The sequence below is a fragment of the Streptomyces sp. IBSNAI002 genome, assembly GCF_052244475.1.
GTDB lineage: Bacteria > Actinomycetota > Actinomycetes > Streptomycetales > Streptomycetaceae > Streptomyces.
Genome location: NZ_JBQPXG010000005.1, coordinates 56,347 through 284,375 on the forward strand (window position 1 = coordinate 56,347; position 228,029 = coordinate 284,375).

The following is a 228,029-nucleotide window of genomic DNA, read 5'->3' on the forward strand; positions in this document are numbered from 1 at the left end:
CCAGCAGTGCATGGCCACCATCGCCGGCATCCCCGGCCCCAGAACCATGACCGGCGAACGCTACGCCCTTCCCGGCTTCCGCCGCCTCCTCAAGGAGAAGGCACTCCAACACAGCTGAAAAGCTTCCCAGGCCCCGGCGGCCGACGGTCCTCTCGCGCCAGCAACGGCTCTGACATCCCGTAGCTGCCCCCGCGAAGTCAGCTAGATTCGTGTCTTATGTGCCGGTATGGAATATATGCACTCGGGTCACTGGGCCGAGGCTGAACTGAGTGAGGCGCAGGGGGCTGGAGTGCCGTACCTGGTGCTGGCCGAGCCCGTGCCCCAAGGCATTGTGCTCACCGTCGACCAGACCACCGGCTGCCTCGTCACTCTCACCGTCACCTACGCCGCTGCCGGATTCGAGCCCGCCGAAGCGCTCGCCGGCTTCGGATTCGCACTGACCAGCTGGACCCGGGTTCGACATAATTCGGCGGCCTAGAGAGCCGAAACCATGGCCTGACCTGCGAGGACATGGCTTTGGCCCGGGTTGGACGGCACAGGGGACGGGGCGGCACACGGCCGGGGCCGTCCGCGACAGGCGACGCGGCTGGTGAACAACAACGGCGGTGATCAACGGCGGGGGCTACTGCGTGGAAGCCAGGCCGTAAAGTTCGGCATCAGCCAGGGCCGCGCGGGCCACGAGCGAGAACATCGCCCCGGCTTGACCGGGCTGCTGACGCCCGCCTCCGTATGGTTCCGATGGGTGTGCCCCGCTGTCCGGGTTCGCGTCTGGGTCACCACCTGTCGGAGACGGCGGGGGCGGCGGGGGCGGCCATCTGCCTGAGTCTGGTGAGGAGGAGCTGTGCGTCGGCGACGGCGTCGTGCGGGCCGCCGAGGCGCTGGTTGCGGTAGGCGCCGCGTTTGGCGGACCACAGTCCCTTCCACACTGCGTACGGGACCATCGCGTCGCGCCAACGGCAGTTGCCCAGCCACCGTTCGGCGTCGGCTGTACTGCCGTAGTGGCGGACCAGTTCGCGTTCGAGGACGCCGTGGTCGAAGGGCATGTTGTAGGCGACGACGGTGCGGCCGTGGAAGGTGTCGGCCAGGGACGGGAGTATGTCCGCGAAGGCCGGGGCGGAGGTGAGGTGTGCTGTGGTGATCCCGTGGACGGCGGTAGCGGCCGGGTCGATGTCGGCGGCCGGGTTGACGTGAGTGGTGAACACGGCGGAGCCGTCCCGGTCGACGGCGGCGATCTGGACCGCGAAAGCGTCCTTGAGGCCGGTGGTCTCAATGTCGAGAGCGATCAGGGAGTCGTCGGCGAGGAGACGGCGGGCCCATCGGCTGGCCTCTTCGCGTTCCCGCGGCCAGGCCGCCGGGCGCCGTAGTGCCCTGATCGCGTCCTCGAGCTCGCGGTGGGCCTCACGGGTTGTCTGGGAGCGCCACCGGGCTGTGGTGCCGGTGCCCTGTGCGTTGATGGTGCCGAGGTAGGTTCCGTGTTCGTAGACGGCCCAGGTGGGATGGCTGGTGTCGGCGGGCCGCACGAACTGCACCGGCAGGTCGTCGACATCACGGACGAACAGATCCTCCCAGAGCCCAGGGTCCTCGACGCTCATCAGTAAATCCCTCTCTTCCGTTCCGGCAGCTGTCCGGGGCGCGCGGGGCCAAACAGGCCCATACTCGCCCATGCTGTCGGAAGGTCAGGAGCCGCGGGGTGTATTCGCGGACCGCTGTGGGGCCACGAGCGTTCCTGTGGCGGTGGTGCGTTCGCACCCGCGCGGCCTGCCGGTGTCGGCCGGGGAGTCGGACTGACGGGGGGCGAGTCTGACGGCTTCTCGCCGCCTTCAGGGTTTTACCTGCGGCGGACCTGTTCGGCTTGCAGGCCCTTGGGCCCCTTGGTGACGCTGTATTCGACGGGGTCGGCTTCGTGGAGTTCCTTGAAGCCGGTGCCCTGGATGGCGGAGTAGTGGACGAACAGGTCCGGTCCGCCGTCGTCCTGGGCGATGAACCCGTACCCCTTCTCGGCGTTGAACCACTTCACGGTGCCTGTTGCCATCGCTTACGTCCTTGACTCGTTCCGCAGTGCCGTCGCGGCGGCCCGCCGATGTCCCGGCGCTCCGCCGTGGGAAAGTCTGCCACCCCGTCACGGTCCGCTTTGCCGGCCTGCGGCTCCACAAGCGTGCTGTCACTTCGTCGGTGCGGTGGCGGGGTGGGAGCTACTCGGGTGATGTGGAGGGGAAGAGGCGTGACGTGAGAGGTGGATGAACGGTTCTTCCGGCAGTCGATACCCACGGTTGCCGGGCCCGGCAACCGCCTGTGTGAGGAGTAGAAGCGTGAAGGTTTCCCAGCGTCTGTCGGCTGCTGTCCCGCTGGCCGTGATGGTGGCCGGAGCCGCCGCCGGTACCGCCGTGGCCGGGGGCGGGGAGCACGCCGGCGGGGACGGGATGTTCGTGGTCTGCCAGAGCCCCTCTGCGTTCAGCCTGGTCGACACCTCCGGGGGCGCCGGCGGCCTCATCGGCCAGACCGCCTCCGGGCTCGGCCTCGGCCTCCTCGGCGCCGGCCAGGGCGACAGCGGCCACCCCAGGACCTACACCACCTACCCCACCCCGGAGCCGACCCCTGAGGAGAACGGGGGCACCGCGAGTGGGCAGGGCAACGCCTCCAACGACAACTCCGGCAACGCGGACGGCGGCAACGGCGGCCACACCGACCTGGCCACGAACCAGAACGTGTCCGGCAACCGCTGCCTGACCGGCGACGAGACCACCACCAAGGTCAACACCGACGACCACAGCCGCCTCGACTCCTCCACCACCGTCGACAGCCACAACGACAAGAGCCAGAACAAGGACAACAGCCGCAAGAACCACCACGGCCTCCTCTAGCCAACAGCCGCAGGGCTGTACGGGGACCCCAGCCGGCACACCGTCCCCGTACAGCCCGGCAGGTGCAGTGAGCTTTCAGCACCCTCCCCGTTGAGCAGACCAGCAACGGCGTACCGTCACTGACGGCCCATCCGCCGCCAATGACGTGTACCGGCCAGTGACACACCCGACAAACCAACGCCTCTCACCGCCGCCCGCTGTCGCGTCGTCGGGTTCGGCCGCACTCCGGGTCACCCCGCGGACGGCAGCCCCTCGACCAGCCGGGAGGCGGCGGCGCGGTACCGGGCCGACCACGTTCAGATTCTCGTGTTTAAAGCGGGGACTGCAGGGCCGCGTCCTCATTGCGGATCTCGTGGCCCCTCCGTGCGAAGCTGGCTCACCAGCAGTGGGACCGCAGCCTCATGTGGTCACTCAGCGTTACTCGCCTGCTGCAGCGGTATGAGAACGGTTGACTCACAACGCAGGCGTGGGATGTGGGTGGGGCGCTCGTGGCCTGGGTGCGATGATTCTGCCCGTGTCCCTGACCGGCCTGTACCTCACGAGAGAGCCCTGCCGTGCATCCCGATTTCACCTACCGCCAGCTACGGGCAGCGGCCACTCCCGGCGTCCTGGACCAGGCCCGCTTGCTGGCTGGCGAGGTGACCGGCCTCGACTGGGACGAGCACTCGGTATGGGGTGAGCTAGGCAGGTACGGGCCCGGCGAACTCATGCTGCACCACGCCGAGCGGCCGTTGACCGGGGACTGCCCGTGCCGCCGCCGCAAGAGCGGCCTGTGTGTCCACCTCACCGCGGTGGCCCTGGCCTGCCTCGGCGACGACGACGAGCTCAAGCAGGCACTGAGCCGGCTGCCTCACGCGGATCTGGTCGCGCTGCTGTGCGATCTCGCCGACCGTTCCGAGCAGGCCCGCAGCGCCATCCGGGCCCGCACCACCAGCTGAACGACGCCGGCTCGCGGTTGCTCCAGCTGCGGGCGGCACGCGGCTGAAGCCAGACCGGTCTCGCCGAGGCCTTGCGTGAAGACGGGCGCGACCGACTCGTTGTGGGGGGCGGTCTACGCGTACGCCGAGGTGTCGGCGTGAGAAGTGGGGGCAGGACCGTCCCTGACCGGCCGGGCGCAGGCACGCCCGGAGGGGAGAAGAGAGCCCCAGGGCACTGCAGTCCCAGTGGAGTTGGGCTACTTCCAGGGGCGGTCGAGTGGCCGCGGTCCTGTGTTGGTGCCCAGTCAGTCCGCCAGGGGTATCCGGGGATGCCCCTGGCGGACTGGTCGAGCCCGGCTGCGGCCTCCAGGGGGTGGATCTCGGCGTTGGTCGCGCCGAGCATGCTCTGGAGACTGCGTTCGGGATCGCCGTCGAGTTCAGAGGCACGCTGAGGCTAGACAGCGGTTGGCACACCGCGCGAAGCGCAGGGTTTCCGCTCTCGTCCGCGACAGGACCCTGCCCTTCGTGGGGATGCCGGGATCAAAGGTGCGGCCGGGTCTGCGACGGGGGGTCAGCGGCTCTGCTGCTCGACCGTCGACTTGAGCTCGCGCAGGAGTTCGGTGGTCTCCCGCTTCTTGCTCCAGTCCTCGGGGGCAGACTTGATGTTCGACTCGATCTTCCTGACCTGCTCCGCAGCATCCTGCATGCCCTGCGACTTCTCCTGCATGTGTGTCACCTTTCAGGACGGCGGACTGCCTGAGTGCAGCCAGCCACATAAAGGTATATATCAGACAAATAGTGCACAGGGTGCCTCTCGCTGGGGAATGCCACGGCAGGGGCTGCGGTGGCCGGTGCGGCCGCTGGCGGCCAAGCACTCCCGCCTCGGCCGTGGGTCCCAGCCGGCGGGAACTGGCTTATCTCGCCCCGCTGGGGCTGGAAGGCAGGTATGGGTGGTGCCGGATCGGGCCTGGTGTCTCCCGGAAAATCTCCAGCGATGGAATAGTCTGCGCGGGGCGCTGCCTGCGTGGGTGCCCGGTCGTTGAAGTAGGTGGGGGACGCACCCGGCTTCCTGGACTCCGAGCTTCCGGGGACCGGCCCCCCTTGTCCTGGCGTCTGTGGTGCCCCGCCGCACACGGGGCCCGGCCGCGCCATGAGCGGCGGTGCCGCAACAGACGCCAGGACCCCAAGCCCTGAGGTGGGCTGGCCTGACCCCGCCGCCGGGTGACGGGAGCAACACCTTGATCAAGGTGGACATCCAGCACTGCCACAACGCGATGGTCATCAGCGCCACCGGGGAAACTCGGCGAGGGTGCGGGAAAAGCCTCTGCATCCCGGCGGTGAGCAGCCAGGTCTCTGCGGGCCGCGGGTCTGTGCCGCGGTCTTGGGTTGAGAGGGAAGGCAAGGAGCTGGGAATGGGGGCGGTCGTGCAGCGGATGCCGGACGAGAACGGTATCCGGATCATCTTGTGCCACGGCGAATTCGACGCGCACACCAGCCCCTTGCTCGACGAGGAACTGCGTGGAGCCGCACTTGAGCGCGTGGGCAGGGTGATTGTGGATGTCAGCCAGATCTCCTTCGCGGACTCCACTTTCCTCAGCGTCCTCATCACCGGACACCGCGCGCTCACCCTCATTCTGGCCGGCCCGCTCCCGCACCGTTTCGCCAGGCTCCTTGCCCTCACCCGCCTCGACACCCACCTCCGCATCACCCCCACCCTGGCCGCGGCAGCCGAGCATCCCTGACAACCGGCGGCGCAGCAGCCTTCTAGGGGGTGCGGAGGGCTTGGAGATTGTTCGACGGACGTCGTCAGTTCGATGCCTCCGCCGGTGGGCCGGATGTGTGCGAGGCGGCCCGGGCGGGCGCGGCCGGTGTGGGTGGGGAGCGCTTCGCAGACCATGGAGAGCAGAACGCCCTCGGTGCCGGAAGCGATGTCACGGACCGGCTTGCCGATGAGTGGCCCACCTTCCGCCGGGCCAGCGCTGGCAGGCCGCGCACCCCGGCCAGGGCCCGCTTGCCCGCGCTCGCCGCGTCCAGCGCCTTCGACTCGCCCAGCAACGCGAGGAACGGGCGCACCGTGGCGTACCGGTTCGTGAGCGCGGCCCGCATGGCGACCTCGGCCGAGTTCTCGTCCTCGGGCACCAGCGAGACCACTGTGGCCGCCGCGGTCATCACGGCGGCGCGCGGGGCGACCTCCTCCACCGCCGCCCACAGCGCGGCCACCGGACCCGCATCGGCGGACCGGGGAGTCGGCCCACGGGCACCGTCGTCCACGAGTACGGCTGCGAAATAGTCCCGCCTGACGGTCCGGAGCTGGACCTGGAGCAGGCCCTCGCCGCGTTCGGCCGCGAGGGTGCCCGCGCCTGCCAGGAGTGCGCTGCCGCCGAAGTGCTCAACCGGTTGTAGGGCCCTGGACGGCTGGCGCGCGGGCCGCCCGGTGCGGCCCTTCGGATGTGGGACCGCGGGCTGAACCGGAGTTTTCCACAGGCGGAGCCGGGTGTAGCCGGAGCCCGATAGCGTGGGCGGGTGGCAACACGGATCTTCTACATTGACGACTCGGGTGCGGAGAGCACCGGGTACGTCGTCTACGGCTGGGCCGACATCGACATTGCGCAGTGGAGCGCGGCCCTGCGCCAGTTGCTCAACTTCCGCAAGAAGCTCTATGCGGAGACCGGCATCCCCGCCGACTATGAGCTGCACTCCACCCAGTTCATCCCCGGCCGTGGCACACCCTCGACCAGACCGGCGTGGAACCGGCAGAAACGCCGGCGCCAGCAGGTGGCGCAGGACAACCTCGCCGCGATCGCCGCGCTGCCCGGCACCAGGGTGGGCGCGGTGTGGCGGCACACCACCGAAAAGGGGCGCGCGTACTACGACCAGCGCTCCGCGGTGTACGCGGCGATGCTCGCCGACATTGACCAGGCGCTGGAACGGGACGGCGACCACGGGATCATCGTCATGGACGGCGACGGGTCGGACCCGAGCTACCAGCGCGAGCACCGCAAGCTGAAGCTGGCCACCCGCCGCATCGTCGAGGACCCGTGGTTCATGGGCTCGCATCACAGCCAGCCGGTGCAGGCCGCCGACCTGCTCGCCTACACGGCCTACCAGACGGTGCAGCGGCACCCGGGCAAGGACTTCATGTGGGATTGGTGGAGCCAGCAGCTCCCGGAGGCTGGTGCCCCGAGGCGGATCTGAGAAACACAAAGGCCCGGCGACTAAGCCGGGCCTTGAGGAAGCTAGACCCGGTTATCCCACGTACGTAGGCCAGGTCCGCACCATCAGTATGCCATATAGCACCCGTGCGTGACAGATCCGATGGCCGGGCAGTTCCCCGCCACGCCGACACGCTTGAGCGGGGCCCCTCAGAAGGGGGGCCCCGCTCAAGCGTGTCGGCGTGCGGTCTCAGGGTGTGCGGAGTGGCTGGAGATTGTCGACGGACGTCGTCAGTTCGGTTCCGCCACCGATGGGCCGGATGTAGGCGAGGCGGACGGGGCAGGCCCGGCCGGTGTGGGTGGGGAGTGCTTCGCGGACCACTGCCTGCAGAATGCCCTCGGTACCGGAGGCGATGTCACGCACGAGCTGGCCGATGAGGGGGTGGTCTTCGTGTCCGTCTCGGTTCACGGTGCAGCCTGCAGACCGCTGGTGTCGAGGAATCGGCCCAGGCCGCGGCCGGCCCGTGCGAGGAGGTCCGGGGAGGGGGCGCCGTACGCGGCCGGAGCGGTCTGCAGGCCGGTGACGGGGTGGAGCCGGACGGTGCCCTGGGCGGAGACGTGGGCCTGGCCGGTGAGGGTCATGTGCCCGTCGGCGGTGACATCGACCTGCAGACGGCCGCCGAGGGCATCGACGGTGTAGCGGACGCGCCGGGGCCGGTGGACGGTGCGGTGCAGGGCCGCGACGACAGCGGCGCATGCGCCGGTGCCGCACGAGGGGGTCTCGCCCACGCCGCGCTCGTGTACGCGCAGTACCAGGTGGGCCGAGCCGAGGTCTCGGACGAACTCGACAGACGTGCCGTGCGGGTAGGCGGTGGCCGGAGAGACCGTCGGCGGTTCGCCCAGGGTGCCGGCGTGGTCCAGGTCGTCGACGAACACGACGGCGTGCGGGTTGCCGACGTCGACGTGCAGGGCGGGCCAGCTGCGGGTGCCCACCGTGACCGTGATGGATTGCGGTCCGGGGAGGGTGGGGCGGCCCATGGCCACGCTCACCTCCCCGTGGTGGGGGGTGTCGCCTGCGGCGACGTCGAGCTGACGGACACCGGCCCGGGTGGCGATGGCCAGGGGGCCGTGGGTGTGGAGGCCGGTGGAGGCGAGGTAGCGGGCCAGGACGCGGATGCCGTTGCCGCACATCGCGCCCAAGGTCCCGTCCGCATTGCGGTAGTCCATGAACCACTTGGCGTCCGAAGCCATGGCGGAGGCCTCCGGCGTAGCGGCGCAGCGCACCAGACGCAGGAGGCCGTCGGCGCCCAGGCCGGTGCGCCGGTCGCACAGCCGCACGATGGTGGAGGGCGCCAGGTCCAGGGTGTTGTCAGGGTCGTCGAGGACCAGGAAGTCGTTGCCCGTGCCGTGGCCCTTGGCGAAGGGGACGGACAGGGACAGGGATGCAGTCATCGGTGGGGTGTCTCCGCGTCGTCGATGCGCAGCCAGATGGCACGGGTGCCGGCCGCGGTGGTGGTCATGCCGTAGGCGGAGCCGGATTCCAGAACCTCGACCACGAGCGGCCACTGCCCGGCATGGATGCCGACGGGGTCGATCCGGAGGAGGAGGTATCCGGCGTGCCGGGTGATGCGCGGTGCCCGGCCGGTGAGGCGCGTCAGGGCCGCGAGGGCCCCGGCTGCGGCGGCTTGAGTGGTGTGGTCCATCTGCCGTCCTCCGGTCACGCAAAGCACATCTAGTCACTAGCTAAAGAGCTAGTGACTAGGTTGGCATTTCGTCACCTCAGATGGGGTGGATTCCGGAGAATGAGCTGACCCGATCGCGGCAGCAGACGAAGGGGAGAGATGTCGGACCGGCCCCAGCCTCCGTACCTGCGCGTCGCCGCCGAGTTCCGCACCCTGATCGCCTCCGGCGAATGGGAGCCCGGCAGCCGCCTGCCCTCCCGCGACGTCCTAGGCGCACGGCACAGCGCCGGGGAGAATGTGATCCGCCGGGCGCAGGAGCTGCTCATCACCGAGGGCCTGCTGGAGGGCCGGGCGGGATCGGGGACCTACGTCCGCCCCCACGAGCGGCTCGTCATGCTCCGGTTCCCCGCCGCGACCTCTACGCCCGCCCCGGCCGGGGCCTCCACCTGGGACGCCGAGAGCGAGGCCAAACTGCCCGCCCCCGCCGCGGTCGCGGCCCGGCTGGGCATCGAGGAGGGCGACCATGTGGTCCGCACCGCGTACGACTTCCTGGACGAGGCCCGCCGGCCCGTGGCCACGGCCATCAGCTGGGAGCCCATGGCCATCACCGGCGGCACCCCGGTGGTCCTGCCCGACGGCGGCCCGCTTGCCGGCCGCAGCGTGCCCGAGCGCATGGCGCAGCTGGACATCACCGTCGCCCGGGCGCATGAGCGGACCCGCCCCGTGCAGGTCGACACCGACCAGGCCCACCGGCTCGGCATCGCCCCCGGCGCCCTCGCGACTCTGATCGAGCGGACCTTCTACGACACCACCGGCCGCCCCGTGGAGACCGCGGACATCATCGTCCCAGCTGGCCGCTGGACCGTCGACTACCACCTGCCCCTGACCTGACCCTCTGCCCGTCGGCCAACTGGTCAGGCGGGATCTCGCCACGGTTGAGGCGGCGCGCATGGCTCGGGAATCATGACCCCCAGGCCCGGACGGGCCGACCAGGGGGAGGGGTAGACACCATGTCCGACGCACGCCCGAGCGCACTCAACAGAGCCACCTCGGCACTCGGCTCACCCGCACTCGGCGCCGTCCTCAGCATCGTCGGACTGGCCGTCTGAGGGGCCCCGCGTTTTCCGGACAGCTGCTAATTAGCAAATTCAGGCTGCGAGCTGCTGGTTCAGGTACTCGTCGTGGACCTCTCGTGGGGTCCGGTACCCGAGTCCCGAGTGACGGCGCTTCGTATTGTAGCGGACCTCTATGTAGCGGGCGATGTCGCGGTAGGCGTGTTCTCGGGTGGGGTATACGGTCCGGTGGACACGTTCATTTTTCAGGGTCGCGAAGAATGATTCCGCCATGGCATTGTCGTAGCAGATCCCGGTCCGGCCAACGGATTGCCGGATTCTTAGCCCGGTCAGTGTATTGGCGAACTGGGTCGAGGTGTAATTGCTGCCGCGGTCCGAGTGAAAGATGGCGTCTTCGGCGAGTGGGTGGTTGCGTGCTGCCATTTTGATGGCTGCTTCGATAAGTGGGGTCTTGTAGTTGTCGTCCATGGCCCACCCGATGACGGCTTTGGTGTGGCAGTCGATGACGGTGGCGAGGAATACCCAGCCTTCCCAGGTTGGAATGTATGTGATGTCGCCGACCATTTTGCGGCCGGGTGCGTCGGCGGTGAAGTCGCGGTTCACGAGGTCAGGGATCGGGCCGGCGGAGCCGTCGTTCTCGGTGAGGCTGTGGCGCCACGGTCGTGGCTGACACGCCTGGAGGTCCAGTTCCCGCATGAGGTCACGCACGAGCTCGGGTCCGCAGGGGACGCCCCACGCGGACAGGTCGGCGTGGACCCGACGGTAGCCGTAGGTTTCGTCAGAATCCTCGAACGACTTGGTGATCAGCAATTTCAGATCCTCCCGTCGCCGGGCAGTCGCTGAAATCGGCCTGCTCCGCCATTCGTAGAAGCCGGAGCGGGATACTTCCAGCCAGTCGCACATCTTGGCAACCGGCACCGTGTCTTCAGTGTTCGTGGTAAATATTGCGTACTCTGCATCGATGAACTCGAACTTGTCGCTCACCGAGGGTCCTTGGCGAAGTACGCTGCAACTTTTTCCAGGAAAGCGACTTTCTGTCGCAGCTCGCGCAATTCTCGTTCCTGCTCCCGCAGGCGGGCGCGCTCGTCGAGCGTGAGTTCCGGCTCCTCGCCATCATGCTCACGACGGTATGCGTTGACCCAGTTTCCCAGAGTTCCTTCAACGAGTCCGAGTTCCCGGGCGACCTGGGCGACCGGACGCGACGTCTCGATCACCATCTTCACGGCCTCTTCCCGATACTCCGGGCTAAATTTCCTGCGTTTCTGCGACAACCGACTTCCCTTTCCGAGTGGTCCCACCGTAGTGGGACCACTGTCCGGAAGGTTCGGGGCGCCTCAGTCCCCTTGATCGGATGGATGGCCGACCGCGTCAACCTCCACGTCCTGCTGGCCATACAGGCCGTACTCATCCTCATCCTCGCCGCGGGCCACTACTGGACCCGCAGGACCTACATCCAACTGCGCCGGGTCACTAACCTGCGGTCCATGGATGACGCCGCGTACTACGACCGTGTCCGCGCCCAGCTCGAAGCCGAACTCATCTCCGACTACGGCGAGATCGCCGACGGCCACCTGCGGGTGTACGCCGCCGAGGTCCCCCGCCTGTCCACCCTGCTGGTCAACACCGTCACCGAGGCCCAGGCCCAGCCTCAGCGGATCCTCGCCGCAGACCTGACGACCAACCCCACGCTGCTGACCGGCCGCCGCGAGTACATCGCCGCGAACCGGCGCTTCACCGAATCAGGCGGCCGTATCGACCGCCTGTTCATCGCCTACGCCGCCGACCTCGCCAAGGCCGAGTTCGCAGCCTCCCTGCTCTCCCTCATCGGCCAGCACCGCGACCTCGGTGTCACCTGCGGCCTCGCCGTCCGCGACCGCCTCCGCGCCGACCAGGCCGTCGACGTCGTCGTGTTCGCCAACGCCGCCGCCCTGGTCGAGGAAGAGCAGGGCGACGCCGACTACAACCGCGGCCGCAGCAGCGTCTACTTCAAGAACGTCGGCCGGTGGGCCGGCCGCTTCGAGAGCGTCTGGGGCCACGGCGCTGACTCCGCGCCTCGCGTCCTGCAGACCTACGAGGCCACCGCCCGCCCCATGCTCGACGCCGGAACCTGGGACGCCGACCGGGCCACCTCCACCGTCGCCACCCTCTGACCCAGCCCGAGGCGGCCCACCGACCTGGTGGGCCGCCTCTCGCATGTCCAGAATCCTCCGCGAAATCTAGTGACTAGAAGTACGTTGGGTGATCAACGGTGGGGGATGGCCCCGCCCCTGTCACCGGGGTCCGCATGTTCCTCGCCTTAGCCCTGATCACCGGCGGAGTGCTCCTCCGTCAGCCCGACCGCCTCCGCTTCCGACGCGGCCGGCCCCACACCGCACCGGCTGCCCGGCTCATAGTTCTTCAGCGCGCCCGCGCCACCAACGTCACCCCCGTACTGCTGCTGGTCGGCCAGTGGGTACAGATCACCGGCTACTGGCTCCTCGCCGCCCACGGACCGCTCGCCGCTACCACGGCCGCCCTCGGAGTCGCGGTCCAGTTCCGCCACCTCCAGGAGATCAGCCACCACGCCGTCCACGGCGTACTGGCCCGCACCCTCATCGCCAACCGGAGGCTCGCCGAGATCGGCGCCCATCTCCCCCTCGTCTTCGGCCCCGTGGCCGTCCGGCGCCGCCGACACGTCCGCGACCACCACCCCAGCGCCACACTCGCCGCCGACCCCAACCTGGTCGACCTCGCCGCCGCGGGACTCCACCCGGGCACCGTGCTGGACCGCCGAGGCCTCGCCCAGGCCGTGCTCCACCCCCTGACTCCCCGAGGCGTACGCGGCACCCTCACGTCCCTGCTCGACAACCTGCGCACCCACCACGGATACAACCGCGCAGCCCCGGCGGTCGGCGCAGTGCTCGCCGTTCTCGGCACCGCCTACACCGTGGGCGGCTGGCCCGCCCTCGTCGCCGGAGTCCTGGCTCCCCGCCTGCTCCTCTATCCCCTGCTCGCATGGTGGTCCCTGCTCGCCGAGCACACCTGGTTCGACCCCGACCATCGCACCGGAACCCCCGCCCACGTCGAAGCCGGACGCTGCCTGCGTCTCTACCCCCACAACCGGATCTTGGCCGCCACCGCCGCAGCCACCTGGCTCCCCTACGGCGACCTCCACCACTACGCCCACTCCGCCCACCCCGGGCTCCGCTGGAACTACCTGCCCGCCCTGGAGGGCCACCTGCCGCGTCCGCACTTCACCCCTGACGCCCTGCTCTTTGGTCCACGTTCCGTCACCCGCCGGCACCGGGCAGCCCTCGCGCGCCCGGCCGCCCGCGCAGCCGCAGGGTCCAGGTCGAGCTAGCGGGAGGCGGAGCGGAGACAAACAGGCCCCGGTCGGCATCAGCCGACCGGGGCTTTCGCGTTCCACCCTCGGAGCAAGGGACCATAGGGACCGGAGAACCGAAGTCCCCACGCATCCGACGGAGTCAGCTCTCCACCTGGGCGACATCCTGGGCCCGCCACCCGGTCTCGCCGTCCGCGCCCATCGTCCACACCAGGCTGAACGTCATCACGAAGCGCGAGGTGCTGGCGTAGGGCTCAGGGCCTGTCAGACTCATAGCACCAGAGCACTCCACCGCCACGGTGGCCCGGTTATCGCCGTACGACAGCAGCGTGGCGGCCTTCACCTCAGCACGGTGAACAAACACCTCACCGGCCGGCGGCCTGCCCTCCCCATCGATGCCCATCTTCCGGGCCAGAGCCTTGTACTGAGCGTCCGTTTGAGCGCCGACCTTAGCCAGCGCGTCCGGAGTGTAGACGTCTTGCATCAGCGCCGTGCGGCCTGAGTCGGAAAACATGCGCTCGCTGCTCAGCGCCTCCGCGTAGCTACCGGCCACCGCCCGGGCGCCCTCTCGGGTATGGACCCCGGGAGGAGCCGGAGCCGACACCGCCGGGTCCGTGCCAACGGAGCCTGGCGGCGTCTGCGTCTCTCCACTGCCCATGCGCGTGCCCACCACCAAGGCCCCCAGCAGAACAACAGGTATGCCGCCCCAGATCAGAAGGCTCCTGCGCGAGCGTCGCGCGGCCGGCTGCTGGGGAGAGCTGCTCGTCCGGCTGACCGGTCCCGGCCCGCCCTCGGCGTGCCCGCACCCATGGTCGATTTCCATGTGGACTCCCCCACCGTGATCACTTCCCCCAGTCTTCCCAACACCCTGACGCCACCGCTACGGGACGGCCCCTCCGGGGCCGCCCCGCCCTGGCCGCGGCCCCGGAGGGGCCGGTGCCGGAGGCGAAGAAGGCGTCCGAGAGGCGTGCGCGCTGATACCGCCCCCGGGACCCGACCCGCTCGACGACGACGGAGGGGGCGGCATCGCCGGCTGGCGCGACGCATGCGCCGCAATGCCCTGCCCGACCCCGTACGAGCTGGACCGCGGAGTCGGCGCGACCTGACCCCGCTTCGAAAGCTGGCTCGTCAGATCCCGGCGGGACGCCACAATGTCATCGCCCACACCCGGGATGAACTTGTAGAGCATGAAGCTGCCGACGATGCTCAGAATGATGATCGCCAGGCCGGAGATCACCGCGCTCAGCGCATCCGGCTCGCCCTCCGGCGTGGTCGACAGCGCAGACGCGAGCCCGAGCACGATCATGATGACCGGCTTGGTCAGGATGATCGCGCCCATGATCCCCGCCCACCGCCGGGTGTGCTTCCACAGGTCCTTGTCCACCAGCCCCGCGTACACGACGGTGCCCAGCACCGCCCCGACATACAGAGCCGCGGTCCTGATGACGAGCTCCAGCCACAGCACACCGGCCGCGAGAGCGGACACGAGAGCAAGGATGATCTGCACGATCGGCCCGCCACCGATTCCCTTCGAGTTGCGGACACCCTCCGCGTAATCCTTGAAGAACGACTTTGACCCGTCACCAGTGAGTACATCGGTCACCGAGTCCACCGCGGCGGTCACCACGTACAGGATCAGCGGGGTGAAGGCGCAGGCCACCACAGCCAGCCACAGCAGACCGATTGCCTCACCGAAAGCCCGCGTGAACGGCACCCCGCGGACCGCCCGCTTGCCCACCGCGACCAGCCACAGCAACACAGTCAGAATCGTGGACGCGGCGAACACAGTGGCGTATTGCTTCAAAAACCCGCTCGAGGTGAAATCGGCAGTGCTGGTCGCGGCCACCGCGACCGACAGCTTGTCGATGGTCCAGGCGCCGGCACTGGTGAACGAATCGGCCAGGGACTGCATCGGATCCAGCGCAGCCGCGGGGTCGGATGTGAGCGCCCCAGGACCAGATCCCGGTGTCCTGGTGCAGTACGAGTAAGCGGGCGTCCCCTTCAGCGACTCGCAGGCAGCGTCAGCAGAAGGCGAGGGGGGCGAGGCTCCAGGCGACTGACTCGCGCCAGGCGTCGGATTGGCCGGGGCAGAAGTGGCTTTGGCAGCCTCTTCTTTGCGGCACTGATCGCCTGCCGGCCCGACCGGACACGCCATCGGCGCGAGCGGCACGGCCGCATAGGCCGGAGCGACAGCGGGAGCGGCCACCCCGGCTCCGAGCAAGGCAGCAAGGGCCAGCAGCAGTACAGCCGCCGCCCGTCGTGATCGCAGCAGCAGCACGTGGTCCTCCCCCGGAACGTCGAAGTTATGACCGTACCGAAGGAAAGCAACGCCGCGTACCCGGTCAGTAACCACAGCCAGGTCAGCGCACTACTTATCCGACATGATCCCCACGATCACCCCCAACACAGTTGCCGCCACGGCCAACTTGAGCATGAACCTGATGCCCACGACTCCCCCTCTCATCGGGTCTGCCCACTCTCCCAGAGTCAGAGCAGCAAGCCGTAGACGGACCCCGAACCGCCGCCGTGTAGGGGGAACCGCGCGGCCGCTGACCGCCCGGCAGCACCACAAAACGCGCCCGCAGCCATTCGGCCCCGATGTCCAATCCCTGGCCCACAGGCAGAGTAGCTCCAGACGCTCTGCCCGCCCCCGCTGCTGCGCACGGGGGCCGTCTCCCCACCAGCTGGACCAGGAGCCCGGCGAGCACCCAGGCGTACGGTCGACCAGAGTCATCCCAAGGTGTGAGCCCTGTACCAGTCGTGGGGCTGGCAGACCCTGGGCGACCTCCGTCCCCGGACCGAGGGGGCGCCGCTCTTCCACGCCATGCTCGTAGACCTCCCACAGGTCTTCTGACCAGCGGAATCCATTGGTTCCAGTCAGCTACGGCCAGCATCCTTGTACTTGACTCATGGTCACACCTCTTACCCGACTCGCGCGGGACACGCCCCCATATGTTGAAACAGGTGGGGTGGTTGTGGATAGGATCATGCCTATGCCAGGAGTACAGGGAAGCCCGCACCCCAAGACGACCCATTTCAACGGTGGTCAGGACATGCGAGCGACCGTCGTACTCAAGCCCGGACAGGCTGCTCGCGTGCACTACGAGGAGTTGGTCCAGGAGATGGGCGTATCCGGCGCCGAGGTGCTACGCGAGGCCCTGGCCGAGCTGCATCGCAAGCGGATCCGTTCACAGAAGAGGCAGCAACAGGCCTCAGACGCAGCCTTGCAGAATGAGCTGCCGATGACCGGCTAGCACGATCCGGGCACGCCAAAAAGCCCTGGCTTACCACCAGGGCTGGCGTTCTCGGCGGACCTCAGAGCCCAGGCGACCAACCTTTTCCGCTCTGTACGTCCATGCATCAACCGTCAGGCCGGCCTACCAAGCCACCTGACACCACCACCCACCGAAAGCCCCCGCCGGATTACCAGTCCGACGACAACCCGCGAGAACAGGAGGTGACTCCCCTAAGTCCCAAGTGAGTTCCGGCCTCTCGGCCTTCCCCCGGCAGCAGGCCCTCCTCGCGGAGGGTCCGGCCCGTTTTGTCTTGTGACTCCATGAGGAGGTACCGCTCATCGTAGCGGACAGCCGCTGCGCTGGCACCGGAGTGCTTCGTGTCGTCCTGCTCTCACCGAGCCGACATGTCGATTCCGTCCAGGCGCAAGCCGACACACCGGCACGATCCCCGCCGTTTTGACCTGCTCACGTCGATGCAGGACGCGGCCCGCCACAGGTGGCGCGGGATCGTGACAGCACCCATGGGAGACCGGTCCCAGGAAACCGGCCCGAGGCCCAGCGCGTGGCGCGCGCGGGGAGTCCGGACCCAGCCCGCGGTAGAGAACGGTCCGCGTCACCAAGACCGACCCCGGCCACAGCCACCGGGAGTATGAGGCAGAGGCATCCAGGCGTGACACCCGCTGATCGGGCACGTAGGGGTCCTGTAGACGCTAAATGGTGAATCGAGCAGCAGCCGAGGCCGGCCTTGCCCGTGGAGTGATCCGCGTGGCGAACAAGGTGGACCCGAGCCGGTGGGGGTGCAGAACCCCCAGAGACACGACCTCTCAGCGCTGATTGCATATCCCGGTCCCAGGGCGAGCGTGACAACATCCGTGGCCCGATCGAAAGCATCCATACCGTGTATGGGCGTACCGGAGAACCTCAGTTCTTCATCCCGATCCCCTCCTAGTGAGACGGCAGAAACCCCTTGGGGCTCTCTCTGTCGTCTCACTAGGGGGGGTCTCCGCTCCACCCGACCTGAGCACCCGGAGGGTGGTCGGGTGGAGCCAGTAGGGACAGCCGGGCGCTTAGCGCCCGTCCTTAAACAACACGGGCCGAAGGCCCGACGAGAAAGGCCGCGCTTCGCGCGTCCTTTTTTGCGGAGGTGGGGCCGATCCGGCCCCACTAAGCCGGCCTGCAGGCGACGTTCGAGCAAGGGCCGGATCGGCCCCACCGACAACATGTTGTGTCTGAGCGAAGCGAAGTCGATTGGCTGCATGGAGCGCTGCAGCGCGAGAATCTGGTGTCTTGTCTTCTCTTGGTGCAGAGGGGTGGCTCTTCTTGATCTTCGGATGCGCCACCCCTTAGGGCTTGTTATCAGTCTGCTCACCTTCCCCGTCGGCACACCGCAAAATAGGGCGTTATCTGTGGAACAACTTCACGGCCCAGTAGGCACGACGCGCCGTCAGGCGCCCACCAGCGGCGATCCGGGCTCAGCGCACGATCTGACATGTTCCTCAACCGCCGAGACCGGTCCGCCGCCGGCGACCACCCGGCCACGTCCAGACCGCGGGGGCTCTGCCCCCACACCCCCGGCCACCCTGCTGAGGGGCCGGGGCGAACGACCGCGTGCGGCTCGAGTGTGGTGAAGGGGGCGCGGCGCGGGGTGGGTCCCTCGCTGGACGGCCCCCCAGGGGCGGCACACCGGCCGCCGGGTATCCAGGACGCCTACGGCGCCTCTGCGCGGCCGGGCTCCGCCCGGTCCTGGACACGGGGGTTGAGGAACATCCATGTCAGATCGTGCGCTAAGCCTTCTCCGGGCTGCTTGAGGCTTTGACCTGGGGTGATTGTGCCGCGGAGCCTTCGTGGGTCGTTGTTGTCGATCTTCGGAGAGCTATTGTGGTCGTGGAGTTCTTGTCGGATGAGCAGGCGGCCCGTTATGGGGCGTTTGATGGAGTTCCGTCTCGTGCGGAGCTGGAGCGGTATTTCTTTCTGGACGACGCGGATCGGGAGGCGGTGCAGGCCAAGCGGCGTGCGCACAACCGGCTGGGGTTCGCGGTACAGCTCACGAGCGTGCGGTACCTGGGTCGGTTCATGCCGGACCCGCGGCTGGTGCCGGCGGCGGTCGTCGAGTACCTGGCCGAGCAGTTGGAGATCGCGGATCCGTCGTGCCTGCAGCAATACGGAGAGCGCGACGGGACGGCTCGTACCCATGCGGGGGAGATTCAAGAGGCCGGCGGGTGGAAGGACTTCTCCGAGGTTTCGGAGGAGTTGGGCCAGTGGCTGGACGCGCGGGCCTGGACGACGGGTGACGGGCCGAAGGCGCTGTTCGACGCGGCTGCGGGGTGGCTGCACGAGCGGCGGGTGCTTCTGCCCGGTGCGAGCCGTCTGCGGCCTTGGGGACCAACGGAACAGCCATTAACGCTAAGCACTTGATCTTGGCCTTCTAGCACGTCAGACGCGCGATCATGGGGCCTTGGACTGAACCCGGACACCCGGCCCCGTGGGCGGCTAAGGTCACCTGTCTGTTGTCGTACGAGAGGGACCGCGCCGATGCCCGAGCGGATTTGGCACCCCATCAGCAAGCTGGAGTTCTTCGTCGACCACACCCGGCGGTGGCTGGTCGATGTGAAGGAGAACGCCGACGCGTTGGAGGAGGCCCGGACGAAGCCGCATGTACTTGCCGACACCGACGTGGTACGGGTGAAGCGGGTCTACACCGAGCAGGCCGACGACCTGGTCCTGTTCGAGGAGCAGGCGGAGAAGTGGGGCCAGCTTCCCGATCTCAGCCCGTCGAGGCGCCAGAAGCTGAGGACGCTGAACGAGCAGCTGGCTGAGCTGCGGGGGCTGAACAAGAAGGTGCTGGAGCTCGCCGACGAGTTGGCGAAGGGCACCATCGACACGGTGATGGCCGCCTCGGACGCGGAGCTGGGCCTGGCGGCCCTGCTCGGACTCGGGGGCCGTCCGTGACGTCCCGAACTTTCGTCCCTGTCGGCTCGTTGGGCAGGTCATGACCGCACGCCGCTCCGCCACCGAGCTTCCGTCCGATCCCACGCTTCTGAGCGTGAGGTACGAGCACTCCCATCTCGCCCGCTCCGACGACTACCAGGACACCCTGGAGGAGTGGACGGTGTCCGTCACCGAGTGGGACGAGGGAGACGAGGACGGGCCCCGGGTCGGGGAACTGTCGCTGTTCAGGCTCCGGTCCTTCACCGGCTACAGCCGCACCATGGCCGCCGACGAGCGCTCCGGCGAGCTGCTGAGCATCGCCGAGACCGTCTTCGACGCCAACGACGAGTACAACACCGCTTCGAGCGGGCCGTCGACATGCCGGTGGGGGACCTGCTGGTCCTGGACCGGGTCTGGCTCGACAAGGCGTACCGCGGGTTCGGCCTCGGCCCGATCTTCGCGATGGAGGCGGTACGGCGACTGTCGGGCGGCTGCTGCGCGGTGGCTGTCGAACCGGGCATGAGTGAGTGGCCGGACGGAGACCCGAGCCTGGTCAGCGACGCCGAGAACGATCTGGCCACAGCCAAGATCGCGGCGCTGTGGGAGAGCATCGGCTTCACCCACTTCAGGGAGGGCGTCTATCTCCTGGACACGGCCCTGGACGACAGTTCCATCATCAGCCAGCGCCGCAAGGAGCTCGCCGGGCTCGGCCAGGAGTACCGGGCCGGCCAGCAGCGGTAGCGGACCGGCGGTGTCAGGTCTGGCGGGGGAAGAGCGCGAGGAGCCGCTCGCGCTGGTTGGCGCCGAGGCCCTGGACGCGGCGGGTCTCGGAGATGCCGTGCCCGGCGAGCGCGTCCAGCTGCGACTGGAGTTCTTGGGTGAGGGTCGAGCAGCGGGCGTATCCGATGCGGATGTCGGCGGTCGGGGTGGCCGGGTCGATCGGCATGGGGGGCGGCGTGCCGGGCCGCCAGGGCTGCCCGGGGCCGCGGTCAGCCGGAGTCTGCACCCGCAGGAGTTTCGCGAGCCGGGGCACCTTGGTGAACCGGCCGGTGTGGTAGGTGCCGGCGACGGCGCCGCCGCGCGAGCGGCAGGGGGATCCCGGCTCGGCCGCACATCGGGGGCAGGGGTGCCGCTCGACGTCGTCGGCGTCGGTCGGGGAAGTCTCTTGAGGGACCGGCATGCCACGAAATGCTGTCACAAACATTTCTCACAAGGGAGCAGGACACGCTTCTGCGTGAGAACGAGTTGTGCGAGCAGATCCGGGGTCCGGAGCGGGTCGGCGGCCGTTCTTGATCTTGCTCCGGGAATGGTTCGATTGCGAGAGTCGCCGGCAGCCATGTCACGCGGTCGGCGGATCTTGGACGGTCGGGGGAGGCGGAGCGGCGGGGCAGGACCATACGGTGATCCCATGATCAGCATGATGCGGCCTTCGCGACGCCGTCCTGCGGGGCGCGGTTTCGTGCTGCTGGTGCTGCTGGTGCTGCTGGTGCTGGCGGTGCTGGCCGGTGTGCTGGCGATGCACGGCCTGGGCCCGGGACCCGCTCCCGCGAAGGCGCCGGTGGCCGCGAGTCGCCACGCCATGGCGATGGTCCACGACGAGGCCGGCTGGCAGGTTGCCGGCGACTACTCGCACATGGATGGCGGAACGGGTCACGCGGAGCACGCAGATGCCACGTGTGCCTCGGCCGGTGTCGGCGTTGCGTACGCGCCTCCCGTCCTGGCCGCGGCTCTCGATAACGAGCCCGCGCCGGTGGCGCTGCCCGGCAGTGCGGCGGGGGCCCCGGAGAGCGGGCGTGCGCCGCCCGATCTCGCTGAGCTGCAACTCCTGCGGATATAGGACCGCCCGCACGGCACCTCCTTGCCCCGGCTTTCGGCCGGCAAGGGATGCCGCGCTCCGGCACGCCCCTCCCTTCCATATCGGCGCCTGCCTGCTCGGGCGGCGCATCAAGGAGTCGCAGCGCCATGAACAAGAACCTCATCCGCCGCACCGCCCTCGTCGCCATCGCGGGCACCGCATCCCTCGCACTCGCCGCGTGCGGGTCGAACGACGACACCCCCGCCGCTCACAACAGCCACGCCTCCTCCCCGTCGGCGTCCGCGTCCGCCCCGGGGCAGCACAACGCGGCCGACGTCGCGTTTGCCCAGGGGATGATCCCCCATCACCGTCAGGCCGTGGAGATGGCCGACCTCGCGCCCAGCAGGGCCGAGTCCGCTGAGGTCAAGAAGCTCGCCGATGAGATCAAGAAGGCCCAGGACCCGGAGATCAAGACTCTCTCGGGCTGGCTGACCGCCTGGGGTGAGCAGGTCCCCACCGAGGGGGCCATGGACCATTCCGCGCACGGCATGGCCGGGATGATGACGGCCGAGGAGATGGACAAGCTCAAGGCGTCCTCGGGCAAGGCATTCGACACCGTCTTCTTGGAGATGATGATCAAGCACCACGAGGGCGCGGTGGCCATGGCCAAGACGGAGAAGGCCGACGGATCCTTCTCCGACGCCAAGACGATGGCGGACGCCATCATCACCTCGCAGACCGCCGAGATCACCACGATGAACAACCTGCTCGGCAAGAACTGACCCACCGGACGCTGGGGTGTGCGGGGCCGTACCGGCCCGGCACACCCCAGCGTCTTTTGCTGGGTTCAGCACCCCTCGCTGAATACCCCGGGGGGTATGTGGTTGTGGTGTGGGTCCGCGGGAGCGGAGTCACACTGGACGGGAATTGGGGCGACGGTCATGGACCACGCCGGGCACGAGATGGGATGGGTGGGGTGACCTGGGGGCCGCCGCGAAGGCGACACCGCACTGCGGGGCAGGGCCATGGGGGCCTCTTCGTCGTACGACTGTTCCCGCCATCATGTCGCGCCCGCAGGGGCGATGACCAGCAGGTTTGTCGTCGGCGGCTATGCGGGGGCGCTGGTGCGGCGGTCGGCGGTGCCCTCGGGGTCGTGGATGAAGAAGATGCCGATGACGGGGGCGTCCTGGATGCCGTCGGGGGTATCGACGGTGACACCGCCGCGGCCGTCGAGGTGCAGGAGATGGCCGCAGGTACTGCGCAGGCTCTCACTGCCGTCGCCGTTGCGGGAGATCACTCCGGAGTCCAGGGGAGCCGAGGCGTGGGTTTGTTGTCCGAGCGCGCTGCGTACGAGCAGGCGGCCGGAGGCGTCCCAGATGGCGGGGCTGGTCCAGGTGCAGCGGCTGACGGTGTCGGAGAAGATCTGGCGACGCCCGCTGTCGTCATCGGCGTCGAAGACCCAGATCAGTCGCAGATGCTCGGGCAGCGGGCTGATGCTCTTGCGCATCCCGCCACGATTCCACGCGCCGCCGGCCGTAGGGTGGCTTACGCGCCGGGCTCGGGGCGGGTGCTCCGCCACGACCGCGCGGTTGACGAAGCCGTAACTGCGTCCAGTGCGGTTCGCGAGGCTGTGGATGGAGGCACCACTCGTGTAGCGGTCTTCAGCTGGGTGGCCTGTGTCTCGCGTGGTGCGCCGGTGCGCCGGTGCGCCGGTCCGGACGTTGACCCTCGTGCACGATGCCGGGGTCCGGCAGCGGATCGCCGGGATCGGTTTGCTGCATATCCCGGGCATCTCCTGAAGGCCCTGTCCGCGCGCCCCGCTCAGTGGCGGCTACTTGGCGGGACGTGCTGATGCACGGCCGACGCCTGCGGGGGCATTGGGGCTGCGACAGCTTGATGTGCGGGGCATTCGGGGTCCCAGGGCCCGGCGGGGAGAGGAGGCCGACATCATTGTCAAGCCCTCGCGCGAACGTTTACTACGGGACAAATAGGGCAAAACGTGGAGGTTTGTGCCCGCTACTCGCCCGGAGGCTGTTTCATGCCCAGCAAGTCCCTTCCCTGGCTCCAGCAGACGCTCCCGTATCTGCGCGGTCTGGAACCGGGAGGGAACGGGCGCCGGGAAGGGCCCGTATGTGGTGGCGAGAGCCGTCGAGAGCAGGCGGCCGATGTGCTCGACCTGGCTCTTTCCGTAGGTGGACTGCTGTGCGAGAGCGGCGCGTCGGCCGAGGAGACGGTCGGCGCCATGATCGTCACGGCCCGTGCCTATGGGATGGACGAGTGCCAGCCTGATGTCACTCTGAGTGGCGTTGAGCTTTCCGTCCTCGTGCCCGGTGAGGCCCTGCCTGTCTTAGGGCGACGCGCGGTCCGGTTTCGGGTGGCGGACTTCGCCGCGGTGGAGGGGATCCATCAGCTCGTCAGGGACATCCATGAGGGACGTATCGGTCTGCTGGAGGCGCGAGAGGCGGCCAGCGAGCTGGGCCCCGCCTCGGAGCTGCCCGGTACCCGGCGGCCCTGGCGGCGTCGGTACGCAGGCCATGCGCTGGCCGGAAGCATCGCGGGTTCAGCCAGCGTCTTCACGGGTGCGAGCGTCGGGATAGCGCTCTGTGCGTTCGTAGCGGCGGCACTCGGGAACATGATCAGCGACCTGCTGGCCCGTTACGGCGTGCCAGCGTTCTATCTGTTTGCGCTCGCCTCCATGCCCGCTGCCGCGATTGCGGTGGCTGTCCACGCCGCCGCGCCTGCCGCGGGCGGCCAGGCGGTCATCGTGGGCGGTGTGCTGGGCCTCCTGCCGGCCATGGCTGCGACCAGCGCCGTACAGGACGGCCTGACCGGGCACTACCTGACCGCCACTGCCAGGCTGCTGCACACCCTGATCATCTTCGTGGCGGTGGTTCTGGGCACGGGCATCGTGCTGGGCCTGGCCGCCCGGGCCGGGGTGCAAACTCCGGCACCGCCCCCGCCCATACCTTCGTGGGCCGACTATCCCGGCTGGTGGCTGATCATGGTGGGGGTCTTCGCGATCGCTATCGCTGCGCACCACCGGGTGCCGCCGGCCAAGTGGTGTGCGGTGGGTCTGCTGGGCGTGGCTGGCCTGGTCTCCTGCCTGGAAGCACAGGCATGGGGATTGTCACCGATCGCCGCCACTGCCATCGCGGCTGTGATCGTCAGCGCGGGCGGCCAGATGCTCGCCCGCCGGTCCCAGAGCTCGGCGCTGCCCTGGGCGATTCCGGCAGCTGCCCCGCTCCTGCCGGGCACCTTGATCTACCGGGCCCTTCGCGCGATGGTCGACGGAGAGGTGCTCATTGGGGTGACAGGTTTGGCCCAGGCGTTCGGTGTGCTTCTGGCACTGGCGGGCGGCATCAGTCTCACCGGGGAGCTCACCAACTTCATGCGTCTCTCACGGGCCGCACGGCGGGCCGCTGCGGCCCGGCTCCAGCCTGATCCTCAACCCCGGCCAGATCGCCCCCTTCACCGCACAGCGGGCGGCCACCGCGATGAGTCCGCTCCAACGGTTACGCGGTGGGAGCTGACCGACGCGGTGTTGTGTACCGGCGAACCGATAAGACGTTGGTCGATCTGACAAGGTGCCGTGGCCCGCGGTGACGCTCTGTACCTGTTGCTGGGGGCAGTATGCGGGGACGGACGGCTGGTGCGTCGCCTCTCTGGTCCCGAGCTTGTCGGCGGCGGGTGACCGCGGCCACGGACATGACCGGGCCCGGGGCGTCTTGGAGAGCGGCATGGCCACGGATACGCGGGCACGATGCCAGAAATCACCCCGCAGGGCCCGCGCCGGTCAGCCGCCGGAAGGGGGAGGTACGGCGTCTTCGTCGGGCGTCTTGGATGAAGGCCATGGCGAGAACGGCCTGGTCGTCTTCCTCGGATGCGGCCGACCAGCGTTTGGTGTCGGCCTCGAGAAACGACACGACGGCGTCCGGGTCTGCAGGCCGACTGCGGAAGTGCTCGCCGAGCCGTTCCAGCACTGGGTAGAACACGCCGTCCGCGTTGCGGGCCTCGCTGATGCCGTCCGTGTACACGACGAGGACTTCGCCCGGCTGCAGCCTGTGGGCCGTGGTCAGTGCCGGGACGAGCGAGAGGTCTGCAAGCCCGAGGGGGAGACCGGGGACCGTTCGCAAGGGGCGGGCCCCGTGGGGGCCGATGACGATCGGCTGCGGATGGCCGCGGTCCACGATGCGCACACTGTCCCCCGTGAGCTCCATGACCAGTGCGGTCACGAACAGCTCGGGATCGCCGGAGGACCCGCGAGGGCCGTTGCGGTCGATACTCAACTCCAGCCGCTCCGCCAGAACGGGAAGATCCTGCCACTCGTGCGCGGACACACGGAAACTCCCCAGGACCGCGGCCACCGTCTGCACCGCGTCCAGCCCCTTGCCCCGGACATCACCGATGATCGCCCGCACCCCGAACGGCGTCTCGCACACATCGTAGAGATCACCCCCGACCAGGGTGCCGTCCTCACCTGCCGTGTAGAACCCGGCGGCGCGCACACGCCCGATCCGTGACGGCACCGGCCTCAACATGGTCCGCTGCATGGCCTCCGCCACCGAATTCGCCCGGATCAGATGCCGCTGCGCCCGTTCCCGCTGTGAGGAGAGCCGGACACTCACGACACCGACGAGGAAGGTCGCCACGTACAGGGCCACATGATGCTGTTCGTCGAAGTGGCCCGGACGACTGAACGCCATCAGCATCTGCAGCCCCAGGCACACAGCGACCGATACAGCGGTGCCCCTGGGGCCGCGGGTCGCGGCAGCCAGCGGGGGGACGCCCACCAGCAGGAAGCTGACCGGCTCCCGCCCGCCCAACGCCATCTCCGCGATCAAGTCCAGGCCCACCGCCGCGAACGGCATCCACCAGACCCACCCCCGGCGCCAAACCGACAGCCGCCCACCTGGCAAAGAGGTATCAGAGGACATCTGCGCACTCTAGAACCACACCACCCCGGCACGCGGGAAGGAAACCCGGCACGGGGGACATGGGTCACGCCGGACGGCTTGATTGTGGTTTGCGCTGGGGAAACGTGCCTGGGTATGCCGGGGAGGCGTTTCTCTAGGCGTGGGTATCGCTGCTGGTCAGCGAGGTGTGGTGCTGGGCGCAGGAGAACGTGGCTGGACCCGTCCGGGTCCGGGGCCAGCGTGATCCATTCCAGGACCGCAGTCCCTTCCACGGGCCGGCTGACCACTGCCCGTCACCGTCCTGCGCGCGCAGGGCCCAGCCGATGACGCCACGACCTCGCCGCTTGCCGTCGACGTCCGTGCGCGGCTCCTGAAGCAGTGAGGCGCATCTCCGGGACAGCACCCTGGCGAGGACATGCCCGAGTGGCGGACGCTTGTAGTGAGAGCCAGAGACAGAGTGACAGCGCCTGTTCCTGTTAGGGGGCGGTGCTGTGTGTGGTGTCAATCCCCTGGAAACGTAGAGTCCTCTTCTATGCGGCTTCGGCCCTCTGGTGGGCTTGGCTGCGTTGCTGGCTGATCTTCTGTTCGAACTCCACGGGTGGGAGTCCGCCGGCACGGGTGTGGCGGCGTCTGGTGTTGTAGAAGTCGGCGATCCAGGTGGCGATCTTGATCCGGGCTTCGGCGCGGGTGGTGAACCGGTGCCGGTGGATGTACTCGGTCTTGACGGTGGAGTTGAACGCCTCGGCGGCGGCGTTGTCGAAACAGGACCCCACGCGGCCCATGGACTGGACCACGCCGAGTCGGTCGCACAGGCTGTTGTAGGCGGCGGAGGCGTATTCGCTGCCCCTGTCGGAGTGGAAGATCACTCCGTCCACGTCGCCGCCGCGGGTCGCGGCGGCCATCTGCAGGGACGCGCTGACCAGGGCGGCGTCGTGGCGGGCGTCCATGGCGTATCCGAGGCAGCGGCGGGAGAACAGGTCGATGACGGTGGCCAGGTAGAGCTTGCCCTCGCCGGTGTCGATCTCGGTCATGTCACCCACCCAGAGCACGTCGGGAGCGATCGCGTCGAAGTGCCGTCCGACCAGGTCGCGGGCTGCTTTCCGCTTGCCCTGGCGAGTCAGGCCCTTGCTCTTTTTCGGTTCGCGGCCGTACCAGCCCTCCTCGGACATGATCTCGGCGACCGTGTTCACGGACACTTGCCAGCCCTCGGCCCACAGGTCAAGCGTGATCCTGGGCGAGCCGTAGGTCCGACCCGACGCGTCGAAGAAGTGCTTGATCCTCTCGGTCAGCGCGGCCCGTCTGACCTCACGCTTCGTCAAATTTGCAGGCCTGCCACGCCATTTGTAGTACCAGGCCGGTGACACACCGAGCGCGCGGCAGGCCACGGTGTGCGGGATCTTCTCCTCGGTCCTGCAGTCGCTGATCACCCCGACGAGTACCGCCGGGTCCCAATCAGCTACTTCACCCACAGGACCATGCATCGCTTGAGGACATCACGCTCCATCCCGAGCTCGACGGTCTCCTTGCGCAACCGCTGATTCTCCGCCCGGAGCCGGGCCAGTTCCTCCCGCTCGGATTCCTCCAGAGGGCCGGTACCCGTCTCCGCGGCCCCGCGGGCCCGGCTCACCCAGGTCTGCAGCGTGCCCTCGTGCACACCCAGATCCCGCGCGACCTCCGCAGCCGGCTTGCCCGTCTCCAGCACGATCCGCACGGCCCCCTCACGGAACTCCGCGTCGTAGCTACGTCGCTTCCCCACCCTCAACTCCTTATCGGGTCACGACTCCACGCTACGAGGGGAAGCACAGTGGTGGTGAGGTCGATCACGGCGGCCAGGCCGCCCGTGGTGAGCGCTTGGCGCTGCTGGTCGGCGCCGGTGCCGTCTTGCAGGAGGCGGTGGAGGAGAGAGGTGACGTCGCGGCGGTCCCCGTGGTCGTCGAGGGCCGGGGCAATGTGCCTCATAAGCGTGGCAATCATGTCCCTGGCCGTACAGCGGCGCGCGTCAGGGCCGATGAGCGGGCCGTTCAACCCGTGGCGGGCGGCTTGCCACGTGGCCGCCTGCACCAGTTCCACGGGGCCCGCGGTGTAGGCGCACCCTTCCTGTGCCTCGCGCAAGGCTGTGGCGACCAGCGCTCTGGCGATGGCGGCCAGTAGGACCGCCTCGTCGGCCCGTAGTTGTACGTCGGGGCAGCGGACCTCGACGGTGGGATACTTCTCGGAGAGCCGGGCCTGCCAGTAAATCTGCCCGGCATCGGCGACGATCCCCGACTCCAACAGCCGTTCGACCCTGCGCTCGTAGTCCCTGACGCCGTCGAAGACCGGCGTGGGACCGGTCAGGGGCCAACGCCCGAAAACGATGGTGCGCCAGCTGGCGAAGCCGGTGTCATGCCCGTCCCACATGGGCGAATTCGCGGACAGCGCCACCAGCGCAGGCAGCCAGCCGCGAATGCGGTTGAGGACCTCCACACCCGCCTCCCGATCCGGAACGCCGAGGTGGACGTGCATGCCGTTGATCAGCTGTTCCTGGACAAGCTGCGGAGCGTAAGACCGCATACCGACGTACCGCGCAGTGGGCGTCACGGGGACCGGCCCGGTATCCCTGATCGCAGCGGTTCCCGTCATGGCAAGCCGGCAGCCGTTTGCCTCGGCGGCCAGGGCCATGGCGTGCCGCAGCCGCAGCAGGTGTCCGCCAACCTCCGAGAGGCCGTCGCACACCGGTGTCGCCACCTCAATCTGGGCCTGGAGCAGCTCGCTCTGCACTTCCTGCACGCTGGCGATCGAATCCAGCCCCGCGGCCTGGCGAACTGCCCTCGCCAGGGGGGCCGGCATCCCGGTGTCCGCGTGAAGGAGCAGGTACTCCTCCTCGACTCCCACGGTGACCATTGATGCCCACACCCCTGATGCCACAGTCCCATCCCCATTGCACCTGAGCTGCCGGGGTCCTCTCGATGCCACCACATCATCCGCACGTTGCCACGGCGACACACCTTGAAGGCGTGTTGGCGATCTCGTGTAAGAGCGTCCGCCAGGTGGGTGAAGTGGTCCAGGCGCAGTCCCCGATCATGGAGTCCTACGCTTCATGATCACTCGGGGTGTCCGTGCCTGCTGTCCCATCATGCTGCTCAAGCCCGTTCGCGACCAGTTCCTGACTCTGCTGCCCGACCACGAGGACCATCATCCCCTGGGCTGTCACAACCCGCGGATAGCGGACGAGGTCGTCTTCGACCGGCTGATCCAGATCCTCGCCTTCGACTGCGGATACGAACGTGCAGCCGACGAGCACTGCTCCGCCACGACCCCGCGGCGTCACCCGGACGAGTGGATCAAGCTCGGAGTCATGGAGAACCGGCGGCAGCTGGTCCTGTCCGTCTACGACCGCATGATCGGCCTCGACCTCAACCCCCTCGTCGCGGACGGCTACTTCACCAAGGCACCCGCCGGCGGCGAATGCGCCGCACGAAGCCCCGTCGACCGTAAACAAGGCCTCAAACGCTCACAGTTGACCGAAGCTCAGGGCATCCCCCTGATCACCGAGCCCGCACCGGACCGGCAAACATCCGCGACCACACCCTCCTGCCCGCCACCCTGGACGCGTACAGAGATCTTGAGAAGGCCCTGGGGCCGCTGCCGGAACACCCGCGGCTCGGCCTGGACGCAGGCTACGACTACCGCTCCGTCCACGGTGACCTGGACGAACGCGGCCTCGTGTCGCGGGTTCTTGAAGACTGAGGGAGCGTTGACACCTCGACGCACGGATCACCCCACGCGGAGCAAGCTCCCGATCCAGGCCGGCGGCCGGTGGGTCGTCGAGCGCACGAACTCGTGGATGAACAACTTCGGCCAACTCCGCCGCTGCACCGAACGACGCAAGACCACGATCGAGTTCTACATCGCGTTGGCCTGCATATTCGTCACCGCCACCTCATCAGCCGAGCCCGGACCCAATACCGCTGGGACACACGACCCCGCGCACCACGCATCCGATGACCTACTCGCCGACGCTCTTACACGCCGCCACACCCCCTAGCCGCGTGACGCGCTCCGTCCGGTCTCGTCACAGGGGGTCAGAACGGATACTGCTCCGCAGACGCCTGTGCGGGGGAGGCTTGCGCAGCCGCGGACGCCGCCCGGGCAGGGGGCACCGCCGGCCCGCCGGGGGCGGCTCCGCCCCCGGCCCGGTAGGTCTTGGTGACGGTGGCCTTCGCATAGGTGAGAGAGGGTGCGGCTTCCTCCGCGTCGATCTCGACGACAGTGCGCCGCTGTCCTTCCTTGTCGTCGTAGGTGCGCTGCTTGAGGCGTCCGGTGACGATGACCCGCATCCCGCGGGCCAGGGTCTCGGCGGCGTTCTCCGCAGTGTGCCGCCACAGGGTGCACCGAAGGAACAACGGCTCCCCGTCGGTGAACTCGCTGCGGTCGCGGTCGTAGACGCGCGGGGTGGAAGCGATGGTGAAACCCGTGACCGGGACACCGGAGGCGGTGAACCTCAGTTCCGGATCTGCCGTCAGATTACCCACCACCGTGACCGTGGTCTCGCCCGCCATACCCGCCACCCCTTCAGCATCCCCTGTACAAGTAGGACCACCGTACCGGCGCCTTGTGCTGCTGAAACGGCGGGCCGGGAGGCGTGTGGGGGTGCCGCGTGCGGGCCCGGTCCGGATCCCGTGTGCGGCTACTTGGGTGATACGGCCTGGTGGGGCGTGACGTGGGGGGTGGGTGAACGGTTCTTCCGGCAGTCGTTACCCCGCGTGTGCCGGGCCCGGCCCACGTCCTTGTGTGAGGAGTAGAGCGTGAAGGTTTCCCAGCGTCTGTCGGCTGCTGTGAGGTTCCCCCGAGATGCGGGGATGGGTGACAGAGGGTCAGATGGGTCTCATGAGAGGAGCCCAGACGATGCCTGCGCCGAGAAAGTACCCGTTGGAGTTGCGTGAGCGTGCGGTCCGGATGTATCGGACCGCGGAGCCGAAGCCCGTGATCCGCCGCATGGCCGAGGAACTCGGCGTTCACCACGAGGCCCTGCGCAACTGGATCCGCCAGGCCGAGGCCGACGCCGGCGAACGGGACAACCTGCTCACCACCGCCGAGAAGGAGGAGCTGACCGCCCTGCGGAAGGAGAATGCCCAGCTCAAGCGGGCGAACGAGATCCTCAAGGCCGCCTCGGCTTTTTTCGCCCAGGAACTCGACACGACCCGGCGAAGGTACTGACGTTCCTCGACGAACGTGATGACCTCGGTGTCGAGCCCGTACTCCGGGAACTGTCCATCCCCTCCTCCACCTACTACCGGTGGCGCCGGGCCGAGAAGGAGCCGTGTGAGCGACGTCGCCGGGATGCCGAGCTGACCGGCCGGATCCGTCAGGTCCACGACGAGTCCGGCGGGATCTACGGCTCACCGCGCGTGCACGCCGTCCTCCAGCGCGAGGGCGCCCGCGTCGGCCGCAAGCGCGTCGAGCGGCTCATGCGCCAGGCAGGCCTGGCCGGGATCAGCCCCCGCAAGACCAAGGGCTTCACCCGCCGCGACCCCGACGCGCAACTCGCACCCGACCTGGTCGAGCGCGACTTCACCGCACAGGGACCGAACCGGCTGTGGGTCACCGACCTGACCATGATCACCACTCAGGAGGGTCCGCTGTGGCTCTCCGCGATCCGCGACGCGTTCTCCCGCCGCGTCGTGGCCTGGGAGACCTCCGCCCGCGCGGATGCCGACCTGGTCCTGACCACCCTCGAGTACGCCCTGGCCAGCCGCGAACCCACCCCCGGCGAGCTCATCCACCATGCCGACCACGGCTGCCAGTACACGTCCGTGAAACTCACAACACGCCTGGTCAGAGCCGGGATCCAGGCATCCATGGGATCCGTCGGCGACTCGTACGACAACGCCCTCGCCGAGAACCTGTGGATGCTCATCAAGACCGAATGCGTCCGCGGCCAAGTCTTCGCCACACGTGCCGAGGCGAACCTCGCCCTCTTCCACTACATCGACGGCTTCTACAACCCCCGCCGCATCCAAAAACGCCTCGGCTACCTCAGCCCGATCGAGTTCGAAGAGAAGCACTACGCCAACCAGGCAGCCACCGAACAAGTGAACCTGAAACCACGTCAAACCGCCCTGACCAGCTAGTCAGCACCACCCGCACAACGGGGGAACCTCACTGTCCCGCTGGCCGTGATGGTGGCCGGAGCTGCCGCCGGCACCGCCAACGCCGGCGGCGGGCCGGCCGGGGACGGCATGTTCGTCGTCTGCCAGAGCCCCTCCGCGTTCAGCCTGGTCGACACCTCCGGCGGCGCCGGCGGCCTCATCGGCCAGACCGCCTCCGGACTGGGCCTGGGACTCCTCGGCGCCGGCCAGGGCGACAGCGGCCACCCCAAGACCTACACCACCTACCCCACCCCCGAGCCGACCCCGGAGGAGAACGGCGGCACCGCCAGCGGGCAGGGCAACGCCTCCAACGACAACTCCGGCAACGCGGACGGCGGCAACGGCGGCCACACCGACCTCGCCACCAGCCAGAACGTCACCGGCAACCGCTGCCTGACCGGCGATGAGACCAACACCAAGGTCACCAAGGACGACCACAGCCGCCTCGACACGAGCACCACCGTCGACAGCCACAACGACAAGAGCACCGGCAAGGACAACAGCCGCAAGAACCACCACGGTCTCCTCTAGCCACAAGGCCAACCCGCTGTGTGGGGACCCCAGCCGACAAACGGGTCCCTGCACAGCGCGGCAGGTGCAGTGACCTTTCCGCATCCTCCTCGTTCAGCAGGCCGACACGGCGCACCTTCACCGGCCGCCCCGCCCGGGTGCCGGTGCCGTGTGACGGCCCTGGCACCCGGGCGGTGTCAGGGCCGTTGCCATCCTGAGCCAACGGTCGAAGCCTGGCACGCGAAGCCATGACCGGTTCGTCTCATACGCCGCGGCCAGCGACACAGCTGACGAACGCGCCACCGTCTCTCACTGCTGCCCATCGTCGTCATCGTCGAGTTCGACCGCGTTCGGGTCGCGCAGCGGCCGCAAGCCGTCGACCGGCTGGGAAGCGGTGAAGCTGTAGCGGCCCAGGACGTTCAGATTCTTGTGCTTGAGCGGGGAAAGCCTGGCCACGTCCTCGTCCCTAATGTCGTGGCCCTCGGCGCGGAGCTGGGCAACGGCGGCGTCGATGTACCTGGTGGTCCAGAGAACCACAGCGTTCAGGACCAGACCCAGCGAGCCGAGCTGATCCTCCATCCCGTCCCGGTACGCCTGGTGGATGGTGCCCTTCTTGCCGTGGCAGATGTCGCGGGCGAGCTTGTGCCGGGACTCCTGGACGGTGAGCTGCTTGTGCATCTGCCGCCGGTAGGTGTCGTCGACCGGGTCGACGACGGCGAGCAGGTGGAGGGTCTTGGCGATCCGCCCGTACTCTGCGAACGCGGCGCCGAGCGGGGTCGGGTGGCCCTCGCGGCCGAACATACGCAGCAGGTCGTAGGCGCGGACCTGGTTGGTGACCAGGGAGCCGGCCACCCGCAACATGTCCGGCCAGTTGGTGATGACCTTCTTCACGCTCACCTTGTTCCGGGCGATCGCCTCCAGCGGCCCGTACCCGCCCGTCGGGTCGGCGCCGGGCATCGCCGCTTTCCAGAACCGCTGGTCGGCGAGGTCCTTGAAGCGCGGGGAGAAGCGGTAGCCGAGCATCTTGAAGATTCCGAAGACCATGTCGGAGTAGGAGGCGTTGTCGGTGGCGACCATTTCCGGCTTCACGCCGCCGTCCAGGTTCAGCAGCGCGTCCAGGATGAACAGTGAGTCGCGCGGAGTACCCGGGACGACCATCTGCCCGATGCCGATGACCTGGTCATTGATTGCGTTCAACCACGTTATTCCGGTCTTCTTCGCGAAGTACTTGGGGCTGGGCGCGGCGTTGATGGTGCGGACGGGGACGACGAAGCGCAGGCCGTCGACGGAGGCGAGCAGGCCCTTGCCCCAGTGCGCCACGATCGGTACCTGGGCCTGGGCCTCGATCAGGGCGGCGTTCGCCGTGGCGATGGTGTCGGCGCGCAGGTAGTACTGGTCGACGTGGACGAGCCGGGCACGGGTGAGGGCCTCGTGGTTCGGGTTGATGACCGGGGTCATGCCGATGTTGCACGCCTCCGACACGAGCAGGGCGACGACCGAGGTGGTCAGGTCCTTCATGCGGGTGGTGCCGTCGCCCAGGTGCACGAAGGCGTCCAGGAACCCGGTCCAGGAGTGCACCTCGAAGAGCAGGTCCGGCAGGTCGATCTTCGGGAGCATCTTCTCGAAGCGCTCGCGCAGCCACTTCAGCGACTTCGGCTCGCCGAGCGCGTGGAGCTTGGCCACGTTCAGCTTCACGCGGCCGTTTGGCTGGGTCTCGATGCTGATCTTCGCGTCCGGGCCCGCCTCCTGAAGGCGCTCGGCCATCTGCCTCCACGTCGCGTCCAGCACCTCGACCAGCTCCTGAAGGTGTCCTTCGGCGTCCTCGTCCAGACTCAGGCCGGCCAGGACGTCCTCACGCACCGCCTCCCACCCCTTACCCTGCAACAGGCGGGCACGCGGGTCGGACCAGCGGTGCGAGGGCGAAGCGAAGATGTCGCGGCGCTTGAGCGCCTTAAACAGCTGTTCCAGCACGCACACCACGTACGCGTCGCGGTCCGCCGCCCCCTGGGGCAGCTCAGCGTTCGCGTACACCGCCTTGCGCCAGTGCACCGGCACCAACTTGTCATCCACCTCCCGCGGCAACAGCGGCTTCTCGCCCACCTTCCGCCGCGACAACGCCGGAAGACGCTGCACCCCGGTCAGGATCCGCCTGCCGCCCGGCGCCGCGTCCAACGCCTTCGACTCACCCAGCAAGGACAGGAACGGCTTGACAGTGTTGTAGCGCAGCGCCAGCGCCCCGCGCAGCGCACTCTCGGCCGTGCCGTCGTCCTCCGGGACCAGGCTCACCACCACAGTCGCGGCGCTCGACAGCGCCGCACGAGGTGCGACCTCCTCCAAAGCCCGCCACAGCGCGGCCACATCCACATCACAGCCACTCTGCTCGATGAGCTCCAGCTCCCCGATGAACACCGCCGCCGCCCTGGCCACCAGCCGGGACGCCTTCTCCAGCTGCGGCAGCGTCGACAGGCGCTGTTTATCGGTGGACCGCTTCGCGGTACTGATCAGCCGCGTCGCCATCAGGATCTCGAACAGGTCCAGGGCATCATCGATCGCCTTCGCCTCCAGGTGGCGCATCACCGCGGTGAGCATCGCCGTGCGCTTGGGCTCGCTGGTCCGCTCCAGCTTCGGCGCCTTGGTACCCAGCCCGTACCGGGCCAGCGCGGACAACCGGTTCGGCGGGATCTGATCCAGCTTCAGACGCCCCAGCTTGAAAGCGGCGATGTCCTCGACCCGCTGCAACGCGCCCTTCATCGCGGTGCCCGTGGTCCGCGTCGGGGGCTGACGCATACGCTCCAGCTCCGAATACCGCTTGCCCTCCGGCCTCTTCAACGTGGCCACCAAGTCCCCGGCCAGCGCCGGATCCGCCCGCCAGGCCGCCTTGGCGACCGTGGCGTGCAGCCGCCTGTCCGCGATGGCGCGGACCTCGGCGACCTGCCGGGCCAGCACGCTCACCCCCGGCAGCAGCACCCGGCGCCGGCGCAGCCAGCCCACCGCGTGATCGAACAGCGCCTTCGGGCCCTCCGCGTGCGCCGTCCACGCACGACCGTGCAGGAACGACCTGAACTGCCGGCCCTGGTCATGGTCCTCGTACTGGTGGTACCCGTACGCGTCACGTATCTCCCACGCGTGCTCGTACTGCGTCGGCTTGCGCTCGGTGTACCGCTTGATGCAGGAGACATCCTCGATCTCCAACTGCGTCGCCAAGTGCTCCACCACCGGCCACGGCACCGCGAGGGGGTCCTCCAGGAACAGCCCGATGTAGCGGACCGTGCACATCTGGAGGGCGAACCCCAGACGGTTGTGGTCACCACGCCGCTTCGCGATCAGCTTCAGATCCTCGTCGTCGAGGAAGAAGAACCGCTCCAGCTCGGGCCTCGTCGGCTCCTCGGCGAACTTTCCGTACGCCTCGGCCTGCTCATCAGTCAAAAATTCCACTGGCATGCGCGGACCGTAGGCAGGCCCGATCAATGCCCGACGATCTTCGTTCGAACCCGCACGGCGGAGTGATCATTCGTGCTAGAGGACCAAGATCAAGTGCTTAGCGTTAATGGCTGTTCCGTTGGTCCCCAAGGCCGGTCTGGCCCGGCTGGTGGGCAGTGTGCGTGAGGCGGCGAACCAGCGGCTGTGGGACACCCTCTACGGGCTGTTGAATACCGGGCAGCGGGCGGTGCTGGACTCGCTGTTGACCGTGCCGTCCGGCGCGCGGGTCTCGGAGCTGGACCGGCTGCGGCGCGGTCCGGTGCGGGTGTCGGGCCCGCAGATGAAGTGGTCCCTGGAACGGGCGGAGGAGATCGCTGACCTGGGGATGGGGGAGCTGGACGTCACGGGGATACCGCCGCGGCGCCTCGCGGAGCTGTCGCGGTACGGGGTGGATGGCAAGGCGACGCTGCTGCGGCGCCACGGGGACTCGCGGCGTCTGGCGACGCTGTTTGCCACCGCGGTGTACCTGACGACCAGGTCGGTGGATGACGCGCTGGACCTGCTGGAGGTTCTGGTCGCCACGAAGCTGCTGGCCAAGGCCGAGCGGGAGACCGTCAAGGCGAAGATCAGGACGCTGCCGAGGGTGGAGCGCGCGTCGGCGAAGCTGGCGACCGCGTTCCAGGTCGTTTTCGATACGACCTCCGAGCAGGTCGACACCGACACCGGCGAGGTCAGCGGGCCGAAGGTGGCTTCGTTTGAGGCGATGTGGGAGCAGATCGAGGCGGTGGTACCGCGCCGGGAGCTGGCCGCGGCGATCGCCGCGCTGTTCGAGCTGACGCCGCCGCTGGACTCGGACGCGGACGAAGCATGGCGGGCGATGCTGGTCACCCGGTTCGGCACGGTGCGGCCGTTCCTGAAACTGCTGGTCAAGGTCGTGGACTTCGGTGCGACCCCGGAGGGGATGCCGGTCTTGCAGGCGCTGAAGTCGTTGCCCGAGCTGATGGGCCGCAAGAAGGTCGGTCCCTCCGAGATCGACACGGGCCTGCTGGTGGGTTCGTGGCGGCGCCTGGTGCTTGCGGCCCCGCACCTGGAGCCGGGCACGGTGGACTGGAAGGCGTACGTGTTCTGTGTGCTGGAGCAGTTCCACCGGATGTTGCGCCGGAAGGAGGTGTTCGCGAAGAACTCCTCGAAGTGGGGCGACCCACGCGCGAAGCTGCTGGCTGGGGAGGCGTGGGAGCAGGCCAAGCCCACCGTGCTGGCCTCCCTCGGACTGCCGGCGGTGGCGGGAGAGCATCTGGCAGCACGGTCCGCGCTGCTGGACGGCACCTACCGTGAGGTGGCCGGACGGCTGCCGGAGAACTCGCAGATCGTGTTCGACGACGACGGACGGCTACACTTCGCCGCCCTGGAGCCGGAGCCGGAACCTGCTTCCCTGCTGGATCTGCGGGCGGCGGTGAACGCGATGCTGCCGCGGGTGGACCTGCCGGAGGTGTTGCTGGAGGTGTTCTCCTGGACCGGCGCCGACCAGGCGTTCACCTCGGTCACCGGCGGCGAGGCCAGGCTGAGGGGCCTGCACGTCACGATCGCGGCGCTGCTGGTGGCCCACGGCTGCAACGTGGGATACACCCCGGTCATCGGCGGCGTCGACGCGCTGAAGTACGGACGGCTGTCCCATGTTGACCAGACGTATCTGCGCCTGTCGACCTACCGGGCCGCGAATGCCACCTTGATCCAGGCCCAGGCCTCGATCCCGCTTGCCCAGGCGTGGGGCGGCGGGCTGGTGGGGGTCCCGGTAGTTCTCGCCGAAAAAACAACGCTAAGCGACTGCGGACCGGTCCAGAGGCCGGATGGAGGTTGAGAATCCCGGTTCGTCATCGGGCGGGCTCCGCCGTCTGTGCCATACGTGGCGCGGGGAGTTCGCCGGTTTGGAGCGAGGCGAAGTCGGCGTGCGCCTGCTCGACAGCTTCGGGGTATGCCTCGTGCTTAGCGTGCTCGGCAAGGGCCCGGTAGATGCTGGCGACGGATGGACTGCGTCCTTTGCGTTTGCCGGTGGGGATGATCAGGTCGGGCTGGATCTGCTCGACGGACTCGCCGTTCGCGCGGCGGCGGAGCACGGTGTGCAGCATGTCGTCGGTGATGACGGGAGGCCGACCACCGTGCTTGCCCTTGCGGGCGGCGGTGTCGAGCCCTTCCAGCGTCGATTCCCGGATGTTCTCCCGCTCGGTCTCCGCCATCGCGGCGAAGAAGCCGAAGAGCAGTCTTCCGGGGCCGGAGGGGTCGTACATCCCGGGGAGCGGTCCGGCGAGCATCTCCAGGACCAGGCCGTGGGCGGTGAGGTGATCGGCGAGCGCGGTCAGCTCGGCTGCGTCGCGCCCCAGCCGCTTCATCTCGAACACGGTGAAGATGACCCGGCAGTGGGGTGCATGGGCCTTGATCTCGCGGGCGGCGGCGAGCGCGGCCTCGAACTGCGGCCGGACGCGGATGCGGGTGCTGATCTTCTCGCTGAAGATCTTCTCCCTGGGGATGCCGTGCTTACTGAGCGCATCGAGCTGGGACTGGAGCTCCTGGCTCAGGTGCGAGCATCGCGCGTAGCCGATGCGGATGTCGGCGGTCGGGGTGTCCGGGTCGATCGGAGCCGGGGGCGGGGTGCCGGGCCGCCACGGCTGCCCCGGACCTCGGTCGGCCGGGGTTGTCACCCGCAGGAGCTTCGCGAGCTGGGGCACCTTGGCGAAGCGGCCGGTGTGGTACGTGCCGGCGACCGCGCCGCCGCGCGAGCGGCACGGTGATCCAGGCTCGGCCGCGCACCTCGGGCAGGGATGGCGCTCGACGTCGTCCGCGTTGGCCGGTGAGGGCTCTTGATGGTCCGTCATGGCCCCGGATTTTCTCACAATGCAAGTCTCAGAAGGGGGTTCGACCCATCTTTGAGTGAGAACGAGTTGTGCGAACCAATCCGGGGCCCGGGCGGCTTTCCCAGCCCTCAAGTGATCTTGCTCTGGGAAAGGACCGTTTGTGAGACCTGGCGAGTTCTTCCGGTTCGATCAGGTGGGTCGCTTGGGTTGGATCAGTCCGCTTTCGTAGGCGTAGATGGCGGCTTGTGTGCGGTCGCGTAGGTCGAGTTTGGTGAGGATGCGGCTGACGTAGGTCTTCACGGTCTGGTCGGCGATGATCAGGCGTGCGGCGATCTCGTGGTTGGACAGGCCCTGGGCGATGAGAGCGAGGACTTCCCCTTCGCGTTCGGTGAGGGGGCTGTCGGGGCCTGGCGGGGTGAGCTGGGGGGCTTCCATGTGTGCGAAGCGGGTCAGGAGCCGTCTGGTGATGCTGGGGGCGAGGAGCGCTTCGCCGGCGGCGACGGTACGGACGGCGTGGGCGAGCTGTTCGGCGGAGGCCTCTTTGAGGAGGAACCCGGAGGCGCCTGCGCGTAGTGCTTGGTAGACGTATTCGTCGAGGTCGAAGGTCGTCAGGACCAGGATTTTTGTGGTGGAGTCTGGGTCCTGGAGGATCTGGCGGGTGGCTTCGATGCCGTTGAGGCCTGGCATGCGGATGTCCATCAGGATCACGTCGGGGCGGAGTTGCCCGGCCAGGGTGACGGCTTCGAGGCCGTCGGCGGCCTGGCCGACGATCTGGATGTCGTGTTCCGCGCTGAGCAGGGCGGTGAAGCCCTGGCGGATCATGATCTGGTCGTCGGCGATCAGCGCCCGGATGGGCATCGGTGCCTCACTTCTGGTCTCTGTACGGAGCAGGGGCTGCGGGAAGGACGGCGGTGACGGTGTAGGAGCCGTCCGGGCCGGGCTGTGTGGTGAGGCGGCCGCCGAGCATGGCGGTGCGTTCGCGCATGCCGAGCAGTCCGTGCCCCGCCCCGGGCACAGGCCGCGTGGGGTGGGCGGGGGCGGTGTTGGTGACCCGGATGGTCAGGGCGTCGCCGGTGTAGTCCAGGCGGACGTGGACGGCCGAGCCGGGGGCGTGTCTCAGGGCGTTGCTGAGGGCTTCCTGGACGATGCGGTAGGCGGACAGTTCCACCCCGGGAGGCAGTCGGCGAACGGTGCCGGTGGTCTCGGTGGTGAGTGTGGTGCCGGTGGCGCGGACGGTTTCGGTGAGCTGGTCGAGTTGGGCGAGGGTGGGCTGGGGGGTGTAGGGGGTCTCGTCGTCGGCGTCCTCGGCCCGCAGTAGGGCCAGGACGCGGCGGAGTTCACCCAGGGCTTCGAGGGCACCGCCGCGGATGGCGGCGAGGCTGTCCATGAGTTCGGGTGGCGGGTCCTTGAGCTGGCGGGTGGCGACCTGGGCCTGGATGGAGATGACGGACATGTGGTGGGCGATGACGTCGTGGAGCTCGCGGGCGATCCGGGTGCGCTCCTCGAGCACGGCCCTCCGGGCGCGCTCGCCGGCGCTGGCTGTTGCCTGCTGCAGCGCCTCGTTGTGCGCTTCGCGTCGGCTGCGCAACAGCGCTCCGGCAACGGCGGCGGCGGTGAAGATACCGAGGGTGACATTGCGGTAGGTGTGGTGCGGCGCCTCGGGGAATCCAGGCCCGGCAGTAGGCAGAGCGAGCGTCACGGCCGCCGTCGAGGCCCAGACGAGTAGCGCGGTGCGTACTCGTACGCGCAGACAGAGCAGGAGCAGGATGCCTGCGTGCGCGAGCAGCGTGGGCCAGGGCCACTGGGTGACGTGCAACTGGGTTGCCGTCACGGCGCACAGGCCCAGGGAGAGCAGCCAGGCCGGCACCGGTGCGTACAGGGCGAGAACGAGCGCCGCTGCATCCGCGGCCGCGACAACTGCCGCGGCAGCGGCGCCCACATGGTAGAAGTCCTCCAGTTCGGGCCAGCCGGCAAGGAACAGCAGGACTGCTGCGATCGCGGTCAGGACATGCGGGAGGTAGCGCAGCGCCCACGGAGCCTGCGCCCGGGATGGCAGCGGTGCGACCGCCAGGGCCAGGATCCCTCGGGCGTCGGGCTGGGCCATGGCGGTGTCCCTATCCATGTTCTGCCCCTTGGAGCTCGGGTACGGCCCGCGGCGGGAGCGCTTGGGAACCAGTGTGCCGCCGGTTCCCGGCTGGGGTGGGTTGCGGCCCGCCGCGTTCGAAGACGCGGAACGCAACGGCGCATGCTGCGAGCGCCACGGCGAAGGCGGGGATCCAGAGGATCCGTTGGGCTGTCCAGATGATGCTGTCCGGTGGGGTACTCAGCCCGGGCAGTGTGCCGGCGGTCGTGCCGAGTGAGGTGGTGATCAGCATCGCCGTCTGGTGCCAGAGGAAGATCGTGAGTGCGGAGAGGTTGGCCAGGGCCACCCCTGCCCACAGGGCGGGTCGTCGCATGGCGCTGCGGAGCGGTTCGCGCAGCAGGAGCGCCAGCCCGCACTGGGTGATGCCGAAGGTGACCGCGGCCAGGGTGGGCGGGCTGAGGTTGGAGACGGGCGCTCCGGGGACGCCGACCATGGAGGTCGGGTAGCCGGCCCACAGCAGCAGAGCCGCCGTGGCGGTGCCGCCGCCGAGGACCAGCGCCAGCGGGGTGCGTCGTCGGGTGAGGGCTCCGCGTGCCCAGGCGCTGCCCAGGCAGTAGGGCACCATCCATCCGGCTGCGACGTTGATCCAGCCGATCCAGGACGGGCCGCCGAAGCCGAAGCGGATCAGATCCACATGGAGGACTACCGCCAGTGGCCACAGTGGGTTGAGCCGGGCGATCAGCGGGGTGGCGGCGGTCAGCGCGATATATACGAGTAGGAACCACAGCGGGGAGAGGACCAGGGTCAGCAGTGTGCGCAGGGTCTGCGCTGGTACGCCTCCGGCCAGCAGGCCGACGGTTGCCAGCGCCCACAGGGCGAGCAGCACGGCTACGGGACGGGTGAGCCGTCGTATGCGGGTGGCGGCCCATGCCCGGTATCCGGTGCCCTTGGCCTGGGCGCGTTCCCAGCTTCCGGCGGCTGCGTAGCCGCCGACCAGGAAGAACACCGCGAGGGTCTGGAAGATCCAGGAGAGGGGTGCCAGCTGCGGCATGCGCGTGAGCGGGCTGGTGTCTGTCAGCGTGCCGGAGTCGGTGGTGGTGACGGCGGTGACCAGCCAGTGGCCCAGGACTACGCCGGTGATGGCGAGGGCGCGCAGGGCGTCGATGGCACGGTCGCGGTGGGCCGGGGTGCTGTCGTTGATGCGGCGGGTGAGGTATCGCAGGTCAGGCATGTGCGGGCTCCGGGTCCTGGTCGAGGACGATGTGGGCGAGGTTGCGCAGGGACAGGGAGCCGGGGGTGAAGTAGTCGCTGTGGCCGCCGGGCCCGGCGGCGAAGCGGCGGGCGCCGAAGGCGGCGGCGGTGGGGTCCTGGCCGAAGCCGAGGCTGGCGCCGCCGGGCAGGCCGATGCTCAGATGCGGGATGCCGGCGATCCAGTCGCCGCTGCCGCGGCCCGCCCACACCGCTGCGCGGGTGTGGAGGGCTGCCACATCGGGTTCGTCGACGCCGGGGCTGGCGAACAGCACGATGGAGGCCACGTTCAGTCGGGGGGCGGCCTGGCCGCAGACCACCGACCCGTAGGAATGGCACAGCAGGGTCACGCTGGCCTGCGGGTTGACCCGGTGGACCGTGGCAAGGAAGGCGCGCAGGGCGGGTGCCGCGGCGCGTGCGCGGGAGTCGGTCAGGATCGCCGGACCGGTCAGGCCCGGGGTGTCGTAGCCCAGCCAGGTAACGACGGCCACCTTGGCCGCGGGGTCCTGCTGGCAGAGCTGGCCGCGTAGTTCCAGGGCGGCGCCGCCCAGCGACCGGTGATCCACGTGCACGGCGCCGGTGGCAGGGACCGTGCATGAGGAGGCGGCGTGATCCCGGCGGACCAGGCCGGCGGGGGGATTGCCGCCGAGCGCGTCGTAGGTGTCCAAGTCGGTGTCGGCACCGGGGACCAGCACGGCGATGCGGTCCGCGTGGGCGAGGTCTCCCATGACCTCCACGACCCGGCCGGGGCCGCGGCCGTCGAAGGTGAGGTACTGCCGGCCGTCTTCCGCCAGCGCCCGCAACCGCGCCGCCCGCCCGCTCGCACCGGCCGACTCCGCCGCGCGTGCGGCCTGCAGGATGTTCGCGCGGTTCGCGGCGTACGCCTGCGGCAGCGTAGCCGCAGTCGCCGGCGCGAGCCGGTCAGGGGCAGGGGCCGGTATGTGAGGCCGGCTCGCGGCCGTCAGGGGCACGACCACAGCCACCACAATGGCCAGGGCCGCAAGCGCGCGGCGCAGCCGGGCAAACCGGGATATCAGCACGGTGGTCCTTCCGCTCAGGGCTTGAAGCCGTGAGCGGCTTCCGATGCCCCGACGCTACGAACCCCACCGTGTAGCCCGGATCCCTCCGGGGAGGACACTTGTCTGGTAGCTCCCAGGTATCACCCAGCCCCTGGAGCACCGCCGTACTACTTGAGAGCTACCGCACGGGTGTCCCCTCTGGAGGGACCCGGGCTACAGGCCAGCCGCCATAGCTTTCTCACCGAAGGGCCAAACCGGCCAAAACCGATCCCGTGAGAAGAAGCCCATGCGACAGCGAAAGACCCTCCTGGCCGCCTCAACCGCGCTGGCAGGCAGCACAGCGATCATCGCGGGGCTCCTCGCGCCCTCCTACGCCTACGCGGACAGCCACCCCGCCGACTCACTTCAGAAGGCCGCCGACACCATCCACGACGCCGGAGCCGTCGGAGTCGCCATCGGCCTCGAAGGCCCCCACGACGTCCAGACGGCCACCAGCGGCGTCAGCAACCTCACCACCCAGGCCCCCGTCAAGCCGGATGCTCGGTTCCGGGCCGGAAGCGTCACCAAGACGTTCACCGCCGCCGTACTCCTCCAGCTCACAGAGCAGACCAACGCCCAGGGCAAGCCGCTCCTCAGCCTGGACCAGCCCGTCGTCTCGGTACTGCCGCATCTCTTCCCCAAGGACAGCATCCAGCTCGCCGAGAAGAAGACCATCACCATCCGCCAGCTCCTCCAGCACACCAGCGGCCTCGACGACAACCAGGGCTACACCCAGGCACTCCTGCCTCCCGAGGGAGCGAGCCCGAGCGAGATCAAGAAGTTCCTCGCCGCACCGGCCGACACCGATCAGCTGATCGCCGGCCCACTGAAGGGGAAGCTCGCCTTCCTCCCCGGGAGCCAGGACGCCCAGGGTCGCCCGAACCGGCTCTACTCCAACACCGGCTACGCCATCGCAGGCAAGATCATCGAAGCTGTGACCGGACACTCCTGGAGCCAGGAGGTCACCACCCGGATCATCGACAAGCTCGGCCTCCACGGCACGTCCATCCCGGACCCCCGAGCGGCGAAGACCCTGCCTGATCCCCACACCCAGGGCTACGAAGTGATCCCGGGCATGAACGACCCCCTGGACGTCACCGCACTGGACCGCCGCACCTGGGTCGGCGCCAGCGGGCAGATCGCCAGCACCACCGCCGACCTTGACACCTTCTACACCGCACTCCTCACCCCCGGACGACTCCTCGGCCCGCAGCAGATCAAGGAAATGCAGAGCACCATTCCCGAAACCGATGGTGAACCGGGCGCCGCATACGGCCTGGGTCTGGAGCACACCCCCCTCACCTGCGACGCCGGCAAGCCGGCGAACCTGAAGGGGTACTGGGGCCACACCGGCCGGGTCCTGGGCTACCAGACCCTCACCGGGACCACCCCGGACAGGAACAGGTCCATCACCATCTCCATCAACGGAGTCCGCCCCGTCCGCAACGCCGACGGAACCATCAACCAGGACAAGACCCAGCAGCAGTTCGACAACACAGTGCACACCGCGACCAAGGCCATCGACCAGACACTCTGCGCACCGCAATAGGGGCCACTGGGAACGCGGAACGCCCTCATGTCTCGGGTGCACCTGCTCCCGTGCACTTCTGCGGCTCGTCCCAGAGCAGAGCCGATCGGAGGAAGCAGGGCCGCGAATCTGACCCTACTATTGCTCACCTAGAGTGACTGCCCCCAAGGCAAGCTCGCAGGGGCACACATGAAACACGGCGGGAGGCATAGTGCTGCTACTGCTCAACACAGTCGGGGCCGGCCTCTTCCTGCTGCTGGTGATATGGGCGTGCCGGCGCCGCGGGAAGTCCGCCGGCGGCAATGCCCTCGCCGGTCCATGGGATGAACTGTTCCATCCTTCACGGCAGATGGTCCGGCACGAGAAGGAACGACAGCTGACCCTGCGCGACGATGTCGAATCCGCCGCGCCGCCAGGATCCGTTGTCGACTTGCAGGCAGGCACAGCCGTCATCAGGCCTGCACAGCGAAACTCTCGCAGGTGAGCCGATCCCCGTTCTTCCCGAGGGGCCGAAGGCTGGCGCAGGCAGCCATCCCCCAGGTGATGCCGGGCACCGGGCACCCGGGCCTCTGTGTGCGGCGGCCCCTCCATGGGCCTCCAGACGACCGGCCCTGAGCGCGATGATGCCCGCCGGGGCCGTCTTGGTTGCGTTACAGCCCGGCCCCGGGTCCGTCGATGGTCACGGTCCGCAGCGGGCGGTGGCCCTGGTCATCGAGCTGGGCGAGTTCGCGGTCGTAGTCGACGGTGATGGAGCCGTAGTAGTTGACCGCCGTACTGCGGGCCGGGGAGATGTGGGCGAGCACGTCAGCGTCCACATCGCGGCCGGCAGCCCGCAGTTCCCCGACGGCCAGGCCCATGTACTCGGTGTGCCAGCACACGACCGCGTTCGTCACCAGGGTCAGGCACCATGCCTGCTCGTTCTGCTGCTCTGGCTGACGTCGGGTCATCTTGCCCTCGCGGGCGTAGTGCAGCTGGCGGCGCAGTGCGTGGAGGGACTCGCCTTTGTTGAGCTGCCTCGTGATCTTGCGGCGGTAGACGGGATCGGACAGATATTTCGCCGCGTAGATCGTTCGCCGGATCGCGCCGTACTCCTTGAGCGCGGCGGCCAGGGCGTTCTGCCGGGAGGAGGCGGAGAGCTTGCCGACGATCAAAGAGGCGGTGGCGTGCCCGTACTTCAGTGATCCGGCGAGCCGCAGCAGGTCATCCCAGTGGTCGGCCACCAGGTCGAGGTTGGCCTTCTTCGTCAGCAGCGGCCCCGCGGTGGGGAAGCGTTCCGCGTAGTCGGCCTTGGCGCCCATCCGGTACAAGGTGATCTTTCCGAGGTCGCGGATGCGCGGTGAGAGCTGCTTGCCCACCAGATCGAACAGGGCGAAGTTGACCAGGGTCACCCCGTGCGTGTCCGTGGCGTGCTCGGTGATCGGCAGGTCGGTGGCGTTGCCGAGGATCTCGTCCAGCACGTAGTGCGCCTCGCGGTGCGTGGCGACGATGACCTTCGTGCCGAACGTGGAGTGCTGGTCGGAGACGTGCGTGTAGGTGGAGATCCCCTCGCCCACGAAGTACTTGTTCAGATGCCGGGCGGTGATCGACTTTCCGCGGGTGGGGAACCTCTGCCCGTCCGAGGACGACAAGGTGCCCGCGCCGAACATCGCGGTCATCGGCAGCTGGTGGTGGTAGTTGACCAGGCAGATGTTCGCCTCGCGCAGCGTGTTCTCGCGGATGTACCACTCTGCGGTCCACGCCAGCACGTCATAGGAGATGCCGCACGAGAAGGCCATCCCGTGCAGCCCCATGTTCGTGGACAGCCCGATCAGACAGGCGATCAAGTTCCTCTTGAGCTGCGGGGAGCGGGCCTGCTTGCCGCCGGCGTGGGTGAAGCAGTCCAGGAAGCCGGTGTGCCGGTCCATCTCCACCAGCAGCGAGGCGATCGGCACGTTCGGGAGCATCCGCTCCAGCTCGCCGTGCAGCTCCTCCACCTCGCCGGGAATGTCCTCGGCGGTGAGCGGGGAGATCACCAACTCACCCGCGTCGTTGAGGCGGACCGGCCCGTCCCCGCTCTTGAGGGCGCCCTCCAGGTCGGTGAGGGCCTCATCCAGCTCGTCGATCACCAGGGGCAGAGCCTGACAGGCGTCGGGGCTCTTGCCAACCAGGCGGCAGAACTCGGCCCGGTGCGTCTCCCACTGGGCGGGCTTGAACAGATAGGCCGCCGGGTTGTCGTAGCGGCGCGATCCGGGCACGAACACGTCCCCGCTGCGCAGGCCGTCACGCAGCGCGAGCAGCACGCACAGCTCCCAGTAGTGCCGGTACGCGGTCACGTCGCCCTTGGCCGCGGCCTCGTCCAGGTAGCCCTGCCAGCGCGTCGGCACGAACAGTGTCGGCGCCGTCTCCGGGACGTTGCGCGCGCCGGTGGCGTTCAGCTCCCGGAGGATCTCCAGGGCCTCGATCAGCGGCTGTGCCTCAGTGCCGCCCTTGAACCGCACCGCCTGAAGCACCTTCGGGGCGAACTGGCGGATGTAGGTGTACGAGCCCTCCAGCAGCCGCAGGTGCCCGTGGTCGCGCGGGAGCCGCACAGTTGCCCCGGCGTTGGCCGCGATCAGCCGGGACAGGCCGATCTTCCCGCGCAGCAGCGTCCCCACCGCCTCGTCCGGGATTCCGGCATCGGCGAGCACGGGCAGGATCTCGTCCAGCAGCGTGAGCCGGTCCTCCGACAGCTTGGCGCGCTCGGCGAGTTCGTCACGCAGCTTGATTCGCGCCCGGGATTCTGAGCCCGACAGGGTCTGATCGAACAGCTGCACGACGGAGTCGAGTACGTCGACGGCGGACTGGGCCAGCAACGTAAGTAGGATCGGGTGGCGCCGGCTCGCCTCCCGGCGCTCCAGGGCCTGCGCGGTGAGGCGGCGGCCGATCTGGGCGAGGTGGCGCCGACGTTCGGCAGGCAGCGCGGACAGGTCGAGGGCGTGCGCATCCAGGCCGCGCAGGAACACCAGCTTCTCCACCTCGCCGCCCACGCTGTTGGGTGACGCCTGCACCGGCCCGGTCCCAAGCCAGTGCAACCGCGAGGACCGCAGCCCAGGATCAACGACCAGCAGGTCGTCCAGGCCATGAATACGCTCGCCCGTCAGCAGGTGCGCCACCCGGGCGTGGGTCTCCTGCTCGGCAGTCGTACGGGCACTGGCGACCTTCTCCAGCAGCACGACTACACCGGGCCGGATCACCTTCGCCGAACGCAGGTACTCGCAGCCCAGGCGGAACAGCAGGCTCGGAGCGTCATGCTCCATCGCGCGGGCCAGCAGGAACTCGTCCAACTCCTTGAGCTCGATGGTCTTCGCCGGCTTCCATCCCAGATACTCGGCGATCTCCTTGAGGTGGTCGGTGCGGGTCTGCTCACGCGCGCCGTAGCCCGCCAGATCGGCGACGGCGAGCCCGAGCTGGCGGGCCAGGCGGCCGACCGCCGCGAGCGGAACGGCAGGCACATCGTCGGGGACGAAGCCCAGCCAGGGCAGGGCAGAGAGTTGCACAGCGGCGCCGAGCACATTCTGGGACCGGCGGAACTTCCGCAGGAACGCCTCGTCAGCCGGGGTGAGGGTGAAGTAGCGGATCAGCTCCTCCCGCCCGATCGCCGGGAAGGACCGCAACCCCTCCAGCTCCTCATCCGAGAACACCCGCGTCGCCATCTACCCCGCCCCTCCCGTTACGGCCATCGCCCACCCGGTCCAACGAGTCCGCTCCCACCCCAGCAACGGAAGACCCGACCTGAGACGAAAAGGCCAGTTCAGGCCCTCGGCCCAGGCTTAGCGTTGTTTTCTCGGCGAGAACTACTGGGACTCCTGGTGGCCTCGGTCGACGGGATGCGGTTCGTCGTCCCCGTGCCGAGTGTGTACGCGCGGCCGAACCCGAAGTACTTCGGGCGCCGGGGCGGCGCGACCTGGCTGAACATGATCAACGACCAGGCTGCCGGGCTCGGCGGGAAGGTCGTGGCCGGCACCCCGCGCGACTCGCTGTACGTGCTGGACGTCCTCTACGACCGCGACGGCGGCAAGCGCCCCGAGATGATCGTCACCGATACCGCCAGTTACAGCGACATCGTGTTCGGCCTGCTCACCTTGGCCGGCTTCGCGTACGCGCCACAGCTGGCGGACCTGCCGGACCAGAAGATGTGGCGCATCGACCGTACCGCCGACTACGGCGCCTTCCAGGACGCCGCCCGCGGCCGGGTCGACCTCGACCGCATCGAGCGGCACTGGGAGGACGTCCTGCGGATCATCGGCTCCATCCACACCGGAGCCGTCCGCGCCTACGACGTGATCCGGATGCTGTCCCGCGACGGGCGCCCCACCCCGCTGGGGGACGCGATCGCGCACTACGGGCGGATCGCCAAGACGCTGCACATCCTGCGCCTGGCCGACGAACCCGCCTACCGCCGCAAGATCAAGGTGCAGGCCAACCTCCAGGAGGGCCGTCACGCGCTCGCCCGGAAGATCTTCCATGGCAAGGCCGGGCAGCTCTACCAGCGCTACCAGGACGGCATGGAGGACCAGATCGGCGCGCTCGGCCTGGTGCTGAACGCGCTCGTGCTGTTCAACACCCGGTACATGGACGCCGCCGTCACCCAGCTCCGCGCGGACGGCTTCGACGTCCGTGACGAGGACGTTGCCCGGCTCTCCCCGTTCGTCCGCCACCACGTGAACATGCTCGGCCGGTACTCCTTCCAGCTCCCTGACCTGCCCGGCGGCATGCGGCCGCTGCGCGACGCGCAGGCCACCGACGAGGAATAGCCCGTCCTGGTCCGGATGGCTGAGTTGGCGGTTCATCCATGTTGGCGCAGGTTGTGGATGTGGGTGAGTACTTCGTCGACGTACGGGCGTACCTGGGCCTTGAGTTCGTGGCTCCAGGTCTCGTCCTGGTAGTGGCAGGTGCGGTACAGGTCCCTGGCGTGCTCCAGCACAGGCCGGTGCTCCGGGGCGAGGCGGCTGAGGGCCCAGTCCGCGGCTGCGTCCTTGGGCTGGATCTTGCCGGTGGCCAGGGTGGTCCAGATGCGGGCGAGGGTGAGCAGGACGTTGCGGGTGTCGTCGGCGAGGTTGTCGAGGAGTTCGGGGATGCCCGCAACACTCGCCCGGGCGAGGTCGCCATGCGGCACGGGGTCGAGGAGCTGGGCGGGCGGCGGGCCGGTGAGGGGATGGTCGCCTGCCAGCACTGTGGTGAGCGCGATAGCCAGATCCGGCATGGGGCAGGGCTGCGGGGGCCGCCCGCCTTCTTGCAGTTCTTCGCGGAGCCACTCACCGAACAGGAAGTCTCCGGTCGGCGGGTACCGCCAGGGGCGGACCTCGGACTGCACGACGACGGTGACTTCGACCGGCCGGACAGTGGGTGTGAGGCCGGAGATCTCCAGCAAGCCCTCGGCAAGCGCCCGCCGCTTGCCCTGGTCCAGGCTCTGCCTCGTGACGGCCAGGACATCGAGATCGCTGGCCGGGCCCAGGCCCCCGAGCACGGCGGAGCCGTGGAGGTACGTGCCGAGGAGCTCCGGCGCCAGGACGCCGCGGATGAGTCCGACGGTCTGCTCAAGTTGATCCATTACCTCAGTGTGGAGAGCTGCCTCCGCACGAGGCGTGCCCGAAGGGGCAGATGTATCGGATTGGCCGGTAATCGGGGCATATTTATGTGTGGGTTTTGTCGCTTTGGTGAGAGCGTGACCGGCATGGACACTCTCAAGGGCCGCTCAGTGGTTCTGCGTCGCGCGACGCCGGATGACGCACCCGCCTTCCGCGCCGCCCTGGCCTGCGAGGAGGTCGCCCGTTGGTGGACGAGGAACGGGTGGCTGGACGTCGAGGGCGACCTGGCCCGGCCCGATCACCGACGCCTTGCGATCACGGTCGAGGGCGTGGCGGTGGGGATGATCCAGTGGTGGGCGGAGGAATCACCGGTCTGCCCCTACGCCACGGTCGACATGTTCCTCCACCCCGACTATCACCGCCGCGGGTACGGCACCGATGCCCTGCGCACCCTGGTCGGCTGGCTGCTGAGTGCCGGCCGACAGCACAGGGTCACGATCGACCCGGCAGCCGACAACACCGCCGCGATCCGCTGCTACGAGAAGGTGGGCTTCCGCCGCGTGGGAGTGCTTCGCCAGTACTGGAAGGACGATGCCGGTCAGTGGCGCGACGGACTCCTGCTCGACCTGCTCGCCGGTGACCTCGCAGCGGGTCGGGAAGGCGGACACGGTGACCGTTGAGATCCGTCCCATCACGTCGGACGAAGCGGTTGATTTCCTGCGGATCGTGCCCGGCTTCGCGGGAACACCGAGCTGGGAGCCGGAGCCGCCCGCCTGGCACTCAGGTCTGGGAATGGCTCCCCGGTTCGACGAGCCCGCGACCGGCGAGGACCTGGCCAAGGCCGCGGCCGGGCTGCGTGATGTGGACCGTACGCGGGCCGCGTTCGTGGACGGCCGGCTGGTGGGCACCTCGCAGACGCTGTCGCTGGAGGTCACCGTCCCCGGTACCGGGCCGGTACCCATGGGCGGGCTGACCGCGGTCGGCGTCCTGCCGACCCACCGGCGACGCGGCCTGCTCCGGGACATGATGCGAGCCCTGCTCGACGACTGCCATGAACGGGGTGAGGCGCTGGCCACATTGAGCGCCGCGGAAGGCAGCATTTACGGCCGGTACGGCTTCGGCCCCGCAACCTACCAGGCCCGCTGGGAACTCGACATCACCCAGGCCCGGCGACCGTACCGCCACGAGCAGCAGGGACGGATCGAACTGGTCGACGCCCGGACGGCGAACGCAGTGTGGCCACGCCTCCACGACCAGGTCCGGCAGAGCCGGGTGGGCGAGGTCAGCGCCTACCACGGTCTATGGGACGAGAGAGCCGCCCGCACGGGCGCCTGGCAATACCTCCTTCGGTACGACGACACCGGCACCGTGGACGGCGCAGCCGTCTACCGCATCCCCTGGTCTCCCGACCCCTCGACGGCAGGCACGGTGGAGGTCGACTGGCTGGAAGCCGCCACTACCGCCGCCTACACCGACCTGTGGGCCTTCCTGACCAGCCTCGACCTGACCCGACGCGTCGTCGCAGGCAAACGGCCCGTCGACGAAGTACTGCGCTGGCAGCTCGCCGACCCCCGCGCCCTGCGCATCACCCGCCAGAGCGACGACCTGTGGGTCCGGCTCATCGACGTCCCCGCCGCCCTGGCCAACCGCACCTACCCAGTACAGGGCTCACTCATCGTCGAGGTCACCGACCCGTTCTGCCCCTGGAACCAGGGCCTGTGGCACCTGGAGGGCGGACCGGAGGGGGCCCACTGCCAACGCGCGCCCCGAGGCGCGTCGGCGGACCTGTCCCTGAGCTCCACGACCCTCGGGTCGATCTACCTCGGCGGCACACCGCTTGGGCCGCTCGCTGCCGCTGGTCTCGTCGACGAGCACACCAGCGGCACGCTGGAGCGGGCCACGGCCATGCTCACCCAGCCACAGGCACCCCACAACGCCATCGGCTTCTGACAGCGGCTGGCATCTGCCCGCCAGAGCCCCTCCCGACTACGACAGGAGGGTGAGGATCACTGCGGCGCAGGCGCGACGGCAGTCGCCTCGGGTTGATCACGTTCCTACTTGCATCGGTGGGCTCGTCTGTGCCCACAGCACAGACCTCTGGGCGAGCGCGTCCCACGTCCGCGAACCCGCACGATGGATCGAGGAAGGCATGAGGAAGCCGGGCTCGTCTTCAAAGGCCATGGCGAAAGCGTTTCATGTGCAGGGCCGCTGGCCGGATGTGACGGACGTCGTCCGCGGCGTCCTTGGCGTCCTGGTGGCCGTGGCGGTGGCCTTGGCCTTCGGTGCGCCGTGGGCGGCTGTCTCGGCTGGTGGGGCCGCGGCGGTCGCGGGGGCCATCGGGCTGATGCGCGGTCCTCGCGGCCGGATCCCGCTGATCCTCGCCATCTCTTTCACCATGGGCGCGGCCACGCTCGTCGGCTCGCTCGCTGCCCGGCACACGGTGGTGTTCGTGTGCCTGGTGGTGCTGTGGAGTTTCGGTGCCGGAATGATGTGGGCGGTCGGCCCCAGAGCCGGACTGATCGCTGCCGCCGGATCCGTACTTCTCGTAGGAGCAGCGGCAGTTCCGCTGAGCATTGCCACGACGCTCGGCGCGGCGGCGCTCGCGGTGGCCGGAGGACTGGTGCAGGCTCTCCTTGTCGCCGTATGGCCGGGCAGACGCTGGCGTGTGCAGCGCGAAGCAATGGCCGGTGCCTACCGGGCCGTCGCGGCACATGCCCACGCCCTGGCGGACAACCCCCACGCCGTATTCGATCCCGCCCCACTGATCATGATGCGGGAGGCCTTCACCCTCACCGACCGCCAGGCTGCCCGCCGCCCACCGGCCTTCAGGAGTCTCTACGGTCTTCCGGAACGCATCCGGCCCTCACTGACCGCGCTCGCTCACGCCGCCGACAGCGGCACACCGGCCGAAAACGCGGCAGCCCGCGCCTGGCTGCACACCACCGGCGATGTCCTCGGCCACATTGCCTCCCGCCGTCCGGACGAACTCAAGAACGCCAGGCACCTGCTGCAGAACCTGGTCGCTTCAACGGACCCGGCAAGCAGCTTCGCCGGGGCCACACAGCCTCTGGCACTGCAGCTGGCGCGGGCTCTCGACCTCGCCTCCTCCGACTCCATGCTGAAAGGCGAGAAGGCCCAGCGCCTGGAGCGACCAGGCCTGGCTGCCCGGCTGCACTCGGTCGCCGACGCTGTCACAGGGCAGCTGTCGCCGTCCTCGCCCGTCTTGCGTCACGCTCTCAGGCTTGCCTGCGCGACCGGTACCGCCGCCGCGCTGGCCCTTGCCACAGGTATGCAGCACGGCTACTGGATCGCGCTGACGACCCTGATGGTCATGCGCCCGCAGACCGCGCACACCGTCGAACGCTGCCTCGCGCGCGTGACCGGCAACGCCGCAGGTGTCCTTCTCCCCGCAGCCGTGACGCTCATCTGGCACCCGGGGACGGTCGCGAACGCGGTCCTGGCCATGCTGTTCATCGGATGTGCCTACCTGGTCGCAGAGACCGGGTACGTCGCCCTGAGCGCAAGCCTCGCGGCAGCGATCATCTTCCTTACCTCCGCCACCGGAGCCTCCGAGACCGACGCTGTCGCCACACGCCTCGCGGCCACCGCCATCGGCGGTCTCCTGGCCGTCGCCGCCCACCTCCTGCTCCCGGACACGCCCGACGCGCAACTGCGCCAACGGGCCGACGAAGCGATCACCGCACACCGCATGTACCTCGCAGCGGCCCTGACCCTCTTCACAAACCCCGGCCAGGAGAGCACGGCGGCCGTGCGGAGCGCGGGGCGCCGGGCACTGCGCGCGCGCTCGGAGCTGGCATCCTTCGCCCACCGCAAGGACCTGGGAGCCACAGCCCAGTCGCGGGCGGCCGAAGTACGCGAAACTCTGGACCCCCTGCACACGGCATGCGCCGTCCTCGAAACCCACCAGCCCAGCGGGACAGCCACGCCGCCGCTCCCCGAGGCACAGGAACTCGCCACCGCACTGCTGGAGCGACTGCAACCACGCGGCGTCCTCGCGCCCGGGACGGACCCTGGTGAGAGCCGGGCCGGCTGGGAAGAGTCGGCCGCCCGCCTCACCGCGCACCCCGACCGGAGCCGCTACCAGGCCCTGCTCTCTCAGGCCGCCGCCGCCGCTGTCGCGATGGACCGGCTCCAGGCCATCGAAGAACGCTGGTGATTCTTCGGGCCATATGGGAGCAACCGTTCGAGTGGCTTCGGGCTGGCGGTACGGACGCCGGGCGCGGCGGGGCCTTGGTCAGCGGCCGGGAATGCTGCCGCCGCCGTCGACGCAGAGGGTCTGTCCGGTGATGAAGCCGGCGTCGTCGCTGAGGAGGAAGCAGACGGCGGCTGCGATCTCTTCAGGGTGTCCCAGGCGTCCCATGGGGATGGTGCGCAGGACCGCTGCTTCGGCGGCGCTTCCGGTGGGGCGGGTGCGGTGGAAGAGTTCGGTGTCGATGGGGCCGGGGGCGACGGCGTTGACGGTGATGGGGTGGTCGGCGAGTTCGAGGGCCCAGGTGCGGGTCAGTCCGGTCAGGGCGCTCTTGGCGGCGGAGTAGCTGCTGCGGCCGCGGGTGCCGAAGACGGCGCGGCTGGTGATGTTCACGATCCGTCCCCACCCCCGCTCGCGCATGCCGTCGACGCACGCCTGGACGGTCTGGACCGCGGCGCGGACGTTGAGGTCGAGCACGGCCTGGAGGGCGGCCAGGTCGATGTGGCCGAGAGGTTCGGGCAGGGCGGTGCCCGCGTTGTTGACCACGGCATCCACGTGGTGGTCACGCGTCAGGGTCTGAAGGGTTTCGGCGGTCTGCCGGGCGTCGGAGAGGTCGCAGGGGACGAAGGTGCCCGGGAATCCGGCGGCTGGCCTGGAGCGGGCGATTCCCAGGACCTGTGCTCCCTCATGGCAGAGCCTGTGGGTGACGGCCAGGCCGATGCCCCGGGTCGCGCCGGTGACCAGGACCGTTTTCGCGGAAACCATGGGGCTCCTCGACCGGTGAGCGAGAGGTGGGTCCTGAGGGACACCCGGGCCAGCATTCCGGCCGAATGGCCCACATCCTGCCATTACGCCGGAAGTGGCTGTGTCGTAGAGCACCGCAGCTGTTTGGCGCCCGTTCTCGCCGGAAGTCCGTGGTGCCCCATCCCACCGAAGGGTCTGGCGCGGTATGGGCTGCCGGGAGGCTCACGCTCGTGGAGAGTGGGCCGCCGCTGAGCCCCTCAGGATGGCGTCAAGGCCGTACTCGAAGCGTTGGTCGAAGTCATCCGAGACCAGGTGTGCCGCGACGGCCGCCAGGGTGGGGTAGGCGCCGCCGGATAGGGCCTGTTCCAGGTTCGCGGATCGGTCGTGGCGGTCCGCTTGCTCTTCGGTGGTCAGGCCGAGGGCGAAGTAGAAGGCTGACCAGTGCAGCCAGGTGGCCTCGCGGGGGCGGCGGCCTGCTTCGATGAACGTGGCGATGGCCTTTTCGGCGAAGGCAAGGGTTTCGGGCCCGGTCGTAAAGATGCCCCCGAGCAGACGTGCACCGTCCCGGCATGCCCGTAGCGCTTCCCGCAGGCGCCTGTAGAGGGTGCGCGCGCGCTCCAGGGGGAGGTCGGGCAGGGGCGGAGTCGTGCATCCCGCCAGAACCCGGTCTGACATGAGCTCCAGCAGGTGCGCCTTGGTGTCGACGTGCCAGCGGACGGTGTTGTGCCGGACCCCCAGGTGATCGGCCACCGACCGCAGGCTCAGGGCGTCCAGGCCGTCTCGCTGGAGCACGGCGAGCGCCGCCTCGGTCACATCGCTCTGACGAATGGCCATGCTTCCACCTCTCCTCACATCACGCATATCACTGACCTTGTCCACTGTACAAGAGAACGTGTTGTCCACCGGACAAGAAGTGGTGGGGTCGTTCCCGGCCTGCCAGGAGAAGAGGTGTTCGCGATGCCGAAGAACGAACCAGGCGCCGTACGGCCCGGGCGGGCCTTGTTCGCTCTCACCCTCGCGGTCTCGGTGGTACTGCTGGGCAGCACCATCCTCAATGTGGCGCTGCCCCAGATGGCCGGCGCGCTGGATGCGGGCGGCGCGGCGCAGCAGTGGATCTTGAATGGGTACACGCTGACCTTCGCCGGCTTCCTCCTGGTCGCCGGGGATGCGGGTGACCGGTTCGGGCTCAAGCGCCTGCTGATCTGGGGAACTGCCGCGTTCACCGTGACCACGGTGGTCTGCGGGGTCCTGGACTCTGTTTTCTGGGTGGTCGTGCTGCGCGCTCTCATGGGGGTGGCGGCTGCTGCGATCATGCCGACCAGCCTCGCGGTGATCCTCAGGGTCTTTCCTGCGGAGAAGCGCGCCGGGGCGATCGCGGTCTGGGCCGCGGTGTCGGGACTGTCCTTTTCCCTGGGCCCCCTGCTGGGCGGAGCCCTGCTGAGCGCCGGTCTGTGGTGGGGATCGGTCCTGGAGCTGACAGCCGTGTTCGGGCTGCTCGCCTTCCTCTCGGTTGCGGCCTGGGTTCCCGAGATCAGGGGAAGCGGGGCGGGCCGACTGCGGATGACGCCTGTCGCAGGCTCACTGGGCGGCATCGCCCTGCTCGTCTACGGCGTGGTCCACCTCGACCAGGGCGGGTGGGGCTCGGCTGGCACCTGGCTTCCCGTTCTCCTGGGCACCGGCATTCTGGCCGTCCTCATCGTGACGGAGCTGCGTCACCGGGAGCCGCTGGTCGATGTCGCCCTGTTCCGGCACCTGCCGTTCACCGTGGCCCTTACAGCGCTGACGCTCGGATCCTTCGTGGTGTTCGGCTACATGTACGTGATCACCTTCTACCTCCAGGTGGAACGCGGCTACACGCCCTTGCAGACCGGCCTCCTGCTGATCCCGCTCTCCGGCGGGCTCCTGCTCGGAGCCCCGCTGTCGCGACTGCTGTCGCAGAAGATCGGCTCCCGGACCACCATGGCACTGGGGCTGGGCCTGACCGCCCTGGCCTTCGTCGCAGCCACCAAGCTCGGTGCACACACCACGACCGTCTGGTTCATGCTCGACGCCCTGGCCCTGAGCCTTGGGTTCGCACAGGTCCTGACCCCCGGCATCACCCTCGCATCAGCATCCGTGCCGGCCGAGCGGGCCGGCGCGGGCTCGGCCCTGCTGAACACACTGCGCCAGCTCGGCAGCGCACTGGGCGTCGCCGTGCTCGGCTCGGTGCTGTGGTCGCACTACTCGAGCCTGATGCACCACCGCCTGGCCGGCGTGCCGGCCGCCATCCGCAACGCCGCCTCCGATTCACTGACGTCCGCACTGGCCACGGGCAGCCCCAGTGCCGCCCACGCCGCCGGCCCGGCCTTCCTCGAAGCCCTCCACGAGGTCTGCCTCATCGCCGCAGCCGTCACCGCCATGGCCCTTCTCGCCACACTCCTCATCCGCAACCGCAGAAGCCACAGCACCCCGCGGTCTCCAGGTTTCATAGGCGGCTGACTGATTTGCGCGGCCAGGCCTACGTGGGCCGCACGCGACAATCGAACCAGTGACCGACCTCGGGAGCGGGGTGCGCTCCGCCTGCCGCTCGCCCGAGTCGTGCCGCGCCCCGCACCGAGCGCCCGGTCCGCATCGGGTACGTCAGGACCTCGACCGCGCAGCAGGAACTGGCGAGCCAGCTCGAAGCCCTCCACCGGGCGGAGTGCCACAAGGTCTTCCAGGAGCAGATCAGCACCCGCGTGAAGATCCGGCCCGAACTGGAGAAGGCTCTCGCCCTGGCCCACCGGTTCAAGAAGGCCGCCCCCGAGACGCCCGTCATCCTCACCGTCCACGAGCTCAAGCGCCTCGCCAGGAACGCGGCCGAGCTGATGACGCTGTCCGCCGAGCTCCAGGCTGGCGGCATCCAGCTCGAACTCCTCACCGGCCCGCTCACCGGCATCTACGACCCCAACGGCATGGGCGCCATGTTCCTCGCCGTCCTCCCGTCGCCGGGCAGGTCGAGCGCAACTACATCCGGGAGAAGACCCTCGAAGGCCAGGTCATCGCCGCGTCCAAGGGCAACCACGGCGGACGCCCGAAGGTCATCGACGACGACACGCTCACCTTCGCCGTCGCCCTGAAGGACGAGGGCGTCCCCGTCCCCGAGATCGCGAAGAAGCTCACCATCAAGCCCGGGAAGAACGCGGGCGAGCACCCCTCCGTCGCCTCGTTGTACCGGGCCCTCGCGGAAGCCGAGGCCACCGCGCCGGACGACGGCGTGCCGATGCGGCCCCGAGGCCTGCTCGACCAGGGGCATCACGATCCCGGCGTCTCCCGGTCCCCTGGTTGGGGGAGGGGCGGGTGGGTGCGGCGGATGCGGGTTTTCAGTATTGGTGCTGGTCACACCTGGTGGGAGGACCGGCTGGGGACGAAGTGACGGATGTCAGGTTTGCCGGGAAGTGGGCTGTATGGGGGTTGGTGGAGGGGCGGGGGGACGGGCCAGGTGGGTGGGTGCGTCACGGTGGGGGCTTGGGGTTGTGTGGAGGGGTGGGAACGGCAGCGGAAGCCGAAGAGCTGGCGCCGCTGGAAGGGATTTCGATTCTTTCCGTTCCCGGACAGCCCCCGGCGGGTGCCACACAGTGTCACCATCGCCGGGCAGGGCGTCCTCCCCCGCGAGAGGCACTTGATCATGTCGGTTTGGACCCCTCGGATGCGCACGGCTACGGTCCTGCTCGGATTCGCCGGCTGCCTGGTCACCGGCGCGGCGTTCGCTCCCTCGGCTTTCGCTGCTTCTCTGCCGAGTGCGGCGCCGGTTGCCCAGGAGCAGGCGTACGCACAGCGAATCGTGAACGCCCAGTTCCCCGGACAGCCGGGCGAGGCCCATGCCTTCGACCATGTCATCCAGCAGGAGAGCACCTGGAATCCGAGGGCTGTGAACGACACGAACCCCGAAGCACAGGGCCTGGGCCAGCTCGAGCAGGGTCCCCGCGCCGGCACCGACTACCAGGCACAGCTCAACGCTGCGCTGCACTACATGCTCCAGCGCTACGGCACCCCTGACGCCGCCTGGGCACACGAGACCACCTCGGGCTGGTACTGAGCCGTCACAAGAACTGTGCCGCAGCCGATCAAGGGACCGGAATCCGCAGGTCGGGCGTAGCGCTTTTGATCCTCTGTACCGCCGGCTTCGATGAGCAGGGCGGCTCCGTGGCCGCCGTAGGCGCCCGGAGTGCTCCCAGGGCCAGCGGTCTGCTGGACAGGTCCCTGCGCAGGCCTTCGGGCACGGCCCGGACCTTGTAGGGGCGACCCGCCGAGAGTGGCCCGTATCCGGTCTGAGGCTGTCGCAAGGGGGAGACTTACAGCCGCGCCCAGGCCGGGCAGCGGCCCCTGCGGCGCGGGGCGCCTGTTCGCTCGTCCTGTTGTCCGGCGGCGCGCCGGAGGCGCCTGAAGAGGAGCGTGCCCATGCGTGCACGGTCAGCGTCGGCCGCGCGGAGGGGGTCCTTCGCGGCGGTTTCGGTGGCGCTGTTCTGCATCCAGGTCGATTTCTTCGCCCTCAACCTGGCCATCCCAGGGATCGCGGACGAGTTCGCCATCACGGAATCGGCTGCCCAGTGGACCCTTTCCGCGTACATGATCGCGCTGGGCTGCTACTTCATCATCGGCGGGAGGCTGGGGGACGTTTTCGGACGGCGCGGCACCCTGCTCGCGGGGACGGCGCTGTTCGCAGCCGGCTCTGTCTGGTGTGGGCTGGCGCCGGACCTGTGGCCGTTGGTGGCGGCGCGGGTCGTGCAGGGTGTCGGTGCGGCTCTCGTCTTCCCGGTCTCTGTCGCGGTCGTCAGCAACACCTTCCCAGACGAGACCCGGGCCCGTGCTCTGGGCGCTGTGTTCGGAATCGCCAACATCGGGACAGCTCTGGGACCCTTCATCGGCGGGGGTTTCACCGAGGGACCCGGCTGGCGCTGGATCTTCTGGCTGCTGGCGCCGCTCGCCGCAGTGGCGTTCCTCATCGCCGCCCTGTACGTCCCCGACTCGCGTGACGTCTCCGCGCCCCGCCAGCTCGACCTGCTCGGCTGCGGCACGATCGTCTGCGCGGTCGCGGCACTCACCCTGGCAGTGGAACGCGGCAGCGCCTGGGGCTGGGCCAGCCCCCGCACCCTCACGCTGTTCGCGGTCTCGGCGCTGTCGGGCTGGCTCTTCCTGCTGAGGGAGCGCCACGCCCGGCATCCGCTCGTCGACCTGCACCTGTTCCGCAATACCCCCTACGTCCTGGTGACCGTGATGGGCTCGGTCTCCAACATGTGCTTCGCCGTCACGGTCTTCCTCAGCACGCTTTACCTGCAGGGCGTACGCGGGCTGTCACCACTGAGCGCGGGCATCGTTTTCCTGGCTCCGGCGCTGCTCACGGCTCTGAGCGGTCCGCTGGGCGCCCGGCTCGGCCAGCACATGCGGCCAACGACGGTGATGGCGATGGCGGGCGCGCTCGCCGGCACGGGCATGATCACGCTCAGTTACACCACGGCCTGGTGGCTGTACGTGCCGGTGTTCGCGTGGTGCGGCCTCGGGCTGGGTCTCGGCTACACCTACTCCAGCGTTGCGACGCAGCAGGTCGTACCGGCCGCCCGGGCGGGCGAGGCGTCCGGGGTGCTCCTGACATGCATGATCACGCTGGGGGCGATCGGTCTCGCCGCGGTGGCGGCCGCCCTCACGGCAATGACCCCGCAGCGGGGGCCGGACGAGGTGTACGAAGCGGTGCTGCGCATCGGCGGGGCGGCCAGCCTTGCGGTGTCGGGTGCTGGCCTGGCCGTACGTCGTCGGCGTGAGGGCCCCGGAAATCCGGCGCAGGCCAGGAGGTGAGCGCCTTGATGCCCCCATGGATGTCAAGCTGCGGTTGGGGTGGGGGCCGTGGGGCTGCCGGCTGTCGGGTGCTGTCACGTTGTCGGTGGTGCGGATGACTGAGGGTGCGTCAGGGCGTACGGGGCCCGGCCTGGCCCTCGGTTCAGGCCATGGTGGGCGTGCCGGTGGCACCGGCGGTCCGGAAACACGTCACCGGCGCCGTCGGCATACCCGCCACAGCGTGAACCACAGGCAACCCCAGCCCCGGCATGCCCTGACGCACCCTCAGGCACTCACGCCCCCGATAACGTGACAGCACCTGTGTCGGGGCCAGGCCGGGTCGTGGTTCAGATGGAGGCGAGCAAGCCGGCGCTGCCGATGATGCGGCTCCAGATGGTGAAGCGGATGCTCATTTCGGGGCGGTGGCGGCGGGCGGTCATGTGGTGGCGCCCGGGTGATCGTGACCATCGCCACCCGTGACATTTCCCGGTCAGAGCCCCCTCTGAACGAGTTCAAGGAGTGTCGATCGTGCGGCGCATGCTGATTGTCCTGACTGCCTCCGGTGCCGCCATGCTGATCGGCTTGGACATCACCGCCGTCACAGTGGCGCTGCCCGCCATTGGCAGCGACTTGGGTGTGGGGGTGAACGGCCTGCAGTGGGTAATGGCCTCCTACGCACTGGTCATGGCCGTGCTGCTCCTGCTGGCCGGAGCCGCCGGGGACCGGCTGGGCTACCGGAGATCGTTCTTCATCGGCATGGCCGTCTTCACGGTGGCCTCCGTGCTGTGCTGTCTCGCACCCAATGCCGAACTACTGATCGTCTTTCGCGTTCTACAGGCTGTCGGGGCCGCAGGAATCCTGCCGATCGGTATGTCCATCGTTGCCCATACTTTCGAAAACGAGGCGCAGCGCAGTCGCGCAGTAGGAGTATTCAGTAGCCTGTACGGCCTGGGTCTCGCGCTCGGTCCGCTCTTCGGTGGCCTGCTCGTGGCGGCCGTGGGCTGGCGCGGAATCTTCTGGATCAACCTTCCCGCAGGTGCCCTCGTCATGGTCCTCACCGCTGCGTGCGTGCCCGACCTCCATGCCGGCAGGCCACGCTCCTTGGATGTCTTCGGTCAGCTCCTGGTGATCGCACTGCTCGGACCGCTCATCTTCGCGATCATCGAGGCTCCGCAGCTCGGATGGGGATCCGTGCCCATCCTCTTGTGTCTTGCTGCGTCGGCGGCTTCGTTGGCTGCGTTCGTGACGTGGGAGCGGCGACAGGTCGAGCCGATGGTGGACCTCCGACTGTTCGGCAGCGCTCCGTTCACCTGTGCCGCGGGCATCGGTTGCGCCATCTACGGGGCGTTCGCAGGGGTTCTGTTCGTGTCCACGCTGTATTTGGACGACATCAAGGGGTTCTCTGCTCTCCGTGCCGGGATCTGGATGCTGCCGATGGCAGGGATGGTGGTGTTGTGCGCACCACTGTCAGGATGGCTGACCGGCCGCTACGGGGCCCGGCCGTCGCTGGTGACGGCCGGATGGGCAACCACGCTGGGCGGCCTGGACTTCGCCCTCGCGCACGCCGAAACCCATCCCGCCCTGCTCCTCATCGGTTTCGTCCTCTTCGGAGTAGCCATGGGCATGGCCAACCCGCCCACGACCCTCATCGCGATTGCCGGCATGCCGAAGGAGCAGGCCGGTCTCGCCTCGGCCATCCAAGTGACCTCCCGACGTGTCGGCTTCGCGCTGGGGACCGCGGTAGTCGGCGCTGTTCTCGCTTCCGGCTGGCACCGGTCCGACTCGGCGGCACATTTCACCACGGCTTCCAGGGCTGCATGGTGGATCATTACCGGGTGCGGAATCGCCGCCATCGCACTGGCCATTGTCGGGACGGGCACTTGGGCGGCGGCCACGGCGGCCCGAGCCGCTGCGCACATGAGCAGGCGGTGAGCACCGCCACACCGGCAACAGCTGGTCAGTCTGTTACCGCAATTGTCTGATGTGCTTGTGGTCTCGGTCGCTCGACTGGGCGAAGCTGCTGCGGGTGGCCGCCCGTACTTCCAGGCGATGGCCTCAAGGGTGCGGCGGCGGTCGGACCACCGCCGACCGCGGACCGGATCGGCCGGCATCAGCGGCGCGACCCGGTCCCACAACACGACATTGGTAATCACTAATCGGACGGGCACATCCGATCAACTGATCAACCCATCAAAGAGACACGCGCTAAAGGTTGTTGCAGAAGGCCGGGCTTCGGCAGGTCGAAGTGGCTTCTGACCTGTTGTTTCACCGGGCCATGGCGAGGTTGTGCATGGTGGCGACGGCTTGGACGGCGTGGTGGAGGCCGTCGCTCTTCTGGCGGCAGTCGCGCAGGATCTTCCAGTTCTTCATGCGGGCGAAGGTGTGCTCGACGCGGGCGCGGACCCTTCGGTGTTCGGCGTTGTCTTCCTCCTGGCCGCGCAGAAGGGGGCGTCCGGCTCGTCTGCGGTGCGGGACGATCAGTCCGGTGCCGAGGTAGGCGCCGTCCGCGATGACCGTCGTCCCGGCCGCGGCGGCTGGCAGGTCCGACTCCCGCCAGACGTGGGCGTCGGCCTTGTTGCCCGGCGCCGGCCGGGCGGAGGCGATGACCAGGCGTGTGTCGGCGTCGATGATGACCTGCACATTCGCCGAGAACCGGTAGTTCCTCGAGGAGGCGCCCACTTTCCGGTCGCGGACCGGGACGAGGGTGCCGTCCACGATCCACAGCCGGTCCACGTCGGCGACGGGCCGCGGTGCGGGCTCGAGCGCCAGGAGCGGCCGCAGGCGGTGGATGACCCGGCAGACGGTGGCCGGGGAGATCCCGAAGAGCGGGGCGAGCTGCCGCATCGTGAGGTTGGTGCGGTAGTACACGGCCACTAACAGGACCCGGTCCGCCAGCGGCAGGCACCACGGACGGCCCCCACCGGGACCGTTCCCGCCCCGCTCCTTCACCACTTTCACCAGCTTCGCGAACCGATCCATCCGCAAGCCCGTGAACGTCTCCACCCACACCGACTCAGCCCGCAACACCCCACCCACACAGGAGAGATGCCCAGCACCGAGCCTTCTGCAACAACCTTTAGGCAGCTAGGCGGCCCGTGAAGGGGGCCAGGAGAGACGATCTTCGGTCTGAGGCCAGGGCCCGCCGGCCACCCAGGTGGCTGCGCGAAGTCCAGTAGGCGATGGCCGACGGGGCGATGGCGAGGATCTCGCCAGGCCTCGGCCGCCACCGCTACGGATCTCCCGCGCGAGCGCGTAGTACGTGCCTCCAGCCTCCGCAGTGACGGCCGCTGGCTGGTCGTTCGGCGTCTGACGACCCGCGACCCCCGCGTGCGCGCGGAGCAGGCAGCTCGCGCCTGGAGCCGGTGGAGGCGCTGGAGGTGCCAGCCTCCCTCTCGAAAGCGGCGTGGTCCTCGATCCGAGCCTCGTCGCGGCGGGGCTGTGACGCTTGCCGACTGCCGGCCCAGTCGAGACCCGCTGGTAGACCAGGTCCGCCACCGAGGGCCCCTGCGCCTGGCCACGGCCTCGCCGTGCAACAGCAGCACCTCGCGTACCTTCGGGGCGAACTGGCGGAAGCAGGAGTACGAGCCCTCCCACAGCCGCGAAAGCCCATGGCCGCGCAGGAGCCGGACCGTCGCCCCGGCGTTGGCGGCGGCGGCCCAGCCGGGTCATGCCGGTCGTCCGTGCAGCAGTGTTTCCACCGCCCCGTCCGTGAGACCCGCGTCCGCGAGCACCTGCAGGGAAGTCATACGGCAGAGCGAGCCGGTCGGTCCTCCTCCCCCGACAGCTTGGCCTGCTCGGCAAGCGCCTCGCGCAGCTTGATGCGCGTTCGTGACGGCCACATCGGTTGGGGCTGGCACCAGTCCGGGCCGAGCCCATCGGCTCTCCTGAACGGGCTGTCCCACCAGATGAACGAAGCCCCGCCCCTCTAGGACAGGGGCGAGCTGCTCTACGGCAGAGGCACCGCGCGCTGCAGTTCCCGCAACGGCCGTGAACCCGCCGCCCACTCGGCGAGCAGGTGGCGGTCCACCATGTGCAGGCGCTGGTCCTTGGCGAAGTCCACAGCGTTGCCCGTGATCCGGCCGTTGGTCGGCATGACCAGCACGTCACCGTGGTGGACCTGTCGGCCGGTGCCGTTCAGCACGTGGAAGACGTCCCGCGCTCAGGTCTCAGAGAAGGTCTCGGTGCGACAGGTGCTCAGCCAGGATCCGTCATGCGCAGAGCGGCAAGGGCACTCTCCAGCTGGACCGCGGTCACCGGTCCGCGTTCCGGGAGAGAGGCCAGCTGCCAGGTGCGCAGGGCCAGCTCCTTGTCGCCGTCGGCGGCCTGGAGGACGTAGCCCTTGGCCTCGTCCTCCCCGATCGCGTCCGTCTCGGGCCCCAGATCCATCAGGTGCACCACCACGCGCGCCTTGTGCATCGGATTCGATGCCAGCGCCTCCATCTCCTTGTAGACCAGCACCCGCCTCCCCACCAGCGCTTGCGCCCGCGCGATCATCGCCGCCCCGGCGTCCGTGTCGCCACGGTCGGTACGGATGGCCGGCTCGAGTTCGCCCGAGACGTTGCGCAGCAGCAGGACACCGCGCGTGCTCGACTCCTCCACGGTGACCGCGAGCAGGGTCGCGGGGAACCGGGTCGCCGCGGACAGCCGCTGAACGTCCCGGGCCACGACATCGCCCAGCACGAACAGGTCGACGGACAGCGCCCGCACCCGCGTCTGCCAGGCGGACTCCTCCCCCACCGGGCAGGGACCGGCCGCCTGCGCCGCGGCGAGGACAAGAGACTGATGACTGCTCATGCCCCCATGATGGCCCCGGCGCCGCGCTCCGCTCGTGGCGGGTTCCTCGGCAGGAGTACTGCCGAGGCGAGCCCGGCGCTCACCACGCGATGCTCCTGATGGGTGGGCGGCGGCCCCGAACCAGGACTTGCGCTCTGGTTCGGGGCCGCCGCTCCTTCTGTTCCTTTAGCCGCGCCCGGGGCCGCCCTTGATGATGATGGCGACGACAGCGACGAGCACTGCGGCGACAGCGCTGCCGACCAGCAGCGGATCGACGAGCTGCGGGTGCTGGTGGCTGAGGTACATCGCTCCACCGACGACGATCAGCATCACCGCGATGCCCAGCAGCAGAAGGAACAGGCGGGCGTCGGGTTCTCGAGGGGGCTGGGCATCAGGGCGGGTCGGCATGGGTCTCCTGGATCTCGGCCGGGGTTCTGCGGCCTGGTGAAGGTGACGAGCGGCCCGGTGGAGCCCCCGGGCTGGTGGACTCCGATCGTGCACGCGCCCATGCCGGTGCCTGAAGATCGCAATTGTTGCCCCATAGGGGCAACACCCCAGGGATAGTGGGTGGGTGGGCGAAGAAGCGAGGACCGCAGCGGACGAGTTCAGGGACGTGCTCCGCGATCTTCTGAAGCGCAGTGGGCTCGCCCAGAACCAGTACGCGCGCCGCCTCGGTATCAGCGCGGGGCGACTATCCAAGATCATTAACGTGCATCAGCTGATCACCCGTGAACGGCTGGACGACCTGATCGGCGCCGCGGACCGCGGCCCCCTGGGGCGCGTGCCCGACGAGGTGCGCGAGCATGCGACCGAGCTCCTCGCCAAGGTCGCCGACGAGCTCAACCTCCCCCGCAGGGCTTCGGCCGAGAAGCTGCGCCGAAGCCGTGATCGCTCCCTGGCGGAGACGTCCCAGCTGCGCAGCCAGTCCGACACCCTCGAGCTGGAGGTGGCACGATCACGACATCAGCTTCGGGAACTGTCCGAAGATCTGGGCCAGGTCACCGAGGCGCTGGAGGCGGAGCGTCGGTCCTCGGCAGAGCGACAAGACCGGATCCGCGTCCTGGAGCAGCGCCTGGTGGACATGGCGAAGCACGCCCCCCGACCTCCCGGGCCGTCCCTGGAGGACCTTCAGGCCGTCTTGGAAAGGTCCTGGAGCGGCAGCCGCGGATGGGGCGCCGACAAGCTGCTCATGAGCGCCGCCATGAACCTCTCGGCCGGCGACATCGTGCTCTTGAGGCGCAGGCTGATCGCGCTCGGCCGGGTACGCGAGGCCGAGCTCCTTGTCCGGGACTCCGCTCGCGCACTGCCTCTCGGCTGTGCGGCGACGCTGGTCGAGGAGCTGTGCGAGGAGGACCTCGACCGGCCGGAATCACAAGACCACATCGCGTGCCGGCTCCTTCGCCACCTCGGTGAGAACCGTTCTCTGAACGAAGTCCTCGAACTCCACGCCCGATGGCGCGTCCAGTCCGGCCCGCTTCGGGTCCGAGGGTGGGATGACATGATCGGCGCCTGGATGCACGGATGGCGAACCGCCGAGGAACGCGCCCACCTCTTCGAAGTCCTGGCCCAGGACCCCGACGCCACCAAGGAAGCCTGGGCGAACGCCACCGGCGAGCTCAAGTACCTTGATGTCGCCGACCAGGGATGCGGCGACCTGCTCCTGATCCTTGCGCAGCGAGACCACGCCCCCTGGGTGAGGACGGTCATCGGCTCATACTTCGACCGGGACCGCCTCGTGGTGCCGGACGGCTTCTGGCGCACGGTGCAGGAAAGCGAAGACACCCGGGCCCAGGACGTCATCCTGCGGGAAGCTGCTGTACGGCTCGATGACATGCTTCTCTTCCACGCCGCTCGCTACATGTGGGAGCAGGTACAGGTCCGCGGTATGCGTGAGTTCCTCCGGCGCTTCCTCGACCACGTCATCTCGGCTGATGTGGTCAAGGCGCAGCATCTGCTGGAGCAGATCAAGGGTACCGAGATGGTGGATACCTACGGCTCGGCCCAGGAGCGGACGAACACGGTGCAGCTGTTCGACGGGCTGCTCTACAAGCACGCGCAGGCAAGCCTCACGGTGCAGTGATGCGGGTGTGCCACCCCAGACCGACCTTCGTCCGCCTCGTGCCACAGCGTCTACCCGGAGAACGTGTTCCGCGATGCCCGCAAGGTCGCGCTGCGGGCGCAGTACGAGGGCTGAGCCGTGTCCGGCAAGGAAGGCGCTGACCGCCGCTGAGGAGCGGATTCGTACCGGTCCTGGAAGAGCGCCACAACATCCCGACCCGGATTCTACCGGTGGTAGAATCCGGGGTATGAGCAGCAGCAAGCCAACGAGCATCAAGGCGACCGAGGCGACGCGCGACCGGCTGCGCCTCCTCGCGCAAGAGCGCGGCACGACCATCACCGAGCTCTTGGAAGAACTCGCGCAGAGCAGGCTGACCCGGTCGGAGCAGGAGCAGCGCGCCCACCTGGCCGCGGCGGAGCTCGGGCTGGAGTACACCGAGGACCTCCAGCAGGCCGGGCAGTCCGCCTGGGACAAGATCCGCACCCACCAGGACGGCGCCGCAGCGTGAGCCTGACGGCCGTCTTCGACCACACCGCCCTGGTCGCCCTCTACCGGGCCGACCCCTTCTTCACCGGCCTCTACATCGAATCCTCCCGGGGCACCGGCCGCGTCCTGATCCCGGCGCTGTCCGTGCTCGCCGCCGAACGCGCGACTCCCGGGGCCGGCACTCATGCCGCCCGGCTGCGCTTCGCCGAAGCCGTGCCCTTTACGACCGCCCACGCGTTGGACGCCAGCTCCTGGCCCGCCAGCGACTGGGCGGTCACCCACCCGGCGGCGATCGCGTGGCAGGCCGCCAAGACCGGTGAGCCCGTCACGGTCCTCTCCCTGACCCCCGAGGCGTACGAGGGCACCGGCATCCACCCCCTCGACCCGACCTAGTGCCGTGACCGGGGACGTTCACCGTGTTCGCAGCTCGGGCGCATCCTGTGGCCCGCCCGTGGCGATGTACGAGCGGGTTCGACCGCTCGGTGTCCCTCCCGCGACGCAGTAGGCGATGGTCGACGGGGCGGTGGCGAGGGTCTCCTCGGCCTCGGCCGCCACGCTACGGATCTCCCGCGCGAGCGCGTAGTACGTGACTCCACCCTCCGCGATGACGGCCGCCAGCCGGTCGTTCGATGTCCGGCTCTCCGCCACCTTCTGCCCCTGCAGCCGTCTTGAACGACGTGAACGGGTCTCCGGCCCGTTCACGCACCGGCACCGCGTGACCGCCGTTTCACTGAACGCAAGCACCCGCCGGACTCCCGCCGGACCGAAGCCGGACGAACCGCAAGGACCGGAGGAGCCCTGTGCCCCGTACCGCCCGCCCGCCCCCGGCAGAAGCAGGCCCTCGCCGCTTGGGTCGCCGAGGGCGTCCGCGTCTGCGACCCCTTGGAGAACGGGGCGGGGGTCATCCAGTTCATCGGGTATATACGAGGATCTCACCCGGATCTCGTACGCGAACGCCGTCTTCGCCCGATCCGAGGGCAGGGGCACCGAGTGAGTGGTCAAGGCCCCCTCCAGCCTCAACGCGGCCGGGCCCCGACCCCCTCTCCCGACAGCTTCCGACGCCCAGGAGGCCCGTTGTCCGAACAGCCGCCCCACGCCCCCGCCGTCGAAGTCCTCGACGCCGACGTCCACCGGCTGGAGCTGGTGGAGACCGTCCCGCCCCTCCTGACCGTCGAGCAGACCGCCGCCACGAACCGCGTGTGGGAGGAGCTGACCGCCTCCCGCCCGGGTCTGTTCGACGGCCCCGCGGTAGTCTGCGCGGGGCTGGAGCAGAAAGACCCGCACACGCTGGTCCTGACCTGGTACCGGGCCACGTACCGCCGCTTCGCCCTGCGCCTGGACCCCGAGCACGCCGTACCGGCGCCCAGCGTCTTCGTGACCGTCGCCCAGCCCACCGACGACAACCGACTGCTGATCGGCCGCATGGCCTGGGCCACCGCGGCGCCCGGCCGCTGGCAGCTGCCCGGCGGGACCATCGAACCGCCCGCCGCCGGGGCAGTCCTGGACATGGAAGCGCTCGCCCGGCACGCCGCCCGCGAGCTGGCCGAGGAGGTCGGCCGCGACGTCAGGACGGAGGAGCTGGAGCTGTGGTCGGTGACGCGGGGGGACAAGGGCAACGTCGGCCTCCACTTCCGGGCGCCGGCCTGCCCCGCGGACGCGCTCGAAGTCCAGTACGCGCTACTGGTCGCCGCCGAGACCGCGCACGGCCGCACCCCGGAGCTGGACCGGATCGCCTTCATCCGGACGGCGGCCGACGTGCACGGTCTCGGCGGCCCCAGCGCGGACTTCCTGCCGCTTCTCGCCGCCCGGCACTCAGGGGCAGTGACACCCGGCCGGCCCTCCAAACGGGGGAAGGGATGAGCACGAGCCGGACGTATCGGCTCCATGCCCCGCCGGTCCCCCCCATCGGACGACAACCTCCTGATCGTCCGGCGCATAGGCTGGGAGGGCAGCAGTCGGATTGTGAAAGGTCCAGGAGTATGTTCGCCAGCCCACGGAAGATCACGCTGGGTCTGGTGGCCTGCGCCGCCGTGGCGGCGCCGCTGTTCGCCGCTACCGCGCCGGCCTCCGCCGCGGTCCAGAAGAGCCCGGCGGTGACGGCGAAGACGCTCAGGGTATGCACCACCGGCGACTACAAGCCGCTCACGTATCGCGATTCTTCGACTGGGCGGTACAGCGGGATCGATATCGACATGGCCCGCGAGTTCGCCCACTACCTGAACGTACGCCCAGTGTTCGTGCCCACGTCCTGGCCCACCCTGGTGAACGACATCGCCACACCCGGCAAGTGCGACATCGCCGCGGGTGGCATCTCCATCACGCCGCAGCGCCAACAGCAGGCCGACTTCACCCAGCCGTACCTCGTGGACGGCAAGGCACCCATCACCACCACCGCGAATGCCGCCCGCTTCCAGACCGTCCAGCAAATCGACAACAAGGACGTCCGAGTCATCGTCAACCCCGGCGGCACCAACGCCGATTTCGTCAAGCAGTACCTCCCGAACGCCACAGTGATCACCTGGCCGGACAACAACACCATCTTCGATCAAATCCTCCAAGGCCATGCCGATGTCATGATCACCGATTCCATCGAGGCGAAGTACCAGGCCACCCAGCACCCCGGCCTTGTCGCGGTCCACCCCGACAAACCCTTTACCACCGTGGAGAAGGCCTACATGCTCCCCCAGGGCAGCAAGTTGACCCGCAAGGCCGACAAGTGGCTGGCAGGCGCCTTGGAAAACGGCACCTTCCAGCGAGCCTACGACCGCTGGATCGGCACACCGTCAGCGTAAGGGTTCGCGCAATATCTACCGCAAGGAGCGAACAGTGGGCAGGGTGGAAGGCAAGGTCGCAGTCGTCACCGGCGGAGCCGGCGGAATCGGCCGAGAGATCTGCCGGATGCTTCTGGCGGAGGGCGCCTCGGTCACCGCAGTCGATGTCGTAGACGACAGCGAAATCGACTGGGGACACCACGAAGAATTTCCGCATCGCTATCTGCGCCTTGATATCACCGACGGAAGTGCAGTGGCGAGGGGATTCGACGAGATCGTCAGGGAGTTTGGTTCGCTTGACATCCTGGTCAACAGTGCTGGAATCACCGGCCCCGTGAAGCCCTCACACGAGGCGACCGAGGAGGAGTTCGACAACCTCTTCGCGGTCAATGTCAGAGGCGTGTGGCTGTGCACGAAACATGCCGTGCCACATATGCTCCGCAGCGGAAGCGGAAGCATCGTGAATATGTCTTCGGTGAACGGTCTGGTCGGCGGCTCCCAGATTCCCCTCTACCATGCGACGAAAGGCGCTGTGCGGCTCATGAGCAAAGCGGACGCGGTTACCTATGCCAAGCATGGAATCCGCGTGAATTCCGTGCACCCAGGGTCGATTGAAACCCCAATGAGCAGTTCACTGTCCGACAACACGTTCGGCAATGCTGCGGACAGTTCACGACGCTGGATCGATGCCACACCCATGGGGCGTCGTGGATCACCTCAGGACGTGGCCAACGGCGTGCTCTACCTCGCGTCGGACGAGGCTCGATACGTCACGGGCGCCGAACTCGTGATCGACGGCGGGTACACCGCCACCTGAACAGCGGACACGGGACAACCCCTCGATCGTTCACGTGCGCGCTGCTGCGCCGACTGGCCCGGCGAGCCGCCCTGGCGCTGGCCAGCACCGAACACTACGTTGCCGGGGATAAGCGCAATGCAGGGCTGATTCATAGTCGTGACGGACCGGAGAACCTGCTGGTCACAGGGATGTGACGAACCTTCAGTGCCGTCATTGAGGCATGCACCGGAGCTCCGATGATCAAGGGGACCCGCCAAGTCGCCCGGAGGAGATCTCGGCGCTCAGGTTGGGCCGGGTGAAGGTCGACCTGGTGCCGCCGAACCGGCTGGCGACGCTGGCCCGGGGCGGGTTGGGGCCGAACGCGCCGATCCTGGAGCGCACTCCGGAGCCGCGCCGCACCGAGCTGCTGATGCAGGTGAAGCTGCTCAGTGTGGCGAAGCGGGCCACCGACCAGGAGTGGCTGGCCTCCCGTCCCCGCCGGGCGAAGGCGTCGCGGACGGTGCGGGCGGCACTGCGGCTGTGGTCCGGGCAGTCGGACCTGATCGCCGAGACGGGCGCTGACCTGGACGCGGCGGCGATGTTCCCGGCCCTGGAGGAGGAGGTTGGACCGCGGGCCGAGGTCGAGGCCGCGGTGCGGCCGTTGGACGAGCTGCTGCCGCCCGGGACGAGGAGGCGGAGGCGGAGGTGCACCGTCAGCTGGCCGGCCGGTACAACACGGTGCGGCCGTTTCAGTCCCTGCTCGGCGAGTCGAGCGCGCTCGGGGCGGCCTCCGGCGGGCGGCGGGTGATGGAGACGGTGAAGCGGCCGCCCGCGCTGACCCCGCCCGAAGGTGAAGGCGAAGCCGCTGCTGCCCCGCGAGGTCGACCAGAAGCTGGTGCCGCCGGCATGGAAGAAGGCGGTGTTCTCCAGCCCGGACCTGCCGACGGGCGCGGTGGACCGCACCCCGGCCTCCGCCCGCCTCGCCGGCGTCACCGCCACATGCCCCGAAGCCGTCACCCGCCTGATCCGCGCCACGACGGTTCGGAAGCCATGGCTCCCGAACCACATCTGACAACCCCCGATCCCCGCATGCGCGGGGAGCAGCGGCCCCGCTTGAGGTCACCACGAGCGATCTCGGGGTCATCCCCGCGTGCGCGGGGAGCAGTTCCTCGTTGTTCCGTGCGGGCCCTTGGGGTCGGGGGCATCCCCGCGTGCGCGGGGAGCAGGCTTCGTGAACTGGGACTTTAGGCGGGTCGACGCGTGTTCGCGAGCACTTTCACCGAAACCGGCAATTCCGCCGTGGCTGCACCACCGGGAAGACCAACACGACTCAGACCGCGCCGGCCAGGTCATACCGCGGCCATCTGCCCCACTCCGTAACCGCCTGACCCGCCCCATCCCACCGCCATAAGGTGCTCGTGACGATCATCGAGGGCGGGGAGTGGACCATGGGCGGCGGAGCGGGGGACGAGCGGCGGCGGCGGAGCGGGGTCGTGGGGTATTGGCGGGCCGTCGAGCTGTTCAGTCCGCAGAAGGTGCCGCCGCTGTCCGCCCGGGAGCGGGTTCATGCCGTCCGTCTGGACCAGCCGCTGCCGTGGGAGGACGGCCACCCCCTGCGGTCCGTCCGTCTCGAGTCCGGCTACGGCTGGCAGCACGTCGTGTACGGCGGCACCTACGCCCTCAGCGCCGTGCGCGACACCCTGCTCCGCGTCTTCGGGGAGAGCGAGGAGGACCACGACGGCCGGATGGACGGCGAGAGCGCGCTGTTCGCCCTCACCGTCACGAACGAAGGGCGTCTCCTGCTCGACTCCCCCGTCTTCTCCTCCTGCGCCTGGGCCACCGGCCGCGCCGTGTCCCCCGGCCCCGGCAGCCGCGGGTGGCTCGACGGGTTCGAGGAGGAGGCCGAAGACTGGGGCGTACGAGCGCGTGATCTCGGTGAACCCGGCGGACCCGGCGGACCCGGCGGACCGGGCGGACCGGGCGGACCGGGCGGTCCCGATGCGGAGCTCGCGTCGGGCGATGCCGCAAGCAGGGAGGCAGGCGACGGCAGCGACGACGAGTCCCCCGTCGGGACCGGCGTGGTCGGCGCCAAGCACCTGCTCGAGTTCACCGGCGAGCTGGCCCGCGCCTGGGGCGTCTCCGTCGCACTCGACCCCGCCGACGTCCGCGTGCGCAGCACTCCCGTCCGACTGGACCGGGCCGGCGACGCCGCCGCCGCCGACCAGCAGGACTTCCTCAACAGTTTCATCGCGGCCGACCTCGACCGGGTCGCCCGCGCGCTCGCCCGGCAGGACCCCGGTCCGGCTCTCGCCGCCTACCTCACCCCCGAGGCCGACTTCAACGCGTCCCTCCGGGTCGACGTGCGCGCCAACCCCGCCTTCGCGCTGGCCGGAGTCGTACCCGCCCGTACTCCGCTGGGCCGGTGGCCGGCCGACGCCGCGCACCCGCTCGCGCTGAGCCAGCAGTTCGCCGTCAACGCCGTCCACACCGAGCTCTCCCCCGGCGCCGGGATCTTCGCCGTCAACGGCCCGCCCGGCACCGGCAAGACCACCATGCTGCGCGACTGCTTCGCCGCGGCCGTCGTCGAGCGGGCCCAGCGCCTGGCCGCGCTGCGCCTGCCGTCCCAGGCCTTCGCCGAGCAAGGCGGCCCGTACGTCTGGAAGAGCGGCGACTACACCCGTACGGTCACCCCGCTGCGCCCGGAGTTCACCGGCTTCGAGATGGTCGTAGCCTCCGCGAACAACGGCGCGGTCGAGAACATCTCCACCGAGATCCCCGCCCGCGCCGCGCTCGGCGAGCAGTGGCGCGAGGACGCCGACTACTTCGCCGAGCAGGCCACCCGGCTCCTGAAGGGCGATCCCGCGTGGGGCGCGGTCGCCGCGCGCCTGGGCAGCAAGAAGAACCGCCTGGAGTTCGTCAACCGCTTCTGGCACGGCAAGTACCGCCGGACCGACACCTCCGGCTCAGCCTCAACCCCGCCCCCGCCGCCGGCCCTCCCCTCCCAGTCGGACGCCCGCGACCGCCGTGCCCGCAACGCCTGGATCGACAGCGGCAACGGACTGGCCCACCTCCTGCGGCAGTGGCGCGACACCCCGCAGACCGGCGTGTGGCGCGAGGCCAGGCAGCGCTTCGAGGCCGCTCTCGCCGAGGTCGAACGCCTGCGCGCCGAGCGGACCCCGGCGGCCGAGGCACACATCGCGCTCCCGCACGCGTACGAGGCACAGCACAGCCGCCGTGCCCGCGTGGAGCGGGACGCGGCGGAGCTGGAGCGAGTACGGCAGACCCTGGTGCCCGCGGACGCCGCAATGGACTCCGCCCAACGGACCCTCGAGCAGGCCGAACACGGCCACCAGTCACACCTGGCCCGCCGCCCCGGGTTCACGGTCAGCCTCTTCACCCTCGGCCGAGCGGCCCGCGACTGGCACGCGGAGGAGTCGCAGGCCGCCGAGCTGGTCGCCGGCGCCCGTCGGGCTCGGGACGCGGCGCAGGCGCAACGGGACGGCGTACGGGCGACGGTCGGCGCGGCCGCGGACCGCCTGCGCCGGGGCCGGGAAGCCCTCGAACAGGCCCGCGCCGTCCTCGAGGACAGCACGCGCACGCTCGCGGCGGCCCGTGCCCGGTGGGAGGGCTTCGTACCGCAGGACTCCTGGCTGACGGACGACGACCGGGCCCGCGAGCTGGCCGCGCCGTGGTCCGACCCGGAGATCACGAAGGCCCGTACGGAGCTGTTCCTCGCGGCCCTCGAGCTGCACCGGGCGTTCCTGCGGTGCACGGCCCGCACCATGTACGCCAACCTGATGGCCGCCATGGACGCGGTCGCCGGCGCGGTGCCGAAGACGGTGCCCGAGGCGCACCTGCGGGCGGCGTGGCAGAGCCTGTTCCTGGTCGTCCCCGTCGTCTCCACCACCTTCGCCTCGCTCGACCGGGTCTTCGGACGGCTCGGTCCTGAGGCACTGGGGTGGCTGTTCGTCGACGAGGCCGGGCAGGCGACCCCGCAGATGGCGGCGGGCGGAATCTGGCGAGCCCGCCGTACGGTCGTCGTCGGCGACCCGCTGCAACTGGAACCGGTGGTCGTCCTGCCGTGGACGGCCCAGCGGGCGCTGCGCGAGGATTTCGGCGCCGCGGAGGAGTGGGCGCCGGGGCGCACGTCGGTTCAGCAGCTCGCCGACCGCGCCAACCGCTACGGAACGCTGCTGCCCGCCGAACTGCCCGACGGCCGCCACGAGGTGTGGGTCGGCGCCCCGCTACGGGTCCACCGGCGCTGCGACGACCCGATGTTCTCCATCAGCAACGCCATCGCGTACGACGGCCTGATGGTGCAGGGCATCGGCGCGGGCGCCCGCGATCCGTACGTCTACCGGCCCTCCAGCAGCTGGGTGGACGTCGTGTCGTCGCAGGCGGACGGGCACTGGATCCCGGAGGAGGGCCGGGCGCTGCGGCGCGTACTGGAACGCCTGCGCGACGAGGGCGGCGTCGACCTCGCCCAGGACGTCTTCGTGATCAGCCCGTTCCGGCAGGTCGTGGCCGGTGCGAAGCGGGCGTGCCGGGACCTGATGCCGACCGAGCGGGTCGGTACGGTGCACACGACCCAGGGCAAGGAGGCGGACGTCGTCATCCTGGTCCTGGGCACCGACCCGCGCCGCCCGGGCGCCCGCGCCTGGGCGGCGTCCCGCCCGAACCTCCTCAACGTCGCGGTCAGCCGCGCCCAACGCCGCCTGTTCGTCATCGGCAACCGCGACGCGTGGCGCGACCAGCGCTTCTTCACCACCCTGGCGGACTCCCTGCCGGCCCACACCTGGGCCCCGGCGGCGACCCCTCCGGCGGGGCCGGGGCCGACGGGGGCTTGATCCCCGCGGCGGCGGGGGTCAGGACTGGTACTGGACGATGTCCTCGGTCGTCTTGGGGTCATCCCCGCATGCGCGGGGAGCAGGCTGTCTGAGCTGGCACTCTACGCGGCGGAGGGCTTGTTCTTGCGCGCTTTCACCGGAACCGGCATCAGAGCCGTAGCGGAATATGGGCACAGGTGCCGTCCACGCAGTCGGCGGAGCCCTAAGTGTGTTGCCCCGGAGGCTGGGCGAGAGCCGTGCGCCGGGCCGGAGTGAGTCTGCCGGCTGGGCTGTGACCAGGTGTGCGCCGGAGGGGGTGCGCTGGAGCGTCAGTGGTCCGCAGGCCTCCGGCCGGTGCTCGGCGGCTCGCACGGCGGTGGCGACGCGTGCCTGTGGCCAGCCGAGGGCGGTGGCGAGTTCGCTGGTGGCGAGGGGCCGGGCCGCGTGGAGGAGGGCGGTGAGTACGGTCATCGCGTCGTCGAGGGCCGTGGCGGCCGACGGGCCGGTCATGTCCCGGTGGACTCCGGCGAAGAACTGCCGCATTGCCTCGAGTCGTGCTCCTGCCGGAGTGCCGGGGCCGAACAGGTCGGCACCCGCTCGGGCGGTGTCGGCCCAAGCAGCGTGCTTCCGGGCGCTGCTCAGCCAGAGGCGGAGCCACACGTCGTCGTCGATGACGTGGTGTGCACGGCGACGGCCCGGCTCGTAGGTGCGTGTGAGGACCTCGAGCCCTCCGAGGTATCCCACGGCCTTGGACACCGAGGCCGGGCTGACCCCCAGCCGTTGGGCGAGTTCCGCGGCGGTCCGCGCACCGGAGGGGGTGGTCACCAGGCAGGCCAGCACCCTGGCGGCCGTGCGGGGCAGTCCGGCCGCGGTCATCGTGGTCGCGAGGTTGTCCGTGTAGGCGTGGACGGCGTCGGGGGCCCGCCCGTGCGTGGCCTCGGCGTCGGTGGCCGGTGGTGTCGCGGGCGGTGGCGGCCGGTTGCGCCGCTGCCAGGAACTGGCCCGGTCGGCGTGTTCGGCGCGGTAGCCGCCCGGCCCGCCGTGGCGGGCAACCTCCCTGCTGACGGTCGAGGTCGGTCGCCCCAGTCGCCGGGCGATCGCGGCGTACGGCAAGTCCTCGGCCAGTCCCGCCTCGATGTCCCTGCGGTCCTCCGCGGTGAGTCTCCCGCCGCCTATCTCCGCCCCCCGCTCGGGTACCGCGAGCCGGCCCGACGTGACCGGCTCCGGTGCGTTGCGTTGCGTTACCCGTCACCGGCAACGCTACAAGATCCGGGAATCTCCCCGATTCCCGCCGATTCCAAGGCTCGTGCCGCTTCGGCGGACGGGTGTGCGGCATAGCTTTCAGGCATCTCGAAAACCTGGAACCGGGGGGTCACATGGAAGATGGCACGCCCGCAGCGCGCGTCACCCGCAGGAACCACTACGCCGTCCGGCGTGTGCTCGACCAGGCGGTGGGGGAAGGGGGAGTGCCGGGAATCCTCGATCAGGTCCGTGACGGCGGCGGGCAGTGGTTCGGTACGGCGGGGGTCGGCGACACACGGACTCGTCGTGCGCGTGGGCACGAGGACCGGTTCCGGATCGGCAGCATCACCGAGACCTTCACCGCCACCGTGGTCCTGCAGCTGGTGGCCGAAGGCCGACTGGCCCTGGAGGACACGGTGGAGCGACGGCTGCCGGGCGCGGTCACCGGGAATGGTCACGACGGCAGCACGATCACTGTCCGACAGCTCCTCAACCACACCAGCGGAGTCTTCAGCCACACCAGTGACCAGCCGGCACTGAGCAGGCAGAAGAGCTACACGCCCGGGGAACTCGTGGAGATCGCCATGTCGCATCCCGCCGGCTTCCCGGCGGGAACGGGCTGGGCGTACTCCAACACCAACTACGTGCTCGCCGGGATGATCGTCGAGCAGGTGACCGGCCGGAGGCTCGCCGATGAGATCACCGACCGTCTCGCCCGACCGCTCGGCCTGACGGGAACATCCCTGCCGCTCGGCGCCGACCCGCTGCTCCCCGAGCCTCATGCAAGCCACTACACCAGACTGTTCTCCCCCGACCCGGACGCCACGGTCCACGACGTCACGGAACTGGAGACGAGTCCGTGCTGGGCTGCGGGCGGCATGATCTCCACCGTCGCCGACCTCAACCGATTCCTCTCGGCACTGCTCGGAGGGCGCCTTCTCCCGCCGGAGCCACAGCGCGAGATGTTCACCATGGTCCCGACGGCGAGCTGGCTTCCGGGTGCCACCTACGGTCTCGGAGTTTCCCGCCTGACCCTGCCCCCCCGGCACCGCGCTGTGGGGCATGGGCGGCGCGCTCTTCGGCTCGTGGTCGTATGTCTACGGCCCGCGCGAGGGCACGCACCTGCTCGCGGTGAACGTCAACGCCGGCTGGGCGACAGGACCTTGGGAGGACCCCATCAGTATCTTCACCGACCTCCTGGAGGCCGAGTTCAGCCGCGGTGCCGACCCGGGCAGCGCACGCGGCGACCAGGCGGTTTCGCTGACGTCATCGCCCTCCGAGCCGAACCGTGATCCGAACGAAACCGCGTAGGCGCGTACGCGGTGGAGCTCGGAGCGACGGCCCGACATCCTTTCGCCGGGGCGTGGCTATCGCCGCTTCCGTAGTTCCCGGACCGCCGGCACGGCTGCCAGGCACAAGGCCACCGCGGTGGCGAAGCCGGTGCCGCCGGAGCGGACGACCGTCGGGAGGTCTGCCCCCGCGAGGCTTTCCATCAGGCCGGCGGACAGGGCGACGACCAGCGAGAAGAGGAAGATGCTCAGCAGCCAGAGCGCCCAGACGGGCTGGGGGCGCCCCGCGTGCGCGTCGGTCGCGTTGGTGGTCGCGGGTGGAGTCGCGGTGGGGTCTTCGGAGACGGGCACGTCGGTTCCTTTCGAAGGATGCGGCAGAACGAAGAAGGCGTGGGGCAGGAGGGGCAGGGGAGGTCAGGGTGATATCGGCGTCGGGTTCATCACCCGTTCCACCAGCAGATCGCGCGCTCGGGTGACGGCCGCGGCCAGTTCCCGATGGGCCAGGGCCTGTTCCTCCAAGCCCGCCAGCAGCTCGGCCGTCCGGCGTTGCTCGGGCAGCGGGGGCAGCCGTACGTCCAGGCGGCCGAGGGTGCCGGTGCTGATCGAGGACGCCGCGGTGGCCGCCGACCGCTCCTCGACCCAGGCGAGTACGTCGGGGCGGCTCAGCCAGGCGAGGAGGTAGGCCGGATCGACTCCGGCGTCCTTGCGTACGCGCAGGCGGGTCAGGTTCGCGCTCGGCAGCCAGCCGGCCTGGTCGGCCCGTACGATCGCCGGCGGGGCCGTCTTGCCGGCCCGTACGCAGAGGATGTCCCCGGGTTCGAGCGTGAAGTGGGCGAGTCGGCGGGCCAGCTGCCAGGAGATGCGCTCCTCCCCCGTATCCGTGATGCGTCCTCCCCGTAGATGCCGGGGGAACACCACCGGTACGTCCCCGGCGGGGCTGCGGTCCTTCTTTCCCAGCTGCGAGAACGACGGGCCCGCCTTGATCTCGCACAGCGCGGCAAGGTCCGCCGTGCGCCAGTCGGCTCCGCTCCCCTCCTCCTCCGGCCTGGCTCGTCCGCGCAAGGCGGCCGCGTGCTCGTCCGCCTCCGCGCTGCGCGCCCGCAGCGACGCCACTTCGTCCCAGGCCCGCGCTTCCGTCGCCTCCGGCCGGGGTCCGGCCTGTTCCGCCGGCCGGTGGTCGCCGTCGCTCCCCGCCAGGGGTACGTGGTCCGCGGGGTTGAGCGAGCAGACTGCGTCGTCGAGAAGGGCCTCGCGGCTCACCAGCGCGGCGCTCGGAACGCTTCCTTGATCAACCCCCGCTGAGTGGGGGGCGCGATCTGGTTCGCGGCTCTGCCGCGAGGCGGCGTGCGACCGGTACGTGTCGAGGAGGGCACGAACCGCGGCCTCCTCGAGAACGGACCGCGGCCCCTTTCGGGTGCCGAGCCGGCGCGCGTCGAGGAAGAGCACCTGCTCGCACGGTTCACCCGGGTGGCGCAGCAGCCACACGGACACGGGCACGGCGGTGCCGCTGAACAGCCTGGCCGGCAGCGCGATCACGCATTCCACGACCCCCGCCTTCACCATGGCCTTGCGGATGGCGGTCTCGGCGGCGCTGTCCGAGTTGCCGGCCTTGGTGGGCATGACCATCGCGGCCCGCCCGCCTTCCCGCAGGGCGGTCAGTACGTGCTGGACGTAGGCGAAGTTGTCGTTGTCCAGCGGCGGCGGGCCGTAGGGCCACTCCCCCGTCCGGCGGGCCTCGCCCGCGGAGTTGTTCATGTTGAAGGGTGGGTTGGTGAGGACGAGGTCGGCCCGTCCGGCCGTTTCCGGGCCGCCGGCCCACGGCTCCCTGCGCTCCAGGCGCACTCCGGCCCGGACACCGTGCAGGGCCAGGTTCAGGGACGCGAGGAGCCCGGCGGCGGAGACGGTGGTCTGGCCGAACACCTTGAGCGGTTCGCGGTCGGGGTGCTGCCTGCGGAGACCCTCGGTGAACGCGAACGCCTCGACGAGGCACTCGCCGCCGCGGACGTACGGATCGTAAGCGGTCCGGGGCGCTTGCCCGTCCGGGCCGTCCGCGAAGCCTGCCAGGCCGGCCAGGCCGGCCATCAGGTGCACCACGCCCTTCGGCGTGAAGAACTCACGGCTGCGCAGCCGCCCGTGCGCCTCGTACTCCTCGATGATCAGCTCGAAGGCGTTCCCGTCGAGCTTGGCCACCAGCCTCATGATCTCGGCGATGACTCCTACGTTCCGCGGGATCAGGTCGGTCAGCGAGTCCGTGAAGTGCGGCAACATGCCAAGGCGCTTGACCTCGGCGTCCACCTCGCGGCCGATGTGTTCGAGCAGCTCGCTGCCCGATCCCCCGGCGGCGTCGATCGCCGCCGCCCTGGCCCGTACCTCGGTCCAGCGCGCGCCGGACGCGGTCCGCAGGAAGTGGAGGCCGAGGAGCAGGTGCAGGTAGTTCACCATCGAGCCGGGGCCTCGCGCCTGATCGGCGAGCGGGCCCATGAGCTCGTGCACCAGGTGCCGGTTCGCGGATCCGCCCGCCGACTGCTCCGCCGGCGTCGGCGGCCGGTCCGGGAACTCGGCGGCTTCGAGGACGAGCTGGCGGACTTCGGTCTCGGCAGGGGCCAGTGAGGCTCGGGCACGGTGGCCGTACGTCGCCTCGTCCCCCTCCCCCGGCCTGCGCAAGTGGAGGGGGACCCTTCGGCCCTCGAGCCAGCGCAGGACGTCCGACTGGCGGAAGTACGCGGTCCCTCCCGCCTTCCGGGGCGCGGGAAAGTCCGGAGACCGCCGCTCCCACAGGGTCACGGTCGGACGCGTCACGTCGGCCAGCTCCGCGATCCGTGCGCGGGTGATCTGCGGGTCGTCGGTGTACTGCGGCGTGTGGCTGTGGCTGTGGCTGTTCCCCATGCTGCTGCTCCCGTTGAAGTACGCCCGGCGGGCGGTTCGTTGTGACGAAAGTACGGGGCGGGTGGGTGTTGTGTCCTGTGAGTACTGGAAGTACTCACAGGACAACTTCGACTGCCTTGCCATCCGCGCACGCCGCACCGATCGCCATATGGCCGGGGTGTATCCACGATGAAAGCCACATTCCTACCGATGCGGACTCTCCACCCAAGCAAGGGGCTTAACGCCGAACAAACCTATGCGTCGTGCCGGCCGAAGGCCCCGGCCCGCCACGCGGTGCGGGCGGCGAAGACTGCTCGGCCCTCGCCGGCTCCGCCCACGTGCGAGCAGATGGACCACAGGCTGTACAGGGCATCCCGTGCGCGCTGGGCCGGACGGGACCCCGGCTCGACCGACCGACGCACACTGTTCCACTCCACGAGCATCGCTCCCGCCATGCGCGCCGACCGTGGTGCGCGGACCTCGTAGTGCCGCAGCCTCCCCTCGGAGGCCACCGTGTACATGGCGTTGAGGTCCTCGAGCACGAGCTCCCGGAAGTGCAGCAGCTCGGCGTTCGTGAGCCCCATCAGCGCGTCGAACCGTTCTTCGGCGTTGGTCTCCTGCCGCTCCGACAGCTGTTCCGCATGGCAGATCGCCGCGTGCATCCATGCGGCGCGCGACTGGGCGGGCGGCCCGCCGAAGGCCATGGCCGCCTTGAGATCCGCCATGGCCGACGCGTCCTCCTCGGGAAGGCGGTCACGGTTGAGGGACGTGAGTACCCCGTCCACGCGCGCGTCGAGCTCCTCGCGCGTGGCCCCTGCCAGGTCCGGGAGCCGTTTGAGGTTCGCCCGCATCTGTCGTACGTGCTCGTCGTCCTGCCGGATTTCCAGCGCGGCCTCGGTCTGCGCCCAGTTGAAATCGGCAGGCAGCTCGTCCCGCCACTCGGCGGCCACGGCATCGAACGCAGCCTGCTGCTCACCCCGCCACACCGCCCGAGAACCGAAGTACACCTCGGCCAGCGCCAGCTTCAAGGGCTCGGCAGGCAGGAAGGGCAGCGGAGCCTCCGCGAAGAAGGCCAAGAGGAGGAGATCGGACGGGGACATGCGCGGATGGAGCCGGTCGCAGGCAGCCAGACACAACACCTGTACCTCGGTCCGGGGCGGGTACACCCGCCGCGAACCACGGCGACCACCGAGGTAGAGGGGCACCGGCTCCGGCACCAGGCCGTGCCTCCGCCACGCGGCGAGCCGAGAGGGCTTCAGCGGGAATCCCCGCTCCCGACAGACCTGAAGGAGCAGCCGATCGGCTTCGCTCGGAGGTGTTCGCGTCATGCAGCCAGGCTAGAAAACAGCCTTCCGCTGGGCCCGGCTGTGAACCGGGGGGCGCAGCCTGCTCCCCGCGTGCGCGGGGAGCAGGCTGACTGACCTGGAACTCTATTCAGTGGGCGCAGCGCTTTCGAGCGCTTTCCCCGAAACCGGCAATCGCGCCATACCGGCGTACGTCGCCCCTCCAGGCTCAGGACGGGTGGGCTCGCACGTCGAGGTCAGCCCACCGGCCTGCCCCTCACTCACCGTTCCCCGGCCCGCGGGGCACGGCCGCCACGTCCCGGCGCCATGCATCGATCGCGGGGAGCGTTACGGCGCCGACGACCAAGGGGGCCGCCGGTTCCGGCAGATTCAGGATGGCGCGGACCACAGCCGAGAACGGCGATTCGGATATCGCCTCGACTATCTCGTCCGCCTCCTCGGTGCGCCCGGCCCGCCGGTGTTCGTACCAGTCCCGCAGGAGGTTCTTGGCCGTGACGAAGGCGGCCCTGCGGCCCCTGACCAGGGTCGGGCGGTTCAGTCCGAACACCTCGATCGTTGCCATGCCCTTCGGGGTGATCCCCTCGTACGTCCCTGAGGCGAGGAAGAGGACCAGGTGGGCTGCGGGGTCTTCGACGGTCGGGTCGATCAGCAGGCACGCGCCGGCGTCGTCTCGCGGGTACTTGTGGCCCTTGGTGTTGCTGTTGCAGTGCGAGCAGGCGAGCAGGTGGTTGAGCCAGTCGAAGGCGCGCAGCGGATCGTCCGCGATGGGCTGGAAGTGGTCGATGTCCGTGCCCTGGTTGTCCTCGCAGTACATGCACCGCTCCACCCCGGCCGCCATCTGCCTGAGCAGACCCCGGACGTGTTTTTTGGGCGCGGCGGCGATGCGCCACTGCTCGACAGCGGTGTCGTACCGCTCCGCCGCGGCCGCCGCGGCGATCGTCGCGGTCCTCTTCGCCAGGAGGTTCTGCGTCCGAGCCGGTACGGGCGGGCGGTCAAGGGGGATCACTCCTCACCGGCCAGACGGGCTGTCACCTCGGCAACGCGGGTTTCGAGCGAACTGGTCAGAAGCTCGGTCAGCCCCTCGTACTCGCGGATCTGCTGCTCGTCGGCGGTACCCGCGTACACCAGCCTCTCCAGCACGACGAGCCGCTTGCGCTTTTCCTCGGCACGCTCGGAGTAGGGCGTATCCATGCCGAACAGTTCGGAGAAGGCCGCGTCGTCCGCGCTGCCGTAGACGATGCGCTGGTACAGCTCCTGATCCACCACCTCCGCCGACCCGTCCTCGTTCGGCCCCGGCAGCCTGATCAGGCAGCCCTCATCGGCGGCCTGGCAGATGTACGGGCTGTGGCTGGAGACGATGAACTGGATGTTGGGGAAGTGCTCCCGCAGCCACGTGCCGATCCTGCGCTGCCAGGTCACGTGTAGGTGCGCGTCCACCTCGTCGATCAGCACCACACCCGGTTCGGTGACCGCCAGCCCGCCACCGTCGAGCAGCTCGGTTTCGACGGCGCCGTAGACCGCGTGGATCTGGCGAACGATGTCCAATACGAGCGCGGCGACCGTCCGGTACGCGTCGCTCATCTGCCGCAGCGGAATGCCTGGTCCACGTTGCCCTTGACGGGTCACCCATACACCGTCAGAGGTGACGCGCGTGATCTGAAATCCGTCAGGCAGAAGCCCGTCGCCCAGAAGCCCCAGAACGGATTCCAGCAGGACGCCGGCTCCCGCCTGCTTCTCGAGCTCCCGCAGACGCAGATCGATCAGCCACGACACCCCCTCGGCGAGCGAGGCGTCCTCATGAAACAGCGTGGCCATGCGCCCGGCAGGCCCTTGGGCCAGCATCACCCTCTGAGCCTCACCGGACCCGCCCACCAGCCTTCTGAACGGACCGTAACCGGCGCAGAACCAGCCCCGGGTGTTGTCCGCCCACGGCCCTCGCAGACCTCTCTCATTGCCCGCGGTCTCAGGCGCCGACAGAACGGGGCGCGGCTCTCCCACATGGCGCAGTTTCGACAGGTCAGGGCGTGCCCACTTCAGGCTCAGGGGCAGGGGGCCGGCGCGCCTACGGCCGGGTCCGACGAACGCGTCCGCCGACTGCTCGTACGTCACCTGTACTTCGACCGACCCGGAGGAGGCGGACATCGAGATCCAACCGTCGAAGTCCGCCACCAGGCTGCGGGCCACCGAAGGCCCGCCCAGCGCCAGGGCGACGGCCTGGAGCAACGTCGACTTCCCGGAACTGTTGCGCCCCGCGATCACGGTCCAGCCGCCCTGGCCCGGCAGCTCCAGCTTCACCGCGCGCGGCCCGCCAAAGCCCTTGATGTCCGTGAGCTGGACCCTCGTGACGTACACCGCGCCCGTCTTCCCTCCAGTCGGTGCGCTCCGACCTCGGCAGAGGAGGCAAGAACACGTCTGACGTGCTCACTCTCTCACGGGCGCCGCGACGACTGCGGCTGCCCATGACAGGCCGCTTGAGTACCTGCGCTTCCCGTACGACCGCCAGCGTCCCCCGGGGGCGCATTCGCGCCGCGCGGGACGCTGGCATGGCGGCCTTCACGTCGCTCATGCGCACTCGACGTGCTCAGAACTCGCCGGCCTCCACGACCTCGCTGGCAGCGGGCGGCGGGATCTGCGTGACGGTTTCGAAGTCGTACCACGTGAGCTCACTCGGCTGTCGGCCCGTCTCGGTCCGCTTGAGCAGATAGGGGCGGCCCTGCGTCGCCACGTAGTCGGTGACGGTGCCGCCGTCGGTACCCGGGTAGGTGAGCATGATCGCGGGCTGTCCGTCGACTGTGGCGGACGCGCCCCGGGATATCTCAGGGGACTCCTCTTGCAGAAGGACGTTGGGGTTGCCCAGCTGGCAGCCGAACGAGATGGCCTTCGCGTCGGAGTGCTGTGCATCCAGCTTGATCCAACGGTTGCCGATGCGGTTGACCACTATGTCTTCCTGGGCCTTCGTCGCCTTCAGGGCGGTCCGCCACGCCTCAGGGTCGCGCTTCACATGAAGGACCTGGTAACCGTCATCGCCGCCACGAACCCCGCGCGATATCTCGGGGCGCGCCCGCCCACGGTGGCGGGGCGGGGCGTGTGTGGGTCCATGACGGTTGAGCGCCAGCGCCCGGCGGGGGCGGCGTGTCCCGCCGGGCGACTGTTCATGCGGCAGTGGTGCGGGCTAGCCGATGGTGAGGAATTCGTTCCACTTGTCTTCGTCGCGGCCGGATGCGGGGCCGAGGGTGGCGGTGCCGCCTTGGTAGAGCCACTGGTTGCCGACGTTGTCCACGGCCCAGATGTCGGGGATGCCGTCGCCGGTGGCGTCGGCCGTGCCGAGGATCATGGGGATGGTGGCGCGGCCCCAGCCGGTGGTGGCGTAGGTGTGGTCCTGGCCGCCTGCGGCGTTGGCTGACGCGGCGAGGGAGGCGAGGTCGACTCCCCCGTTGGTTCCGGGCTTGCCCTTGCGCAGGAGGATGCCCGCGTTGGCGTTGTCGCGGAAGAGGAGGTCGGGGACCTTGTCTCCGGAGACGTCGCGGACGCCGATGAGGTCGCGGGGCGCCCAGACCGTGTCGGCCATCTTGGTGTGGCTGGTGAAGCTGGATCCGGTGTAGCCGGAGAACGCCCACAGGCTGTCGGCGTCGAGGGCGAACATGTCGGCCAGGCCGTCGCCGTCGACGTCTTCGGTGACGATGATCTGCCGGAAGGTCGCCGGGTCTGGCGCGCCCTCGGGAAGGAGGATTTCCGTACGGCGGGCGACGTCGAACTGTCCGGTGCCGATCCCGGGGTAGATGTACATCTTGCCGTCGGGCATCCGGGCGATGAGGTCGGTCAGTCCGTCGCCGGGGAACCAGTCGGTGGAATGCCCGATGAGCGCACGCCTGCCGTCGGCGCCGGTCTTCCAGTGCCCGGTGGCGGGCATCCCGTCCAGCATCGCGCCGGGGATGGACGCGTCGGTGTCGCCGACGGCGTCGCCCGGGTAGGTGAGCAGGCTGCCGGTCTTGTCGATGGCGAAGAGGTCGGGGTGGCCGTCGCCGTTGGCGTCGCCGGGCTTGTCCACGCCGTCTCTGGGGCCGACGAGGAACTTGTAGGTGGTCTGGGGGGAGATGTTTCCGTACTTGTTGACGGTACGGACGTAGAGGACGTTGGGGCCGGCGGTGTCGACCTGGAGGGTGACGGAGGCCTTGTCCGCGCCGTTGAGGGTCAGCTCGGCCTTCTTGTCGAAGAGGGGCCGGTTCAGGCTGTACTGGTACTCGCGGATGTCCGCGGCCTTGGCCCCGTTACCGCTGAACAGGACTCTCTGGCCGGGGGTGCCGGCGGGCTTCTGGCTCCACTGGGTGTAGTTCGGGCCGGGTTCGGGGAAGTCGGCGGAGGAGACGGCCGGGCTGGGCGGGACCACGTGGCTAACGGTGAAGGTGCACCAGCCGCCGGAACCGGAATCGAACGGCCCGCTTGCGGATCCCCAGCCGTCCTTGTCACGGACGCGGGACAGCCACTGGTAGGTGATGCCCGATTCGAACTTGTCCAACGGTACTTCGTGGAAGACGACGCCGTCGCTGTTGGGGGAATGCCAGTCGTTGTGGACCTGGGCGCCGGTGACGGTGTTCCAGACCTCGATCTGGACCTTGTCGATGGTGTGGGTGCCGTCGCGGTCGCTCGCCTTGACCTGGAAGGTGACGTTCGTCTTGCCGATCCCCGTACCGGGGCTGGTCGTCAGGCAGGGCCCGCCGGGGGTGGTCTGCATGTTCGCCGCGGTCGGGGTGTCGGGCGGGTGGTTGTAGACGATCTCGATGTACGGGGCGGTCTCGCCGTTGGCGATGAACTTCTTCCAGTACCAGGAGTCCGACTCGTTCGGTGCGGCGAAGCCGAGGGACAGGGCGCCCCAGCCCTTGGCGGCGGCATCCGCGACCAGGCCCTTGATGTCTGAGGCGATCCAGTTGTCGGGGCAGGAGCTGTTGTAGCCGTAGCCGGCGTACTCGGTGGCGACCTTCCGGTTCCAGTAGGTGCCGTTGTTGGTGTTGTTCCAGGTGCTGGAAGAGGTGATGTACGGAGTCGAGTAGATGTCCATCGGCTTCTGCTCGCACGACCAGGAATAGGTCTGCAGGGCGCGGACACTGGCGGAGAGGATGCCGGCGCCGTGCAGCTCGCCGCCGAAGTCGAAGTTGAAGATGGAGCGGGAGGTGCCGCCGGTGGTGGACTCGTAGCCGACGCGGGCCTCGTTGGTGCCGCTCGCGTTGTAGTTCTGCCCGTTGTAGAAGCTCGAGTTGCCCTCGGTCTTGTAGAGCAGGGTCCAGGCGTGCTTGTGCCCCTTGAACGAGGGGTCGACGAACACCGGGTAGGCAGTCTCGGGGGCGTTCAGCAGGCCGGCGTCCGGTGCGATGGACAGCACGTTGTCGGCGAGGGCGGGCTGTGCGGGCTTCAGGCGGGCGCCTTCCGCACCGGCAAGGCCGGACAGGCCGAGGGTGGGGTGCTGTGCGGCCTTGCCGGTGGGCTGCCAGGCGGGCTCGTTGTCGGTGGTGGCGACCTTGCCGCTCGAGTCCCACATCATGGGCGTGGGCGAGCCGGCGACCTCCTCGTCCTGTGCGTTGCGGGCGCTGACCGCGCCCGACTCGGCGTCCAGGCGGAACGTCAGGTCGGGTGAGGCGAGCCGGTACTTCAGCTGGCCGAGGAGAGGGTCGGCGGCGGCTTGGCGGTCCTTGACGACCAGGACGTGGGAGTAGCCGCCGTCCTGGGCGGTCATCACCAGGTCGATGCCGGGGCGCACGTTCTCGTACAGGGCCCGCGGGCCGTCGATGACGGGCTCCGGGAGGGTTCCGGGCCAGGAGACGACGATGTCGTGGCCGTCGGTGTTCAGGCGGACCAGCTCACTCCACACCTGGCCGGGTGTGTCCTGCCACAGGGCGGCCCGGGGGACCGAGCGCGAAGACCGCTGGCCACCTGCACTGGCGGAATGCTGCTGGGAGCCGGCGCTGAAGACGACACGGCCGTTGACGGCCTTTGCCGCATACCCGGCCTCCACCTTGTGCAGGGTGGTGTCGATCGGCTTCCACTGTCCGTCGGCCTTGGCGCGGATGGCGGAGCTGAAGACCTGCTTGCGGTAGGTGCCGTCAGGCTGGGCCCATGTCGTGGTGTTCGCACTGCGTGCGGCGGTGACCTCGACCTCCTTGCCCGACTCCTCGGCCAGACGCCGTGCCTCCGGCTCGGCGACCGGGGGCTCCCCCACGGGCCCGGGCCGGGGCTTGTCCCCTGCGCTGACGTGTACGCCCACGGGCACTGCGACGGCTACCGCGAGAAGGGCCGCCAGGGCGCCCAGCGTCCGGCGCCTTTTGAACCACCGCGGCACCGGGACAACAGAAACTTCCTTTTCCGTAGATGCTGTTGGCGGGCTTTCATCGATGGATTCACTGACAGACACAGGCGTACTTCTCCCCCCTCGGGCGCAGATTAGAGCAGCCCTCGGTACTCACAAAACGGTTTTCGGCCGAGGCCGAGAAAAGACGAAAGACCTGCCCCTCACACGCCTTGTCCCCCACGAGGGCGCGAGCCGAGCATGAACCATTCCACTGACATCTTCACCCACCGAATCAACCCTCCCGCCTCACATTTAAGGCCGTTTTGCCCCGACTGCCCCGAGATCTATCGCCTGTAAAGTGACAAAGCCCACACCGGATATCGGAACCGTTGGTTTTCCGGGCAACCCGACGCACAATCAGCTGGCTAATTGTCATTTTCCTGTCGGCCGTGTGCCCTCGGCTGCGGCGGCAGAACGTGGGGGGTCCACATGTCGCCGTTCACGGCGAATTTCCGCCTGCCCGGAAACAGAAAGACGCGCGCGAAACGCGCGCGCCTGGCCGGGCGCACCGGCATCACCTTGTCCGTGGTGCTGACCGCAACACTTCTGCCCGTCCAAGCCTGGGCCGCGCCACCGGGGGACCGCACCGGCGTCACCCTGCCCGGACTCCAGAAGGACCTGAAGGCGCAGCGCGACCACGTCGCGTCCACCCAGTTGGAGGGGTGGCTCGGCGATCCGCCCGCGTCACCCGATCCCTACGCGCCGACCGCGGTGGCAGTGCCCGCGGGCGGCTCGGCCAGCGTGACGCCCGCCGCCGGCTCCGAGTTCACCCAGGTCGGCACGCTGCCCGTCAGCATCGGCAAGGTCGAGAACACCGGTACCGCACCGTCGGGGACCTGGTCGGCGGCGGTGTCGGACCGCGCCACGACCGAAGCCGCGGGCATCGACGGCGCCATGATCAAGATCACGCCTCCGGCCGACGCGGTGAACCCGGTCGACGTCGCTCTGGACTACTCGAAGTTCGAGGACCTGTACGGCACCGAGTGGTCCTCGCGCCTGAAGCTGCGGCAGTTCCCCGCCTGCTTCCTCGACAGTCCCCGGCCGGCCGGATGCGACGTCTCCACGGACGTCCCCAGCTCGAACGAGCCTGGCAAGAAGCGCGTCATCGCAACCCTCAACCCGACCGCGGCGCCTGTTCAGGGCATGCACACCATGAGCGGCGCAGCTACCCAGTCGGTGCTGGTCGCCTCCGACAGCGGGGCGGGCGCCGGCGGTACGTACAAGGCCACGTCCCTGTCCCCTTCCGGGAACTGGACGGCCGGCGGGAGCGGGGGCGGGTTCTCCTGGACCTACCCGCTGACCGTGCCGCCCGCCCCGGCAGGCCCCACCCCCTCGATCGCGTTCTCCTACTCCTCGCAGTCGGTGGACGGCAGGACGTCGGTGACCAATGGGCAGGCGTCCTGGATCGGGGACGGCTGGGACTACAACCCGGGCTTCATCGAGCGCCGCTACCGCAGCTGCTCCGACGACCTGAAGGCCTCCTCCACCGGCAAGCCGAACAACGACAACGACACCGACAAGAAGAAGGGCGACCTGTGCTGGGCCGGTGACAACGTCACCCTCTCCCTGGGCGGCTCGACCACCGAACTCGTCCGCGACGGCAACGGCAAGTGGGTTCCCGCCACCGACGACGGCTCCCGCGTCGAGCTCAAGACCGGCGGTGGCAACGGCAACGGTGCACGGAACGACGAGTACTGGGTCGTCACCACCCGCGACGGCATGCGCTACCACTACGGCCGCCACAACGTGGGCACCCACGGCGACGGCAGTGAGCCTCGGAGCACAACCGACTCCGTCTTCACCGTCCCGGTCTTCGGCAACCACGTCGGCGAACCCTGTCACGCGGACAAGTACGCAGACTCCTCCTGCCAGCAGGCCTGGCGCTGGAACCTCGACTACGTCGAGGACCTCCACGGCAACGCCATGATCATCGACTGGAAGAAGGAAGAGAACCGCTACGCCAAGAACCAGAAGTACGAGGAGAAGGACGCCACCAAGGTCGGATACACCCGCGGCGGCTACCCGGTACGGATTCTCTACGGCCTGCGCGCCGACAACCTCGCCGGCCCTCCGGCCGGCCGCGTCGAGTTCGGTGTGGAGCAGCGGTGCTTCGCCGAGGGGGACACCGACTGCAAGGACTCCCAGTTCGGCACGAAGGACGCGGTGGGATGGTGGGATACCCCCGGCGCGCTGCACTGCAAGAAGGACGCAGCCCGCTGTGACATCGCGTCGCCGACGTTCTGGTCACGCATGCGCCTGGACAGGGTCGTCACCTACGGTCAGCGCACCGCAGGTTCCACGGCCCTCACCAAGGTGGACCAGTGGGCGTTGAAGCAGTCACTGCCCAGGCACCGCAGCGACACCAGCCCCCCGCTGTGGCTGGACTCCATCACCCGCACCGGCTACGGCCCCTCGAACAGCGAACACGGCATAGTCCTGCCCGCGGTCTCCTTCGTAGCAAACGCAGTCGACATGCCCAATCGCGTCGTCAAGGCCCCGGTGAACGGCAAGCCCGACGAAGCCCCGGACTTCGACCGGCTCCGCGTGGAGACCATCCGTACCGAGACCGGCGGTGACATCCACGTCACCTACTCCGCCCCCTGCGCGCTGGGCACCACCATCCCCGATCAGACGAAGAACACCAGCCGGTGCTTCCCCGTCCGCTGGTCTCCGGATCCGGACCTGGAGCCGGAGAAACTGCCGACCGAGATCTTCAACAAGTACGTCGTGGAGAGCGTGACCGAGAAGGACCGCGTTGCGCAGCGGCCCGATCTCGTCACCTCCTACGACTACAAGGACGGCGCGGCCTGGGCGAAGGAGGACGACGAGCTCAGCAAACCGGAACTGCGTACCTACAGCCAGTGGCGCGGTTACGGCCGTGTCGTCACCACCACGGGCGAGACCAAGGGCACCGGTACGCCCATCGCGACCGAGAAGTCCCAGAGCGAGTCCCGCTACTTCCGCGGACTGTCCACCCCCGGCGCCAAGGTCACCGTCAAGGACTCGACGGGCACCGTGGACCTGGGCGAGGACAAGCCCCGCCATCAGGGCCAGACAGCGGAGACCATCACCTACACCAAGGCCGGCGGAGACGTCGAGAACCGTCACCTCACCCGGCCCTGGGACTCCGGGGACAAGCCCACCGCGACCCGCCCCAGAATCGACGACGCCGCGCGCAAGGTCGAGGCGTACCGCAAGGGCGTCGACTCCACCATGGAGATCCAGACGGTCAGCGGCGGCAAGTCCCGCATGGTGCGGACCGCGTACACGTACGAGGACTCCTACGGCCTGCCGCAGAGCACGCTCACCGAGGTGAAGGAGAAGGCGGGCAGCGCCGACTGGACCACGGTCAAGCAGTCCTGCAGCAAGCCCGCCTACGTCCACAACACCGCGAGCAACCTGATCGGCCTGCCCTCGCAGGTGCGCGAGACGAACGGTGACTGCAGCCAGGCCGACGCACCGGGCGTGACCGTCCTCAGTGCCGCCCGTACGTCCTACGACGCCGTCAACGCCTTCGGAACGGCACCCACCAAGGGTCTGCCCTACCAGGTCGACAGCCTCGACGCCGCGGGCACGGGCTGGATCACCTCCGGGCGCACCGAATACGACGCGCTCGGCCGTACGGTCAAGACGTACGACGCGCTCGGCAACCCCTCGGCCATCGCCTACAACCCTCCGACCGGTCCCGCGTTCACCGTCACCGCGACGAACGCGCTCGGCCACACCGTGAGCAGCACGGTGGATCCTGCGCGCGGCAGTGTGCTGGAGGCGACGGACGCCAACGGGCGCAAGGTCACCACGAAGTACGACGAGCTGGGGCTCAGCAAGGAGGTGCGGACGCCGTCGCAGAAGGCGACCGACAAGCCGGCCTACACGTTCGACTACCAGATCAAGGAGGAGCTGAAGCCGGCCGTCACCAGCCGCGCGCTGAAGGACGACGGTACGTACAGCACCTCGATCGCGATCTATGACGGGCTGCTGCGGCCGCGCCAGACCCAGAGCGAGGGTCCGGGTGGCGTGCGCGTGGTCACCGACACCCTGTACTCGGCGAACGGCACCGTCTACCAGACCAACAACGGCTACCTCGCCGAAGGCGGTCTGAGCACGGAACTGTTCGTTCCGGACTCCGACACCGAGGTCCACAACGCGACGCGGACCGCCTACGACGGTCTGGGCCGTGCCGTGCGCACCACCACGGTCGAGAAGGGCGACCCGAAGCAGTCCGCGATCACCCAGTACGGCGGCGACTGGACCCTCACCCGCAGCGCCATGTCCCCCACCGGGGCGACCCCGCTGCCGGGCAGCCGTGCGGTCAAGACGACCACGGATGCCCTCAACCGCACCACGATGGTCGAGCACTACACCTCCACCGCCGCGGAGGACGTCAACCCGACGGTGGTCAACAATTCCGCGACCACCAAAACCCGGTACGAGTACGACGTCAGGGGCAAGCTCGCCAAGGTCACCGACCCGGCCCTCAACACCTGGACCTACACCTACGACGCCCGCGGCCGGATGACCTCGTCCACCGACCCCGACATGGGCACGGGCACGTTCACCTACAACAACCTCGACCAGCAGATCTCGACGACCAACGTCTACGGGCTCGCCCAGCACACCAAGTACGACGCACTCGGGCGCAAGACCGAACTGCGCAACGACAACCCCACCAGCGGCTGGCTCGTCGCCACCTGGACCTACGACACCCTCCCCGGAGCCAAGGGCCAGCCCGTCTCCGCCACCCGCAACTGGGGCGAGGGCCGCTTCTACAGCAGCGAGGTCACCGGCTACGACAGCGAGTACCGGCCCACCGGCTCCAAGATCACCATCCCGGACCTGCCGACCGCCCAGACCACCAAGGGACTGGCCGGCACCTACACCTACAGCACCACCTACACCCCCACCGGCAAGGTCCAGTCGACGACCCTCCCGGCGACCGCCGGCGGTCTCGCGGCCGAGAAGCTGATCACCCGGTACAACAAGGACGGCATGGTGCAGACCATGTCCGGCCTGACCTGGTACACCGCCGACACCATCTACAGCCCGTTCGGCGAAGTCCTGCGCACCGCCACCGGCAACGCACCCCACCGCGTATGGACCACCAACATCCACGACCCCCACACGGGCCGCGTCACGACCGCGGAAAGCCACCGCGAAACCCGCGACCCGAATGCGCAGTCCAACCTCCTGTCCCACGTCGCCTACGCCTACGACACGGCCGGCAACCCGACCTCCATCACCGACAGCCAGCCCGACACCCGGCCCACCGCCACCAAGGACTCCCCGCTCCTGGTGGACCGCCAGTGCTACACCTACGACAACGTCGGCCAGCTCACCCGAGCCTGGACCGGCAAGACCGATAAGTGCCCCACCGGCCCCGCAGGTCCTGCCCGCTCCGAGGTCGGCTCCGCCCTCCCGGGTGACGCCTACTGGCAGGACTACGAGTTCGACACGATCGGCAACCGCACCAAGCTCACGGACCGCGACCTGGCAGACAGCAACCTCGACGACGTCACCAGCTACGAGTACGGAGTGGCCCAGGCGGGCGGTGCCCAGCCCCCGGTGAAGAAGCAGCCACACACACTGGCCAAGGTCAACAAGACCACCAAGACCGCCGGGTCCACCGTCGAGTCGCTCTCCACCTACACCTACGACCTCGCGGGCAACACCAGGACCCGGACCATCGGCGGCGACACCCAGACCCTGAACTGGGACCGCTCCAGCAAACTCCAGTCCGCCACCACCCCCGGCTCCATCGGCTCCGTCGCCGTCACCGGCCTGGCCGGCAAATGCCTCGACGTCCAAGACGGCCAGACCACCGACGGCACCCCCGTCCAACTGCTGACCTGCAACGAGACCAAGCCCCAGCAGTGGCGCATCATCGGTGACACCGTCCAGGCGCTGGGCAAGTGCCTCACCGCTGACGGCGGCAAGGCCCGCCTGCACCCGTGTGACGGCAGGACCACCCAGAAGTTCACCTACAACGCGACCCACAAGTCCCTGGTCACCGCCACCAACCAGTGCCTGACCGTCCCCAACGACAACCCGGCCGACGGCAACGACCTCGACCTCTACACCTGCGCCAGCCCCGCCCCCACCACCGCCCAGCAGTGGAGCTTCGGCAACACCACGAGCTACCTCTACGACGCCTCAGGCAACCGCGTCCTCGAGGACACCGGCAGCTCTCGCACCCTCTACCTCGGCGAAACCGAGATCACCGTCAACAAGGCCGGCCAGGCCCTGGACGCCGTCCGCTACTACAGCAGCACCGGCGCCCCCACCACCATCCGCCGCACCAACGGCAAGGCGACCGGCCACACCCTCTCCCAGCAACTCGCCGACCACCACAACACCGCCACCACCAGCGTCGAACAGAAGGACGGCCAGACGGTCATCCGGCGGAAGACCGACCCCTACGGAAACCCCCGCGGCACCCAGCCCGCCAACTGGCCCGGCAACCGCACCTTCCTCGGCGTCGGCACCGACGACAACACCACCGGCCTCACCCACATCGGCGCCCGCGAATACGAACCCCAAACCGGCCGCTTCATCACCGTCGACCCCATCATCGACATCACCGACCCCCTCCAGATGAACGGCTACACCTACTCCCGCGGCAACCCCATCACCAACTGGGACCCCACCGGCCTCAAAGACGACAACTGCGCCTACGTCTCAAACTGCACCGCAAACGGCGGCACAATCGACCACAAGGACACCCTCCCCAGCGGCGGATGCGGAATCTACTGCGGCGGCGGAATCACCTACAACGGCCCACCACTGCCGCCCAACCCGGCCAAGATGGGCGGCAGTAGAGGATCGAGTAAAGCCGGAGGAGGTCGGCAAAAGAAGACAGGATGTGCCGCTGGCGTTCGAATCTGCGCCCCGAAGGGATTCAACGCGTACGGTCCTGGCGATGCAGCCGCAGGATTCGCAAGTGCTGTAATCCACACCGTCGAATCCCTAACCGAGATAACGGTTGCGCCCGAATGCTTCAACAGCGCACTTCCCGAATGCAACGAGGGTGCGGCGTTCGACAGCTGGGCGGCAGGTCAAGGATTTGACCTGAGTGGAGGCGATGCCACCACGGCTGGTATCGCCGCGATGGCCGTCCCATTTCCCGGTTCCAGGATAGTCAAACCAAGACCTGGCCTATCGGACGAGCTGAAGGATACGGTCAACACCCTCTACGCCAACTCAACCATCGGGAAGGGCAGGGCCGGTCTCGCCGCAGAGCTCGAGCTTGACGGCGGCGCGCCTCAGAGAATTCTCGCGATGAGTGGAAAGCAGGATGAGCGAGTGGGCTGGGCTCCACCCGTGGGAACACCAAGTAACCCTGCACGCTTCACTGCCACGCCTACAGGACTCAACGATAGGACGAGGGACACGGAATACAAGATGCTAACCTACATTGCGAATCAGCTTGGTGCGCCCTCTAAGGTACGAGGGTCGCTCACGATGCACTCGTCGCAGCATGCGTGCCTGTCATGCACACCGGTGATGGGTCAATTCGCGGAACAATTCCCCAACATCCGAATAAATTACACGTCGGGCAGATAGAAGGGTGAAGCCGGAGACCGTCAGGCCTCCGGCTTCACGGCTTTAACTATTTACCCAACGTAGGAGTGCACATGTCATTCGAAATTGAAAGCCCGTGGACGCCAGCCCATCAGGCGGTCGAGTCCGAAAACTATGCAGAGTTGGCCCGTCTACTCGACGCCGGGTCCGACCCCAATGAAATCTGCTGTGGCCTGACTCTACTGACTCATGCGATTGACCTGGAAGGGGACTCTTCCCTTCAATCCGGAAATCCTGCAAATTGCGTTATGACTGCCATCACGCTGGCCTATGGCGCCGATCCAGGTGCTTCGGGTCCAGATGGGGAAACTCCACTCACTGTCGCAGAATCCTATGGACACGAAATGGCCGTGAGACTTCTGCTGCGACACCAGCAACGATAGCGAACCCGAAAAACCGTGCACGACTTGACTGCTGGCACACGCACGCCGCGCCGAGGGTAGTCCGCTACCACCCCGGGTTATCCCGCCGTAGCGGGACATAGGGACCCGGACACGAAGCCCGCTGGGGGGTGCGCGAAGTTGTCCGGCTGGCTCCTACCCTGCCCAACCGTGCCGGCCAGTCGCTCGTCGGAACGGATCGCGGACACGATCCCACCCGGAGGAGTAGTCCGTGCCCCGGACCCGCCCTCCGGCGAATATACTGAGGGCACCAAGTTACTCAGGCGCGAAAGCCCCTCCACCGCGATGGAGGGGCTTTCGTATGTTATGCCCGTTTCGCCACTACTCTCAGGCCACCTGGAGCTTCGGCCTGCCCGTCGGGGCCGGCGGAGCCTGCTGGTACGTCGGGAGCTTCAGGTTGGGCAGGTCTCCTGCCTGGATGCGGACGAGGGCAGCCCGGAAGGCCGCCTCCATGCTCTCGGGGCTCTCGTACTTCGCCGCGAGGGGATGGAGCCGGTAGGAGTTGCCGTTGCGTTCCTCGCTGCGCGGCCGGAGCACGATGTTCAGCTCGCACAGCGGCGCCATCAGGCCGCTGACGGCCTGCGGGGTGACCCCGTACTCGGCAGCCATGTCCTTCTGCCGGACGGACAGTCCTCCCCCGAAGTCGCTGCGGGAGACGAGGTACTGGAGGAACTTGACGGCAGACCCCGACAGGGGCAGGGCCCAGATGCGCTCCGCGATGATCGGAGACATGACGTTAGCCATGGAACAGCATCCTTCCTCGTGAGCGGGCGCCCGCGCAGGGGCATGGCAGAACTATCACCCGGTACGCCTCCTCGCGCGATAGCTCTCTTCCACGACCGGACCGAGATCCAGTTCCTCCTGGTGCGCGCCCTCCGGACCCACCGAGTACGGGAAGACCTCGGTGTCGTGGTCGTGGCGGTCGGCGATCTCGGCCAGCACCTCGTGCTGGGCGGTGCTGTTGCCGTGGAACCACAGGCGCACGTTGATCTGGATCCGGCCGTTGCCGGCCTTCTCGACCCAGTTGTAGCCGCACAGCGCCTGGACGGCCCGGTTGACCGTGGACCGTGTGATCATCTTGCCGCCCTTTTGCGCGGCGATCTTGTTCAGGCCGTCCGTGATCTCCTGCTGGGTGTACTGGGTGATGCCGGTGCCCGGTACCTGTCCTCCCGCGACGAAGAGGAAGACGCACAACTGGGACTTGGTGATGCTGTTCGCGACGGCCAGCTGCGCCAGCAGCTGGGTGAACCAGTTGCTGGCCAGGCTGTACCCGGAGCCCCCGGCCATGTCGTGGACGGCGCGCGGGTCGGCCGCGTACTCGAGGTGAACTCCGGTGAGGCGGCGGCGGCCTCCGGGGTCGGCCGCCTCGGCGACCTTCTCCCCGAGCTGCTGACCGAGGACCGCCAGGATGTCTCCGTACTCGGCTTCACTGCCCGCGGCGGTGGGGGCGGGTACAGGCCGGGGCCCGCGCCGGCGACGGGCGGGCGGATCAGATGTCACAGGACCTCCTTGTTACTCAGGCGGTCCGAGACTATCCAAAAAATCAACGTGTGCTTGTCTTTTGGCGCTCCGGCGCGCCGGAAGTCCTCGCAGGATGTGGTCCTGTTCGAACGCTGCGCCAAAAGTACACGGTACGTGAAGTTTTTTCGCCGCCGGGGCCCAGAAGTACACGTCTCCTTGATTTCGGTTGTCGTGATGGCGACACATACATGTAGGACACATGCATCCTGTGGACAGCTTTTCCGTGTCCGGCCAACGCTCCGACCTGCGGTGTTGTCCGGCCCGTTGGGGCTCTCAGAAAGTCAACGCCTGCTTGATTTTTCAGCGAAATGTGCTCGCCAGGTACACATTTGGGGAGGCCAAATGTGTCCTGGGGGACACATACCTCGCCGGAAACATGCAGGTCAGAGGGGGTGCGCGCCCGGAGCTCTCTTACTAAAGAGCAACGTGCGATCGGGCCTTGGTCAACCGTCTTGCTCCTCTTTTTGGAGCACACGCTGCCTGTGGTTGTGACGCCTCGTAGCACAGTCCAGGTGTCTGGGTCCTCTCTCCTGTACGACCCAACACCTCAGCCGACACACCCTCACCCCGGAATTCGCCAGCCCAACGGCATGGCTGGTGTCCCCCACCCCTGCCCAAGTCCCGCCCAGCCCACTGCCGTTGCAGGCCCTCATGCCCAGTGAGGGCGCCCAGCGCCCGAGGGGTGCACCGCCGACCGTCAGGGAGGCGGGGCAGGGCATGAGGGGGAGCGGGTCCAGGGCGCCCTAGCGCCTGGCGAGGGGGTCTGGGGGGCGAGTAGCCCCCCATGCCAAGGCCGGTCCAGCGCGGCCAGGCGCTGGCGGGGTCCAGGGGCTGGCCCCTGGGATCAACGGTCCGCAGTTGGCCGGGGACAAGAACTTAGCTGTCTCAGAGGACGGTTCGTGACCCTTTGAGTGATTCTGTCGTCGCCTGATGGTGTGGGGTGCGGGCGGAATCCACTGGTCCGCAGCCGGTGGTCTGTTGGGGTGGCGGGGTGAGTGAACGCAAGCCGTACCCGAGTGACTTATCGGACGAGCAGTGGTCGTTGATCGAGCCGGTGATCACGGCGTGGAAGGATCGGCACCGCTCGGTCAGCGGCCACCAGGGCGCCTACGCCATGCGGGAGATCGTGAACTCGATCCTCTACCAGAGCCGGACGGGCTGCCAGTGGGCCTACCTCCCGCACGATCTGCCGCCGAAGAGCGCGACGTACTACTACTTCGCCGCCTGGCGGGACGACGGAACCGACGAGGTCATCCACGAACTCCTGCGCTGCCAGGTCCGTGAGAAGGCCCGCCGATTAGAGGACCCGACCCTGGTGGTGCTGGACACGCAGAGTGTCCGTGTTGCCGCCGGGGTCCCCGCCTCCACGACCGGCCGGGACGCGGCGAAACGGGTCCCGGGCCGCAAGCGCGGACTGGCCGTGGACGTACTCGGCCTGGTCATCGCCGTCATCGTCCTCGCCGCGAGCGCGCATGACAACGCCGCCGGCATCGCCCTGCTCGACCGGGTCGCCGAGAACACCGCAGGAACCGTCGAGAAGGCCCTGGTCGACCAGGGCTTCAAGGCCGCCGTGGTCGCCCACGGCACCACGCTCGGGATCGACGTTGAGATCGTCGAACGCAACCCGCAGGACATCGGGTTCGTGCCGCAGCCGAAGCGGTGGAGGGTCGAGCAGACCTACGGGGTCCTGATACTGCACCGGCGCCTGGTCCGCGACTACGAGCACCGCCCGGCATCCTCCGCCTCACGCGTCTACTGGGCCATGACCCACATCATGGCCCGCCGCCTGACCGGCGCGAACACCCCCACCTGGCGCGATGCGGAAGCGGTGACGGCGTGAACATCGAGCCCCTGCTCGACGCGCTCGACGTCCAGCAGGACGCTGCCCGGTCCCTGGCCGAGGACCTGCGCACCCAGATCGCCGAACTTCAGGGCCGGCTACGGGAAGCCGAGACCCACCTCGAACACCTCGCGATCACCCGGAAGACCGTCACCGCCCTCGCGGACCGGATCCCCGCCGGGGCCGACTCACCCGACCTGCCCGAGCACCCGGACTACCCCCGCATCCTCGGCGTCTTCAACGACGCGACCGGACCGCTACGGGCCCGGGACATCTGCGAAGCCCTCGACCACGAACTGCTGCCGAAGAACATCGAGGGTACCCGCGCCAAGCTGAAACGCCTGGTCAAGCTCGACGTCCTCACCGAGGTCGATGCCGGCAGCTTCACCAGGAAGCAGTAGCCGACCGAGCACCGCGACCAGCAGCCCTGCCCCATCCTCACCCGGAAATGGACATCAAGTCGCGAACCGCCCTCTCACAAGGCATTTGGTTGCTGAGGGGGCCGACGGGGCTGTGCTGCCCAGCGACCGGGGCAAGCCCTGCGGTAGCCAAGGCGCCCTTCCCTCTTTCGGTCGATCGAAGCCGATGTGCGACGGGAGAGGGCAGAGGTGTATGGTCCGCATTGTTTGAACATGTTCAAGAACGGACTGGGGGGTCTTCGTGCGTGATGGCACCGGGACAACGAGACAGCGGACCACCGACACCGCCTGGAGTGCCACCGCGCCCGGCGCGGAGATGGTGGGAGGAGCGTTGCTCTTTTGCGCCGTGTTGTACGCGTGGCTGGTCTCGCTCGCCGAAGAGCCCTATAACAGAGGCTTCGGCGGTGGCATCGCCGCACTCTTCTGGCTGGTCGTCATGTTCTTCGGGAGCCCGTTCATCGTGCTCGCGCTGGGCTACGTACACAGCTTTGTCTTCACTACGCCGGTGATGGTGCTCTCGAACCTCGCGGGTGTGCGCACCCGGATGTCCGCCTCGTACTGGGTTCTGCCGGCACTGGTTATGCTCGCGGCCGGCTACGCGATGCCGATCTGTCTGCTCAACGGCAGCTCGTACGGTGCGACGCTCTGCTGGATCGCGGTGATCGGGATACCTCCCGTGGCGGTGGCGGTGTTCGCACGGATGCGGCAGGTGCCCAGGCGGACAGTGCGGCGGTATGCGCTGGCACCGATCGTGGCCGCGGTGATCACCACCTTCTGCCTCGGTGCCGCAGCTCCGGCGTACCAACCGCCGGTGCTCGAGCGCGCCGACTACGTAGGCGAATGGGCGGGTGACGGCGCGGTCCTGGAGCTTGGATCCGGGGGCGAGGCCTCGGCGAAGGTGCTGCCGGTCCACGACGGGTTCGAGGTGGTGGACCACTGCTCGGGGCACGGGACGTGGGTGCCCGCGGAGGCGCAGTACGGGAGCCGGGCGGGCGTGGCTCTGGCCGTCCCCGACTGCAAGGAAGCGGAGCTGAGGTGGGAAGTGGCGGGGACGGAGGGGCGGCCGGAGCTGTTCGTACTGCTGGGCGATCCGGACGCGGGAGAAGTGGTCGTGCTGCGCAAGCAGACGGGGTAGTCGGTACAGGCTCGACGGCGGACGAGCCCGTCGGCCTCGCCTGTTCGTCTGCCGCCCGGCGTGCTGTGGGCACGGAGGTGGGCTGACAGTCGAAGGCGCAGTTACCGGAATCTTCGGACACCTCAGTCCAAAATCGGCCCTCACAATGGCACCCTGGAGGGCCGAACAGCGTGGCGCCGGTGTGATGGGGTGCGGTCGCACCTCGCAGGCCCTCACGGGGGCGCACGGCGCTTTCGGGCCCTTCCGTAAGGGCACTTGGGTGCCTGATGGTCCCCTGAACGGCGCAGTCGCGACCGCCTGCCGCTGCCAGGGGGAGGCCACCCGGCGCACTCGCCGTGGCTCAAGCCTCAGGACAATACGGGCGGGTGGTTTACCCGGCGCACCCGTCCGGCGATGACATGCCCTCGCCTACCTTCACTCCGTAGTCGTCTGACTACTTTGAGTGAATGGAGAGTGTGGATGCGTTCGACGTTCATGAGCCGACTGGCAGCCCTCGCCCTGCCCGCCCGTCCGGGGGAATCCATGCGCCGCCCGGTCTCCCGCCTGCGGACGGGGGCATTGGCCGTGGGGCTCACGCTGGCGGTGTCCGCGCTGGTGCCCCCGGGCTCCGCTGGTGCGGCCGAGCAGTACCAGTGGGCCGCGCTGGGTGACTCGTACACGGCCGGCGGGTTCGTCGGAACCCCTCAACCCCCGCTCGGTGATGCGTCGCGGGACGGCTGCGACCGAACCTCCGACGCCTACCCCGGCGTGGTCGAGCGGGAGCTCGACGAGTTCCCGCCGGGCAAGTACGTCCACCTGACCAACGTCAGCTGCGGCAACGCCACCATCGCCGACATCGCCAACACCAAGCAGACACCGATCAGCCCGGTCCAGCCCCCCACCGGTGGCTGGCCCGCGGTGGACCCGCAGATCCAGCGAGCGAAGCTCAACGCCGACACCGACGTGGTCACCATCGGCGTCGGCGGCAACAGCCTGCCCTTCGGCGGCATGCTCCTGAAGTGCCTCGAACTGGGCGCGACGCCCGGCAAGTCCTGCCGCGAGCACTACACCAGTCCTCCTGAAGGGGAGGAAAGCATCCAGGACAAGCTCGCCCGGGTCCAGGACGAGTACATCGAAATGCTGGCCAAGGTGCACGAGACCGCACCCAACGCGAAGGTGATCACCGTCGGCTATCCGGCCGTCCTGCCGCAGGAGGGCACTGCCTGCAACCGCCTCGCCCTCACCGAGCTGAGCGCTATCAAGCACGCCGACGTCGACTGGCTCCGCGACGAGGTCCTCACACCGCTGAACAGCACGATCCAGCGCGTCACATCGTTCTTCGGCGACCGCTACGTGGACATCTACTCCTCCAGCGTGGGCCATGACGCCTGCCAGCCCGCAGGCACCAAGTGGGTCGAAGGAATCTGCGGCGACGCCGAGGACTACTGGCCCTCCAAGCTCCCCGGCACCCTGCTGAACTGCGCTCCCATCAACAAGCGCGTCACCCTCGTCCACCCCAACGCCGAAGGCCACGCCAACACCGCCGCCCACGTCGAACGAGCCATCCGCATCGCCCTCCTCGAACGCTGACCGGAAGGCCCAGCCCGAGCGGTACAAACGCCGCGGCAGTGCGGGAGAGCACGAGCCCGGACCTGGTGTGACAGGCCTCGCCGGCAGCCGAGCACACAGTCGTAGCCCCGGTCGGCGTGCAGCCGCCGGGGTCTGCGGCGGGGTGGTCCTGTAGGCCCCGGATCGGCGGGACCTCATCCAGCAAGGGCAGGAGCTGGGTGACGTCGAGTCGGTTGCCGCCGGTGAGCATGAGCGCGGGCCCTGCCAGAGATTGGATCTTCCCTCTCCGCGCGTACCTGTAAGGCGGCAATCCGGGACAACACGCTGCAAACAGCGGCAACATGATTCGGTGTGCCTCTTCGCCTTCCCGCCCGAAGGTTAGTAAGGTACCCGCATGACCGCTCCATACGATCCGGAAGTCAGGGAAAAGGTAGTCGCCAAGCTGCCCGCGTCCCTGCGGCAGGAACTCAAGGTCCGCGCAGCCCAGTTGGGCGTGGACATCCAGGACGCCGTCACCGAGGGCGTCCGCGCCTGGCGTGCCGACGCCTCCGCAGCCACCGCCGTGGACACCTCCGGCGCCTCCTCCTTCTCCACCTACCTCCCCACCGGGCTGTACGGGGACTTCAAGGAGGACTGCCGGGTCCGCGAGGTCCCCTACAACCAGGGCCTCGCCCAGTCCATCCGCCTGTGGCTCGACACCCACCCCTCCCCTACCGGGCGCCGCCGGCCCTCCCACGAGGGCGCCCGCCGGATCGTGGTCTGCAACCAGAAGGGCGGCGTCGGCAAGAGCGCCATCAGCAACGGCCTCTCCCAGGCCCTCGCCGAGACCGGCGCCCGCGTCTGCGTCATCGACTTCGACCCCCAGGGCCACCTCACCCGCCACCTCGGCGCCGAGATGCTCGGCATCAAGGAGCCCAGCCTCGCCAAGCACATGCTCGGCGAGATCGAAGGCCGGGTGCGCGAGCTGCTCGTACCGATCGAGCACGGGGTCTTCGCCGGCCGCCTCTTCCTGCTCCCCTCCTGCAAGGACGCCTTCCTCCTCGACGCCCGGCTGGCCACCACCCGCCACGTCCGGACGAAGGAAACCGCCCTGGAGAAGGCCCTCGAGGAGCTGGAGAAGGAGTTCGACTACATCGTCGTCGACTGCCCGCCCAGCCTCGGCTACACCATGGACACCGCCCTCTACTACGCGCGCACCCGCGAGGGCGAGGCGGACAAGACCTCCGGCATCATCGTCCCCGTACAGGCCGAGGACACCTCCGCCGACGCGTACGACATGCTCAGCGAGCAGATCGAGGACCTGATCGACGACCTCGACATCGAGATCGCGCAGCTCGGCTTCGTCGTCAACCTCTACGACAGCCGCAAGGGCTACGTCGTCACCTCCTCCCTCAACAGTTGGAAGGAGTTCGGTGACCCGCCCGTCATCACCGTCATCTCCGACCTGAAGGAGCAGCGCGAAGCGGTGCGCGTGAAGCTGCCCCTGCTGCACTACGCCCCGGAGTGCGAGCAGTCCGAGGCCATGCGCGAGATCGCCCGGAGGATCGCGGCATGAGCAAGAGCGACCTCCTCGGCACCGGCGCCGCCTTCAGCAACGCCCGCCGCACCGGCGGCCGCAGCGAACGCGGCCGGGCCAAGGCCATAGCGCAGGGCGACGTACCGGCGTACGAACTCATCCGGGCCCCCCTCGACCAGGTCTCCCCCACTCCCCTCAACCCGCGCCGCAACTTCGGCACGGACGAGGAGATGACCCGCTTCGGCGAGGAGCTGCGCCAGGCCCAGCTGTCGGCGTGCGTCGTCGTCACGCGCGGCGCCTACCTCGCGCTGTGGCCGGAGCACGACTCCCGCATCGGCGGGGCGGCGTACGTCCTCATCAACGGCGAGCGCCGCTTCCGCAGCGCCCTGCACGTAGGACTCGAGTCGCTGGACTTCGTCGTACGCGACGACCTCGCGGCCACCCGCACCGACTTCATCGACCACCTCCTCGCCGAGAACCTCGAACGCGAGGACTTCGACGTCATCGAGCGGGCGCGCGGTGTGCAGCAGCTCGTCGACACCTGCGCGGAGGAGGGCGGCCGGGAACACGGCGCCAAGTCGCGGGCGGCGGAGCGGCTCGGCAAGTCGCCGTCCTGGGTGACGAACCAGCTGGTGCTGCTGGACCTCCCCGAGGAGATCCAGACGCTGCTGAGCGCGGGGGAGCTGCCCGAGCGGGACGGGCGGGTCCTCGCCCGCACGGCGAAGGAGCGGCCGGATGCGGGCGCGGGGGAGCTGCTGGCGTTCCTGAAGGAGACCAAGCAGCAGGAAGCCCAGGTCAAGGCGGTACAGCGGGAGATCCTGCGCGACGCGCAGGAGTCCGCACCGATGCCTGCGGTTGCCGAGGCGAGCCCCGCCGGGGGAGTGGCGCAAGCCCCGGCACCCGCCCCTCAACCGACCCGACTTTTGTCCGCGGACAAAAGTCGGGAGCCCGAGGCCGCGTTGCCGATGGCCCCGCAGCCGCCCGAGCCGGTCGCCGAGCCGGTGCCCGTACGCCCTGCGCAGCCGTCCGTGCAGGCAGCCGCACCGGCGCCGACCACGCAGGCACCCGTAGCGGCGGCACCGGTTCACGAGAGTGAGCCGGAGGGCGTCATCCCGCCCCAGGGCAGGGGAGCGGGGACGACCTCCGTCCCATGGCAGGACCCCAAGGCCGTGTACGAGGCGATCGCCGCGAACATGTCGGCGAAGCACCGCGAGGAGCTGACGATGCTCCTGATCGAAGACAACGAGGGCAGCTGACAGCTGCCGACCCCGCACCCGAGGGCCCACCGCGAACCGTTCGCGGTGGGCCCGACTTTTGTCCGCGGACAAAAGTCGGCGCGAGGGAACGAGACGCACACCGACGTACGGGCACCCTGTGCGGGGGCCAGGATGCCCCGGCACCCAGGTGTCAGCGGTGATCGCCATCATGGGGCGATGACGAACTGGAACATGGCCACCGGCAGTGTCTGGCGGCTCCACCACGGAGACCAGGAGATCGCCCGGCTGACCGTGACCGGTGCCGATATGCCCTGGACGCATGCCGAAGTCGAGGCCCTTCCCGGCTTCGAAGAGTTCCGTTCCCTCTTCGCCGAGCAAGACCAGGCCGTCGACGACGAGGACTGGGAGCGGGCCGACACCTGCTACACCCGGATCCGCGGTGCGCTCACCCTGACGTTCCCCGACGGCCGCCCGGTCGCTGAGTTCATGCTGTACATCCACGGCGACGGCACCGCAGGCTGGCGGTGGCACGACGAGCCCTTCGACGCGGAACAGTAGCCCGCCGGCATCGCTACGGAGGCGGCCGACTTTTGTCCGCGGACAAAAGTCGGGACCGAAGCGGGCTTCTCCGACGGCAGGAACAGAAGGGGTGTCCGGCTCCCTCTCCGGCCATGTCAGTGGAGATCGCCAGGGTCAGCGCACTCGATCAGCTGAGGAGCGCGGACCCATGAAATCTCCATCCGAACTGGACACCGTGCCGTGGCACACCCTGACCCACGCCTACGGCCCTGCCGAGGACGTTCCCGAGCTGATCAGGGCGCTGTACCAGGACGACGAAACCGCGGCCGACGAGGCGATCCACGAGCTCTACGGCAACATCCACCACCAAGGAACGGTCTACCCCGCCTCGGCACCCGCCGTCCCCTTCCTCGCCCATGCCGTCCGCCACGCCCCGGTCAAACGCGCCGAGCTGCTGATGCTGCTCGCCACGCTCGCCGACCACGACCAGGCGGACTTCGAGTCACCGAACTGGCACGGCAGCTCGGTCGCCGCGATCTGCGCGGAGCTCTCCCAGGTCCTGCCGGAGTTGTTGCCCTGCCTGACGGACGCCGAGCGCGAGGTACGGCGGGCCGCCCTCCGCGTGACCGCCGCCGTGGCCGACCAGCTGCCGGCCGACCTGCACGTTCCGGTCGGGGCCGTGCTCGACGCCATGTATGAGTCCGACCCCGTGCCGGCAGTCCGGGCGGACGCGATGGTCGTCCTGGCCCTGCTCGGCCGGGAGATGGAAGAGCCCCTTGAAAGCCCCCTGCCCGAAGTCAGGCTCGCCGCGGCCATGTTCGCCGCCGAGCACTCCGGTCCTCCGTACGCGAACCGGCTGGTGGAGGTCCTTGCCCAGGACGGTGCCGAACCCGACCCCGGAGACGACGGCTTCCCCTGGCCCGGCGCCCCCTCGCAGGAGGCGCACCTCACGGACCTTCTGACCCGGGACCCGGACGCCGGCCTCGCCGTGGCCGCCGACTGGATCGCGGCCGGGGACCTCCACTCCCGCGGCTCCTGGCTCGCCCGGGAGGTCGTGGAGACCTGGCGCGACCGGGAGCCGGAGGTGCTGAACCTGCTGCTGAATGCCCTCCCTCATCACAAGGGGACACCTGCGCTCGCCCGCACCCTGTCCACCATCGCCTCCCGGGCGGGGCACTTGCCGCAGCCGGGCGCCCAGCTTCGCGACACGTTGTACGACTACGGACGTGCAGAGGGGGACACCGCCGAACCGGCGCTCCTCGCCCTGGTGGGCACCCGCGACCCCCGCGCCCTGGAACTGGTACTGGACCATCCCGACGCCACGACGCTGCGCATGGCCTCCCGAGCGTTCCCGGCCGCAGGAGACCTGCTCATCCCCGTCATCCGCCGAGAGCTCGCAGCCGGAGCAACCGGGAACGCCGCGACCGACCTGATCGAGGCACTGGTCCCCCTCGGTGTCGAGGCCCGCCAAGCCCAACCCGAGCTGCTCGCCTGCCTCCGCACGAACCGGGCCCCCGTCGCGGCTGCCCGCCTGCTCGGCCACGACACCAACGCGACGCCCGACACCATCACCCTGCTCGCCGAGGCCGCCCGGAGCGCCGACGCCTCAGTCCGCTCGGCAGCCGCCGTCGCGCACCACAGCTTGACCGGCGAGACCGAGCTCGCGCTCCACACATTCGAGGACCTGCTGCTCGGCCCGGGCCCGACCCACTGGTACCTGCACAGCCTCATACCGCTCGGCCCCGCCGCCGCCCCCTTGCTGTCGTCCATCGAACCCCTGCTGACCGCCCGGCACGCCTGGACCCGCACGGCGGCCGCCGCAGCACACCACGCCATCACCGGTACTCCCGCCAACGCCGTCCCCGTCCTCGCGGAACTGGTCTCCGCCAGCCCGGTCGGCCTCAGCGCCCTGAAGGCCCTCGCCGCGATCGGCATGCTCCCCGAAGAGCTCCGCCCCACGCTGCGCGCCTTCGCCTTCTCGCCGCTCCGCCTGCTCAGCAACACGCCCCTCAACGAGGACACCCACCCGGACGAGGAGCTCCGCACCCTGGCTTGGCGCCTCCTCTCGGCCGGCTAGGCAGGCTGGGCGCGCGGTTACCAACCAGCCCCGACTTTTGTCCGCGGACAAAAGTCGGATGCTGATGGAGAGGACGTCCCTCACCGCTCAGGTCTGCCGTCGGAACGTAGCTCGTCGCCATCGAACAGGGGATGGTCCGTCGACTAGGGGGTGCCGCGACCAGTGCGCCTCTTGCTTTTGTTGGGGTTGAGGAGCGCGTTCCTTTGTTCACGAGTTCCGGTTCTGGCACCGCTTCGATGGTCCGGTGGCAGCGGTTGCTGGAGTCCCGGATAGGGACTCGTCGGCAGAAGACGAGGGCCCACCGCCCATGAGGCGCGTCCGGCGTCACCAGGGACGTACGCGCCCCCGACCGTCCGGATAAACGGATGGTCGGGGGCGAGCGTGACGCGGCAGGATGCTCTGCATGACATTGCCCACGCCCGAGCTCCACACCGCCCGCCTGCGACTCCGGCCGTTCACGGACGCCGACGCGGCGCCGCTCTACGCGCTGCACAGCAGCATCCGCGTGCTGCGTTACTGGGACTCCCCGCCGTGGACCGAGCCGATCCGAGCCCAGCGCTTCATCGGGACGTGCCGGACGATCGAGGAGGAAGGCACGGGAGCGCGGTTGGCCGTCGACCGCGTCTCCGACGGCGCGTTCATCGGCTGGTGCGGCCTGACCAGTTGGAACCCGGACTTCCGCAGCGCATCCCTGGGCTACGTCTTCGACGCCGCCGCGTGGGGCCACGGCTATGCCACGGAGACCGCGCACGCCGTCCTGCGGTGGGCGTTCGACACCCTGGACTTGAACCGCGTCCAAGCGGAGACTGACACCCGCAACGTGTCATCCGCCCGGGTCCTGGAGAAGCTCGGATTCGTCCGCGAAGGCACTCTCCGCGAGGACTGCGTCGTCAACGGCGATGTCTCCGACTCCTGGGTCTTCGGCCTCCTCCGCCGCGAGTGGGCCCCGACGGCCACGTCGACGGCCGGCCGCTAGTGCCGAGTGGAGCATCGCCTGGCCCCGCCCCAAGGATGGAACCGCACGTCGGTAGTCCGCTCCGCACAGTGGCTGCGTCCCACAGCATCCGGCCGGGCCCCGCCCCGGACATCTTCGACTTCGTCTGACACCCACGTGCCGTTGCGCGACTCCGGGGCCGGCCACCGGGTAGGGCTGCCGCAACCGGAGAGGCCGGCTCAGATATCCAGCCGCGAACAGCCGCGGCGGGTACAGACCACGCCGGCGAGCATGGTGTCGTTCTCGTCGTACATCAGGATGTAGACCTCCACGACGCCACCCGGGCGCGGAATCCGCAGTGATCCGCTCCATGGCTGGTTCGGCCCGCCCGCGTACGCCCACGGGCTGCAGCGGGTGGTGTCCGACACCACGTCGCCGTTGAACCCGGTGGCGCAGACCTGACGTCCGCCGCTCGCGGCGTGGACGACGCCGGACACGCTGGCGGTGTACCCGTCGGTGAAGTTGATCGTTCCGGCGGCGGTGCTGTTGCCGTAGGCAAAGTTGAAGGGCACGGACACGGGGGCGGCTTGCGCCGGCGCGGCGAAACCGATGGACGCCATCAAGGCCACCACCATCAACATCAAAAGCTTGCGCATGGCTCTTCCTCTCCTCTGACGAACGTGGGCGCCGGGCCAACCGAGTGGCACACCATCTCCGTCAGAAGAAGCCAATCAGCAGCCCACGGACCCTGCTAGAGCGTGAAGTAGCCACGTGTGCAGCAAAAAGACCGAAATCCTCTACTCGCCCTTAAACAGCCGAAATCATCCATAGGCAGGTCTGCGAACGTCCATCGGCACTGCCCCCCAGGGCGCAGTGCACGCGGCCATGCCAGTCCGTCGACACAGAACTGCCCGCGCACCATGTGCATGCTTCCGTCCAGCGCGTCGACGAGGACGGCGGCAGGCGCAGTCGGGGCAGTCTCGCCAGGGAAGCCGACTTTTGTCCGCGGACAAAAGTCGGGAGCGGATCTTCCGGGTCTCTGCGGGGGCAAGCCAATACCGCAGATCGCTGCCGGGAGCCGTAGCCGAGTGGCGATACTGCTGGCAGCAACAGGAGCCTGCCGCCCGAGGGTGGGGCGGGCCGAGTGGGGGGTGTGCATGGCGGGGTCGGGGCAGCGGAGCCGGTCGCGTGGTGAGTTGATTCGGCAGCGGTCCAGGTCGCAGTTCGTGGGGCGTCGGGCGCAGTTGTCGTTGTTCGCCGAGAACCTGACGAAGGATCCGGAGTCCGCGGAGTTCCTGTTCCATGTGCGCGGGGTGGGCGGGGTCGGCAAGAGCACGCTGGTGCGGCAGTGGCAGCAGGCCGCGAGGGCGGCCGGGGCGGTCACCGCGGTGGTGGACGAGAACGACGTGCACGGTGTCCAGCAGGCTCTGGTGGAGCTGGCGCGGCAGTTGGCGGAGGAGTCCGGGCCGTTCAAGGAGTTCGACCGGGCCGCCGAGCAGTACCGCCGCGAGCAGGAGGCGGCTGCCGAGCCGATGCCGGTCGAGGGCGCGGATCCGGCGGAGGGCGGGGCTTCGGTGTCCAGCCGGCTGGTGTCGCAGGCCGCGTTCGGTGCCGTGTCACTGATCCCGGGGGCCGGGGTGATGACCGCCATGGCGAACCCGGACACCGCCGCCCAGGGGCTGGACCGGCTGCGGGCGGGGGTGCGGGGCCGCGGCCGTCGCGCGCGCGGCGGGGACGCGGCCGGGGTGAGCCGGGCGTTCGTCTCCGAGGTGGGCCGGCTGTGCGACCGGTATCCGTGGGTGGTGCTCTTCCTCGACACGTGGGAGCTGACCGGACGCTACCTGGACGACTGGCTGCGCGAACTGCTCGGCGACACCTTCGGTTCCTTGCCCGCCAACGTCATCGTCGTGATGGCGGGCCGCGACGAGCTCCGCGAACGCGACTGGGCCGAACTGCGCGCCCAGGTCGCCGACGTACCGCTGGAGGAGTTCGACGAGGCCGAGACGAGGGCGCTGCTCGCCGCGCGCGGCGTGACCGAGCCACAGGTGGCGGAGGCGGTCTGGCAGCTGTCGATGGGACTGCCCCTCCTGGTCGAACTCCTCGCACTCACCAGGCCCGCCGCCGCGCAGGACGTGGACGCGGGCGGGGACGTGGTGGACGCGGCAGTCGACCGGTTCGTCCAGTGGATCACCAGCACGCAGCAGCGTGAGGCGGTCCTGGCCTGCGCGCTGGTACCGCAGCTGAATGAGGACGTGTTCGCCGCCGCCGTACCCGTCGAGGCACAAGGACTGTGGTCCTGGCTGTGTGAGCAGCCCTTCGTCGCCGGCCGGGGTGACTTCAAGCAGTACCACGCCGTGGTCCGCGCCAGCATGGTCCGCCAGCAACGCACCCGCTCGCCCCGGCGCTGGGTCACGGCACACCTCCAACTGGCCGAGGCGCACGCCGACTGGCGCGACGCCGCCGAACAAGGCCTGCCCGAGGGCAAGCGGTGGAGCGACGCCGGATGGCGCCGTCACCACGCCGACGAGACCTACCACCGGCTCTGCGCACAGCCCGCCGCCCATCTGCCCGCAGCCCTCGACGAGGCCGTACAGGCCGCCGGGCGGGACACGGCCACGCTGCGGCAATGGGCCGACGCCCTCGACCAGGCAGCGCGGGACACGTCGGATCCCGAGCTCGTGCTCTGGGCACGGCGGCTTCAGGACGCGGTCGCGGGCGACGAGCCCGTCATGGCCGCGCTGACGGCCCTGCTCGCCGACGGTCGTCTCTCCACCGCCGCACGGGCATGGGCCCACACGTACCGCGGCCGGCACCTCTACCTCGAAGACCACGACGAGGAAGCCCTGACAGACTTCGACCGTGCTGTCGGACTCGACCCCGGCAACAGTCGTGCCTGGGCCTACCGGGGAGACTCCCACCGCTGGCTGGGCCACTTCGAACAGGCCATCAGCGATCTGTCCACCGCGTTCCGTCTCGACCCGACGTACGCCTGGGCGCTCCTGACCCGGGGCGAGGCCCACCGGGAGGCCGAGCAGTACGACGAAGCCATCACCGACCTCACTGCCGCACTCGAACTGGACCCCACCCTGTCCTGGGCCCACAGCCAACGCGGTGAAGCCCACCGGCAGGCCGAGCGCTACGACGAGGCCGTCGCCGATTTCACCGCCGCGCTCGACCTTGATCCCACCGACGCCTGGGCTCTCGGCTCCCGTGGACAGGCTCATTGGCAGGCCGACCGCTTCGACGAGGCCGTCGACGACCTCACAGTCGCGTTGGACTTGGAACCCACCCGGACCTGGTTGCTCGTCGTACGAGGGATGGCACACCGGGAGGCCGGCCGCGACAATGAAGCCGTTGCCGACCTGACGGCCGCACTCGACCACCACGGCACCGACATCGTGGCCATGACCCATCGTGGAATGGTGCACCGGGAAGCGGACCGCTCGGACGAGGCGATTGCCGACTTCACTGCCGCGCTCGCCGTGGACCCCACCAGCTCCATGGTCCTCATCCAGCGCGGAATCGCCCATCTGAAAGCCGAGCGCTACGACGAGGCCCGCACCGACTTCAGCACCGCACTCGACCTGGATCCCGCCAATGCCTGGGCGCTGGTTTCGCGTGCTGTAACGCACCGTCAGATCGGTCAATTCGAAGAGGCTCTCGCTGACTTCACCGCCGCGCTCATCCTGGAACCCGCCAATGCCGGACTACTGGTATCCCGAGGGACCACGCAGCATCAGGCGGGCCACTATGCCGAGGCCATCGCGGACCTCACGGCCGCCCTCGACATGGACCCCACACTGGTCGGGGCCCTCGTCTCGCGCGGACAGGCATTCCGGGACGCCGACGACCACGATCAGGCCATCAAGGACTTCACCGCCGCACTGATCCTGGACCCAGCGAACACCTCGATCCTCGTGAAGCGCGGAATCTCCCACGTCGAGGCCGGCCAATTCGACGAGGCCATCGCCGACCTCACGGCTGCGCTCGACCTCGTATCGACCGACCCCCTGGCCTTCCTCGCACGCGGGATGGCATACAGGGAGTGCGGCCGCTACGAGGAGGCCATCGATGACTTCAGCGCCGCTACGGCTTTGAACGCAACCCTGTTCGAGGCATACAACCAACGCGGTGAAGCCCACCGGCAGGCCGGACATTACGACGAGGCTGTCGCCGATTTCACGGCCGCGCTCGCTTTGGACCCCACGGACGCCTGGGCACTGGGCTCCCGTGGACAGGCCCACCGGCAGGCCCACCGCTACGAGGAAGCCGTAGACGACCTCACTTCCTCGATCGACTTGGATCCGACCGAGGCATGGCCACTCGTCGAACGCGGGATCGCGCACCGGGAGGAAGGGCGCTTTGAGGAGGCCATCGTCGACCTCACCGCTGCCCTGGCCCAGAGCCCGACGCCTGCGCGGGCACTCACGCACCGGGCCATGGCCCATGCCGGACTCGGCCATTTCGACGAGGCCATCGCCGATGTCACGGCAGCACTCGACCTGAATCCGGTCAACCCACTCGCCCTGGTGACGCGGGGGCTCGTCTATCGAGAGAACAATCATCCCGCTCAGGCCATCGTCGACCTCACCGCGGCTCTCCACGAAATCCCCACGCTGGTGCCGGCGCTTGCGCAGCGCGCCCTGGCCCACGCGGCGCTGGGCCACTTCGACGAGGCCATCACCGATCTCACGTCAGCACTCGACGGGGATCCCACCGAAGTCTCCCTCATCACCAGCCGAGGAGCCATCCGCCGGCAGGCCGCCCGTCATGACGAGGCAATGGCCGACTTCACCGCCGCACTCGAACTGGATCCGAGCAACGCCTCGGCGCTCCAGGAACGTGCCATCACCGCTCGTCACATGGGGAACTACGAGCAGGCCGGCCACGACCTCGAGCGGGCGCTGGCCGCGAACCCCGATGACATCGAGTGTCTCTTCGAGAAGGCGATGCTCGACACGGTCCGGTCCGGAATCGATGGGGCCAGGGAGCAGTGGATGGCGCTCGACCACCTGGATGCCGCGCCCGACGACACTCCTGCCGCCGTCACCTTGATCCGTGTCCTTCTGTTCGATCATGAGCACGGCGTCGCGGAGGCGACAGAGACGTTCCGCTCCCGCACTCCAGACCAGGGCACGCTCGCAGACCTTCAGTACTACCTAAGCGAGTTGTCAGCCTTGGACAACGAAGTGGTGGCGCACCGGGTGCGGGCGTGTCTGCAGATCCTCTCGGAGCACGCAGCCGGATGAAGAGGATGCCCACGTCGGCTCGCCTTCGCCGTTCCAGAGTCGAGTCGGGCCTCCCAGGCAAATGGATCATCCGCTGGGTTCCTCCAGCCCGGCCCTCGTCAAACCCGTTTGCCGTAGGGCCGGGTGGAGGAGCAGGCTTGCGCGGTGATGATCGACCTGGCACCCCGCTTTCTGACCTGGGACGACGTGGATCCAGCCCGCCATCCCTTCGACGCCGAGTCGGTGCCGCGGACGGTGCGGTCCCTCGGCCCCGCCCGCCGGATTCCCAGCCGCCCCGACACCCCTCACGGGTACCAGGTCATCAACGACTGGAGTTGGAACAAGGGAAAGCCCTGGGCAGAAGCCATGGGATACGCCCTCATCGAGCAGTACGGCCGCTGGACCGTGGGCTGGCGCTGGGCGCACGACGAAGGCGACTTCGACGGAGGGCCTGTCGGGAACTGGTGCTGCCCACAGCACTCGATCACCACCCCGGAAGAGACACTCACCCGCGTCACGTCGGCGCTGTGCGAGTGGCGCGCGTGGCTCGAGAGCCTCGCCGGCTGGTTCGAGGCGTACCCGTTGGCTCTTGCCGACGTACAGGACCAGCGCATCCTGTGGGAGCGCGCCGCCCGCAACTTGATCCTCCAGGTGACCGACCGCACCGGCTGTGGCAGCGGCTGGTACGGCCACTGCCGGCAAGTGCTCACCTGGTTCCTCAGCCGCTGGGGCGTCGTGCCGGACCTCGCAGCAGAACTGGTCGATGAGGCGATCGGCGGGCGGTTCGAGAGCTGGATAGGACCCGACACGGTGCTGGTCGACGATGTCGCGGAACGGCTCGCCGTGTCACTCCGGCCGGACGACGGCATGCAGCCAGCCGGGCCCGCGGAGCAGACGGGACCCGCGCCGGACCACCTTGAGCGCTGGCTCGCGGTGCGTGAGACCGTGTCGTGGGTGGAAGCACCGGACGGCGGTGGTGACGGACCGGTGCTCCCGGCGCGCGATGGCGCTGTGGAGGATATCCGTGCCTTCGACGGAGCCCTGGACCCTGACCGGGCCGACGGGATGCTGGCGGCCCTGGAACTGCTGCGCAGCGCAGCGGTACGCGGAGCCTGCCTCGACTTCGAACTGCTCCGGTGTGCCCAGCAACACGTTCTGGGCACACCGGAGCTGCCGCCGTTCCGTGACCTGCCTGCCTTCGCGAAGGCAGGCAGGGAGCGCTACGGCATCAACACGGACACCCGAGCCCGCTTCGACGTCTGCCTGGCCGAGAGTGCGCGCGACGCGCAGAGCCCGGTGCCCCTCACGGCCCGCGCCGCTCGTGCCTATCTCGACGTCTGCTTCTTCCACCCCTTCGCCGACGGCAACGCTAGGTCCGCCTTCCTCACCCTCGTCTTCGTCCTCGCCCGCGGAGGCGTTGTGCTCGACGACGTCACCCTTCTGCGCCGTGTCACATTCCAGGCCGACGAGCCCGCAGACGCACTCGTCCTCGCCCGGTACATCGACTCCCACCTGGCAGACACCCGGCGCAGCGCCGCCGGTGCCGGCCACCGACCGGGGATCTGACGCCCACCGACGGGCTCGTTCCGGCAGCCGGACCGCAGGTGTGTACTCCGTGGTCTGTGCGTGTCTCGGCCGTCTCGAGTCGGGGCGGGTCGGGTCGGGTCGGGTCGGTGTCTGGTCGACCTTTGTCCGCGGACAAAGGTCGTGTCGGGCGATACGGATGCGCCTGCAGCCGGCGATATGTGCGGTGTCATTGGCTCCGCATCGCCGACGGCCCGCCCTCATTCCCGGGAGGCGAACCGGTCGAGGGCCTTGAGGACATGGGCGCGGGTCGTGTCGCTGCCCAGGTGCCCGGCGCTGTCGATCACAGTCAGCTCGGCATCGGGCCAGGCACGGGAGAGTTCCCATGCCGTATCGAGGGCCAGTCGATCTCGGAGCGCCGGGTGGTGGTGACGGCGGCGATCACGATCTCCGAGACCCGCTCCGGGTACTTCTCGGCGTAGGCGAGGATCAGCGTGGAGCCCCACGAGCCTCCGTAGAGCAGCCAGCGGTCGATGCCCAGGTACCGGCGAAGGCGCTCCATGTCGGCGACCAGGTGCCAGGTGGTGTTGTGGCCCATGTCGGTCGTGGGTTCGCTTGCGTGGGGGGTGCTGCGGCCACAGCCGCGCTGGTCGAACAGGACGACCCGGTAGCGGTCAGGGTCGAAGTACTGCCGTGCCCCGGTCCCGCATCCGGATCCGGCCCGCCGTGGACGACGAGGGCCGGCTTGCCGTCCGGGTTGCCGCAGACCTCCCAGTACGCGAAGTTGCCGTCGCCGACATCGAGCATCCCCTTCTCGTACGGCTCGGCTGGCGGGTACAGATCGCTCATCATCCAGACCTCCTCGTAGCCGAAGGGGGTGACGTGTCTCCGGAGCGGCTCAGGCTAGTCGCGGTAGCGGGCCTCGACGGCATGGTCGATACGGAAGAGCTCGCCGCACTCCGCGCAGTACGCCCTGCCGAAGACGTAGGTCAGGGCGTGCGCGACATCGGCCTGACCGTCAGTGAGAGCACGCGCGTGGAGTCGCTGGGCGAGTCCTTCCAAGGAGGAGGCGGCTGCGGGCTGCAGATCCCTCCGGTGCTCAGGTGCCTCGTTCATGTAGAGGCCGTCGGTCGTCGAGAAGTAGCCGTGCTCGCCGAACACGACGAAGTTGTCGGTCTCGCAGGCGGGGCAGGGGACCTCGTACTCCTCACCGCTGAGACCGTGCAGCTCTTCCCCCCACACCTCGACGCCTTCGAAAGCGAGCAGGGCTTCCAGCAGTTCCACGTAGTGCTGTGGGCTGCGGGCCAGTGACGGAAGGCCCAGAGCCTCCTCCACCAGTTCGATCAGCTCTGCGGTCTCGGCGGCGTAGACACCCTTGGGCTCAGGCGGCCCGAAGGGCTGGTCGGTGCTGGCGACGATGGAAGCGGCCAGGAGCAGAGGCATGGTTCGGTCTGCCGCAGTCAACCGGCGTGCCTTCTCGGTCAGCGGGGGCAGGGCAGCGTAGCTCGCGGGGTAGACCGTTCCCTGATGGCACAGGCGAGACCAGAGCTCGTTCCAGGCGGGATCCTCCGGGTCGGACCCGGCTGCCTCGAGGAGGCCAGGGACGTCTTCGGCGGTGCCATAGGCATGGGTGAGCTGAGACCAGTCCGTCATGGGGCTGATCAAAGCAGACGTCTTCAGAGTCCGAGCCTGCGCCCCCGGTACTGGGGCACGTGCTCCAAGGCGTACGGCATGCCCCAGCCAGCTCACCGCCAACTGCCGTGCGCACGCCCTGTGCGGCCCTCGACTTTTGTCCGCGGACAAAAGTCGAGGGCCGCCTTACGTGTCGGACGTAACCCTGAAACAATCTTTAGCACCCAGGTATCGCAGATATAAGATCATGAAGCGCGATGGGGCGGCAGCGGACGAGGGGGGTGGGCAGGTGGGGTACGCGACGCCCATCTACGCCCCCGAGCAGGTCGACTACCGGCTGACCGGAGACTGCGGATGTGACCGGGCCGACGACGCACAGGTCGAGGACCGGCTTGCCGGGGAGAACGTCCTGCGGTGGATCGGCGGCGGGCTGGTCGAGCTCGGGCTGGTTGCCGGGGAGCGGGTCGATGCCGGGGCTGCCCGGGCGCTGATGGATGGTCGGGACTGGCGTACCGGCGAGCAGTTGGTCGCCCGGAAGAAGGTTCTCGATCCGCGGGGGAAGGTTCCCGCGCGGGTGCTCGTCGACGCGATCACGGAGGCTGCGGGCGAGGCCGGTTGCGCGGTCGCCGACTATCTGGGCAGGCCCGCGCTCGCGCAGCGGTTCGCCCGCGCCGAGCGCGGGATCCTGCGCGACGGGGAGACCCACCTGCTGCCGCTGGCCGATGCCGAACGGCTGGCCTCGGCCGCCGGGTTCGGCCTCGACGGGCTGTACGGCGCGGACGTGGTGGCGGAGGCCCGGCGGTGGACGGGGCATCACGTCGATGTCGGGCTGCGCGGCGTGGACATCACCCTGGACCTGCCGAAGAGCATCTCCGCCGCCTACGGGCTGGCCGGAGCCGAACTCGCCGGGCGGATCGAGGAGGACTGGCTCGCGTCCGTCACCGAGGCCGTACGAGCGCTGGAGGAGTGGGCCGCGTACGGGATGGCCGGCCACCACGGTGACGGGCGGCAGGCCGAGCGGGTGGAGACGTCCGGCCTGATCGGCTGGACGACGCTGCACCGCTCCGCCCGGCCCGTGGCGGGCTCGCCCGGTGACCCGCACCTGCACGTCCACGTCAACATCGCGCACATGGCGAAGTGCGCGGACGGTACGTGGCGCACCATCGCCGGCGGCGGCGAGGACCTGCACCGCTACGCCCACCTGGTCAACGAGATCGCGGAGGGGCGACTGCGGGCCCGCCTCACGGAGCGGTACGGAGCGCGGTTCGAGCGCTCGGCGACCACGGGGGCCTGGGAGCTCGTGGGGGTCGAGGAAGGGCTTCGCGAGGCGTTCTCCCGGCGCCACCAGCAGGTCGTCGACCTGGTCGGCGAGGGCGCGTCCCGTGAGCAGCAGAAGACGGCCGCCCGCAGGAGCGCGGAGGCGAAGGAGGACGCCGGTCCGGGCGTGCCGAGACAGGCTTGGCGTACGCGGGCTGCCTCCGTCCTGGGCGGCGAGGGGGCTGTCGACACGATGGTTGCCGCCGCGCTGCCCGGCCCCGGACCCGACGGTTCGGTGCCGCCGCTGTCCGCCGGCGGCGCCCCCAGGATGCCCGGTCCGGCCGAGATCGCGGCGCTGATCTGGGACCCCGAGCACGGGCTGACCGCGTCCCGGAAGACGGTCTCCCACACGCATGTGATGGCAGCCGTGGCTAAGACCTTGCCCTACCTCCTGTCGGTGGCGCAGTTGAGCGCGCTGACGGACGAGGTCCTCGAGGTCGAGGGGCACGCGGTCCGTCTGACCGACTCCAACCGCGGCCACCACATCCACCGGCAGCGGTACACGCACACCACGGTCGTGGCCGCCGAGCAGGCCGTGATCGAGTGCGCCACGGCAGGCCTCGGCCGACAGCTGGCCCTGCTGACGCCCGAAGCCGCGGAGATGACGCTCGCCACCGCCGAGCTCGCCGCCTCCGACGACGACCGGCCCTTCGCCTTCAGCGCCGAGCAGCGCGCGGTCCTCGTACGGCTCCTGACGGCCGGTCATGCGGTCGACGCGGTCATCGGCGTCGCCGGCGCGGGCAAGACCACGCTGATGCGGGCCGCCCGGACCGGATGGGAGGCCGCCGGGCTGCGCGTGGCCGGGGCCTCGACGGCGGCCGTCGCCGCCGCGAACCTGGCCGCCGAGGCGGGCATCGAGTCCCGGACCGTCGCCGCGTGGACCCGCGAGATCAGCGGCGGCCGCGGCCTGCACGGGGTCGGCGTGCTGGTCATCGACGAGGCCGCGATGGTCGACGACCGGGCACTCGCCGCGCTCCTGCGACACGCCGCCGACACCGGCACCAAGGTCGTGGCGGTCGGCGATCCGCTCCAGCTCCGCGCGGTCGGCGTCGGAGGCGGGTTCGCCCGCGTCCACCGCATCGTCGGCGGCCTGCAGCTCACCGAGAACCGCCGCCAGCGCGACATCGTGGAACGGGCCTCCCTGCGTAACTGGCGGGCCGACGGCCGTACCAGCGCGCTCGCCGCCTTCGCCGCCCACGGCCGCGTACACGCCGAGGACACCGCTACCGAAGCCCTGACCTCGATGCTCGGCGACTGGAACGCGAGCCGGACCCGTTGGGCGGGCAACCCGCACGGCCAGATGTCCGGCCTCCTCCTGCTCGCCGCCCGCCGAGCCGACGTCGCCGCCCTCAACGCCGGCGCCCGCGCCGCGCTCATCGCCTCCGGCGAGCTGGAGCCGGGACGGACGTACGCGGTCGCGGGCGGCGGACGGATCCGCTTCGCGGCCGGTGACCTGGTCCGCATCCGCCGCAACGACTACCGCTCGCACCGAGACGCCTCCGCGGTCGACGTCCTCAACGGCTTCCGAGGCCTCGTCCTGGACGTGCACGCGCGGCAGGGCGTCCTCGTCCAGTGGCGCCGTCCCCGGCCGACGGGCGGATTCGTCCTGCACGAGGCGTGGATGTCTGCCCGCGACATCTCCGAAGGGCGCCTCACCCACGCTTACGCCATGACGATCAGCGCCGCGCAGGGCCTGACCGCCGACGTCACCCTCGCCTACGGCCTGCACGCCGACTCCCACAGCCTCTACCCGGCCATGTCCCGGGCCCGCCTGGAGAGCCACCTCTACCTGCCCCTCGACGAGCTCGAAGACCACTCCACCCGCGCCGTTCTCGGACCGGCCGGCTCGGACACCGAGCGCCTGGACCGCGCCATCGCCGCGTACGGACGCCGCCTCGAGGCTGAGACCGCCGCGGCCGTCATGGTCACCGACGAACTCACCCGCACTCCCGTACGGGAGGAACGGGCGTACCCCGCCTGGGAACAGCGCCCGTACGGAGCCCTGCTCGCACCGCAGCTGACGTCCCGGCAGGCCGAGGAGCGTGCGGCCGCGCAGCGAGCGGAAGAACTGGCCGGCACACACGAACGCCGAGCCCTCGAGGAGGAACGCCGACTGACCGCCACGGTCACCCCGGGCGGCGCGTTCGCGGCAGCGGCGTACGAGGTCCTCGCGCGAGCCGGGACCTGCACCGAACGGGCACGGGAGGAAAGCGGTCGCGGGGTGGCGGCCGAGCGGCACGCGGAGTCGGTACGCCGGATCCGCGACCGGATCGAAGCCTCCGGTCAGAAGGGCCGACTCGCCCTCCGGCTGGCCGGTACGAGCAAGAGGGAGGTCCAGGACCTCACCGCGGAGTACCAACGGCAGTACGTGGCGGCGATCGAGGAGGCCGGCCGTGCCTCGCGCGCGGCGGCCGAGGCGCTGGAGGAGGCCGCGCGGACGCTTGCCGCCCACCCGCAGATCTCGCTGCTCGCGCCCGCCGGAACATGGGCCCCACCCAAGGAAGTACGGGAAGTACGGGAAGTACGGGAAGTACGGGCGATGACGGGCCTGCTGGAAGCGATGCGGCAGCGCGTGCCGGTGCTGGCCGCCCGCCTGGACTCGAGGCTCGCCGAGGACGTCCGGCACCTGCGGACCGAGGCGGCAGCCGCCCGCGCCGCAGCCGTACGCCACCGCGCGACCGCGGCCGAGCTGCAGCGGGAGGCCGCCCTGCGGGAGGAAATGCGCACCGCGGCCCCGATCCGGCACGCCCGCGAGACCGACGAACGCACGGCGGCGGCTGTATCGGCGCAGCGGACCGGAGCCATGCTGCCCGCGCGGAGGCCCGCACCTGCCACGCCACCGCAGCCCCGCTCACCACAGGTTCCCCTCCCGGAGCCCGCTCGCGGCCCCCGCCCCCCGGCCCGCTGAGGGGCTGCGCCCTGCGCTCCGCTCCGGTGCTCGCCTCGTCGCACGAGCTTCGGCGGGCCGGTGCGGGCCGGGGGTGGTTGCTCCCGGAGACAAGCGGCACAGTGGCTGATGCGGTGTGTGGTGCGGAGTAGTGCCCGTACACCGCATACCGCGCGCGGGCATCGCTCGGGCGCACCTTCTGTGGCTGAGCTCGGGCGGGGCAGACCGGTCGCTGTGGTCGTAGCGTGGCCGACTGCGGCGGGGCAGTTGCGGGGGGACACGGGACGGCTGGTCTCGGCAGAATATGCCTAATGCCGCAAATGCCGGATCCAATCAAAGTGCCTCAGAACACTCGCCTGCCAACCTAGAATGCCAGCTCAGCAAGCCTGCTCCCCGCGCACGCGGGGATGACCCCGAGGCGCGCTTGATGCACACGTCGCGGAGTTCCTGCTCCCCGCGCACGCGGGGATGATCTCTGCCCTTCGGTGACGGCGTGGCCGTCGATGGGGTGCTCCCCGTTCGCGGGGAATGGGCGAGCGTGTCGCTGTCGGTGCATGCAGGTGCGGCCTATTCGCTCGTGCTGTCGGCCTGCGGCTCCAACTCGATTTCATGGAGGGCCAGGATCAAGCGGCTCTCCACGTCCGTAGTGGCCTCAAGGGTCGCGTGCAATTCGTGACGGCCCTGGTCGAGGAACGTGTCGACGCTGGTCCTGACGTGGGGCGCCGGGGGAAGCGCGGCAGCGTACAAGGCGGCTGCCAGCCGGGAGCCGACGTCCGTGGTCGTGGCCAGGGCGTCGGTCAGCCGCTGCATGGACGCGGCCAGTGCTTCATCCAGGGGCTGGGCGGCACTACGCCGGGGTGAGTTGCTCACAGTGCACCTCCTGCGTCCGCTTCGTTGAGCATGCGATCGAGGCTGCGACGTGCTCTGAGGAGGTTCTGGCGGACGTTCGGGGCCGGCATCCCCAAAACCTCGGCGGTCTCCGCGGGCGTGGATCCGTCGATCTCGAAGGCCATGACGGTGCGCTGGAGAACGGGGAGTCGGCGCAGCAGCTGCACGAGGTCGATCTCCTCGGCGATGTGGGAGCTCTGGTCGGGAACCGCCACATCGGGCAGGTCGCTGGGGTTCGACGACCAGGTCTTCTCCTTCCCCTTGGCCTTCAGCCACATCCGCCATGCCGTGGTGCGCAGCCAGGCTCCGGGGTTCTCCACTGACGCCCATGACTGGGCCAGCTGCACGAAGGCGCTTTGGACGGCGTCCTCGGCATCGTGCCTTCCCGCCCCGGCGGTGATCAGGAATCCGACGGTCGGCACGAAGCGGGCCCGGAAGACGGTCCCGTACTGCTGCTCCTGCTCCTCGGCCAGTCCGGGCTGGGCCTGGCACCCCGGTCGTTCCTTCTCCAGGACCAGGATCCCGACACTCTGCTCGTACTCGGTACGTGCGGTCTCCAGCAGCTTGCGCCAAGACTGGATCCCGGGGCGCCTGCGCAGCAAGGCGTGCCGTTCGTGCTCGGTCATCCCGCCCCACACGCCGAACTCGACTCGGTTGTCGAGTGCGTCGGCCAGGCACTCCGTCCGTACCACGCAGCCCGTGCACACCGTCTTCGCCCGGTTCTCCGCCGTGGGCTTCAGGAACAGCCCGTCCGGATCGCGAGTGTTGCAGGACGCTTGCTCCGCCCAGTTATCGACCCACGGTGACACTGCGGACCCCCTGCTCCTCGACCGTCTGCGGCTTGCCGACCTCAACGGTGATCTTGTCGTGTTCGTCCAATACCCGGCTGCCGCTCGGCAGTCCCCGGATCATTTCGCTGCGGTGACTGCTCCGGGTGCGGGCCATGCTGGTACGGCCGTGTACGCGGATCCACATCCGCAGCACGCTCACCAGGCATCCCGCTCCAACGGTGAGGGCGGCAATCTCGTACTCCGACATCGCTGGGGCTCCGATCGGTGGGCTGGCTGCACGCTGTCGAAGGGTGAGTGCCTGTGAGGAGTCCGTTGCGTGACCTGGAGAGCCGAACTTTTTTGAGAATCTTGCGGATCGGCGCCGCCCGTCATACGGGGATTCGGGGGATGGCTGCCCGCACGGTGCCGGCAGGCGGGTCGGGCCAGTCCGATGCCGGGCGGTCGACAGTCGGTGCGGGACCCCAGCACGCCGTCCGCGTTGTCTGGTCGGTGAGGTGAGGTGAGGTGAGGTGAGGTGAGGTGAGGTGAGGTGAGCCGGTCGGCCCTGTGCTTCGTCGAGACAGGCGGTCCAGATGTCTCCCATGGCCGCACCCGGTTCGACGAAGGCCGAGACGTCCGCGGTGTCTGCGACGCCCATCGGTGCGTCGGATAGCCGCTACGGGGTCCGGCACGTCGTTCCGGGTGTAGCTCGGCAGCTTGCCGCGCCAGCTGAAGGTGTGGGGCGGCAGGCAGCCATCGTCGAACCATGCGGGTCGGCCTTCTTCCGCCCGCGGTGCTGCGGCGTCGAAGTGGCCTCCATGGGCCAGTGGGTGCTCGGGGCGGGCCAGGTGACCGATGGTTGAACCTTCGATTGTCACGGTTTGGACATTGCCGCACCCGAGCGCGCTCATCCCCCTACGGTGTCCGGATTCGCACCCGTTCACCGTGGGGGTTCTCATGTCACAGCAGTTCCCGCCGCCAGGCCAGCCGCACCCCGGATACGGCTATCCGCCCCCGCCGCAGCCGAAGAAGTCCAGTACGGGGAAGATCGTCGGCTTCTCCTGTCTGGGCGTCGTGGGCTTCGTCGTGTTGCTCGCCATCATCGGGGTGCTCCTCGGAGGTGAGAGCGGCGTCAAGACGGCTGAGGAGTCCACGCCGCCGGCTGCCGCGACGTCCGCGCAGGCGAAGGCTCCTGAGCCACAGCCGTCCTCTGCCGCGCCTGAGAAGAAGGCAGCGGTCGACGTCGTTGCGAAGAAGACGCAGTTCAAAAAGACCATCCTCGCGCAGGGTGATGCGTACACGAGTGTGTCCGTCACGGTTACGAACAACAGCAGCAAGCCGATCAACGTGAACCCGCTGTACTTCGCGATCACCGACACCAACGGCACCAAGCACGCTGCCGAACTCGGTGTCGACGAGAACCAGATCGACACGGTGGAGCTGGCGCCGGGTGAGAACGTGAGCGGCAGCATCACGGGTAAGGGCGACTTCACCGCGAAAACGGTGACGTACACGGACGGTCTGATCGGCAAAGCGGTTCGCGCGGACGTGGCTGGATAGTACGGCGGGAGTGCCAGCCTGACGGTGCCCGGCCGGGGAGAGCGCGGCCGGGCGCCAAGCGAGCGCCCTCGTTACCGTGCGGTCCGGTAGGGGTGAGCAGGCCGTCTTCGTCGACGCGGGCCTCCATCGTGTCCAGCACGAGTCGGATTCGACCCACCGGAGCAGCAACCTTGAAGGCTTGGGGACCGACATTGACGGCCTGACGTGGGCGACAGGGCGAATCTTCACCTGTGGTCTGGGCGTCGTGTTGGTCGTCCGGGTGATGAGCGACGTGGCTCTGGGGCTCTGGGGGTGCGTACGTCGCGTTCGTGGAAGCTATGCGCAGTATGCCGGATTCGGCGAAGTGTGTGAGAACCGAGCCCTGCCCACGTAGAGTCCCAGGTCAGCAAGCCTGCTCCCCGCGCAAGCGGGGACCTCCGCTCGGCCGTGCACTCCTGGGTCACCGGCGGCACACCAAACCGTCAGACCCGCTCGTACATCGCCGAGGCTCTCACCAGAAGGATGAAGCGGAAGGTCACGCTCACCGAGATCGGTCTAGGCTGCGCAGGCATCGGGGAGGCCCTGGGAGCCGACCCGTTGGCCAGCGCCACTGACCTCGGGAGATTCGTGATGCTCCGTCGCAGGGACTTCCTCAACGCCGCCTTCGCGACAGCCGCCGTCGGTCTGCCGCTTGCCTACGACCACGAAGCAGTCGCCGCCACCCTCAGGGCGGCCGAGCGCGGCGGCAGCGTCGGCGCCGAGGAGGTCGACACGGTCCGGCAGCTCACCGAGATGTTCCGGAGCGCGGACGATCGGCTGGGCGGCGGCCACGGCCTGACGACGGTGACCGCATACCTCACGGACACCGTGGTCCCCATGCTGGAGAGCCGCTTCCCATCGGATTCGGTACGGCGCAGCGCCTTCGGCGCGGCAGCCACGCTGGCGTGCCTGGTCGGCTGGAAGCACCACGACCTCGGCCGCGAGGGCGCCGCCCAGCGCTACTACCTGCTCGGCTTCCAACTGGCCTGCGAGTGCGACCCCCACGGGCACGGCGCGTGGATGATGCGGGCGCTGACCCACCAGGCACTCGATCTCGGCCACCTCGGCTCGTGTACTGGCCTGGCGGAGGCAGCACTGCGGCGTGCGTCGGGCAAGGTCGACCGGCAGACGGAGGCACTCCTGCTGGTCACGTGCGCCAGGGCATACGGGGCCGGCGGAGAGAGCGAGCGGGCGGCTGCCGCCCTGCTGTCGGCCGAAGACGCGATGCTGGCCGGAGACGACGTGGTGCCGTCGTACGCCGCCGCCTCCGGGCCGGTCTCGGCCACCGTCGCCTCGCACACCGGCAAGACCCTGACCGAGATGCGCGACCACCGGGCGGCCGAGAAGCACTACCGCACGGCGCTCAAGGGCCGGGTGCCGGGCACCTACCAGCGGGTGCACGGCCTGACCATGGTCAACCTCGGCAAGTCGGTCGCCGCCCAGCACCGGCACGAGGAGGCCGTGGCCCTGTGGAGCCGCTCCCTCGACTTCATGGACGGCGTGGTCTCCGACCGGAACCGGAAGGAGATCAGGGCGATCCAGTCCGCGGCGGCCGGCTACCGAAAGCGCCGGGTTCCAGGAGCGAACGCCCTGCACCAGCGTTCCGCCGACCTGCTGCGAGCCCAGGCGTGAGCGGCCCCCGTGCGGACACACCGACGGTCGGCGTCGTGATCCTGACCATGGGAGACCGGGAGAAGGAACTGAGGGCCCTCCTCGATTCGGTGGCGGCCCAGGACGGAGACCCCGCGACGGTCGTCGTGCTCGCCCAGGGGGTGAAGCTTCCCGGCCTGCCCGACGGGGCCGCGGCCGTCGAGCTGCCGGAGAACCTGGGCATTCCCGGGGGCAGGAACGCCGGGGTGCAGTGGCTGCGCGAGCACGAGGGTGTCGACATCGTCCTGGTCCTCGACGACGACGGCCTGTTGCCCCAGACCGACACGCTGCAACTCGTCAGGGAGGCATTCACCGCGAACCCCCGGCTCGGGATCGTGGGCTTCCGCATCGCGGACGAGGAAGGCATCTCCCAGCGCAGGCACGTACCCCGGCTCGGCGGCGCCGACCCGCTCGTCTCCGGCCCAGTCACCACTTTCCTGGGCGGCGCCCACGCCATCCGGATGCGTGCAATCGACCAAGTCGGGGAGTTCCCGGCGCAGTTCTTCTACGCCCACGAGGAAACCGACTTCGCCTGGCGTGCGCTCGACGCCGGCTGGGAGATCGATTACCGGGCGGACATGCTCCTGACCCACCCCCGAACCGCGGCATCCCGCCACACGGTCTACTACCGCAACACCGGACGCAACCGCGTCTGGCTGGCAAAGCGGCACCTGCCCGCCGTCCTGGTCCCGGTCTACCTCGCCTCGTGGGCGGCATACACCCTGGTCCAACGCCCGCCACTGGCGGGGTTGAAGTCATGGTGGGCCGGGTTCTTCGAGGGAGTGCGGGTCCCGTGCCCGCCCCGGCGGCCCATGCGGTGGCGGACCGTGTGGCGCATGACCCGGCTGGGCCGGCCTCCGGTGATCTGACCTCCCCCGGCACCACGACAGCAGCCGGATGGCTGACGCCCAGCGGCCCACAGCGGGCCGCGGACGCTCCGGCTCGCCGCGTTTGCTCCGCCGTCACCAACACGGGTGCACCTCGGCCTACGAGCCCACGAGGTTCGGGCTGGTCAGCAGCGGCTGCCGTCAACACCGGCCAGGCAAGCCCACCTGAAGGTCAGAACGTGGAACGGAGCGTCGCGAGGACGCTGCTCCCCTCGCACGCGGGATGCCCCCAGATCGTCGCCAGCGAGGATGCCCTCTTTGGCTGCTCCTCGCGCACGCGGGGATGACCCCAGGTCGGCGGCGGTGGTCGCGTGCCAGGGCACCTGCTTCCCGCGCCCGCGAGGATGACCAAGGGGGTGGGCCTACCCTCGAGCGCGAGCTGCTGCTCGTGCAATTGCCGGCGGGACGGCGACTGGGAAGAGGCAGCCGCTGGCTCTGTCCACGAGAACGGACAGTACTTTGGCACCGGTTCGGGAGGCGCTGAGCGGACGGCCCCGCTCCAAATGTTCACGAGTTTCGCCAGCACCCATCCCCGGAACACTGATCCATGATTTCCTGAATTCAGGATTTTATGTACTGTCGTGGGGTGCTGACTGTTGCCTCCGACATCGAGGTGCTGGCCCGGTTCGGCCGCGCGCTCGCCGACCCGATCCGCTGCCGCATCCTGCTCGCCCTGCGAGATGCCCCCGCCTACCCGGCCGACCTCGCCGACACGCTCGGCGTCTCCCGGACCCGGCTGTCGAACCACCTGGCGTGCCTGCGGGACTGCGGCCTGGTCGTCACCAGGCCCGACGGACGGCGCACCCGCTACGAGCTCGCCGACGAACGCCTCGGCCACGCACTGGATGACCTGCGCACCGCCGTGGTGGCCGTCGAGACCGACCGCACCTGCCCGGACGCCGACGAGAAGGGCTGCTGCTGACCATGGCCGCCGAGATACCGATATCCCTCGGGCCTTCCCCGACCCGCCGCGACGCGCTCACCCGCCGGATACGCCTCCTCGTCGCGGCGACCATCACCTACAACGTCATCGAGGCGATCGTCGCCATCACCGCCGGCACCCTGGCCTCATCCACCGCCCTGATCGGCTTCGGACTCGACTCCGTCATCGAGGTGTCGTCCGCCGCCGCGATCGCCTGGCAGTTCTCCGCCTCCGACCACGCCGTCCGCGAAGCGCGCGAGCAACGAACCCTGCGGATCATCGCGGTCTCCTTCTTCGCCCTGGCCGCCTACGTCACCGTCGACGCCGTCCGCGCACTGACCGGCACCGGTGAGGTCGAAAGCTCCGTCCCCGGCATCGTGCTGGCCGCGCTGTCGCTGGCGGTCATGCCGTTCCTGTCCGCCGCCCAGCGCCGCGCCGGCCGCGAACTCGGCTCCGCATCCGCAGTCGCGGACTCCAAGCAGACCCTGCTGTGCACGTACCTGTCCGCCGTGCTGCTGGTGGGCCTGGTCCTCAACGCCACCCTGGGCTGGTCCTGGGCCGACCCCATCGCCGCCCTCGTCATCGCCGTCATCGCCGTCAAGGAAGGCCGCGACGCCTGGCAGGGCAAGGGCTGCTGCGCGCCGCCGACCACCGCGGTCCCCTCCGCCGGACCCAAGACCGATGGGTGCGGCAACTGCCCGCCCGGATGCGACTGCTGCAACTAGACCGCCCGCAGCCGCGATGAGAGCCCCGGTGCCGGCCGGGCCCTCACGGCGTTCAAGACCGAGCGGAAGGGAGCCTTCGCGCCTGGGATCGTGGTCAGCCCCAGCTGCCTCCCGCTCTCGTGAACATCGACCCCGGCCGGATCAGGCTGCCTCCCGATATGGTGAACAAGTGCTGTCGGGAGTCGTGAACAAAGCCAGCAGTCGCCGTCGTGCAGCCCGACTTCACCTACTGGGCGGGTGCTCGGTGACCGGCTCCAGCGGTGTTGCCGTGGCGGGCCATCCGCCGGTGGCCCGGCTGTCGAGGGCTGGTTTGGCGCGGTCCGAGAGTTCGCCGCGTACGCGACGCCCACTCGGTACCCACACCTACGCACGGGGATCGCTTCCTCGACGCCGCCTCGCTGTGGACACCCGCTACCTCGACGCCGCCCCCGTCACCGCACTGCGGGCCCGCCCGCCGACCAGCGCGAGCACGATGTCGTGGACCAGAACGTCGCCCGGCTTCTCCCAGCTGAAGCTTGTGAACCTCAACTGCCTGCGCCGGTACAGCTTCCGTGCCACCGTCCTTGCGGGTGGCACCTTCTACCCCTGCGCGACCCGGCCGCGGCCGTCCTGGACGAGGAGGACGGGCGCGCGGCAGACGTCCAAAACGCTGTCAGAATTCTTTGCCGATAGAGCTGTTCCTCGGGGCCGGGTAGTGGACGGCACCCAGTCAAGGAGCACAGATGGATATCGAACATCTTGTCGGAACCCTCTCCCGCATCTTCCCAGAGGAGGTGCAAACCGCCCCGGAGGGCGATCACCACGTGGTGAGGCTGAGGGGGAACGGTCGCCCCCTGCCGGAAAGGACCGACATGACGCTGTCGAACCTTGCGGACGTGATGGACGTCGGCAAGGACGCTGTACTCCTGAAGTCGGTGGATGACGGGGTCGAGCGGATTCCGCAGCCGTCACTCAGCGCCGCGGCAGCGGCTATGCGTACCGTCCACGAGTACAGAGAACGAGCCTCCCGCGTCCGCGATCTGGAACTCGCCCTGTACATCCGTTCAGTCGCGTGCCAACAGTCCGTTGAGCCGCGCGTGATGGATGTGCTCGCGCTGAAGTCGCTCGCATTGCCGGTAAGCGCCCGTTGGCGGGAGGCGGTGTCCACCGCCCTTGTCGGTGGCTGGGTTGATCCCCTGGAACAAAACGGGAGGCTGCCTGCGAGCGCGCTCGACGCCCTGCGGGCGGAAGCGCGCGCTATCCACCGTCAGCTGGTGCCGGTATGGCGACGGCGTACGAGGCACGGCCGAGTGCTGTCCCTGGACGCCCCCCTCGGGAATGAACTGTCGTTGTACGACTTGGTCGCCGCCGATGTCGACCTGCTGCACCGGGTGGCAGGCGGGATCTACGAGGACGAGCGGCTCAACGCTGTCCTTCGAGGGCTCGACCCCGCCGAGCGACAGGTGGTGATCGCATACGCGGCGGCCGACGCTACAACGTGGACGGAGGCCGCGACCGCGGCAGGCGCCACCGAGCCGGACGCCTTCGGCGAACGGGTCCGCCGCAAAGCCAAACGCCTGGCTGCCGAACAGCGCCGCCGCTCCGAACTGGCCGTCCACGATTCGTGACCAGGGTATGCCCCAAATGGTCTTCAAGATCACCTCCGCTCGCGGCCCACCAGATCGACACGGTCGAGCTGGCGCCGTGTGCGAACGTGAGCGGCAGCATCACGGGTAAGGGCGACTTCACCGCGAAAACGGTGACGTACACGGACGGTCTGATCGGCAAAGCGGTTCGCGCCGACGTGGTCCGATAGCGCTGCGCGGATACCAGCCCGACGGTGTCCGGCCGGGGAGAGTCCGGCCGGACACCATGAGAGTGCCTCCGGACCGTGCGGGGTGAGCAGGCCGTCTTCGCCGGTGCTGAGCTCCAACGTGTCCAGCCCGAGCCGGGTCGGCCCACCAAAGCGGCAAGCCTGGCTCTGCAGTATGAGGGTGCTGATGTCGCGCCTGTGGGAGGTATGCCAGGTATGCCGGACTCGGCGGAAGTGTGTGAGAACAGAGCACAGCCCGCGTAGAGTCCCAGGTCAGCAAGCCTGCTCCCCGCGCACGCGGGGATGGACCCTGCCCGTCCGGGCGCCCCCAGGCCTCCAGGAAGTCCTGCTCCCCGCGCACGCGGGGATGGGCCGATCGCAGGGCGAAGTGTCCCTGGCCGCCGGGTTCGGCGTGAAGTTCAGAGGTGCGTGACCGGGGATGGGTCGTCGCGTCAGATGGTGGCCTTCTCGATGGCCTCGAAGATGTCGGCGTCGGTCTCCTGCTGCCAGGATGGCAGGTCGGGCCAGTCAGCCACGTAGCCCGGCTTCGGGTCCTCGAAGTGCTTGAACATCTGGGCCGTCCAGCATGTCGCGACGAATCGGCTCTTCTGCTCGCGGGACAGCCTCGACGTGTGGCCGCCGCTCAGCTCGATGAACTGCCGGACCTGGTCGTAGACTGCCCCCGCGGCCTCGCGCTCCCATTGCGGGGTGTCCTCCCACGGGGTCACGTAGCCGGCCTTCGGCTCTCCGGGGAAGTGCTGGTGCACTCCCGCGATCCAGGTTTCCCGGAACAGTCGTGCACCTTCGGTCTGCGACATGCCTACCCCTCTCGTCACGGCGTGCTCAGCGTGGCGATCTCCGCCCCCAGCTCTGCTACGCGGTGGTCCCGGCTCAGGGGACCGAACTCGTCGCACAGGGCTTGGAGTCTACGGGCGACGTACCCGGATGATGAGGCTCGGGCCAGGCTGACGGCTTCCCGCCCGTGTGCGAGAACCTCGTCGGGGTCACGCCGCTTGGCACCGATGGCGGCCAGGCTGGTCAGCACTGCACCCCGGCGCCGATAAGACTGCCCGGATGCAAGGGCCGTCTGCGCCAGTGCGCCCTTCAACGTCGCTTCCGCCAGGTCCAGGCGTCCAAGCTGCACGTACCGCGCTCCGCGCTCCTCAGCCAGGCGGGTGCCGTCGAAGCGGAGCCATCCGCCGTTCGTGCTGCCCGCGGTGAGGTCCCTGACCTTCTCGGCCTGGTCCAGTGCGCGTTCGCACCCCTTGAGGTCCCCAAGGCCGGCGTACGCCTCCGCTTGGACCGACGCGACCCAATGCCTCGTCGAAAGGTCGCTGTTCCCTCGACCGGCCAGCCGTTCGGCCGCCCCCAGCATCTGCGCCGCCTGGCGGTAACGCTGCTCGGACATGTCCACGTAGGCGTGGCGTACGAGGGCGCAGGCCCACAGGTCGTACGCGTACGCGTCCTTGCTGACCGAAGCAGCGAGTGAGTACGAGGCGGCGGCGTCGGTGTAGCGGTTACCGTCGAAAGCGACCTCGCCGGCCATCTGGAAGAGGTCGGCCGCTGCGCTCAGGAGGGGGCGGGAACTGCCTCGGCCGGCGGCCAATGCCTCGTTCAGCGCTGTCAGCTGGTCGCGGATGACCGGGTAGACCGATCCCTTCGAACGTGCCAGGTGATACACCTGCCAGAGGTGGCTGTTCATCCGTTCGAAGTCGGCGGGCATTCCCCTCAGCACCCCGTCCGTGAGGGCTTCGGCTTCGTCGACCGGCAGGGCCGTCAGTGCCCCGCTGACGGTGAGGATGCGGAGGAATTCGCGGCGGATCATTTCGTCAGGGTCTCCCGCGCTCGGGTGGTCACTGGACTGCTGCCCTGTGGCCTCCTGCCCTGCGGCTCGTAGCTCTGTCAGGAGGGCGTCAAGCTCTTGGAGGCTGACTTCCAGGGCGATGGCCAAGCCTCGCCGCTGGGGTGGCTGCGGTTCGATCCTGCCGCTCTCCCAGCGTCCGACCGTCGTGCGGTCCACGCCGAGTAAGCCGGCCAGCTTCTCCTGACTGTAGCCCAGGGTCTTACGCCGTTCGGCCAGCCCCATGACGACCCCCTCCCGCGACTTCCAAGCCTGCGGCACCCGTGCACGGATCTGCTCCAAGAATGCGGCATGTATGCCGTGGAGTGCGTCGACTTCCGGCGCTTTCCTGGGAGTTGTCGGGAACAGACCGGGCATGACGCAGCGGAAGGGTGCGGATATGAGAGCACACCACGAGATGGCGGAGGCTCAACCCTCCGCCCGGACACGCCGTTGATCACATCGGCCGCTACCACCCAGCACGAGCGTCGGCTCGCCTCGGGGCACTGGCTCTTGGCGTCCGCGCCGGTCGTGCCGGTGGCCATGACCACGTGGAAACAGAAGGGCGCGGCTTGGCTGAGGCCGGGTGGTCTGTTCTGCGCCGTCTTGATCCCCGCTGCCGTGATGCACACGGCCGCCCAGGGCAACAGCCCGCAGGCCTGCGCCGGCCGGATCGCGGAAGTCCTGGAAGGCCCTGTGTTCTACGACCCGTCCGCTTTCCGGCAGGGGGGCGGATACACGGTGCTCCTCCCCGCGAGCGCCGCTCTGTTATGGAGGGTGCCCGGTACGGTCCTGCACCCTTCGCGCCGCCTGCTGCTCGTTCCTGCGCCGGACCGGTGCGAGCCGGTCGACGGAAGGCCCTGGTGGGTGGTTCCCCTGGAGAGGCCCGGGATGCTCTGCGCCCCTCAGCCGGTCGCCTGTTTCGCGGCCCTCGGCCGCAGGCGGCTCGGCCCGGTCGGCAGTGAAATCCAGTGATCCGGTCCGCACGTCGGCTCGTGCCAGGAAGAACAGCGTCTCCAGAGTCCTACAACGTAGTCGGCGGTACGGCTCTCCCGCCGGTGAGGAACGGTGCACGCATGCCCATCCAACCGTCACCGACGGGGGATCCCGCCTACAGCGAGAACCTGCCGAGGACCCCTGAGTCTGCTCATGCCGCGCGGCATCTGGCGTCTTCGGCGCTCCACGTCTGGCGTCTGGACGAGCTCGAATACGCGGCCTGGATGGTCGTGTCCGAGCTGATGGCGAACGCGGCGATGCACGCCCACCAGGATCTCGTGCGTGTGACCGTGACGCTTCTTGATCCGCGTCGCGTGCGGATCGCTGTGGTCGACCGGTCGCGGAAGATGCCCGAGCGCCGCAAGGTTGACGGCGGCGACGAGGACGGCCGGGGCCTGGCGATCGTAGAGGCGCTGTGCGACGCCTGGGACGTCGACCGGCTGCCCTGGGGGAAGCGCGTATGGGGCGAGCTGACCGCACCCGAGGCGACACCGTGAAGGCCAAGATCAAGGCAGTCGTTCACACGGTCGCGTACGTGCTGTCCTTCCTCGCCGTCGTCGGCGCGCTGCTCTACGGCACCTTCTGGCAGACGCCCGCCTGATCATCCTCAACCCATCTGAATCTTCCGCTCCCCGCGCGCCGCCCCAGGTACGCCAGGGTGAGCGGCCGCGAACCGTCCCCGCGGTGCCGCCGCTGCTCCGCCTGGCCGCCCCCGGACCGCCGGCCACACACCGCAGGCACCCGGGGCGACCAGGCACCCAGACCCCGGCACCGCACCCCTCAGGCCGCCACGGCCCGGGGCGGTGACCGGCAGCAAGGCACGCTCCCGCCATTCGGCCGGGCGTGAGGCACAGAGAAGGGAAACCCGATGGAGCTGTCGAAGTCTGAACACGCCGCCGCCGAAGCGGACCCGGCCGAGGCCGCGAAGGCACTCGTGCTGACCGGCGTGGTCCGGATCGAAGACGTAGAGAACGAAGGGCCGTAGCCGGCGTCTTCCGTGACGGGCCGGAGTGAGGCGGGGACTTAGCACCCGCCCGCGGCCCGCGACCACCAGGGGGCTCGGGGCGAACGCTCGCGCCGAGCCCCTTCCCGTCTCTCCCACCTGGAGGAACCCCGTGATCCACGTATACGTCGGGCCCACACTGCCGCCCAGTGAGCCCGCCCTCAGAGGGTGGTGGCACATGCGGGTGCTCCCGCCCGCGCGGCACGGCGACCTTGAAGACCCCGCGATCGAGCGGGGCCACACGGTCGTCCTCATCGATGGCGTGTACCACCAGGCCCCCGCTCTGCGGCACAAAGAGATCCTCGCCGCGATCTCGCACGGGGTGCGAGTGATCGGCGCCGCCAGCATCGGCGCCCTTCGGGCCGCCGAGTTGGACGGCCACGGCATGATCGGATCGGGCCGGATCTACCACGCCTACGCGAGCGGCGCGCTGACCGGGGACGACGAGGTGGCCGTCGCACAGAGCCCCGACGGCGAGCTGAGCGCGCAGACCTGGCCTCTCGTGAGTCTGCGTCACATCGTGCGGACCGCCGAACGAGAACAGGTCATGACCAGCCGGACGGCGGCCCTGCTCCTGCGTGCCCTCGCCGAGATCCCCTACCAGCAGCGCACCGAGTCCGCCGTCAGGTCCGTCGTCCGGCAGATCGCCGGAGCCCCTATCCTCACCCGGTCACGCGAGCACCGGGCGCAGGATCCCCACTGGGGCGACCTGAAGCGCGCGGACGCACTCGGCGCCCTGGCCCTGGCCCGCGAAGCCTGCCTTCCCCCACCGCGCGACAGCCGGCCCGTCCCGGTCTCCACCGACTACACCCGCGCATGGGCCAACCGCCGCGCCACCGAGGAGACAGACGGCCGACGGCTTCCCACCGGTGCTCGCCTCGCCTACCAGCAGATCTTCGATCCCGGGTTTCCGCAGGTCTGGGGCCGGTGGCTGGAGCACCTGGCCACACGATCCGGTCCGGTACCCCTCGGCCGACGCGTGGCCTACGTACTGGATGACCACGCCAACCACCCCGCGCCGCCGCCGTATCTCTTATTCCGGCCCGTGCCGGACCTGCACGACGAGGACACCAGAGCCCTGCTCCTGTGCCGGGAGACCGCCGCCGACCGCGACGCGGTGGCCCGCTACGCAGCCGCCAACACCGCTCTACGCGACCAGGTGCGCGGCTTCTCCCCCGAGGCGATCGGCGACGACGTGCCACGCCGGACCCTGGCACGTCTGTGGCGGACCGGCACGGCCCCCCTCGAGGACGTGGCGGCCGCCCGCGGATTCCGCAACGCCTCCGACGCCATCGACCACATGAAGGACTTTCTGGCCGGATTCCTGGCCGACATCCCCGAAGGGACGGCCGTGTGATGGTCAGCGCGCCGCAGCTCCCGGGACACCGTCGAAGGATCTCGGCATGCCGCGACTCGTGGCGGCCGACTCGACTACCGGGCTTCGGTCGCGCAGTGGAAGGCCGATCTGGTGGCCCGGCGATCCTGAAAGCGCAGGGCATCGGGGTCCGGGAGACCGCACGGCGTCTTGGTAGCGGGGGCCGAGTTCGGGGGCGAGGGCCTGCCAGGTGTCCTCGGGGCGGCGGGTTCGGATGGTGCCGTCCAGCTGGATGCGGTGAGACTTGTTGTGTTCCTCTTTCCAGTCCGGGAGCTCGGTCTGGCCGCGCTCCCGGCGGTGCGGGATGACGAGGCCGGTGCCCGGGTAGCCGCCGTCGGCGATCGTGAGGGTCTTGCCGACGGCGGCCTTGGCTCCGGACTCCTCCCATGCCTTGCAGTCGTTGCGGTTGCCGGCGAGCGGTCGGCCGACCACGACGACGAGTCGGGTGTCGGCGTCGATGACGACCTGGTGGTTGGTTGAGTAGCGGTAGTTCTTCGACTTCTCGGCGACGGAGTGGTCGCGGGTGGGGACCAGGGTGCCGTCCACGATGAGCACGGTGTCCTTGGTGAACCGCTTGCGCGGCTGAAGCGCGAGCATTGGTCCGAGGTGGTCGATGATGCGGTCCGCCGCCGACTTGGACACCCCGAACAGCGGAGCGAGCTGTCGCATCGTCAGGTTCGTGCGCCAGTACGCTGCCACCAGCAGCGCCCGGTCTTCCAGCGGAAGGCTCCACGGTCGGCCCTTGCGGACCGCGTCCGCGCCCTCGCGCCGTAGGACGGTCACGAGCTTGCCGAAGTTGCGCGGGTTCAGCCCGGCGAACGGAAGTATCCAGGACGGCTCCGACGCCGTGATCACACCAGCCACAGACGGATCATCTCAGTTGCAGACGTCGCTGGTGCCGACCGATCCTTTGCCTATTCGACGATCCGAGGGAGGGAGAACGACGTGGGGCTCACCCTGTTCCCAGGAGACGGAGACACCAGCAGTCCCGACGTCGGCTGGTCCTACAGCGGCTTCGCTGCGTTCCGGCGGCAGCTGGCGCGAGCCGAAGGGTTCGATCTCGACGGGATGTGGGGCTTCGGCGGGGAACGCCCCTGGAGTGATGTCTCCACCTCGCTCGAACCCCTCCTCGATCGCCCCGACGACGGTGGAGGCGAGCTCTCGCCCGCTGAATGTGCTGCGCTCCTGCCCCGGCTTGAGGCGATCGTCGACCAGCCTGCGTTCCGCATAATTCAGCGTGGCTAGAGGCTTGATTGTGGGTCTGAGCTGGGGAAACGTGCCTGAGCATGCCGGTGAGGCGTTTCTCTAGGCGGGGGTATCGCTGCTGGTCAGCGGGGTGTGGTGCTGGCCTCGATGATCTTCTTCGGGGTGGGGATGCGGAGCTTGGCCAGGAGGTCGCGTTGCGCCTTGGTGGGGTCGGTGAGCTGGCGGAAGGTGCCGGCGGGGCCGGTGAAGGTGCCCAGGTGGAGCCGGTCGAGTTCGCGGCGGATGGTGGGCCAGGTCGTCTCGGTGGTGGTCTCGGCGATGCGGATCAGCAGCAGGGCGAGCCAGCACAGGATGACGTGGGCACGGATGCGTTCTTCGAGGCGGTGGTAGACCGGGCGGAGGTCGAGGATCTGCTTCATGTCGCGCCAGCCGCGCTCGACTTCCAGGAGCTGCTTGTAGCCCAGCGCGATGTCCTCGGCCGAGAGTTTCGGGTCGCTGCAGCGCAGGAGGTACTTGCCGTCCAGGTTGGCCTCGGCCTTGGCCTTGGTGGCATCGATGCGGAGTTTGCCGGCCGGGGTGGTCCGCAGATAGCGGTTCAGGCCGGGCTTCGCGGCGATTCTCCCGCGCAGTTCGCCGCGTTTGTAGTCCGAGAGTGCGTCGCTGTCTTCGATCAGCTCGGTGAGCTGGGCGGTCAGCTGGGTACGGATCGCTGCGTCCCGGGTGGCGGCTTCGGGGTTGTGGCAGATCACGAAGCGTTCGTTCTCGGAGACCTTCACTTCCTTGACGCGCATGTTGTGTGAGATGTCCTGGTATCGGCCCTGCCGGGAGAGGGCGGCCTTGATCTCGGGCGAGTTGGAGCGGAGCTTCTCGCCGATGATGTAGTGGTGGTCGCCCGAGCGGAGGTAGCGGCGGTTGGCCGCGGAGGCGAAGCCCCGGTCGGCGACCCACACGATCTTGGACAGGGTCCAGTCCCGCATCTCGTCCTTGACCTGGCGTATCAACGCGGAATCGCCGGTGTTGCCCGGCCAGCACCACACCCGCACCGGGATCCCGTCACGTGTGACCGCCATCCCGATCACGATCTGCGGCAGGTCGTCGCGGGAGTCCTTCGACTTCCCCCAGGTCCGGAACCCTCCCATGCTCACGCCGTCGCCGTCGCCGTCGCCGTCGCCGTCGCCGTCGCTGTCGCTGTCGCCGTCGCCGTCGCCGGTTTCGGGGAGGGGGAGGCCGTTTTCGTCGCGGGCGACGGGCAGGTCGGCGTCCTCGAGTTCGAAGTAGGTGCTGGTGGTGTCGAAGAACAGCAGGTCGACTTCGAGGTTGAGCAAGTGGGCAGCCGCATCGAAGACCTGCTGTTCCAGCTTCTCGCGTATCTGGTGCAGCCAGTCCATCGCCCGGTAGCAGGCGTCGTCGTCGACGGGGTCCAGGCCGTCAATGTGCACGTCGTGGTTGACCCACTCGGCAGCGGCCAGTTTCGAGGACGGTGCCAGGGCCCTGTTCGCGACCAGCGCGAACAGGGCGCGCTCGGTGGCCTCAACATTCCGCGGACGGCCTCGCCCCCGGGTGCCCAGCGCGGCCACGATGCGAGGGAGTTCCAGCCGCTGCCACAGCTGGTCCAGGAGATACGCGCCGCCGAAGGGGCGGGACTCGACGAAGTCCAGCTCCGTGTTCGCCTCGGCGGTCGCCGCCAGTGCGGCAGCCGGATCCAGCAGCCTGGACAGTGAGCCGACCAGGCGGCGCACCGCGTCGGTGTCCAGCTGGTCCTCACGGCCGAAGCCGTACAGCAGCTTGGGCACCGACCGCCCCGCCGCTGCGTCCCACGTGTTGTGGGCCAGGTGCAGGTAGCGGACCGTGCCGCTCTTGGTCTTCCGACTCGTCGTCTTCACATACATCGCTCTAGACCATACACGCCTGAGTCATGCCGTTAATGGGCAGTCGGGCCAAAGCGTTTCTCTAGGCGTTTCTAGCCCGCTCGGCACCACCGAGGCTGCTGACCAGGCACTTCACCTCATCAGACCCTCTAGACCGCCCGAATTACGCGGAACGCAGGACCAGTGGCGAAATGAGGTCGGCGTCCCTCGGACACACATCGACGCGGCCCAACAGCTGACGGTTGTTCTGCGGCTCTGCGTCGCGAAAGACGTCGAGCTTCTCTTCCTCTGATGTCCGCGAAGCCGGGCTGGCCCTCACGCTCCCGCAGTTACGGGACAGCCCTTAGGGGGTCGAGCTCAGCCCGGACCTGATCAGAACTGCTGTGGGGTGGTCGGCTGCCCGAGGCTCTCGAAGTCGTGTCCGGGGCCGGCAGCGGCGGCCGCGGCCAGGCGCTGCTGGAGGATTACTGCGGCTGCAGTAGGTGCGATGACTGGAGCAGACGGGCGCTGGAGACGAGCAGCGCAGGCGGTGTCCCGTCCGCCTGCACGGCGGTGGCGGCATTGCGCAGCACGGAGGCCGATGCGAGGTCCGGGGATCAGCTGGGAAGGACGCCGGACTCCTCCCCCACCAGACAGGGGCCGGCCGCCTGCGCCGCGGCGAGAACAAGAGGCTGATGACTGCTCATGCCCCCATGATGGCCCCGGCTCCGTGCCCCACTCGTGGCGGGTTCATCCGCAGGGGGTCCTGCCAAGGCACGCCCGAGACTCACCACGGAATGACCTGGGTAGGGGCGGCGGTGCAGCTCGGCGTTCTCGGCTGGGTCGTGCTCGCGTTACTGAAGGCCTTGGATCAACGCGAATGCCCCTCGGTGCGTGTTGGCCTGCGGGCGGCAGGAACAACAGGCGTGGCGGGGGTGGCTTGTGCCCTACTGGGCTTGGGGGGTGGTAGCTGGGGTTCCTGAGGTTTCTGACTTCTGCCAGTCCTCGATCTCCTTTCGTACCGCGGGCTCGCCGATGATGATTCGCGAGGTGGGTGGGCTGCTGGTCACCTGCGTGACAGCTACTTGGCCGCGCAGCTGTTCTGGGGCACTGTCCTCCCCAGAAACAAACTCAATCACCATGGCGTTCTTGCCACACAGAAGAGAAGCCCAGCTTTTCGGGCCTCCGAATCCGGAGGCGCTGTTGTAAGGGCCCGCAGGGAAACTATTGCTTCCCTCCCCGGGGGCAGGCCACTTCGACACCAGATGAATACGATTCGCCGTGGTGGGGTCGGTATTTGAATCGGTCAGGATTCCACAGGAATCATTGTTCACGTAGGCGACGAGGCGTTTCGTTCCGTATTGAAGCTCAGCAATTATCTTGACGGGACCTGCTGTATCGGCCAGCGGGTCGCCCGTCACGGCAACCGTTTCAAGGTCGGCCAGCGATGTGCTATGAGAATGATTCGGTGAGGGGGTTTCGCTTGACTCGCTGCTTTCGCAGCCTGCGAGCAAGAAGATGAAGGCAGCCCCGATGGCCAGAGTTTGTTCTTTTCGAGCCATGGAGCCGCACCTCATTCATATCGCGTGTTCAGAGTATCGTCACTGCGCCCACTGATTGAAGCAGACCCCTACCGGCTTGTAGGCCCAGACCCTCTTTCCCGTGGGCAGGTCGCCACCCACTCCTGCCCAGGCCTCGCCTTCGAACACGTCGTAGAGCGGGAAGGCCTGAACAGTCCCCCACTTGCCCGCCGGCACCTCGTAGCGCGACTCGTTCTTGACGCTGTAGCTGCTGGTAACACTCCAGCCCATCCCTGCCGAGACGTACTTGAGGTCGACGTTGACCTCCTTCGTGACGGTCGCGGCGACGCTCTTCTCAACCGACAGGACGAGTGTGGTCTTGCCCTGCCCGCTCGTCTGCTGGATCAGGTTGGTACCGCACGACTGGCTGATCCAATGCGCATTCTTGATGTTGTAGTAGGCCGTCGTTCCAGCCGGCGCAGGAGATACCGGAGACGAAACCTCGCCCACCGGCTGGCTGTTTTCGGCCACCGCCGTCCGCTTGATAACGGTACTCGGACCCGGGGCGAAGAATTTTCCGTCCGCAGAGACGGATCCCGCCGGGACACCTAACGGGGCACCGTCTGCCGCGTGGGAGACTCCGGCGCCGGCAGTCACGCTAAAGACCGTGGAGACTGCAACCCCACTCAGAAGCAAAGCGATTTCACGCCGCCGTCGAAAATTGATACGCCGCATGGCACTCCTCGTGATGAATTCAGAGCCTGTCCGCCGAGATGTCCGCGCCGGGCGAAGCTCAGTGACTCCTGAATTCTCTTCAGATTTCCGTGTAGCTATCAATCAACCCCAGGGAAATGTGCGCCAGCTCACACAGGAACCTCAGGTCCACCTCAACGAATCCATTTTCAAGCCACCGGGGAGCGCGTGCCGTGGCGAATATTCATCTCATTGAGGGTTTTCAGTGTGGCCACTGATCCCAGGGCCCCGGAGTGTTCCGGGAATGTCTGATTTGGCCCCGTGGGCGCCGGTTGTCCCTGGGCGTGAAGCGAGCACGGCACCTGTGGATCATGGAGTTCTCTAGGCTTCACGATCTGCAGGGGTGCCGTGCTCGTTGCTTCATCCTGCCCTGTGGCCGTCGTGCCCGTGTGCGCGCCCCTGCTTGCGCAGTCGCTGGCCGCGTCGGAGCCGGTCGTCCCGGACGGGCTGCTGCAGGCTCTGGCCCAGGTCCCGGACTCGCGTGATCCGCGTGGGAGGCGCTACCGGCTGGCGACGCTGCTGGCGATCGGGGTCTGTGCGATGACCACCGCCGGCCATAACTCCCTTGTCGCGATCGGGGAGTGGGCACGTCGCTGTGATCAGCAGGTCCTGGCCGATCTCGGTTGTCCGTTCGATCCGATGACCGGCCGGATGCGGTGCCCCAACGAGAAGACCCTGCGCGACGCCTACGGCAAGGTCGACCCGGCCGAGCTGACCCGAGCCGGCTACACGCGACTGGCCGTCCTGGCCCGGCAATCAGCAGACCGGGCGCCGAGCGCGCGGACCCCGGAGGGACTCGCCGAACGCGAACAGCGTCGCGCTCACCACGCCGCCGAACGCACACCACCGTCCCGGGCCCGGCGGCGGGTCTTCGCAGGGGATGGCAAGTGCCTGCGCGGGGCGAAGCGCCCGGACGGCTCCCAGGTCTACGTGTTCTCCGCAGTGCGCCACCAGGACGCGCTGACCGTCGCCGCCCGCGAGGTCGGCGCCAAGACCAACGAGATACCCGAGTTCCAGCCCCTCATGGAACAGATCCCCGACGAGGAACTGGAAGACGCCGTGGTCACCCTCGATGCCCTGCACGCCCAGCGCGAGCACGCCCGCTACCTGGTCGAGGAGCGCGGCGCCCACTACCTGCTGTCCGTGAAGGGGAACCAGAAGAACCTCGCCCGGCAGCTCAAGTCCCTTCCCTGGAAGCAGATCCCGGTCCTGCACCGCACCAGTGAGTCCGGCCACGGCCGCGAGGAGATCCGTGAACTGCAGGTCGCCAGCGTGAACGGGCTCCTGTTCCCCCACGCCCGCCAGGTGGTCCGCATCCGCCGCAGGCGCCGCCCGCTCGGCACGAAGAAGTGGTCCGAGGAGATCGTCTACGCGGTCACCGACCTGACCGCCGAGCAGGCGAGCCCCGAGGAGATCGCAGCCTGGGCCCGCGGCCACTGGACGATCGAGAACAGCGTCCACTGGGTCCGCGACGTCACCTTCGGCGAAGACGCCCGCACCATCCGCACCCGCAACACGCCCGCCGTCATGGCCGGCCTCGGCGACATCGTCCGCGGCACCCTCCGGGCCCTCGGCTGGGTCAACGCCGCCAGCGCCAGACGCGCCCACACCGACCCCACCGCCGTCCTGCGGCTCCACGGCATCACATGACCAAACCGGACATCTCGGGAACACTCCGGGGCCCTGCCACTGATCCGGTGACGGTTCGGTGTGAGGCCGGGGTGCGCAACGGGCAGGGCTCCCGTGCCGTCGAGTGAGGTGTTAGATGTCTCAACTCAGCTGCACAGGCGCCCTGTTGGTTCCGCATCCCGCCGCACTTGACCTGCCGCATGCCCTGGTCGAGTGGGTCACGATACTCATCGTCACCCGTGAGGGTGACCGGCGGTGCAAACTGCCGCCGCATCGCCGTGCGCTGGTCGCACTGGTGTACCTGCGCCTTTATGACACTCTCGCCCGTATCGCCGCGGCGTTCGGGATATCCGTCGGCACTGCCCACTCCCATGTCACCGCGGTCATCGGTCTACTCGCCGAGCGGTCGCCGGGCCTGCTGAAGACACTGCGGACGCACGACCCGGACTTCGTCCTCCTGGACGGCACGCTCGCCGAGTGCGACCGGGTCGGCGACGGCAGGAGCGACACTCCTCGAAACACAAACGGCACGGGGTGAACGTGCAGGTCGTCACGGACCCGGCCGGGGTGATTCTGTGGCTGTCGCCGACACTGCCGGGCCGGACCCACGATCTGACGGCCGCCCGCACCCACAAGATCCTCCGCATCTGCGCACGCCAGGGCGTCCCGATCCTCGCCGACATGGCCTACATCGGGGCGGGCGCCTGGGTCACCACCGCCAGGCGCCGACCACCGGGCGGTGAACTCACCCTCACCGAGCACACCACCGCGTCCGTGCGGACACCGTGGTTGCTCGCGGTGAAGTCTTCGAGTGCGGTGAGCGGCTGCGGGCGGTGAGCGGGCTCGTTGAGGGCGATCGACACCAGGACTCGAACGGACTGGCTTTGCGTGTGGTCCGAGCCCGTGGCGAGCGCGGTGACGGCGCGGTCGAGGGCCTCGCGGGTGTCGGTCATGGCCGCAGTGAAGCAGAACGGCCGGACCTCCTGCAGCGGCTCTCGACGGCATCACCCTTCCGGGCAGATACCGGTTGACCTGGTGTCCGCCTCCGAGGCGGTGCTCCGTCGTTGCTCCTGGTAGCTGGGGGGGCAACGACCATCGTCGTCGTGGTCGGCGGCTTGGTCAGCTAGCTGTGGAGGACTCCGGTACGGGCGGCGATGCCTCGGAGCTCGGGTGTGGTGCGCCCGGAGAGCAGCAGGCCGGAGACGAGGGATTTCACGGCTGGGCGGGCGTGGGTTTCCTGGGGTGCCCAGTATTCGGCCTGGAGGAGAGCTCGGATGCATTCGTCTCGTCGGCCCCATTGGGCGAATGCCTTCGCACGGTCGGTGAAGTAGAGGGCGCGTCGTTCCGTGGTGGGGAGGGCTTGGGGGGCGAGGGCATCGGCGGCGGCGATGGCGGCTGAGGGATCACCGGCGGTGTTCTCCGCTGAGATCAGGTGGAGCTGCACGGTGGCCCAGCTGAAGCCTCCGTTGGTGTCACGGAGGTGGGTTACGGCGCCGAGGCGATGGCGATGGCGGTGGCTTCGCTGGTCAGCTCGCGCATGCCGGTTTGATCGTGTTGGTGGGCGACGGTGTAGGCGGCGCACTCGACGAGCAGACCTCGTTGTGCGATCCCCGCGCTTCCGAGTTCGCGCAGGTCTGGGTCGTCGGCGGCGTTGAGAGCGAGGGTGAGGGCCTGGTCGTGCCATCCCGCCTTGCGGGCGAGGACGGCCTGCTGGCGGGCTGCTTCCGCGATGACCATGGGCGTGCCGCCGGCGGCGGCGAACTGCCGGGCGCGGTCGGCTGCCATCCAGCCGAGTTGCGGCTCGTCGAGTTTGATGAGGATTCGCGTCGCGAGGAGGTAGGCCTGGGCCAGAACGGGGAAGGTGTCGCTGGCGCTGGTGGACTGGTGCCCGGCGGAGATCAGGCGTGGCAGACGTAGGGCGAGGCTGGAGTACGCGCAGTCGTTGAAGTCGGCCGAGGCGCGATGCAGTTCCGCCGCGAGGAGGTCCAGGGGCGCGTCGGGGGCAGTGCGGCCGAGTCCCAGCATGGCGTCGCGCAGCCCGGCGACGAGCGTCTCGCCGAGTGCGCTTCCTCGGTCTTGGCCGGGGCGGCGCCGGCGACAGGGGCTCCCATGGCGGCGGCCGCGGTGACAGCCAGGTTCGCCAGCAGTTGCCTTCGCGTGTGCACCGGGTCCTCTCCGTCGTCGCGGCCTGGGCTTCCCAGAGTAGGGGCGGGCAGGCTGGGATACGGTCTTCTCCCGCATCGAGCGGCAGTTCTCCCGCTACTCGTTCGGCGGGGCCGCCGTCGTCCGGCCCGACATCCAGATGGAGCTGATGGAGCGCCTGTGCCGCGCGGTGGGTCGGCCGGAGGACTCCGTCGCGCTGACCACGTGCGGGACGCTCGGCGTGGAGGTCGCGGTGGGCCTGGCGCGGAACATCGTGCGGGTCCGCGACGGGAAGCGGCGGGGGGACGTCCTGACGTCCAACCTGTCCTACCACGGCAACAGCATGTTCACCCTCGGGGTCGCGGGCAACCAGATCCGCAACCCCCGCCCGGAAGACCGGTACGGTCTCGGTCCCGCCTTCCCCGCTCCCTACCCGCCGACGCACGGGCACGCCCGTGAAGGGCACTGCTGCGTTGCCTCCTGTGCCAACGAGGTCGCGCGGGCGATCGACAGCAGGGGCGCGGAGAACGTCGCCGCGGTCCTGATCGAGCCGATCAACGGGACCACGGGCGGCGCCTTCACGCCGCCGGATGGTTACCTTCGACGGGTGGCGGAGATTTGCCGGGAGCGGAACGTCCTGGTCATCCACGACGAGGTCCTGACCGGGCTCTGGCGCACCGGCACGCCTCTGGCGAGTCATCACTGGGACGGGTGCGAACCCGACCTGGTCATCCTGTCCAAAGGCCTCGGTGCCGGCTACACCGCCGTCGGCGCGGTGCTGGTGTCGCCGCAGCTCGCACCACTGCGGTCACCGATTGTGGTTGCCAGGGGCGTATCGGCTCCAGGTTCCGCCAGCCTCGGTGACCAGCCGGGTGGCGGTCTTGTCGCACACCCCGCACTCGTACGAGCGCGCTGACTACTTGGAAGCCCTCGCCGCGATCGACCCGTCCGGCCTGGACGACGTCTATACCGGGGCGCTCGGGTACTGCGAGGAACGGGCGCGGCTGCTGGGCATCGCCTCGGCACCCCACCACCTGCAGACCCTGCGGCGGATCAGGGGGCTCCGAGACGACCCGATGGAAACGCCGGAGGTACGGGCCGCTGCCGGAGCGCGGTTGGCGCCGTGACAGGCACAAACGGAAGGTGCGCCGGAACCGCTGCTCGTGAAGAAGGCCGGCATGTCAGTGGGCTGTGACAGCCTCCAGGGCATGACCGTCATGGACAACCTCGTGCAGCGAGTTGCGACCCGAGCCGCATCGGACAGCGACGACCTTCCCGATCCCGTCGATGCTGCCCGGATCGCGGAGGCCGAGAGGCAGTTGGGCTTCGCGCTGCATCCCCTCCTTGCGCGCCTGTACCGCGAGGTCGCCGACGGCGGCTTCGGCCCTGACTACCGACTGCTGCCACTGCTCGGTCCGGGCTCCAGCGTCGTCGGCGAGTACCTGACGCGACGCGAGGCGTCCGTCGGAGCGGAGCACCCGCAGTGGCCCGAAGGCGTCGTACCGATCCTGACCTGGGGCTGTGCCATGTACGCAGGCGTTGACTGTCTCGGTGAGGTCGGTCAGGTCCTGCTCTTCGAACCGAACCCGCACAGCGGCGGATCATGGGAGCAGTGCTGGTTCCTCGACTCGACCAGCCTCGCAGCGTGGCTGGAGACATGGCTCGCGGGAACGGGCTGGTTCGAGGAGGACGCCTTCGACAGGGACGATCTGATCGAGCCCCAGCCATGGGAGCAGGGCGCACACCGGCTGTCGTCCGGCGCATGGACGGACACGGCGCGTGCCATGCCATAGGCGCGGGGGCTCAGGTCCCGGACAGGCGATGCATCCCGTACCCGTGGACACCCCTCCACCCCGTTGGGCGTAGCTGATCTGGGTGCGCCGACGGCATACCGGAGCCCCCAGCCCCTCCCGGCCCGTTGTCTGGTGCGGCTTCTCGCGTCACTCAGGCAGCGAAAGGCCCAGTTCGCGTAGACGGGGCAGGCAGGCCTCGAGGCACTGCTCCACCGAGGCGGCGTCGGTTCGTACGAGGGCGTCGTCACGAACAGGGACACCACTGGCTACGAACGTCCAGGGCTTGCGCCGCTCCGCCATCCGCTCGGCGTCGGCCTTGATGAACACGGTGATGCCCTGTTCAGCCAGCGCTTCCATGATCCCCACTACGTCCGCCAACGGCCTCCCCTTCAAGAATGGTGTGAGCACGTCACCTTGAGGCGATCCATCCAAGGCCAGAGCACGAAGGCACCGTTCCATGCGCATGCGGGGATGACTCCGGGTCGGCCGCGGCGGCCTCCGTCTCCCGTACGTCCGGGGCGGACGCCGAACCCCCGGGCGTACGGGGCACGAACCGCACCGGTCCACCCGGGCCGGGCGGGGCACCGCATGAATCGCCGCGACGAACCCCCTGTGAACACGAGCATGCCCACCCCCGCAGAGACCGCTGACCGGGCCCGCGACGTCCTCGATGCGATCCTCGCCGACGTCGAGTTCGGCGCGTTCGAGGCCGCGACGCTGGAGTACTCCTCCGACTGGCAGCGCTTTGTCGCTGCCTTCTTCCCGTGTCTCACATTTTCCCAGCTGGACCGAAGGGGATCGCGTATCGGGTCGCTCCAGCTGGGAGGGCAACTGATTGCTCGGAGGGCCAGTTTGTCAGGCAGCCGTCCGAGGGAAGGTGAGTGTGGCACAGCCGACGAAGCCCATCGGGTCATGTCCGGCACGAAATAGTCGGCTTCATGACTTCACTGGAATCGGTCAAGCCCTGGAACGACGTACGTGCCGGTCGCCGTTCCTTCCTCACTGCCATGGGTGCCGTCGGTGCCAGCATCGCGACCGGCGCCCCTGCGTACGCGTCGGACGACGCCCGGGACGTTACGAAGGCCGACGGCTACGTGGATGTTCAGCTGGTAAACATTACGGATCTGCACGGCTACCTGGCAGCGGCGCCGGGCAGCAACTCCACCATCCACGGCAACGGCGGCCAGACGTATACGGTAGGCGGCGTCGCTTACATGGCTGCACATTTGAAGGAGCTCAGGGAGGGCAGGACGAACTCCATCTTCTTCAGTCCCGGCGACAATTTCTCAGGGTGGGAGTTCGATACAGCGGTCTTCGCGGACGAGCCGACCATCGAGGCGCTCAACCTGATGAAGCTCGAGTTCTCCACAGCTGGTAACCACGAGTTCGATAAGTCCCCCGCCATGATCACGAGGCACATGGAACAGGGCATCCCATTCCCCGTTGTGGGTCAGGACACGTCCTTCATCGACTCGACGGGTCACCGGTTCAGTGGGGCAGACTTCCTTTACTACACGGGGAACGTAGTGTGGCGCAAGGATGGTGCCGACGTGCTCCCGGCATACAACATCCGGTACGTCACAGGGCCCGGGGGAAAGAAGATCCCCATCGCCTTCATCCACCTCACAGCCATCGGCACGGAGGTCAGCCCCACCGCCTACCTGCCCGCGGTGAAGACGCGTGACGAGATCAGGACCGTCAATCACTTGGCGGCGATTCTCAAGAAGCGTGGGATCAATGCGATCGTGCTCAGCATGCACGATGGGGCGGTCGCAGGCGCCGATTTCAACGCCGGGCGCAATCCCTCAGGGCCTGCCTACGAGCTTGCCCTGCACGCCTCGCCTGACATTGACGTTATCGTCACCGGCCACTGGCACACGCGGTTCAACATGATGCTGCCAGACCCCAACGGGGTCCCTAGGCCCTTTGTGGAGGCCGGATGCTATGGCCAGCTCATCAACGAGATCAACCTCAAGCTGGATCCGCGGACCGGGAAGGTGGTGCGGGAACTGACGGTGTCCACGAACCACCCGAATACGCGGACGGGCATCGCACCAGACCCTGAGATGCAGCAGGTCGTGTCCTACTGGAACGTACAGGCCACCGCACGGGCCAATTCAACGATCGGCAGGCAAAGCGGTTCGTTCCTCCGTGCGCGGAACGCTGCCGGGGAGAGCACCATGGGTGACCTTGTCGCCGACTGGGCCCTGTGGGCCGGAAGCCAGCCGACGGACAAGAACTTCAACGGCAACCGTTACCCGAACGTGCCGGCGCAGCTGGCGATGGTGGCTATCGCCCCCAGGGTCGGACAGACAGTCATTGCCGGAGACCTCGTCTACAACGCAGCCACGAACGGAGCCCTCCAGTTCGTGCATGCCTGGAGGGGAGTGGGTTTCGGTGACCCGGTCGTCAGCGTGTGGGTCACGGGACAGCAGATCCACGACGCCCTGGAACAACAGTGGACGACGAAGGATGACGGAGGCATGCAGTACGCCCCGTTCGCCGTTTCCAAGAATGTACGCTACAGCTTCAACTCGGTTGCTGGGGTGGGGTACAGGGTCGACCCCTACAACGTTTACATCGACGGCAAGCGCCTCAACCTGAAGAAGCGCTACCGGCTCGCCACGCTGGCCTACACCCTGCTTGGGGCGGATGGGTATCCCGCGCTGACCGAGTTCGAGGAACCATTCACCCACCAGCGTGACTTCGAAAGCTTCGTAAATTTCGTCAGGCAGGCGGGGACTCTCGTTCCAGCGCCGGCTAATCGTGTGTCGGTGATGTCGTCCGGAGAATTGGAATCTGAGCTCGGCGAGATCGTAGATCCGGTGGAGCCTGTCCTCTCCGACGGGACACCCATGCCGCGGCCAGAGGCAGCAATTGTGACGGCGGCAAGGCCTGACGACCAGCCGTATCCGCCCTGCTGACGGGACGACTGAAGAAAAGACCGCCGGGACGAGGCCGTGGCCAGCAGGTTCTTCCGCCGGCTCCTCACCACCACCGGGCAGCTGCCCCGAGTGATCGTCACGGACGAGCTCCGCTCGTACCAGGCTGTGCACCGCGAGGTGATGCCCTCCGCGACCACCGCTCCCGCAAAGACTTGAACGCTTCACCATCTGGAACCAGATCATCGGGCACCGCAGACATGTCCATGTCGGCCTGAACGATGCCCCGGCACCTCGCAACGCCCTGACGGGCCATCAGGCGATTGCCCTCGGGGGCTCCGTTCTCCTGGACCATCAAGATCCAAGTGTCTCCGGTGTCCAAAACCCGGGGTCAAGGCCCTTGCGAGCGTCGCAGCGGTGAAACAGGACCGCAGGATTCCAGGGACCTCGACCAGCAAAGCCGGTACGGTCGCAAGTGGAAGCACCGACGTGAACCTCTCGGGGTTCGTAGAGAACGTCGATGCTTCCGCCTTCCCCGGCCCCGGCCCTGCTGGGCCTGTTCAGCGGATCTCACACTGGGGCACTGGCCATCCAGCAGCCGATCATGAAACCTGCGAAACTCCAGCCCGCAACAGCACCCCTCTGCGGGGTGTCACCCCCACCACGGGACCTTGTCGCCGACATCGTGCGCGGCGAAGAAGGCCCTGACTGCCGCTCTCTCGCTGGTGTCCGGCTTGTCGTTGAGGCAGTCCGATCCACCCCAGGCGCCCGACATCACCTTGGAGCAGGGGCTGCCCGGGCCGATGTCGTTGAGCGACAGGATGTGCCCCAGTTCGTGCACGACGATGCGCGAGGGCTTGTACAACTGAGCGTCTCCGACCTCCAGATACACCCAGCCTCTACCCGCACCTTTGATGTTCACGTGGGACTGGGTTCCCCTGGCGGTCTTGTACTCCATCACCCGCAGCGCGGCGGGAGTGTCCTGCTCGACGAACCTGATCGTCGGTACGGACGTGTTCCAGATCGCGATGGCCTCGCGGGCGGCGTCGGTGTAGGAGCCGGCCAGCAGTAGGTCGATCGGGATGACCTCCAGTTCCGCATCGGCTGCCTGGGCCGGTGTGCTGACCGTCACCAAGACCCCGCACACCAGGGCTACCGTGGACAACAGCTTCGGTCGTAAGGCCACGAGGCACATCTCCCTTGTCATGTACGGGACATGTCAATATTAGTGGCACCTCCCGTTGCGCTTCAAGGCCGTGCCCCGCGCACGCGGGGATGGACCCATGGACCAGAGGTCGTATGGCTTCTGGCTGACCTGGTCCCCGCGCATGCGGGGATGTGCCCGTGATGGTCCGAACGAGGGCTGGTACACAGGGATGTGGGCTGCGCTCTCGCCTCCAAGACAGAGCCCCGTACGCCCTTGGTGGTGCTGTCACGTTGTCGGTGGCGGGGTCCAGAAGTACTTGTGGCGGGCCGTCGACCAGGACGGCAACATCCTCGACATCCTGGTGCCGAACCGGCGTGACAAGGCTGCGGGCAGGCGCTTCTTTCGCCGGCTCCCTCAGCACGACCGGTCAGGTGCCCCGGGTGGTCGTCACGGACGAGCTCCGCTCTTACCAGGCTGCGCACCGTGAGGTGATGCCCTCGGTGGAGCACCGCTCGCGCAAGGGGTTGAGCAACCGGGCGGAGAACTCCCACCAGCCCACCAGGCAGCGCGAACGCGCGATGAAAGAATTCCGCAGCGTCGGCGGAGCACAACGCTTCCTGTCCGCGTTCACCGGGATCTCACCCTACTTCAGACCCCACCGGCACCTGATGACTGCAGGCTGGTACCGCTTCGAAATGAGGGTCCGCTTCACGATCTGGAACCAGATCGCTGGCGCCACCGACCTGTCCATGACGGGCTGAACAGCAGACTGCTGGCCCCCACCGCGTCCTGACGCACCATCAAACGATCACGCCTCCGATAGCGTGACAGGGGCCGATCTCAGAGATGGTCGATCTCAGACATCACGTACATGTCCAGATCACATTTCCGTCGTAGTTTGCCTGATAGCTGCTGTCTGCGATGCAGTCACCGCCCGCCCATGTTACTGAGCCCGTGTCGACTCCAAAGAGTGAAACCGCCTGACTAAGTCGCCAGTCTCGATTTGTACCAATGTATTCGACAGTGCTGCCGGTGTTAAGCAGGCCGCAAGACTGCCATGTGCCTGTTCCGCCAGCGGGAATAGATGCCGGTGGGTAAACAGCCCAGGCCAAGGTCACACTAGGGGTCCCCGGGACTGTTCTGGCTGGTGAGGGTGAATGCGCTTCCCGTGTTGTTGTGCAGAGTGACAGTCAGGTAAGAGTCACTGCCAGCAGGACATCCTACCTGGGGGCGCGTGATGTTGTGTCCTTGTCCGGTGGTGGCGTTGTTGCCGTATTTGATGCTGCCGCAGGCGTTGTGGTTGTGGTTGCCCTTGACGTCGATGACGCAGATGTTGCCGTTGTCTTTCCCGTGCTTCTTATCGTCATCGGCGTGTGCGGTGGTGCTTTGTCCGAGTCCGGTGAGGGCGAGGAGTGCTGTGGTGGCTGCGAGTGTGCTGCGTGTGTAGCGCGTGGGGGTTCTTTCGATTGGTTTGGGTTGTTGTTCTTGAATTCTTTGTGGTGCGTGGGTGTGGGGTGGGGGAGGCGTGGCTGTGTCGGTCGGGTGAATTGGCAGGGCTGATTCATAGTCCTGGCTGCTTGGTGGATCAGCAGGTCACAGGCATGTGACGGACCTTCACTATGGCAGTTCCGTAAGCGACGAAGCTCCGATGATCAAGGGGACCTACCAAGACGTCATCTCATTTGGCGAGTCGGCGGTAGCAGATGAGGGTGCAGGCGATGCTGACGAAGGCAAGGAAGTCGTCGCGACGGTGGAGGCGGCGGCAGCCGGCGAGCCAGGCCATGGTGCGCTCGACGGTCCCGCGGTGGCGGCCCAGCCGCTGCGAGGACTCGATGCCGCGGCGGGCAATGCGGTGGGTGATACCGCGCCCGCGTAACCATCGTCGCCGGTGAACGTAGTCGTAGCCCTTGTCCGCATGGAGCTTGCCGGGACGCCGCCGACGGGGTCCTCGCCGGGACCGGATCGGCGGGATGCCCCGCACGAGAGGTTCAAGACCGAGGCTGTCGTGCATGTTCGCGCCGGAGATCCCGACGGACAGGGGCAGACCGGTCCGCTCGGTGATCAAGTGGATCTTCGATCCAAACTTGCCTCGATCGACAGGATTCGGGCCTGTCAGGTCCCCCTTTTCAGGGCCTGCATGTTCACCGAGTCGATGGCACAGCGGGACCAGTCCAGCTCGCCGCGGGCACCGAGCTCGTCGAGGACCAGGCGGTGGAGCTTGGCCCCCACTCTGGCCTTCGACCACTCGGAAAAGCGCCGATGGGCGGTCGCGCCGGAGGGTCCGAACGACGCCGAAGGCAGCTGCTGCCAGGTACAACCCGAGGTCGCGACGAACACGATCGCCGCCGGCACTTCCCGGTCACCGTCCCGACGCCGACCGCCACCCTGAGGCCGCGACGGCGCCTCGGGCACCACCCGCTGGAACATGTCCCACAACGGCCTTGTCACGTTGCCGTCGGCATGATCGTGATGGGGGACCAGGGTGTGGCGGGGCCGGGGGCGGGCTGTGGTTCAGGCCCGGGCCGGTGGTGTCGGTGATGTGGTTCCAGGTGGTGAAGGGCCTGCTGTTCAGCTTTCCCGTGCATCTCCGCGGCACTCTGGCATCCCTGGCATCTTGCGTGCTTCGCCTTGCTGTAGGACCGGGGCAGAGTGGAAATGCGAGATTTAGGTCATCTCGCACCGGCGTCAGGCGATATGGCACAGAGGTGCGGAGCCTGTGTGGCAGACCGCGGCTACGGGAGCGTGCGTGGGCGTGCCATTTCTGGTGATGCGTCCGGGGTCTGCCGTGATGTGGTCGCCTGCCGTGACGATGATCGTGATATCTGGCGCGGTACGGGTTTTCCAGTGATCCGTGAAGGCATCCGCGGACGCGGTTTGTGCGCCGGCGATCATTAGCGCCACGGTCGTGGTGGTCGTGAGGGCCCAACGATTCTTGATCGGCATGGCGAATCCCTTTCCCGCTGCCGTGTGATGAGACGGTCTCACATGATCCCGTTGCCTCGACCGGCATGCCGTCCGACACCACCGACCGGCGGGAATGAACCCTGAGAGGATCGTTGACCTGGCGTCAGCCCGGCGAGAGGTTCGTCGCTCTTTCTGATCGAAGCCGTCGGCTTTGGGCTTCAGGTGGGCAGTCAACGGTGTGTCGTCACCGTACGATCTCCTCTCCCGCAGAAGGATCGAGGCCTCGCGGTCGAGAAACCGGCCAAACAACAGGGAGAAGTCTGATGTCTGCAGGCAGGATGGCCTTCACCGCTCTCGCATCGAGTGTGGCACTTGTTGTCGGTGCACCTTCAGCAGGAGCCGATGAGATCGGCGGTACGCCGGTCTCTCGCATGTGTCTGATCTATAACATCGGCGACTTCAACAACCTCGCTTGCGAAAGAGTCGTCACCGCCCCCTCCACCGATCTCACGAACGCCAACGCTGACACACAGAGCGGTACCCCGGCCGCGCCGACCGTTTCCTCTTACACCATCCGCAACAACACACCCGACCTCACCCTGGTGCACGTCCGGGAATCCGGCACACTCGTGCCGTCAGGCGTCGACCACCGCATCGACCCCGGCGGCTCGCTCACCCGGCAGGCCGAGGACAACACGACAGCCACCACCGACGCCACAACCGAGTACAGCCTCCAAACCGCTACCGGCACGGACCTCGGACACCTCACCATCACCATGGACAACGGCCGAATCACCAGCTGCACCACCACTGCCCCGGCAACCGCCTGCAGCTTCAACGCAGCTGTTGTCACCCTGTCGGCGGCGTAAGAGGGGGGGCGAGTCAGGGCCTGGTGGGGTATCGGCCGACCTGTTGTTCAGGCCGTGGCGAGCACGCCGGCGGCGCCGGTGACCTGGTTCCAGATCGTGAAGCGGCGTACCCATTCCCGTTTCGCCTGGCGAATCGACCTTCTTGACCGGCTTGGCGGCGGCCACAAGGGCTGATGGAGTCGACATCGTGTACGCGGCCGACGGCAACCAGAACGCCGTGTACGCCATCAATACGAGTGACCAGAGCGTAACCACTCTGCGACCCGTCAACGTTCCATCGTCGATCGCTGTCTCACCGGACGGGAAAACGCTCTTCACCGCCAGTACTATCCAGGAGAGCGTCGCGGTAATCGATACCACGACCTTCACCGTGACCCGGATCATCCCGATGACGGGTGGGCAGACCTCCATCGCGGCAGCCGACAACTCGCACGCCTACGCGGTCGGACTCGATTCGAATTCCTTCCAGCCCACGTTCTCCGTCATCGACGCCGCCAGCGAGTCCGCGCAGACCGTCCCCCTCTCCAGGGGCACCGTAGGGACCCAGGGCGTAGCCTCTCTCGGAAACGCCGCTACCGGAACCGACACCGCCTACACCGCCAACGACAACGGCACCGTCTCGACGATCAGCGTCAACACCTCCACCACCCCTTGGGTGCCCAGCGTCCAGATGTCGCCGACCATCACCGTGGGCGCCGGACTCTCCGCGCTCATCGTCGGGCAGGTCACGATTTCCCCCGGCCCTCTTACCAGGCCGTCGCTCACGCTGACGAAGACTGCTAGCAGCGGAAACCTCGTCCGCGGCCGCGAAGGGCAGTTCACGATCTCGGTGGCCAACGAGGGAGACCGGTCAACCGTCGGCCAGGTCACCGTCACTGATCGACTCCCCCAGGGAGTGTCGGTGGTCGGGCTGTCCGGCCCCGGTTGGAACTGCACGGCAAGCACGCTGTCCTGCACTCGCAATGACGCCCTCAGCCCCGGAGCCTCCTACCCCGACCTCGTCCTCGAGGTCAAGGTTCTGCCGTCCGCTCCCGATCGGCTCGTCAACACGGCAACGTTGACTGCCGACGGGGACGACACCCGGGCGACCGCCACCGCGACCGTGCGGGTCTCAGACAAGAAGAAGCCCCACCACCACAAGCCGAAGCCACACGCCGCAGTGTCATAACACACCTGACAGGAGCCCCCGGGGTCGACAGCAGGTCTCGCTGCCGACCCCGGGGGCTCACCCTTGGCGGACCATGCCTTCGGAGTCGATTGAGCGGAGAATCCTCGCCGGGTTCGAGATCCACGTGCTGGAGATCCGAAGGCCCCTTCCCAGTCCTCGGGGACTCCGAGGAAGGGGAGTATCAGTTCTTCGTGGAAAGCCCTGGTGCCTGGCGTCGTTCCGCTGGTTCACGGGTTGCTGGTTGTCTGTGACGCGGTCGAGCGTCTGCACAGCTCACTTCGCGCAACGCAGATGCGCCATCTTCCCCTGGTCGAGGAGGCCATGGGAGCCGAGGTCGGTTGCTGTGTGCCGGTCGCCGGCCGTGCGTCGCCGATCTCGGCCAGAACCCCGGGCTCCGCTGAGCGGACCCAGCCCTGGGAAACTCGTGATGATCTCGGCATCGGTATGTGCCTCGAATGCCTGCACCGCGGCCTCGGAAAGATCATCGGTGTTCGTGCACGAGGTTTCCAGCCGCCGGAACAGCGCGAGTCGCCGCTGTGACAGTTCTCAGGTGAACCTCTTCAACCGGATGATCGGCTGCCTCCACCACTGCCTGAATCACCGCGTCCCGTTCAACGAGGCCGTAGCCTTCCCAGCCTCGCGAGAACCCCGCCTCACCCTCGCCGCTTGACAGTTCTTCGCATCGGATGTCGCCTTCGCCGTGTCGTAGCCGCGGGTGGCCTTCGAGACGGTGTCGGCGCCAGTGACGGACTGCGAGTCCACGATTGTCCGCGTTCTTCCGCCGCTGGTGCCTGAAGTTCGGGCACCCCACCCGGCACACCTTCGGAGGGCTCACGGACGCCGCGTTCCGGATGATCGGCCCCATCGAAGCCGGCCGCCACGCTGCCTGGCCCTGGACCGCCGACCCGGACTAACGACGGGCTTCCTTGCGTACGTGGCCGGCCGTACCGCTTCCCGATCGCCGGCCTACGGGGCGTCGGCCGTAGACCGGCGGCGCGACGCCTGGACCTGGTGCCAGGGGTTCTGGGCCCGGGACTGGGCACGGTCCAGGTACTCGCGCTTGACGGTCGCCGAGCCCGGTCTCCAGCGGCCCTGCTGGGTCGGGTCGCCGCCGGCGTCCGCGATCTCCTGGGCGCCGCCGCGGCGCAGGCCGTGCGAGGTGACCAGGTGCCAGCCGGGCAGACCGGCCAGGTAGGCGCGGTGGCGGACCCAGTCGTTGAGAGCGTCGCCGGTGACGTACGCGCCGCGCGCGGTAGCCGCGCTCCGGTTCTGAAGCCGGCCCGTCGAGGTCAGCGCCCGCATCAGCGGGCCCTCGTGCACGCCCATCCGGTGCAGGCAGTTCAGCCAGTCCCGTACGGCTGCGACCGGGTCGTAGCGCGGGTCGGCCGGATCGGCCGGGATGAAGGTGCTCTCGCCCTTCCCCTCCTGGTCGGTCTTCGAGTACGCGATCCACAGGTCGACCCCGGCGTCCTCGACCTCGACGTCGTCGATGTCCAGATCGGCCAGCTCGATACGGCGGTTCAGCGCGCCCCGCCCGACCAGCAGCGCGCACCGGTCCCGCAGACCGGCCGGTGTCCGCAGGTCGCAGGTGTCGACCATGGCGCGCAGCATCAGCGCGGTGATGGCGGGGGCCTTGCGGACCCGGTTCCGCTTGCCCCACTCCTTGCGGTACTCGGCGAGCATCCCGCGGACCTCGGTCGTGCCCGGCCGCCGGTCCTCGGGCATCCACGTACGGACGCCCGACATGTACGTGCGGATGGTGTTCGGCGCCATCCCCCGCGCGATCAGCCCGGCGACCCACTCCACGTACGTGGCCGTGGTGCACGGCCTCGCCACCCGGCCCATCCCCTCGCACCACTGGGCGAAGTTCCTTCGCTGGCTGCCGTAGTTGCGGTTGGTGTTGGCGGGCGAGGCCTTGTTCCGCAGACGGTCCGCCGTGGCCGCGGACACCTCGAAGTCCGCGCGCGTGTACGTCGGCGCGTCCGCCTCGGTCGGCACTGCCGCACCCGGATAGAGGATGGTGTGCTGGTCGATCAGCGGCCGGGCCGCGGGCGGAACGGTCGCGGGCAGCAGCTCCGCCTCGACGATGTCGACGATCTCGGCCTCGAGGACCGCGCTGTCGTCGACGGGCACCGCCGCCACCACCTGATCCCCGCTCATGAGGCCCTCCCCTGACGATCGTTCCTGGGCAACCACCCTCGTATAAGCAAACTTATACGAGGGTGGCTGTGTCAGTGCCAGGCCCGGCAGCCATTCGAGGTGCCCCGCCGGGTCCGTCCCGGACTAGTGAAGGAAGCCCTTCCGCGTAAGCCCGGCGCCCTCACCGAATCCGACACCGGCAGCGCGCCGGTCATCCGGGGCCTTCCGGTTGCCGGGGTTGGATCTTTGAGCCTTATGAGGGAAGCGCCCCGGCTACCAGGCCGGCGGCAAGAGCTGCAGAGTCATGGGCCGGAAGGCCAAGAACCAGCGACTGGTCGCCGTCGTCACTGGCTGGGTCCACCGGGATCGGGCAGGGCCGCCAGCCTGTTCAGTTCTCCGCTGAACTGAACCAGTTCCGGGGAGACGAGCGTGGCGCCCTCGACGATCTCTCGCGCTCTGCGCGCCTGCTCTCTCACACAGGACGGCTTCACGGTGGCATCGGTGTACCGCATGGCCCGCTCTGCCCCCTGGAGCACCGTTTTCACTCCTTGAGGGTTCATGACCACCACAGGCTCGGTCGTCAGACGACTTCCGTCATCCGCCGAGAGGGTGGTGGTGAAGCTGTACACCTTCGGGAGATCTCCTGACAGGTAGGTCTCGGGCCCCACGGTGAACGTGATGCGCTCGTTGCCATGCGGCGGCACCTCGAACTTCAGTTTCCGGGGCAACGTGGACGGGGGCGTGAACCCAGAGGCAGGAACCTTGATGTCGTACCGGGCCTTAGCCACCGAACCACCCCCACCGTACGGGCAGCCGAGCTTTGTGACCGCAGTGAACGCAAACTCCGCCTTCGTCACCAGCACCTCGTCCGCAGAACGGTTGCGCAAGGCGATCGAGAGCAGCGACGCAGTCCAGTTGTTCACGGCCGGTTGCGGTTGTTGATCCGCATCGCTCCAGTCGGCCACGATGTCCTGCTCCCGCGCAACGTCCACGTCGGACAGCTCCAGCTTCGGCGGATCCGGCTTGGGTTCGAACCCAGGGAAGAATGTGAACACCAGGCCCAGAATCGCGACCAGGATCGCGATCGCGCCTCCCACCACGGAGATCACCCCCTGAGGCTTCTTGAGGAACGGCTTGTCCTGGTCCTGGTCCTGTCCCGCTCCGTCATCCTGCCGACCCGGCATTGCGCCTCCCGTCACGTCACAGACCAGGGCAGCACTGACGGCGGGCTCCGCGGACCCGGGCACGCCGTTCGTACCTGGTCCAGTCACCGAAAGCGCGCCGGACTTCCGCCGTCTGCCGGTATCCGGCAAAGGGCGGCAAGGCCGACCGAGGACAGCCCGGGGATGTCCCGGTCGACCCGGCCGCTCCATTGATCCCGGAGCCGCGGCACCCGCAAGGCCGCACCTGTGCCCGTGCACCTCACAGCGACGACTCGTCCAGCGTCAGCGTCGCCAGCCCGGCCGGGCCGAGGACGTGCAGGGCCGTGCCCGCCGGGCCGGTGCCGGCGGTCAGGGCGTGTACCGGGGCTCCGGTGAGCAGGGTGTGCCGTAGCTCGCCGGTCAGCGGGTCCCAGAGACGGACAGCACCCGCGTCACCGGCAGCGAGCAGCGTCCGGCCGTCCGGCAAGGGGACGTCGGCCAAGGCGAGGGTGGCCGACGTGTCCCAACGTGCGAGCGGGCGGCCGTCGGCCGTGTCCCAGACCTGGATGCCCGTGGAAGACGCGGCGGCCAGCAGCACCCGGCCCCGGAACGGCAGGACGCACGCCCGCCGGAGGAACGACCCGGCGCCGTCAGGCCGTCTCAGGCCGGCGACGACGCGGCCCGAATCCAAGTCCACCAGCTCGATACCGCGCGCACCCACCGCAGCGACCACCTGGGCGGCGCCGGGCCGTGCGGGGAGGGGCACGAGGAACCGCGCGAGCTCGATGGGCGGGCGGGGCAGCTGGGTGGCGGTGGCCCCTGCGCCGGCGGCCGGATCCCACACCGTGCAGCGGATCTCTCGCCCCCTCGCCATGCTGACGACCATCGGCAATCCAGCGGCCGTCGTGGTGACGTACAACCGCGAATTCGGGGGGCGGTCCCCGCGTACGGCATGGGCCTCTCCGGACACCAGATCCCAGACCGACCAGGAGCTACGGCCCTCGACCACCACGCAGGCGCTCCCAGGGGGTGAGGGGATCGGCTCGACCATCAGGACGGGGCCGGTTTCCAGCTGCTTCACCAGCCGCCCCGTCACGGCGTCGTGGACGTCCAGGCCGAAGTGGGTTCCGACCACGACGACATCCCCGGCGCTGTCGACCCCCGGATAGTCCGTCCTGCACAAGGGCCACATCCTCGGCCGTAGTCCGGCCAGCCCGCGTGGCGCCGCGTAGCGGGTCTGTGCCGGCTCGTCCTCGTGCACAGCCGTTTCGCGGCCGATGTCCCACAGCCTGATCCCCTCCGGACCTGCCGAAACGAGCCGCGGACCGGCCGGTTCGTCCAGTACGGCGAGGGCATCGATGCGCGGGTGGTCGGCCTCGAACGACTCCTCCCAGCGGCCGTTGATGTCCTGGACGACGACGCGGCTGCCCCGGGAGTAGACCAGCGCCTCGCCGTCGGGCAGTACCGCCTGGGCGCGGCCCCTCAGCGGGCTGTGGCGCACCGGTTCACCTAGGAAGGGATCCCAGAGTCGCGTGAGGGAGATCGCTTCCGGTCCAGCACTGACGACGAGCAGGTCGTCCCTCTCGGGCCGGGACACAGTCTTGAGCACACGGGCTCCGGCGCCCCCGAACGGGGGGTGGCCGGTCAGTCCCGAGAAGGGGTCCCAGAGACGAATGCCCTCTGGAGAAGGGAAGGCCACGAGCGCGTGTCCGCTCGCCCGGCGCACCACCGTCGTCCCACTTCTGAGGGGACGGACCGCCTCGGGGAAGCCCTTGAGCGTGATGACCTTGCCCGTGCTGGCGCCGCGAGTACTGGGCCTCCACACGAATGTGCCGTCCGCCGTGATGATGAACAGTTTCCAGCGAGCGGGTCCGTCCTCGAGGACGTGTACGTCGACGACACGCGGCAGTGACAGGGCGCTGAGGGGCTGGCCCGAGCTCGGGTCGTGGATGGTGACGCCCCTCATGCCCCACGTGACGAGGAACGTCCGGCCGCCTGTGGCACGGATGGGGCGCAGGCCGCGCACCCTGCCGTGTCTGCGGCCGAGTTCGGCCGTCAGGCGACCGGTCGAGGCGTTCCAGATCCGTACGGACCCGGTCTCCGAGAGGACCGCGATCAAGGCCCGCCCGTCGAGTGTGGGCAGTACGCACAGGGCTCTCGTTTCCCCCCGGGCCGGGGCGAGTACGTTGGCGCGGGCTGCCCACTGGCCCCAGGCGAGGGTGGCCGGCAGATCGTCCGGGGCCTCCCATGGTTCGTCCCGTACGTCCCGCTGGAAGGTGATGCTGCCGGTGCGCGAGGCCTCGTCCACGGTGTCGTCGAGGTACGGCTCGATCAGCGCCGCCGCGGTCAGCAACCGGCGCCGCGGGTCCGCCGTGGGCAGGGGCAGGCCGAGGCGCGCGCGCAGGGTGCCGGAGGTCTCCTGGGCCAGCAGTTCCAGCGGCACGCTCTGATCGTCCAGTACCTCTCCGGCCGCCGCGTGGTGGAGGAAGTGCCTGCGCACGTACGGGTGGGCCAGGTGTGGCCGGGACTGCTCGACCAGGCCGGCCAGTGCACCGGTGATGGAGGCGTGGGCGGCGGCGAGCGCCTGGGCCGCGGTGGGCGGACGCCACCAGTGCGAGGCCTGGACCGAGGACCGCACCAGCAGCCACTCGGGGTTGGCGAGCAGGAGGTCGCTCAGCCGCTGGTGGACCGGACGGTAGACGGTGCGCGCATCCTCCTCGGCGGTGGCCAGATACCCGGTGAGGCGGCTGGTACGGAGCGCCCGGATGGCGCGGTCGGCGGCGTCCACACGGTTGCGGGACCCGTGATCGGACCCGGCCAGCGCGGCGGTGACGGCGGGCCAGACCTCCGCCCAGGGCAGGCCCGCGCCCGGTGCGAAGGCCGTCGCCCGCAGGGCGGCGACGAGCAGTGCGGCCGGGACCCCGGAGCTGCGGGAGACGGCCTGGACGTCCTCGCGCAGCAGCCCGCTGGTGCCGTCGGCGAGCCGCTCCTGCCACCCGTACTCGGTCAGGTCCTGGCGGGTCTGGGCCCGGCGCAGCTGGTCGGCGGCGATGCGGGCGTCGAGGAAGGACGGCGCGACCGCCTCCGCGATGACGGCTGCCGCTTCCGCCGCCGCATCGGGCGCACCGTGGTAGGGGCCGTCGGCCGGGGCGAGCAGCAGGGTCGCGGCGTAGGCGGCGATGTCACCGGCGCAGTCGGGACCGTCGCTGCGCAGCATCCCGGGCACGAGGCCTTCGTCCTCCAGCGCCTGCGTCAGACGCAGCAGCAGCTGGTCGGCACGTTCGTCGACGAGGTCGTCGCCGGCCCGGTAGGCCAGATCGGGGGAACTGCGGATCCCGAGCAGGAGCCGCACACGGCGGGTCCCGCCGGGCTTGCGCAGGCGGGCCAGCGGCAGGACGACGTCGTTGAACACGGCGAGCGGGTCGTCGGCCTCGTCCAAAGCGTCGATGACCACGGTGACCGGCCCCCCGCCGCCTTCGGTCCGCTCCAGCACCAGCCGCAGCAGAGCCTGGACGGGAACCTCCACCGCCGGCCTGGACGACGCCTCCACATGCTCGGCACCGAACCCGGTGACCAGGTCCTGGACCACCACCCCGGCAGGCTTGTTGCGGGCCAGCACGGCAACGTCCACCGACCCGGGCACGGGCCGCAGCGCCTCGGGAATCACCTCCACCATGGCCGCATACCGCGGATCCGCCGCGAAGGCCCGGTCGGAGAGGGTGACCAGCCGGGCCAGCAGCGCCGACTTCCCAGAACCCGCCGCGCCCGTGACCACGAGGACACCGTCACCGTCGCGCAGGAAGCCGGTCAGACGGCCCATCTGTTCGGCACGGCCGCTGAAGTACCAGCCCGCGTCATCGGCGGCCGCCCGCCCCGAGGCACGCTCCGGCCAGAACTCGTCCAGGGCATCCGCTTCCTCTTCCTCTGCCGCTTCCGCATCCTCGTCGGCGTCCGTCGGCGGAGTCACGGCGAGCTGGCGCAGTGCCGGGCCGGTCGTGCTGACGGGAGGCTGGTAGCGGGGGTTGGGCAGGCAGGCGCTGAGGCCGCGCGGGCTTGAACGCGGGACGATCCACCGGGCTTCCACGAGGTCCTTCTCGGCGCCGTGCTCGTCCCGCCCAACCTCGTAAAGGAGCTGTTCCCATTCCCGGAAGGAGAGGTAGGGGGCGGTGAAACCGGCTGCCTCATCCCGCATCCGCTCCCAAGCCCGTGCCACACGTTCGGTGAACGAACCGACCAGGGGCTGCACGTCGTGGTCGCCGGCCGTGACCACGGCCGCTCCGCCGTGCCCGCGCCGGTCCTTGCCCAGGGCTTCGAGGAGACTGGTGAGTTCGGTGTCCAGGGTGCCGGAGAAGCAGGAGTCGACGAGGACCAGCACGTGCTCGGACTCGCTGTCCAGGACCGCGGTGATGAGCTCGCTGGTGGGGAACGCGGTCGCGAACGGCCGCTCCTCGTTGGTCTCCGGGAGCGTGAGGAAATGGCGGGGCGCGACGCGGCGCAGCCCGTGGCCGGTGATGTAGACGACGACGGCTTCCTGATACTCGGCCGCGGCGAGGTTCTCCTTGCACAGGAACTCGCGCAGCTCCTGGACCGTCCGCACGGGGGGCGCCTGATGCACCTCGAAGCGGCGGGCGTCGTCCAGCGCCGGGTCCGCGAGCCAGCCCGTGATCCGTTCGACCTGGCGTGCGATGGCTTCGTCGAACCCGGGAGGGCTGTCCTTGTATCCGTCCACCGCGACCACGACCAGCCGCCGCCGGACGATCCCGTCCAGCTCCTCCGCACTCACAGCTCTCCCCCTGCTCCCCCGCCGTGCGCGAGGTACGGCGCGCAGGGCGTCCTCAGCCTATCGGGAGCGGGGGGCGGGCGGCCGTGGTTACGATCGGCCCAGGGCAGAGGCCCGGTGGGCGGGCGGGTAGGGGGAGAGCATGAACGTTCTGCAGGTCGTCGGGGTGCACGGCATCAGGCAGGGGGCGTCGGCCACGACGGAGGGGCTGAGCCGGACGTGGCAGGACGGGGTGGCCAAGGCCCTGTCCACCTCGGGACTCGACGCGACGGCGGGCCCCGTCAGGCTCACCGTCCCCTCGTACCAGGGCGTGTACCCGAAGACGGCGACCCGGTTCATGCGCCTGGGCCCGGACACGGCCGACGACGACGCCCCCGTCGAGGAGGAGGAAGAGGCCTTCATCCTCGAGGCGCTGGCGGCGTACGCGCCGACGGCCGTGGCGCTGGAAGACGATTCGCCGATGGGCGGCCAGACACTGGGCGCGGGCCGGCTCACGCCTCGGATCCTGCGCCGGGCCCACGCCGTGGACCGGGTGGCGGGCAAGGGCGTGACGGGCCATCTGCTCTGGCTGGTGCGCGAGGCGCACGGCTATCTGCGCCAGGAGGAAACGGCGGAAGCCGTGCGCGCCGAGGTGGGGGCGGCGCTGGCGGCCACCGGAGCGCGGATGGTCATCGCCCATTCCCTGGGCAGTGTGGTGTTCTACGACATGCTCGGCCGGGACGAGGTTCCGGCCGCCGCGGACGGCGGGCCGGGGGTGCTGTCCCTGATCACGTGCGGGTCCCCGCTGAGCTGGCTGGCCGTCAGGAAGGGCGTGCACACCCCCGGTGTCCCGCTGTCCGTCCCGGCGGGAGTGGAGTGGACCAACCTCTACGCGCCCAACGACCCGGTCAACAAGGGCGGCGGCCTCGGCCACCTCGCCGTCGGCGTCACGGACGTCAAGGTGAACAACGGAAAGCTCAAGGCCCACGACGTACGCCGCTACCTCGACAAGCCGGCCGTCGCGGAACGGCTGGCGAAGGCCCGCCTGCTGTGACGGCCGCGTGAGGTTCGGATGCCCTTGAACGTCGTTGGCCGGGCAGAACTCGACGCGTTCGGCCGCAGAGTTGCTCGTCAGAGACTCCCACCCGTATGACGGCTGCAGCGATGTTCCTGCCGGACCCTATTCGCCCGCTTCTCGCTCGTTGAGCTTGAGGCGGATGAGCTTGCTGACGTCATGCCGGAAGCCGACGAGGGCAAACAAGGTCGCGGCCATCCAGCCCAGAGCCGGCCAGGTCAATCCCTCCTTCTTGTGTACCAGGATGACCGCTCCCGCCAGCACGGCAAGGGCCAGCCCCCACATGGCCAACATCATGAACGCGGTAAAAATCCAGGTGCTTCGAGACCTGTGGATGCTCAGCACAAGGCCGGCAGACTCGGGGATTGAGACGGAGCTGGTCGGATTCATGACGAAGAAGGGGTCGGAGTTCACAAAGATCATCCGGATGGGAACGGGAGATCCGCTTGAAGTGGTCGCGCTCCCAAGGACTTCTGGGGCAAGGGCAGGACGCTCAGCATCACCTCGCCGGCGCCGGGGTCAACCCTCTGAGCCGTGACTTTGAGGTGCAGCGCCATGCCCCCAGCCGACGGTGCGGAGCTGGATACCCGTCTCTCCTGATTTCTGGCGTGCCACTCGTCAAGGTAGAGAGTGATCCCTACCACCAAGAACGCCAGAAGGACTCCTGCGCTTCCAACGTAGATGAAGGTCGCCCCACCCCTCGGTAGTAGCCGAGGTGTTCGTGATTCCTCTGGCTCTTCGGACGCCTCGTCGGGGGTATGGGGTGACTCGGCCATCTGCCCAGCCTGGCTGAGTTCTGCACGGGAGCGGGGAGCGCCGCGCCATCGACACACCCCTAATGATCAAGGAACGTTGCGACGGGCGTGAGAACCCAAGCGACGCCAACGGTCCACTTCTCACCCGTCACCGACACCCTCGGCCTTCAGGCACTCCACGCTGCTCCTGATGCCGTACGGAGATCCGCCGGACCTCGTGCCCAGAGCGCCCCATGCCGTCGACTCGTGAGCGGCGCGCGGCCAACGGGGAGTGCTCCCCGCCGTGATGCGCCTCGCCACGCACCCCACTTGACCAGGAAGTGTCACGCGAGGGCCCCTCTCGTGCTTTAGGGGGCGGACGCGGGGCAGTGAGCGCCGCCATGGTGGAGGGGTACGGATGGACCCTGCTGTGATCGTCGGTGCGGTGGTGGTGACTGCCGGATACCTGACCCGGCTGCTGTATCGCTGGGTCAACGAACGCTTCGAAGTCAAGAGGACCGAGTTGGTTCAAGCCGGCCTGTCGGAGCGGGTGCGTTCGCTGCCCGTCGGCAGCAAGCTGGTCGAGCGAGACGGCACCAGGTGCGTGGAGATCGAGGTCGGGATCGCCGGCCGAAGCGGATCGAGGTGACGATGACCGAGTCCCCGGTAGCCGCTTCCCAGGAGGTCCTGCAGCAGCGGCACACACTGGTGCGAGTGTTACGAGACGACTTCGAGGCCCTCTACATCGTGGAGATGAGAGCGCTGACCGTCCACCTCATGTACCGGGGTGCGACCCCCTACGAGGCAGCCGATGCAGCACACGAGGCGTTCATCGAGCTGCTGCCGGATCGCTGGCGCACGGTGGCGCATCCACGTGCCTACCTCCGCAGGGTCGCGTGGACGAAATACCTCAGGCAGTCCGGTCATCGTGAGTCACCGTCCGATGTGGTTCCTGATCGTCCGGGCGGAACCTGCCCCGTCCTCGAGGTGATTCTCAGCGAGTCCCAGGAGCGGATCCTCGCGGCAGTTCAGCAGCTGCCGCAGGCGCAACGGGAGGTGATCGCCTGGCAGCTCGACGGCTTCGACTACGCCGAGATCGCCGCATTCACCGGCAAGAAGGAGCCCGCTCTGCGCACGAATGCGAAGAGAGGGCGGCAACGGTTGAAGGAACTGCTGGACGTGGCAGGGACTGGACGCGGAGAAGGAGGGGCGTCTGATGAATGACCAGCCGAACCGGACCGATGCCGATGAGGCTCTCGAGAGGCTTCTCCACGAACACGCAGAAAGCATGCGTGAGACGGTCGGCGCCAGCCTCCACACTGAATCGGGCCTGGTCAGTCTGTGGACCCGAAGGTTCCCGGTGCCCCCGGAACGCTGCGCGGAGCCGTTGGCCCCGCGTCCAGAGCGGGTGGGACCGGTCGAGGACATGGAACCGGATGACCGTCGGCCACATGAGCCGGCCGCCATCGTGCGCCGTCAGCCCCTGGACCCCAACCTGGCCGTGCGCAGGCTGGTAGAGGATCTGCGCGACGAGGCGGTCATGACGGCGAGGATCACTCGGAAGGTCGGTGAGGTGGGTGACCGTGAGCGTCGCACCTTCGGAAGGGCACTCCACTCGCGGACCCTGAGCACTCTGCGCCTCTACGGCATGGACCTCCAGAACATCGCAGAAGCGTTCGAGCAGCGTGCTGAGCTGAACCGCACCCAGGTCGTGGACCTGCTCATGAGCTACCAGCAGGCGCTGGACTCGATCCGCCACGACTTCCATGCCGAAGCAGTCCGGCACGACACCGAGGCGGCCGGCAGGCGGGAACGCTCCAGGTACGTCATGTGGAAGCAGCTGTCCATGGACGTGGAGAGCAGAGGCGAGGCTCTGGTGCGGATGCGTGCTGACATCACGTGGATCTTCGACACTTCTGATGACCTGCTGGGGATGCTCTCCTGACGGCCAGGGGTCGGCATGAGGCGCTGCCGCCGGGTGAGGTCGACGCCTTCCTGCACGGCTTGGGTTCTCGAACCGGGCAGCCCGCGACATCAAGCGCCTGCGCGATGCCAATGGCGGGAAAGTCCCGCTGATCTCACGCTACGACTCACACGAGCGCGTCACGGGCCCCCAGCTGCCGCATCTGTTCCAGCGCCGCCCTTACTGGCAGCCGCAGGTCATGAGCGAGGCCGGTATCAAGCGCGCTCTGGACCGGACCCTGGAGGCCACCGGACTCCGCGACCAGGCTGGCGAGCCCTTGCGCTACACACCGCACGACTTCCGAAGGATGTTCACGACCGAGGCCGTCACCGGCGGACTGCCCGTTCACATCGCAGCCCGCATCCTCGGTCACAAAACATTGACCACCACCCAGGCATACCTCGCCGTCTTCCAGGACGACCTGGTACGCACCTACCGAGGCTTCCTCGACCGGCGCCGGGCCGAGCGCCCCCAAGAGGAGTACCGCGAGCCGACCGCGGCGGAGTGGCACGACTTCCAGCAGCACTTCGAGCTCCGCAAGGTCTCCCTCGGCACCTGCGGGCGCCCTTATGGCACCCCCTGCGAGCACGAACACGCCCGCATTCGCTGCCCCGTTCTCCTGATGGACCCCTGCCAGCGGCCTCGCCTCATCGAGATCATCCAGAACCTCCGCGAGCGCATCACCGAAGCCATCGGGAACGGCTGGCTCGGCGAGCTCGAAGGACTCCAGGTCAGTTTCGACGCCGCGATGGCCAAGCTCAACAGCCTCAAGAACAGCCGCACCGACGGACGCCCTCAACTGGTCGTCCTCGGAATGCCCCTCATCACCGATCCCGCACCCCCGCCAGAGACAGGAGACTCCGATCCCCGCGAGCCCGGACGGCACGCCGGTCCCGCCGGCCGCTGACCGTATCGAGGATGTCGCGAGCGGCCTCCTGTCCTGGCGCCGCCCGCGCCATCCTCGGTCTTGACGGTTCTCCCGGAGTCCAGGACGTCATCCGCAACAAGAAGTGGGCAGCGTAGTGACGCTGATCCGTCAAAGCCCCGACGGGCTGCTGGAAAGCCACTGGGCATGCCGCTCACGCGTCAGGTCCCGTTCCTCAGGCGTGGTGAGGAAGACGTCGGCGCCCCCGTCATAAGGGTGGTAGATGCGCCGCATCTGGAGATCAGTGACGAGGACTCCCCCCACCTTGTCGTCCGCAATGTCACGGAGCAATGCGTCGAGGCAGCCATGTCGCCAGGGCTGGCGGACGGCGAAGAGATGGCAGTAGGTGCGGAACTCCGGGTCGGGATCGTCTTGCACCAGCAGGCTCTGCCAGTAGGCAGCGTCAGGCTGGAGCGGCGGAACGTCGGCTTCGGCCGTCCAGACCGGCGTGATCACGTACACATCCCCACCAGTGAACAACTCATCGAGGACCGTGTTATGCCGCTCCAGGACGACGACGTACTCGCTCTCGTCCTCTGCGTATCGCTTCGACTCCGGCAGGCTGTGGAAGCGTACCCAGACATTGCGGTACGGGTCGCGGAGCTTGTAACCAACCGGCGGGCAGTCCGGCCAATGCCGCTGCCACAGGTCCGTCAGGACTGTCCGTACGTCTCCAAACACCTGCCGCACTCGTCCTCTCGGGCATGGGCTGTCGTCGATGACCATGATGCCCGGCACCGACCCACCAAGAGAAGCGGCGTCTTAGTCCGGAAAAGGGCCAGCGGACTTACAGAACTCCTTGCCCGAGCGCTCCGCGAACACGGTCGTTACGTCGAAGTCGAGCACCTCCACGTCCACCTCCCCCGCGTCCTGAACACGCCGCAGTGAGGCAGGCGCTGGTTGCTGGGCTATGCCTCGCGCCATGCATTGGTTACACAGCCGACCTCAAAGTGCCACCACCCGTCCTCGACACCGCGGACGAGCAGTGCCTTGATCCCGCTGAGATCTGCATCGGCTGGCACGTTGAAGGCGACCAAGGGGAACTCTTCGCTGAAGACCTCCCCACCCAGGCCGAACGGCAACAGCCGCTCGTGAACAGCGTGAGCGCTTCGTCCCAGCGGACCGGACGGAATGGGCAGGACGCGGATGGTGCAGTTGCCCGATGCCTCCACCCGTTCCTTCGACCAGTGGAGACCATCTGCATTCCGTCTCGAAGCGCACGATCTCGCCCTCGGCGACCCCGTTCTGCAGGAAGGGGACGTTCTCCACCCGGGCGGTATCGGTGCTCAGCCGCATTGCCCACAGCCCCTCGGTGTCATGGGGCAGCCAGCCTTCACGCGGCACAAACCGGAACCACACCTTGATCCGGTTGTTCTCAGCGGCGAGGGGCCCGGACGGAGTCATAGAAGTCACGGTCCAGATGATCGCGCACTCGTCTTCATGCATCGAACGTAGGTCCGGCTGTCCTTAGTCCGGAAAAGTGCTAGCGGTCTTGCCGAACTCCTGGCCCAAGCACTCCGCGACCGTGGCCGCGAGGTGGTACTCGAGCACCTGCATGTCCATCCGCCGCGCGTCCTCAAGACGCCCGCCAGCCTGCGCACCGCCACCGCCGAGCAGGAGACAGCCCGATGATCAGACGCTTCCGCCGCTGCGGCAGCCCCGGCGCACTCACCCCCGAAGACCAGGCCACCGTCGACCAGTCCCGCGCGAAGACCACCGGCCTGCGGCACCCCGCCGCACTGGCGGCCATCGCCTGCATCCCCCAACCCTGATGGAGGCGCCCCCGCGAGCTGGATGGCCTGACATGAAGGCTCGGCTCCCCCGCAATGTTCTGCGGGGGAGCCGGGCCTTTTCGCGTTTGGTGGTGGGTGCTGGGTCTGAGGTAGATGCAGAGGCCTAGGAGTCGACCTCGACCTCCATCTCCTTGATCTTGCCGCTGGTGCTCACGACAGCGCTGACGTTGCTGTCGCCGGGGACCTCGGCAGCACGCGCTGCTTTCACGAACTCCTCGATCTCGTCGAGCGTCATGTTCTTCTCTTCGCCGGTGAACTTCAGGGTCTTGGGCATGGGGCTCATGCTGAACCGACGGCCGGGCATCCCGCAGCCGTTCCGCGTAACCGTGGAGTGTGGGGAAGGGGTGCCGTCGGCGTTAGCGCCCACGGGGGTGCTAACGGCGTTAGCACTCAGTGAGTAACTGCCGTGAGAAATCGGCAAAACGCGCCTACTGGATCACCGGGAACGGGTGTAGCGGCAGTATGCTGCCGTCCATGTCATCTCCGAACCCGGGAGAGGAGCGGGAGAAGCTCGTCTCCAAAATGCCCGCTCACCTCCAGCAGGCCCTGAAGGTCCGTGCAGCACAGCTCCAGACGGACATGCAGGATGCCGTGGCCGCAGGCATTCAGGCGTGGCGTGCCTGCACCGACGAGCTTCCCACCGTCAACACCGCCAAGGCCGATTCCTTCGGGACGTACCTGCCCGAGGGTCTCTACGAGGACTTCAAGGCCGACTGCCGTGACCGCGGCGTCTCCTACATCCAGGGCTTGGCTCAGGCCGTCGTGCTCTGGCTGGACGACAACCCGGCCGCCCCCCAGCAGGTCACCCGCCGCCTAATCGTCTGCAACCAGAAGGGCGGCGTCGGCAAGACTGCCGTCTCCGCCGGCGTGGCCCAAGCGCTCGCTGAAGCCGGCCAACGCGTCCTCCTGGTCGACTACGACCCCCAGGGCCACCTCACCCACCAGCTCGGCCTCACCGCCATCCCCGCCGGTGAGGAAAGCCTCATCACGCACATGCTCCACCGCGACCAGGCCAAGCAGCCGCTGCTGGACCTGACCGTCGCCATAGAGGGTGACCGCTTCGGCGGCCGACTGAGCATCCTGCCCGCCGCGTTCGACGCCTTCCTTCTCGACTCTGGCCTCACCGTCTTCCGGGGACCGCGCCACGCCGCCCTTGAGCGCGCCCTGGCCCCGCTCGAAGACCAATTCGATGTCATCGTCGTGGACTCCCCGCCCAGCCTCGGCCTCGCCATGGACGCAGCCCTCACCTACGGTCGTCAGCGTGACGATGAGAAGCCCGGCACCTGCGGTCTGATCGTTCCCGTTGAAGCCGAGGACACTTCCGCCCAGGCGTACGGGATGCTGATCCAGCAGATCGACTCCCTCTCCCGGGACTTCGAGATCGTCATCGAGCAGCTCGGCCTCGTCGTCAACAAGTTCGACAGCCGGCGCGGGTACATCGCCACCTCCTCTCTGGAGAAGTGGAAGAGCCTCGGCACGCCCCCTGTTCTCGCCGTCATCCCCGACGTCAAGGAACAGCGGGAGGCGGTCCGTAAGCAGCGGGGCCTTCTGGACTACGCGCCCGACTGCGAGCAGTCACACCAGATGAGGCAAATCGCACGAGGATTGAGGACCGCATGAGCAAGGCAGACATGCTGGGGGACTCCCCCACGTTCGCCGCTGTTGCTCAGCCGATGAGCAGCCGCGCCGCCAGCTTCGCCCGGTTCTCCGGCCAGGGAAGTGAGCCGGCCGTAGGCCGGCAGGAAACCCTCCGGATGTCGGTGGAGGGCCTGGCACACAACCCCTTCAACCCCCGTGTAGAGCTGCGGTCCATCGAGGAACTCGCCGACAGCCTCGCCTCGCGCGGAGTCATCCAGCCCCTCACCGTCGTCACCCGGTCGGCCTTCCTCGACGCCCACCCCGGCCAGCAGGAGCTCGGACGCGCGGCGTTCGTAGTCGTGGACGGCAACCGACGGCTTGCCGCCGCACGCCTCGCCGGCCTGGACGACGTTCCGGTACACGTGGACGACACCCTCGCCGAAACCGCTGACACCCTTCTGGAGACCGCCCTCACCGCAGCCGTTCAGCACGAAAGCCTGGACCCGCTCGACGAGGCGAAGGCCCTCGAGCGTCTCGTCGAGGTACACGGATCCCAGCGGGCCGTCGCACGCGCTCTGGGCAAGTCCAGCCCCTGGGTAACCCAGCGGATCGCCTTGCTGAAGCTGACTCCCGAGCTGCAGGCCGCCGTGGAGGACCGCAGCCTTCCAGTCGAGATCGCACGGAACGTGGGGCAGCTGCCTGCGCAGAAGCAGCAGGAAGCCGCTCAGGAAGCTCTTGAGCGGCGGGCTACCAAGCAGCGAAGGCGGGACCAGACGGAAAAGGGTGCTAACGCCGTTAGCACCCCACCTGCGGCCACCACACCCCAGGCAGTGCAAGCGCCACAGCCGTCAGCAGGAGCGCTACCGTCTTCTGATGCCGGCAGCGTCACCGCCTATGAGACGGCACTTCCCCGATTGCTGCCTGTTCCGCAGGCGCAGGCGCCCTGGGACGACGGCCACAAGGTCGCCGACCTCGTGTTCGAGAAGATGGACGCCGCGCAGCGTGAGGTCCTCCTGGAGCGCCTGCTGGCAGCTCACGGAAACGACTAACTCCGCATAGAGCGCATGAGGCCGCGCAGGGAATCCCCTGCGCGGCCTCATGCGTGCCTGGGGTGCTAACGCCGTTAGCACCCCACCGAACCGCAGGTCCGATGATTCGTCCTCGCTCGCCCTCGTCGTGTGGGTCCTGGGTGCTCACGCCGCTAGCACCCAGGACCGCACGTAGACCCGCCGACTGCCGCGGAGCCGCGATTGCCCGCTGACTAGGGAAGTGCGCGCCGGGGCTGCTTCTCGCCCGTGCTGGTGGCGGCCGTTGGTGGGTTGTCGTCGGAGATGAGGTGTGCCAAGAGCAGACCGGTGGCGCGCCGGCTGAGTTCCTGGGCGGCAGGGATCAGGCGGGCGTGGTCTCGGGCCGGCAGCGACAGGGCGATGCTGGAGGCCCGGCCGGGCAGCCCGAGGGAGAACGCGACGCAGACTTCCTTGTCGGAGTACTCAAGGAGGTCGAACTGCGCGGCGTGCGGCCCAGACTCGTCGATGGCTTCGATCAGAGCCCGCCGACTGGTGATCGTGCGGTCGGTGAGAGGGACCGAGGGGTAGCGGCTGAGGTGGTCCATACGTGAGTCGAAGTCGAGCTGAGCCAGCAGGCTCTTGCCGACCGCGCTGGCGTGGGCGGTGTCGGTGAACGGAGCCCATTCGTCGACGGGCGGGGCGGTGGGGCTGTGAGCGGAGACTTTCACCTCGATCTCACCGTGGGCGTAGATGCTGACGTAGACGGCGGCGCCGAGCTCGTCGCGCAGTTGTTCCAGGGCGCGCTTGAGCATCCGCTTGCCGGGGTCGGGGCGGGTGACGAGGTCCATCACCGGTCCGGTGAAGTAGGCGCCAGCGACGGATTCGACGAGCCGCTGCTCACGCAGCCAGTCCAGGAGGCGCACGGTGGTGTTCAGAGGGAGGCCGGCCTGGTGGGCGAGGGTGCGGCTGTCGATACCGCTACCGTTGCTGATCAGATACAGCAGGTCGCGGGCCCGCTGGGTGGTCTGCCACTTCTCCGGCACGCGGGCGAGAGTGCTGCGGTGGCGGGCCATGTCGTTCAAAACGGCCGGGCGCAGCGAGTTCGCCGACCACCACGGCTCCGCTGGCTCCCGACCGCCGCCATCCTCCTCGGCGGCGTGCCTCAGCAAGCGGACCGCTGCGGCGACGTCGGGCCGCAGGCCGGGCAGCGGCAGGCGCAGCACGTCCTGGGGGAGCGCGGCTAGGTGCTTGCGCTGGGCTCCTCTACTGGGGAGGGCCCGTGTGGGGCCGGGCTGTATTGGGGGACTTGGGGAGCACGTACCAGGAACAGCCGAGGCTGTCCCTCTCCGGGCTCCGCGCGAACTGCGGGAGGACGACCCGATCGGTGCTCGGCCGCCGGGATTCCCGGATCCGGCCTGCCGGGCTGGTGGGGGATGCGTCGGTGTGTGGGCGCAGGACGTGTTCGGGTACGTGGAGTCCGATGCGGACCTCCTCGAAGGGCGCTGTCACCTTGTTCGGCGGTCTGGGATGATCTTCGGGTTGTGGGTGTCCGGGTGGGGTGGGGTTCGTGTCGTCTGTGGTGCCGTCGTACAAGAACCACCGTTACCCGGCCGATGTCATCTCGCACTGCGTGTGGCTGTATTTCTGCTTCCCGCTCTCCTTCCGTGAGGTGGAGGAGATGATGCTCGAGCGCGGCATCGTCGTCTCCCACGAGACCATCCGCCGGTGGTGCCTGAAGTTCGGTCAGGCGTACGCGAACAGCCTGCGCCGGCGGCACCCGCGGCCGGGCGATAAATGGCATCTGGACGAGGTCTTCGTCAAGATCGGCGGGGTGCGGAAGTACTTGTGGCGGGCCGTCGACGCCGACGGCAACGTCCTCGACATCCTGGTCCAGAACCGGCGTGACAAGGCCGCGGCCAGCAGGTTCTTCCGCAGGCTCCTCACCACCACCGGACAGGTGCCCCGGGTGATCGTCACCGACAAGCTGAAGTCGTACGGGGCTGCGCACCGTGAGGTGATGCCCTCGGTCGAGCACCGCTCCCACAAGGGGTTGAACAACCGGGCGGAGAACTCCCACCAGCCCACCCGGCAGCGCGAACGCGCGATGAAAGGATTCCGCAGCGTCGGCGGGGCGCAACGGTTCCTGTCGGCGTTCACCGGGATCTCACCCCACTTCCGCCCCCACCGCCACCTCATAACCGGCAGCCGGTACCGCCTCGAAATGAGGGTCCGCTTCACCATCTGGACCCAGATCACCGGCGCCGCCGGCCTGCCCGCCACAGCCTGAACAACAGCCCCCGACAGGCCCATCACACCCTGCCGCACCATCAGGCGATCACGCCCTCGATAACGTGACAACGCCTGCGTCAGTCCCCGCGCAGACAACGACAGCACCATCTCGTCCACGCCGGTCAGGCGCCGCTGGCGCTTCTTGACGATGTGCGGCTCGAAGCTGCCCTCGCGGTCACGCGGCACTTCGATCTCGACCGGCCCGACGTCGGTCTGCACAGTCTTGGGCCGGACGCCGTTGCGGGAGTTCCCGCTGCCCGCGCCGGATCGTGCTTCTCATAGCCGAGGTGGTCGGTGATCTCGCCCTCCAAGGCGGACTCCAGGACCCGCTTGGTCAGCTGCTGAAGCAGCCCGCCCTCGCCAGTCAGCTGCAGCCCACCGGCTCGAGCCCGGTCGACCAGCTGCCCGATCAACTGGTCATCCAGCAGGTCCGCCGCAATATCGGGCCGGACCTCTTCAACCGCCTCGACCGAGACAGTCACGTCGCTCATCAGGTGCTACTTACTGGATCGGGAGTTACACCGTTGACCGTACAGGTGGGCCAGAATCGCTGCGCTGATCACCTCGGAGACAGGAAAATGGGCCGGGGTGTTCCGGTCAGCCGATGGGTCTGCGATGCCAGTGAGCTCGCCGTACAGGATGGCAATGGGGGTCGTTCAGGGAACCACGGATTGTGCCAGGAACAGCATCGCCGCTGTCCGGAGCACGTGTGTCAGACTCCGCCTCTTCCCCGACCCCTCCGGGACACCGCAGCACTACCGCGCGGACGGAGAGGGGGGCACATCGTGGCCCGGCAGGACGTGAAAGACGAGGTCATCCATCTACGCTCGGCAGGAGTGGACCTAGGCAAGCGCTTTCTGCTCGCCTGCACCCGCACACCCAGCCCCACGCGACCGGGAAGCTGGAGCCTGGAGACCGAGCGATTCGGCACCACCCGCGCTGAGATCCGCCGCCTGCTGGCATGGCTCCTCGCAGCCCGCGTCGAGGTAGTTGTCATGGAAGCGACCTCGGACTACTGGCGAAGTGTGTACTACATGCTCCAGCCGCACCTGCATCTGATGTTCGTCAATCCCGCACACCTCAAAGGGATCCGCGGGCGCAAAACCGACCCGAGTGACGCAGCTTTTCTCGCCAGGGCCGGCGCGTCCGGCATGGCCATGGGCTCGTTCGTCCCCGACCGGGAGATCCGTGAGCTGCGGGACCTGACCCGGCGCCGGACGGAGATCGTCAGGGCTGCGGGCCGGGAGGCCCAGCGGCTGGAGAAGGAACTCGAGGACACCGGCATGAAACTCTCCTCGGTCCTCAGCAACGTGGTCGGTGCAAGCGGACGTGCCATCCTGGAGGCCCTGATCAACGGCGAGCGGGATCCCGAGGAACTGTCCGACCTGGCCTGCGGCAAGGCCCGCAACAAGATCCCCGCACTCATCGAGGCCCTGGACGGCGAGTTCACCGACCACCATGCGTTCATGATCCGGCACTACCTGGACGAGATCGACCGGCTGAGCACCATCGTCGCCGCCTTTGACACCCGGATCGCCGGGCTCCTGGCCGGACGGGAACAAGCCCTGGACCACCTCGACACCATCCCGGGGATCGGGCGGCTCGCCGCCGAGATCATCATCGCCGAGACGGGCGGGGACATGGCCCAGTTCGCCACAGCCCACCACCTCGCCTCCTGGATCGGCGTCTGCCCGGGACAGAATGAGTCGGCCGGAGTGAACAGGTCCGGCCGCACCCGACCGGGCAACAGCAATCTCAAACGCCTGCTTGGGACGGCTGCCATGGCCGCGGTCCGGAACAAGGACTCCTACCTCGCCGTGTTCTTCCGACGCATCTCCGCCCGTCGAGGCGGCAGACGAGCCATGGTCGCCGTCATGCACAAGCTCGCCATCGCCATCTGGCACGTGCTGCACGACCACGAGCCCTACCGTGACCTCGGCGTCGACTACTTCGCCAAACGCGACCCCGCACGCGCCATGCGCCGCATGATCAAAGAAGCCAACAGCCTCGGACTCACCGTCCGCTTCGATCCAATCCCGACCAGCTGACCTGCACGGTTCACTTCATTTTCGTGTCAGACCCGGACAACGTGACAGTCCCCGCCAAGAAGATCTGCCGCTGTAGTACCAGCCATCATCCATGGATGCAGTTGGTGCCGTTGCCTTGCCCCTTCGGGTAGACATCGATGGTCAGCTGCGCGGCACTCGCGACGTATGCGCCAGTAAGGCAAATATCGTATCCAGTTGTGGCGCCGCGCACGACGGGGTCACCGCCGGTGCTGTTGTCGGCGATTGATCCCTGGAATTTGCCGCTCCCATTTGAGTATGCGATGGTTGCTAGCGCGAATTGGTTTGGGCCGTTGGTGCAACCAGCGGTGAAGAAGGTATCTTCGGCGGGGATGGGAGATTGAGGAAGGCCGCCGTACCAGGAATTTCCATCTCCTGGGTCAGTGTTGGCAGCGTCCAGCATGAACGTATCGCCTGTGTGGTTGGCAATTTCGAAGCAATTGTACGCGGCATCCCTCAGTCGGGTATCTCCAGTGAAGACCTGGTGTCCGGCTCCGGTCGTAGCGTTGTTGCCGTACTCGATGTTGCCGCAGGCGTCATGATTATGGTTCCCGACGACCTTGATGTAGCAGCTATTGCTTTTCCCGTCTTTGTTTTTGCTGTCGGCGTGTGCGGTGTTGCCGAGTGCGGTGAGGGCGAGGAGGGTTGTGGTGATGGTGAGTGCGGTGCGTGTGTAGCGCATCTGGTCTTCTTTCGTTTCTGTTGGGTGTGGTGGTTGTATTTTGGGTGGGGTGGGGTGGTGGTGTGGGGGAGGCTTGGCCGTTCGGTTGGGTGAATTGGTGGAGTGTCTTGATTCCATTGTCTATCTCTAAGTCAGAATGATTCAGCGTGGACGTCCTTGTGGGTGTCGACGCCGAGCAGTACCTCTTCCGACTGGGCGGGGATGTGATCGCCTCGGGAACGGTGGCCGTCGCCGGGCCGGGGCGGTCAAGACTGTGACGGTGCCTGTCGCGAGGCCCCTATCGGGACACATCCCCTGCCCGGCGGCAGCACGCACCACTGCGAGCAGGCGGCCGACAGATCAACACCAAGGCATCAGGGCCAGTCACGTTACGGGTCAGACCACCCGCTCGCAGCGGCACCCGACCATCCTCACAGTCACGTTATCGAGGGCGTGATCGCCTGATGGTGCGGCAGGGTGTGATGGGCCTGTCGGGGGCTGTTGTTCAGGCTGTGGCGGGCAGGCCGGCGGCGCCGGTGATCTGGGTCCAGATGGTGAAGCGGACCCTCATTTCGAGGCGGTACCGGCCGGCGGTTATGAGGTGGCGGTGGGGGCGGAAGTGGGGTGAGATCCCGGTGAACGCCGACAGGAACCGTTGCGCCCCGCCGACGCTGCGGAATCCTTTCATCGCGCGTTCGCGCTGCCGGGTGGGCTGGTGGGAGTTCTCCGCCCGGTTGTTCAACCCCTTGTGGGAGCGGTTCTCGACCGAGGGCATCACCTCACGGTGCGCAGCCCCGTACGACTTCAGCTTGTCGGTGACGATCACCCGGGGCACCTGTCCGGTGGTGGTGAGGAGCCTGCGGAAGAACCTGCTGGCCGCGGCCTTGTCACGCCGGTTCTGGACCAGGATGTCGAGGACGTTGCCGTCGGCGTCGACGGCCCGCCACAAGTACTTCCGCACCCCGCCGATCTTGACGAAGACCTCGTCCAGATGCCATTTATCGCCCGGCCGCGGGTGCCGCCGGCGCAGGCTGTTCGCGTACGCCTGACCGAACTTCAGGCACCACCGGCGGATGGTCTCGTGGGAGACGACGATGCCGCGCTCGAGCATCATCTCCTCCACCTCACGGAAGGAGAGCGGGAAGCAGAAATACAGCCACACGCAGTGCGAGATGACATCGGCCGGGTAACGGTGGTTCTTGTACGACGGCACCACAGACGACACGAACCCCACCCCACCCGGACACCCACAACCCGAAGATCATCCCAGACCGCCCGAACAAGGTGACAGCGCCTCCGAGATGCATGCGGCCCGATTGTGTGCCTAGCCTGGTTGGAGGAGGACCGCACTGTGGGCAGCAACCGGACCGGAATGCTCTCCAAGGCGTTGGTGCACCGTCCAGCACGCACGGCATGCGCGGCGCACCCCGCGGGCCAGGACAGCAGCCTGCCTGGCCACATCTCCCGATCGCTTGGCTCAGGGCACCAAAAGGACCGTGTTGTGCACGTCGCTCGCGGATTCTCCAAACCCCCACCCACAGGAGCACAGGATGCGTATTCGACTCGCCCTCGGCTCCGCCGCCACAGCCGCAGTCGTGCTCACGACAGGTGTAGCCGTGGCAAGCGCAGCCCCGACACCCGGATCTTGGACCATCTCCATTGGTGACGGAACGCTCAAGCATGATGGAACCAGTCCGCTCCATGTCGTCATTGATGTCCCGGTAGAGGTCAACTGCCCTAAAGAAGCCGGCACTCAGAAGATCGACCTGCGCCTCTCTCAGGGCACCGGACACGAGAACCCGCTTGCCCGACTCTCCCTGGACGTCCCCTGCACAGGCAGCCCTGAGCACAAGGTGGCAAAGTTCTCAGTCAACCCGGCCCCCGCCAAACCCTTCAAGGAAGGGACCGCCCTCGTGAACTGGTACTTCATCAGTCCCGGCCTAGCTGGCCACCAAGACATCACGCTCTCGCGCTGAGCTGGGGCGCGGGCGGGAGTCGAGTCTCACCCTCCGGTCACTGTTTGTCGCAATTGGTGGGGATCGAGACCCCTCTGGCTGCCCACAGGCGGCCCGGCCAGGCGGTCGCGGCGAGCTGGCAGACAAGTCGGCTAGCGTCCGGCATCGTCCGCAGTACCACACCCCCAGCTAGGAGCATCACCGCAGGTCAAAGCTGTCTCCAGGGAAAGTCCCTGCGGACGCTGCGCCCTCCCTCGGCACGGCCGCGAGACGAAGAGGCCACCGACGCGCGGCCGGGTGGCCTCTTTCATACGGCTGCCAGCGGGCGACCCCTGGGGACCAAAACGGTCAGAGACATCGGGCGGTTGCCGGTTCCCGGTAACCGCCCCACGGCGCCTCGGAAGGAGGCCCGGCGTCACGGGCATCACGGCAGCTGTGACGCCCGAGTCATGCAGGTCCAGGGCACCAAGGCCGACCGACCAGGCCGTCACGCGCAACGCGGAGCAACGCCGGGGCGTCACACGGGCCTGTAAATGGAACGGTGCAACTCCGATCATGGAGGATTGCACCTGTGACCAGCGAGAACATAGCTATAGCGTCTGAGGCTGGGGCCTCGTCGGTGGCTGTCGATGACCGGTTCCTGAACGAGCTCGTGGCCCGGGCTCAGGCCGAGGGCCTGTAGCTGACGGGCGAGGGCGGTCTGCTCCAGCAGCTGACCAAGCGGCTGCTGGAGTCCGCTCTCGAGGGCGAGATGACGGACCATCTCGGTTACGACCGGCACGACTCCGCGGGCAAGAACGGCGGCAACTCGAGGAACGGCAAACGCTCCAAGACCGTCGTCACCGACGTCGGGCCGGTCGAGATCGACGTGCCGCGGGACCGCGAGGGAGCGTTCGAGCCGCAGATCGTGAAGAAGCGTCAGCGTCGGCTGACCGGCGTCGACGAGATGGTCCTGTCGCTCTCCGCGAAGGGCCTCACCCACGGCGAGATCTCCGCCCACCTGGCCGAGGTCTACGGAGCCCAGGTCTCCAAGCAGACCATCTCCACGATCACCGACTCGGTGATGGAGGGCATGGCCGAATGGCAGGCAAGGCCCCTCGACCGCGTCTATCCAGTCGTGTTCATCGACTGCATCAACGTGCAGATCCGCGACGGCCAGGTCGCCAACCGCCCCATCTACGTGGCTCTCGCGGTCACGGCCGAAGGCCACCGCGACATCCTCGGGCTGTGGGCCGGCGGCGAAGGCGGGGAAGGAGCCAAGCACTGGCTGCGGGTCTTGACCGAGCTGAAGAACCGCGGAGTGGAGGACGTCCTGATGCTGGTCTGTGACGGCTTGAAGGGCCTGCCCGACGCGGTCGGCGAGGTCTGGCCCCAGACCGTCGTCCAGACCTGCGTCGTTCACCTCCTTCGCGCCTCGTTCCGCTATGCGGGCCGCCAGGACTGGGACAAGATCGCCAAAGCTCTGAGGCCCGTCTACACCGCTCCCACCGAAGACGCGGCCACCAGCCGGTTCCTCGAATTCTGCGAGGAATGGGGGCAGAAGTACCCGGCGATCGTCCGGTTGTGGGAGAGCGCCTGGGCCGAGTTCGTCCCGTTCCTGCAGTTCGACTCGGAGATCCGCCGGATCGTCTGCACGAGGCCTTGTCACGTTGTCGGTGGTGTGGCTGGTTGATGGTGCGTCAGGGCATGATGGGGCCCGGTCTGGTCCAACGCTCAGGCCGTGGCGAGCACGCCGGCGGCGCTGGTGATCTGGTTCCAGATGGTGAAGCGGCCCCTCATTTCGAAGCGGTACCGGCCTGCAGTCATCAGGTGGCGGTGGGGCCGGAAGTGGGGTGAGATCCCGGTGAACGCCGACAGGAACCGCTGCGCCCCGCCGACACTGCGGAATCCTTTCATCGTCCGTTCCCGCTGCCGGGTGGGCTGGTGGGAGTTCTCCGCCCGGTTGTTCAGTCCCTTGTGGGAGCGGTGTTCCACCGAGGGCATCACCTCCCGGTGCGCAGCCCCGTAGGAGCGAAGCTTGTCGGTGATGATCACCCGGGGTACCTGGCCGGTGGTGGTGAGGAGCCGGCGGAAGAAACGCCTGGCCGCAACCTTGTCGTGCCGGTTCTGGACCAGGATGTCGAGGACGTTCCCGTCGGCATCGACGGCGCGCCACAGGTACTTCTGCACTCCGCGGATCTTGATGAAGACCTCGTCGAGGTGCCACTTGTCGCCGGGTCGCGGGCGCCTGCGGCGCAGGGCGTTGGCGTAGGTCTGGACGAACTTCAGACACCACCGGCGGACCGTCTCATACGAGACGACGATGCCGCGCTCGAGCATCAGCTCCTCGACCTCACGGAAGGAGAGCGGGAAGCGGAAGTACAGCCACACGCAGTGCGCGATGATCTCGACCGGGTAGCGGTGATTCGCGTACGACGGCGCACTCGACGACACGTACGGCCCCCTCCACAGACGGACAACCCGAAGATCATCCCACCCCGCCACCGACAACGTGACAAGCTCGGATCCGGCGTTTGCGCAGCTCATCGCGGTTCGGGTTCGAGTCGTAGCCCTTGTCGCCGAGCAGGGCCTCGGGGCGTCGTCGGGGCCGTCCGGGCCTGCCCGCGACGGGCGGAATGCCGTCGGCCAGGGCGAGCGTCTGGGTGACGTCGTTGACGTTCGCCGCAGTGGTGATGACCCTGAGCGGAGTACCACGTCCGTCGCAGATCAGGTGGTGTTTGCTGCACGTCTTCCGCCGGTCGACCGGCGACGGACCGGTGTCGGATCCCCCTTTTTCCGCCCGGATGTGGGAACCGTCCACGCAGGCCCGTGACCAGTCGAGCTGGCCCGCCGCATGCAGCTCGGCGAGCAGGATCCGGTGGAGCTGGCCGAAGACCCCGGCCTTCTGCCACCGCTCCAGTCGCCGCCAGCACGTCTGTCCGGAGCCGAACCCCAGCTCAGGCGGAAGCAGTTGCCAGGCGATGTCGTTGCAGAGCACATACAAGATCCCCTGCAGGCACAGCCGGTCCGCCACCGGCCGCGGCCCCGGTGACCGCTCCGGCCAAGGCGGCAGCAACGGCTCGATCAGCAACCACAAGTCGTCGTCCACGATCCACCGGCGAGTACTCACACCCTCCCGAACGGCCGAATCGTCACACCGGTCAGGCCCACCAGGCCACTTCAGCAAGATCCTGTTACAAGCTCTTAGTATGAGAAATCAGTACCTGCGGCAGTAATGTCGGCTATTGCGATGGTTTTGACTTTGCAGTTGATTTCGACGCTGTTCCCGATGGTGTACAGTGCAGGTATCGTCCGCTTCCACGATTGCCTCGTCCTGGGCGACCACAATGGTGCCCGCGCGTGCGACGATACGTGCCTTGCCTCCTGCTTTGATGTAGCAGCCGTCGGCTACAATGTGGGCATATGATTCGCCGTAGCCGTACCCGCCCAGGGCGTCGATGCGGGCACCACCAGTGGCCCAGACGGTACCCTGCCAGGCGATGACGCGTGCAGGGCCTTGAGCTTGCACAGTGGCCTCGACCGCCAACATCCTCACACACCCATTGTCCGCGATAATCTCGGACTGGCCTTCGGCAGTGACCACGCCCCTGCCGTGAGAATGGAACGTTCCCCCGCTTACGAACGCCTCATATCTGCCGTACGCGTGAGTCTCGCCACCAGTACAGTGCAGCCGGCGGTGGGTGTCAGTGGCGTGGACGATGCCGCCGGAGATGTTTGCGGTTCCGCCGGTCATGGTGACATAGCCGCTGCGGCAGTCGACAGCCGCGTTCCGAGCGGTGACTGTGGCCCACTCTTTGACGGTGATGTCAGCGTCGGTGACGGTTACGTCAGAATTCCCCATGGCTTCGACGACGATCGGGTAGTGTGGGCCGTTGATCGTGAATTTGCCGTCGCCTTTCGTGCTGTTAAGGCGGATCTTTCTGATGCCGTTTCTCAGGATGGCTTTGTTGTATCCGGCTTGGGTGTAGACGGTCCGTGTGGTCGGCTCTTTGACCTCTGGATAATATTCTTGCGCGTCCTTGCTGGTGGCGCGGAGCCGGGACGCGTCTTCATCCGGGATCTGCCAGTAGACCAACTGGCACTGTCACGTTGTCGAGGGCGTGATCGCCTGAGGCTGCGTCAGGGCATGGCGGGGCCCGGTTTTGGTCCCTGGTTCAGGCGGTGGCGGGCATGCCGGTGGTGCCGGTGATGTGGTTCCAGATGGTGAAGCGGACTCTCATTTCGAGGCGGTACCGGCCGGCGGTCAGCAGGTGCCGGTGGGGGCGGAAGTGGGGTGAGATCCCGGTGAACGCCGACAGGAACCGCTGCGCCCCGCCGACGCTGCGGAACCCTTTCATCGCCCGTTCCCGCTGCCGGGTGGGCTGGTGGGAGTTCTCCGCCCGGTTGTTCAACCCCTTGTGGGAGCGGTGCTCGACCGAGGGCATCACCTCACGGTGCGCAGCCCCGTACGACTTCAGCTTGTCGGTGACGATCACCCGGGGCACCTGTCCGGTGGTGGTGAGGAGCCTGCGGAAGAACCTGCTGGCCGCGGCCTTGTCGCGACGGTTCTGGACCAGGATGTCGAGGACGTTGCCGTCGGCGTCGACGGCCCGCCACAAGTACTTCCGCACCCCGCCGATCTTGACGAAGACCTCGTCCAGATGCCATTTATCGCCCGGCCGCGGGTGCCGCCGGCGCAGGCTGTTCGCGTACGTCTGGCCGAACTTCAGACACCAGCGGCGGATGCTCTCGTGGGAGACGGTCACGCCCCGCTCAAGCATCATCTCCTCCACCTCCCGGAAGGAGAGCGGGAAGCGGAAGTACAGCCACACACAGTGCGCGATGACCTCGGCCGGGTAGCGGTGGCTCGCGTACGACGGCGCACTCGACGACACGATCGGTCCCTCCCCAGACGGACAACCCGAAGATCATCCCACCCCGCCACCGACAACGTGACAGCACCGTCAGCCCAACTACCCGGCTCGACCAGCAGGTTGGAAAAGGCTCAATGTGACAGTGCCCCGCCCATTGCAAGGATTCTCTTGTAGGCGTGTGCCCACGCTTTTCCGCGGCGGACACCCCGCAGCCTCGTGACCTGCACCGACACCCGGGGGATCATCCGTGCCCACGAACTGCGGAACTCAGGGGATAGAGCCCCCTGGTTAGCCCAGAAGTGTATTAGGCTCCGAATAGCCGTTTGCCGGGAATTTTGAGCAGTGGAGAGTTAGCGAAAACCCAGCGTCGGCAAGTGACGAATTATGAATGCGCCCACTGTTGTCACGGTACCCAGTGACGAATCCGTCACTAGTGTCGTTGGCCCAATTAGCATTGGGTCCACTGACAACCAGGTTGATCGGTTGGAAGCCAGGCGTCAGAATGTTCAGCTGTACTCCCTGCTGGATAGCCCAGATAGGGAAGAGGGTGGTATCGAAGTACGTCTGATTGCGCAGATACGGCGCGGTTGCCGGACAATCGGCTGCAGGGAAGCCAACCGTCGTGTTCGAGAGGACGGGGAATGCATCCGTGGTAAAGGTCCGTCGGGGTCGTCGGTTACTCCGAGTCCGGTGACGGCGTGTCCTTGTCCGGTGGTGGCGTTGTTGCCGTATTTGATGCTGCCGCAGGCGTTGTGGTTGTGGTTGCCTTCGACGTGGATGTAGCAGATGTTGCTCTTCCCGTCCTTGTTGTCACCGTTGTTGTCGGCGTGTGCGGTGGTGGTGATTCCGGTGAGGGCGAGGAGGGCTGTGGTGATGGCGAGTGTCCGGCGGGTGTAGCGCATCCCTTTTTTCCTTTTTTAGCGTTGGGTGGGGCGTTTGTATTTTGTGGGTGTGTGGGTGTGTGTTGGGGGAGGCGGGCCGTGGGCACCGTCACGTTGTCGGTGGCGGTGGGATGATCTTCGGGTTGGTCTGTCTGGGGAGGGGCCCGTTCGTGTTGTCGAGGAAGCTGTTGTACAAGAATCACCGTTACCCGGCCGAGGTGATCGCGCACTGTGTGTGGCTGTACTTCCGTTTCCCGCTCTCGTTCCGTGAGGTGGAGGAGTTGATGCTCGAGCGGGGCATCGTCGTCTCGTATGAGACGGTCCGGCGGTGGTGTCTGAAGTTCGGTCAGGCCTATGCCAACGTGCTGCGCCGCAGCCGCAGCCGCAGGCGCAGGCGCCTGCGGCTGGGCGATAAGTGGCACCTGGATGAGGTCTTCGTCAAGATCGGCGGGGTGCAGAGGTACTTGTGGCGGGCCGTCGACCAGGACGGCCGTCGAGGGCCTGCTCTTCCCGCACGCGGCCCAGGTTCTGCGGATCCAGCGCCGTCGCCGTCTCTACGGGGCGAAAAGATGGTCCAGCCAGACCGTCTACGCCATCACCGACCTGCCCGCCGAGGAAGCGAACGCAGTCGAGATCGCGTCCTGGGCTCGCGGGCACTGGACCGTGGAAAATGCCGTCCACTGGTGTCGAGATGTCACCTTCAACGAGGACAAGTCCCAGGTCAGGACCCACAACGCGCCCGGCGTGTTCGCTGCCCTCCGCGACCTGATCCGCAGCGCGCTCAAGCTCGCCGGCTACGTCAACACCGCTGCCGGACGACGAGCCCACATCGAGCGCCCCCGCGTCCTCACCCACAACGCAACCTGAACCGGTCCGTGTTCGACGCTGACGCGGCCGGAGAGAATTACAGGTACTCCGTTACATGTCGTGCGACTACCTGGGAGTTACGCTGGTCTGGGTCTACTGCGGGATTGGGGCGCAATAAATGAAAGACGTGGCAGTCTCTCTGGGTGTAGCTTTCGCTGCGCTCTTTCCCATTGTGGATCCAATTGGGAACATTCCCACCTTCCTTGCGCTCACGCCCTCAGCGACCCACTCATATCGTAAAGCGGTGGCACTGAAAGCGGTTGCGTCCGCCATGCTCGTGCTTGTGGTCTTCCTTGCAGTCGGCCACTTCATCCTTGAGTATTTCGGCATCTCTCTGGCTGCCGTCGAGTTCGTCGGCGGGCTCATCCTGGGCTACACAGGGTGGCAAATGCTTTCACAGCCGCTCACACCGGCTAGTGGGCAGCAGCCTTCCGGCGTGATCTACTTCACACCGTTGGCCTTTCCGCTGCTGGCAGGACCCGGAGCCCTGGCTGTCGTACTTGGCTTCTCTAACCGCGTCGACAGCTGGCTCGACTTTCCTGGCTGGTTGGCAGGCATTGCCCTGGTCCTGGCAGTGACCTACCTTGCCTTCGTACACGCGGACCAGGTCCTGACTGCGGTGGGACCCACCGGCATCGACGTCCTGAACCGCATCATGGGCCTGATCGTCCTCTTCATCGCAGCCGAACTCACCTTCCACGGGATCGCTGACGAGTTTGGTCTCACACGCGCCGGATAAGAAGTCGTCTCATGTGGTGAGTCTCCGGTAGCAGATGAGGGTGCAGGCGAGGGTGCAGGCGAGGAAGTGTTCGGCCTTGCGTTCGTAGCGTCGGTGGAGTCGGCGGCAGCCGGCGAGCCAGGCCATGGTGCGCTCGACGACCCAGCGTGTCGGCCCAGGCGCTGGGAGGACTCGATGCCGCGGCGGGCGATGCGGTGGGTGATTCCGCGTCCGCGTAACCATCGCCGCAGGTGGGCATAGTCGTCGGCCTTGTCGGCGTGCAGCTTTCCCGGGCGCCGCCGGCGGGGTCCTCTTCGGTACCGGGGGAGCCGCCTGCTTGCTGTCGATCGCGTCGGCCAGGACCTGCTCCAGGACCTCGCACCGGCGGCGAGCCTCCCACAGCGCTGCCCGGGCCAGCAGGGGCACGATCCCGGCGGCAGGACGGCCGCGATGCGTACGCGCGAGCTCCGCGAAGGTAAGGGGCGCCGTAGGCACCCTTGCTGTCCAGGAGGAGCCGGTCCAGTTACTCCCCGCTCACGCTGATCTCGCCCATCACCGTACCCCTTCCCGCGCGGGCCGGCTGCTCCAGTCCCTCACCTTACGACGCTACGGACCCGCACTGACAAGGCAGACTCCCCGGCAGGGGCACCGGTCCCGCAGGCGAGACGGCAGGCGGGCGCTGCACGGCGCCGGGTGCGCTGTCCGGGCCGATACCGCGGGCGTCGAGCAGGTCGGGGTGGCTGGCGCGCACCGCATCGGACGATGCGCGCAGTTGGAGGACATTCACTCGCCGGCCCGGCGGGCGCAGCCCGCCACACCTCGCGACTGCTCGCCCGCCGTATCCAGCACGTGAACGAGGAGATCGTCGAGCAGTCTTCCGGCAAGACCCAACGCCGCCGTCTCAACCGCGGCGGCGACCGCCAGGCCAACGCCGCCCCCACCCCAACCGCACCTTGACATCCATAGGGGTATCAGCATCCACCCACGGTGTCGCTGCCAGGCCGGACGGCCGGCCGTACCTGGCCTGTTGACGGAAGGGCGCCGCGCCCTGGCCGGCGTCAGCGGCTCCCGCGCACCACCATCGCCGAACCGCCGCCGCGGCGGTGCGGCTCTGCGACCGCCGCGACCCGGCCGTCGGGAAGGAACTCCAGCGCGGCCACGGCACCGATCTCCGGCGAGGGGGTAAAGGTACTGGGAGCCAGGACGAAGGCGTGCCCCAGTGAGCTTCTTCAGCGGCCGCCCCATAGGGTGAACGGCCCTGTGGAGCTGACCGGCCTCTGTCCTGCAGTGGTCCTCGCCTTCACGGGTCAGGCCCTCACCCGATCGGTGTCCACTCTGAAAAGGCTCAGTGTCTCCAGCCGCCCGCGCTCGGGCGAGTCGAGGAAGGCGGGCTCGGCGTCGGTCACCGTCCGGTTGCGCTGGGAGATCCGCGGCGCGGAGACGGCTTGCTGCAGCGTCATGTCCAGGTCGAGACGGTTGACGAGCGTCTGCAGTACCGTGGTGATGATCGTTGACCCGCCGGGCGAGCCGATGGCCAGCATCGGCTTGCCGCCGTCCAGGACGATTGTCGGAGACATGCTGCTGCGCGGACGCTTGCCGGGGCCGGGCAGGTTCGGGTCGGGCACCCCGGCGCTCAGAGGGACGAAGCTGAAGTCCGTCAGCTCGTTGTTCAGGAGGAACCCGCGGCCGGGCACGGTGATGGCCGAACCGCCGGTCTGCTCGATCGTGAGGGTGTACGAGACCACGTTGCCCCAGCGGTCAGCCGTGACCAGGTGGGTGGTGGAGGGGCCCTCGTACGGTTCCTCGCTGCCGGTTCCGCGGGTGCAGGCCGAGCCCGGCACCCGCGGGTCGGCCGGTGCCAGCGGGCTGGTCAGCGCGGTGTCGGGACGGATCAGGCAGGCCCGGTCCTTCGCGAAGCCCTTGGACAAGAGTTCCTGAGCGGGCACGTCCGAGAAGGCGGGGTCGCCGACCCAGCGGTTGCGGTCGGCAAAGGCGATCCGGCTGGCCTCAAGGTAGCGGTGGAGCATCTGGGTCCCGTCGCCCTGCGACGGGCTGAAGCTCTCCAGGATGTTCAGGGCCTCACCGACGGTGGTCCCTCCCGAGGAGGAAGGGGCCATCGAGTAGACGTCCCACGCGCGGTACTTGGTGTGCGTGGGCTCCCGGCGCACGGCCGCGTAGCGGGCGAGGTCGCCGCGCTCCATCAGCCCCGGGCGGACCACGCCGTCGGCCCCCGGAGCGACCGGCGGGTGCTGCACCGTCCGCACCACATCGCGGCCGATGTCGCCGTGGTACAGCGCGTCGACGCCCTCACGGGCCAGCTCGCGGTACGTCCGGGCGAGGCCGGGGTTGCGGAACCGGGAGCCCACGATGGGGAGCTGCCCGTTCGGCAGGAACAGTGCGGCGGTGGAGGTGAAGTCGCGGAAGCGTTCCTCGTTCATCGCGGTCTGGGCGCGGAACTCTTCGTTGACGACGAAACCCTCGTCCGCGAGCCGGGTGGCCGGCCGCAGGGCCGACGCCAGCGGGATCGTGCCCCAGTCCTCCAGGGCCTTCTGCCAGGTGGCCGGGGTGCCGGGGACCCCCACGGACAGGCCGGAATTGACGGCCTCTGCGAACGGGATGGGCTTGCCGGTGGCGGGGTCGACGAAGGAGTCGGAGCGCATCTTCGCCGGCGCGGTCTCCCGCCCGTCGATCGTGCTCACCCTTCCGGTCGCGGCGTCATAGCGGACGAAGTACCCGCCGCCCCCGATGCCCGCCGAGTACGGCTCCACCACGCCGAGCGCGGCCGCGGTGGCCACCGCGGCGTCGACGGCATTGCCGCCACGCCGCAGTACGTCCAACCCGGCCTGAGTGGCGTACGGGTTGACGCTCGACACCGCTCCGCCGCTGCCGATGGCGACATCCTGCTTGCCGGGCGGCTGTATCGCGGTGCCGCCAGAGGGTGCTCCGAGGGCACCAGCGGGAGTCAGGACGGGGAGCAGCAGCGCGGCCGCGGCCGCGGCGACGACGCTATGACGGACAGCCAAAACATCCTCCAGTGAACCAGGTTGGCGAGAGGGGGGGTGACGGAACCCTGACACCGTCCGTACACGCGGGCAACGCCCCACCACAAAATTTGCGCGTCTCCTGAGGTTTCCGGCCAGTAGGACCTGATCCGCTTCACGATCTGGAACCACGTCACGGGGGCCGCCGGCATCCTCCGGCACAGGCGTTGTCACGTTGCCGGGGGCGTGACCGCTTGATGGTGTGTCAGGGCGTGGTGGGGCGTTGGCGGTCTGTTGTTCACGCCGTGGCGGGCATGCCTGTGGCGCCGGTGATGTGGTTCCGGATGGTGAAGCGGACCCTCATTTCGAAGCGGTTGCGGCGGGCGGTCATGAGGTGGCGGTGAGGTCGGAAGTCGGATGAGATTCCGGCGAACGCGGACAGGAAGCGTTGTGCTCCGCCGACGCTGCGGAATCCTTTCATCGCGCGTTCGCGCTGCCTGGTGGGCTGGTGGGAGTTCTCGGCCCGGTTGTTCAATCCCTTGTGGGAGCGGTGCTCGACCGAGGGCATCACCTCACGGTGCGCAGCCCCGTACGACTTCAGCTTGTCGGTGACGATCACCCGGGGCACCTGTCCGGTGGTGGTGAGGAGCCTGCGGAAGAACCTGCTGGCCGCGGCCTTGTCACGCCGGTTCTGCACCGGGATGTCGAGGACGTTGCCGTCGGCGTCCACGGCCCGCCAGAGGTACTTCTGCACTCCGCGGATCTTGATGAACACCTCGTCGAGGTGCCATCTACCGCCCGGCCGCGGGCGCCTGCGGCGCAGCGCGTTGGCGTACGTCTGCCCGAACTTCAGACACCACCGCCGCACTGTCTCGCAGGAGACGACGACGCCGCGCTCGAGCATCATCTCCTCGACCTCACGGAAGGAGAGCGGGAAGCGGAAGTGCAGTCACAAACAGTGGGAGATGATCCCGGCCGGGCAGCGGTGATTCGCGTACGACGGCGTGACAGGCGACACGAACGGACCCCTCCCCAGACGGACACTCCGAAGATCATCCCACCCCACCACCGACAACGTGACAGCACCCGAGCGGGGCGTCGTCGTCCCTCGCCTGCCCTGGCAACCTGGTGAAAAGCACCGCCGAGAACGTGACCAAGCCTCCTTGTCGGATCTGCATCCGACTACGACTATGGTCCGCCCGTGCCGCGTCGTTCGGTGGATGTACCAGGGGAAGCGCGTGCCGCTAACGTCCCGTCCGTGATCAACAATCTTGCTTCCTTCAGTGCCTGTTCGAGCGGCCCATCAGGCCCCCGGCGCCGTACCGTCGTCCTGGGTGCCGCGGCCACTGCCGCACTCACCCCGTTAGCAGGCCTGGGCCCCGCTCGGGCCGCCGAGGCCGTTGAGCCTTCCTTCCTCCACGGGGTCGCTTCCGGTGACCCTCTGCCCGATGGAATCCTGCTGTGGACCCGGGTCACTCCGGCCCCGGATGCTGTGCCCGGATCGGGCCGTGGCGCCGACGTGACGGTGGGCTGGGAGGTTGCTGCTGATCGAGGGTTTTCCCGGATTGTGGCCGCCGGTACCACGATCGCGAGCGCTTCCAGCGATCACACGGTCAAGGCGGACGTACGGGGTCTGCAACCCCGTACCCCGTACTGGTACCGGTTCACCGCAGGTAACGCCGTTTCCCCCGTCGGCCGGGTGCTGACCACCGCCGCCGCCGGCACCGCCACCGACGGAGTGCGGTTCGGTGTGGTGTCTTGCGCGAACTGGGAATCCGGCTACTTCTCGGCCTACCGGCACCTAGCTGGCCGCGGCGACCTGGACGCGGTCCTGCACCTGGGTGATTACATCTACGAGTACGGCACCGGGGAGTACCCAAAAGCGCAAAACGTAGTGCGGCAGCACGAGCCGAAGCACGAGATCATCTCCCTGGCCGACTACAGGGCACGGCATGGCATGTATAAGACGGATGCTGACCTCCAGGCACTGCACGCGGCCCACCCCATCGTGGCGATCTGGGATGACCACGAATTCGCGGACGACACCTGGTCCGGTGGCGCCGGGAACCACACCCCGGGATCCGAAGGCGACTGGGCCGCCAGGGCCGCCGCTGCCAAGCAGGCGTACTTTGAGTGGATGCCGGTGCGTACCTCCGTCGCTGGCACCGTCTACCGGCGGCTTAGTTTCGGCAGTCTGGCCGATCTGCACCTGCTGGACCTGCGCTCCTTCCGGTCGCAGCAGGTCAAGACGGGCAGCGGCTCCGTGGACGATCCCGGGCGCACGATCACCGGGCGGGCCCAGCTCGACTGGCTCAAGTCCGGGCTGGCCTCCTCGAACGCGACCTGGAAGCTGGTCGGCACCTCAGTGATGATCTCGCCGGTGGCCTTCGGCTCGCTGCCCGCGCGGGTGCTGAAGCCACTGACCAAACTGCTCGGCCTGCCGGCAGGCGGTCTGGCGGTCAACGTGGACCAGTGGGACGGGTACACGGACGACCGCAGGGAACTGCTGAACCACCTGAGCGACCGGGGCGTCAAGAACACCGTGTTCCTCACCGGTGACATCCACATGGCCTGGGCCAACGATGTGCCCATGGACATGGCCACCTATCCGGCCTCAGGCACGGCGGCCACCGAGTTCGTGGTCACCTCGGTAACCTCCGACAATCTGGACGAGATGCTCGGCGTGCCGGCCAACACCGTCTCCTTGGCGGCCGAATCAGCGGTCAGGGCCGCGAACTGGCATGTGAAGTCGGTGGACATGGACGCCCACGGCTACGGAGTGCTCGACGTGACGGCGCACCGTACACAGATGGACTACTACGTCCTGTCCGACATGCGCCGACCGGACGCCACGGCAGCATGGTCCCACTCGTACCAGACACTGAACGGGACCCAGAAGCTCGAGCGCGCCGAGCAGCCCGTTCTCTGACAATTCGGGAGTCTGTAAGTACCGGACTGCCAAACTAAAGGCTGGTTCGCACTGATCAGAACCCGGGCTCGACCCCTTACAGCACAAGAGGCCAGGCACCCGGGGCCGGGGTGCCTGGCCTCTTGTGCTGTGCAAGTACAAACGTCAGTTGCGGGGACGGGCCGCGTTGAACGCTCTCCTAGGTGCTGTCACGTTATCGGCTCTGTCTCACATTCGGTGGTAACGCTGGGTGGCGGAGCTCGTTGGTGTTGCTGTGATGGACGTCAACGAGCTTGTTCAGATGGTGTTTTCGGGTATATCGCCGCTGGTCATCGAGGATGTGGTCGATGAGGGTGGGCGGGTTTTGGTGAGGGCGCGGGCTCAGAAGGAGCCCGCGCCCTGCCCGGTGTGCGGGGTGCTGTCGGGGCAGGTGCACGGCTATTACTGGCGGACGGTGGCCGATGTGCCAGTGGACGGCCGACGGGTGCTGCTCCGAGTACGACTGCGGCGCCTGGTATGTCCCACGCGCGGGTGCCGCCAGACCTTCCGCGAGCAGGTGCCAGGGGTGCTGGAGCGCTATCAGCGGCGCACTACCCGTCTGACCAGGCAGGTCAAGGCAGTGGTGAAGGAGTTAGCGGGCCGGGCGGGAGTACGGTTGCTGGCCGCACTCGCCATGGGCCTGTCCCATCACACGGCCCTCCGCGTCCTGCTGGGCATCCCGCTGCCCGACGGCCGGATTCCCCGAATGATCGGCGTCGACGACTTCGCTCTGCGTCGGCGGCACCGCTCTGCCACCGTTGTGATCGAAGCCGAGACTCATGAACGGATCGATGTCCTGCCCGACCGCACGGCCGGCACGCTCGAAGCGTGGCTGCGTGCCCATCCGCAGGTCGAGGTCGTGTGCCGTGACGGATCGACGACCTACGCGGAAGTCATCCGCCGGGCCCTGCCGGACGCCGTGCAGGTCAGTGACCGCTGGCATCGGTGGAACAACCTGTGCGAAGCCGCCCTGGACGAGGTCAGGGCACACAGCGTCTGCTGGGCCACCGTGCTCGACGCCGCTCTCTATGACGGGCCCCGAGCAATCACGACGCTGGAACGCTGGTACCAGGTCCACGGCCTGCTCGACCAGGGCGTGGGCCTCCTCGAATGCGGCCGCCGCCTGCAACTGTCCCTGAACACCGTCAAACGTTATGCCCGCGCCGACCGACCCGAGCGGATGCTCCGTGTCCCCAAATACCGGTCCAGCCTCGTCGCTCCCTACCGCGATCACCTGCGCAAACGCTGGGCCGAAGACCCCGCCGTCCCCGTCCAGCGCCTCTTCGAGGAGATCCAGGCTCTCGGGTTCACCGGCTGCCTCAACCTCCTGCACAAGTACATCAGCCAAGGCCGGGCGGACGCCGACCGCAGCCACATCTCCCCACGCAGACTCGCCCGGATACTCCTGACCAGGCCAGACAACCTCAAGGCCGGACATCGCGGTCTCCTGGACCGACTGACCGCCGCCTGTCCCGAGATGACCCACCTGGCCACCACCGTCCGGACTTTCGCCCCGCTCCTGAAACCTCAGCCCGAGAACGCCGACGCGCTCGACCACTGGATCACCCAGGTCCGTACCGCCGACCTGCCGCACCTGCACGCCTTCATCCGCGGCCTCGAGCGAGACCGCGACGCCGTGATCGCCGCGGTCACACTTCCGTACAGCAACGGCCCCACCGAAGGCGTCAACACCAAAACCAAGCGGATGGTGAGGCGCCCCGAACCTTCCGGACAGTGGTCCCACTACGGTGGGACCACTCGGAAAGGGAAGTCGGTTGTCGCAGAAACGCAGGAAATTTAGCCCGGAGTATCGGGAAGAGGCCGTGAAGATGGTGATCGAGACGTCGCGTCCGGTCGCCCAGGTCGCCCGGGAACTCGGACTCGTTGAAGGAACTCTGGGAAACTGGGTCAACGCATACCGTCGTGAGCATGATGGCGAGGAGCCGGAACTCACGCTCGACGAGCGCGCCCGCCTGCGGGAGCAGGAACGAGAATTGCGCGAGCTGCGACAGAAAGTCGCTTTCCTGGAAAAAGTTGCAGCGTACTTCGCCAAGGACCCTCGGTGAGCGACAAGTTCGAGTTCATCGATGCAGAGTACGCAATATTTACCACGAACACTGAAGACACGGTGCCGGTTGCCAAGATGTGCGACTGGCTGGAAGTATCCCGCTCCGGCTTCTACGAATGGCGGAGCAGGCCGATTTCAGCGACTGCCCGGCGACGGGAGGATCTGAAATTGCTGATCACCAAGTCGTTCGAGGATTCTGACGAAACCTACGGCTACCGTCGGGTCCACGCCGACCTGTCCGCGTGGGGCGTCCCCTGCGGACCCGAGCTCGTGCGTGACCTCATGCGGGAACTGGACCTCCAGGCGTGTCAGCCACGACCGTGGCGCCACAGCCTCACCGAGAACGACGGCTCCGCCGGCCCGATCCCTGACCTCGTGAACCGCGACTTCACCGCCGACGCACCCGGCCGCAAAATGGTCGGCGACATCACATACATTCCAACCTGGGAAGGCTGGGTATTCCTCGCCACCGTCATCGACTGCCACACCAAAGCCGTCATCGGGTGGGCCATGGACGACAACTACAAGACCCCACTTATCGAAGCAGCCATCAAAATGGCAGCACGCAACCACCCACTCGCCGAAGACGCCATCTTTCACTCGGACCGCGGCAGCAATTACACCTCGACCCAGTTCGCCAATACACTGACCGGGCTAAGAATCCGGCAATCCGTTGGCCGGACCGGGATCTGCTACGACAATGCCATGGCGGAATCATTCTTCGCGACCCTGAAAAATGAACGTGTCCACCGGACCGTATACCCCACCCGAGAACACGCCTACCGCGACATCGCCCGCTACATAGAGGTCCGCTACAATACGAAGCGCCGTCACTCGGGACTCGGGTACCGGACCCCACGAGAGGTCCACGACGAGTACCTGAACCAGCAGCTCGCAGCCTGAATTTGCTAATTAGCAGCTGTCCGGAAAACGCGGGGCCCCTCACCTTCCGCGAGGTCGGGGAGATGTTGCTCGAGCGCGGCATCGTCGTCTCGTATGAGACGGGCCGGCGGTGGATGGCGGTGGGTGTGGCGTTTGTATTGTGTGGGTGTGGGGGTGTGTGTTGGGGGAGGCGGGCCGTGGTGAGATGACCCCTTTGGTGGGCACTGTCACCTTGTTCGGGCGGTCTGGGATGATCTTGGGGTTGTGGGTGTCTGTGAGGGGTGGGGTTCGTGTCGTCTGCGTCGCCGTCGTACAAGAACCACCGCTACCCGGCCGAGGTCATCGCGCACTGTGTGTGGCTGTACTTCCGTTTCCCGCTCTCCTTCCGTGAGGTGGAGGAGCTGATGCTCAAGCGCGGCATCGTCGTCTCGCACGTGTCAATCCCCTGGAAACGTAGAGTCCTCTTCTATGCGGCTTCGGCCCTCTGGTGGGCTTGGCTGCGTTGCTGGCTGATCTTCTGTTCGAACTCCACGGGTGGGAGTCCGCCGGCACGGGTGTGTCGGCGTCTGGTGTTGTAGAAGTCGGCGATCCACGTGGCGATCTTGATCCGGGCTTCGGCGCGGGTGGTGAACCGGTGCCGGTGGATGTACTCGGTCTTGACGGTGGAGTTGAACGCCTCGGCGGCGGCGTTGTCGAAACAGGACCCCACGCGGCCCATGGACTGGACCACGCCGAGTCGGTCGCACAGGCTGTTGTAGGCGGCGGAGGCGTATTCGCTGCCCCTGTCGGAGTGGAAGATCACTCCGTCCACGTCGCTGCCGCGGGTCGCGGCGGCCATCTGCAGGGACGCGCTGACCAGGGCGGCGTCGTGGCGGGCGTCCATGGCGTATCCGAGGCAGCGGCGGGAGAACAGGTCGATGACGGTGGCCAGGTAGAGCTTGCCCTCGCCGGTGTCGATCTCGGTCATGTCACCCACCCAGAGCACGTCGGGAGCGATCGCGTCGAAGTGCCGTCCGACCAGGTCGCGGGCTGCTTTCCGCTTGCCCTGGCGAGTCAGGCCCTTGCTCTTTTTCGGTTCGCGGCCGTACCAGCCCTCCTCGGACATGATCTCGGCGACCGTGTTCACGGACACTTGCCAGCCCTCGGCCCACAGGTCAAGCGTGATCCTGGGCGAGCCGTAGGTCCGACCCGACGCGTCGAAGAAGTGCTTGATCCTCTCGGTCAGCGCGGCCCGTCTGACCTCACGCTTCGTCAAATTTGCAGGCCTGCCACGCCATTTGTAGTACCAGGCCGGTGACACACCGAGCGCGCGGCAGGCCACGGTGTGCGGGATCTTCTCCTCGGTCCTGCAGTCGCTGATCACCCCGACGAGTACCGCCGGGTCCCAATCAGCTACTTCACCCACAGGACCATGCATCGCTTGAGGACATCACGCTCCATCCCGAGCTCGACGGTCTCCTTGCGCAACCGCTGATTCTCCGCCCGGAGCCGGGCCAGTTCCTCCCGCTCGGATTCCTCCAGAGGGCCGGTACCCGTCTCCGCGGCCCCGCGGGCCCGGCTCACCCAGGTCTGCAGCGTGCCCTCGTGCACACCCAGATCCCGCGCGACCTCCGCAGCCGGCTTGCCCGTCTCCAGCACGATCCGCACGGCCCCCTCACGGAACTCCGCGTCGTAGCTACGTCGCTTCCCCACCCTCAACTCCTTATCGGGTCACGACTCCACGCTACGAGGGGAAGCACAACAGCGACCGCGGCAGCGAGTACGGCTCCCGGCGCTTTCGCCGGGCCTGCCGCCGACTGGGCGTGACCCAGTCCATGGGCCGCGTCGGGTCGTGTTTCGACAACGCCGTCAGCGAGGCGTTCAACAGTGTGCTCAAGGTCGAGTACGCCTACCGCCACACGTTCGCCACCCGCACCGAGGCCCGGCTGAGGATTGCGACCTGGATCACCGGCTTCTACAACACGCACCGGCTACACAGCGTGTGCGGCTACCAGAGTCCGATCGACTACGAGCACGACCACCGGGCCAACTCCGCCTTGGAGCTGGCCGCTTAGAAGATCTCCACAGTCCGAGGGGATTGACAACAGGCAGGTCCCGCAGGACCCAGGCCAGGCGCGTGACGTCGTAGCCGGCATCCATGACGACCGTGACGTCCGGATCGCCCGCAGTCCACTGGCCGGCCGCCACAAGGCTCTCGATCACTGAGCGTTTTCAGTGTGGCCACCGATCGGGTGACGGGGCGGTGGGAGGGTGGGTGCGCAACAGACAGGGCTCCCGTGCCGTTGAGGGAGGTGTTCGACGTCTCAACTCAGCAGCACAGGAGCCCTGTTGGTTTTCTATCCTGCCGCACTCGACCTGCCCCACGCCCTGGTCGAGTGGGTCACGATGCTCATCGTCACCCGTGAAGGTGACCGGCAGTGCAAGCTTCCGCCGCACCGCCGTGCTCTGGTCGCACTCGTGTACCTGCGCCGGCATGACACCCTCGCCCGGATCGCCGGGGCCTTCGGGATATCCGTGGGCACCGCCCACGCCTACGTCACCACGGTCACCGATCTCCTCGCCGAGCAGGCGCCGGGCCTGCTGAAGATTCTGCGCGCGCACGATCCGGACTTCGTTCTCCTGGACGGCACGCTCGCGGAGTGCGACCGCGTCGGGGACGGCAGGGCCGACTACTCCTCGAAACACAAGCGGCACGGCGTGAACGTGCAGGTCGTCACCGACCCGGCCGGCAGGATTCTGTGGCTGTCGCCGGCACTGCCCGGCCGGACCCACGATCTGACGGCCGCCCGCACCCACACGATCCTCCGGATCTGCGCACGCCAGGGCGTCCCGGTCCTCGCCGACATGGCCTACATCGGAGCCAGCGACTGGGTCACCACCGCCAAGCGCCGACCACCCAAGGGCGAACTCACCGTCACCGAGAGGACCCTCAACCGGGGCCTGTCCGCCGCGAGGGCACCTGTCGAACGCGGCATGGCACGGCTGAAGTCCTGGCAGATCTTCCGCAGATCCCGCATCAGCCCCAACCGCATGAGCGTCATCACCAAAGCCGTCCTCACCCTGGAGAGACAACGCTGAAAACGCTCACTGACCGCAGCTGGGCGGCGGTGATTGCGGTCGCATCGTCCTCGGACCCGAGACGGAGCACGTCCAGGACCGAAGTCCACGAGGTGGCGCCGGGCTCCAAGACCGCGACGAAGGAATAGGGCCAGCCCGGAATGAACTGCGATGCCGTCTTCGCGCGGCCGTATACGTGGCAGAACAGCCGCTCCGCCGAGCACGGCGCGTCCGACCGCAGCCACGGCGAGACATCAACCGCCAGGACCAGGCGCCCGCCCTCGAAGCGCGGCAGCGACAGCCCGGCCAGCACGGTCCGCAGCCGGCCCACGTCGATACGGCCGTGGTTCAGGCCGCCGTACATCGCGCCGTGCCCGCGACGATGCTCGGGCACCAGCGTCAGCTCCACCGGGGACCTCACCGCACCGTCGGCACACAGCACCGCATCCACCAGCTCGAACAACTCATCCCGCCGGGCGGTCAGACACTCGTAGAACTCGCCCCGGAAGCATGACGCTTCCACAAACTCCCCTTGCCGGACAGCACCAGGCAGCAGACTCACCCCACGGCCTTCGTCGTGATCACGTGCATTCCTTGGTCGGAGCACATGATCAGACGAAGGCCGCCTCCACGTCAGACGAATCCACAGGTGAGCGACCCCGTACGAGACCGCGTTCGAGGCCAGAAGAAAAAGAACAAGGTCAGTACCCGGGTGTGACGTTCCCTCCCCGCTGGTTGAAGACGGGGTTGGGGCGGATCTGGACGCTCCACTGATGGCCGCGGTGACACCGGTGCTGCGGATGGGTCGCCCGATGCTCAGGCACATGGCGACAGACCGACGTGCACCCGGTCACTCCGCACGGTTCGGCGCAGACCCCTCGGGGACGACGGAAACTGTAGTCCTGGAACTGTGTCCTCTCGTCCCACTGCCCGGGGGAGTTGCTGCCGTAGTGGAGCTGCGGCGTGTTGACACCCAGCATCTCGCCCCAAGTGTCACCGGAGAGAGCCACCGTCGAACAGGCCAGCCAGTAGTAACGATGGTTCGCCCCATAGAAGGCAAAAAGGTCAGAAAGGAGCGTCCTGGTTGCCACCGTGACCAGCTCGATACCGCGATGCCGCGCAGTCTCGGCATAGTGTGAATAGTCCTGGGTCGCCACGTCAGGGGAAAGAGAGTAGTTGAACACTCCAGACCCTCCCTCGATGACCCTTGACGCCTGGCTTTCGATGGCAGCCAGCTCGAATGAGTCCTTAGACAGGAGCTCCTCCGCGTCGCCCCGGGACAACCCCTTAAGGCCTTCCGTGAAAAAGAAAATGGCCGAGTTATCAGGCACGGTAGTCATGGGGGGAAGAGTCGACGGGTAAAAATTCCCGTGCCCTTCGAAGACGATGGACGCCATTTTTCCTCTTTGTGGATAGTGATAGAGCTGGTCACAGCATCGCTGCGAGGCGAGACATCTCCCGATTCCGAATAGGTACATGCCAGCCCCAGCTGCTTGACCCCGCACCCATCGGGTGGATCCCAGGATCACTGCCCCTCGAGTCCTGCGGGGCGGGGAATCTTTGCAGAGTAGGAATCTCCGTAGCCTTTCGGCACAAGCGATGGCGCAGCACAAAAGGCGCCGGCCCCTGCCTGCCCGCCTAGCCGAAAAGGGCGTCGGTGTCCGACCGGCCACAGCCAAGGCAGTAGTCCGCCTGTCGGGCCCGTCCTCTCGACGGCGCACGAGTGCGGAAGCCGACCGAGCACCAGCGCCACCACCAGCCAGTACCAGCCGCTCATCCATGCCGGGGGTCATCACCCCACCGCGCTATCGACCCGGTCCGCGCGCTTCAGTGCCTGATTGAGAACCCGATCCCTCGTAAGTTCCGGCCTGGGCTCAACAAGATGCAGCGGAGTGGTCCGGGGGTGCGATGACCGTTCCCGGTCCGTCGGCCTTGCTTGGACTGCCGATGGCCGAACCTGACGTCTCGAGCGCGGGCGATAATGTCCCACGGGGCGGGTCGCGGGGGAGATGCAGCGATCAGCGAAGGACTGACCATGAACGATGTCTTGCCGTCCGCCGTAGAAGCCATCGGGGCGACCCCCGTGGTGCGCCTCGACCGGATCACGCGGGATCTGGACGGGACGATCTTGGCCAAGCTGGACTATCTGAACCCTGGCGGGTCCAAGAAGGACCGTGTGGCAAAGGGAATCATCGAGGAGGCCGAGCGTGCCGGGGAGCTCAAGCCGGGGCAGCCCGTGGTTGAGCTGACGAGCGGCAACACCGGCACTGGACTTGCGATCGTGTGCGGGGTCAAGGGCTACCCCTTCATCGCGGTCATGTCCAAAGGCAACTCACGGGAGGGTGTTGTCACGTTATCGAGGGCGTGATCGCCTGAGGGTGCGTCAGGGCTGTGCTGGGCCTGTCGTCAGCTGTGGTTCAGGCCGTGGCGAGCACGCCGGCGGCGCCGGTGATGTGGTTCCAGATGGTGAAGCGGACCCTCATTTCGAAGCGGTACCGGCCGGCGGTCAGCAGGTGGCGGTGGGGCCGAAAATGGGGTGAGATTCCGGTGAACGCGGACAGGAACCGCTGGGCTCCGCCGACGGTGCGGAATCCTTTCATCGCGCGTTCGCGCTGCCTGGTGGGCTGGTGGGAGTTCTCCGCCCGGTTGTTCAATCCCTTGTGAGAGCGGTGCTCGACGGAGGGCATCACCTCCCGGTGCGCAGCCCCGTAGGAGCGGAGCTTGTCCGTGACGACCACTCTGGGCACCTGACAGGTCGCGGTCAGGAGCCGGCGGAAGAAGCGCCTGGCTGCAGCCTTGTCGAGCCGGTTCTGGACCAGGATGTCGAGGACGTTGCCGTCCTGGTCGACGGCCCGCCACTAGTACTTCTGCACCCCGCGGATCTTGATGAAGACCTCGTCCAGGTGCCATTTGTCGCCTGGCTGCGGGCGCCGTCGGCGCAGGCTGTTTGCATAGGCCTGACCGAACTTCAGACACCACCGACGGATCGTCTCGTAGGAGACGACCACACCCCGCTCGAGCATCATCTCCTCCACCTCACGGAAGGAGAGCGGGAAGCAGAAGTACAGCCACACACAGTGGGAAATGATCTCTGTCGGGTAGCGGTGGTTCTTGTACGAAGGCGACGCAGACGACACGAACCCCACCCCTCACAGACACCCACAACCCCAAGATCATCCCAGACCGCCCGAACAAGGTGACAGTGCCACGGGAACTACGTGGTGTCTGCCGTGAGCTCAGGGCCCCGGAGTGTTCCGGGAATGTCTGATTTGGCCCCGTGGGCGCCGGTTGTCCCTGGGCGTGAAGCGAGCACGGCACCTGTGGATCATGGAGTTCTCTAGGCTTCACGATCTGCAGGGGTGCCGTGCTCGTTGCTTCATCCTGCCCTGTGGCCGTCGTGCCCGTGTGCGCGCCCCTGCTTGCGCAGTCGCTGGCCGCGTCGGAGCCGGTCGTCCCGGACGGGCTGCTGCAGGCTCTGGCCCAGGTCCCGGACTCGCGTGATCCGCGTGGGAGGCGCTACCGGCTGGCGACGCTGCTGGCGATCGGGGTCTGTGCGATGACCACCGCCGGCCATAACTCCCTTGTCGCGATCGGGGAGTGGGCACGTCGCTGTGATCAGCAGGTCCTGGCCGATCTCGGTTGTCCGTTCGATCCGATGACCGGCCGGATGCGGTGCCCCAACGAGAAGACCCTGCGCGACGCCTACGGCAAGGTCGACCCGGCCGAGCTGACCCGAGCCGGCTACACGCGACTGGCCGTCCTGGCCCGGCAATCAGCAGACCGGGCGCCGAGCGCGCGGACCCCGGAGGGACTCGCCGAACGCGAACAGCGTCGCGCTCACCACGCCGCCGAACGCACACCACCGTCCCGGGCCCGGCGGCGGGTCTTCGCAGGGGATGGCAAGTGCCTGCGCGGGGCGAAGCGCCCGGACGGCTCCCAGGTCTACGTGTTCTCCGCAGTGCGCCACCAGGACGCGCTGACCGTCGCCGCCCGCGAGGTCGGCGCCAAGACCAACGAGATACCCGAGTTCCAGCCCCTCATGGAACAGATCCCCGACGAGGAACTGGAAGACGCCGTGGTCACCCTCGATGCCCTGCACGCCCAGCGCGAGCACGCCCGCTACCTGGTCGAGGAGCGCGGCGCCCACTACCTGCTGTCCGTGAAGGGGAACCAGAAGAACCTCGCCCGGCAGCTCAAGTCCCTTCCCTGGAAGCAGATCCCGGTCCTGCACCGCACCAGTGAGTCCGGCCACGGCCGCGAGGAGATCCGTGAACTGCAGGTCGCCAGCGTGAACGGGCTCCTGTTCCCCCACGCCCGCCAGGTGGTCCGCATCCGCCGCAGGCGCCGCCCGCTCGGCACGAAGAAGTGGTCCGAGGAGATCGTCTACGCGGTCACCGACCTGACCGCCGAGCAGACGAGCCCCGAGGAGATCGCAGCCTGGGCCCGCGGCCACTGGACGATCGAGAACAGCGTCCACTGGGTCCGCGACGTCACCTTCGGCGAAGACGCCCGCACCATCCGCACCCGCAACACGCCCGCCGTCATGGCCGGCCTCGGCGACATCGTCCGCGGCACCCTCCGGGCCCTCGGCTGGGTCAACGCCGCCAGCGCCAGACGCGCCCACACCGACCCCACCGCCGTCCTGCGGCTCCACGGCATCACATGACCAAACCGGACATCTCGGGAACACTCCGGGGCCCTGGCCGTGAGCTGGGCCTGGGCTACGTCGTGGCCGTGCGCTCGAACCACCAGGTCACCACCCCGGCCGGGAAGCTGAACGCGGCCAGGGCCGCCACCCGGCTGCCGAAGCGGGCCTGGCATCGGATGCAGACCGGCACGGGCCAGAAAGGGGACACGCGACTACGACTGGGCGATGATCGAGGTCACCGCCGACGACACCCCTGACGGACACGACCGCGACGCGGGTACGTCCGTCCTGCTGGTCCGCCGCCACCGCTACACCCGCACCGTGTCCTACTACCGCTGCTTCGCCCCCGGACCGGTGACCCTGGCCCGCCTGGTGTCACTGGCGTGCCGCAGATGGCAGGTGGAAGACGACTTCCAGAACGCGAAAGAGACCTGCCACCTCGACAAGGGCCAGGTCACCTGCTGGAACTCCTGGCACCGCTGGAGCGTGATCACCCTGGTCGCATACGCGTTCCTGGCCACCGCCGCAGCCCTCGAACGCACAGCCCAGACCGCCCGGGACGACCCCGACGAGACCGCCCTCGTCCCCCTCAGCAGCCACGAACTCCTCCGCCTGCTCAGAACCTTGATCCTGCCACCGCCGCGACGAGACCGCGAGCACCTGCTGTGGTGGTCCACCTGGCGCCGCCGCCACCAACACCACGCCCGCCTCTGCCACCGCCGATGGCACGCCTACGCCGACACCAGACCATGATCAGAACCACGCCAGTGGCTATCTACAGCTGCCGTGATCAAGGTCAACACCAGGCATCGGTTTCGGCCGGAACGAACCCCACCACCATACCGAACCCGGCCCCGCCCCGTCAGGGCGGACAGAAGCACCCCGGCGCACGCCAGGGGATTTACCACGCCCCCGGCGGGCACCGAAGGTGCGCTGGATCGCTGACCTGAGGTCTGCCCGTTTGGCCTCCGTCTGGCGAGGTTCGGCGGTGAGTATGTGTGCTTGGCAGCCGCCTATCGGGCTGGCTGCCTCGTTCTTAGAGACTCACCAGACGCGAGCCAGCCCACACGCCCTGCGTGCGCCATGGGATGGCGTTCACTTTATGCAGAGGAAAGCATGGAAAAGCCGCTTCTTACCGATTATGCATCCCAACATGGCCTCAAAGGGATGTCGGATTGGATAATTGAAACGTATGCCCCTCAGGGTCAGATAGCCGAGGAAGATCTCGAGTTGATCTGGTCTGGTCTGAGGCTCCTGGGGAGGGCAGATCCGACTGAGGTGGCATCTGTTATCGGGAGTTTCGACGTCCCGCTTGTCCAGGCCTTTTGCTACCGGGCTCTTGTAGACGACTCGGCGCGGTCGACGCTGGGTGTGGCCCTGGTCTCGGCTGATGCGACCCGTCCGTACATGCTCGACCTGGCGCAGGATCTGCCGCTCCAGGTGGCGCAGCTGTTGTCGGACATGAATGCGGAGCAGGCAGGCTTCGTGTTGGCCAGGTTGGCCGAGAACGCTCCGGCCTCGGCATTTCTGGTTCTGGGACAGCTGAGGGGGAAGGCGGCTGGCAGCTGGCAGCAGATTTTGGCGGCGGCGGTACGGGACAGTGCGGAGTCCATGGCTTCCGTGCTGGGGGCGTGGTTGGCTGGGCCGGAGGCTGATCCCGCTGGGGTGGGCAGCGCTTTGTCCTTGACCTGGCCGACTCAGGCGACCGAGGTGCTGCAGGGGTTGGCTCAGCTCTCCGGGCATGCGGCAGCTGCCGGCGTCTTCAAGGGTCTGTGGGATGCAGCGCCGGCGGTTGCCCGCCAGGTGTGGTGCGGGCTTGACAGTGAGCACATTGTCGCGGTGGGCAGCGCGCTGGTCACTCTTGGTGTCCCGCCTGGGTTCCTCCTGGCGGATCCGCCAGTGGAGATCGGTGCTGGGCTGATTGCCAGCTTCACCCCGAAGCAGGCCTATCGTGTACTGGCGGCTGTGGAGGATGAGGATCCTGCCCATGCGGAAGCACTCGCAGTCGCGATGGCCGCGTTGCACCCGGCATTGATGGCCGGCGTGGTGAAGCAGATGCTGATCAACGGCCGCGATGACGTCCCGGATCTCCTCGCCGCGCTCCCCGCCCCACAGGCGGCCACACTCATTGCCACCATCAACTGGGGGAGAGGCGGCGCCCCTCTCCTGCTCCAGATATTGGCAGAACTACGCGAGGACCACCCAGAGCATTACCACGCGCTGGCCGCCGCGCTGGCCGCCGCGGGTCCGGAGATCCTCAGCACCATAGGCAAGTCCCTGGTCGCCGGAGGTCAGTGGGGTGAGCTGGCGACAACGATGAACGCTCTGGGCAACATCCAGGCCGCCGCGGCATTTTTGGTAGCGGTAGCCATGGAGAACCCGCTAGGAGCCGTTTTGACCCTAAGGGCCCTCGCCAATCCCGAAACAGGCACCCTGAAGCCCGAGAACGTCCTGGAGACTGCTTTCATCCACCCCCAGGCCATGCTTCCCACAGCAATTCTCCTCGCCAGAAATCCGCGCCATCGGGGCATTCTCATCCGGTCGCTTGCAAACGCCACCGCGGAAGCCGCCGCAGAGGTCTACGGCGGCGTCATACACGCCAACACCGACCACCCCGAAGACACCATCGAGTTCCTCAAGGCTGTCGAGGCGGACAACCCAGCGGCCACAGGCGTGGTCATGGCACTCATCATGGGCATCGCCAAGTACCAGCCCGCAATGGCGAGTCTGGGCTCCCGGCTGCTCATCAACGGCGCGGACGACACCGCATTCCTCGTCAGGATTCTTCTCTCCGCGCCGACAGGCAGCGCCGCGAGCCTGGGAGCGGCGGCCCTCGTTCATCTGGACACCGCCGGCGGAGGCGACGACGGCCACTTCAGCGGACGGCTGTATGAGGCCCTCCGAGGGCAAGCCCTCATCAGCCAGATCCTTGATCTCCTCGCTGCCAACCGGCCCGTCATCATCACGCGGCTCCTCAATAGACTGGCAGAGGCCGGGCAGGCCCAAGAGGCCGCCGCGATACTTGCGGGTATGGATCCGGGCAAGGCCGTCACGATCCTTATGTCGCTGACCCAGGCCAGCAAGACCGCCATCATGGCCCATATCTCCGACGCTGTCCTGGAAGCAATGATCGGCGCAGCAACACCACAGATCGCCGCCCAGCTACTCGAGACCCTCCATCAGTCCCACCGCACCGAATACGCCGCCGCGATCCTTGCGGGTATGGATCCGGGCAAGGCCGTCACGATCCTTATGTCGCTGACCCAGGCCAGCAAGACCGCCATCATGGCCCATATCTCCGACGCTGTCCTGGAAGCAATGATCGGCGCAGCAACACCACAGATCGCCGCCCAGCTGCTTGAGACACTTCACGAGGCCGGCCGCACTGAATATGCTGCCGCGATCCTCAGCAGAACTCCGGAGAAAGTAGTCGGCTGCTTTGCCGCGATGAAGGTCGACACGCAAAAGGCGATCGCCCTTCACCTAGACACGGACATTCTCAGAGAATTGATTGCAGCGGCATCTCCGCCGGCATCGGCAGCATTGCTCGGGGCCCTGCACTCCGCCGGCCGCACGCAACAGGTCGTTGATCTTCTCAGCGGAACAGATCCCACAACAGTAACCAAGATCTTCACAGCCCTGGGAAGGTTTATCCGAGAAGATATCACCCCGCTCCTTTCCGGTGAAATTGTCGCAAGCATGGTTGCCGCAGCAGAACTGTCTGACGCTGCTCAGCTACTGACGTCCCTGCATGGCGCGCGCCGTACTTCGTTGGCGGCCGAGGTCCTGAATAAGGCGCACCCCCAGCGTGCCCTCGACTACTTTAATGCCCTGGACTCGAATGTAAGAGGAGCCCTCATTGAGCTTCTCGACGACATCAAAGTCAATGAGATGATTAATTCACGTCCCGACGCGGCCGGCAATCTGCTCGGGATGCTAGCCCGAAAGTCGGATAAGATCGGTCTCATTGTGGAAACAATGAGCAGTCTGGCAGGGAAGGATGCGGCCACGGCAACGACGCTGCTTCGTTCCCTGGGAAATTCATACCCCAGCGGAGCCAGTGCCGTAGCAATGCAGCTATCCGACGGATCCCTGACCGCCATGGTAAATACTCCTGGAATTCGCCTGCAAACCTTGGCCTTCCTTGCCGTTGGCATGATGGAAAGCGGACGAATCGGACTCCTTGCAGATCTAATGAAGAAGCACGAGCTTGGCTATCAGTTCTTCAATCAATACAAGGGAATTGGCGCAGCCGTGAAAGACTACCTGACCCAGAAGTCACGGCAGCTGTAGATAGCCACTGGCGTGGTTCTGATCATGGTCTGGTGTCGGCGTAGGCGTGCCATCGGCGGTGGCAGAGGCGGGCGTGGTGTTGGTGGCGGCGGCGCCAGGTGGACCACCACAGCAGGTGCTCGCGGTCTCGTCGCGGCGGTGGCTGTGCTTCCCCTCGTAGCGTGGAGTCGTGACCCGATAAGGAGTTGAGGGTGGGGAAGCGACGTAGCTACGACGCGGAGTTCCGTGAGGGGGCCGTGCGGATCGTGCTGGAGACGGGCAAGCCGGCTGCGGAGGTCGCGCGGGATCTGGGTGTGCACGAGGGCACGCTGCAGACCTGGGTGAGCCGGGCCCGCGGGGCCGCGGAGACGGGTACCGGCCCTCTGGAGGAATCCGAGCGGGAGGAACTGGCCCGGCTCCGGGCGGAGAATCAGCGGTTGCGCAAGGAGACCGTCGAGCTCGGGATGGAGCGTGATGTCCTCAAGCGATGCATGGTCCTGTGGGTGAAGTAGCTGATTGGGACCCGGCGGTACTCGTCGGGGTGATCAGCGACTGCAGGACCGAGGAGAAGATCCCGCACACCGTGGCCTGCCGCGCGCTCGGTGTGTCACCGGCCTGGTACTACAAATGGCGTGGCAGGCCTGCAAATTTGACGAAGCGTGAGGTCAGACGGGCCGCGCTGACCGAGAGGATCAAGCACTTCTTCGACGCGTCGGGTCGGACCTACGGCTCGCCCAGGATCACGCTTGACCTGTGGGCCGAGGGCTGGCAAGTGTCCGTGAACACGGTCGCCGAGATCATGTCCGAGGAGGGCTGGTACGGCCGCGAACCGAAAAAGAGCAAGGGCCTGACTCGCCAGGGCAAGCGGAAAGCAGCCCGCGACCTGGTCGGACGGCACTTCGACGCGATCGCTCCCGACGTGCTCTGGGTGGGTGACATGACCGAGATCGACACCGGCGAGGGCAAGCTCTACCTGGCCACCGTCATCGACCTGTTCTCCCGCCGCTGCCTCGGATACGCCATGGACGCCCGCCACGACGCCGCCCTGGTCAGCGCGTCCCTGCAGATGGCCGCCGCGACCCGCGGCGGCGACGTGGACGGAGTGATCTTCCACTCCGACAGGGGCAGCGAATACGCCTCCGCCGCCTACAACAGCCTGTGCGACCGACTCGGCGTGGTCCAGTCCATGGGCCGCGTGGGGTCCTGTTTCGACAACGCCGCCGCCGAGGCGTTCAACTCCACCGTCAAGACCGAGTACATCCACCGGCACCGGTTCACCACCCGCGCCGAAGCCCGGATCAAGATCGCCACGTGGATCGCCGACTTCTACAACACCAGACGCCGACACACCCGTGCCGGCGGACTCCCACCCGTGGAGTTCGAACAGAAGATCAGCCAGCAACGCAGCCAAGCCCACCAGAGGGCCGAAGCCGCATAGAAGAGGACTCTACGTTTCCAGGGGATTGACAACGTGTTTGTGTGTGATGCGTGATGGGCTCCGGTTGGTAGGGGTTCCTGTGGTGGTTACGTTGAGTGAGGTTGGTTAGAGGGGGAGGCGGTCGCCGAACCGGATCTTGAATTGGTTCATGGCGGCGGTCCAGCCGAGGGTGCCGGTGCCGCGGACGCGCCCGGTGGGGACGTGGCCGTCGCCGTCGATGTGGCGTCCCTCGATGTTGCGGATGCCGAGGTAGAGCATCTTCATGGCGGCCGTGTCGGACGGGAAGTGGCCGCTGGTCTTGATGAGTTTGCGCAGGTTGCGGTTCATGGACTCGATGGCGTTGGTGGTGTAGATGACGCGTCGGATGTCCTGGTCGAAGTCGAGGAACGGGATGAACCGGTCCCAGGCGTTCTCGAACGTGGCGATGAGGCCGGGGTATTTCTGTCCCCACTCCTCGCGTACCGCTTCCAGGGCCTCGAGGGCCCCGGTCTCGTCGACGGCGGTGTAGACGGGCTTGAGGGCCGCGGCGACCTTCTTGCGGTCGGTGGAGGACGAGAATCGCATCGCCGCCCTGATCAGGTGGACGACGCAGGTTTGCGTGATGGCCTGCGGCCACACTGCCTCGATGGCTTCCGGGAGGCCCTTGAGGCCGTCGCAGCACACGATCAGGGCGTCGCGCAGGCCGCGGTTCTTCAGCTGGGTCAGGACGTGGAGCCAGAATTTGGCGCCCTCGTTGTCCTCGATCCAGATGCCCAGGACGTTCTTGATGCCGTCCACGTCCACGCCGATGACCAGGTGCGCGGCCTTGTTGACCACGTGCCCGCCGTCGCGGATCCTCACCCGCACGGCATCGATGTACAAGATCGGATAGGTTTCGTCGACGGGCCGGTTCTGCCAGGCCTGGACCTCGTCGGTGATCACGTCGGTGACCTTCGAGACCAGTCCCGGGGACACCGTGGCCCCGTAGACCTCGGCCAGGTGGGCGGTGATGTCCCGGGTCGACATGCCCCGCGCGTACAGCGACAGGATCATCTCGTCGACCTGCCCGAGCCGCCGCCGGCCCTTGGGCACGATCACCGGTGTGAACGCACTGTTGCGGTCCCTGGGCACGTCCACCGTGACCGGCCCCGCCGTCGTCGTCACCGTCTTCGGATACACACCATTGCGATGGTTGCCCGAACCGCGGCCCGCCCGGTCTCCTGCCTCGTAGCCCAGGTGATCTGCCATCTCGACCTGCAGAGCCCGCTCGAGGACGGCCTTCATCATCTGCCCTAGCAGCCCGCCGGCCCCGTCCAGACCCATCCCGGACTCCTTGGCGTCCGACACCAGAGCATCGATCGCCTCCGGCGACAACACCCGCGCCAACCGCCCGGCCGCCGCCTCACTGCCCTCCAGCTCCCGCTCGTCGTCCTGCTCATCTACCCGCATGATCGTCACAGCCTGTTACTCCCTGATGAGGAAGGAACCAGACCATCCAGACCTAACCATCACCAACGCACACAATCATGTGTACATCCCCACCGCTACCCCGTAGAGATCATTTCCCACTGTGTGTGGCTGTACTTCCGCTTCCCGCTCTCCTTCCGTGAGGTCGAGGAGATGATGCTCGAGCGGGGCGTGACCGTCTCCTACGAGACGATCCGGCGGTGGTGTCTGAAGTTCGGCCAGACCTACGCCAACAGCCTGCGCCGGCGCCGCCCGCAGCCGGGCGACAAGTGGCCTTACGTTGTTGGACGGGTTGATCGAGCCATTCGTAGGGTTGGGTCGCCCAGGGGTGCTGGGTGTGGCTGACAAGTGGCTGCCGTCTGTGGCTTCAGATGCTTTGCCGCCCGGCATCCCACGACGACCGGGCCGCTGATTGGGAAGTGCGAACAAGTCGCTGCGTAAGGCAATGCCGGCGAGGTCGTCCGTGGCACATACGTACAGGCACGACCTCATGGAGCACGATGAGCCGGATATGGGCGGGAACTGATTGCGGCAAGACCCACCACCACACCCTGGTCATGGACTCGGCGGGCAACACGCTGCTGTCGCGGCGGGTGGCCAGCGATGAGCCGGAGCTGCTCCAGCTGATCACCGACGTCCTCGATGTCGCCGAGGGCAGGGCGGTGACCTGGGCAATGGACATGACCGGCGGCGAGCCCGGTCTGCTGATCAACCTTCTGGCCAACCATGGCCAGGAGCTCATCTACATCCCCGGCGTCGCGGTCAACCGCGCCACCGACAGTTACCGGGGACAAGGCAAAACCGACGCCCGCGACGCACACGTGATCGCCGACCAGGCCAGAATGCGCAACGATCTGCTGCCCGTCCGCCTCGACGACGAAGCCGTGATCGAGCTGCGGTTGCTCACCGAGCACCGCACGGACCTCGTGGCTGACCGCACCCGCGTCACCAACCGGCTCCGGGCCCTGCTGAACAGCATGTTCCCCGCCCTGGAACGGGCTCTGGACCTCGGCAACATCGGGCCTCTGCTGCTCCTCACGGGCTACCAGACACCGGCCGCGATCCGGCGCGCCGGCATCAAACGCCTGACAACGTGGCTGCGCAACCGCAAGGTCCGCGGCGCGGAGGTCCTGGCCGCGAGGGCTGTCGAGGCCGCCGACCGTCAGCACACCGCGGTCGCCGGGGAGAAAGCCATCGCGAAGATGGTCCACACCCTGACCGAGGAGGTGATGGCCCTCAACGAGAAGATCACCGAGACCGACAAGCTCATCGAGGGCCGGTTTCGCGAGCACGAACTCGCCGAAGTGATCACCTCCATGCCCGGCATCGGACCGACCCTCGGTGCCGAGTTCCTCGCAGCCGTCGGCGGCAGCCTGGACGCCTTCCCCACCGCGGACCGGCTCGCCGCCTTCGCCGGCGTCTCCCCGGCCCCGCGAGACTCCGGCAAGGTCAGCGGCAACCTCCACCGCCCACAGCGATATCACCGGCGCCTGCAACGCGTCTTCTACACATCCGCACTGATCAGCGTCCAGCACGACCCCAACTCCCGCGCTTTCTACGACCGCAAGAGAACCGAAGGCAAGCGGCACACCCAGGCCGTCATCGCGCTCGCACGACGCCGCGTCAACGTCCTTTGGGCCCTCATCCGTGACGGACGGTGCTACCAAGTCGCACCCACCGTCACCAAAGCGACTTGACAACAGCATTGGGAAGCACCTGGACGAGGTCTTCATCAAGATCCGCGGCGTGCAGAGGTACTTGTGGCGGGCCGTCGACCAGGACGGCAACGTCCTCGACATCCTGGTCCAGAACCGGCTCGACAAGGCCGCGGCCAGGCGTTTCTTCCGCCGGCTCCTCACCACGACCGGGCAGGTGCCCCGGGTGGTCGTCACGGACAAACTCCGCTCCTACGGAGCTGCGCACCGTGAGGTGATGCCCTCGGTCGAGCACCGCTCCCACAAGGGTTTGAACAACCGGGCCGAGAACTCACACCAGCCCACCCGGCAGAGGGAACGGGCGATGAAAGGATTCCGCACCGTCGGCGGGGCCCAGCGGTTCCTGTCCGCGTTCACCGGGATCTCACCCCACTTCCGACCCCACCGCCACCTCATGACCGCCGGCCGCTACCGCTTCGAAATGAGGATCCGCTTCACCATCTGGAACCACATCACCGGCGCCACCGGCATGTCCATGACGGCCTGAACGGCAGACCGCTGGCACCTCACCACGCCCTGACGCGCCATCAAACGATCACGCCGCCGACAATGTGACAACGCCTGACAGAGCCCTTCATCAAGGTCCGCGGGGTGCGGAAGTACTTGTGGCGGGCCGTCGACCAGGATGGCAACGTCCTCGACATCCTGGTCCAGAACCGTCGCGACAAGCCGGCGGCCAGGCGTTTCTTCCGCCGGGTGATCACCACCACCGGGCAGGTGCCCAGGGTGATCATCACGGACAAACTCCGCTCCTACCAGGCTGCGCACCGGGAGGTGATGCCCTCGGTCGAGCACCGTGCACACAAGGGACTGAACAACCGGGCGGAGAACTCCCACCAGCCCACGAGGCAGCGAGAACGCGCGATGAAAGGGTTCCGCAGCACAGGCGGAGCGCAACGCTTCCTGTCCGCGTTCACCGGGATCTCACCCCACTTCCGGCCCCACCGGCATCTGATGACGGCCGGCCGGTACCGCTTCGAAATGAGGGTCCGCTTCACCATCTGGAACCACATCACCGGCGCCACCGGCACGCCCGCCACAGCCTGAACAGCAGACCGCTCACACCTCACCACACCCTGACGCGCCATCAAACGATCACGCCCTCGATAACGTGACAGTGCCCAGTAACACCCCCGCTGAAGATCAAGGCTGATGGTCTACCAGCCGATGAAATCGACCCCTGCTGAATTCATATCGTGCACTGGTGTTGACGTCCCGTTTCGGACCTCGACGAAATCTCCGACCGTGTACACGGTGCAGGTGTCGTCGGCATCCACGATGACGTTATCGGTGGCTATTACCGTGGTTCCCGCGCGTGCCGTAACCTGGGCGGTTCCTGTGGCCTTGATGAGACAGGCCTCGCCTGCGACGTTAGTCGTACCCGTTGCCTCGATACGAGCAGCACTGTGCGCCCAGACCGTTCCTGCAGAAGCGTAGACGATGGCAGGTCCTTGCGCCTGGACGGTTCCCCCCGTTGCCCGTACGGTCCCGCCAGCAGCAAAGACCTCTGCCTCTCCGCTGACATTTACCGTGCCTGTGCCTTGCGAGTGGAACGTTCCCCCAGTCACATTGGCAGTGTAGGCAGCTCCCCTGCAGTAGGTTAGTCCGCCGCTGCAGTCCAGGGGCTGGGACGGATCGGTAGCTGTAAGGACACCGCCGGTAATTTTTCCAGATCCGCCTATCATCTCAGCGGTGCCACTCTCGCAGATAACTCGGGCGTTCCGGGCCGTGACATTGGCCGAGTCGTTGACCCAAATTCTTCCACCATTGACAGTGACCTGTGACTGCCCCTTGGCGACGATGCTGCACCGGTAGTGGCCCTGCAGGATGAATTGATCACCTGGGTCCTTGCTGCAAAGGTTGATCTGTTCGACACCAGGACTCCGGAGAGCCTTCGCAAAGCCAGCCTGCGTGTAGACAGATCTAACTTGTCCTGGCGTTACCGGCGCAAAATACTGCTGTGCGCTCTGGTCTATACCGCGCAGGCGGGCCGAGTCTTCATTCGTAACCTTGTTGTAAATCTGCCGCCAAACATCCTGAGGCAAGCGCGGATCGAGAGGAGTCCCCTCGAACTCATCCCATTTCTCCACATCTTCCAGACGGCGCTTGGATCCGACCGGCGGGTCCATCTTGGAGTTATTGTCTGATTCCATAAGATTCTTCCTTCGTTCATCAGGATAGTCATGCTTTAGTTCGAGAACTGCGTCTCATATCCTAAAGAGGTAGCCATCTCACTGTGGCCAGTCGGCAGCCCTCGAACCACGGACATTCAGGCAATCAATCAGGCACTGATCAGATCCTAGTCTCCAGGTGTCCAAGACCAATGGGAAGCTTCACCTGCCACTCCTCCTCACGCCCAGGACAACGAATTAGCCTTGCCTGAAGTGCTGCCCATCCGGGCTCAGGGGCGGCCAGATCTCGTGGTAAGTGTGGGGCCGGCAGCGCATTCCTAAAAAGAGTCGAAGGAAGCGCGCATTTCATGGAGATAAACGATGGAAGATACGACAGAGTCCAGCAGCATTACACGGAAATGGCCGCTGATCACTGCCTACGTGGAAGAAAATGGAGTCGGCCGCCTCGCGGATTAGATACTCGAAAACTTCGCAACCAGCGGCCGAATAGACGAGTATCAAGTCGAGTTGATTTGGTCAGGGCTGAGGCTTCTCGTCGGAAAGGGGGTAAGGTCCGAGGAAGTGGCGTACGTCGTCGGCAGGGCTAATTCATAGGGCTCTGTCACGTTGTCGGTGGCGGTCTGGGATGATCTTCGGGTTGTCTGTCCGGGGAGGGGATCCGCTCGTGTCGTCTGTGGTGCCGTCGTACGCGAATCACCGGTACCCGGCCGAGGTCATCGCGCACTGTGTGTGGCTGTACTTCCGCTTCCCGCTCAGCTTCCGCGAGGTGGAGGAGATGATGCTCGAGGGAGGCGTCGTGGTGTCGCACGAGAGCATCCGCCGGTGGTGCCTGAAGTTCGGCCAGGCCTACGCCAACAGCCTGCGCCGCAGGCGCCCACAGCCCGGCGACAAATGGCACCTCGACGAGGTCTTCATCAAAATCGGCGGGGTTCAGAAGTACCTGTGGCGGGCTGTGGACGCCGACGGCAACGTGCTGGACATCCTGGTCCAGAACCGGCGGGACAAGGCTGCGGCCAGGCGTTTCTTCCGCCGGCTGATGAAGACCACCGGGCAGGCGCCCCGGGTGATCGTCACCGACAAGCTGAAGTCGTACGGGGCTGCGCACCGTGAGGTGATGCCCTCGGTCGAGCACCGTGCTCACAAGGGTTTGAACAATCGGGCGGAGAACTCACACAAGCCAACGAGGCAACAGGAACGCAGGGCCCCGGAGTGTTCCCGAGATGTCCGGTTTGGTCATGTGATGCCGTGGAGCCGCAGGACGGCGGTGGGGTCGGTGTGGGCGCGTCTGGCGCTGGCGGCGTTGACCCAGCCGAGGGCCCGGAGGGTGCCGCGGACGATGTCGCCGAGGCCGGCCATGACGGCGGGCGTGTTGCGGGTGCGGATGGTGCGGGCGTCTTCGCCGAAGGTGACGTCGCGGACCCAGTGGACGCTGTTCTCGATCGTCCAGTGGCCGCGGGCCCAGGCTGCGATCTCCTCGGGGCTCGCCTGCTCGGCGGTCAGGTCGGTGACCGCGTAGACGATCTCCTCGGACCACTTCTTCGTGCCGAGCGGGCGGCGCCTGCGGCGGATGCGGACCACCTGGCGGGCGTGGGGGAACAGGAGCCCGTTCACGCTGGCGACCTGCAGTTCACGGATCTCCTCGCGGCCGTGGCCGGACTCACTGGTGCGGTGCAGGACCGGGATCTGCTTCCAGGGAAGGGACTTGAGCTGCCGGGCGAGGTTCTTCTGGTTCCCCTTCACGGACAGCAGGTAGTGGGCGCCGCGCTCCTCGACCAGGTAGCGGGCGTGCTCGCGCTGGGCGTGCAGGGCATCGAGGGTGACCACGGCGTCTTCCAGTTCCTCGTCGGGGATCTGTTCCATGAGGGGCTGGAACTCGGGTATCTCGTTGGTCTTGGCGCCGACCTCGCGGGCGGCGACGGTCAGCGCGTCCTGGTGGCGCACTGCGGAGAACACGTAGACCTGGGAGCCGTCCGGGCGCTTCGCCCCGCGCAGGCACTTGCCATCCCCTGCGAAGACCCGCCGCCGGGCCCGGGACGGTGGTGTGCGTTCGGCGGCGTGGTGAGCGCGACGCTGTTCGCGTTCGGCGAGTCCCTCCGGGGTCCGCGCGCTCGGCGCCCGGTCTGCTGATTGCCGGGCCAGGACGGCCAGTCGCGTGTAGCCGGCTCGGGTCAGCTCGGCCGGGTCGACCTTGCCGTAGGCGTCGCGCAGGGTCTTCTCGTTGGGGCACCGCATCCGGCCGGTCATCGGATCGAACGGACAACCGAGATCGGCCAGGACCTGCTGATCACAGCGACGTGCCCACTCCCCGATCGCGACAAGGGAGTTATGGCCGGCGGTGGTCATCGCACAGACCCCGATCGCCAGCAGCGTCGCCAGCCGGTAGCGCCTCCCACGCGGATCACGCGAGTCCGGGACCTGGGCCAGAGCCTGCAGCAGCCCGTCCGGGACGACCGGCTCCGACGCGGCCAGCGACTGCGCAAGCAGGGGCGCGCACACGGGCACGACGGCCACAGGGCAGGATGAAGCAACGAGCACGGCACCCCTGCAGATCGTGAAGCCTAGAGAACTCCATGATCCACAGGTGCCGTGCTCGCTTCACGCCCAGGGACAACCGGCGCCCACGGGGCCAAATCAGACATTCCCGGAACACTCCGGGGCCCTGAACAGGAACGCGCCATGAAGGGGTTCCGCAGCCCCGGCGGAGCGCAGCGGTTCCTGTCCGCGTTCACCGGGATCTCACCCCACTTCCGGCCCCACCGCCATCTGATGACCGCCCGCCGGTACCGCTTCGAGATGGCGGTCCGCTTCGCCGTCTGGAACCAGATCACCAGCGCCATAGGCATGCCCGCCACGGCCTGAAGCACGCCCACCACCGGGCCTCAGCGCACCCTGATGCACCATCAAAAGATGATGCCGCCAACAATGTGACAACGCCCCAGCCTCGTCCAAGCCGTCCTCACCCTCCATCTGGCCAGCTCAGACTGAGGTTGGAAAAGGCTCAGTGCCTCAAAGTTTGGCCATCAAGGCCGGCTTCTCCAAAGGCGATCCGAGATAATTGAAGCCCCTCCTTCACTCCTACACGAACGCCGGATCTCCACCAGTACAGGTAGGGCTGCCGCTTCCTTCCTTACATCCGGCTCCTCGCACTCAGAAGTAGAAAAGAAAATCTCATGCATGCTACACGTTCCTTGCTGGCAAGTGTCACTGCGCTCCTCTGCCTCACGACTGTCAGTGCAGCGGCCGCCCACGCTGCAAACGCCGCAGGCGGGGCCCGCGATAATGCGCCTTACGTCATCACAAATCATACCGGAACTGCTTTCGGTGTTGTCTGCCAAAACTGCACCCTGAACGACAAGAGCGGCTCACTCAAGCCTGGTGCAACAATCAAGGCAACCCCCGAAACGCCTTCAGCTCAAGCATATTTGAATGCAACCGAAATTAATGTCGCGATAAATTTGTCAACGGGAACATGTGAAGCACTCGCAGGCCCAAAGCCAATTTGCAGCATTGACGTCGAAAATAATTCTACTACACTCAATGGATTTCAAAGGCAAGGATGATCCAATCATCCCGGTGGCACGACAATTGGTGTGCGAGCCATAAGCAGCACATCCAGGGCGGATCCGGCCCCACCCCAGGGCTGATTCATAGTCCTGATGGCCTGGATAACTTGCTGGTCACAGGGGCGTGACGAACCTTCAGTACGGCATTGAGGCATGCATCGAGGCTCCGATGATCAAGGTGACCTTCACGTCGCCTGATCATCGGAGCCTCGATGTGCCGCCAGTCTGCCACCGTCTGTCTGACCGGCACTGTCACCTTGTTCGGTGGTCTGGGATGATCTTCGGGTTGTGGGTGCCGGGGGAGGGGTGGGATCCGTGTCGTCTGTGTCGCCGTCGTACAAGAACCACCGCTACCCCGTAGAGATCATTTCCCACTGTGTGTGGCTGTACTTCCGCTTCCCGCTCTCCTTCCGTGAGGTCGAGGAGATGATGCTCGAGCGGGGCGTGACCGTCTCCTACGAGACGATCCGGCGGTGGTGTCTGAAGTTCGGTCAGGCGTACGCCAACAGCCTGCGCCGGCGCCGCCCGCAGCCGGGCGATAAGTGGCACCTGGACGAGGTCTTCATCAAGGTCCGCGGGGTGCGGAAGTACTTGTGGCGGGCCGTCGACCAGGATGGCAACGTCCTCGACATCCTGGTCCAGAACCGTCGCGACAAGCCGGCGGCCAGGCGTTTCTTCCGCCGGGTGATCACCACCACCGGGCAGGTGCCCAGGGTGATCATCACGGACAAACTCCGCTCCTACCAGGCTGCGCACCGGGAGGTGATGCCCTCGGTCGAGCACCGTGCACACAAGGGACTGAACAACCGGGCGGAGAACTCCCACCAGCCCACGAGGCAGCGAGAACGCGCGATGAAAGGGTTCCGCAGCACAGGCGGAGCGCAACGCTTCCTGTCCGCGTTCACCGGGATCTCACCCCACTTCCGGCCCCACCGGCATCTGAGGCACTGTCACCTTGTTCGGGGGGTCTGGGATGATCTTGGGGTTGTGGGTGTCTGTGAGGGGTGGGGTCCGTGTCGTCTGCGTCGCCGTCGTACAAGAACCACCGCTACCCCGTAGAGATCATTTCCCACTGTGTGTGGCTGTACTTCCGCTTCCCGCTCTCCTTCCGTGAGGTCGAGGAGATGATGCTCGAGCGGGGCGTGACCGTCTCCTACGAGACGATCCGGCGGTGGTGTCTGAAGTTCGGCCAGACCTACGCCAACAGCCTGCGCCGGCGCCGCCCGCAGCCGGGCGACAAGTGGCACCTGGACGAGGTCTTCATCAAGATCCGCGGCGTGCAGAGGTACTTGTGGCGGGCCGTCGACCAGGACGGCAACGTCCTCGACATCCTGGTCCAGAACCGGCTCGACAAGGCCGCGGCCAGGCGTTTCTTCCGCCGGCTCCTCACCACGACCGGGCAGGTGCCCCGGGTGGTCGTCACGGACAAACTCCGCTCCTACGGAGCTGCGCACCGTGAGGTGATGCCCTCGGTCGAGCACCGCTCCCACAAGGGTTTGAACAACCGGGCCGAGAACTCACACCAGCCCACCTGGCAGAGGGAACGGGCGATGAAAGGATTCCGCACCGTCGGCGGGGCCCAGCGGTTCCTGTCCGCGTTCACCGGGATCTCACCCCACTTCCGACCCCACCGCCACCTCATGACCGCCGGCCGCTACCGCTTCGAAATGAGGATCCGCTTCACCATCTGGAACCACATCACCGGCGCCACCGGCATGTCCATGACGGCCTGAACGGCAGACCGCCGGCACCTCACCACGCCCTGACGCGCCATCAAACGATCACGCCGCCGACAATGTGACAACGCCTGGCGGAATCATTCTTCGCGACCCTGAAAAATGAACGTGTCCACCGGACCGTATACCCCACCCGAGAACACGCCTACCGCGACATCGCCCGCTACATAGAGGTCCGCTACAATACGAAGCGCCGTCACTCGGGACTCGGGTACCGGACCCCACGAGAGGTCCACGACGAGTACCTGAACCAGCAGCTCGCAGCCTGAATTTGCTAATTAGCAGCTGTCCGGAAAACGCGGGGCCCCTCAACCACAGCGCCCCACCACCCCCTCAACCAGCCACCCCACCAACAACTTGACGACGCCCGTCCCCGCCATCATGCCCAGTGAACGTCTTTCATCCTGAATAGGTGCAGGTCAGGATGGTGTGGACGGCCTTTACGATGGTGCCGATGCGGTTGGTGGAGCATCGCGCTCGTCGAAGAACCTTCCACGATTTCAGCAGTGCGAAGGCTCGTTCGCCGGGTGCCCGGAGGCGGGCATGGTCGCGGTTGAACTGCTGGTAATGCTCGGGCTGGTCGCGGTGCCGGTAGTACGGGGTGCGGACGGTCGCGCCGGCGCCCTGGTACGCGCGGTCCGCGAGTACGAGGATCTGCCTGGTCAGGCAAGCCTGGACGATGCCATGGGCGCGGGCCGCGGTCAGGTCGTGGGTTCGGCCCGGCAGGGCTCGGGAGAACCACAGGGGTGTGCCGTCCGGGCGGGCGATCACCTGCACGTTCATCCCGTGTTGGCGGTGCTTCATCGAGTAGTACGGCTCGTCCGCTCCGATCCGGTCGGTGGGGATGAGGCTGCCGTCAACGATGACGAAGTCTTCCTCACCCAGACCGACGAGGGCCTCGTGCAGTCCCGGAGCCCACGCGGCCAGAACGTCCAGGGTCTCCTCGACGTACCGCCAGGCCGTCGCTTCCGACACCCCGAACCCCGCTCCCACCTGCGCGAATGTCTCGTTCTTCCGCAGGTGGGCGAGTGCAAGCAGAGCCTGCTTGAAGCAACCCAGCCTCCGCCAGGGAGAGTTCAGCTCCTGTCGGCGGGCATGGAGAAGCCAGGAAACATGCTCAACCAGCTCATGCGGGACGTCGAGCGTGGCAGGATACGGAACCAACGAAGCCTCCGGCACCGATGTGATGAGTGAGATCACCACACCAACGACGGAGGCTTCGCCATGTCACCATCCACCCCGCTGACCTGCCCATTCACCCCGCAGAGACAGGATGAAAGAGGCTCAGTGAGCCGGCGGCCCCCGCCTCAACCACCCCTTGACATCCATAGGGGTATCAGCACCGTCACGAAAGATCGAGGTTAGATCCCGGGCTTGCCCTGCAGGGATCGCTTCTTTGCGGCGGCCTCCTGCCATCGGGTTCTCAGGAAGGTGCAGAACTCCTGCCAGTACTTTTCGAGCCCTGGGTACACGTGCTCGCTGATTTTGACGATCGCTTCGTTCTTCGCGTACTCGGCTTTGATGAGGGCGTCGGCGATTCCCGGACGGACGCGATCCACGGCCGAGGCGTATTCCTGGCTCTTCCTGTCGCCGGTAGTGAGGAGCGTGTGCTGTCCGTGATCCAGGCCGAGAAGCGCTGCCTCATCGATGGTCATTGAACTGATGAACTGGCCCAGCTGTGCGTCGCCTCGCGAGGCCATGTCGAGACGGGACGTCTGGCCGATACAGGTTTCGAGGGTGCACAAGAGTGCTGGGTCCGCGATGCCGGGGCTGGCTCCCGCGGTGCCGTATGCAGCGGACTCGAGCACCTCGGTGTCGAGCACCTTCTGCGCCGCATGCTCGTGGCCGGCTTCATCGAGGAAGACCGTGGTGGCGCCCATATACAGGCCGATCTTGTTCCACAGCGTCAGGCGTGCGAGTGTCTCGCCACCGGCCTGGGCGGGCCCACTGAGGTAGAAGTGGAACGCGTGACGCCAGGCGTGAGTGTCCGGGGAATCCGCCCATGCCTCGCCCAGGCTCAGGGGCGGCTCTCCCAGCCTTCCGAAGACGGCCGCTTTCGGAAAGAAATTGGAGGCGGCTCTGAAATCCGCCTGCAGGTCATCCTCGCGTCGCCACGTTTCCGCCTGAGCCACGTTCCACGGCGAGCGGAGTTCCATGTTCATTTCGCGCATCGCGCCCTTGAGAGGCTGCGAGTTCCCTTCGAGCTCCGACATCGCACCGTGGAGATCCGTACGGCTGCGCGCAATGAGCTCGTCCTTCTTGCGCTTCAGAGAGGGGAAGTGCCGGGTGTCGTCTTCCGGTATGACGAAGGCGTTCGTGATCCGCTCGTCATAGTCACGGCTCTCTTCATCACCAAGAGCAATCTGGTCCTTGGCGCGTCGGTAAAGCTTTGGACGGCAGCACAGGAGGTGAAGTACCACGTCACGGTCATCGTCATCGGGACCAAACAGTTCTCCCTGCAGTCTCCCCATGAGATCCTGGAGAGTGAGGCTGCTGTCCGTGTGCACAGGAAGCAAGGGGCTGGGGACGTCGACGTTTGTCCGGCAGACGATGAACTTGACGGCAGACATCGACAAAGAGGAATCACCAGTGAGGTAAGTGATCATCGCCTCATGGTCGTGGGGCTGGAGCGTGAGATTCGGGATCTGCTTCGTCCGGTGGCCTTCACCGAAACCAGCTCGGAACCCGACTGTTCCACCAGAGTTGAGGACGGCCACCGAGTTCGGCCGCAACTCGTAGGTATTCTCGTCCACATACAGGCGGACCTGCCAGCCGTCCGGAACATCGACGCCCTGCGCATTCTTGTCGATCCCGTGCGCCATCACAAAAACGGTCTTCACTCTGATATCTGCCTTCTGTCCGGTCATCCCCATACCAGGCCAGGCCGGAGATACGTGGAAGCCAGAGGACCACCCTCCTGACCGCGTCGCTTATCCCACTTAGGAAAACCTTCGGGCAGCACACGGACAGGAGGGCAGGGCTGAAGCGTTCTCAGCTGGTGGGGGGTCTGTCCAGTAGACGGCTCTTACAAGATTTTCGTAGCCGGTGATCGCATCAACTTGCCTGTGGTGTCGGCTGGTTCGCGGTGGCAGGCTGGTTGTGTGTGTCGTGAGGGTGGGGGACCTGCTGCCGCAGCTGGCCGCGGTGCAGGTCGAGCGGGTGGAGGCTGGCAATGGAGTTCCCCCTCTGATCTGGACAGGTTGATACTGGGGCGTATCGGTCCCGGAGGAAGCAGTCCAGGTAGTGAGTAAGAAGAGCAATACGAGCAAGCGGTACATGAGGGGCCCCGCGTTTTCCGGACAGCTGCTAATTAGCAAATTCAGGCTGCGAGCTGCTGGTTCAGGTACTCGTCGTGGACCTCTCGTGGGGTCCGGTACCCGAGTCCCGAGTGACGGCGCTTCGTATTGTAGCGGACCTCTATGTAGCGGGCGATGTCGCGGTAGGCGTGTTCTCGGGTGGGGTATACGGTCCGGTGGACACGTTCATTTTTCAGGGTCGCGAAGAATGATTCCGCCATGGCATTGTCGTAGCAGATCCCGGTCCGGCCAACGGATTGCCGGATTCTTAGCCCGGTCAGTGTATTGGCGAACTGGGTCGAGGTGTAATTGCTGCCGCGGTCCGAGTGAAAGATGGCGTCTTCGGCGAGTGGGTGGTTGCGTGCTGCCATTTTGATGGCTGCTTCGATAAGTGGGGTCTTGTAGTTGTCGTCCATGGCCCACCCGATGACGGCTTTGGTGTGGCAGTCGATGACGGTGGCGAGGAATACCCAGCCTTCCCAGGTTGGAATGTATGTGATGTCGCCGACCATTTTGCGGCCGGGTGCGTCGGCGGTGAAGTCGCGGTTCACGAGGTCAGGGATCGGGCCGGCGGAGCCGTCGTTCTCGGTGAGGCTGTGGCGCCACGGTCGTGGCTGACACGCCTGGAGGTCCAGTTCCCGCATGAGGTCACGCACGAGCTCGGGTCCGCAGGGGACGCCCCACGCGGACAGGTCGGCGTGGACCCGACGGTAGCCGTAGGTTTCGTCAGAATCCTCGAACGACTTGGTGATCAGCAATTTCAGATCCTCCCGTCGCCGGGCAGTCGCTGAAATCGGCCTGCTCCGCCATTCGTAGAAGCCGGAGCGGGATACTTCCAGCCAGTCGCACATCTTGGCAACCGGCACCGTGTCTTCAGTGTTCGTGGTAAATATTGCGTACTCTGCATCGATGAACTCGAACTTGTCGCTCACCGAGGGTCCTTGGCGAAGTACGCTGCAACTTTTTCCAGGAAAGCGACTTTCTGTCGCAGCTCGCGCAATTCTCGTTCCTGCTCCCGCAGGCGGGCGCGCTCGTCGAGCGTGAGTTCCGGCTCCTCGCCATCATGCTCACGACGGTATGCGTTGACCCAGTTTCCCAGAGTTCCTTCAACGAGTCCGAGTTCCCGGGCGACCTGGGCGACCGGACGCGACGTCTCGATCACCATCTTCACGGCCTCTTCCCGATACTCCGGGCTAAATTTCCTGCGTTTCTGCGACAACCGACTTCCCTTTCCGAGTGGTCCCACCGTAGTGGGACCACTGTCCGGAAGGTTCGGGGCGCCTCAATCCGAGTTGCCCGCTCCGGATATTGTGTCCGTTTCCGGTGGTGGCGTTGTTTCCGTATTTGATGTTGCCGCAGGCGTTGTGGTTGTGGTTGCCCTTGACTTCGATGAAGCAGATGTTGCTCTTCCCGGGGTCCTTGCCGTAGTTGTCTGCGTGTGCGGTGGTGCCGATTCCGGTGAGGGCGAGGAGTGCTGCGGTGATGGCGAGTGCGGGGCGTGTGTAGCGCATCCCTTTTATCCTTGTTTAGTGTGGGGTGTGGTGTTTGTATCTTGGAGGTGTGGGGGTGTGTGTGGGGAGGCGGGCCCAGGGCGGAGCGGGATGGACCCGGGTGGGGCGAAGAAGATCTGCCCAACGGGTCGCAAGTCCGGACCCCTTGCCGGCCCGACCCGCGTCCGCGGGTCTTTGGGCCTTGACCCTTGTTGCTGAGAGGACGGTTCGTGACCCTTTGAGTGATTCTGTCGTCGCCTGATGGTGTGGGGTGCGGGCGGAATCCACTGGTCCGCAGCCGGTGGTCTGTTGGGGTGGCGGGGTGAGTGAACGCAAGCCGTACCCGAGTGACTTATCGGACGAGCAGTGGTCGTTGATCGAGCCGGTGATCACGGCGTGGAAGGATCGGCACCGCTCGGTCAGCGGCCACCAGGGCGCCTACGCCATGCGGGAGATCGTGAACTCGATCCTCTACCAGAGCCGGACGGGCTGCCAGTGGGCCTACCTCCCGCACGATCTGCCGCCGAAGAGCGCGACGTACTACTACTTCGCCGCCTGGCGGGACGACGGAACCGACGAGGTCATCCACGAACTCCTGCGCTGCCAGGTCCGTGAGAAGGCCCGCCGATTAGAGGACCCGACCCTGGTGGTGCTGGACACGCAGAGTGTCCGTGTTGCCGCCGGGGTCCCCGCCTCCACGACCGGCCGGGACGCGGCGAAACGGGTCCCGGGCCGCAAGCGCGGACTGGCCGTGGACGTACTCGGCCTGGTCATCGCCGTCATCGTCCTCGCCGCGAGCGCGCATGACAACGCCGCCGGCATCGCCCTGCTCGACCGGGTCGCCGAGAACACCGCAGGAACCGTCGAGAAGGCCCTGGTCGACCAGGGCTTCAAGGCCGCCGTGGTCGCCCACGGCACCACGCTCGGGATCGACGTTGAGATCGTCGAACGCAACCCGCAGGACATCGGGTTCGTGCCGCAGCCGAAGCGGTGGAGGGTCGAGCAGACCTACGGGGTCCTGATACTGCACCGGCGCCTGGTCCGCGACTACGAGCACCGCCCGGCATCCTCCGCCTCACGCGTCTACTGGGCCATGACCCACATCATGGCCCGCCGCCTGACCGGCGCGAACACCCCCACCTGGCGCGATGCGGAAGCGGTGACGGCGTGAACATCGAGCCCCTGCTCGACGCGCTCGACGTCCAGCAGGACGCTGCCCGGTCCCTGGCCGAGGACCTGCGCACCCAGATCGCCGAACTTCAGGGCCGGCTACGGGAAGCCGAGACCCACCTCGAACACCTCGCGATCACCCGGAAGACCGTCACCGCCCTCGCGGACCGGATCCCCGCCGGGGCCGACTCACCCGACCTGCCCGAGCACCCGGACTACCCCCGCATCCTCGGCGTCTTCAACGACGCGACCGGACCGCTACGGGCCCGGGACATCTGCGAAGCCCTCGACCACGAACTGCTGCCGAAGAACATCGAGGGTACCCGCGCCAAGCTGAAACGCCTGGTCAAGCTCGACGTCCTCACCGAGGTCGATGCCGGCAGCTTCACCAGGAAGCAGTAGCCGACCGAGCACCGCGACCAGCAGCCCTGCCCCATCCTCACCCGGAAATGGACATCAAGTCGCGAACCGCCCTCTG

184 protein-coding genes and 36 pseudogenes (1 of these 220 running past the window's edge) are annotated in these 228,029 nt (G+C 67.9%); 120 read left to right on the forward strand and 100 right to left on the reverse strand.

Features of this window, described 5'->3' with window-relative positions:
* Both ACTVZO_RS42065 and ACTVZO_RS42070 read left to right on the forward strand, forming a co-directional pair.
* Positions 1-118 carry the final stretch of an STAS domain-containing protein gene (locus tag ACTVZO_RS42065; protein ID WP_443303889.1) on the forward strand. It extends 242 nt beyond the left edge of the window, so the window shows 118 of its 360 coding nt (coding positions 243-360); its start codon lies off the left edge, out of view; its stop codon occupies positions 116-118.
* Between the two features lie 171 nt (positions 119-289).
* Positions 290-478 (forward strand): hypothetical protein, encoded by a 189-nt coding sequence (locus tag ACTVZO_RS42070; protein ID WP_443303890.1) that lies wholly within the window; start codon positions 290-292, stop codon positions 476-478.
* A gap of 295 nt (positions 479-773) precedes the next feature.
* Here the strand turns inward: ACTVZO_RS42070 and ACTVZO_RS42075 are convergent, their stop codons facing one another.
* Positions 774-1,592, reverse strand: coding sequence for a 3'-5' exonuclease (locus tag ACTVZO_RS42075; protein WP_443303891.1), 819 nt, complete (start codon positions 1,590-1,592; stop codon positions 774-776).
* A gap of 236 nt (positions 1,593-1,828) precedes the next feature.
* Entirely contained in the window at positions 1,829-2,032 is a 204-nt protein-coding gene (locus ACTVZO_RS42080) for a cold-shock protein (RefSeq protein WP_443303892.1), read from the reverse strand.
* A 277-nt stretch (positions 2,033-2,309) separates the two neighbouring features.
* Between ACTVZO_RS42080 and ACTVZO_RS42085 the strand changes: the two genes are divergently transcribed.
* A complete protein-coding gene (locus ACTVZO_RS42085; RefSeq protein WP_443303893.1) occupies positions 2,310-2,861 on the forward strand; it encodes a hypothetical protein in 552 nt (183 codons plus the stop codon).
* Between the two features lie 554 nt (positions 2,862-3,415).
* Positions 3,416-3,799: a hypothetical protein gene (locus tag ACTVZO_RS42090; protein WP_443303894.1), complete on the forward strand. Its 384-nt coding sequence runs from the start codon at positions 3,416-3,418 to the stop codon at positions 3,797-3,799.
* Between the two features lie 550 nt (positions 3,800-4,349).
* Here the strand turns inward: ACTVZO_RS42090 and ACTVZO_RS42095 are convergent.
* Positions 4,350-4,505, reverse strand: coding sequence for a hypothetical protein (locus ACTVZO_RS42095; protein ID WP_443303895.1), 156 nt, complete (start codon positions 4,503-4,505; stop codon positions 4,350-4,352).
* Between the two features lie 520 nt (positions 4,506-5,025).
* Here ACTVZO_RS42095 and ACTVZO_RS42100 point away from each other — a divergent pair.
* Complete coding sequence (locus tag ACTVZO_RS42100) at positions 5,026-5,520, forward strand: STAS domain-containing protein (RefSeq protein ID WP_443304045.1); 495 nt, start codon at positions 5,026-5,028, stop codon at positions 5,518-5,520.
* A 214-nt stretch (positions 5,521-5,734) separates the two neighbouring features.
* On the opposite strand, the pseudogene ACTVZO_RS42105 reads toward ACTVZO_RS42100, so the two are convergent.
* Positions 5,735-5,998: pseudogene (locus tag ACTVZO_RS42105) on the reverse strand (hypothetical protein); the annotation flags it as partial.
* Positions 5,999-6,007: 9 nt separating this feature from the next.
* Between ACTVZO_RS42105 and ACTVZO_RS42110 the strand changes: the two are divergent.
* Together ACTVZO_RS42110 and ACTVZO_RS42115 are read left to right on the forward strand one after the other, a co-directional pair.
* On the forward strand, positions 6,008-6,181 hold the full coding sequence (locus ACTVZO_RS42110; protein ID WP_443304046.1) for a DUF6233 domain-containing protein: 174 nt from the start codon (positions 6,008-6,010) through the stop codon (positions 6,179-6,181).
* A 120-nt stretch (positions 6,182-6,301) separates the two neighbouring features.
* Positions 6,302-6,973 carry a DUF3800 domain-containing protein gene (locus ACTVZO_RS42115; RefSeq protein ID WP_443303896.1) on the forward strand — a complete coding sequence of 224 codons (672 nt, stop codon included), beginning with the start codon at positions 6,302-6,304 and terminating at the stop codon, positions 6,971-6,973.
* Positions 6,974-7,180: 207 nt separating this feature from the next.
* Here ACTVZO_RS42115 and ACTVZO_RS42120 read toward each other — a convergent pair whose 3' ends face one another.
* From ACTVZO_RS42120 to ACTVZO_RS42130, 3 genes are read right to left on the reverse strand one after another with little or no spacing between them, the layout of a single operon-like run.
* Positions 7,181-7,399 (reverse strand): hypothetical protein, encoded by a 219-nt coding sequence (locus ACTVZO_RS42120; RefSeq protein WP_443303897.1) that lies wholly within the window; start codon positions 7,397-7,399, stop codon positions 7,181-7,183.
* The gene (dapF, locus tag ACTVZO_RS42125) at positions 7,396-8,382 is read right to left on the reverse strand and encodes a diaminopimelate epimerase (RefSeq protein WP_443303898.1); all 987 of its coding nucleotides are present in this window, start codon (positions 8,380-8,382) and stop codon (positions 7,396-7,398) included. Before dapF ends, ACTVZO_RS42120 begins: the two co-directional genes overlap by 4 nt.
* A complete protein-coding gene (locus ACTVZO_RS42130; RefSeq protein WP_443303899.1) occupies positions 8,379-8,633 on the reverse strand; it encodes a hypothetical protein in 255 nt (84 codons plus the stop codon). The genes dapF and ACTVZO_RS42130 overlap by 4 nt, the downstream gene beginning before the upstream one ends.
* A 138-nt stretch (positions 8,634-8,771) precedes the next feature.
* On the opposite strand from ACTVZO_RS42130, the gene ACTVZO_RS42135 reads away from it, so the two are divergent.
* Positions 8,772-9,503 carry a GntR family transcriptional regulator gene (locus ACTVZO_RS42135; RefSeq protein ID WP_443303900.1) on the forward strand — a complete coding sequence of 244 codons (732 nt, stop codon included), beginning with the start codon at positions 8,772-8,774 and terminating at the stop codon, positions 9,501-9,503.
* Between the two features lie 257 nt (positions 9,504-9,760).
* Here ACTVZO_RS42135 and ACTVZO_RS42140 read toward each other — a convergent pair.
* Positions 9,761-10,956 (reverse strand): IS3 family transposase gene (locus ACTVZO_RS42140; RefSeq protein WP_443296327.1). Its coding sequence is split into 2 segments (ribosomal slippage): positions 9,761-10,704 and positions 10,704-10,956, totalling 1,197 coding nucleotides; the frame shifts between segments, so codons are not numbered across the junction.
* Positions 10,957-11,040: 84 nt separating this feature from the next.
* Between ACTVZO_RS42140 and ACTVZO_RS42145 the strand changes: the two genes are divergently transcribed.
* Both ACTVZO_RS42145 and ACTVZO_RS42150 read left to right on the forward strand, forming a co-directional pair.
* The gene (locus ACTVZO_RS42145; RefSeq protein ID WP_443303901.1) at positions 11,041-11,835 is read left to right on the forward strand and encodes a hypothetical protein; all 795 of its coding nucleotides are present in this window, start codon (positions 11,041-11,043) and stop codon (positions 11,833-11,835) included.
* A gap of 134 nt (positions 11,836-11,969) precedes the next feature.
* A complete protein-coding gene (locus ACTVZO_RS42150) occupies positions 11,970-13,025 on the forward strand; it encodes a fatty acid desaturase (protein ID WP_443303902.1) in 1,056 nt (351 codons plus the stop codon).
* A gap of 124 nt (positions 13,026-13,149) precedes the next feature.
* Here the strand turns inward: ACTVZO_RS42150 and ACTVZO_RS42155 are convergent, their stop codons facing one another.
* Entirely contained in the window at positions 13,150-13,830 is a 681-nt protein-coding gene (locus ACTVZO_RS42155) for a hypothetical protein (RefSeq protein WP_443303903.1), read from the reverse strand.
* 57 nt (positions 13,831-13,887) lie between these two features.
* A complete protein-coding gene (locus tag ACTVZO_RS42160) occupies positions 13,888-14,919 on the reverse strand; it encodes a hypothetical protein (RefSeq protein ID WP_443303904.1) in 1,032 nt (343 codons plus the stop codon).
* 1,081 nt (positions 14,920-16,000) lie between these two features.
* Here ACTVZO_RS42160 and ACTVZO_RS42165 point away from each other — a divergent pair.
* From ACTVZO_RS42165 to ACTVZO_RS42185, 5 genes and pseudogenes are all read left to right on the forward strand, one after another.
* Positions 16,001-16,261 (forward strand): hypothetical protein, encoded by a 261-nt coding sequence (locus ACTVZO_RS42165; protein WP_443303905.1) that lies wholly within the window; start codon positions 16,001-16,003, stop codon positions 16,259-16,261.
* A gap of 1,860 nt (positions 16,262-18,121) precedes the next feature.
* Positions 18,122-18,613, forward strand: a pseudogene (locus ACTVZO_RS42170) (DUF4158 domain-containing protein); the annotation flags it as partial.
* A 162-nt stretch (positions 18,614-18,775) separates the two neighbouring features.
* Positions 18,776-19,192 (forward strand): hypothetical protein, encoded by a 417-nt coding sequence (locus tag ACTVZO_RS42175; RefSeq protein WP_443303906.1) that lies wholly within the window; start codon positions 18,776-18,778, stop codon positions 19,190-19,192.
* 94 nt (positions 19,193-19,286) lie between these two features.
* Positions 19,287-19,694 (forward strand): hypothetical protein, encoded by a 408-nt coding sequence (locus ACTVZO_RS42180; RefSeq protein WP_443303907.1) that lies wholly within the window; start codon positions 19,287-19,289, stop codon positions 19,692-19,694.
* Positions 19,691-19,912, forward strand: a complete 222-nt coding sequence (locus ACTVZO_RS42185; RefSeq protein ID WP_443303908.1) for a hypothetical protein — start codon at positions 19,691-19,693, stop codon at positions 19,910-19,912. Before ACTVZO_RS42180 ends, ACTVZO_RS42185 begins: the two co-directional genes overlap by 4 nt.
* A 13-nt stretch (positions 19,913-19,925) precedes the next feature.
* On the opposite strand, the gene ACTVZO_RS42190 is transcribed toward ACTVZO_RS42185, so the two are convergent.
* Positions 19,926-20,351, reverse strand: coding sequence for a zinc finger domain-containing protein (locus ACTVZO_RS42190; RefSeq protein WP_443303909.1), 426 nt, complete (start codon positions 20,349-20,351; stop codon positions 19,926-19,928).
* A 228-nt stretch (positions 20,352-20,579) separates the two neighbouring features.
* Here ACTVZO_RS42190 and ACTVZO_RS42195 point away from each other — a divergent pair, with 228 nt between their 5' ends.
* Together ACTVZO_RS42195 and ACTVZO_RS42200 are read left to right on the forward strand one after the other, a co-directional pair.
* Entirely contained in the window at positions 20,580-21,008 is a 429-nt protein-coding gene (locus tag ACTVZO_RS42195) for a DUF6153 family protein (RefSeq protein ID WP_443303910.1), read from the forward strand.
* A 125-nt stretch (positions 21,009-21,133) separates the two neighbouring features.
* Positions 21,134-21,748, forward strand: a complete 615-nt coding sequence (locus ACTVZO_RS42200) for a DUF305 domain-containing protein (RefSeq protein WP_443303911.1) — start codon at positions 21,134-21,136, stop codon at positions 21,746-21,748.
* 326 nt (positions 21,749-22,074) lie between these two features.
* Here the strand turns inward: ACTVZO_RS42200 and ACTVZO_RS42205 are convergent, their stop codons facing one another.
* Both ACTVZO_RS42205 and ACTVZO_RS42210 read right to left on the reverse strand, forming a co-directional pair.
* Complete coding sequence (locus ACTVZO_RS42205; protein ID WP_443304061.1) at positions 22,075-22,473, reverse strand: hypothetical protein; 399 nt, start codon at positions 22,471-22,473, stop codon at positions 22,075-22,077.
* 84 nt (positions 22,474-22,557) lie between these two features.
* Positions 22,558-22,758: pseudogene (locus ACTVZO_RS42210) on the reverse strand (helix-turn-helix domain-containing protein); the annotation flags it as partial.
* A 246-nt stretch (positions 22,759-23,004) separates the two neighbouring features.
* Here ACTVZO_RS42210 and ACTVZO_RS42215 point away from each other — a divergent pair.
* On the forward strand, positions 23,005-24,546 hold the full coding sequence (locus ACTVZO_RS42215) for a threonine/serine ThrE exporter family protein (RefSeq protein WP_443303912.1): 1,542 nt from the start codon (positions 23,005-23,007) through the stop codon (positions 24,544-24,546).
* Positions 24,547-24,736: 190 nt separating this feature from the next.
* On the opposite strand, the gene ACTVZO_RS42220 is transcribed toward ACTVZO_RS42215, so the two are convergent.
* From ACTVZO_RS42220 to ACTVZO_RS42235, 4 genes are all read right to left on the reverse strand, one after another.
* Complete coding sequence (locus tag ACTVZO_RS42220) at positions 24,737-25,900, reverse strand: PP2C family protein-serine/threonine phosphatase (protein WP_443303913.1); 1,164 nt, start codon at positions 25,898-25,900, stop codon at positions 24,737-24,739.
* Positions 25,901-26,409: 509 nt separating this feature from the next.
* Entirely contained in the window at positions 26,410-27,360 is a 951-nt protein-coding gene (locus ACTVZO_RS42225; RefSeq protein ID WP_443296349.1) for an IS3 family transposase, read from the reverse strand.
* Positions 27,336-27,635, reverse strand: a complete 300-nt coding sequence (locus tag ACTVZO_RS42230; RefSeq protein ID WP_443296350.1) for a transposase — start codon at positions 27,633-27,635, stop codon at positions 27,336-27,338. The genes ACTVZO_RS42225 and ACTVZO_RS42230 overlap by 25 nt, the downstream gene beginning before the upstream one ends.
* Positions 27,636-27,637: 2 nt before the next feature.
* Positions 27,638-28,759 carry a carboxylate-amine ligase gene (locus ACTVZO_RS42235; protein ID WP_443303914.1) on the reverse strand — a complete coding sequence of 374 codons (1,122 nt, stop codon included), beginning with the start codon at positions 28,757-28,759 and terminating at the stop codon, positions 27,638-27,640.
* Positions 28,760-28,974: 215 nt separating this feature from the next.
* Between ACTVZO_RS42235 and ACTVZO_RS42240 the strand changes: the two are divergent.
* A pseudogene (locus tag ACTVZO_RS42240) lies at positions 28,975-29,863 on the forward strand (transposase).
* A 77-nt stretch (positions 29,864-29,940) separates the two neighbouring features.
* Here the strand turns inward: ACTVZO_RS42240 and ACTVZO_RS42245 are convergent.
* A complete protein-coding gene (locus tag ACTVZO_RS42245) occupies positions 29,941-30,417 on the reverse strand; it encodes a single-stranded DNA-binding protein (protein WP_443303916.1) in 477 nt (158 codons plus the stop codon).
* Positions 30,418-30,763: 346 nt separating this feature from the next.
* On the opposite strand from ACTVZO_RS42245, the gene ACTVZO_RS42250 reads away from it, so the two are divergent.
* Genes ACTVZO_RS42250 through ACTVZO_RS42260 form a run of 3 tightly spaced genes read left to right on the forward strand, consistent with a single transcriptional unit; the run spans position 30,764 to position 32,538 of the window.
* Positions 30,764-31,075, forward strand: coding sequence for a transposase (locus ACTVZO_RS42250; protein WP_443303918.1), 312 nt, complete (start codon positions 30,764-30,766; stop codon positions 31,073-31,075).
* Positions 31,076-31,125: 50 nt separating this feature from the next.
* Positions 31,126-31,989, forward strand: a complete 864-nt coding sequence (locus ACTVZO_RS42255) for an IS3 family transposase (RefSeq protein ID WP_443304047.1) — start codon at positions 31,126-31,128, stop codon at positions 31,987-31,989.
* 48 nt (positions 31,990-32,037) lie between these two features.
* Positions 32,038-32,538 (forward strand): hypothetical protein, encoded by a 501-nt coding sequence (locus ACTVZO_RS42260; protein WP_443303920.1) that lies wholly within the window; start codon positions 32,038-32,040, stop codon positions 32,536-32,538.
* A gap of 288 nt (positions 32,539-32,826) precedes the next feature.
* On the opposite strand, the gene ACTVZO_RS42265 is transcribed toward ACTVZO_RS42260, so the two are convergent.
* Positions 32,827-35,958 carry a Tn3 family transposase gene (locus tag ACTVZO_RS42265; protein WP_443303921.1) on the reverse strand — a complete coding sequence of 1,044 codons (3,132 nt, stop codon included), beginning with the start codon at positions 35,956-35,958 and terminating at the stop codon, positions 32,827-32,829.
* A 136-nt stretch (positions 35,959-36,094) separates the two neighbouring features.
* Here ACTVZO_RS42265 and ACTVZO_RS42270 point away from each other — a divergent pair.
* A pseudogene (locus ACTVZO_RS42270) lies at positions 36,095-37,720 on the forward strand (Tn3 family transposase); the annotation flags it as partial.
* Between the two features lie 88 nt (positions 37,721-37,808).
* On the opposite strand, the gene ACTVZO_RS42275 reads toward ACTVZO_RS42270, so the two are convergent.
* The 5 genes from ACTVZO_RS42275 to ACTVZO_RS42295 all read right to left on the reverse strand — a co-directional run bounded on the left by ACTVZO_RS42275 (position 37,809) and on the right by ACTVZO_RS42295 (position 43,157).
* Positions 37,809-38,807: a recombinase family protein gene (locus tag ACTVZO_RS42275; protein WP_443303923.1), complete on the reverse strand. Its 999-nt coding sequence runs from the start codon at positions 38,805-38,807 to the stop codon at positions 37,809-37,811.
* Positions 38,808-38,975: 168 nt separating this feature from the next.
* Positions 38,976-39,644 carry a response regulator gene (locus tag ACTVZO_RS42280; protein ID WP_443303924.1) on the reverse strand — a complete coding sequence of 223 codons (669 nt, stop codon included), beginning with the start codon at positions 39,642-39,644 and terminating at the stop codon, positions 38,976-38,978.
* A gap of 7 nt (positions 39,645-39,651) precedes the next feature.
* Complete coding sequence (locus tag ACTVZO_RS42285; RefSeq protein ID WP_443303925.1) at positions 39,652-40,908, reverse strand: sensor histidine kinase; 1,257 nt, start codon at positions 40,906-40,908, stop codon at positions 39,652-39,654.
* On the reverse strand, positions 40,901-42,100 hold the full coding sequence (locus tag ACTVZO_RS42290; RefSeq protein WP_443303926.1) for an acyltransferase family protein: 1,200 nt from the start codon (positions 42,098-42,100) through the stop codon (positions 40,901-40,903). The genes ACTVZO_RS42285 and ACTVZO_RS42290 overlap by 8 nt, the downstream gene beginning before the upstream one ends.
* On the reverse strand, positions 42,093-43,157 hold the full coding sequence (locus tag ACTVZO_RS42295) for an alpha/beta hydrolase (protein ID WP_443303927.1): 1,065 nt from the start codon (positions 43,155-43,157) through the stop codon (positions 42,093-42,095). The genes ACTVZO_RS42290 and ACTVZO_RS42295 overlap by 8 nt, the downstream gene beginning before the upstream one ends.
* Before the next feature lie 265 nt (positions 43,158-43,422).
* On the opposite strand from ACTVZO_RS42295, the gene ACTVZO_RS42300 reads away from it, so the two are divergent.
* Positions 43,423-44,724, forward strand: a complete 1,302-nt coding sequence (locus tag ACTVZO_RS42300; protein WP_443303928.1) for a serine hydrolase domain-containing protein — start codon at positions 43,423-43,425, stop codon at positions 44,722-44,724.
* Between the two features lie 238 nt (positions 44,725-44,962).
* On the forward strand, positions 44,963-45,187 hold the full coding sequence (locus tag ACTVZO_RS42305; RefSeq protein ID WP_443304048.1) for a DUF6191 domain-containing protein: 225 nt from the start codon (positions 44,963-44,965) through the stop codon (positions 45,185-45,187).
* A gap of 166 nt (positions 45,188-45,353) precedes the next feature.
* On the opposite strand, the gene ACTVZO_RS42310 is transcribed toward ACTVZO_RS42305, so the two are convergent.
* On the reverse strand, positions 45,354-48,374 hold the full coding sequence (locus ACTVZO_RS42310) for a Tn3 family transposase (protein ID WP_443303929.1): 3,021 nt from the start codon (positions 48,372-48,374) through the stop codon (positions 45,354-45,356).
* 147 nt (positions 48,375-48,521) lie between these two features.
* On the opposite strand from ACTVZO_RS42310, the pseudogene ACTVZO_RS42315 reads away from it, so the two are divergent.
* Positions 48,522-49,475, forward strand: a pseudogene (locus ACTVZO_RS42315) (transposase); the annotation flags it as partial.
* Positions 49,476-49,507: 32 nt separating this feature from the next.
* Here the strand turns inward: ACTVZO_RS42315 and ACTVZO_RS42320 are convergent.
* Positions 49,508-50,278: pseudogene (locus ACTVZO_RS42320) on the reverse strand (aminoglycoside adenylyltransferase family protein); the annotation flags it as partial.
* A gap of 117 nt (positions 50,279-50,395) precedes the next feature.
* Here ACTVZO_RS42320 and ACTVZO_RS42325 point away from each other — a divergent pair.
* From ACTVZO_RS42325 to ACTVZO_RS42335, 3 genes are all read left to right on the forward strand, one after another.
* Positions 50,396-50,929, forward strand: coding sequence for a GNAT family N-acetyltransferase (locus ACTVZO_RS42325; RefSeq protein WP_443303930.1), 534 nt, complete (start codon positions 50,396-50,398; stop codon positions 50,927-50,929).
* Complete coding sequence (locus tag ACTVZO_RS42330; protein ID WP_443303931.1) at positions 50,919-52,199, forward strand: GNAT family N-acetyltransferase; 1,281 nt, start codon at positions 50,919-50,921, stop codon at positions 52,197-52,199. The genes ACTVZO_RS42325 and ACTVZO_RS42330 overlap by 11 nt, the downstream gene beginning before the upstream one ends.
* Positions 52,200-52,428: 229 nt before the next feature.
* On the forward strand, positions 52,429-54,426 hold the full coding sequence (locus ACTVZO_RS42335; protein WP_443303932.1) for an FUSC family protein: 1,998 nt from the start codon (positions 52,429-52,431) through the stop codon (positions 54,424-54,426).
* A 78-nt stretch (positions 54,427-54,504) separates the two neighbouring features.
* Here ACTVZO_RS42335 and ACTVZO_RS42340 read toward each other — a convergent pair whose 3' ends face one another.
* Together ACTVZO_RS42340 and ACTVZO_RS42345 are read right to left on the reverse strand one after the other, a co-directional pair.
* Positions 54,505-55,224, reverse strand: a complete 720-nt coding sequence (locus tag ACTVZO_RS42340; RefSeq protein ID WP_443303933.1) for an SDR family oxidoreductase — start codon at positions 55,222-55,224, stop codon at positions 54,505-54,507.
* Between the two features lie 201 nt (positions 55,225-55,425).
* Entirely contained in the window at positions 55,426-56,037 is a 612-nt protein-coding gene (locus ACTVZO_RS42345) for a TetR/AcrR family transcriptional regulator C-terminal domain-containing protein (RefSeq protein WP_443303934.1), read from the reverse strand.
* Between the two features lie 123 nt (positions 56,038-56,160).
* Here ACTVZO_RS42345 and ACTVZO_RS42350 point away from each other — a divergent pair, with 123 nt between their 5' ends.
* From ACTVZO_RS42350 to ACTVZO_RS42370, 5 genes are all read left to right on the forward strand, one after another.
* Positions 56,161-57,681, forward strand: a complete 1,521-nt coding sequence (locus ACTVZO_RS42350; protein ID WP_443303935.1) for an MFS transporter — start codon at positions 56,161-56,163, stop codon at positions 57,679-57,681.
* A gap of 167 nt (positions 57,682-57,848) precedes the next feature.
* On the forward strand, positions 57,849-58,301 hold the full coding sequence (locus ACTVZO_RS42355) for a recombinase family protein (RefSeq protein ID WP_443304049.1): 453 nt from the start codon (positions 57,849-57,851) through the stop codon (positions 58,299-58,301).
* A 569-nt stretch (positions 58,302-58,870) separates the two neighbouring features.
* On the forward strand, positions 58,871-59,260 hold the full coding sequence (locus ACTVZO_RS42360; protein ID WP_443303936.1) for a hypothetical protein: 390 nt from the start codon (positions 58,871-58,873) through the stop codon (positions 59,258-59,260).
* Between the two features lie 362 nt (positions 59,261-59,622).
* Positions 59,623-61,014, forward strand: coding sequence for an MFS transporter (locus tag ACTVZO_RS42365; protein ID WP_443303937.1), 1,392 nt, complete (start codon positions 59,623-59,625; stop codon positions 61,012-61,014).
* Positions 61,015-61,530: 516 nt separating this feature from the next.
* Positions 61,531-62,925 carry an MFS transporter gene (locus tag ACTVZO_RS42370; RefSeq protein WP_443304050.1) on the forward strand — a complete coding sequence of 465 codons (1,395 nt, stop codon included), beginning with the start codon at positions 61,531-61,533 and terminating at the stop codon, positions 62,923-62,925.
* Between the two features lie 104 nt (positions 62,926-63,029).
* Here ACTVZO_RS42370 and ACTVZO_RS42375 read toward each other — a convergent pair.
* The 5 genes and pseudogenes from ACTVZO_RS42375 to ACTVZO_RS42395 all read right to left on the reverse strand — a co-directional run.
* Positions 63,030-63,161, reverse strand: a pseudogene (locus ACTVZO_RS42375) (IS5/IS1182 family transposase); the annotation flags it as partial.
* 97 nt (positions 63,162-63,258) lie between these two features.
* Positions 63,259-63,972: a transposase gene (locus ACTVZO_RS42380; RefSeq protein ID WP_443304051.1), complete on the reverse strand. Its 714-nt coding sequence runs from the start codon at positions 63,970-63,972 to the stop codon at positions 63,259-63,261.
* 967 nt (positions 63,973-64,939) lie between these two features.
* Positions 64,940-65,134, reverse strand: a pseudogene (locus ACTVZO_RS42385) (restriction endonuclease); the annotation flags it as partial.
* Between the two features lie 53 nt (positions 65,135-65,187).
* A complete protein-coding gene (locus tag ACTVZO_RS42390) occupies positions 65,188-65,787 on the reverse strand; it encodes a hypothetical protein (protein WP_443303938.1) in 600 nt (199 codons plus the stop codon).
* Positions 65,788-65,952: 165 nt separating this feature from the next.
* Positions 65,953-66,174, reverse strand: coding sequence for a hypothetical protein (locus ACTVZO_RS42395; RefSeq protein ID WP_443303939.1), 222 nt, complete (start codon positions 66,172-66,174; stop codon positions 65,953-65,955).
* A 163-nt stretch (positions 66,175-66,337) separates the two neighbouring features.
* Between ACTVZO_RS42395 and ACTVZO_RS42400 the strand changes: the two genes are divergently transcribed.
* From ACTVZO_RS42400 to ACTVZO_RS42410, 3 genes are all read left to right on the forward strand, one after another.
* Positions 66,338-67,846, forward strand: coding sequence for a hypothetical protein (locus ACTVZO_RS42400; RefSeq protein ID WP_443303940.1), 1,509 nt, complete (start codon positions 66,338-66,340; stop codon positions 67,844-67,846).
* 226 nt (positions 67,847-68,072) lie between these two features.
* Positions 68,073-68,333 (forward strand): hypothetical protein, encoded by a 261-nt coding sequence (locus ACTVZO_RS42405; RefSeq protein ID WP_443303941.1) that lies wholly within the window; start codon positions 68,073-68,075, stop codon positions 68,331-68,333.
* Complete coding sequence (locus tag ACTVZO_RS42410; protein ID WP_443303942.1) at positions 68,330-68,704, forward strand: PIN domain-containing protein; 375 nt, start codon at positions 68,330-68,332, stop codon at positions 68,702-68,704. The genes ACTVZO_RS42405 and ACTVZO_RS42410 overlap by 4 nt, the downstream gene beginning before the upstream one ends.
* A gap of 18 nt (positions 68,705-68,722) precedes the next feature.
* Here the strand turns inward: ACTVZO_RS42410 and ACTVZO_RS42415 are convergent, their stop codons facing one another.
* A complete protein-coding gene (locus tag ACTVZO_RS42415) occupies positions 68,723-68,959 on the reverse strand; it encodes a hypothetical protein (protein WP_443303943.1) in 237 nt (78 codons plus the stop codon).
* A gap of 426 nt (positions 68,960-69,385) precedes the next feature.
* Between ACTVZO_RS42415 and ACTVZO_RS42420 the strand changes: the two genes are divergently transcribed.
* The 6 genes from ACTVZO_RS42420 (at position 69,386) to ACTVZO_RS42445 (ending at position 76,707) form a co-directional block, all read left to right on the forward strand.
* Positions 69,386-70,171, forward strand: coding sequence for an NUDIX hydrolase (locus ACTVZO_RS42420; RefSeq protein WP_443303944.1), 786 nt, complete (start codon positions 69,386-69,388; stop codon positions 70,169-70,171).
* A 119-nt stretch (positions 70,172-70,290) separates the two neighbouring features.
* Positions 70,291-71,103, forward strand: a complete 813-nt coding sequence (locus ACTVZO_RS42425) for a transporter substrate-binding domain-containing protein (RefSeq protein ID WP_443303945.1) — start codon at positions 70,291-70,293, stop codon at positions 71,101-71,103.
* A gap of 43 nt (positions 71,104-71,146) precedes the next feature.
* On the forward strand, positions 71,147-71,899 hold the full coding sequence (locus tag ACTVZO_RS42430) for an SDR family NAD(P)-dependent oxidoreductase (protein WP_443303946.1): 753 nt from the start codon (positions 71,147-71,149) through the stop codon (positions 71,897-71,899).
* Between the two features lie 277 nt (positions 71,900-72,176).
* Entirely contained in the window at positions 72,177-72,668 is a 492-nt protein-coding gene (locus tag ACTVZO_RS42435; RefSeq protein WP_443303947.1) for a hypothetical protein, read from the forward strand.
* A 42-nt stretch (positions 72,669-72,710) separates the two neighbouring features.
* Complete coding sequence (locus ACTVZO_RS42440; RefSeq protein ID WP_443303948.1) at positions 72,711-72,932, forward strand: hypothetical protein; 222 nt, start codon at positions 72,711-72,713, stop codon at positions 72,930-72,932.
* A gap of 346 nt (positions 72,933-73,278) precedes the next feature.
* A complete protein-coding gene (locus ACTVZO_RS42445) occupies positions 73,279-76,707 on the forward strand; it encodes a DEAD/DEAH box helicase (RefSeq protein ID WP_443303949.1) in 3,429 nt (1,142 codons plus the stop codon).
* Between the two features lie 18 nt (positions 76,708-76,725).
* Here the strand turns inward: ACTVZO_RS42445 and ACTVZO_RS42450 are convergent, their stop codons facing one another.
* On the reverse strand, positions 76,726-77,799 hold the full coding sequence (locus tag ACTVZO_RS42450) for a MarR family transcriptional regulator (protein ID WP_443303950.1): 1,074 nt from the start codon (positions 77,797-77,799) through the stop codon (positions 76,726-76,728).
* A 263-nt stretch (positions 77,800-78,062) separates the two neighbouring features.
* On the opposite strand from ACTVZO_RS42450, the gene ACTVZO_RS42455 reads away from it, so the two are divergent.
* Positions 78,063-79,220 (forward strand): serine hydrolase domain-containing protein, encoded by a 1,158-nt coding sequence (locus tag ACTVZO_RS42455; RefSeq protein WP_443303951.1) that lies wholly within the window; start codon positions 78,063-78,065, stop codon positions 79,218-79,220.
* A gap of 75 nt (positions 79,221-79,295) precedes the next feature.
* On the opposite strand, the gene ACTVZO_RS42460 is transcribed toward ACTVZO_RS42455, so the two are convergent.
* The 7 genes from ACTVZO_RS42460 to ACTVZO_RS42490 form a co-directional block, all read right to left on the reverse strand.
* Entirely contained in the window at positions 79,296-79,568 is a 273-nt protein-coding gene (locus ACTVZO_RS42460; protein ID WP_443303952.1) for a hypothetical protein, read from the reverse strand.
* Positions 79,569-79,631: 63 nt separating this feature from the next.
* Positions 79,632-82,103, reverse strand: coding sequence for an N-6 DNA methylase (locus tag ACTVZO_RS42465; RefSeq protein ID WP_443303953.1), 2,472 nt, complete (start codon positions 82,101-82,103; stop codon positions 79,632-79,634).
* 233 nt (positions 82,104-82,336) lie between these two features.
* Positions 82,337-83,182 (reverse strand): hypothetical protein, encoded by an 846-nt coding sequence (locus ACTVZO_RS42470; protein ID WP_443303954.1) that lies wholly within the window; start codon positions 83,180-83,182, stop codon positions 82,337-82,339.
* Positions 83,183-83,642: 460 nt separating this feature from the next.
* Positions 83,643-84,392 carry a hypothetical protein gene (locus ACTVZO_RS42475; protein WP_443303955.1) on the reverse strand — a complete coding sequence of 250 codons (750 nt, stop codon included), beginning with the start codon at positions 84,390-84,392 and terminating at the stop codon, positions 83,643-83,645.
* On the reverse strand, positions 84,389-85,738 hold the full coding sequence (locus ACTVZO_RS42480; RefSeq protein WP_443303956.1) for an AAA family ATPase: 1,350 nt from the start codon (positions 85,736-85,738) through the stop codon (positions 84,389-84,391). Before ACTVZO_RS42480 ends, ACTVZO_RS42475 begins: the two co-directional genes overlap by 4 nt.
* 229 nt (positions 85,739-85,967) lie before the next feature.
* A complete protein-coding gene (locus ACTVZO_RS42485; protein WP_443303958.1) occupies positions 85,968-86,387 on the reverse strand; it encodes a hypothetical protein in 420 nt (139 codons plus the stop codon).
* A 171-nt stretch (positions 86,388-86,558) separates the two neighbouring features.
* Entirely contained in the window at positions 86,559-89,597 is a 3,039-nt protein-coding gene (locus ACTVZO_RS42490) for a DNRLRE domain-containing protein (protein ID WP_443303959.1), read from the reverse strand.
* A 657-nt stretch (positions 89,598-90,254) separates the two neighbouring features.
* On the opposite strand from ACTVZO_RS42490, the gene ACTVZO_RS42495 reads away from it, so the two are divergent.
* Positions 90,255-97,286, forward strand: a complete 7,032-nt coding sequence (locus ACTVZO_RS42495) for a ricin-type beta-trefoil lectin domain protein (RefSeq protein ID WP_443303961.1) — start codon at positions 90,255-90,257, stop codon at positions 97,284-97,286.
* A 266-nt stretch (positions 97,287-97,552) separates the two neighbouring features.
* On the forward strand, positions 97,553-97,687 hold the full coding sequence (locus ACTVZO_RS42500) for a hypothetical protein (RefSeq protein WP_443304052.1): 135 nt from the start codon (positions 97,553-97,555) through the stop codon (positions 97,685-97,687).
* 345 nt (positions 97,688-98,032) lie between these two features.
* Here the strand turns inward: ACTVZO_RS42500 and ACTVZO_RS42505 are convergent, their stop codons facing one another.
* Together ACTVZO_RS42505 and ACTVZO_RS42510 are read right to left on the reverse strand one after the other, a co-directional pair.
* The gene (locus tag ACTVZO_RS42505) at positions 98,033-98,449 is read right to left on the reverse strand and encodes a hypothetical protein (protein WP_443303962.1); all 417 of its coding nucleotides are present in this window, start codon (positions 98,447-98,449) and stop codon (positions 98,033-98,035) included.
* A gap of 54 nt (positions 98,450-98,503) precedes the next feature.
* A complete protein-coding gene (locus ACTVZO_RS42510; protein WP_443303963.1) occupies positions 98,504-99,205 on the reverse strand; it encodes a hypothetical protein in 702 nt (233 codons plus the stop codon).
* 1,012 nt (positions 99,206-100,217) lie between these two features.
* Here ACTVZO_RS42510 and ACTVZO_RS42515 point away from each other — a divergent pair.
* The 4 genes from ACTVZO_RS42515 to ACTVZO_RS42530 all read left to right on the forward strand — a co-directional run bounded on the left by ACTVZO_RS42515 (position 100,218) and on the right by ACTVZO_RS42530 (position 104,189).
* Positions 100,218-101,066 (forward strand): IS5 family transposase, encoded by an 849-nt coding sequence (locus tag ACTVZO_RS42515; protein WP_443296339.1) that lies wholly within the window; start codon positions 100,218-100,220, stop codon positions 101,064-101,066.
* Positions 101,063-101,467, forward strand: a complete 405-nt coding sequence (locus ACTVZO_RS42520) for a hypothetical protein (protein WP_443296338.1) — start codon at positions 101,063-101,065, stop codon at positions 101,465-101,467. Before ACTVZO_RS42515 ends, ACTVZO_RS42520 begins: the two co-directional genes overlap by 4 nt.
* A gap of 259 nt (positions 101,468-101,726) precedes the next feature.
* Entirely contained in the window at positions 101,727-102,620 is an 894-nt protein-coding gene (locus ACTVZO_RS42525) for a hypothetical protein (protein ID WP_443303964.1), read from the forward strand.
* A gap of 459 nt (positions 102,621-103,079) precedes the next feature.
* Positions 103,080-104,189 (forward strand): SGNH/GDSL hydrolase family protein, encoded by a 1,110-nt coding sequence (locus tag ACTVZO_RS42530; protein ID WP_443303965.1) that lies wholly within the window; start codon positions 103,080-103,082, stop codon positions 104,187-104,189.
* Positions 104,190-104,283: 94 nt separating this feature from the next.
* Here the strand turns inward: ACTVZO_RS42530 and ACTVZO_RS42535 are convergent.
* Positions 104,284-104,424 (reverse strand): annotated as a pseudogene (locus ACTVZO_RS42535) (IS5/IS1182 family transposase); the annotation flags it as partial.
* Between the two features lie 138 nt (positions 104,425-104,562).
* On the opposite strand from ACTVZO_RS42535, the gene ACTVZO_RS42540 reads away from it, so the two are divergent.
* The 5 genes from ACTVZO_RS42540 to ACTVZO_RS42560 all read left to right on the forward strand — a co-directional run bounded on the left by ACTVZO_RS42540 (position 104,563) and on the right by ACTVZO_RS42560 (position 110,473).
* The gene (locus tag ACTVZO_RS42540) at positions 104,563-105,723 is read left to right on the forward strand and encodes a ParA family protein (RefSeq protein WP_443303966.1); all 1,161 of its coding nucleotides are present in this window, start codon (positions 104,563-104,565) and stop codon (positions 105,721-105,723) included.
* Positions 105,720-106,940: a ParB/RepB/Spo0J family partition protein gene (locus tag ACTVZO_RS42545; RefSeq protein ID WP_443303967.1), complete on the forward strand. Its 1,221-nt coding sequence runs from the start codon at positions 105,720-105,722 to the stop codon at positions 106,938-106,940. Before ACTVZO_RS42540 ends, ACTVZO_RS42545 begins: the two co-directional genes overlap by 4 nt.
* A 177-nt stretch (positions 106,941-107,117) precedes the next feature.
* Positions 107,118-107,459, forward strand: a complete 342-nt coding sequence (locus ACTVZO_RS42550) for a hypothetical protein (RefSeq protein WP_443303968.1) — start codon at positions 107,118-107,120, stop codon at positions 107,457-107,459.
* Positions 107,460-107,628: 169 nt separating this feature from the next.
* Complete coding sequence (locus ACTVZO_RS42555) at positions 107,629-109,497, forward strand: hypothetical protein (RefSeq protein WP_443303969.1); 1,869 nt, start codon at positions 107,629-107,631, stop codon at positions 109,495-109,497.
* Positions 109,498-109,900: 403 nt separating this feature from the next.
* Positions 109,901-110,473: a GNAT family N-acetyltransferase gene (locus ACTVZO_RS42560; protein WP_443303970.1), complete on the forward strand. Its 573-nt coding sequence runs from the start codon at positions 109,901-109,903 to the stop codon at positions 110,471-110,473.
* Positions 110,474-110,670: 197 nt separating this feature from the next.
* On the opposite strand, the gene ACTVZO_RS42565 is transcribed toward ACTVZO_RS42560, so the two are convergent.
* Entirely contained in the window at positions 110,671-111,087 is a 417-nt protein-coding gene (locus ACTVZO_RS42565; RefSeq protein WP_443303971.1) for a hypothetical protein, read from the reverse strand.
* 570 nt (positions 111,088-111,657) lie between these two features.
* On the opposite strand from ACTVZO_RS42565, the gene ACTVZO_RS42570 reads away from it, so the two are divergent.
* Both ACTVZO_RS42570 and ACTVZO_RS42575 read left to right on the forward strand, forming a co-directional pair.
* Positions 111,658-115,680 carry a tetratricopeptide repeat protein gene (locus ACTVZO_RS42570; protein ID WP_443303972.1) on the forward strand — a complete coding sequence of 1,341 codons (4,023 nt, stop codon included), beginning with the start codon at positions 111,658-111,660 and terminating at the stop codon, positions 115,678-115,680.
* Between the two features lie 147 nt (positions 115,681-115,827).
* Entirely contained in the window at positions 115,828-117,225 is a 1,398-nt protein-coding gene (locus tag ACTVZO_RS42575; protein WP_443304053.1) for a Fic family protein, read from the forward strand.
* Between the two features lie 358 nt (positions 117,226-117,583).
* Here ACTVZO_RS42575 and ACTVZO_RS42580 read toward each other — a convergent pair.
* A pseudogene (locus ACTVZO_RS42580) lies at positions 117,584-118,035 on the reverse strand (alpha/beta fold hydrolase); the annotation flags it as partial.
* Positions 118,036-118,086: 51 nt separating this feature from the next.
* Positions 118,087-118,836: a hypothetical protein gene (locus ACTVZO_RS42585; protein WP_443303973.1), complete on the reverse strand. Its 750-nt coding sequence runs from the start codon at positions 118,834-118,836 to the stop codon at positions 118,087-118,089.
* A 268-nt stretch (positions 118,837-119,104) separates the two neighbouring features.
* Here ACTVZO_RS42585 and mobF point away from each other — a divergent pair, with 268 nt between their 5' ends.
* A complete protein-coding gene (gene mobF / locus ACTVZO_RS42590; protein WP_443303974.1) occupies positions 119,105-123,040 on the forward strand; it encodes a MobF family relaxase in 3,936 nt (1,311 codons plus the stop codon).
* Positions 123,041-123,586: 546 nt separating this feature from the next.
* Here the strand turns inward: mobF and ACTVZO_RS42595 are convergent.
* From ACTVZO_RS42595 to ACTVZO_RS42610, 4 genes and pseudogenes are all read right to left on the reverse strand, one after another.
* The gene (locus tag ACTVZO_RS42595; RefSeq protein WP_443303975.1) at positions 123,587-123,889 is read right to left on the reverse strand and encodes a hypothetical protein; all 303 of its coding nucleotides are present in this window, start codon (positions 123,887-123,889) and stop codon (positions 123,587-123,589) included.
* Positions 123,886-124,185, reverse strand: a complete 300-nt coding sequence (locus ACTVZO_RS42600) for a sigma-70 family RNA polymerase sigma factor (RefSeq protein ID WP_443304054.1) — start codon at positions 124,183-124,185, stop codon at positions 123,886-123,888. The genes ACTVZO_RS42595 and ACTVZO_RS42600 overlap by 4 nt, the downstream gene beginning before the upstream one ends.
* A gap of 222 nt (positions 124,186-124,407) precedes the next feature.
* Positions 124,408-124,716: pseudogene (locus ACTVZO_RS42605) on the reverse strand (WhiB family transcriptional regulator); the annotation flags it as partial.
* Positions 124,697-124,945, reverse strand: coding sequence for a hypothetical protein (locus ACTVZO_RS42610; RefSeq protein ID WP_443303976.1), 249 nt, complete (start codon positions 124,943-124,945; stop codon positions 124,697-124,699). The gene ACTVZO_RS42610 and the pseudogene ACTVZO_RS42605, both read right to left, overlap by 20 nt.
* Positions 124,946-125,634: 689 nt before the next feature.
* On the opposite strand from ACTVZO_RS42610, the gene ACTVZO_RS42615 reads away from it, so the two are divergent.
* The 5 genes from ACTVZO_RS42615 to ACTVZO_RS42635 all read left to right on the forward strand — a co-directional run bounded on the left by ACTVZO_RS42615 (position 125,635) and on the right by ACTVZO_RS42635 (position 130,439).
* Positions 125,635-126,237 (forward strand): DUF4352 domain-containing protein, encoded by a 603-nt coding sequence (locus tag ACTVZO_RS42615; RefSeq protein ID WP_443303977.1) that lies wholly within the window; start codon positions 125,635-125,637, stop codon positions 126,235-126,237.
* A 609-nt stretch (positions 126,238-126,846) separates the two neighbouring features.
* Positions 126,847-127,887: a tetratricopeptide repeat protein gene (locus tag ACTVZO_RS42620; RefSeq protein ID WP_443303978.1), complete on the forward strand. Its 1,041-nt coding sequence runs from the start codon at positions 126,847-126,849 to the stop codon at positions 127,885-127,887.
* A gap of 47 nt (positions 127,888-127,934) precedes the next feature.
* Positions 127,935-128,774 carry a glycosyltransferase family 2 protein gene (locus ACTVZO_RS42625; RefSeq protein ID WP_443304055.1) on the forward strand — a complete coding sequence of 280 codons (840 nt, stop codon included), beginning with the start codon at positions 127,935-127,937 and terminating at the stop codon, positions 128,772-128,774.
* Between the two features lie 604 nt (positions 128,775-129,378).
* Positions 129,379-129,714, forward strand: a complete 336-nt coding sequence (locus tag ACTVZO_RS42630) for an ArsR/SmtB family transcription factor (RefSeq protein WP_443303979.1) — start codon at positions 129,379-129,381, stop codon at positions 129,712-129,714.
* 2 nt (positions 129,715-129,716) lie between these two features.
* A complete protein-coding gene (locus ACTVZO_RS42635) occupies positions 129,717-130,439 on the forward strand; it encodes a cation diffusion facilitator family transporter (RefSeq protein ID WP_443303980.1) in 723 nt (240 codons plus the stop codon).
* A gap of 411 nt (positions 130,440-130,850) precedes the next feature.
* Here ACTVZO_RS42635 and ACTVZO_RS42640 read toward each other — a convergent pair whose 3' ends face one another.
* Positions 130,851-130,997 carry a hypothetical protein gene (locus ACTVZO_RS42640; protein WP_443303981.1) on the reverse strand — a complete coding sequence of 49 codons (147 nt, stop codon included), beginning with the start codon at positions 130,995-130,997 and terminating at the stop codon, positions 130,851-130,853.
* 164 nt (positions 130,998-131,161) lie between these two features.
* Between ACTVZO_RS42640 and ACTVZO_RS42645 the strand changes: the two genes are divergently transcribed.
* Positions 131,162-132,046, forward strand: a complete 885-nt coding sequence (locus ACTVZO_RS42645; RefSeq protein ID WP_443303982.1) for a hypothetical protein — start codon at positions 131,162-131,164, stop codon at positions 132,044-132,046.
* Positions 132,047-132,683: 637 nt separating this feature from the next.
* Here the strand turns inward: ACTVZO_RS42645 and ACTVZO_RS42650 are convergent.
* The gene (locus tag ACTVZO_RS42650) at positions 132,684-133,049 is read right to left on the reverse strand and encodes a hypothetical protein (protein WP_443303983.1); all 366 of its coding nucleotides are present in this window, start codon (positions 133,047-133,049) and stop codon (positions 132,684-132,686) included.
* Positions 133,050-133,063: 14 nt separating this feature from the next.
* A complete protein-coding gene (locus ACTVZO_RS42655; RefSeq protein ID WP_443303984.1) occupies positions 133,064-134,317 on the reverse strand; it encodes a helix-turn-helix transcriptional regulator in 1,254 nt (417 codons plus the stop codon).
* Between the two features lie 297 nt (positions 134,318-134,614).
* On the opposite strand from ACTVZO_RS42655, the gene ACTVZO_RS42660 reads away from it, so the two are divergent.
* The 3 genes from ACTVZO_RS42660 to ACTVZO_RS42670 all read left to right on the forward strand — a co-directional run bounded on the left by ACTVZO_RS42660 (position 134,615) and on the right by ACTVZO_RS42670 (position 137,427).
* Positions 134,615-135,046 (forward strand): hypothetical protein, encoded by a 432-nt coding sequence (locus ACTVZO_RS42660; protein WP_443303985.1) that lies wholly within the window; start codon positions 134,615-134,617, stop codon positions 135,044-135,046.
* A gap of 101 nt (positions 135,047-135,147) precedes the next feature.
* Positions 135,148-135,564, forward strand: coding sequence for an ATP-binding protein (locus tag ACTVZO_RS42665; protein WP_443303987.1), 417 nt, complete (start codon positions 135,148-135,150; stop codon positions 135,562-135,564).
* Positions 135,565-136,248: 684 nt separating this feature from the next.
* Positions 136,249-137,427 (forward strand): TfuA-like protein, encoded by a 1,179-nt coding sequence (locus ACTVZO_RS42670; protein WP_443303989.1) that lies wholly within the window; start codon positions 136,249-136,251, stop codon positions 137,425-137,427.
* Between the two features lie 252 nt (positions 137,428-137,679).
* Here the strand turns inward: ACTVZO_RS42670 and ACTVZO_RS42675 are convergent.
* Positions 137,680-138,309, reverse strand: a pseudogene (locus ACTVZO_RS42675) (transposase family protein); the annotation flags it as partial.
* Positions 138,310-138,390: 81 nt separating this feature from the next.
* Here ACTVZO_RS42675 and ACTVZO_RS42680 point away from each other — a divergent pair.
* A complete protein-coding gene (locus ACTVZO_RS42680) occupies positions 138,391-138,690 on the forward strand; it encodes a hypothetical protein (RefSeq protein WP_443303990.1) in 300 nt (99 codons plus the stop codon).
* Between the two features lie 83 nt (positions 138,691-138,773).
* On the opposite strand, the gene ACTVZO_RS42685 is transcribed toward ACTVZO_RS42680, so the two are convergent.
* From ACTVZO_RS42685 to ACTVZO_RS42695, 3 genes are all read right to left on the reverse strand, one after another.
* Positions 138,774-140,540, reverse strand: coding sequence for an IS1634 family transposase (locus ACTVZO_RS42685; protein ID WP_443297370.1), 1,767 nt, complete (start codon positions 140,538-140,540; stop codon positions 138,774-138,776).
* Between the two features lie 905 nt (positions 140,541-141,445).
* Entirely contained in the window at positions 141,446-142,060 is a 615-nt protein-coding gene (locus ACTVZO_RS42690) for a hypothetical protein (protein ID WP_443303991.1), read from the reverse strand.
* A gap of 39 nt (positions 142,061-142,099) precedes the next feature.
* A complete protein-coding gene (locus tag ACTVZO_RS42695) occupies positions 142,100-142,549 on the reverse strand; it encodes a hypothetical protein (protein ID WP_443303992.1) in 450 nt (149 codons plus the stop codon).
* A gap of 570 nt (positions 142,550-143,119) precedes the next feature.
* Between ACTVZO_RS42695 and ACTVZO_RS42700 the strand changes: the two genes are divergently transcribed.
* Both ACTVZO_RS42700 and ACTVZO_RS42705 read left to right on the forward strand, forming a co-directional pair.
* Positions 143,120-144,421: an ISAs1 family transposase gene (locus tag ACTVZO_RS42700; RefSeq protein WP_443296498.1), complete on the forward strand. Its 1,302-nt coding sequence runs from the start codon at positions 143,120-143,122 to the stop codon at positions 144,419-144,421.
* A gap of 145 nt (positions 144,422-144,566) precedes the next feature.
* Positions 144,567-145,186: pseudogene (locus ACTVZO_RS42705) on the forward strand (transposase family protein); the annotation flags it as partial.
* Here ACTVZO_RS42705 and ACTVZO_RS42710 read toward each other — a convergent pair.
* The 3 genes from ACTVZO_RS42710 to ACTVZO_RS42720 all read right to left on the reverse strand — a co-directional run bounded on the left by ACTVZO_RS42710 (position 145,087) and on the right by ACTVZO_RS42720 (position 146,425).
* Positions 145,087-145,353, reverse strand: coding sequence for a hypothetical protein (locus ACTVZO_RS42710; RefSeq protein ID WP_443304062.1), 267 nt, complete (start codon positions 145,351-145,353; stop codon positions 145,087-145,089). The pseudogene ACTVZO_RS42705 and the gene ACTVZO_RS42710 overlap by 100 nt on opposite strands.
* Before the next feature lie 170 nt (positions 145,354-145,523).
* Positions 145,524-145,844, reverse strand: coding sequence for a hypothetical protein (locus ACTVZO_RS42715; RefSeq protein WP_361316865.1), 321 nt, complete (start codon positions 145,842-145,844; stop codon positions 145,524-145,526).
* A gap of 41 nt (positions 145,845-145,885) precedes the next feature.
* A complete protein-coding gene (locus tag ACTVZO_RS42720; RefSeq protein WP_443303993.1) occupies positions 145,886-146,425 on the reverse strand; it encodes a hypothetical protein in 540 nt (179 codons plus the stop codon).
* Between the two features lie 271 nt (positions 146,426-146,696).
* Between ACTVZO_RS42720 and ACTVZO_RS42725 the strand changes: the two genes are divergently transcribed.
* The 3 genes from ACTVZO_RS42725 (at position 146,697) to ACTVZO_RS42735 (ending at position 148,335) form a co-directional block, all read left to right on the forward strand.
* A complete protein-coding gene (locus ACTVZO_RS42725) occupies positions 146,697-147,458 on the forward strand; it encodes an aminotransferase class III-fold pyridoxal phosphate-dependent enzyme (RefSeq protein WP_443304056.1) in 762 nt (253 codons plus the stop codon).
* Positions 147,424-147,669: a hypothetical protein gene (locus ACTVZO_RS42730; protein ID WP_443303994.1), complete on the forward strand. Its 246-nt coding sequence runs from the start codon at positions 147,424-147,426 to the stop codon at positions 147,667-147,669. Before ACTVZO_RS42725 ends, ACTVZO_RS42730 begins: the two co-directional genes overlap by 35 nt.
* 81 nt (positions 147,670-147,750) lie before the next feature.
* Positions 147,751-148,335: an SMI1/KNR4 family protein gene (locus tag ACTVZO_RS42735; RefSeq protein ID WP_443303995.1), complete on the forward strand. Its 585-nt coding sequence runs from the start codon at positions 147,751-147,753 to the stop codon at positions 148,333-148,335.
* A gap of 147 nt (positions 148,336-148,482) precedes the next feature.
* Here the strand turns inward: ACTVZO_RS42735 and ACTVZO_RS42740 are convergent, their stop codons facing one another.
* The gene (locus ACTVZO_RS42740; RefSeq protein WP_443303996.1) at positions 148,483-148,713 is read right to left on the reverse strand and encodes a hypothetical protein; all 231 of its coding nucleotides are present in this window, start codon (positions 148,711-148,713) and stop codon (positions 148,483-148,485) included.
* 234 nt (positions 148,714-148,947) lie between these two features.
* On the opposite strand from ACTVZO_RS42740, the gene ACTVZO_RS42745 reads away from it, so the two are divergent.
* The 3 genes and pseudogenes from ACTVZO_RS42745 to ACTVZO_RS42755 form a co-directional block, all read left to right on the forward strand.
* Positions 148,948-149,265 (forward strand): hypothetical protein, encoded by a 318-nt coding sequence (locus ACTVZO_RS42745; protein ID WP_443303997.1) that lies wholly within the window; start codon positions 148,948-148,950, stop codon positions 149,263-149,265.
* Positions 149,266-149,273: 8 nt separating this feature from the next.
* Positions 149,274-151,259 carry a bifunctional metallophosphatase/5'-nucleotidase gene (locus ACTVZO_RS42750; RefSeq protein ID WP_443303998.1) on the forward strand — a complete coding sequence of 662 codons (1,986 nt, stop codon included), beginning with the start codon at positions 149,274-149,276 and terminating at the stop codon, positions 151,257-151,259.
* Positions 151,260-151,274: 15 nt separating this feature from the next.
* A pseudogene (locus ACTVZO_RS42755) lies at positions 151,275-151,438 on the forward strand (DDE-type integrase/transposase/recombinase); the annotation flags it as partial.
* A 431-nt stretch (positions 151,439-151,869) separates the two neighbouring features.
* On the opposite strand, the gene ACTVZO_RS42760 reads toward ACTVZO_RS42755, so the two are convergent.
* On the reverse strand, positions 151,870-152,382 hold the full coding sequence (locus ACTVZO_RS42760) for a snapalysin family zinc-dependent metalloprotease (RefSeq protein WP_443303999.1): 513 nt from the start codon (positions 152,380-152,382) through the stop codon (positions 151,870-151,872).
* 283 nt (positions 152,383-152,665) lie between these two features.
* Here ACTVZO_RS42760 and ACTVZO_RS42765 point away from each other — a divergent pair.
* Positions 152,666-153,125: pseudogene (locus ACTVZO_RS42765) on the forward strand (IS6 family transposase); the annotation flags it as partial.
* A gap of 917 nt (positions 153,126-154,042) precedes the next feature.
* Here ACTVZO_RS42765 and ACTVZO_RS42770 read toward each other — a convergent pair.
* Positions 154,043-154,791 (reverse strand): IS5 family transposase gene (locus tag ACTVZO_RS42770; protein WP_443304000.1). Its coding sequence is split into 2 segments (ribosomal slippage): positions 154,043-154,488 and positions 154,488-154,791, totalling 750 coding nucleotides; the frame shifts between segments, so codons are not numbered across the junction.
* A 258-nt stretch (positions 154,792-155,049) separates the two neighbouring features.
* Positions 155,050-155,307: a hypothetical protein gene (locus ACTVZO_RS42775; protein ID WP_443304001.1), complete on the reverse strand. Its 258-nt coding sequence runs from the start codon at positions 155,305-155,307 to the stop codon at positions 155,050-155,052.
* Between the two features lie 284 nt (positions 155,308-155,591).
* Here ACTVZO_RS42775 and ACTVZO_RS42780 point away from each other — a divergent pair, with 284 nt between their 5' ends.
* Both ACTVZO_RS42780 and ACTVZO_RS42785 read left to right on the forward strand, forming a co-directional pair.
* The gene (locus ACTVZO_RS42780; RefSeq protein WP_443304002.1) at positions 155,592-156,137 is read left to right on the forward strand and encodes a hypothetical protein; all 546 of its coding nucleotides are present in this window, start codon (positions 155,592-155,594) and stop codon (positions 156,135-156,137) included.
* A gap of 187 nt (positions 156,138-156,324) precedes the next feature.
* On the forward strand, positions 156,325-157,305 hold the full coding sequence (locus ACTVZO_RS42785) for a hypothetical protein (protein ID WP_443304003.1): 981 nt from the start codon (positions 156,325-156,327) through the stop codon (positions 157,303-157,305).
* 359 nt (positions 157,306-157,664) lie between these two features.
* On the opposite strand, the pseudogene ACTVZO_RS42790 reads toward ACTVZO_RS42785, so the two are convergent.
* Positions 157,665-157,836: pseudogene (locus tag ACTVZO_RS42790) on the reverse strand (IS110 family transposase); the annotation flags it as partial.
* A gap of 233 nt (positions 157,837-158,069) precedes the next feature.
* Here ACTVZO_RS42790 and ACTVZO_RS42795 point away from each other — a divergent pair.
* Positions 158,070-158,219 (forward strand): hypothetical protein, encoded by a 150-nt coding sequence (locus ACTVZO_RS42795; RefSeq protein ID WP_443304063.1) that lies wholly within the window; start codon positions 158,070-158,072, stop codon positions 158,217-158,219.
* A gap of 52 nt (positions 158,220-158,271) precedes the next feature.
* Here the strand turns inward: ACTVZO_RS42795 and ACTVZO_RS42800 are convergent, their stop codons facing one another.
* The 3 genes from ACTVZO_RS42800 to ACTVZO_RS42810 all read right to left on the reverse strand — a co-directional run bounded on the left by ACTVZO_RS42800 (position 158,272) and on the right by ACTVZO_RS42810 (position 165,369).
* Positions 158,272-159,465 carry a tyrosine-type recombinase/integrase gene (locus ACTVZO_RS42800; RefSeq protein ID WP_443304004.1) on the reverse strand — a complete coding sequence of 398 codons (1,194 nt, stop codon included), beginning with the start codon at positions 159,463-159,465 and terminating at the stop codon, positions 158,272-158,274.
* Between the two features lie 323 nt (positions 159,466-159,788).
* Positions 159,789-160,628 (reverse strand): hypothetical protein, encoded by an 840-nt coding sequence (locus tag ACTVZO_RS42805; RefSeq protein ID WP_443304005.1) that lies wholly within the window; start codon positions 160,626-160,628, stop codon positions 159,789-159,791.
* A gap of 238 nt (positions 160,629-160,866) precedes the next feature.
* Entirely contained in the window at positions 160,867-165,369 is a 4,503-nt protein-coding gene (locus tag ACTVZO_RS42810; RefSeq protein WP_443304006.1) for an AAA family ATPase, read from the reverse strand.
* A gap of 139 nt (positions 165,370-165,508) precedes the next feature.
* On the opposite strand from ACTVZO_RS42810, the gene ACTVZO_RS42815 reads away from it, so the two are divergent.
* On the forward strand, positions 165,509-166,399 hold the full coding sequence (locus ACTVZO_RS42815) for a hypothetical protein (RefSeq protein WP_443304007.1): 891 nt from the start codon (positions 165,509-165,511) through the stop codon (positions 166,397-166,399).
* Positions 166,400-166,525: 126 nt separating this feature from the next.
* Here ACTVZO_RS42815 and ACTVZO_RS42820 read toward each other — a convergent pair.
* A pseudogene (locus tag ACTVZO_RS42820) lies at positions 166,526-166,867 on the reverse strand (DUF4436 family protein); the annotation flags it as partial.
* A gap of 705 nt (positions 166,868-167,572) precedes the next feature.
* Between ACTVZO_RS42820 and ACTVZO_RS42825 the strand changes: the two are divergent.
* The 4 genes from ACTVZO_RS42825 (at position 167,573) to ACTVZO_RS42840 (ending at position 170,024) form a co-directional block, all read left to right on the forward strand.
* On the forward strand, positions 167,573-167,803 hold the full coding sequence (locus tag ACTVZO_RS42825) for a hypothetical protein (RefSeq protein WP_443304008.1): 231 nt from the start codon (positions 167,573-167,575) through the stop codon (positions 167,801-167,803).
* Positions 167,804-167,868: 65 nt separating this feature from the next.
* Positions 167,869-168,378, forward strand: a complete 510-nt coding sequence (locus tag ACTVZO_RS42830; protein ID WP_443304009.1) for an RNA polymerase sigma factor — start codon at positions 167,869-167,871, stop codon at positions 168,376-168,378.
* The gene (locus ACTVZO_RS42835) at positions 168,371-169,099 is read left to right on the forward strand and encodes a hypothetical protein (RefSeq protein ID WP_443304010.1); all 729 of its coding nucleotides are present in this window, start codon (positions 168,371-168,373) and stop codon (positions 169,097-169,099) included. The genes ACTVZO_RS42830 and ACTVZO_RS42835 overlap by 8 nt, the downstream gene beginning before the upstream one ends.
* Positions 169,100-169,280: 181 nt before the next feature.
* On the forward strand, positions 169,281-170,024 hold the full coding sequence (locus ACTVZO_RS42840; protein ID WP_443304057.1) for a tyrosine-type recombinase/integrase: 744 nt from the start codon (positions 169,281-169,283) through the stop codon (positions 170,022-170,024).
* A gap of 129 nt (positions 170,025-170,153) precedes the next feature.
* Here ACTVZO_RS42840 and ACTVZO_RS42845 read toward each other — a convergent pair whose 3' ends face one another.
* On the reverse strand, positions 170,154-170,768 hold the full coding sequence (locus ACTVZO_RS42845; RefSeq protein WP_443304011.1) for a DUF3885 domain-containing protein: 615 nt from the start codon (positions 170,766-170,768) through the stop codon (positions 170,154-170,156).
* Between the two features lie 182 nt (positions 170,769-170,950).
* Positions 170,951-171,446: pseudogene (locus ACTVZO_RS42850) on the reverse strand (DUF4265 domain-containing protein).
* A gap of 224 nt (positions 171,447-171,670) precedes the next feature.
* On the opposite strand from ACTVZO_RS42850, the gene ACTVZO_RS42855 reads away from it, so the two are divergent.
* The gene (locus ACTVZO_RS42855) at positions 171,671-171,814 is read left to right on the forward strand and encodes a hypothetical protein (RefSeq protein ID WP_443304012.1); all 144 of its coding nucleotides are present in this window, start codon (positions 171,671-171,673) and stop codon (positions 171,812-171,814) included.
* Between the two features lie 124 nt (positions 171,815-171,938).
* Here ACTVZO_RS42855 and ACTVZO_RS42860 read toward each other — a convergent pair whose 3' ends face one another.
* On the reverse strand, positions 171,939-172,109 hold the full coding sequence (locus tag ACTVZO_RS42860) for a hypothetical protein (protein WP_443304014.1): 171 nt from the start codon (positions 172,107-172,109) through the stop codon (positions 171,939-171,941).
* A 200-nt stretch (positions 172,110-172,309) separates the two neighbouring features.
* Here ACTVZO_RS42860 and ACTVZO_RS42865 point away from each other — a divergent pair, with 200 nt between their 5' ends.
* Together ACTVZO_RS42865 and ACTVZO_RS42870 are read left to right on the forward strand one after the other, a co-directional pair.
* Positions 172,310-173,455, forward strand: a complete 1,146-nt coding sequence (locus ACTVZO_RS42865) for a ParA family protein (protein WP_443304015.1) — start codon at positions 172,310-172,312, stop codon at positions 173,453-173,455.
* Positions 173,452-174,462 (forward strand): ParB/RepB/Spo0J family partition protein, encoded by a 1,011-nt coding sequence (locus ACTVZO_RS42870; protein ID WP_443304016.1) that lies wholly within the window; start codon positions 173,452-173,454, stop codon positions 174,460-174,462. Before ACTVZO_RS42865 ends, ACTVZO_RS42870 begins: the two co-directional genes overlap by 4 nt.
* Before the next feature lie 212 nt (positions 174,463-174,674).
* Here ACTVZO_RS42870 and ACTVZO_RS42875 read toward each other — a convergent pair whose 3' ends face one another.
* Positions 174,675-175,643: an IclR family transcriptional regulator domain-containing protein gene (locus tag ACTVZO_RS42875; protein ID WP_443304017.1), complete on the reverse strand. Its 969-nt coding sequence runs from the start codon at positions 175,641-175,643 to the stop codon at positions 174,675-174,677.
* A gap of 344 nt (positions 175,644-175,987) precedes the next feature.
* Here ACTVZO_RS42875 and ACTVZO_RS42880 point away from each other — a divergent pair, with 344 nt between their 5' ends.
* Positions 175,988-176,707 carry an IS6 family transposase gene (locus ACTVZO_RS42880; protein ID WP_443304018.1) on the forward strand — a complete coding sequence of 240 codons (720 nt, stop codon included), beginning with the start codon at positions 175,988-175,990 and terminating at the stop codon, positions 176,705-176,707.
* A gap of 77 nt (positions 176,708-176,784) precedes the next feature.
* Here ACTVZO_RS42880 and ACTVZO_RS42885 read toward each other — a convergent pair.
* Positions 176,785-177,191 (reverse strand): annotated as a pseudogene (locus tag ACTVZO_RS42885) (transposase); the annotation flags it as partial.
* 96 nt (positions 177,192-177,287) lie between these two features.
* Here ACTVZO_RS42885 and ACTVZO_RS42890 point away from each other — a divergent pair.
* Complete coding sequence (locus ACTVZO_RS42890; RefSeq protein WP_443304058.1) at positions 177,288-178,757, forward strand: IS110 family transposase; 1,470 nt, start codon at positions 177,288-177,290, stop codon at positions 178,755-178,757.
* 85 nt (positions 178,758-178,842) lie between these two features.
* Here the strand turns inward: ACTVZO_RS42890 and ACTVZO_RS42895 are convergent, their stop codons facing one another.
* Together ACTVZO_RS42895 and ACTVZO_RS42900 are read right to left on the reverse strand one after the other, a co-directional pair.
* The gene (locus tag ACTVZO_RS42895; RefSeq protein ID WP_443304019.1) at positions 178,843-179,457 is read right to left on the reverse strand and encodes a hypothetical protein; all 615 of its coding nucleotides are present in this window, start codon (positions 179,455-179,457) and stop codon (positions 178,843-178,845) included.
* A gap of 484 nt (positions 179,458-179,941) precedes the next feature.
* Entirely contained in the window at positions 179,942-180,661 is a 720-nt protein-coding gene (locus tag ACTVZO_RS42900; RefSeq protein ID WP_443304020.1) for an IS6 family transposase, read from the reverse strand.
* A 325-nt stretch (positions 180,662-180,986) separates the two neighbouring features.
* On the opposite strand from ACTVZO_RS42900, the gene ACTVZO_RS42905 reads away from it, so the two are divergent.
* Together ACTVZO_RS42905 and ACTVZO_RS42910 are read left to right on the forward strand one after the other, a co-directional pair.
* Positions 180,987-181,412 (forward strand): hypothetical protein, encoded by a 426-nt coding sequence (locus ACTVZO_RS42905; protein WP_443304021.1) that lies wholly within the window; start codon positions 180,987-180,989, stop codon positions 181,410-181,412.
* Between the two features lie 565 nt (positions 181,413-181,977).
* A pseudogene (locus ACTVZO_RS42910) lies at positions 181,978-183,027 on the forward strand (IS256 family transposase); the annotation flags it as partial.
* 77 nt (positions 183,028-183,104) lie between these two features.
* On the opposite strand, the gene ACTVZO_RS42915 reads toward ACTVZO_RS42910, so the two are convergent.
* The 5 genes from ACTVZO_RS42915 to ACTVZO_RS42935 all read right to left on the reverse strand — a co-directional run bounded on the left by ACTVZO_RS42915 (position 183,105) and on the right by ACTVZO_RS42935 (position 187,146).
* A complete protein-coding gene (locus tag ACTVZO_RS42915) occupies positions 183,105-183,824 on the reverse strand; it encodes an IS6 family transposase (RefSeq protein ID WP_443304022.1) in 720 nt (239 codons plus the stop codon).
* Positions 183,825-183,858: 34 nt separating this feature from the next.
* A complete protein-coding gene (locus ACTVZO_RS42920; RefSeq protein WP_443304023.1) occupies positions 183,859-184,479 on the reverse strand; it encodes an IS5 family transposase in 621 nt (206 codons plus the stop codon).
* Positions 184,480-184,587: 108 nt separating this feature from the next.
* Positions 184,588-185,466: a hypothetical protein gene (locus ACTVZO_RS42925; RefSeq protein WP_443304024.1), complete on the reverse strand. Its 879-nt coding sequence runs from the start codon at positions 185,464-185,466 to the stop codon at positions 184,588-184,590.
* A 79-nt stretch (positions 185,467-185,545) separates the two neighbouring features.
* Positions 185,546-186,268, reverse strand: coding sequence for an IS6 family transposase (locus tag ACTVZO_RS42930; protein WP_443304059.1), 723 nt, complete (start codon positions 186,266-186,268; stop codon positions 185,546-185,548).
* A gap of 482 nt (positions 186,269-186,750) precedes the next feature.
* The gene (locus tag ACTVZO_RS42935; RefSeq protein ID WP_443304025.1) at positions 186,751-187,146 is read right to left on the reverse strand and encodes a hypothetical protein; all 396 of its coding nucleotides are present in this window, start codon (positions 187,144-187,146) and stop codon (positions 186,751-186,753) included.
* A gap of 110 nt (positions 187,147-187,256) precedes the next feature.
* On the opposite strand from ACTVZO_RS42935, the pseudogene ACTVZO_RS42940 reads away from it, so the two are divergent.
* From ACTVZO_RS42940 to ACTVZO_RS42950, 3 genes and pseudogenes are all read left to right on the forward strand, one after another.
* Positions 187,257-187,616 (forward strand): annotated as a pseudogene (locus ACTVZO_RS42940) (IS6 family transposase); the annotation flags it as partial.
* Between the two features lies 1 nt (position 187,617).
* Positions 187,618-187,992: pseudogene (locus ACTVZO_RS42945) on the forward strand (transposase); the annotation flags it as partial.
* A gap of 118 nt (positions 187,993-188,110) precedes the next feature.
* Positions 188,111-188,731: a MarC family protein gene (locus ACTVZO_RS42950; protein ID WP_443304026.1), complete on the forward strand. Its 621-nt coding sequence runs from the start codon at positions 188,111-188,113 to the stop codon at positions 188,729-188,731.
* 9 nt (positions 188,732-188,740) lie between these two features.
* Here ACTVZO_RS42950 and ACTVZO_RS42955 read toward each other — a convergent pair.
* Positions 188,741-189,027 (reverse strand): annotated as a pseudogene (locus ACTVZO_RS42955) (transposase); the annotation flags it as partial.
* A 445-nt stretch (positions 189,028-189,472) separates the two neighbouring features.
* Here ACTVZO_RS42955 and ACTVZO_RS42960 point away from each other — a divergent pair.
* Positions 189,473-189,667 (forward strand): hypothetical protein, encoded by a 195-nt coding sequence (locus ACTVZO_RS42960; protein ID WP_443304064.1) that lies wholly within the window; start codon positions 189,473-189,475, stop codon positions 189,665-189,667.
* Between the two features lie 350 nt (positions 189,668-190,017).
* Here the strand turns inward: ACTVZO_RS42960 and ggt are convergent, their stop codons facing one another.
* Positions 190,018-191,733 carry a gamma-glutamyltransferase gene (gene ggt / locus ACTVZO_RS42965; RefSeq protein ID WP_443304027.1) on the reverse strand — a complete coding sequence of 572 codons (1,716 nt, stop codon included), beginning with the start codon at positions 191,731-191,733 and terminating at the stop codon, positions 190,018-190,020.
* Between the two features lie 256 nt (positions 191,734-191,989).
* Positions 191,990-192,661, reverse strand: a pseudogene (locus ACTVZO_RS42970) (IS6 family transposase).
* Positions 192,662-192,949: 288 nt separating this feature from the next.
* On the opposite strand from ACTVZO_RS42970, the gene ACTVZO_RS42975 reads away from it, so the two are divergent.
* The 5 genes and pseudogenes from ACTVZO_RS42975 to ACTVZO_RS42995 form a co-directional block, all read left to right on the forward strand.
* Positions 192,950-194,620, forward strand: a complete 1,671-nt coding sequence (locus ACTVZO_RS42975) for an alkaline phosphatase D family protein (protein WP_443304028.1) — start codon at positions 192,950-192,952, stop codon at positions 194,618-194,620.
* 256 nt (positions 194,621-194,876) lie between these two features.
* Positions 194,877-196,439 (forward strand): ISL3 family transposase, encoded by a 1,563-nt coding sequence (locus ACTVZO_RS42980; protein ID WP_443304029.1) that lies wholly within the window; start codon positions 194,877-194,879, stop codon positions 196,437-196,439.
* Positions 196,414-197,609 (forward strand): IS3 family transposase gene (locus ACTVZO_RS42985; protein WP_443296327.1). Its coding sequence is split into 2 segments (ribosomal slippage): positions 196,414-196,666 and positions 196,666-197,609, totalling 1,197 coding nucleotides; the frame shifts between segments, so codons are not numbered across the junction. Before ACTVZO_RS42980 ends, ACTVZO_RS42985 begins: the two co-directional genes overlap by 26 nt.
* 35 nt (positions 197,610-197,644) lie before the next feature.
* Positions 197,645-197,722, forward strand: a pseudogene (locus ACTVZO_RS42990) (IS6 family transposase); the annotation flags it as partial.
* A 163-nt stretch (positions 197,723-197,885) separates the two neighbouring features.
* Positions 197,886-198,031, forward strand: a pseudogene (locus ACTVZO_RS42995) (IS6 family transposase); the annotation flags it as partial.
* Between the two features lie 23 nt (positions 198,032-198,054).
* Here the strand turns inward: ACTVZO_RS42995 and ACTVZO_RS43000 are convergent.
* Together ACTVZO_RS43000 and ACTVZO_RS43005 are read right to left on the reverse strand one after the other, a co-directional pair.
* Positions 198,055-199,005 (reverse strand): IS3 family transposase, encoded by a 951-nt coding sequence (locus ACTVZO_RS43000; protein WP_443296356.1) that lies wholly within the window; start codon positions 199,003-199,005, stop codon positions 198,055-198,057.
* Positions 198,981-199,280: a transposase gene (locus ACTVZO_RS43005; RefSeq protein ID WP_443296350.1), complete on the reverse strand. Its 300-nt coding sequence runs from the start codon at positions 199,278-199,280 to the stop codon at positions 198,981-198,983. Before ACTVZO_RS43005 ends, ACTVZO_RS43000 begins: the two co-directional genes overlap by 25 nt.
* 110 nt (positions 199,281-199,390) lie before the next feature.
* On the opposite strand from ACTVZO_RS43005, the gene ACTVZO_RS43010 reads away from it, so the two are divergent.
* Positions 199,391-199,642: an integrase core domain-containing protein gene (locus ACTVZO_RS43010; protein ID WP_443304030.1), complete on the forward strand. Its 252-nt coding sequence runs from the start codon at positions 199,391-199,393 to the stop codon at positions 199,640-199,642.
* Here ACTVZO_RS43010 and ACTVZO_RS43015 read toward each other — a convergent pair.
* A pseudogene (locus ACTVZO_RS43015) lies at positions 199,620-199,796 on the reverse strand (NF041680 family putative transposase); the annotation flags it as partial. The gene ACTVZO_RS43010 and the pseudogene ACTVZO_RS43015 overlap by 23 nt on opposite strands.
* Before the next feature lie 120 nt (positions 199,797-199,916).
* Here ACTVZO_RS43015 and ACTVZO_RS43020 point away from each other — a divergent pair.
* Positions 199,917-200,666, forward strand: coding sequence for a transposase (locus tag ACTVZO_RS43020; protein ID WP_443304031.1), 750 nt, complete (start codon positions 199,917-199,919; stop codon positions 200,664-200,666).
* Positions 200,667-200,673: 7 nt separating this feature from the next.
* Here ACTVZO_RS43020 and ACTVZO_RS43025 read toward each other — a convergent pair.
* Both ACTVZO_RS43025 and ACTVZO_RS43030 read right to left on the reverse strand, forming a co-directional pair.
* Positions 200,674-201,207, reverse strand: a pseudogene (locus ACTVZO_RS43025) (transposase); the annotation flags it as partial.
* Positions 201,208-201,346: 139 nt separating this feature from the next.
* Positions 201,347-202,042 carry a putative adhesin gene (locus ACTVZO_RS43030; protein ID WP_443304032.1) on the reverse strand — a complete coding sequence of 232 codons (696 nt, stop codon included), beginning with the start codon at positions 202,040-202,042 and terminating at the stop codon, positions 201,347-201,349.
* Between the two features lie 638 nt (positions 202,043-202,680).
* Here ACTVZO_RS43030 and ACTVZO_RS43035 point away from each other — a divergent pair.
* The gene (locus ACTVZO_RS43035) at positions 202,681-203,013 is read left to right on the forward strand and encodes a pyridoxal-phosphate dependent enzyme (RefSeq protein ID WP_443304033.1); all 333 of its coding nucleotides are present in this window, start codon (positions 202,681-202,683) and stop codon (positions 203,011-203,013) included.
* A 49-nt stretch (positions 203,014-203,062) separates the two neighbouring features.
* On the opposite strand, the pseudogene ACTVZO_RS43040 reads toward ACTVZO_RS43035, so the two are convergent.
* A pseudogene (locus ACTVZO_RS43040) lies at positions 203,063-203,782 on the reverse strand (IS6 family transposase).
* A gap of 227 nt (positions 203,783-204,009) precedes the next feature.
* Here ACTVZO_RS43040 and ACTVZO_RS43045 point away from each other — a divergent pair.
* A complete protein-coding gene (locus ACTVZO_RS43045; RefSeq protein ID WP_443304034.1) occupies positions 204,010-205,311 on the forward strand; it encodes an ISAs1 family transposase in 1,302 nt (433 codons plus the stop codon).
* Positions 205,312-205,366: 55 nt separating this feature from the next.
* Here the strand turns inward: ACTVZO_RS43045 and ACTVZO_RS43050 are convergent, their stop codons facing one another.
* The gene (locus ACTVZO_RS43050; protein ID WP_443304036.1) at positions 205,367-205,501 is read right to left on the reverse strand and encodes a hypothetical protein; all 135 of its coding nucleotides are present in this window, start codon (positions 205,499-205,501) and stop codon (positions 205,367-205,369) included.
* Positions 205,502-205,518: 17 nt separating this feature from the next.
* Here ACTVZO_RS43050 and ACTVZO_RS43055 point away from each other — a divergent pair, with 17 nt between their 5' ends.
* The 4 genes from ACTVZO_RS43055 to ACTVZO_RS43070 all read left to right on the forward strand — a co-directional run bounded on the left by ACTVZO_RS43055 (position 205,519) and on the right by ACTVZO_RS43070 (position 211,003).
* Positions 205,519-206,046: a hypothetical protein gene (locus tag ACTVZO_RS43055; protein ID WP_443304037.1), complete on the forward strand. Its 528-nt coding sequence runs from the start codon at positions 205,519-205,521 to the stop codon at positions 206,044-206,046.
* Between the two features lie 363 nt (positions 206,047-206,409).
* Positions 206,410-209,586 (forward strand): hypothetical protein, encoded by a 3,177-nt coding sequence (locus ACTVZO_RS43060; protein WP_443304038.1) that lies wholly within the window; start codon positions 206,410-206,412, stop codon positions 209,584-209,586.
* A gap of 191 nt (positions 209,587-209,777) precedes the next feature.
* The gene (locus ACTVZO_RS43065; RefSeq protein ID WP_443296350.1) at positions 209,778-210,077 is read left to right on the forward strand and encodes a transposase; all 300 of its coding nucleotides are present in this window, start codon (positions 209,778-209,780) and stop codon (positions 210,075-210,077) included.
* Entirely contained in the window at positions 210,053-211,003 is a 951-nt protein-coding gene (locus ACTVZO_RS43070) for an IS3 family transposase (protein ID WP_443296349.1), read from the forward strand. The genes ACTVZO_RS43065 and ACTVZO_RS43070 overlap by 25 nt, the downstream gene beginning before the upstream one ends.
* Positions 211,004-211,108: 105 nt before the next feature.
* Here ACTVZO_RS43070 and ACTVZO_RS43075 read toward each other — a convergent pair whose 3' ends face one another.
* Positions 211,109-212,431, reverse strand: coding sequence for an IS256 family transposase (locus ACTVZO_RS43075; RefSeq protein WP_443304060.1), 1,323 nt, complete (start codon positions 212,429-212,431; stop codon positions 211,109-211,111).
* Positions 212,432-212,539: 108 nt separating this feature from the next.
* On the opposite strand from ACTVZO_RS43075, the pseudogene ACTVZO_RS43080 reads away from it, so the two are divergent.
* The 4 genes and pseudogenes from ACTVZO_RS43080 to ACTVZO_RS43095 all read left to right on the forward strand — a co-directional run.
* A pseudogene (locus ACTVZO_RS43080) lies at positions 212,540-212,722 on the forward strand (IS6 family transposase); the annotation flags it as partial.
* Positions 212,723-212,949: 227 nt separating this feature from the next.
* A complete protein-coding gene (locus tag ACTVZO_RS43085; protein WP_443304039.1) occupies positions 212,950-214,146 on the forward strand; it encodes an IS110 family transposase in 1,197 nt (398 codons plus the stop codon).
* A 16-nt stretch (positions 214,147-214,162) separates the two neighbouring features.
* Positions 214,163-214,651: pseudogene (locus tag ACTVZO_RS43090) on the forward strand (IS6 family transposase); the annotation flags it as partial.
* Positions 214,652-214,725: 74 nt separating this feature from the next.
* Positions 214,726-215,211, forward strand: a pseudogene (locus tag ACTVZO_RS43095) (IS6 family transposase); the annotation flags it as partial.
* 110 nt (positions 215,212-215,321) lie between these two features.
* Here the strand turns inward: ACTVZO_RS43095 and ACTVZO_RS43100 are convergent.
* Positions 215,322-216,317 carry a hypothetical protein gene (locus tag ACTVZO_RS43100; protein WP_443304040.1) on the reverse strand — a complete coding sequence of 332 codons (996 nt, stop codon included), beginning with the start codon at positions 216,315-216,317 and terminating at the stop codon, positions 215,322-215,324.
* Positions 216,318-216,960: 643 nt separating this feature from the next.
* Between ACTVZO_RS43100 and ACTVZO_RS43105 the strand changes: the two are divergent.
* Positions 216,961-217,494, forward strand: a pseudogene (locus ACTVZO_RS43105) (IS6 family transposase); the annotation flags it as partial.
* Positions 217,495-217,529: 35 nt separating this feature from the next.
* On the opposite strand, the gene ACTVZO_RS43110 reads toward ACTVZO_RS43105, so the two are convergent.
* Positions 217,530-218,831 carry an ISAs1 family transposase gene (locus tag ACTVZO_RS43110; RefSeq protein ID WP_443296498.1) on the reverse strand — a complete coding sequence of 434 codons (1,302 nt, stop codon included), beginning with the start codon at positions 218,829-218,831 and terminating at the stop codon, positions 217,530-217,532.
* Between the two features lie 126 nt (positions 218,832-218,957).
* On the opposite strand from ACTVZO_RS43110, the pseudogene ACTVZO_RS43115 reads away from it, so the two are divergent.
* The 4 genes and pseudogenes from ACTVZO_RS43115 to ACTVZO_RS43130 form a co-directional block, all read left to right on the forward strand.
* A pseudogene (locus tag ACTVZO_RS43115) lies at positions 218,958-219,155 on the forward strand (IS6 family transposase); the annotation flags it as partial.
* A gap of 1,019 nt (positions 219,156-220,174) precedes the next feature.
* Positions 220,175-220,918: an IS6 family transposase gene (locus ACTVZO_RS43120; protein ID WP_443304041.1), complete on the forward strand. Its 744-nt coding sequence runs from the start codon at positions 220,175-220,177 to the stop codon at positions 220,916-220,918.
* Positions 220,873-221,592, forward strand: coding sequence for an IS6 family transposase (locus ACTVZO_RS43125; protein WP_443304042.1), 720 nt, complete (start codon positions 220,873-220,875; stop codon positions 221,590-221,592). The genes ACTVZO_RS43120 and ACTVZO_RS43125 overlap by 46 nt, the downstream gene beginning before the upstream one ends.
* A gap of 74 nt (positions 221,593-221,666) precedes the next feature.
* Positions 221,667-221,864, forward strand: a pseudogene (locus ACTVZO_RS43130) (IS3 family transposase); the annotation flags it as partial.
* A 130-nt stretch (positions 221,865-221,994) separates the two neighbouring features.
* On the opposite strand, the gene ACTVZO_RS43135 reads toward ACTVZO_RS43130, so the two are convergent.
* The 4 genes from ACTVZO_RS43135 to ACTVZO_RS43150 form a co-directional block, all read right to left on the reverse strand.
* Positions 221,995-222,798: a transposase family protein gene (locus tag ACTVZO_RS43135; protein ID WP_443302918.1), complete on the reverse strand. Its 804-nt coding sequence runs from the start codon at positions 222,796-222,798 to the stop codon at positions 221,995-221,997.
* 158 nt (positions 222,799-222,956) lie between these two features.
* Positions 222,957-224,462 (reverse strand): hypothetical protein, encoded by a 1,506-nt coding sequence (locus ACTVZO_RS43140; protein WP_443304043.1) that lies wholly within the window; start codon positions 224,460-224,462, stop codon positions 222,957-222,959.
* 452 nt (positions 224,463-224,914) lie between these two features.
* Positions 224,915-226,110 (reverse strand): IS3 family transposase gene (locus ACTVZO_RS43145; protein ID WP_443296327.1). Its coding sequence is split into 2 segments (ribosomal slippage): positions 224,915-225,858 and positions 225,858-226,110, totalling 1,197 coding nucleotides; the frame shifts between segments, so codons are not numbered across the junction.
* A complete protein-coding gene (locus ACTVZO_RS43150) occupies positions 226,085-226,402 on the reverse strand; it encodes a hypothetical protein (protein ID WP_443304044.1) in 318 nt (105 codons plus the stop codon). Before ACTVZO_RS43150 ends, ACTVZO_RS43145 begins: the two co-directional genes overlap by 26 nt.
* Positions 226,403-226,703: 301 nt before the next feature.
* Here ACTVZO_RS43150 and ACTVZO_RS43155 point away from each other — a divergent pair, with 301 nt between their 5' ends.
* Together ACTVZO_RS43155 and ACTVZO_RS43160 are read left to right on the forward strand one after the other, a co-directional pair.
* Complete coding sequence (locus tag ACTVZO_RS43155) at positions 226,704-227,552, forward strand: IS5 family transposase (protein ID WP_443296339.1); 849 nt, start codon at positions 226,704-226,706, stop codon at positions 227,550-227,552.
* Positions 227,549-227,953: a hypothetical protein gene (locus ACTVZO_RS43160; protein ID WP_443296338.1), complete on the forward strand. Its 405-nt coding sequence runs from the start codon at positions 227,549-227,551 to the stop codon at positions 227,951-227,953. The genes ACTVZO_RS43155 and ACTVZO_RS43160 overlap by 4 nt, the downstream gene beginning before the upstream one ends.
* Positions 227,954-228,029 lie beyond the last annotated feature (76 nt).

What these genes read in the sequence shown, in the direction of transcription:
- ACTVZO_RS42585 (WP_443303973.1), bottom strand. Translation starts at nt 118,836, where the DNA reads ATGACGGACTGGTCTCAGCTCACCCATGCCTATGGCACCGCCGAAGAC.
- ACTVZO_RS43085 (WP_443304039.1), top strand. Translation starts at nt 212,950, where the DNA reads ATGAGCCGGATATGGGCGGGAACTGATTGCGGCAAGACCCACCACCAC.
- ACTVZO_RS43100 (WP_443304040.1), bottom strand. Translation starts at nt 216,317, where the DNA reads ATGGAATCAGACAATAACTCCAAGATGGACCCGCCGGTCGGATCCAAG.
- ACTVZO_RS42340 (WP_443303933.1), bottom strand. Translation starts at nt 55,224, where the DNA reads ATGGTTTCCGCGAAAACGGTCCTGGTCACCGGCGCGACCCGGGGCATC.
- ACTVZO_RS43000 (WP_443296356.1), bottom strand. Translation starts at nt 199,005, where the DNA reads ATGCATGGTCCTGTGGGTGAAGTAGCTGATTGGGACCCGGCGGTACTC.
- ACTVZO_RS42455 (WP_443303951.1), top strand. Translation starts at nt 78,063, where the DNA reads ATGGAAGATGGCACGCCCGCAGCGCGCGTCACCCGCAGGAACCACTAC.
- ACTVZO_RS42960 (WP_443304064.1), top strand. Translation starts at nt 189,473, where the DNA reads ATGCGCGCAGTTGGAGGACATTCACTCGCCGGCCCGGCGGGCGCAGCC.
- ACTVZO_RS42550 (WP_443303968.1), top strand. Translation starts at nt 107,118, where the DNA reads ATGACGAACTGGAACATGGCCACCGGCAGTGTCTGGCGGCTCCACCAC.
- ACTVZO_RS42350 (WP_443303935.1), top strand. Translation starts at nt 56,161, where the DNA reads ATGCCGAAGAACGAACCAGGCGCCGTACGGCCCGGGCGGGCCTTGTTC.
- ACTVZO_RS42500 (WP_443304052.1), top strand. Translation starts at nt 97,553, where the DNA reads ATGACTGCCATCACGCTGGCCTATGGCGCCGATCCAGGTGCTTCGGGT.
- ACTVZO_RS42145 (WP_443303901.1), top strand. Translation starts at nt 11,041, where the DNA reads ATGGCCGACCGCGTCAACCTCCACGTCCTGCTGGCCATACAGGCCGTA.
- ACTVZO_RS42645 (WP_443303982.1), top strand. Translation starts at nt 131,162, where the DNA reads ATGGATATCGAACATCTTGTCGGAACCCTCTCCCGCATCTTCCCAGAG.
- ACTVZO_RS42610 (WP_443303976.1), bottom strand. Translation starts at nt 124,945, where the DNA reads ATGTCGGAGTACGAGATTGCCGCCCTCACCGTTGGAGCGGGATGCCTG.
- ACTVZO_RS42800 (WP_443304004.1), bottom strand. Translation starts at nt 159,465, where the DNA reads ATGAGCGGGGATCAGGTGGTGGCGGCGGTGCCCGTCGACGACAGCGCG.
- ACTVZO_RS42155 (WP_443303903.1), bottom strand. Translation starts at nt 13,830, where the DNA reads ATGGAAATCGACCATGGGTGCGGGCACGCCGAGGGCGGGCCGGGACCG.
- ACTVZO_RS42365 (WP_443303937.1), top strand. Translation starts at nt 59,623, where the DNA reads ATGCGTGCACGGTCAGCGTCGGCCGCGCGGAGGGGGTCCTTCGCGGCG.
- ACTVZO_RS42300 (WP_443303928.1), top strand. Translation starts at nt 43,423, where the DNA reads ATGCGACAGCGAAAGACCCTCCTGGCCGCCTCAACCGCGCTGGCAGGC.
- ACTVZO_RS42290 (WP_443303926.1), bottom strand. Translation starts at nt 42,100, where the DNA reads ATGCCTGACCTGCGATACCTCACCCGCCGCATCAACGACAGCACCCCG.
- ACTVZO_RS42565 (WP_443303971.1), bottom strand. Translation starts at nt 111,087, where the DNA reads ATGCGCAAGCTTTTGATGTTGATGGTGGTGGCCTTGATGGCGTCCATC.
- ACTVZO_RS42335 (WP_443303932.1), top strand. Translation starts at nt 52,429, where the DNA reads ATGGCGAAAGCGTTTCATGTGCAGGGCCGCTGGCCGGATGTGACGGAC.
- ACTVZO_RS42200 (WP_443303911.1), top strand. Translation starts at nt 21,134, where the DNA reads ATGAACAAGAACCTCATCCGCCGCACCGCCCTCGTCGCCATCGCGGGC.
- ACTVZO_RS42835 (WP_443304010.1), top strand. Translation starts at nt 168,371, where the DNA reads ATGAATGACCAGCCGAACCGGACCGATGCCGATGAGGCTCTCGAGAGG.
- ACTVZO_RS43030 (WP_443304032.1), bottom strand. Translation starts at nt 202,042, where the DNA reads ATGGCGTCCATCGTCTTCGAAGGGCACGGGAATTTTTACCCGTCGACT.
- ACTVZO_RS42775 (WP_443304001.1), bottom strand. Translation starts at nt 155,307, where the DNA reads ATGCCGATCAAGAATCGTTGGGCCCTCACGACCACCACGACCGTGGCG.
- ACTVZO_RS42390 (WP_443303938.1), bottom strand. Translation starts at nt 65,787, where the DNA reads ATGAGCAGTCATCAGTCTCTTGTCCTCGCCGCGGCGCAGGCGGCCGGT.
- ACTVZO_RS42195 (WP_443303910.1), top strand. Translation starts at nt 20,580, where the DNA reads ATGATCAGCATGATGCGGCCTTCGCGACGCCGTCCTGCGGGGCGCGGT.
- ACTVZO_RS42890 (WP_443304058.1), top strand. Translation starts at nt 177,288, where the DNA reads ATGGGCCGGGGTGTTCCGGTCAGCCGATGGGTCTGCGATGCCAGTGAG.
- ACTVZO_RS42095 (WP_443303895.1), bottom strand. Translation starts at nt 4,505, where the DNA reads ATGCAGGAGAAGTCGCAGGGCATGCAGGATGCTGCGGAGCAGGTCAGG.
- ACTVZO_RS43150 (WP_443304044.1), bottom strand. Translation starts at nt 226,402, where the DNA reads ATGCGCTACACACGCCCCGCACTCGCCATCACCGCAGCACTCCTCGCC.
- ACTVZO_RS42950 (WP_443304026.1), top strand. Translation starts at nt 188,111, where the DNA reads ATGAAAGACGTGGCAGTCTCTCTGGGTGTAGCTTTCGCTGCGCTCTTT.
- ACTVZO_RS42465 (WP_443303953.1), bottom strand. Translation starts at nt 82,103, where the DNA reads ATGGGGAACAGCCACAGCCACAGCCACACGCCGCAGTACACCGACGAC.
- ACTVZO_RS42625 (WP_443304055.1), top strand. Translation starts at nt 127,935, where the DNA reads ATGGGAGACCGGGAGAAGGAACTGAGGGCCCTCCTCGATTCGGTGGCG.
- ACTVZO_RS42190 (WP_443303909.1), bottom strand. Translation starts at nt 20,351, where the DNA reads ATGCCGGTCCCTCAAGAGACTTCCCCGACCGACGCCGACGACGTCGAG.
- ACTVZO_RS42545 (WP_443303967.1), top strand. Translation starts at nt 105,720, where the DNA reads ATGAGCAAGAGCGACCTCCTCGGCACCGGCGCCGCCTTCAGCAACGCC.
- ACTVZO_RS42130 (WP_443303899.1), bottom strand. Translation starts at nt 8,633, where the DNA reads ATGGACCACACCACTCAAGCCGCCGCAGCCGGGGCCCTCGCGGCCCTG.
- ACTVZO_RS42160 (WP_443303904.1), bottom strand. Translation starts at nt 14,919, where the DNA reads ATGCAGTCCCTGGCCGATTCGTTCACCAGTGCCGGCGCCTGGACCATC.
- ACTVZO_RS42805 (WP_443304005.1), bottom strand. Translation starts at nt 160,628, where the DNA reads ATGCCGGGTCGGCAGGATGACGGAGCGGGACAGGACCAGGACCAGGAC.
- ACTVZO_RS42815 (WP_443304007.1), top strand. Translation starts at nt 165,509, where the DNA reads ATGAACGTTCTGCAGGTCGTCGGGGTGCACGGCATCAGGCAGGGGGCG.
- ACTVZO_RS42215 (WP_443303912.1), top strand. Translation starts at nt 23,005, where the DNA reads ATGCCCAGCAAGTCCCTTCCCTGGCTCCAGCAGACGCTCCCGTATCTG.
- ACTVZO_RS42325 (WP_443303930.1), top strand. Translation starts at nt 50,396, where the DNA reads ATGGACACTCTCAAGGGCCGCTCAGTGGTTCTGCGTCGCGCGACGCCG.
- ACTVZO_RS42470 (WP_443303954.1), bottom strand. Translation starts at nt 83,182, where the DNA reads ATGTCCCCGTCCGATCTCCTCCTCTTGGCCTTCTTCGCGGAGGCTCCG.
- ACTVZO_RS43070 (WP_443296349.1), top strand. Translation starts at nt 210,053, where the DNA reads ATGCATGGTCCTGTGGGTGAAGTAGCTGATTGGGACCCGGCGGTACTC.
- ACTVZO_RS42750 (WP_443303998.1), top strand. Translation starts at nt 149,274, where the DNA reads ATGACTTCACTGGAATCGGTCAAGCCCTGGAACGACGTACGTGCCGGT.
- ACTVZO_RS43060 (WP_443304038.1), top strand. Translation starts at nt 206,410, where the DNA reads ATGGAAAAGCCGCTTCTTACCGATTATGCATCCCAACATGGCCTCAAA.
- ACTVZO_RS42370 (WP_443304050.1), top strand. Translation starts at nt 61,531, where the DNA reads ATGCTGATTGTCCTGACTGCCTCCGGTGCCGCCATGCTGATCGGCTTG.
- ACTVZO_RS42285 (WP_443303925.1), bottom strand. Translation starts at nt 40,908, where the DNA reads ATGGATAGGGACACCGCCATGGCCCAGCCCGACGCCCGAGGGATCCTG.
- ACTVZO_RS42530 (WP_443303965.1), top strand. Translation starts at nt 103,080, where the DNA reads ATGCGTTCGACGTTCATGAGCCGACTGGCAGCCCTCGCCCTGCCCGCC.
- ACTVZO_RS42980 (WP_443304029.1), top strand. Translation starts at nt 194,877, where the DNA reads ATGGACGTCAACGAGCTTGTTCAGATGGTGTTTTCGGGTATATCGCCG.
- ACTVZO_RS43075 (WP_443304060.1), bottom strand. Translation starts at nt 212,431, where the DNA reads ATGCGGGTAGATGAGCAGGACGACGAGCGGGAGCTGGAGGGCAGTGAG.
- ACTVZO_RS42080 (WP_443303892.1), bottom strand. Translation starts at nt 2,032, where the DNA reads ATGGCAACAGGCACCGTGAAGTGGTTCAACGCCGAGAAGGGGTACGGG.
- ACTVZO_RS42655 (WP_443303984.1), bottom strand. Translation starts at nt 134,317, where the DNA reads ATGGGGCTGGCCGAACGGCGTAAGACCCTGGGCTACAGTCAGGAGAAG.
- ACTVZO_RS42860 (WP_443304014.1), bottom strand. Translation starts at nt 172,109, where the DNA reads ATGCCCAAGACCCTGAAGTTCACCGGCGAAGAGAAGAACATGACGCTC.
- ACTVZO_RS42825 (WP_443304008.1), top strand. Translation starts at nt 167,573, where the DNA reads ATGGACCCTGCTGTGATCGTCGGTGCGGTGGTGGTGACTGCCGGATAC.
- ACTVZO_RS42710 (WP_443304062.1), bottom strand. Translation starts at nt 145,353, where the DNA reads ATGACCGACACCCGCGAGGCCCTCGACCGCGCCGTCACCGCGCTCGCC.
- ACTVZO_RS42575 (WP_443304053.1), top strand. Translation starts at nt 115,828, where the DNA reads ATGATCGACCTGGCACCCCGCTTTCTGACCTGGGACGACGTGGATCCA.
- ACTVZO_RS42855 (WP_443304012.1), top strand. Translation starts at nt 171,671, where the DNA reads ATGATCAGACGCTTCCGCCGCTGCGGCAGCCCCGGCGCACTCACCCCC.
- ACTVZO_RS42265 (WP_443303921.1), bottom strand. Translation starts at nt 35,958, where the DNA reads ATGCCAGTGGAATTTTTGACTGATGAGCAGGCCGAGGCGTACGGAAAG.
- ACTVZO_RS42670 (WP_443303989.1), top strand. Translation starts at nt 136,249, where the DNA reads ATGCGGGTGCTCCCGCCCGCGCGGCACGGCGACCTTGAAGACCCCGCG.
- ACTVZO_RS43035 (WP_443304033.1), top strand. Translation starts at nt 202,681, where the DNA reads ATGAACGATGTCTTGCCGTCCGCCGTAGAAGCCATCGGGGCGACCCCC.
- ACTVZO_RS42135 (WP_443303900.1), top strand. Translation starts at nt 8,772, where the DNA reads ATGTCGGACCGGCCCCAGCCTCCGTACCTGCGCGTCGCCGCCGAGTTC.
- ACTVZO_RS42615 (WP_443303977.1), top strand. Translation starts at nt 125,635, where the DNA reads ATGTCACAGCAGTTCCCGCCGCCAGGCCAGCCGCACCCCGGATACGGC.
- ACTVZO_RS42665 (WP_443303987.1), top strand. Translation starts at nt 135,148, where the DNA reads ATGCCCATCCAACCGTCACCGACGGGGGATCCCGCCTACAGCGAGAAC.
- ACTVZO_RS42280 (WP_443303924.1), bottom strand. Translation starts at nt 39,644, where the DNA reads ATGCCCATCCGGGCGCTGATCGCCGACGACCAGATCATGATCCGCCAG.
- ACTVZO_RS42395 (WP_443303939.1), bottom strand. Translation starts at nt 66,174, where the DNA reads ATGCCGACCCGCCCTGATGCCCAGCCCCCTCGAGAACCCGACGCCCGC.
- ACTVZO_RS42600 (WP_443304054.1), bottom strand. Translation starts at nt 124,185, where the DNA reads ATGTGGCTGAAGGCCAAGGGGAAGGAGAAGACCTGGTCGTCGAACCCC.
- ACTVZO_RS42905 (WP_443304021.1), top strand. Translation starts at nt 180,987, where the DNA reads ATGCGTATTCGACTCGCCCTCGGCTCCGCCGCCACAGCCGCAGTCGTG.
- ACTVZO_RS42505 (WP_443303962.1), bottom strand. Translation starts at nt 98,449, where the DNA reads ATGGCTAACGTCATGTCTCCGATCATCGCGGAGCGCATCTGGGCCCTG.
- dapF (WP_443303898.1), bottom strand. Translation starts at nt 8,382, where the DNA reads ATGACTGCATCCCTGTCCCTGTCCGTCCCCTTCGCCAAGGGCCACGGC.
- ACTVZO_RS42935 (WP_443304025.1), bottom strand. Translation starts at nt 187,146, where the DNA reads ATGCGCTACACCCGCCGGACACTCGCCATCACCACAGCCCTCCTCGCC.
- ACTVZO_RS42660 (WP_443303985.1), top strand. Translation starts at nt 134,615, where the DNA reads ATGACCACGTGGAAACAGAAGGGCGCGGCTTGGCTGAGGCCGGGTGGT.
- ACTVZO_RS42895 (WP_443304019.1), bottom strand. Translation starts at nt 179,457, where the DNA reads ATGCGCTACACACGCACCGCACTCACCATCACCACAACCCTCCTCGCC.
- ACTVZO_RS42205 (WP_443304061.1), bottom strand. Translation starts at nt 22,473, where the DNA reads ATGCGCAAGAGCATCAGCCCGCTGCCCGAGCATCTGCGACTGATCTGG.
- ACTVZO_RS42245 (WP_443303916.1), bottom strand. Translation starts at nt 30,417, where the DNA reads ATGGCGGGCGAGACCACGGTCACGGTGGTGGGTAATCTGACGGCAGAT.
- ACTVZO_RS42380 (WP_443304051.1), bottom strand. Translation starts at nt 63,972, where the DNA reads ATGGATCGGTTCGCGAAGCTGGTGAAAGTGGTGAAGGAGCGGGGCGGG.
- ACTVZO_RS42220 (WP_443303913.1), bottom strand. Translation starts at nt 25,900, where the DNA reads ATGTCCTCTGATACCTCTTTGCCAGGTGGGCGGCTGTCGGTTTGGCGC.
- ACTVZO_RS42150 (WP_443303902.1), top strand. Translation starts at nt 11,970, where the DNA reads ATGTTCCTCGCCTTAGCCCTGATCACCGGCGGAGTGCTCCTCCGTCAG.
- ACTVZO_RS42690 (WP_443303991.1), bottom strand. Translation starts at nt 142,060, where the DNA reads ATGGCTCGAAAAGAACAAACTCTGGCCATCGGGGCTGCCTTCATCTTC.
- ACTVZO_RS42250 (WP_443303918.1), top strand. Translation starts at nt 30,764, where the DNA reads ATGCCTGCGCCGAGAAAGTACCCGTTGGAGTTGCGTGAGCGTGCGGTC.
- ACTVZO_RS42720 (WP_443303993.1), bottom strand. Translation starts at nt 146,425, where the DNA reads ATGCTGGGACTCGGCCGCACTGCCCCCGACGCGCCCCTGGACCTCCTC.
- ACTVZO_RS42260 (WP_443303920.1), top strand. Translation starts at nt 32,038, where the DNA reads ATGGTGGCCGGAGCTGCCGCCGGCACCGCCAACGCCGGCGGCGGGCCG.
- ACTVZO_RS42865 (WP_443304015.1), top strand. Translation starts at nt 172,310, where the DNA reads ATGTCATCTCCGAACCCGGGAGAGGAGCGGGAGAAGCTCGTCTCCAAA.
- ACTVZO_RS42620 (WP_443303978.1), top strand. Translation starts at nt 126,847, where the DNA reads ATGCTCCGTCGCAGGGACTTCCTCAACGCCGCCTTCGCGACAGCCGCC.
- ACTVZO_RS42560 (WP_443303970.1), top strand. Translation starts at nt 109,901, where the DNA reads ATGACATTGCCCACGCCCGAGCTCCACACCGCCCGCCTGCGACTCCGG.
- ACTVZO_RS42685 (WP_443297370.1), bottom strand. Translation starts at nt 140,540, where the DNA reads ATGTATGTGAAGACGACGAGTCGGAAGACCAAGAGCGGCACGGTCCGC.
- ACTVZO_RS42235 (WP_443303914.1), bottom strand. Translation starts at nt 28,759, where the DNA reads ATGGTCACCGTGGGAGTCGAGGAGGAGTACCTGCTCCTTCACGCGGAC.
- ACTVZO_RS42310 (WP_443303929.1), bottom strand. Translation starts at nt 48,374, where the DNA reads ATGGCGACGCGGGTGTTCTCGGATGAGGAGCTGGAGGGGTTGCGGTCC.
- ACTVZO_RS42780 (WP_443304002.1), top strand. Translation starts at nt 155,592, where the DNA reads ATGTCTGCAGGCAGGATGGCCTTCACCGCTCTCGCATCGAGTGTGGCA.
- ACTVZO_RS42555 (WP_443303969.1), top strand. Translation starts at nt 107,629, where the DNA reads ATGAAATCTCCATCCGAACTGGACACCGTGCCGTGGCACACCCTGACC.
- ACTVZO_RS42165 (WP_443303905.1), top strand. Translation starts at nt 16,001, where the DNA reads ATGCCAGGAGTACAGGGAAGCCCGCACCCCAAGACGACCCATTTCAAC.
- ACTVZO_RS42185 (WP_443303908.1), top strand. Translation starts at nt 19,691, where the DNA reads ATGAGTGAGTGGCCGGACGGAGACCCGAGCCTGGTCAGCGACGCCGAG.
- ACTVZO_RS43140 (WP_443304043.1), bottom strand. Translation starts at nt 224,462, where the DNA reads ATGACCGGACAGAAGGCAGATATCAGAGTGAAGACCGTTTTTGTGATG.
- ACTVZO_RS42870 (WP_443304016.1), top strand. Translation starts at nt 173,452, where the DNA reads ATGAGCAAGGCAGACATGCTGGGGGACTCCCCCACGTTCGCCGCTGTT.
- ACTVZO_RS42175 (WP_443303906.1), top strand. Translation starts at nt 18,776, where the DNA reads ATGCCCGAGCGGATTTGGCACCCCATCAGCAAGCTGGAGTTCTTCGTC.
- ACTVZO_RS42345 (WP_443303934.1), bottom strand. Translation starts at nt 56,037, where the DNA reads ATGGCCATTCGTCAGAGCGATGTGACCGAGGCGGCGCTCGCCGTGCTC.
- ACTVZO_RS43055 (WP_443304037.1), top strand. Translation starts at nt 205,519, where the DNA reads ATGATCGAGGTCACCGCCGACGACACCCCTGACGGACACGACCGCGAC.
- ACTVZO_RS42735 (WP_443303995.1), top strand. Translation starts at nt 147,751, where the DNA reads ATGACCGTCATGGACAACCTCGTGCAGCGAGTTGCGACCCGAGCCGCA.
- ACTVZO_RS42225 (WP_443296349.1), bottom strand. Translation starts at nt 27,360, where the DNA reads ATGCATGGTCCTGTGGGTGAAGTAGCTGATTGGGACCCGGCGGTACTC.
- ACTVZO_RS42635 (WP_443303980.1), top strand. Translation starts at nt 129,717, where the DNA reads ATGGCCGCCGAGATACCGATATCCCTCGGGCCTTCCCCGACCCGCCGC.
- ACTVZO_RS42075 (WP_443303891.1), bottom strand. Translation starts at nt 1,592, where the DNA reads ATGAGCGTCGAGGACCCTGGGCTCTGGGAGGATCTGTTCGTCCGTGAT.
- ACTVZO_RS42405 (WP_443303941.1), top strand. Translation starts at nt 68,073, where the DNA reads ATGAGCAGCAGCAAGCCAACGAGCATCAAGGCGACCGAGGCGACGCGC.
- ACTVZO_RS42845 (WP_443304011.1), bottom strand. Translation starts at nt 170,768, where the DNA reads ATGGTCATCGACGACAGCCCATGCCCGAGAGGACGAGTGCGGCAGGTG.
- ACTVZO_RS42360 (WP_443303936.1), top strand. Translation starts at nt 58,871, where the DNA reads ATGCGCACGGCTACGGTCCTGCTCGGATTCGCCGGCTGCCTGGTCACC.
- ACTVZO_RS42425 (WP_443303945.1), top strand. Translation starts at nt 70,291, where the DNA reads ATGTTCGCCAGCCCACGGAAGATCACGCTGGGTCTGGTGGCCTGCGCC.
- ACTVZO_RS42650 (WP_443303983.1), bottom strand. Translation starts at nt 133,049, where the DNA reads ATGTCGCAGACCGAAGGTGCACGACTGTTCCGGGAAACCTGGATCGCG.
- ACTVZO_RS42540 (WP_443303966.1), top strand. Translation starts at nt 104,563, where the DNA reads ATGACCGCTCCATACGATCCGGAAGTCAGGGAAAAGGTAGTCGCCAAG.
- ACTVZO_RS42275 (WP_443303923.1), bottom strand. Translation starts at nt 38,807, where the DNA reads ATGACGGACCATCAAGAGCCCTCACCGGCCAACGCGGACGACGTCGAG.